Here is a 230,686-nt window from a genome sequence, read left to right as displayed (position 1 = left end):
ATCTGTTGCCTTTGCTGTAGTAGTAGGCGTACAGGTATTCCAGACTGAGCAAATAGAGCAGCCAGGACAACAACTTGCTGTCACTGATCAAGAGCGAGCAGCGGAAACTAATGCAAAATACACAGCACCTGCTTTTAATACTGGGCCACAGTTAGCATCATCGCCACAAGCGGTAACGCCTGTCTCGGTTGTTCAGCAGTCTGCTGTGAATTCTCCTCGGCTATTTCCTCAGCAAACAATTGACCAAGCAACGCAAACTCGCATTCAGTCTTATTTGATGCAGCATGCTGAGCACTCAACGCTTACTAATGGTCAAGGTATTTTACCATTTGCCCGAGTAGATAAATTTGAGACTCAGTAGTATGAAAAAGCGGTATTGGAGTCGAGCTACCTCGTGGCTAGCTTTTTCATTATTGATTGGATCAAGTGGCAATATTTTAGCGGAAACAGGCCTGTCAGCTGCACAATGGTTGACAGGAATGACTAAAGCATTTCGTGAATTAAATTATGAAGGGCAGTTTATTTATCAGCACAGCCAAGGCTTGAACAGTATTGCTATTACTCATTCTGTAACCGATGGTCAAGAAAGAGAGCGGCTGGTGTTTTTGGATGGACCCAAACGAGAAGTTGTGCGAGATGGTAATAAGGTAGTTTGTATCAATGCTGATAATGAAGTGATTCGCTTTGAGCGTGGTGACTCTCCATTAGCATTTGGGAGGATTCTTAGTGAGAATCCAAATAAACTAGCCGAACATTACAGTTTAAAAGTAGCAGGTAAAGGTCGGGTAGCCGGTCGAGAGGCAGTTGTCGTTTTGGTTCAGCCCAAGGATGAGTTTCGCTATGGCTATGAAATATGGTTAGACGAGGCCTCATCTTTACTGTTAAAGCTGGTCTTACTTAACCGAAAAGGGGAAATGCTAGAGCGACTTCAGTTTACTTCCCTTGAAATTGGGCATGAAATCCCTGAAACCAAACTGGTTACCTCTTTAAAGGGGTCTATTAAGTCAGAAAAAGTTATCGTATCCAAAGCTTTCAATAAAGCTAATGGCAAGCCAGGTGACAGTGAAAATTGGTATGTTAATTGGGTTCCTCCTGGGTTTGAGTTATTTCGTCGTAATCAACAGCACAGCCCTGTGACCAAAAAAGCAGTTGAGTCATTGATGTATACTGATGGTCTTGCAGGCTTCTCTATTTTTGTTGAGGCAAAACCTACGAATGCTGTATCAGTCATTAAACGAGAAGGTGCGATTACTGCGTTTACTAAAGTATTGTCATTTGAACAAGGTGAGTTTTTAATTACAGTAGTGGGTGAACTTCCTTTGGTGGCAGCTGAACGTATTGCAATGTCAGTAAAGTTGCAGAAAGGAAGAGCTGTTTCTATAAGCCAATAGCCGTCTAAAGTTTAATAATGGGTTACATAATTAACTATCGTGGCGATTGGACTATCATAATAGGTTTAAATACAGTTGGTTTAGTTATTAATGGTTGAAGAGCACGGAATTGTAACAGCTATTGATAAAAGTGGTGGTGTTTGGGTTGAAACTCAACAGCAATCAGTATGTGGCCAATGTGCTGCAAATAAAGGTTGTGGCCATAAGCTGTTAAATAAACTGCCGTCTAGACAAGTTGTTTCTGCTTCCTCTATTAAGGTGAGAAGCGATTATTCTCTGCAAGTGGGCGATGCAGTTGTTATTGGAATTCCTGAAAATACCTTAGTTAAGGGTTCATTGTTAGTTTATTTATTACCTTTGGTATTTATGTTGTTTACCTGCTGGCTACTGAAGTGGCAAGGCTATCAAGAGCAGGTCACTATCCTATTTGGTTTTGTCAGTTTGTTTCTGAGTTTTTATTTGTTACGAAAAATTATTAATAAAACATCTTTTCAACAATCACTGGAGCCGTCAGTGCTAAAGGTTTTGGTGCCTATTCAAGACACTGAAAGCCCATTAGTGACTTCCTTATAAAGCTAACACTTTAAGACATTAGGTTAATAACAAACTCTTAGCGAAGGGATTAAATTTTTTATGAAAGTGAGATCTTGGCTTAAACAATCAACAGCAATCTTTGCACTGTTTATAACGGTTCAACTAACCGCTTACGCAAAGTCTTTACCTGAGTTTACGGAGTTAGTAGAAGAGGCTTCGCCTGCGGTAGTTAATATTAGTACGCTGCAGCTGCCGAAACAGAACCGAATGAATCGCTACTATTTTCCTGATGATGAAATACCTGATATTTTTCAAGAGTTTTTTGGTCGACCTCATCCTCAGCGACCCGCTCCAGGTGGAAAGCCAAGGCCACAGTCGTTGGGGTCTGGATTTATTATCTCAGAAGATGGTTATATTTTAACGAATAATCACGTGGTCAAAGGCGCTGATCAAATTATTGTTCGGCTGAGTGATCGCAGAGAATTAGAAGCCAAGCTGATCGGAGCAGATAAACGCTCTGATTTGGCCCTGCTTAAAATTAAGGCTAAAAACTTACCAACCGTTGAGCTGGGTACAACCGATAATTTAAAGCCAGGGCAATGGGTGATTGCTATCGGTTCACCTTTTGGGTTTGACTACTCAGTAACCGCAGGGATTATCAGTGCAATTAATCGTAGCTTGCCAAGTGAAAACTATGTGCCTTTTATTCAAACAGACGTTGCTATTAACCCAGGTAATTCAGGTGGGCCTTTATTTGACATGGATGGCAAAGTAATTGGCGTGAATTCGCAGATATTCACTCGTTCTGGTGGATTTATGGGGCTTTCATTTGCCATTCCCATTGATGTTGTAATGAATGTGGTTTCTCAGCTAAAAGATAAAGGCTATGTAAGTCGTGGCTGGCTGGGTGTTTATATTCAGGATGTAAATAAGGATTTGGCCGAGTCATTTGGTTTAGATAAGCCCCATGGCGCTCTTGTTGCTGAAGTTTTACCAGAAGGTCCTGCTGATGAGGCTGGGTTTAAACCAGGGGATATTATTACCCAGTTTGCTGAAAGAGAAATTGATGTGTCAGCTGACTTACCTCATGCGGTAGGGCAAACACCGGTAGGTAAAAAAGTGCCTGTTGAAGTGGTTCGCCAGGGTAATGAGATTACTTTAGATGTGACTATCGGAGAGCTACCCGATGAAAAAGGGAAAGCTCATACTCCAGTACCAGCTAAATCTGGCAACCGGCTAGGCTTGCAGGTGGAAGACCTGACTGATGAGCAAAAGCGCAAGTATGAAGTAAGTAATGGTGTCATTGTTACTGGCGTATTAGTTGGACCTGCTAGCTCAGTGGGCATCCGTCGGGGTGATATCATTACTGATCTCCACAATCAGCCAGTAAATTCAGTACGTGACTTTAAACAAATAATGGCTAAGCTGCCTACTAATCGCTCAGTCTCAATGCGGCTGGTAAGAAATGCTCGGCCAGGCTATATCACTTTTAAATTAACAGAGTAGGTATTAGCTAATTATGTCAGGGCAAAATCTATTGCCCTGACAGACTATATCTCTTGCTGTTACATGACAGCCCTGCCACTAATGGGCTAAACTACCCGCCAAATTAACCGCTGAGCAATCGGCTTTGTCTGTTATAACTACTTAGTAATGCAGCCTTTTCCAGGATGCATCATTAGCATTATGTGTAGAATACATCGTGAGTGATTTAAGTCATATTCGTAATTTTTCTATTATCGCCCATATCGACCATGGGAAATCTACCATAGCTGATCGCTTTATCCAGCTTTGTGGTGGACTTACTGAGCGAGAAATGGCTGAGCAAGTGCTCGACTCAATGGATTTAGAGCGTGAGCGAGGCATTACCATTAAGGCGCAAAGTGTCACATTGCCTTATCAGTCAAAAGATGGCAAAGCCTATCAGTTAAACTTTATTGATACGCCAGGTCATGTTGACTTCTCTTATGAGGTTTCCCGGTCGCTTTCAGCTTGTGAAGGTGCATTGTTAGTGGTGGATGCAGCGCAAGGGGTAGAGGCTCAATCAGTAGCTAACTGTTATACCGCTATTGAGCAAGGGCTTGAGGTAGTACCAGTACTCAATAAGATGGATCTACCGCAAGCTGAGCCAGAGCGAGTAGCCCAGGAAATAGAAGACATTATTGGTATTGATGCTACTGATGCAGTACGTTGTAGTGCAAAAAGTGGTTTGGGTATTGAAGATGTATTGGAGCGATTGGTAGAACTGGTTCCTGCACCTGAAGGTGATATTGATGCACCGCTGCAAGCACTGATCATTGACTCATGGTTTGACAATTACTTAGGCATTGTTTCATTAGTTCGGGTGAAACAGGGACAGCTGAAAAAAGGCGATAAAATGCTGGTCAAGTCTACAGGAGCCAGTCATGTCGTTGATGATATAGGGATTTTTACTCCAAAACGAACAACTACGGGTGTGCTAAAAGCGGGTGAAGTAGGCTATGTTGTCGCTGGTATTAAAGACATTCATGGTGCACCTGTAGGAGATACCCTCGCCTTAATAAAAACCCCAGAAGTGGCCCCCTTACCTGGATTCCAAAAGGTAAAACCACAAGTATATGCTGGTCTGTTTCCTGTTGTATCGGATGATTATGAGTCATTTAGAGATGCACTGGCTAAATTAACACTGAATGATGCCTCATTATTTTATGAGCCAGAAACGTCCGATGCGTTGGGCTTTGGCTTCCGCTGTGGGTTTCTGGGTATGCTGCATATGGAAATTATCCAGGAGCGGCTTGAGCGAGAATATGATCTAGACCTGATTACCACTGCACCCACGGTTATCTATGAGCTGGAAATGAAAGATAGCTCTATTGTGATGGTGGATAACCCTTCTAAATTGCCTGACCCTTCCAGTGTTCAGGAAATGCGTGAGCCAATTGTGATAGCCAATATTTTGGTGCCACAAGACTATTTAGGTAACGTCATTAGTCTGTGTGTTGAAAAGCGCGGGGTGCAAAAAGATATGCAGTTTGTGGGTGGACAAGTGTCGTTATCCTATGAGCTGCCCATGAGTGAGGTCGTGTTAGACTTTTTTGATCGATTAAAGTCAGTGAGCCGAGGATTTGCCTCATTAGACTATACTTTCGATCGTTTTGAAGCATCTGATTTGGTTAAGCTGGATATTTTAATCAATGGTGAGAAAGTAGATGCTTTGGCTTTGATTGTTCATAAAGAGCATTCAATGCGTCGGGGGCGTGATTTATGTGAAAAAATGAAAGAAATTATTCCTCGGCAAATGTTTGATGTTGCTATCCAGGCGGCTATTGGTGGACACATTATTGCTCGGCAAACGGTTAAAGCATTGCGTAAAAATGTGACAGCTAAATGTTATGGTGGTGACGTTAGTCGTAAACGAAAACTGCTTGAAAAGCAAAAAGCAGGTAAAAAGCGGATGAAACAAGTAGGAAAGGTAGAAATCCCCCAAGATGCCTTTCTAGCGGTGTTAAAAGTTGATAAGTAGGATTATATGGATATCAATTTCCCTCTGATATTAGTGTTACTGGTATTTGGCACAGGTCTTATATACCTGGTGGATGTGTTAGTGCTGCTACCAAAAAGAAAATTAGCAGTAGAGCAATACCGCACAACCGTAACGACTGAAGACCATGAGGTTGTGGCTGGTTTGCAGAAAGAGCCTGTGGGTATTGAAACAGCTAAATCAGTATTTCCTGTGTTATTTATTGTGCTGGTATTACGCTCATTTTTATATGAACCGTTTCAAATACCATCAGGCTCAATGAAACCAACACTTGATATTGGCGACTTTATTTTAGTCAATAAATTTGCCTATGGCATCAGGCTACCCGTTATTGGAACTAAAGTGATTGATGTTGGTGATCCGCAACGGGGTGATGTGATGGTATTTATCAAGCCAGGAGACGACATTAACTTTATTAAGCGGGTAATTGGTTTACCTGGTGATACCATCAAATATGACGATAAAAAGCTCTATATCAATGGCAATCTGGTAGAGGAGTCATTTATTACCAAACGAACTGATGTTGGCACAGGTCCGTATAAAGTATTTGAAGAAACAATTGATGACAATAAGCACACTATTCGCAAAATCCTGGGGGCTGCTTCAAGAAAGGATGGGGAAGGTGAGTGGGTAGTGCCAGAAGGACACTATTTTGTCATGGGTGATAATCGTGACAATAGCAATGATAGTCGTTTTTGGAAGTTTGTTCCGGATGAGAACATAGTGGGTAAAGCGGTGGCTATTTGGATGCACTGGCCAAAATGGACGCAATTACCTAGCTTTAAGAATAATGGAGCTATTAACTAGTTTGGTAAGTGGCTAATAATTAATAAGAAACTAAGGGGCTATTGGGTATGAAACTTAAAAAATCGCAGCTGGGCTTAACTGCATTTGGTTGGTTTTTAGCATTATGTGTAGGTGGTTTTGTTGTTGTCACAGTAATGAAGCTAGCGCCCATTTATATTGATAATTATGCAATTCAAAATATATTTGACTCACTGGATGATCGTCCTGATATTGCTAAAGCAAGTCCCAGAAAAGTGCGAGATTATATTTCAAAAGGCTTTACCACTAATATGATTCGTGATGTGCACATTAAAGATGTGGTTGTTAAAAAAGAGGGTGGTTTTCTTACCGCTAGCCTTAAATATGAAAAGCGAGAGCACTTAGTCAAAAATATCGACTTAGTTTTAACATTTGAAAATAGTTGGAAAATCAAAGCCGAGTGAAAAAAGTAAACCAATCACTATTTCGAAAGCTAGGTTATAGCTTTGAGGATGAAAGTCTACTCCTGTTGGCACTTACCCACAGGAGCTATGCAGGTGGGAATAATGAACGTCTAGAGTTTTTAGGTGACTCAATAGTTAACTTTATTATTGCTGAGGCACTTTATCAGCAGTTTCCTCAGGCCAAAGAAGGTCAGCTAAGTAGACTACGTGCAAAGTTAGTACGGGGTGCCACTCTAGCTAAAATAGCTAAAGAATTTGGTTTAGGTGATTATTTGCGGTTAGGGTCTGGAGAGCTTAAAAGCGGTGGTTTTCGCCGTGAGTCTATTTTAGCTGATGCACTAGAGGCACTGATTGGCGCTATTTATCTTGATAGTGGGTTGGATACTTGTCGTGAGCGGGTTTTAGCCTGGTTTGCTCCTCGTTTAGAAAAGCTTTCATTAGAAGATACTCAAAAAGACCCAAAAACGCGCTTGCAAGAATATCTGCAAGCAAAGCAGTTGGCGCTACCAGTATATGAGGTGGTCGATATTAAAGGTGATGCTCATGACCAGACGTTTACGATTGAATGTGTGGTTGCAGGTTTAGCTGGGAAGACCAAGGGTATTGGCTCCAGTCGTCGAGGAGCAGAGCAAGAAGCTGCACGTCATGCATTGCAACAACTAGGAGTAGATGGTAGTGGTCACTAATTCAAACTCAGCCTCAGATCAAGAGTTGCACTGTGGTTTTGTTGCAATTGTAGGGAGACCTAATGTTGGTAAGTCTACTTTACTTAACCAAATACTAGGACAAAAGCTTAGCATTACCTCTAAAAAACCACAGACTACTCGACATCAAATTCTAGGTATTAAAACAGAGGCAACTACTCAGGCGGTTTATGTTGATACCCCAGGACTGCACCTTGCAAATAAAAAAGCGTTAAATCGATATATGAATAAAGCGGCTATCACGGCTTTACAAGGTGTGGATGTGGTAGTGTTTGTGGTTGATCGAACTGCTTGGACGGATGAAGACCAGCTGGTATTGGATAAGGTGTGTAATCTTCGTTGTCCAGTGATTTTAGCTGTGAATAAGGTTGATCAGCTGAAAGATAAGTCAGCGCTTTTACCCCATATTTCTCTACTAAGTGAAAAAATGACTTTTGCTGATATTGTTCCTATTTCCGCAGAAACTGGACTCAATGTTGATCGCTTAGAGTTGCTAGTGGGTGACTATTTGCCTAAAAGCCATCATTTTTATGATGAAGACCAAATAACTGATCGTAGTTCACGATTTTTAGCAGCGGAGATTGTTAGAGAAAAGGTTATGCGACAGTTAGGGGATGAAATTCCCTATCAGATCACTGTAGAAATAGAGCAATTTCAAGTTGAACCCAAGTTAATAACGGTTAGTGCCTTAATACTGGTAGAAAAAGCAGGCCAAAAAGCCATTGTGATAGGCAAAAAAGGTGAGCAGATCAAAGTGATTGGCCGTGATGCTCGAATAGATATGGAAAAACTGTTCGATAATAAAGTGATGTTGAATTTGTGGGTAAAAGTGAAAAGTGGCTGGTCTGATGACGAGCGTGCGCTGAATAGTTTGGGTTATACAACAGATTAAAGCCTGCTCTTTATGACTATTTCTGATGATGGGTATGTACTACATACCCGTCCTTTTCAAGATAATAAATCAATTGCTATCGTCTTCACAAAGCAACAAGGATTGCAGCGAATAGTTTTCCAAACCAGTAAAAACTCCAAAAAGCAGCCAAGTTTTAAGCATTTTTTACAACCATTTCAGTTGCTTTGGTTAACCTGGAAAGGTAGTGGAGAATTAAAAACAGGTAAAACTGTTGAGCTAAGTGACTTACGCTATTCGTTATTGGGCAAGTTACTTTACTGTGGCCTGTATTTGAATGAATTATTAATCAGATTATTGCCTGCTGAAGAGGCTTCCCCACAACTATTTTGCAACTACCAAAAGACACTGGCTGTTTTACAGGAAGATCCCCTGCAAATTGAAATGTATCTCCGGCAATTTGAATTTAACTTGCTAGCTGAACTAGGTTATGCCGTTTCATTTGAATATGATACAGACGGTAATGAAATTACTACTAAAGCAAATTATGTTTTTCTGTCTGATCAGGGGTTTTGTCTTGCTAAAAAACAGGCTTATCTTGAGAGGCCAGAGGCTAACTTATTTTCTGGTAGTGACTTACTGACTTTAGCCAGCTTGCCATGGTTAAATACAGAGGCTCAATCAGTGAGTCATCAGCTTGATATCCAGCAGGTATGGACTAAGCCCCTAAAAGGAATAACCAAGCGAATTGCTAGAATGGCATTAGCACCGCATTTAGGCAGTAAACCGCTTATGAGTAGAGCGCTATTTTTCAAGCAAAGATAATATTTGTTTATTCTGTGCCTTCATGTCTTCGCTGCCAATCTAACAGCTGCTCAATTTGCTCAATTAGCTCTTCCATGGCACCTGCCACTTTACGTCTTTCTTCTTTATTTTTTTCAGAAGCTTTTAATATGGTTTCCATATTATTACAAGCACTACGTAATAGAGGGACACCACAATAACGAGTAGCGCCATGTAGTTTGTGAACAACTTCCAGTAGCCTTGGCCATTGTTTATTACGATATAATGCTCTTATTTGTTCCTGTTCATTTTTTAAATTTTCAAACAGCATCGATAACATATCGTTGGCAAGATCTTCTTTTCCACCAGCTAACTTTATTCCTTCTGTTAAGTCTACTACTTTGGTTTCAGGTTCAGCATGACTTGTATCATTTAGATAATCCGTACCTTTAATAGGCGCTACATGTAAGCCTGTCCATTTTTTTATGATGTGTTGTAATTGATTTTCATTAATAGGCTTGGTCATGTAGTCATCCATGCCAGCTAGTAATAGCTGTTTTTTTTCTTCTGCCAGTGCGTGGGCGGTGAGTGCTATGATTGGAATGCGTCGCTCTGATAGTTCTCTTTCGCGGACTCTACGGGTTGTTTCCAGGCCGTCCATATGAGGCATTTGTACATCCATAAAAATAAGGTCAAAGTGGTATTGCTTGGTTTTAATAATCGCTTTAGTGCCTGAGTCTACCGCTGTTACTTTAGCTCCAAGGTCTTCTAGTAATGCAGTAACCAAGCGTAAATTGGCTGGGTTGTCATCTACTGCTAGTATATGTGGTTGGCGTGTAATAGCCTGGTTAATACGTCGGGCAATATTGCTTTGGCTGCCTTGAGGGAGTTTACTTTTCTCAAGTAATAAATAAGAAAGCGCTCGATATAGCCGGTTGTGACATAGAGGCTTAACAATGCAAAGAGCATTATTATGTTGGTCTAGTATATTATTAATTGCCTCTTCTTTATTGGTATGAGCCAAAATTACCAAATACTGTTTATTTTTATTGGCTGCTTTAATTAATGACCTTATTTTTTCTAAATCTAAATAAGCCGGGTGATGACTAACCACTAATGCATCATAGGTTTTTCCCTGGGCTTTGGCCTCTTGCGTTTTTTCTTCTAAGCAGGATTGATTAGCACAGCTATCAACATTTAAGTCATACTCAGAAAGTAGGTGAACAATTGCTTGTCTGGCAAGATCATGATGCTCCATTACTAGGACATGGGTATTGGAGAATGCAGGGAAATGCTCTTTTAAGGTAGGTTCATTAGCTTTTGGTACCGTTAAGGTAAACCAAAATGTAGAGCCTTTACCTAACTCACTTTCTACGCCTACTTCTCCCGACATCTGTTGTGCAAGTCGCTTGGAGATAACCAGACCAAGCCCAGTACCGCCAATATTTCGAGTAGTAGAGGTATCGGCTTGAGAAAAGGCTTTAAATAACTCCTTTTGCTGCTTGTTAGAAAGGCCTATACCCGTATCGGTAACACTGATTTTAATTGTTACAAGGTTATTTTTTTCATCTTCAAGCATGGCTCTCACAACAATAGAGCCGTCATTAGTAAATTTAATAGCATTACTGACCAGGTTGGTCAGAATTTGTTTTAACCGTAGGGGGTCTCCCATTAGGTGAATAGGCGTGTCAGAATAGATGAGAGGAATCAGTTCCAAAGATTTATCATGGGCACTGGGTGCTAAAATCGTTAGTACCTCTTCAACACTTTCTCTTAAATTGATAGGAATACTTTCCAGCTCTAATTTACCTGCTTCAATTTTTGAAAAGTCGAGCACATCATTAATGATCGATAGTAATCCTTCTGATGATTTTTGGATTGTACTGAGGTACTCAAATTGTCGATCATTGAGTTTGGAGCGCAGTAGCAAGTTAGTGAAACCAATAATACCATTTAGAGGCGTTCTAATTTCATGGCTCATGTTGGCAAGGAATTCTGATTTAATACGGCTTGCTTCTAGTGCTTCTTTACGAGCCATATCCAGTTCAATATTCTGGATTTCAATCGTTTCAAGGGTTTCTTGAAGGTCTTTGGTTGACTGTTCAATATTTTGTTGCATTTCCAACTGGCCACGTTGGAGTGATGCGACCATAGCGTTAATACCCGTTTCTAATGCCCGTAACTCGCCACCAGTGTTGGTGTTAATACGAGTATCCAGATTGCCTTCACGCATATGATTAACCGCACTAATTATTTTCATTAGCGGGCCTGTTATGTTTTGGCCCATTTTTAATGCTAAAAACAGGTTGATTAAAACTCCTGAAAGAATCAGTAAACCGCTAGCAAGGATGGTTTGATATTTTTTAATTTCAGTATTACTGCGAGAAAACTCAGCCATCAGCCACCCTAATAACACTTTTTCTCCTCCACTGCTAAGCGCTGTTTCAGTGTTAACAGGTGATAAAGTAGGTTTTGCATAAATGGGAGTGCTGATCAGTAGAGACTGCTTGTTTAAGGTATGAAAAGGACGGGTTAGAAAGTAGTTTTCCTGGCTGTCCTTAAATTGAATTTTTGGACCAGCATGGGCAAGGGCGACTTTAGTGTGGGAAAATAGACTGACTGATCTGACATCATTTTTTTCTAGTGCAGAGCTGGCAATCTCTTGAATAAGACTCAAATTATCTAATGATAAAGTATGTTCTGTGATTGGAATTAGTTGTTGAATAGTGGTTTGACTGCGTTCTAGCAATAAAGCATCTAAGTCGTTGATACGGGCTAAGGTAAAGAAAGTACCTAAAATCAGTGAAATACTAATAGTAGGAATCAAAGCAAGCGCCAAAACACGACTTTTTATACCTTGCTGCTTTAGCATAATAGATACGGTACCTTTAGTAAGCTGAACATACCCTGTGTTTTGGGTATACATCTAAGTATGACAGATCAGTATAATAAACTAGCTGCTTATGTTGAACAGATGTAACTTTATAGTTTTTCAATATTAACAGTTCTTCTGCTGACAGCTTATTATCGGAGAAGTTATAAATTCTAGATGAGGATAAAGCATGGCGGTAAATTATCCCACCATTGAGTCACTGGTTGGTAATACTCCTTTGGTTCGATTACAAAGATTGACGGGCAATACTACGAATCATGTACTCGTTAAGTTGGAGGGAAACAATCCAGCAGGTTCAGTCAAAGACCGCCCTGCATTAATGATGATTAATGAAGCGGAGCGACTGGGGGCAATTAAACCTAGTGATACACTTATTGAGGCAACTAGTGGTAATACAGGAATTGCCTTGGCGATGGCGGCTGCAATTAAAGGCTATCGAATGGTGTTAATTATGCCTGACAATATGAGTGAAGAACGACGCTCTGCTATGTCGGCCTATGGCGCAGAACTAATTAGTGTTAGCCAGGAACAAGGAATGGAAGGAGCGCGTGATTTAGCAGAGCAAATGGAACGAGAAGGCAAAGGCTTGGTGCTGAACCAGTTTGCTAATAAAGCAAACCCTTTAGCACATTATTTGGGTACAGGACCAGAAATATGGGAACAAACCCAAGGAGAAATCACCCACTTTATCAGTTCAATGGGGACCACTGGCACTATAATGGGAACCTCGCGCTATTTAAAGGAGCAGAATCCAGCAGTACAAATTATTGGTCTACAGCCAGCGGAAGGGGCCAGTATTCCAGGAATTCGGCGGTGGCCAAAAGCTTACTTACCAACTATTTTTGAACCTGAGCGTGTTGATCAGGTAATGGATATCACGCAGCAGGAAGCAGAAGTTGCAATGCGCAGGTTGGCTCAAGAAGAGGGCATCTTCTGTGGTGTATCCTCAGGTGGTGCAGTAGCCGCTGCATTGAAAATAGCTCAACAGGTTGAAAATGCGACGATTGTCGCCATTATTTGTGATCGAGGTGATCGGTATTTATCAACTGGTGTATTTAGTTCAAAATAATACCTGATAGTGTTCTCGTAACCAGGTGTTACGAGAATATTGCACTGACTACTTGCTACTCCTGCCTGTTAAATAGCCATTTAATAAACTTATACTCATTGCTTAGTCATAATTGACAAAAAATAAGTTAATATGGTTGGCTGTAATACTTAACTATTAACTTATCGCTAAGAAGGCTGTTTAGCGAAGCACTAATGTAGCTATCTGTAGTCTTATAAGCAGTAGTCATGTGAGCAGGTGCTTTTAAATGAAAACTATGGGTGTAGCAAAAATTAGCCAAGTGCATTATGACTTTTGTATATATTTCCACTAGTTATAACAAGAGGCCTTGAATGACATACGCTGAGGTTAAGTCAAAAATTTTAATAATACTCAGTTGATTTTCATTTGAATGATTATCAGGCAGTGCTTTCGTAATGGTTAAACAGGCTACTGGTGCATTCTTAATGACAGAATGCAACACTAGAACGGATCAGTGGATCACTCATGGTTAAAGTACGTGAAGAACACCCTATACATGAAGATGGTTCTGTCAATATTGACGCCTGGCTGTCTCGATTTAGTCAGGATGCCAATATTAAAGATATGGAGCAGGTTCGGCTGGCTTGTAGTATTAGTAAACAAGCGGAGTTAGAAGCAAGCTCAGAAAAAAATATTTGGGTTGAGGGTGCCAGCAGCTTTCGTACTGGGCTGGAGATGGCACAAATTCTTTCTGAATTAAATCTTGACCAGGAAAGCCTGATTGCCGCTATTCTCTATCGTGGTGTTAGAGAGCATAAATTACCGATTAAAAAGGTTAAAGAGCAATTTGGAGGACGTGTCGCCAAGCTAATTGAAGGTGTGCTAGGTATGGCGGCAATTAGTTCTTTACAAATGCATAACCGCAATAGAGTACTGGGTCAGGAGCATGGCCAATTAGATAAAGTACGGAAAATGCTGGTATCAGTGATTGATGATGTAAGAGTCGCACTGATTAAACTGGCTGAGCGGACCTGCGCAATCAGGGCTGTCAAACATGCTGATAAAGAAAAGCGACGGCGAGTGGCGCAAGAAGTATTTAATATCTATGCGCCTTTGGCTCATCGGTTGGGCATTGGTTATATCAAGTGGGAGCTGGAAGATCTTTCTTTTCGTTACTTGAAACCTCAAGATTATAAAAAAATTGCCCGGCTATTGGATGAACGGCGGGTCGATCGAGAACAATATATTGCTAATGCAATAAAAGCACTAAAAACATCGCTCACCGCAGCGGGCATAGAATCTGACATCACTGGGCGTGCAAAACATATTTATAGTATTTGGCGCAAAATGCGCCGTAAAGGTATTGAGTTTAGAGAAGTCTATGATGTCAGGGCTGTGAGAGTATTAGTGCCTGAAGTAAGAGACTGCTACGCCACATTAGGTATTATCCATTCCTTATGGAAGCATATCCCCAAAGAATTTGACGACTATATTGCCACACCAAAAGAAAATGGCTACCGGTCATTACATACGGCAGTTATAGGCCCTGATGGCAAAAATCTTGAAGTACAAATCCGCACTTATAACATGCATGAAGAAGCAGAAAAGGGGGTTTGTGCTCACTGGCTTTATAAGGGTACAGATATTAATTCTGCTAGTGATAGCTATGAAGAAAAAATTGCCTGGCTAAGGCAGGTACTGGAGTGGCATGAAGAAATTGGTGACATGGAGGATCTTGCTGATCAACTACGTGCTGATATTGAGCCTGATCGCATTTATGTATTTACCAAAGATGGTCATGTAGTTGATTTGTCTTTAGGAGCCACACCAATAGATTTTGCTTACCGAATTCATACTGAAGTGGGTAATACCTGTCGTGGAGCTAAAGTGGGTGGACGAATAGTGCCACTGAATCATACTTTGAGAACAGGTGATCAGGTTGAGATTTTAACAGGCCCAGGCGCTAGCCCAAGTCGGGACTGGTTAAACCCCAATTTAGGTTATGTTACAACGTCAAGAGCCAGAGCTAAAATTACCCATTGGTTTAAAGAGCAGGATCGGGAACATAATATTTTTGCTGGTCGAGCACAGCTTGAACGAGAGCTTAAGCGGTTGGCATTAAAAATTGAGGACTACGATGAGCTGGCCAGTAAAGTTAATTATCAAACAGCGGATGATATGTATGCAGCAGTGGGTGCTGGTGACTTAAAACAAAACCATGTCATTAATGCAGCACAGCAATTAGTAGAGCCTAAGGATGTCAAAGAGTTTGAGTTAAAAGCTCGCCCCAGTCAGCATAGTAAAGTTGTAGACAGTGATGTTATTGTGAGTGGTGTGGGTAATCTACTTACTCAAATGGCTGGCTGCTGCCACCCACTACCTGGCGATGATATTGTTGGATATATTACTGTTGGACGAGGCGTGACGATTCATCGTCAAGATTGCCCGACGGCATTGCAGCTTCAAGAAAAAGAGCCTGTGCGGTTTATTGAGGTTGGCTGGGTCAGTGAACAGGTAAACATATACCCTGTTAATGTATTGATAAAAGCTTACGACCGATCTGGCCTGCTACGAGATATTACGATTGTTTTGGCGAATGAGAAAGTCAATGTATTAGCTGTGAATACACAGTCAGATAAGGATGACAATTTAGCTGTGATGAAGCTAACTATTGAAGTAAGTAGTTTACAGGCATTAGGCAGGGTGTTAGCCAAAATTAATCAAGTATCCAATGTTATTGAAGTAGTTAGGGATAAACAGCACTGATGAACTTGATATGATAGGTATAGCTTTCACGAAGGTTTTTAGGGAGTTTTTTTGCCCTAAAAACCTCTTATTAGCCGTATAACCTGGTTGATTCTATGAAGTATACAACTGAAGATTTATTATATTTAATGCAGCGGTTACGAGACCCAGAACTAGGTTGCCCATGGGATATTAAACAAAGCTACCGGACAATTGTTCCTCATACGATAGAAGAGGCTTATGAGGTTGCAGATGCGATAGCTAAACAAGATTATGAGCACTTAGAAGAAGAGTTGGGTGACTTACTTTTTCAAGTTATTTTTTATGCTCAGCTGGCAAAAGAAGAGTCGCGGTTTAATTTTGAGAGTATCGTGAATCGCCTTGTAGAAAAGCTTATCCGTCGTCATCCGCATGTATTTCCTGAGGGAACATTAAGTTCTCAGCGCAGCCCAGAAGAGCAAATTAGTGAGCAACAAATAGCAGCTAGCTGGGAAAAAATTAAAACATTAGAAAAACAACAAGCCGCATCGGTAAAGAATAAACAAGAGCAGTATTTTATTGATGAGGTGCCTGTTGGGCTGCCAGCATTAATAAAAGCCTATAAATTACAAAAGCAAGCTTCAAAAGTGGGGTTTGATTGGGATGAGGTTAAACTGGTAATAGCCAAACTTAAAGAAGAACTTACTGAGTTAGAAACTGAGCTTGAAGTAGATAACCAGCACAATATTGAAGCCGAGCTAGGAGACTTGCTATTTTGTTGTGTAAACCTGGCACGGCATCTTAACGTTAATCCAGAGCAAGCCCTGGAGCAAACCAATAATAAGTTTATTAAGCGGTTTAGTTGGATAGAGCAGCAATTAACTAAGCAAGATAAAACATTAATGGACGCGACATTAAGTGAAATGGATTGGTTATGGAACCAAGCGAAAGAAAATAATCAAAACTAATATATGACTTTTAATGTATGTCAAAAAGTGTAACCCTAGTAAGTAATGCGCAGGCGAGTAATAGTAATAGATAGACGAGCAATAGAAGTAAGCGAGTAACAAATAGGAGAGTTTAATGAATGATTCACAGGCTGCACTGTGGAATGATGTTCATTTGCTGGGTGAGTTTCTTGGCCAGACAATAAAAAATGACTTAGGTGATGAGTTTTTAGGTAAAGTTGAGTGGATCAGACGGTTATCCAAATCTGAGCGTGCTGAAGGAGCACCTGATCATCAAGCGTTAGGTGAGGCGCTACAGCAATTGAGTGATGATGAGCTTTTGCCATTAGCTCGCGCATTTAGTCAGTTTCTCAATTTAGCTAATATTGCTGAACAATATCATACCATTTCACCTTTTTATCAAGATGAAACCATTCAAGCTAACCCCATTAATGCATTATTGCAAAAGCTTAAAGCCCAGCCCTTGAATAAACAGGTTATTACTGAGTCTATTGAGCAAATGGCAATTGAGCTGGTGTTAACTGCTCACCCGACAGAAGTCACTCGCCGTACATTAATTAAAAAACATGAAGCTATTTCAAATTGTTTAGCAGAAAAAGACAATGATGGTGATTCAGCTAAGCAAGAAAGTCTACACAACCGGCTAGCTCAATTAATTAGTCAAGCCTGGCATACTAATGAAATTCGACAGCATCGCCCTACTCCTGTAGATGAAGCCAAGTGGGGATTTGCAACGATTGAAAACTCATTGTGGTCAGCGGTACCTGCTTTTTGTCGGGTATTAACTAAGGAATTGGAAACAGTACTTGATATAAAGCTGACAAAACAGGTGATTCCTATTCGATTTGCTTCTTGGATGGGAGGGGATAGAGATGGTAACCCCAATGTAACTGCCAAGGTCACGGCTGAAGTGTTGCTGTTATCTCGCTGGATGGCTGCAGACTTATACTTAAGAGATATTCAGCTGCTAATTGATGAATTATCAATGGTGGTTTGCAGTGAGCCATTACGTGCAGAAGTGGGAGAAGCTAATGAGCCCTATCGTGCTCTATTAAAACAACTAAAACATCGCTTAAAAGCCACACTACTATGGGCTGAGCAATCATTAGATATACCCGTCAGTCCAAGTGAAGATGTGCTGCTTGACGACCAGGCGCTAATTCAGCCATTAGAATTATGTTATCAATCATTAGTTGATTGTGGCATGGAAATCATTGCAAATGGCCCGGTACTTGACACGCTATATCGAGCATATTGTTTTGGTCTGCATTTGGTTAAGTTGGACATTCGTCAAGAAGCAGGTCGTCATACCGAGGCTATTGCTGAGATTGTGAGTTATTTAGAGCTTGGTAATTATGCTGAGTGGGATGAACAACAAAAACAGCAGTTTTTATTGCAGGAACTATCTAGCAAAAGACCATTAATTCCAACCAAATGGCAACCCTCAGCAGCAACCCAAGAATTACTGGATACTTGTCGGGTAATTGCCGCACAGCCGGCAACTGCAATGGGGAGTTATGTAATTTCAATGGCCAGTCAGCCATCTGATGTCTTAGCTGTATTGCTGTTGCTCAAAGCAACTGATGTTGGCTTTAAAATACCTGTGGTGCCATTATTTGAAACGCTTGCTGATCTTGATCAGGCGGCTGAGAGTATTGATCGGTTATTAAGTGTTGAGTGGTATCAGCAGTATATTAATGGCTATCAGCAAGTCATGATTGGTTATTCTGACTCTGCTAAAGATGCAGGCTTTTTAACGGCGGCCTGGGCACAGTATCAGGCACAGGAAAAGCTGGTGCAGGTAGCCAGCAAGTATCAAGTTAAACTGGTACTTTTTCATGGTAGAGGTGGAACTATTGGACGTGGGGGTGGCCCAGCTCATGCCGCTATATTATCTCAGCCTCCTGGTTCACTGGACTATGGTATGCGGGTGACTGAGCAAGGAGAAATGATACGCTTCAAGTTTGGTCTACCTGATGTCGCCGTGAGAAGTATGGTGCTTTATTGGTGTGCTGCAATTGAGGCTAAACTGTTGCCACCGCCAGTTCCAGCTGATAACTGGCGTGATACTATGGCCAAAATAGCAAACAAGTCATTAAGTGTTTATCGAAAAACGGTAAAAGAAACACCTGACTTCGTTGATTATTTTCGTGCTGCTACTCCAGAACAAGAATTGGCAAAGTTACCGCTAGGCAGTCGCCCTGCTAAACGAAAACAAGCAGGTGGAATTGAAAGTTTGCGTGCTATCCCCTGGATTTTTGCCTGGACCCAAAACCGTTTAATGCTTCCTTCTTGGCTTGGAGCCGGAGAAGCGCTGGAGGCAGTGCTTGCTGAGTCTGGTCATGATACTTTAACGGAAATGATGACCCAGTGGCCTTTTTTTCGGGCCAGAGTTAACATGCTGGAAATGGTTCTGGCTAAAGCGGACTTAACCCTGGCAGCTCATTATGATGATCGCTTAGTACCTGTCGCATTAAAGCCACTGGGTGAGCAATTACAACAACAGTTGGCACATACGGCATCTGTTATTAAACAAATTACTGGATCAGAAGTGTTATTAGCTGATGACCCATGGGTGCAGCAGTCAATTGCACTAAGAAATCCATATACAGACCCGTTGAATGTACTACAAGTAGAGCTGCTCTACCGGGCTAGAAATAACCCTGAATCAGTAACAGATCTGATTGAGCAGGCGTTAATGGTTACGATAACAGGTATTGCAGCAGGGATGAGAAACACTGGTTGATAAATATTCACTCAAGACTGCTATTATTAGTTAGGGTGATTCTTGGTCAGGGAGAGGCTGGTATAACTTAAAACAGTTACAATTATTATAATTATAGTGCAGAGTTCATTATTACCATTTTGATTGATATCAGGTAGTGAGCAATACAAAAATAGTAAAATTGATCGCAAGGAGGCGCTCTCGTAAAAAAATTGTAAATTACAGTCGCAATTTATTCATTGTGAGCCATAATTTATTTCTGGAAGCTTTTTAAATGATAAATATAACAATCTAACGCCATGGTTTAGTTTAAGTAGGTCTGGGATAAGCCATGCATATTGCAACGCGAGTAAAACGTTACCTTGCTGCCAAGGGGGTCTCCTTTCAAACCTTGCAAATTAGGCGAGATGTGCCTTTCTTGGCTGCAATTAAACAGATAGGCATTCAGCCCCGACAGTTGGCTTTGCCTACTATGTATCGTATGAACCAGCAACAACTGATGGTAGTGAGAGGAGCTGATCAACTAGTTTCTCAATCTCAATTAGGTAAGTTGCTGGGGCATCCAGTAACACCGCTGACAGTGTCAGTAGTTAATAAAATATTTGCTGATTGTGAGCCTGGGGCGACACCTGCCTTAAGTGAGCCGTACCGCTTACGCTGTGTGATTGATAGTCAGTTGTTGTGTGCTGATAAAGTCTATTTTATTGCAGGGTGCTCTAGCGTTTTAATCGGTGTGGCTGTAGATGAGTTTAAGTTTTTAAACCCACATGCACTACTTGTTTCCTTCCCAGATGCAGCTATTGAAGAGAATGACCAGCAACAGTTTTCTGTGATTGACAAACCACTCACCTCTCATGCTTGTTGTTACTCAGATGTTTCAATGAGTAAGGGAGCTAATGGCTTAATGAATTGGCCTCAACAAAATGAACTAGTGGCTGAGCTGTTGACGGAAAAAAGTGATAATGCAGAGTTTGTTATCTCTCAGCTTAAACATGCACCAGGCATTAAAAAGCACTTAATTCAATATGTGAGCACTTTATCTAGAGATAATGATGCAACCGTTGCTGCAGAAGATTTTCATGACCTTGAGACAGTGATACAAAGCTTAACGCCAAAGGTTGCTGCTAATTTAACAATAGGCATACTCATTTTACAGCAGCTTAGAGCACCTATAAGAGGAGTAGTAGGTAAAGCCGCTTGGTGGCGTGTTGCCTTATACAGTGCTCGGCTTGCACAAAAAATTGCTGCTGAGTGCGACCAGTTGCAAAACAAACAACATACTGCCCATTTGTTAGGTTTAATTCATCAAATGGGTATCTTGGCAATAGGCCACTTTTACCCTCCAGAGTTTGTCTTATTAAATAAAATGGCGAACGCAAACCCTCGTGAACCAATTCGTAAACTGGCCAGTAAGCTAGTGCGCTTGGGGCAAGCAAATACTGTATTAAGAATGGGCTATCCAGCATTAGGAGCTTGTTTATTACTTAAGTGGGGATGGCCATCTCATTTGTGTGAAAGTATTGGTGCTCACCTCCAACCTGTCGAAGTGATTAAAAATGATAAGATGGCACTGCTCTTAAGTTTGGTTAACTGCTTATTGAGCGAGTACCAGATAGGATACCGAACCACAGGTGCCTCAAGTGATCATTATTGCCAAGCGCTCACCATATCTAAGCAGCTAGTACAGCAGCTAGCGAATGAAACACTTTGTGAATATCAGTGTTTAAGTCAGATTAACCATAGCCTCGTTGCTTGACGTTGGGATAAGAGGGATTGAGGCTTTTTTAGTCACAACATAAGTTTCAGGTAAACGCCAATAGGCCCTAGCCTTGTGTCGCCTGTGATACCTGTGTATCTTTGCAGAAAAATGATTTCACTACAAAGTTAGTCTTTGATGAGGCTATCAGTAGTTCTTTTAAACTACAGGAGCAATGACAACATGCGAGTTATTTTGCTGGGAGCACCAGGGGCAGGGAAAGGTACCCAGGCGCAAAATATTGTAAAACATTACAATATCCCACAAATTTCCACTGGAGACATGCTGCGTGCGGCAGTCAAAGCTGAAAGCCCATTAGGTCTTAAAGTTAAAGCAGTTATGGAGTCAGGTGGGTTAGTTTCTGATGATATCATTATAGATTTGGTTAAGGAGCGGATTGCTCAGCCAGACTGTAAAAACGGTTTTCTTTTTGATGGCTTCCCAAGAACTATTCCTCAAGCTGAAGCATTGGAGCAAGCTGGTATTAAAATCGATAATGTAGTAGAAATTGCTGTTGATGATGAAGAGATTGTTAAGCGCCTAACTGGGCGACGCATTCATGAGGCGAGTGGTCGTATATATCATTTGGTTTATAATCCATCAAAAGAGCCAAATAAAGATGATGTAACAGGTGAGCCTCTAATGCAAAGGGACGATGACACAGAAGAAACCGTTCGCCATCGTTTAAAAGTATATCATGAGCAAACAGCGCCTTTGATTGACTTTTATAAATCTAAGGCCGATCAGCCAGGTGCCGCTAAGTATGGCAAAATAAAAGGCACTGGCGAAGTAGATGAAATTCGTGAAGCTTTGTTTGGACTATTAGGCTAAATTCAGGCTTTTATGTAATCGATAAAGCCAGCCATTACCTGTTGGGATGGTTGGCTTTTTTGTTTCTATAAATAACTCATGCACTGATGGAAGGAATTTCAAGAGTAAATGACACAGCTAAGTAGGGACAAAGTTAAGTAGGGATAAAGTTAAGTAGGGGCAAAGTTGTTACCTTATTTTGTATATGGAACATCAGTTTTGCATACAGGGTGAATCTTGTGACATGAGTAAAATCATATACGGCTGTAGAGTGGCTTATTAAAGTATCTCATTCCAACTAATTACTTCCTTCACTAGTGTTTGTACTTCTCTTTTATATATTCAATACTAGTGGTTTTTAGGTGCGGCCACTTATAAGCCAATAAATAATAGGTAATTAGGGGGCTCTTAAATACTTCATGACTTGACTGCATTCTTCCCACCCTTGGTGATCAAAAATGAGATTTTATAAAAACCTGCCTAGCATTTACCTTTAGCTAGTTTGTTATCTTCGCATCCTTGTAAGCTTCAAAAAGAGTGTAAATGCAGTTTTTCTAAATACCTAGGGGCGATCTGCTTCTGTATCTCATCAACTCTATAGTCTTGCATAAAAAAGCGCTTTGCTGGAGGTATTTTATTAGCTCCAAACAAGGAGTCATGATTGGTATATTCATATTAGTAGACGATTGAATTATATTTTTTGGTTGAAATGCATACAGTTGGTTTGCTTTATTAATGCCTGAAAGGGTTAAAACTTGCTAACTACCACGTTGACAAAGTGACTTTATAGGCAGTTTTTATTTGTTTGAAGCAAAAGTTCTACAGAAAATGGTTGAAATCCACACGACACTCGTGTGTCAATGTTAGATAAAAGCGATGGAATTGATTAGAGGTAATAACTCCTCCTCATCACTTTAATTGTAAATTTCTTGTTATAGTGGAGTAATGTTTTCAGAATAGAAAGGCCTAGCTTACACGTTTTGCTTTAATTAGTTACCCCTAAACGGTTATTCTTTCATAAAATTCGTCATGGCCTAATCATTAGTCATTAGTCATTAGTCATTAGTCATTAGTCATTCGTGATTAGCTTCCTGTTGATTCTGAAATCTTACGATAGCATTGGTTTATTTGTATATTAAAGCAGTTTTGTTAATAAGGAGAGGAAGGTCAATCACTAAACTGAGTTCAATGGAAGACCGTGACCCATTAACTAGCGTATAGTATGTGAGTTTTAGAACATAAGACCCACCATTAAAAATGGTTTGTGACTAGCATAAAGAATGGTTTGCTTTCAATTACTATTAGCTCGGTTGTTTTACCCTGCTAGTAACGGCTTTTTGATAAAAAAATCTATCCATTGACATCTGTGTAGTATTTTGGTCCACAAAAAGTGAAACTACACTGATGATTATCTTTCAGTTTTAAGAAAACAGGTAATAGTTCGGTCGCACAAGGAGAAAATGGGAATAGGAATACTCTTTTATCAATTAAGTTAGCTACAAAGTCTCTGCTATTTTGGGATAGTCAGTGTTGTAGTAGCTTGCTTGTATGGCACAAGATATACGTTTTGTGAAAGATTCTTAAGAGTCGCTTTAGCTCATTACTCAATGAAGGAATACAGTTTGAAAATGAAACTTACTCGATAGTTCTTTCTCTTACCGCTATAAACGTGCAGTTGAAGATGCCTGTTTTAACAAGCTAATTCTGTGTTAGGGAGTAGACTAAATGATGTGTAAATGTGTTCCTTACACGATATAAAAGGGCTGATTGCTGTTTTGATAAAGCAAGTCGGCAGGCAAAAGTGTGGCTTGTGTTTGTTGCATCATAAAGTAAAGAGCCAGAATTTTATTGAACGATTTAGCTGATACTATTAATCTAGTGTTCAACTTTTAAACTAGAAAGCCTCTAGATTGCTGGTTTGCAGGGAATAAATGCTTTAGTAAACTACTGTTCAGATATACATCTTTTTACTGGTCTGTTATCAAAAGTATTCAGTAATCAGCGCCTCTAAGAGAATTACTTATTAGATAAATTGTCCTAATGACATTGTGAATACAAAGTTTTTTAACTTTCTTACAGAGAAAGGATCATAGTTAGTATTTAACTTTTTGCCGACTCATTTGAGAAAGTGACTAATAGAGGTATTAGCTTGGGTTGCTAGCAATAGTACGATTGAAGTAATGGCTTTAGCCCGCGTAGATCAAGGCCATCACTGTTTATAAATTGTAATAGCCTGGTAGTTCTTTAATTGATGGAAGTCTCTAAAATAATCATGTCACTGATAAATGAAATTGGCTTTTATCGAGAAAGTGGGTTTAAGCTTGCCAACTTTTAAGGGGGATTTGGTATGAAATCTACTGCTGATAGTTCAAAAAAACAAAATTAAGTAAAAAAAGGGTGAAAAATTTCTTAGATTTAAATATTATTCGCACTTTAACTATTGGGTAAGCACTTTTTGTGCTATGTTTTTATTGATAACTCTAATTTGATTCCTGCTCAGGAGATTTAAAATGGCGAGAGGCAGAAAACCTTCAGCAAAGTCCGCAGAGGCTGCTCAACCAAAACGTCGTGGCCGTCCACCAAAAGCGGCAGCAGCAAAAGCAAAAGCTACTTCTACCGCTAAAGTAAAAGCAGTAGCAAAGCCAAGTTTAGCTAAAGTTGAAAATGAAGTAGCAAAAGCTGAACAGCACGTTGCAACTTTACAAGCTAAATTGGCTGATGAGAAACAAAAAGTTGCTGATGCAAGAGCGCAAGTAAAAGTAAAAGCAACTGCTACAAATAAAGCCAGAGTAGAAAAAGCAGTGCAAAAAGTTGCTGACATTAATGAAAAGATTAAGTCAGCTAAAGAAACACTTAAAGCTGCTAAGTTTCAAGAAAAAGTAGCAACTGTAAAAGCAAAAGAGCAGGAAGCTGAAGAAGCAATGCAGCAGCGAGTTGAAGAATATCGCGCAGCACTTGCTGAAAAGTCAGCGGCTGATCTGGCTAAAGCAGTAAAAGCGTTTGAAGAAAAATGGTTAAAGTCTCGCAATAAAGCTGATAAAGCGAAAGTAGATAAGCAAGCTAAAACCGAAGCGACAAAACTGAAGCAAGCGGTTAAAAAGATCGCAGCAAAAGCTGCTCAACTTGAAAAAACAGCAGCTAAAAAAGCAAAAACTACTACAGGACGTCGTGGTCGCCCAGCTAAATCAAGCACGGCAACTGCAGCAGCACCAAAACGTCGCGGTCGTCCACCAAAAGCAAGCACAGCAACTGCTGCACCTAAAAAACGGGGCCGTCCAGCTAAAGCAACTACCACAACTGCAGCAGCGCCAAAACGTCGCGGTCGTCCACCAAAAGCAGCTTCTGCAACAACTGCTACTGCAGCACCAAAACGTCGTGGTCGCCCACCAAAAGCAGCTTCTGCAACTACTGCTGCACCTAAAAAGCGTGGTCGTCCAGCTAAAGCTGCAAGTACAACTACCGCTGCAGCTAAAAAGCGCGGTCGTCCAGCTAAAGCTGCAAGTGCAACGACAGCTGCACCAAAAAAACGTGGCCGCCCAGCAAAAGCTAAAGCTGCAAAAGCAGCAGCATCTGCTCAACCAAAGCGTCGTGGTCGTCCACCTAAAAAAGCATCTTAGTGCTTAATGCTGAACGAGTCTCTTCGTTTATTGCAGACCATTTATAACTGAGCATATTTTATTTAAGGCCCGTAAGGGCCTTTTTTTGGTTTTACTACATACTTTGTACAAGTAAAAACCCACTAGTTGTTAAGTAAAGTTTTTTTAGGAAAGCAGAATTGTTACGTTTACTATAGAGGCCTGTTTGGAGAAAAAAGATTAATGGCTAAACTGCTAGCACTAGATACTGCAACTGAGGCCTGCTCCGTTGCTTTAGCCTTAAATGGTAATATTACAGAACACTTTGAAATCATTCCAAGAGAGCACAGCCAAAAAATTCTCCCAATGATTGATAAGCTATTAGCTACCGCTGGCTTAACTATCAAGCAACTTGATGGCATTGCATTTGGTTGTGGTCCAGGCGCTTTTACAGGGCTGAGGATTGCGGCAGGCATTACCCAAGGGCTGTCTTATGCTGCTGATTTACCTGTTATTCCTGTTTCAAACTTAGCAGCACTAGCACATTATGGTATGCGACAATATCAAGTTGATTCAGTGCTATGTGCTATAGATGCCCGAATGGATGAAGTGTATTGGGCTCAATACATCTTACAAAATAATCAATTGACCTTGTTAGGAGAGGAGGCTGTTAAAGCGCCAGAACAAGTTGAAATTGTTCAACCTGAACGCAACTGGATTGGTGTAGGGACTGGTTGGAAGTATCATGAAATACTCCATGCCAAGCTGACAGACTATTACATTAATGAGTATCCTCATGCCTATGATATAGCTGCAATTGCAACCCCATTATTTGAACAAGGTAAAACTGTGAGCAGTGAGCAGGCTTTACCAGTTTACTTGCGAGATAATGTCGCTAAGAAAAAAAGCGAACAGAAGTAGAGCATCTGGTTATTTCGGATACTTGTTATAATTTACCTTAACTGGCTATATTCATGGACTTTCTACAAATTATCATCCTTGCATTAATTCAAGGTATTACGGAGTTCTTACCTATTTCAAGCTCTGGGCATCTGGTGCTTCCTGCTCAACTACTTGACTGGCAAGACCAAGGCAATGCGTTTGATGTGGCTGTACATGTTGGTACTTTGTTAGCAGTTTGTATTTACTTTTGGAGTGATATCAAAGCGCTTTGGTTAGGGTGGACAGCTTCCTTAATAAAAAAACAACCAAGCCATGAAGCCACATTAAGTTGGTGCATTATTTGGGCCACACTGCCTGCATTATTGTTTGGTGGTGTACTCTCGTTGCTAGGCTGGGATGAAAAACTTCGTTCTACGCTAGTGATTGCAACAACTACTATTGTTTTTGGGTTGTTGCTTTGGCAGTCGGAGCTGAAAGGAAAAAAGACCCGAGAGCTAACAGAAATGACTATATATCTGGCGTTGTTAATCGGTTTTGCTCAGGCGCTGGCTTTAATTCCAGGAACTTCCCGGTCGGGTATTACCATTACCATTGCGTTATTTTTAGGATTTAACCGTTCTGCTGCAGCGCGCTTTTCTTTCTTATTATCAATACCTGTAATATTAGCTGCAGGCACGTTGAAAATACTACAACTGGTGGCTGCTGCTGAACCTGTAGCCTGGGATGTGCTGATTTATGGTGCAGTAATTGCGGGTGTGAGTGCCTTTTTGTGTATTCATTGGTTCTTAGGCTTTATTAACCGAATAGGCTTATTGCCATTTGTCATTTATCGGTTATTACTGGGTATTGTTTTATTTTGCTTGTACTTTGCTGTTGAGTTTTAACTAATTGTGGTTTAGTCATCAAATGTCTGATATAGAAATAGCGGTTATTTGTCATGAAACAAGCCGTACCCATCAAGCAGAACAAATAGCAAAGCAACTGTCTTGTCCTTATTTGGGAGTAACAACCTCATCTCAGTTAACTACACCTGATTTAGTTATTGAGGTAACCGGCGAAGGTATAGTTTTAGCGGAAACTGGCAAAAAGTCAGCTAACCCCATAAAAGTGGATTTTATTTCGGGAGCTTTAGCGCATAGAAGAAAATATGGGGGAGGGAAAAGTCAGTCAATTGCAAAAGCGGTGGGTTTAAATAAAGCTAAAAAGTTACAAGTTCTTGATGCAACTGCTGGCCTAGGACGAGATGCTTTCGTTTTAGCTTGTTTAGGCTGTCAAGTAACACTGCTGGAGCGATCGAAGGTTGTTCACTTATTGTTGACTGATGGTCTTAATAGAGCAGCAACTGATTTGGATGTCGCTAGTATTATTAATCAGTTACAACTGCTTTGTGTTGATGCCAAAGACTATTTTCAAGAGTTATTACAGCTAACTGATCAATTTGATGTGGTCTATTTAGACCCTATGTTTCCCCATCGAGAAAAAAGCGCCAAAGTCAAAAAGGAAATGTGGATATTTCAAAAGTTGTTAGGTCAAGATTTAGATGCAGACTATTTGCTGGATGCAGCTATTGCAATTGCAAAATACCGTGTGGTCGTCAAAAGACCAAAACTTGCACCTTATTTGGCGGATAAAGCTCCAACTTATCAGCTAATAGGTAAGTCTGGTCGTTTTGATGTTTATGTGAATAAAGCATTTGGTAGCTAGTGGCCCATGTGCAAAATAAGGTAACAGATTCTTCTCCATTTACCCTCTGGCTGTGTTATTTTTTCTTGACGTAGGCCCGCTATGCCTGCAAAAAAAGCGCCTTACCAGAAAATAAATGGCTTTGAAATCTGTTGCCCAGTTTTACGCATGGATCAGGATCACTAGTTAACAGGCTTAAATTCACTTTCAGTTAAATGAAGAATACTATAACGAATATCGGGCGGTAGTATTCTTTTAGCGGCTAGGCCAATATCATAGAGTGCTTTATCAAAGCATAAAGCACTGCTGTTACCAATTGTAATGACATGTTTATCCTTGAGTGTTCGAATAAGATTACGAAACAATGTTTTGTCAAAAAACTCGGGAGCATTAATACCCTGAACCAGAGAAAGACGCTGGGCAATATTCTGGCACTGGGTTTCTAACATGTGAGCATCAAGTGTCTCACTGCCTGCTTTTAATAGCACACTAATGACCAAATAAAACCGTTCTAGCATCTGGCTAATGGCTTTAGCCAGCAGGCTTAACTGTATAAACTCGACAGTGTTTGGGGCTGAACGTACCAATTTGTCGTTTTCCTGGCTTACCAACTTTAGTTGTTTTAAACAACTAATACTGTTCTCAATTTCTGCTTTCACCTGTTGTTCCGGCCAAATTAAAAACAGCTCAGTCTTTAAATAAGGGTAAAGCGTAACACAGGCTTTTATTAAGTCATCACGAATTTGATAAGGACTATTGATGAAGAAACAACTGACTAAGGATGGAAGGGCAAATAAATGTAAGATGTTATTGCGATAATAGGTCATGACCACCGCATTTTTTTCACTTAACGTGACAACATCACCCAGCGCATCTGTATGCGTGTGAATAAGCTTCATTGACTCCACATATTGTGTCATTGACTGTCTTGTTTGGTCTGGCAAAGTAACTTTTTCACTGTAGGGCAATTGTTTTAACAGCGTTAAGTAAAAGTCGAGTGAAAAGTATAGGGTGTTTTTATCAAGTGCTTGTCTGGGTGTAGAAAGTAGAGCCATTGCTATCAGGTTAACTGGATTGACTGAAGCTGCGGCGTTAATACGTTGGATTAATTGGGTAGCTAACGTATTTGTGGCTGGGTTTAACCATTCAGGTTTGGCTGCTTTTGCTAAAGTATAATCATACCAATTAGGTTGTTGCTCTGTTAAAAAATCACTTAGGAGTAGTGGTGATGAAAAGTTTACTGTCACTTTGCCAAGAGTTCGTTTTAAATTGGCCAGTGTACGAAAAACATCCAGAGGAGACTCTTTTTTCTTAGACTTGCCTCGTAATTCACCTAAATAGGTTTTAACTTCTAGAACATTTTCATAGCCAATATATACAGGAATAAAAACGATGGGTCTTCTATTGTCGCGCAAATAGCTACGAATAGTGAGTGCGAGCATCCCGGTTTTAGGTGTTATACAGCGCCCGGTACGGCTACGTCCACCTTCAATGAAGTACTCAGTTGGAAAGCCTTTAACAAACAATGTATGTAAATATTCGTTAAATACAGCAGTATAAAGTTGATTGCCTTTAAACTGCCGACGAATAAAAAAAGCGCCACTCCTTCGAAGTAAACCACCAATCACTGGCATGTTAAGATTAATACCCGCAGCAATATGCGGTGGTGTTAAGCCCTGCTTAAATAAAACATAGGATAATAATAAGTAGTCAATATGACTGCGGTGACAAGGCACGTAGATTATTTCATGGTCTTTTGCTAGTGCCTTAATCGGTTCTAAATGGTTGACTTCAATACCATGGTAGACTTTGTTCCAAAACCATGTGAGAGTAATATCAAGCAAGCGAATAGCTGCATAACTGAAGTCAGAAGCGATTTCTTTACCATAATATTGAGCCTTGGCTTTGGCTTTTTGGTAATCAACCCCTTTTTCTTTTACTTCATTATTTATAGCATCTATGACTAATGGAGCATGGAGGAGGGAGTTTACCAGGCTATGACGATGTGATAAGTCAGGTCCAACCACTGAGGTGCGTAGTTGTCTGAAATGCACGCGTAAAATTCTGGCGACTTTTCGTTGAGTGCGGCTTTCTCCTAATTCGTTATTAACAATGTCGCGCAGTGACATAGGAGGATTAAAGTGCACTATGGTTTGCCTGCCATGAATAATAATAGTTAACAGCTTTTTAAAGCGGCTGGCTACTTGGAAGTTATAGGCAAATAAAAGTTTGAGGGCTGACAGCTCTTTATCGGGCGAGCGTCCCCAGAAAACGGATACAGGCACAAGTAGTACATCAAGAGCGGCATTATTTTGTACCTGATAGATCAGTTGCTTTAATTGCTCAGGTAAGCTTGCATCTTCTCGTTTAAAAAGAACCCCTTTAAGTTGGGTTAAAAAAAAGTGAGCTGGCTGTTCTGCGGTTAGGTTAGGAAGTAACTCTGATGGCTTTGGCAATTGTGCTCTAATACATTCTTGTTCAACCAGTAAAAAATCAGATAAAGATGAGTTGCGAAATACATAGCAAACAGGTGTATTGGGAGGCAGCTTAAGTTGTTCAGCTGAACCATTATGTACTTCAACTTTAACCCAAAACGAAATTAACTTGCGTAGTACCGCTAATAAAAATTGAGAGCTTCTAATTAATTTTTCCATAATATACTTTTAAAAATGGCTGTTCTATTACTATCTAGCAACATAAGTACAAAGCCATATGCTCAAACTGTAATCTGTAGCCTTCATAACAATTTTTAGGGTAAGCCTGTTGTTTGTCTGACTTTGAATGGCAGTGTAAAGAGAGTGGCTGTTTTTCCTGTTAAATACTTACTATGTTAAACATCCTGCCAAGTAACGGGGCCTTCTCCAAATTCACTAATTTGCCACCACTCATCCTCATTATTTTTTCCTTCCTCCCAAAAGTTGCCATTACAACGAACTTCTACGTTTAATGTTTGGTATGCATCTCGGGCGCAGTCAATGTCTGTTTTCCATGGGGAATCTGAGGAGTTAAACCAAATACTGGAAAAGAAGCGACCGGCTGCCTTTTCAACAATTAAAATGGGGACTGCATGGGGGCCTATCATCCCAAAGTAGTGGTGACTCCGCCCATGGCTATTGGTAGCGGTTAAATTGTCAAAGCGCTTTTCAAGCCAGTTTAAAATAGCATCTAAATTGGTAGTTTTAAGGTACACTTCTATATCAGGCTGCCGCATAATTTAGTCTCTAAACAACATCTGTAATATTCTGCCAACACAAAGCCCCAAATATCCAGTTAGTGCAATAATACTGCTGATTGCTAAACCAACCAGCCCTATTATAAAACAGTTGTAACTATAATGTGGGCTAATCCAGTGCTTCTGTACCGCAACAAGTAGTAAGCCACTTACGCCAAACAGGGCAGCACCGACTAAAAAAATACTCAGAAAACGCTTGGGATTTTGACTAACAACTAGTAACTGTTGTTTGAAATGGGGTGTTTTCATGTTGAAATCATCCCTATGATTAGATTTACTATTTAGTTTGGCACATTGGCTATTAAAATGTATCTGTGTTGTAAAACTGTCACCCCAATCACCTATTATTTATAAGCTCATGGGGCTGGTCTGTTGCTACTAGCGTTGTTATTTGGTGAAGAGCTTGCTCAGTATCTTTTCATACATAGCCGACAGTAAGTCCAAATCGGCCACTTTCACGCACTCATTTATTTTATGAATGGTTGCGTTAGACGGGCCAAGCTCAATGACTTCTGTACCTGTTGGGGCAATAAAACGACCATCAGAAGTACCACCAGCAGTTGAAACGGTAGGTTTGTAGCCTGTTACTTCTTCTACTGCACTGACAGTTGCAGGTAATAAATGACCATGATCTGTTAAAAAGGGTAGGCCAAATAGGCTCCATTCAATATGGAAATCAAGTTGGTGTTGTTTGAAAATATACTCCACTCGTTGTTGAAGTGACTCAGCTGTACTTTCAGTAGAAAAGCGGAAATTAAACTGCACTGAGAGCTCACCAGGAACGACATTGGTTGCACCAGTACCAGCACTGATATTAGAAATTTGAAAGCTAGTCGGGGGGAAATACTCATTACCCTGGTCCCACTCATGGGCAGCAAGCTCAGCCAATGCAGGTGCTGCTAAATGGATAGGATTTTTCACCAGGTGAGGGTAGGCCACATGCCCTTGCACACCATTAACAGTCAAAATGGCACCTAACGAACCTCGTCGGCCATTTTTAATAACGTCACCTACAAACTCTGTACTTGATGGCTCCCCTACAATACACCAGTCAATATGCTCTCCCCTGGCTTGTAAATGTTCTACCACTTTAACGGTGCCATTTTTAGCAGGGCCTTCCTCATCGCTGGTGATTAAAAATGCAATGGAACCATGCTCTTCTAAATCAGGGGTTTCAGCTAGAAACCGTTCACAGGCTGTGATCATTGCAGCCAATGAGCCTTTCATGTCCGCAGCTCCCCGTCCATATAAGATCCCATCAGTGATGGTTGGCTCAAATGGAGGGTATTGCCAGCTGGATTCTGGCCCGGTAGGCACCACATCAGTATGGCCAGCAAAGGCTAATACAGGGCCTTTTTCACCTAGCCTTAACCAGACATTATCAACGTCTTCAAAGCGAAGCCGCTCTACGGTGAAACCAAGCGTTGCCAAGCGCATAATCATTATTTCCTGACAGTTGGCATCATTAGGAGTAATGGATGGTTGTTGAATTAGTTCTTTGGCTAGTTCAACGGTTGGGCTGAGTTGGCTCATAAGGTAAGACAGACGCCTTTTAAATAGAGTTATTTGATAATTAATAAGCTAACTGGCAGGTTTTTGCTACTCAGTTTTTTCTTTGTATTCACAAAGGTCTTCAATAATACATGAATTACACATGGGCTTACGGGCTTTACACACATAACGTCCGTGGAGAATTAACCAGTGATGGGCATCCAGTAAAAACTCTTTTGGTACTACTTTTAGTAGCTTCTTTTCCACTTCAAGTACATTTTTACCCGGTGCTAAATTAGTACGGTTACTGACGCGAAATATATGGGTATCAACTGCCATGGCCGGTTGTCGAAAAGCAGTATTGAGAATGACATTCGCTGTTTTACGGCCAACACCAGGTAGTGCCTCAAGCGCTTCTCTAGTGTCAGGTACCTGAGAATCGTGTTGGGTCATTAATATTTTGCAGGTTTTAATAATGTTCTCAGCTTTAGCATTATATAAACCAATGGTTTTAATATATTGCTTAAGTCCTTCAACCCCTAGTGCAAAGATTGTTTCAGGAGTATTTGCAACGGGAAATAAAATTTTCGTTGCCTTATTAACACCTACATCAGTGGCTTGAGCTGATAAAATAACGGCAATTAACAGCTCAAAAGAACTGGAATATTCCAGCTCAGTGGTAGGGTTAGGATTTTGGGCTTGCAGACGGGAAAAAATGTCGTGGCGCTTTTGCTTGTTCATATTCAGGCTAACTATACATCACTTCATATTATTAGAGCTGTAAACATCATCTGAAGTGCAGCTTGGCCTTTAGAATATATTGCGAAAGAGTATTTTTTGCTTCATCTCTCTAAGGTTGTCGCAAAAGTTAGCGGATATGGGGTGACAGAGTGTTCTGTAGCTAAGGCATGGAAGCCTTTTTAGCTCTTGATGGGCCAGGGAGGGTACTTCAAGAGCGGCGGAAGAATACGCTGTTATCTCATATCAGACACTAGTCTTATTTTTTACACCCTTATGACACTCTCATGAATAGTTATCAGAAGATATTTACAGGTTTTAGCTAATCTGGCCCGTTACTCTAACGCGTTTGCTGCCCGTTGCAACTTCTTTTGAGGCTTTCGCTGCCTGGTGAGCATCAATCAGGTTTTTAATCGCAATAAAAAAGCCCATAAAAACAAATGCGCCGGGTGGTAATACAGCAAACAGAAACTTTTTGTAGTCAGCAATTAGGGTAATGGTCCAGTTTTCGGCAATGTTACCAAATAGCAGGTGCATATTGGCAAATAAAGTACCCTGGCCAACAGCTTCACGCACGGCACCTAATAGAATGAGCACTAGAGCAAAGCCTGTACCCATCATCAAACCATCTAAAATAGAGGGAAGTGGCGAGTGCTTGGAAGCAAATGCATCAGCTCGACCAAGTACAGTACAGTTGGTGACAATCAAAGGAATAAACAAGCCAAGAATTTGGTACAACTCATAAGTAAAAGCCTGCATTAAAAGCTCTACACAACTGGTAAAGGCAGCAATGATCATCACAAATGCAGGCAGACGAATCGCTTCAGTTACATGATTTCGAATGAGTGAGACAGCCAGGTTTGAGCAGGTAAGTACGATTAATGTTGCAAAACCAAGTCCAATAGCATTAACCACACTATTAGAAACACCAAGCAAGGGACATAGCCCTAGGAGCTGAACCAAGGCTGGGTTATTTTTCCAGAGCCCCTCAACAGCAATGGTTTTTGGGTCTGCACTAGCCATGGTTTGCTTCCTCTAGTTTTTTCGCACCTTCCTGAAACAACGTGGTTTGGTGTTCATTAAAATAGTCCAGTGAACGTTTCACTGCTGCTACCACAGCCCTAGGGGTAATAGTCGCCCCTGTGAATTGATCAAATTCACCACTATCTTTTTTCACCGCCCAGCCATCTTCCGTAGGATTTAATAAGGATTTGCCTGCAAAGTTATCAATCCAGCTGGATACTTTAATGTCAATAGCATCACCCAACCCTGGGGTTTCTTTATGAGCAATTACTCGGGTGCCAGTGAGCTGGCCAGAACGGTCAATACCCACTAATAAATCAATACGACCGTTATATCCATCAGGTGCTGCTACTGGAATAACCACGGCAGCTGGCTGCTGTCCTTTAAACGCCACATACACTTTGAATGGCTGGTGTTGACTAATTAGAGGCTCTGCTGGTTGGGTGACATAGGTGTGCAGTAAGTCATTATCATAGTAACGCTGGGGCAGAATATCTGCTAAAGCACGTTGTTCGCTGGCTCGAATTTGCGCTGCAATCCGATCCTGAGTGAAAACAAAAGTCAGGGCAATTAGACCTACTGTGAGCGTAGCAAATATACCAAGGCGTAAACTGTTATTACTAATGGCTTTGGCAAGTAGACTCATCGAAAACAATCCCTAGTCTGATTTAGCTAGGCCACGGTTGGGCTTTTTGTGGCCATAGGTTCGAGGCTGAGTGTAATAATCAATGGTGGGTGCAGCCATATTCATGAGTAATACAGCAAAGGCTACACCATCAGGGTAGCCTCCCCAGGCTCTGATAATATAAGTAAGTACACCAATGCTGGCACCAAATACTATTCGACCCTTTTTGCTGGTTGCTGAGCTGACAGGGTCTGTGACAATAAAAAAGGCACCTAACATCGTTGCACCACTTAGCAAGTGAAACAGTGGCCCGCCATGACTATCGGAGCCTTCTCCCCCATAAAACAGCAGTGACATAACAAATAAGGCAGCTAGCATGGCAACGGGTGCATGCCAGGTAAAGACCTTTTTAACCAACAGGAAGATTCCACCCGCTAAAAACGCCAGGTTAACCCAGGTCCAGCCAACCCCTGCATAGCCTTCCAATAAAGGTGTCTGCTGCCATAGCTCGAGCAATGTTAAGCTGGTATTGGTTTTAACAACATCCAGGGGGGTTGCTCCGGTAAAGCTGTCAACAGTGTTACTGCCAATAGCTGGGAACCAAAAGCTCAAACTATCTATTAGTGAGGGGGTAGCTAAATTACCTTCGATGCCTTTGGGCGATAGCCAGGTGGTCATCTCTACTGGGAAAGAAATCAGTAGTAGTACATAGCCCAACATAGCAGGGTTGAAAGGGTTATAGCCAAGTCCACCATAAAGTTGTTTGCCAATAATAATGGCGAAACTACAGCCAATTAAGGTTAGCCACCAAGGGGCAGTTGGAGGTATTGCGAGTGCTAGCAGAAAAGCAGTTACAATTGCACTGTAGTCTTTTAAATAATATTGAATGGGGCGGTTACGAAGCTTGAGCACCAGTGCTTCACTACCCAGTGCAATTGCGTTTGCCCAGGCTAAGTTGATTAATACCCCATAACCAAAGAAGAAGCAGTTAGCCAGGATGCCTGGTACTAAAGCAAGTAATACCCATTGCATTACCTTGGCACTTTGGTTCTGGCTGTGGGTATGAGGTGAAGACATACGAATTAATGACATAGGACTTTAAACCTCTGTTTCAGGAGCTTTGCTAGCCAGGTAGTCTGCTAAGGCTTGTTCTGCTGTGGCTAGCTCTTGCTCTGCTTGGCTGGTTGCCTGAGTCAATTTTGCTAGATCGGCCAGACCTTCTGCCTCTGCTTGCTCTAAAGAGCGCTTTGCTTTTTTCGCGTTAGCTTTTGCCATTGCCACCTGAATTTTTAGCTTTTTCTCACCCTCATCCAGTGGTGCTTTCTTCTTGACAGGTTTGGTTGCTTCGTTTTCAGGAGTAGCTTGCGCGGCGCTTGAGGATTCTTCAGTTTGGCTGGCCAGGTAAGAGCTGAGGGCATCCTCTGCTTGATTAACGGTTTGTTGGTTTGCTGCTACTTCTGCTTTTAATGCCTCTTCTTGCTCAGAGCCAGCTTCTGCTGCTTTAGCGTAGCTTCGTTCGGACTTTTTCAAAGCGGCTTTAGCCATTGCCAGCTCAATAGAGAGCTTCTTGTGCTGCTCATCTTTAACAGGCTGCTTTTTCGCAAGCTTTGCTGGTTCTACAGGAGGGGAAGCATCTTGGTTGGAAAGCTTAGCCAGCTCTGCTTCTGTGTCAGAAGCAATTTTTTGTTGTGCAGCTAATTCCTGCTCGAAGCTGGTTATATCCTCGCCTTGTTCTGCTTGATCGATAGCGCGCTTGGCTTTCTTTAGTGCAGCATTAGCCATGGCCAGTTTGATTTTCAGAGCTTTTTCTTCTGCACTGGGTTTTGGTTTAGCTGGTTTTTCAGTTGCATTGGTAGTTGACTCAGCCTGCTGTAGTGAGCTCTCTAATTGCTTGAGCTGATCATTCAGTAAGGTTAAGTCTTGTTCTAACTTGTTGGTGTCTTGTTCCTGTTCTTTCGCTTGCTCAAGTTGTCGCTGGGTCTTTTTAATTTGCGCATTAACAGTAGCCAACTGTATTTTCAGCTGTTTTTGTGCAGGGCTTAATGGTGCTTTTGAAGAAGCGCTGGCTCCCGCCGCTTTTTTAGCTTTAGCTCGATCAATCGCTGCCTGTGCATCATCATTGGGATGAGCTTTGCTGGCTTTGAGTTTGGCTGCTTTCGCAGCGTTAGCTTTACGTTTTGCCTCTTTTTCCTGCGCGGCTTTTTCTAAGCGAGCCTGGCGAGCCTCAAAGCGCATTTTCGAGTGTTCTGCTTTTTGCTGCATCGCCTCTTGATGGCGAATTTCCCCTTTTGAGGCGCGATAATATTGAACCAGTGGAATAGCACTAGGGCACACAAATGAACAGGCACCACATTCGATACAATCAAATAGGTTGTGGTGCTTGAGCATTTCATGATCTTTTGACTGAGAAAACCAATACAACTGCTGGGGTAGCAGTGAAGCAGGACAGGCTTGGTCACACATACCGCAGCGAATACAGGCTTGGGCCGGTGGTGCAGGAGGAAACTCCTCGGCAGTGGCGGCAATCAGGCAGTTGGTGGTTTTGACTACAGGAACGGCTTGGTTTTCCAGAGTAAAGCCCATCATTGGACCACCCATGACTAAACGATTGAATGGACTATCAACCAAACCAGCTTGAGGAAGTAACTCAGCAATCAGAGTACCTAAACGCACGTCGAGGTTTTTAGGGGTGCTGAGTGCTTGTCCGGTTAAGGTGGTTACTCGAGAGACTAACGGCTTACCAACAATCACTGCATCATGAATGGCAGCAGCGGTTCCCACATTCTGGCAAATAATGCCAATATCCGCAGGCAAGCTGCCACTGGGCACTTCTTTACCAGTCAAAATATATATTAACTGCTTCTCACCACCTGAAGGGTACTTAGTTGGAAAACTAGCAACCTGAACGGCACTGTCTTTGGTTGCAGACTCCATTGCTGCTATCGCTTGGGGCTTGTTGTCCTCAATACCAATAATGCACTCGTTGGGCTGTAACAGGTGACAGAGAATTTGTACCCCACTGACGATTTGCTCGGCTCGCTCCCGCATCAACATATCGTCAGCGGTAATATAAGGCTCGCATTCGGTACCATTGATAATCAAAGTGGAGATTTTATTCTCACCACGGGCTTTTAATTTGGCTCCAGTGGGAAACCCGGCGCCTCCCAATCCTGTTATACCTGCTTGGCGAATGTGTTCAATTAATACAGCCGGGTTGACTGAGGTATAGTTTGTGACTGGGTTGAGGGGCTGCCACTCATCTTTACCATCAGATTCAATCACAATGCATTGGTCTGACATGCCTGAAGGGTGAGGGATCGGATGATCAGTGACAGCTACTACCGTTCCTGAGATTGATGCATGTACTGGTGCACTTACAAAACCATTGGGTTTGGCAACTATTTGGCCGGTTTTAACCTGATCACCCACAGCAACTACTGGTTCGGCAGGTGCCCCAATATGTTGTTGAAGAGGTAATACAACTTTACTGGGAAGCGGTGCCTCAGTAATACTTTGTTGAGTTGACTGATGCTTGTTTTCAGGAGGATGAACACCACCGGGTAATGGCCACACCTTTCTCATGCCAGCTGTCCTCGATTTGCATCAGTTGCAATAATCTGGCTTGGTGGCACAGGAAGATTCCAGCGCCAGGTTTGGGGGGTCACCTCAATAGGAATCATGTCAATACAGTCTACAGGGCAGGGTTCAACACATAGGTCACAGCCAGTGCACTCTTCAGCAATGACTGTATGCATTTGTTTGGCTGCACCTAAAATGGCATCGACAGGACAAGCCTGGATACACTTGGTGCAACCAATACATTCTGCTTCACGGATAAATGCGACAGTACGAGGCTTTTCTTCACCATGTTCAGCATCAAGAGGAGTAGGCTCAACATCAAGTAAGTCAGCTAGTGCATGGATGGTTGCGTCTCCTCCCGGCGGGCATTTATTAATAGCATCGCCATTGGCAATCGCTTCCGCATAGGGCTTACAGCCTGGGTAGCCACACTGACCGCACTGGGTTTGAGGTAATAAGGCATTTACCTGATCAACTAATGGGTCGCCTTCTACTTTAAATTTTTCTGAAGCAAAGCCGAGTATAGCGCCAAAAACAATGGCTAGAATCAGTAAGGCAATAACGGCAAGAAAGATTATATCCATAGTGTGTGTTTGCTTTACAACTTAACTAAGCCAATAAACCCCATAAAAGCCAAAGCCATTAAGCCAGCAGTGATCATTCCGATGGCGGCACCACGAAAAGGTACGGGTACATCAGCGGCGGCAATTCGCTCTCGCATAGCAGCAAATAATACTAATACCAGTGAAAAACCCACTGCGGCGCCAAACCCATAAGTGGCTGAGGCAATAAAAGAGGTATTCAGGCGATTGGTGTTAAGCAGGGCAACCCCTAAAACAGCGCAGTTAGAGGTGATCAAGGGGAGAAACACGCCAAGTACCTTGTAAAGTAGCGGGCTGGTCTTATGTACTACCATCTCAGTAAATTGTACAACAACAGCAATGACCAGAATAAAAGAGATGGTTTTTAAAAAGGTTAAATCAAGGGGCTTTAAAATATATTCAAAGGTTAAATAACTACAAATAGACGCCAAGGTAAGTACAAAGGTAGTTGCCAGGGACATCCCGATAGCGGTTTCCAGCTTATTTGAAACCCCCATAAACGGACATAAGCCTAGAAACTGGGCTAATACGTAGTTATTGACCAGAATGGTACTGATCAAAATAAAAACAAGTTCTGTGGTTACCTCTGGCATGGTAAGTTCACCAACAAATTACAATAGCTCATGTAGACAACATACGATGATTATATTGTCTCAGTGTTGTTAATACTCGTACAAAAAGTAGGGGGTTGGCCTTTATATTGCTGAGCATATTATTGTGCAGCTTCATATGCCGTACAAGTGTGGATTTCGTCAGTTTTAAGTATAAATCGTTATATGCTTAACTGTAGTGGCTATAGTGAGCTGCTATAGTGCCCAGCCAACTGGCTGAGCACTATCCATCAGTGTAGGAAGTGAAGCATTATAGATTGGTTAAAGCACACGCATTCCTGGCTTTGCACCTGACTCGGGTTCAATAATCCATAAGTCCTTTCCACCTGGACCAGCACACAAGACCATACCTTCGGAAACCCCAAAGCGCATTTTGCGTGGTTTTAAATTGGCTACCAAAACAGTCAGTTTGCCTTCTAAGTCTTCAGGTTGGTAGGCTGACTTGATTCCAGAAAAGACATTGCGAGTTTCTCCTCCTATATCTAAAGTCAGCTGCAATAACTTTTCAGCACCTTCCACATGACAGGCCTTAACTACTTTTGCTACCCGTAAGTCTAGCTTGGCAAAGTCATCAAACTCTATTTCATCAGCAATAGGATCTTTCAGTAGAGGACTATCTGCTGGAAGCGGCTGGGTTTCTATTTGTTTGGATGCCTCAACCATTGCTTTCACTTTATCCATGTCAACACGCTGCATTAGTGGTTTGAATTTGTTGACAGAGTGATCAAGCAGTAGTTGCTTACAATCCTTCCACTTCAGTGGATCAACATTTAAATAGGTTTCAGCCTGGGTTGCTAGTGCTGGGGTAACTGGCTTAAGGTATATCATTAATAAGCGGAACAGGTTAATACCCACTGTGCAGATATCTAGCACTTGTTGTGTACTGCCTTCTTGTTTAGCTAGTGCCCAAGGCGCCTGATCATTAATATAGGTATTGGCCAGGTCGGCCAGTGCCATGATTTCTCGCATCGCTTTGGCAAACTCACGGTTTTCATAACAGGCGGCAATTTGCTCACCTTTATCAATAAACTGTTCAGTCAGTTCTGGTGCAATGTTATTACTGGATAATACCCCACCTGATTTCTTAATAAAGTTGGCACAGCGGCTGGCAATATTAATGACTTTATTCACCAAGTCGCTATTTACTTTTTGGGCAAAGTCTTCGAGGTTTAGGTCTAGATCATCAATCCGGTTGGTGAGTTTGGCTGCATAAAAATAGCGCAAGTACTCTGGGTTTAAATGATCTAAGAAGGTACGAGCAGTGATAAAGGTGCCTCGAGACTTAGACATTTTTTCATTGTTAATAGTTAGATAGCCATGCACGCAAACAGCAGTGGGAGTACGATAACCTGCGCCAGACAGCATGGCTGGCCAAAATAAACAATGGAAGTTAATAATGTCTTTGCCAATAAAGTGGTAGATTTCAGCTTTACTGTCTGGCCCCCAGTAGTCATCAAAATTCAGGTCTTCACGGCGGTCGCATAAATTTTTAAAGCTAGCCATATATCCAATGGGGGCATCCAGCCATACATAAAAGTACTTACCAGGTTGATCGGGAATTTCAAAGCCAAAGTAAGGGGAGTCGCGAGATATGTCCCAGTTTTGTAAACCAGTGTCTAGCCATTCAGCCAGCTTGTTGGCAATTTCTTCTGATACGGCACCGCTGCGTGTCCACTTTTTCAAAAACTCTGTGAATTTGCTGAGGTTAAAGAAAAAATGCTCTGACTGCTTGGTGATTGGCTTGGCCCCAGAAATGGCTGACACTGCATTTTTTAGCTCAGAGGGAGAATAAGTAGCACTGCAAACTTCGCAGTTGTCGCCGTACTGGTCTTCAGCGCCACAACGAGGGCATTCCCCCTTAATGTAGCGGTCTGCCAAAAACATTTGCTTTTCTGGATCGTAAGCCTGGCTAATTTGTTGGGAGCTAATGTAGCCCTCTTCTCTGAGTGCTAAATAAATGGTTTCTGATAGTTCGCGGTTTTCTTCGGAGTGTGTCGTATAATAATTATCAAATTCGATGAAAAATTCACCAAAATCTTTAATACGTTCTTCATTTACTTGGGCGACTAATTGCTCTGGTGTAACGCCCAGTTTTTCTGCATGTAGACTAATGGCGGTGCCATGAGCATCATCTGCACAAACATAGGTACACTTATGGCCACACATTTTTTGGAAGCGCACCCAAATATCTGTCTGAATATATTCCACCAAGTGCCCCATATGGAGCGGCCCGTTGGCATAAGGGAGGGCGCTAGTGACAAGTATTCTTCGGGGTTGCTGCTTCATAATTAACCAATGCTGTGATTTTGTTGATGAACCTTATACTTAAAAAACGGATCGAAGTCGGTAGCTTAAGTGGAGATCATTATAAAACGAAACGAGTGTAGAGTCTTATATTAAGTAAAGATATAGCAGTATTGATATGAAAGTTTGACTGTCAAGTAATTGCAGTAAAAAAATGATTGGCCAGCAGGGGGGCTAAACTTTTAAAATAGTGTTATAGGTTTAGGAATTAGTGGTTGTTTTTTGAGCACATTGGTTGACTCAATTAATCCACTACAGTTAGGGCTGCTTTAGGTTAGAGCTACGACAGATTGGGGCTATTACTGACCAGAGGTAGCACTTATACAGAAGGTGTATTTCTATACAGTTGATCCAAGCCCTATAGGCACGCTATACACAATACTCACAACCAGTCACAAAGTATATATCATTAAGCAGTAGGCTATTCCATGAGTGATCAAGATCGAAAGAGCTTTATCAGGATGCGTAACCAGGGCTATTTACCTTGGGAGATTGAGCCTCAGCAGGAGCCTCAATCAGCTGCTGATGAGCACCCTGTTTTTGGTCGCACTGAACAAGTAAATCATAATGACAACGGAGCTAGAGTTCAGCCATTACCTAAAGACTTTATGCCTGAGCCACGGTATATTCAATGGCTTGAAAAGCACCATGGCGTGCCCCCAAAGTTTACCTTAGCGCAACTGCCAGAGTTTAAGCTGTATTGGCTGGAAACTGGCGAGGCGCGCAAAGCTTGGCAGAATAAGTTCAAGAACCATGTAATCTATCAGTGGAAACGGCAGCAAAGTGAAAGACAGCAAAGACCTCACCGCTCAACTATTGAAGAACTCACCGATTGTAGCTGGGCAGATGGAGTCGACTTCGACGACGAACTGTGAGTCTATCAAGCAAAACCAGGCAATCAATATAGTTTTCCGTAAGCTGAAAGCGGCGTTTCCTCAACGGTATAAGTCAGTATTTCCTACGATAGATGAAGAAAATACATCTAAAAAACAGTGGCGAAAAAGCCTTAACCAATACTCACCTGAGCGAATTGTAAAAGCGGCAGAGCAGGCTATTCGCCAAGCCAAATATTTTCCGGACCTGATTGATATCCAAAACCATTGCAAGCTGACTCATAAAGAGTGCGGTTTACCCTCTGCTGAAGTGGCTTATCGAGAGGCCTGCTTTGCTACTGACCAGTCTGCAGAGGGAAATTGGACTCATTCCGCTGTTTATTTAGCTGCAAAAGCAACCGGTTGGCACTTGCTACGAACAGAAGAGCAGCGGATTGTATTCCCTGTTTTTCAGCGTAATTATGGAATTCTTTGTAATCGAGTTATCGATGGTGAAGATTTAACTGCTGACTTGCCCAAAGCGCTAGAAAATCATCAATTATCTGCGGCTGAGCAAGCAGAGCAATATTCAAATCAACAATTAAAGCAACAAATGCAGGCCCAGGGGATTAATCCTGAGTCTGGTAGACGAGCATTTGAGCACCTTAAGCAGCAACTGCAAAAGCAATAGTATTATTGGAGTACAGCGAATGACCACGATCAACCGTACTCAGGTTGAGCAGGTGATTGACCAGTATCAAGATCCTTATTATCAAAAACCGTTATCTCAAGTGAATGCTGTTAAAACAATTCAAGTGTCTCCTCAAGGCGAGGTAAGCGTTGAATTACAATTCGCTTACCCCAATTCAAAGCTGGTCGGTGGTATTCAAACGCTATTATCTGAGGCAATAAAACAGTTGTCGGGTGTTAAGTCGGCCAAAGTGGAAATATCAACATCAATTCCAGTAGCTAAAGGCCAAAATAATTTACCCGCGATGGCAGGCGTTAAAAACATTATTGCTGTTGCTTCGGGTAAAGGTGGAGTAGGTAAGTCAACCACTACGGTAAATTTGGCACTGGCTTTAGCGGCGAATGGTGCCAATGTAGGAATTTTGGATGCTGATATTTATGGCCCCAGCCAAGGGTTGATGTTAGGCGTTAAACCTGGAGAGCGGCCTGAAGTGCAGGAGGTTGATGGCAAGCCTCTGATGAAGCCGGTGATAGCTCACGGCATTCAAGTCATGTCAATGGCATTTTTGGTGGATGAGAATACACCAATGGTATGGCGTGGGCCAATGGTAAGCGGTGCACTACAACAGTTGCTTACCCAAACTTTGTGGCAAGATCTGGACTATTTGTTTGTGGATATGCCACCAGGTACGGGTGATATTCAACTAACCCTGGCGCAGCGAGTCCCTGTGGCAGGAGCAATTATTGTTACTACCCCTCAAGATCTAGCTTTGCTTGATGCAAAAAAAGGTATTGAAATGTTTCGCAAGGTCAATGTGCCAGTCATTGGGGTGGTGGAAAATATGAGTACTCATATTTGTAGTCAGTGTGGCCATATCGAGCATTTATTTGGTGAGGGTGGTGGGCAAAATATTGCTGAGCAGTATCAAACAACATTGCTGGGAGCTTTGCCACTTTCAATGGCAATTCGTGAGCAGGTAGATGGAGGTATGCCAACAGTGGCTGCAGACCCTGAAGGGCAGTTAAGCTACGTCTATCAGGAAATTGCGAGAAGAGCAGCTGCCCTTTTAAGTGAGCAAACGTTGCAAGCAGTAGCTGTGCCCACTATTTCAGTAGTTGATGACTAAAACTGATTGTAAAAGAACCACCAATTGCTGTTAAGAGATTGTTGTTTTTCGAGCGTTTCTTAGTAATATACCCAAAGCGTAGGGTTTTTAGGGGCGGCCGTCGAGCGATGAAGCCCCATGAGCTTATGTTTTTATAAATGATTGGGGTGAAGACAGTTTAATGCTCCTGCATAAACTGCATTTCCACCATCCTTGGTGGTCAGCGACGACAACAACCCCTAAAAAGCATTCGAGAAGGGTGTAGCTGTTTTCAAAGCCTGGGACAATATTTAATGCGGTTATGTGATAGAGATATAGAGGCTTTATTAGCCAGCGGTAAAATTTCCATTGAACCAATGCCTTCGATTGATCGCATTAATGGAGTAAGTGTTGATCTGACGTTGGGCAACAGTTTTCGGGTGTTTAATGATCATGCTGCGCCTTACATTGATTTGAGTGGACCAAAAGAACAGATTGATGCAGTGCTTGACTCTATAATGAGCAAAGAAATCATTTTAAATGATGGAGAAGCATTTTTTCTGCATCCTGGAGAATTGGCATTAGCTGTTACCCAAGAGTCCATCACATTACCAGACGATATTGTTGGTTGGCTAGATGGTCGCTCATCATTAGCTAGGCTTGGGTTAATGGTGCATGTAACAGCGCACCGAATTGATCCTGGTTGGAGTGGTCAGATTGTGCTGGAGTTTTTTAATGGAGGGAAGCTACCTTTGGCATTAAAACCAAACATGACAATTGGTGCGATTAATTTTGAGCAAATGTCTGGTCCGGCTCAACGACCCTATAACAAGCGTGATAATGCTAAATATAAAGGGCAGTCAGGTGCGATTGCCAGTCGTATTAGTGAAGAGAATTAACAGTCTGGTTATCAAGTTTAATTTTTACGGAAGGCACTTACTTGCCTTCAAAGTGAATATCTCAAGCTAGCCTTTAACGGCTAGCTTTTTTCTTTCTCTCCTGTCCATTTTTGCTAATCTTGTCAATAGTTTCAGTCGTAAAATCAAATCCCCTGTTAGGGCTATTGAAGAGCAGTACCATTGGTAATCCCAGCCATGTATAACAAATTTGTAGCGGTATTAGTTGCCATTCTAGTGGGGTGGTGTCTTAGTTGTATGAGTGGTGTGAGTGCGCAAGAAGAAAGGAAAAAGCTACTGTTTGTCAGTGATCCTTGGCCTCCTTATATTACAGGTGATTTGGGCCGACCCGCTAAAGGTGGCGTAGCCGTTGACTTTGCAAGAGAGCTTTTGCAGCGGTTAGGTTTTGAAATGCGCTCTATGCTGTACCCATGGAAGCATAGTATAAACATGATTAAAACCAATGCTGCTGATTTGATTTTTCCTTTAATTCAAAACCCTGAGCGCGATGAGTTCATGACTTTTTCTCAAACAGTATTTGTTTCCCATGATCGAATCTGGTTTTTAAAAAGTAAACTTGAGCCTTTAAAGTGGAGTAGGTTGAGTGACTTGTATGGATATCGCTTAGGTAAAATAAAAGGCTATAGTCACGGTGATGAGTTGGACCAAGCGGTGGAGGAAAATAAGTTTGCAGCGATTGTTTATGGAGAAAATCATCTTATCAATTTAACTCGTTTAATTGATGATGAGGTTGACCTGGTGATTGCTGATGAGCAGGTTATCCAAATGATTATTAGAAGAAATTCCGATTGGCGTAATCTGTTTGGTTTTACTCGTAAAGCAATCAACAAAAGTCAATATAAGATTGGTTTTGCTAAAGACTCTCCGGTAACTAAGCACATGGATAAGCTTAATCAAGAAATTAAGCGAATGAGATCAGATGGTTCTCTAAGACGAATTTTTTCAAACTACTAGTTTGTTTTGTGTTTTTTTTGAGGTCTTACTTTTTTATAAAAGTATGCAACCTATAATCATTTATTTTTTAGGAAAGTATTATATGTATAGCTGAAGTATAATAAATTGCCCTGTGTGATATGGTTGAATTTTTGTGAGGGTTGATATTTACAAGCAAAGTAGAGTAACAAGTCACTACATGATATTAAATAATTTGATTAAAATCGCTATTCTTGATTTACTTAAAAATACGCATTTGCCTGTTTCATTATACCAGATCATTACTCACCTAAGATCGCTGAACTTGGTAGATGAACGTCAAGGGAACTTAGCTTTATTTCGTCTCAATTTTTTAGTGATGAATGCATTGTTTCAGCTGCAACAAGAGCTAATAACTGAGCAGCTATACTTGAGAATTTCTAGCTTGGCTATTCGATTAGAACCGCTTCATAAAACCGATCAAACGGCATTATCTATTATTGATAATGATGAGTCATTACGGCAGTACTATCTTGATTGGAATAATCTAACAAACACTACTGAGCAAGATGTAGAAGCATTATTGAGTCGTTTCTGGAAGCGGTTTTTATCTGCAGATAAGCGTGTAGACGCCTTGCTGGTTTTAGAACTACCAGTTGGTGCGGATTGGTCTACGATTCAGCAGTCATATCGGCGGCTGGCTGCACAACACCACCCTGATAAAGGCGGCTGCCCTCAGCGGTTTATTGAAATACGTGAAGCGTATGAAATATTGCAAAAAAGTGATAAGTCTTGTTCGACTAATCGTTAGCTCGACAACTGTTGTATAGTGTTTGATAATGATTAATAGCAAATTTTACCACTGTTTTGCCAATTATAACTGCCTTATAGCTTAAAAGGAGGGGTGTGTGATTCGTCGTTTTGCGAAATTACTGGTTTGTCTATGGTGTAGTGCAATGGCTTAACCTGGGTTGTCATGTCAGGATATTTTGGCCAGTGCAACCATTCGTAATGCACGTGTACTTGGTTTAGACAAAAAACTGGATTCAGTTGCTGTAGGAAAAATAGCTAATTTAGTAGTACTGAATGACAATCCATTAAAAACGGTTGAAGCCTATAATAATATTGATCAGGTCATTTTGCAGGGTAAGGTGTATGGCCGTGAGGCATTTGTAGTTAACTAATTTATTGATGCAAAGCAAAACCGCCACTTCCTTTAAAAGTGGCGGTTTGACAGGTGTATTTTGTTGTTTGTTGAGTTAGTTGGTAGCAGAGTAAGGGTTGTCTGAGTGCAGATAACCAATTAAATGTATTTTCTTTGGGTGTTTACTTAACCAGGCTTTGATTTTTTTAATTTCTTCATAATCGTCTTCGCCAAACTGTTGTTGATACATATTCTCGAACATGGCTTTAGACATTTCTTTTTTTATTTTGCGCTGCCAAGGGTCGGTAAAGATTTGATTTAGCTTGTCCCCCAGACCTTCTTTCTTGAGTAGCTCCCAGACATCTTTCTCTAACCAGATACCATTTATGGTTGGACTGAGATTAACTTTGTACTCGTATTTACTGGAAATACGAAATCTAGACATGATAATGCTTGTTTTAGGACATAATAAAGCACTGGTTGTGGCCCTGGGCTTGATATTGGTTTTGATATTTTTGAATTTAGCCTCGGGGTTTTTTTCTTTCCAGTTTAGATAATCTTCCAGGTACAGCCAGTTGCCTTTGCAGCTATTACAGGTCATGCAAGGGATTTGCTTATCTAAACGTGTGGGAGTTAGAACTCCTTTTTTGCAACTTGTACATTTCATAGGGGCTAAGAAGATTAAATCCAATTTAATAGTAAACCGTATCCGCGAACTGGATGTTACTTAAACAATATAAAGCTGTAAATTGTATAAAGAGCTTATAGACTGTGAACTGATTAAAATTAAGTTGCGTATGTGGGAAGCTAAATAATTGAAATAGGTAGTGATTTTATCTTTATGAGGCTAATCAGATAATTTTAAAATTTCTAAAATAGTTCACATTAGATTTTAATTGTTTCGTGATGCAGTTTTGTAAGCTACATAAGATGTGAAAGGGCTGGATGAGTTTTGTTGTAGCTGGTGGAGGGAGTGTATTTGAGAAGGCTGAAGAGGTGAATAGGGTAGAGGTTACTCCACCCTATTTGAACCTAATAAACAGGTATTAGTTATGTGAGTGAAGCTCTTCATTCAACTCAATGGCAGATTTGTTGGTTTTGCACTCTAGTGCGCCACTAAGCGAGTTGCGGCGGAATAATAAGTCAGAATGACCTGCAAGGTCTTTTGCTTTAACCGTTTTTACCAGTTGGTTACCATCGTCTAAAATATTGACTTTTGAGCTGGCTGTTACATAAAGGCCAGCTTCTATCGTACAGCGATCTCCCAAAGGAATGCCAACACCAGCATTAGCGCCGACTAAACAGTTTTTGCCAACGGAAATCACGATATCATTACCACCAGACAAGGTGCCCATAGTGCTACAGCCACCGCCTAAATCACTGCCTTCAGCAACCATAACACCGGCTGATATCCGGCCTTCGACCATGCTTTTGCCTTCAGTGCCAGCGTTAAAGTTGACAAAGCCTTCGTGCATAATGGTTGTGCCTTCGCCAATATACGCACCTAGCCTTACTCGCGCTGTGTCAGCTATTCGTACTCCTGCAGGAACTACATAGTCGGTCATTTTAGGGAACTTATCTACGGAGTTGACTTCAAGTAGTTCGCCTTTTAGTCGACTTTCTAATTGGCGCTGAGGCAGTTCAGCTAAGTCAACGGCACCTTGGTTAGTCCAAGCAACATTAGGCAGCAGTGGAAACATGCCTGATAGATTAGTGCCATGGGGTTTTACAAAACGATGGGAAATCAGCTGTAATTTTAAGTAGGCTTCTGGGGTTGTTTGAGGGGCTTCATCAGTTGCAAGTAAAGTCGCTACTACCGGACGCCGGCTACCTTGAAAGGCTTTAATAATCGCTAGCTGATCTTGAGCATTAAGCTTGGCCAAGTTGGATTCCAAGGCTGCTAGGGTATCATCTGTTAGCTCAAAAGTTTGATTACTTTGCTGATAGCTAAGAGCTGAAGTAAAGGCGTTAGCAAGCTCGGCAGATGGCTTATAAAGTGGCGCAGGATAATAAACTTCCAGCCAGTTGTCTTGTTGGTTTTTGCTGCCTACACCAAGTGCAATACTGAAAAATAAGTCGGCCATGATTAATACTACACCTTAATAACTTTTTAAATGGGTTGGTAATTCACTTCTTTATAGCAATATTTCGCTATAGCTTTCTGGAGAGAAACCTACACTGATGTTGCCGTCTTTATCCAGCACAGGGCGCTTGATGACACTTGGATTGGCAAGCATCAAGGTAATCGCTTTTTCATCAGTTAAGTTGATTTTTTGGGTTTCAGGAATTCGACGCCAAGTGGTTCCCCGTTTATTGATCAGTGTATCCTGGTCTAGTTGGGTTAACCACTGAGCAATAATATCACGATGAATGCCTGCGGTTTTAAAGTCGTGAAATTCATAAGCTATTTGTTGTTCATCCAACCATTTTCTAGCTTTTTTTACTGTGTCACAATTTTTAATGCCATAGAGTTTAATCATGACCTGATTTATTTACTCCTTATTGAATAGTTAAACTACGTTTTTGATTTTTGCCGATTGAGTCTTGCTGTGACCGGTTATCCAGATGCTGGCAAAGAGTTTGTTGTATTTGTAAACAAGTTTCTTCGTCTTTAATCGGATTACCCTGTAAGTCAGTGATAAGAAAGACATCCTCAACCCGTTCTCCCAGAGTGGCAATTTTAGCATTGTGTATCACGAGTTTCAGGTCCACAAATAATTTGCCAATAAGGGCGATCAGACCTGGCCGGTCTGGTGTGGTGATTTCAATAATGGTTCGATGGTTTTTACTGTTGTTACTAATCACCACTTCAGCAGGGTAGGCAAAGTGTTTTAGTTGCCTAGACGTTCGGCGGTTAATGAGCTCTGGGTTTTTATTGTGACGAATGAGTGCCTTGACCAGGTGCTGCTTTATTTGTTTGATGCGGTAAGGCTTATGGCCAATTGGGTTGCCATTTTGCTCAAGCACAATAAAGGTATCTAAAGAGTAACCTGTTTTGGAGGTAATGATGCGGGCATCTTGAACATTAAGGTTTAGTTTGTCCAGCCCTGCAGTTATAACGGCAAATAAGCCTTCACGGTCTTTGGTGTAGATAAAAATCTGAGTAGTGGCTTCTGTTTGCTGCTCAGTGGTTTCTTTAATCAGAATTAATGGCTTGCGTTGCTTGTGATTGATAATTCCCTGACAGTGCCAGCTGATCTCTTCTGCTGTGTGTCGTAAAAAATAGTCATCACCCAGATCGTGCCATAGCTTTTCAATAACCTCCGGTTTGACATCATTGTCAATAAGTAGAGCCGCTGCTTGTTGCTGAGTTGATTGAATTTGCTCGTGCTTGCCAAAAGGGTTTTCCAGGCCTCTGGTAAAGGCTTGTTTAGTCGCTGAGTAGAGCTGTCTAAGTAAAGATGCTCGCCAGCTGTTCCATAGGCTTGGATTGGTAGCATTTATGTCAGCAACAGTTAGTGCATATAGGTAGTCTAGCCTGCTTGCATTAGAAACCTGCTGAGCGAATCGGTTGATAACTTCAGGGTCGGATAGATCTTGTCGCTGTGCCGTTGATGACATGAGTAAATGAAATTTGACCAGCCATACCACGAGTGCTGCGTCAGCTTCGCTTAGCTGATGGAGCTTGCAAAACTCTTCTGCTTCAACAGCCCCTAACTCTGAGTGGTCACCACCTCGACCTTTGGCGATGTCATGAAATAAACCGGCAATATACAATAGTTCGGGCTTCGCCAAGGTTTTAATTATTTGGGTGGCAACCGGGAAGCGGGCTTTGCTCTCTTGATAATGAAAGCTACGAAGAAATTTGATCAGTAACAGGGTATGTGCATCAACCGTGTAGATATGAAATAAGTCGTGTTGCATTTGGCCTGTGATTTTCCCAAATGCAGGTAAGTATCGACCTAAAATGCCATAGCGCATCATCCGTCGTAAGTTAACCGTTAGCCCATAAGGTGCTTTCATTAGTTCAATAAACAAAGCGGTATTATGAGGGGTGCTGCGAAAGCTCTCATCAATAAGGTAGCGATGTTCTCTAATTAAGCGAATAGTTGAGGCTTTAACACCCAGTATTTCAGGGTGTTGAGTCATCAATACAAACACTTCAAGCAGTGCAGAGGGAGTAGCTTTAAAAACGCGGGGTGAAACAACTTCAATATAGTTATTGTTGATCTGAAAGCGTTCGTTGAGTCTTGTGATGGAAGTGGGTTTATCTGCAGATAAAATTAAATCATCAAAGTGCTGTAATAGTAAGTCATTAAGTTCACCAAGCGCCATGACAGTGCGAAAGTACTGTTGCATAAACTGCTCAACAGCTAGGCTGGAGTGTGTGTCTTGATAGCCAAACTGTTGGGCAAGTTGCTTTTGGTAATCAAATACCAGGCGGTTTTCATCTCGTTTAGCCAGCAGATGAAGTCCATATCTGATTTTCCACAAGTATTGCCTGCCTGAACGTAAAATACGGTATTCAGAGTCGGTCAGTAATCCTTGGTCAACAAGTTGGGCCAGGTTTTTGATGTCAAAGTGGTGTCGGCTGACCCAGCTAATCATATGAATATCTCTTAAGCCGCCAGGAGAGCTTTTTAAGTTCGGTTCAAGTAGATACTCTGTTTCATTAAACTTCTTGTGTCGCTGGCGCTGCTCTTCGTATTTTGCTTGAAGAAATTTTTTGCTGGGCCAGTATTGTTTGGCTTGGATATTATCTAGCAACTGCAGTACAAGTTGGCTAGGGCCACAAAGTGTTCGAGACTCAAGCAAGTTGGTCATGATGGTTATATCAATAGCTGCTTGCTCACAACATTCAGTAATGGAGCGAACGCTATGGCCAACAGCCAGTCGTATGTCCCAAAGCAGAGTAATAAAGGCTTCAATACCTTGCTGATAGGGGGCAAAACTGTCGTGTGCCAATAAAATCAGTAAATCAATATCAGAGTGAGGGTGCAGCTCTCCACGGCCATATCCCCCAACAGCGACTAAGGCGATATCCTCACAATCACTGCCGATCCAGTGTTCCCAAGCCAAACTAAGTACTTGGTCAACTAGCCAGGCACGAGCATGAACCAGTGTTTCAACAGTAACACCATTCGCAAAATCTTCATCCAGCTTGCTTTGTGCTTGTATCAGGCACTTTTTGTAAGCGGGAATAGGTGAGTTGGATAGGGTTAGTTCGGCACGGAACTGACCCTTATCAAATAACTGCTGACAATAGTCGAGTGTGGATTGATCCAGCTTCATGTGTCTTCTAATGGGGTGGCAGTAAGACCACCCAGCAGTTGGTGTGGTTTAAAAAGGTTCTTCAGAACGTTTGGTAAGAACTTCACAGCCGTCAGCAGTAATAGCTAAAGTATGCTCCCACTGTGCAGAAAGACGCCCATCTTTAGTGGTTACTGTCCAGCCATCTTTTTTGTTTAACTTGGTGTATTTTTTTCCAGCGTTAATCATTGGCTCAACTGTAAAAGTCATCCCTTCCTGAATCTGCAACCCTGTGCCAGGCTTTCCATAATGAAGTACTTGAGGCTCTTCGTGAAAAATTTTACCGATACCGTGGCCGCAGTACTCTTCTACTACTGAAAAGTGGTGGGTGTGAGCATGTTTGCTGATGATATGGCCAATATCACCCAGGTAAACACCAGGTTTTAGTATTTCAATGGCCTTATATAAGCACTCTTGGGTAACATTGCAGAGTTTTTTGGCGTGTTCTGCTACATCACCAACATAAAACATCTTGCTGGTATCTCCATGGTAACCGTCTTTAATAACGGTGACATCGATATTAATGATGTCGCCATTTTTTAATATTTTTTTATCGCTAGGTATACCATGACAAACCACTTGATTGACTGAGGTGCAAATAGATTTAGGAAAACCATTGTAGTTTAAAGGTGCTGGAATCGCCTGTTGATGATTAACAATGTAGTCATGGCAAATTCTATCTAATTCACTTGTAGTAATACCTGGCTCTACATAAGGGCCAATCATTTCCAGCACTTCTGCTGCAAGACGGCCAGCAACGCGCATTTTTTCAATTTCTTCAGGGGTTTTAATATTTACAGCCATAACAGGCATTGATCTCCGTCACTTGTCAACGCTTAGGGTGAGGGTCTGTTGGCGTTTGCCCAAAGGGTTCCGCTTTGCAGAAGTCTGCTGCTGCAAAGCTTACGGTAGCCGTTTTGGCTTACATAAAATGTCACTGGACAATAATTATTTTGTTGTGCATGTAAGAAGGTAAGCTACAACAGGCCCTAGCCCATTAGTGTATCAGAAGCTGACATGAAATAAATTGTTACCTCTATTGTTGAATGTTTGGTTGAAAAGTGGGATGTATAAAATAACTATCGGGAGTAGCTAATATATCAAAAAATGTAATTAGCCTGGTGAAAGGAGTAGAGCTATAGCTAACTTGTGCTGCACCCTATAAATAGGCTGTCCGTAGCATCCTGGTAACGTTACTCTGAGATTTTAGGGGGCGGTACTGGGTTTTAGTTTTCGATAATTTATGGTATAAAGCTGCGCCTGCTAAATGGCAGGATATAACACACACACACCAATACCATTACTCTGGGTGCCTAAACAGGTTGAGTCGTGGGGTGTGTGGAGGCCTAACCCGATGTTGGAGAAATAACATGGCTAAAGTTTCAATGCGTGAAATGTTGAAGGCTGGTGTGCATTTTGGTCACCAGACTCGTTACTGGAACCCTAAAATGTCTAAGTACATTTATGGTGCACGCAATAAGATTCATATCATTAACCTTGAACACACCTTGCCAGCTTTCAATGGTGCCTTAGGTATCATTAAGAAGATGGTTGAAAGCAAAAAGAAAATTTTATTTGTTGGTACCAAACGTGCTGCGAGCAAAGTGATTCGTGAAGAAGCTAAGCGTGCTGGCATGCCTTATGTTGACCACCGCTGGTTAGGTGGTATGTTAACCAACTACAAAACTATCCGTCAGTCAATTCGTCGTCTGCGTGATCTAGAAGCGCAAAAACAAGACGGTACGTTTGAAAAACTGACTAAGAAAGAAGCCCTAATGCGTACCCGTGAGCTGGAAAAACTAGAGCGCAGCTTAGGCGGTATCAAAGAAATGGGTGGCTTACCAGATGCAATTTTTGTTGTTGATGTTGACCACGAGCGTATTGCTGTTACTGAAGCAAACAAGCTAGGTATTCCAGTTATAGGTATTGTTGATACCAACAGCAACCCAGATGGCGTGGACTACGTAATTCCTGGTAATGATGATGCGATCCGCGCAATCCAGCTTTATGTGAAGTCAGTTGCTGAAGCAACAGTAGAAGGCCGTGCCTCTGCTGACCTAGGTCAGGCAGATGAGTTTGTTGAAGTTGCAGAAGAAGCACCTGAGCAGCCTGAAACTAAAGAAGCCGCAGAAGGCTAGTCTACAAATGTATTCATGATCAGGCAGTTCTGCCTTCATCATATACAGTAAAGGGGGCAAGGCCCCCTTTTTCGAATTTTAAGTTAATTATACTTTTGGGTGAATTGCACTCTAACTGAATTAAGAGGATAGATTCATGGCAGCAATTACCGCCGCATTGGTAAAAGAGTTACGTGAGCGCACTGGCTTGGGCATGATGGAGTGTAAAAAAGCACTGGTTCAAGCAGAAGGCGATATTGAAAAAGCAATAGAAGAGCTGCGTAAGTCAGGTCAGGCAAAAGCTGCGAAAAAAGCCGGTCGTACTGCGGCAGAAGGTGTTGTAGCAGTTAAAGTAGCTGATGATGCGAGCTATGGTCTGCTACTTGAAGTGAATAGTGAAACTGACTTCGTTGCCCGCGATGACAATTTCTTGGGTTTCGTGAACACTGTTTTAGATAAAGCATTTGCTGACAAGCAAACAGATGTTGCCAAACTGATGGAAGGTGAGCTAGAAACTGCTCGTTTGGCATTAGTGCAAAAAATTGGTGAAAACATTGGTGTGCGTCGCCTTGAGCTAGTTGAAGCGTCAGTGGTTGGCAGTTATGTACACGGTAACAAGCGTATTGGTGTATTGGTTGCTCTGGACGGTGGTGACGTTGAGTTGGCTAAAGATATTGCTATGCATGTGGCTGCAGTTAACCCTCAAGTGGTTAACAAAGAAGATATGCCTGAAGAAGTGGTAGCGAAAGAGAAAGAAATCTTCATCGCTCAAGCTAAAGACTCAGGCAAGCCAGATGATATTATTGAGAAAATGATCAGTGGCCGCATAAACAAGTTTTTGGCAGAAAACAGCTTGGTAGAGCAGCCTTTTGTTAAAGATCCTGACGTAAAAATTGGCGCTTTAGCGAAAAAAGCCGGTGCAAAAGTATTAGGCTTTAAACGCTACGAAGTGGGTGAAGGGATTGAAAAAGAAGAAGTTGATTTTGCTGCTGAAGTAGCTGCCCAGGCAGGACTTAATAAGTAGTAATCATACCAATGGCCTGCTAAGCAGGCCATTTTTTTGAGAGCAGACTTTATTAAGAGAGCAGGTGAACTGATGCCTATTAGTGACCGACAACCAAAATACAAACGTATCTTGCTAAAACTAAGCGGTGAAGCCCTAATGGGGGATGAGGACTTTGGTATTGATCCAAAAGTGCTCGATCGAATGGCGCTTGAAATTGGCCAGTTAGTAGGTATTGGGGTGCAAGTAGGAATAGTTATCGGTGGTGGGAACCTGTTTCGTGGAGCATCGTTACATGCAGCAGGCATGGATCGTGTGACAGGTGATCACATGGGAATGCTGGCCACGGTAATGAACGCATTGGCAATGCGTGATAGCTTAGAGCGCTCGAATATTAATACCCGAGTTATGTCAGCTATTCCAATGAGTGGCGTGGTTGAGCACTATGATCGCCGAAAAGCCCAGCGGTATCTAAATGGTGGTGATGTTGTTATCTTTTCTGCAGGTACAGGCAATCCTTTCTTCACCACTGACTCTGCAGCCTGCTTACGAGGCATTGAAGTTGAAGCAGATTTAGTATTGAAGGCCACTAAAGTAGATGGCGTATTCACTGATGATCCGGTTAAGAACCCTGATGCAGAAAAGTTTTCAGTACTCAGTTATGACGAAGTACTGATTCGTAAACTGGGAGTTATGGATTTAACGGCGATCTGCTTAGTGCGAGACCATCACATGCCTGTTCGTGTATTTAATATGAATAAAACCGGCGCCCTGTTAAATATTGTTGTGGGTGGCAATGACGGAACATTAATTGCTGGGGGTGAAAATGATTAATGAAATTAAGTCCGATACTAAGACTCGGATGAAAAAAAGTGTGGAGTCTTTGGATGTTGCATTTGCCAAAATTCGTACTGGCAGGGCACACCCTAGTTTGCTGGATAGCGTTGTAGTTTCGTACTATGGTGCGGATACACCATTAAATCAAGTGGCTAATATATCAGTAGAAGATGGTCGTACTTTATCAGTTAGCCCGTGGGAAAAGCAGTTAGTTCCTGATATTGAAAAAGCTATTCTAAAATCTGACCTGGGTTTGAACCCTAATACGGCAGGTGATGTAATACGGATTCCACTACCGCCTTTAACTGAAGAAACGCGTAAAAACTATATTAAGCAAGCTAAGTCAGAGGCGGAAGGGGCTCGTGTCGCTGTGCGTAATATTCGTCGGGACGCAATCAGTGAGCTGAAAACGCTATTGAAAGATAAAGAAATCAGCGAAGATGAAGAGCGCAAAGCTCATGATGAAATCCAAAAAATAACCGACCAATATATAGCTGAAGTTGATAAAGCGCTACAGGTTAAAGAAGCTGAGCTAATGGAAATTTAGCGCTAACACAAGGTGCTGTCAGGTGCTCAATCAACTGATAGCGCCTTTATTCTTATTGGGCTAACAGCAAATAGTGCAAGACCTTTCTTGGTAGGATAAAGCGCTAACACTTTGTTGATTGACCCACGCCTTATGATAAAAATCAGATAAAAAGCCTTGCATCCTATGGATTTAGCGGTATTGTTTCGCATTCAATGAATGAGGCATATAGATTCAGGATTCATGTCAGCGATAGACACGTCACCCAAGCTTAATGAGGCTTCAACCATCAACTCCCCTCGCCATGTTGCTGTCATTATGGATGGCAATAACCGTTGGGCCAAACAACGTAAACTGCCAAGCATTGCAGGGCATCGTGCCGGGCTGAAAGCTGCACGGAATATAGTAGAAGCCTGTCGCGACTACAACATAGAGGTGTTAACCTTATTCGCTTTTAGTAGCGAGAACTGGCGGCGCCCTAAAGATGAAGTGAGTGCATTAATGGAGTTATTTCTTCATGCACTTAAGCGGGAAACCAAGCGGCTGAAAAAAAATAAAATTCGTTTAAAGGTTGTTGGCGACATCAGTGCTTTTAGCAACACAATTCAGCAGCATATTAGAGAAACAGAGCAAGTGACAGCTGAGTTCAGTGAGTTTACTTTAGTGATTGCTGCAAATTATGGTGGCCAGTGGGATATACAAGAGGCTTGTAAGCGGCTGGTTAACCAGGTTCAGCACGGTGAGCTAACGGTAGATGAAATTACCGCTGAACAAATTGATGACAATCTGTCGACTGCTGGTTTACCGCTTCCTGATTTATGTATTCGAACCAGTGGTGTGCATCGAATCAGCAATTTTTTGTTATGGCAGCTAGCTTATGCAGAACTGTATTTCACTGATACGCTCTGGCCTGACTTTGATAAAGCTGCATTTCATCAAGCATTACTAGACTACAGTTCCCGGCAGCGCCGGTTTGGCCAAACCAGTGAACAAGTGGAGGCTGCTCAGTGCTCAAACAAAGAATAATTACAGCCGTTATTTTGATACCACTTGCATTGCTTGGGGTGTTTGCCCTTTCTCCCTTTTTCTTTAGCCTATTTGTTGGTGGTATTGTGCTATTAGCTGGCTGGGAGTGGGCGAATTTAGCAGGACTACCCCAAACGCCTGCTCGTTTGATTTATGTTGCAAGTCTTGCGTTGGCTTTGTTCGTCTCACAGTATCTACCTTTACAAATGATATTAGGCTTAGCTGTTTTAATGTGGCTTGCTGCTTTGATATTGGTGTTAACTTATCCTGGGTCTGCCATGTTTTGGCGGCATAGAAGCCTTAAACTGATAGTAGGCTTAATGGTGTTGGTACCTGCCTGGAACTGTTTGGTGTGGTTAAAACATGCAGAAAATAGCTCATGGCTAATTGTTTATCTGTTTGCTTTGATTTGGGGGGCTGATATTGGTGCTTACTTCTTTGGTAAGCGATTTGGTAAGCATAAATTAGCGGCAAAAGTGAGCCCTGGTAAAAGCTGGGAAGGAGTATATGGAGCAATAGCAGTAACGACATTAGTGGCCATTGGTGTTGGGTTGGTGCAACAGAAAAGCTTTCCTCAATTGATGGTAATGGTGTTATTTGCTTGGCTAATTGTTGCTGTCTCAGTGCTCGGTGACCTGCTGGAAAGCATGTTTAAGCGTGAGCGGGGTGTTAAAGATAGCAGTAATTTACTACCTGGGCATGGTGGAGTGATGGATCGTATTGATAGCTTAACAGCCGCAATCCCGGTTTTTTGTATTTCGCTATTGGTAACAGGTCTTTGAGAACAAGGTGGTAAAATAGTGCAGCAAATCACCATTTTAGGCAGTACTGGTTCCATCGGTTGCAGCACGTTAGCTGTCATTAAAGAACACTCTGATAAATACCAGGTATTTGCGCTTGCAGCTAATCAGCAGGTTGATAAGTTATTTCAACAGTGCATGCAGTTTGTGCCTCAATATGCGGTGCTGGCTGATAAGGGCGCTGCGGATCAATTGGCTGAGCGACTCAGATTAGCAGGCTCTACGACAGAGGTATTAGTTGGTAAGGCTGCTTTGGCAGCAGTGGCAGAGGACTCGCAGGTTGACGTGGTAATGGCTGCTATTATGGGGGCAGTCGGCTTACTACCTACACTGGCTGCAGTTAAAGCAGGAAAGAAAGTCCTGCTGGCCAACAAAGAAAGCTTGGTAATGGCCGGTGAGTTGTTTATGGACGCAGTTAAGATGCATAAGGCTACTTTGCTGCCTATTGATAGTGAGCATAATGCTATATTCCAGTGCCTCCCCCATCCTTATCAGTCGTTACCAGAGGCTGGTGTTAGAAGAGTTATTTTGACGGCTTCGGGTGGGCCTTTTCGAATGTTCAGTCATGCTCAGTTAACTGAAGTGACCCCTGAGCAAGCCTGTGCTCACCCTAACTGGTCAATGGGGCAGAAAATCTCTGTTGATTCCGCTTCCATGATGAATAAAGGCTTAGAGTTAATAGAAGCCTGCCACTTATTTGCTATCAAACCCGAGTGGGTTGATGTGGTAATCCACCCACAAAGCATAATTCACTCAATGGTTGACTATATTGATGGCTCAGTCCTAGCTCAAATGGGCAATCCTGATATGTGTACCCCCATTGCTCATGCTCTTGCCTGGCCAGCGCGAATATCAACGGAAGTTAAGCCGCTCAATTTAGTTGAAATAGCCCAGCTTGACTTTTACCCCCCTGATGAGCAGCGTTTTCCTTGTTTGAAGCTGGCTCGGGAAGCTGCTGCAGAGGGTGGGACAGCGCCTGCTATCTTAAATGCAGCTAATGAAGTCGCTGTAGCTGCGTTTTTGGCTGGAACTATTCGCTTTATCGACATTCCACTTATTAATGAGACAGTGCTTACCCGGTTGGAGGTGCAGCCTTCATTTGAACTCGAAAGTGTTTTGGCTGCTGATAGCAAAGCTCGTGAAATAGCCATGACATTGATAAATCAAATGGGTTTATAACATGGAGTTTTTACAGTCAGTATTAGCCTTTATTGTCACTCTGGGTATTTTAGTTACATTTCATGAGTATGGACATTTTTGGGTAGCAAGACGCTGTGGAGTAAAGGTTCATCGATTTTCTTTTGGTTTTGGAAAACCACTCGTTTCATGGTATGACCGCCATGGAACTGAGTTTGCTATTGCTGCCTTTCCTCTAGGAGGGTATGTCAAAATGCTGGATGAAAAGGAAGGTCCAGTTCCTTCTGATCAGCTCCAGTATGCGTTTAATCGTAAGCCTGTTATTCAACGAATAGCAATTATTTTGGCTGGACCGTTAGCTAACTTTTTACTAGCAGTGGTTGCTTTTTGGATTATGTTGATGCTGGGCTTCCAAAGCCTGGTTCCTGTCACTGGAAAAATTGCTGATAAAAGCCTAGCTCAACTGGCAGGTATTGAAAGTGGTTATGAGGTCATCAGTGTTAATAATGAACCTACTCCAACCTGGTATGACTTCAATATCGAGCTGTTACGTTATATTGGGGATACTACTGAGCTTAACGTTCAGTTAAAACAGCATGAGGTGTCTGGTACTCAGTCGTCTGCCAATATTACTAAGACGATTCCAATTACAGACTGGCTGTCAGGCCAGGAGCAGCCAAACCCAGTGTTAAGCTTGGGAATAACACCTTACGCACAGCCTATACCAGCAGTTGTAGATCAGTTGGTGGCAGGAGGGCGAGCAGAAAAAACTGGTTTGCAGTCAGGCGATAAAATTCTAGCGGTTAATGATCAAAAAATTAATGATTGGCGAGAGCTGGTTGAACAAATAAAAAATAATCCTGAGAAAAATATTGCACTACATGTATTAAGAAAAGGCGAAACACAAATTATTAATTTACGTCCTGCGTTTAAGCAACAAGGGGGTAAAAAAATAGGTTTTGCTGGCATAAGTGCTCAGTCTGTAAATACTTCAACTAGTTTAATTAGAACAGTTAAATACTCACCAGTTAAAGCCTTTTTTGGTGCGCTGGATAAAACGTGGTCAATGATAACCTTGACTGTGACGTCTATCAAGAAAATGGTGCTGGGCGATGTCTCAGTTAAAAACTTGAGTGGTCCAATAACCATTGCTAAAGTGGCTAGCAATTCGGCAAAATTAGGCCTGGAAAGTTTTTTAAACTTTTTAGCGCTTGTTAGCATCAGTTTGGGTGTAATTAACTTGTTGCCTGTTCCTGTGCTTGATGGTGGACATTTGTTGTTTTATTTTGTCGAATGGGTAAAAGGAAGTCCTGTCTCAGAAAAAGCACAAGTAATTGGATTACAGATAGGACTCAGCCTAGTTATCGCTATGATGTTTTTAGCTTTTTATAATGACTTAAGTCGTCTGTAAGTTTGGGGGAATCTTTTTTCCATTTAGTTGGAAAAAGTTTCTATTTTCTTTCAATGTCTTGCCGACCCTGGAAGAACTGATTTCATGAAACGTTATTTGTTGTCTTTGTTAGTTGGGTGTGCAGCAATACCCTATGTCGCCCTTGCAGATACTTTTGTGGTATCTGATATAAGAATAAACGGCCTGCAGAGGGTATCTGCTGGTACCGTATTTAACTCAATCCCAGTGGGTGCTGGTGATGAGGTCGATGATCAAACCGTTGTTGAAACGACACGTGCACTATTTAAAACAGGCTATTTTCAGGATATTCGTTTATCCCGAGATGGTAATATTTTAGTGATTAGTGTTGTTGAGCGACCAGCTATTAGCTCAATTGATATTGATGGAAACAAAGCGATTGAAACTAAGAAACTGCTTGAGGGCTTAAAGCAGGCAGGGCTGTCACAAGGTGAGATTTTTCAAAAAGCCACCCTGGAGGCAGTCAGGCTGGAGCTAGAGCGGCAGTATGTTGGCCAAGGCCGTTACGGAGTAAAAGTTAATACTGACGTAGAGCCTTTACCTCGTAACAGGGTTGCTTTGAAGATCAATATTAAAGAAGGTGCTGTTGCTAAAATTAAGCATATCAATATCGTCGGGAATAAAGTCTTTCCTACTGATGACTTGCTGGAGTTATTTGAACTGCAACCTTCGGGTATGTTCTCGTTTTACAGTAATGATGATAAATATTCCCGTGAAAAACTATCAGGTGACTTAGAGCGGCTGCGTTCATACTATTTTGATAGGGGATATGTAAACTTTAATATTGCTTCAACTCAGGTTTCTATTTCACCTGATAAAGAGAAGGTCTACATTACAGTTAATGTTAATGAAGGGAACAAGTTTACTATCAAAGATGTCAAGCTGGCAGGTGACTTAGTTGTACCTGAAACAGAAATGAAGTCTTTGGTCGGTGTTAAGGAAGGACAAACTTTTTCTCGTAAAGAGCTTACTAAAACAGAAGAGCAAATTTTGCAGAGGCTTGGTAATGAGGGTTATACCTTTGCCAATGTGAATACCATTCCACAGCCCCATGACAATAACACTGTATCAATTACGTTTTTTGTCGATCCTGGCAAGCGTACCTACGTGCGTAGAGTTAATTTTGTAGGTAATACTAAAACAGAAGATGAAGTACTGCGCCGAGAAATGCGGCAAATGGAGGGTGCTTGGGCATCAACTGACAAAATTGAGCAATCTCGTACTCGTTTGGAGCGGCTGGGTTACTTTAAACAAGTGAATGTTGAAACACCTGCTGTACCAGGAACCACGGATCAAATTGATGTTAACTATGCAGTTGAAGAACAACCATCTGGTAGCGTTCAGGCTACATTAGGTTTTTCTCAAGGTAGTGGCTTAATTTTAGGTGGTAATATCAGTCAGAGTAACTTTCTGGGAACTGGAAACAAGGTCAACCTTGGCTTAAATACCAGTAAGGTGCGTACACTATACCGCTTTGGTTTTATTGACCCCTACTATACCGTTGATGGTGTAAGCCGTGGCTTTAATGTTTTCTATCGTACGACTGATTTCGAAGAAGCAGATATTTCCAACTACTCAACAGATGTATGGGGTGGTGATGTAACCTTTGGTTATCCAATTTCAGAAACTGAGCGATTAAGTTTTGGTTTTGGTTTGGATAATACTGATGTCAGCACCGGCTCTAATACTGCGCAACAAATTGTTGATTTTATAGATAAGGAAGGCGACAGCTTTTTAAACTACAAGTTTAACCTTGGCTGGAATGAGTCCACCTTAAACCGTGGCATTCTTGCAACAGATGGCTATTCGCAGTCTATTGGCTTGGAGCTGGCGCTACCTGGTAGTGACTTGAAGTTTTATAAGCTTAACTACACGGGGCAGATTTTTACACCTATTACTGAAAAGCTGACATTACACCTGAAAACCAACTTGGGTTATGGCGATAGCTTTGGTGGTACCTCAGAGCTGCCATTCTATGAAAATTATTATGCGGGTGGTTTTGGTTCTGTGCGCGGTTTCAAGAACAATACTCTTGGCCCGAGAGCTGTGCGCAAGGATAATAATGACGATGATCCAATAGGTGGCAATATTTTGGTTGAAGGAACAGCAGAGGTTATCTTCCCTATGCCATTTATAAAAGATCAACGTTCTGTGCGTAGTGCTGTATTTCTGGATGCCGGTAATGTCTTCGATAGTGACTGCGGTGATGACGAAAAGAATTGCAGCAATGCAGACTTTGGTGAGTTACGTTATTCATTAGGCTTCGGTGTCACCTGGATAACAGGCTTGGGGCCTTTAACCTTTAGTTTGGCTAAAGGCTTGAATGCTGACTCAAGTGATGAAACTGAAGTCTTCCAATTTGCGCTGGGACAGTCATTCTAATCTGAAAACAACGTAACTTAGAAGATCGATGGTTTATTGGCCTCTTTGGCAATATTTTGCAGTTACTTTTGGTAAGTATATTCGATAGTAAGTCGCAAAAAATACTATCAAAGAAGCCAGTAGGCCATTAGTGAGCTTGAGTATCCAGAGAGCAGGGGTATTTAGCTACAAAGTATTCAGGTTAGGTTATTTTGTTTACAACGTAGGAGAAAAAGTTTTGGTCAAAAAGCTAATCGGAATGGTGTTTGCCGGGTTTGTGTTTGCTTCATTGGCGCCTGTCACTATGGCTGAAGTTAAAGTAGCTGTAGTGGACTATCAAAAAGCACTTAATCAGTCAGATGCTGCTAAAAAATACTTGAAACAACTAGAAAACAAATTTAGTAGCAAGGTTAACAACTTGAAAAGGTTGGAGGCTGATGCCAAGAGAATTAATGCTAAACTTAAGAAAGATGCTGCTGCCATGAGTAATACTGAGCGTGGCAAATTACAGCTTGAGCTAAAGCGGAAAGCTGAAGACTACCAAATTCAAACTAAAGAATTTCAGGCTGAAAAAAATAAAGCAGATCGCGAGCAGTTTAAAAAGCTAAAGCCAAAGCTGGACAAAGCAATTACAGAAGTGGCAAAAGCAAATGGCTATGATCTTGTTTTAAATCGTGCAACAGCATTCTATATTAATCCAAAACATGATATAACTCTCAAAGTAATCCAGAAACTTAATACCTACCGTTAATACCTCTCTTTATATGGCATCAGAGCGTACTTTTTCCTTGCAAGTTATTGCAGATCACCTTGAGGCAGAGCTTCAAGGTGATCCTAGCTATTTAATCTCAGGAATTGCTACTTTACAGCAAGCAACGTCAAGAGATTTATCTTTTCTAGCAAACCCCACTTACAAGAAATATCTGCCAGATAGCCAAGCAGGTGCAATATTACTTGCACCTGATGAAGCGGATGATTTTGAAGGTAATGCTTTAGTCCTGAATAACCCTTATTTAGGCTATGCTAAAATTTCTCATTGGTTTAGTGTGCAAGCACAGCCAGCAGGTTACATTCATCCCAGCGCGGTTATTGCTAACACTGCAAAAATTGCAAGTTCAGCATCTATTGGTGCTAATGCAGTTGTGGAAGCAGATGTCATCATTGGTGAAAATGTTGCTGTTGGAGCAGGTGTAGTGATTGGCCAAGCCTCTGAAATTGGTGCTGATAGTTATCTTGCCGCCAATGTGACAGTTTGTCATGGTGTTTTAGTAGGTGAGCGAGTGACCATTCATAGTGGTGCTGTTATTGGTGCTGATGGGTTTGGCTTTGCTCACTATAACAATGAGTGGCATAAAATCGCCCAGTTAGGTGGTGTAATTATTGGCAACGACGCAGAAATAGGGGCAAATACGACTATCGATCGAGGCGCATTGGATAATACAGTGATAGGCTGTGGCGTTAAGTTAGATAATCTGATCCAAATTGCCCACAATGTTGTCATTGGAGATAATACTGCAGTTGCAGGCTGTGTTGGTATTTCTGGCAGTACAAAAGTCGGAAAAAACTGTACAATAGCCGGCGGCTCGGGTTTAGCTGGCCACTTGACTATTGCAGATAATGTCCATATCACCGCAATGGCGCTAGTCACCAAATCAATTCGTGAGCCAGGCTCATACTCTTCTGGGGCGGGTAGCTCAATGCCTACCGCAGAATGGAAAAAGCTTGTGGTTCGCTATCGTCAGCTGGATAAGTTGGCCAAGCGAATTAAAACACTAGAGCAACAGCTAAGCGCTGGCGCTTAACCCAATTACCATCCAGCTGAAAATCAAGTTAGGTTAACGTTGAAAATGATGCGCGTTGAAGAAATTAAAGAGTTTTTGCCTCAAAGGTATCCGTTTTTGTTGGTTGACCGGGTGGTTGATCTAGATCTGGATGCTAAAACCATTAAGTGCTACAAAAATGTTTCAGTAAATGAAGATTTCTTCAATGGTCACTTCCCGCAGCATCCGATAATGCCTGGTGTACTTATTGTTGAGGCGATGGCTCAGGCGGCAGGTATTTTAGGGTTTAAAATGAGTGGTAAACAGCGAGAAGATAACCATGTGTATTATTTCGCTGGCGCTGATAAAGTAAGATTCAAGCAGCCTGTTGTACCTGGTGATCAACTGGTATTAAACGCTACCTATAAAACAGAAAAGCGTGGTATATGGAAGTTTTATTGTGAAGCTGTAGTTGATGGAAAAATGGTGAGTTCCGCTGAAATAACTTGTGCAAAAAAGGAACTCTAGTTTTGATTGATTCACGAGCTGTCATTGACCCCAAAGCAAAAGTAGCAGAGGGTGTTGAGGTTGGACCCTGGAGTTACATCGGGCCGGAAGTTGAAATTGGACCTGGTTCAATTATTCATTCCCATGTTGTCATTAAAGGACCCACCCGGATTGGCAAGAATAACCGAATCTTTCAATTTGCCTCAGTTGGTGAAGATTGTCAGGACAAAAAATATCAAGGTGAGCCGACTCGCCTGGAAATTGGTGATAATAATATTATTCGAGAAGGCTGTACTATTCATAGAGGTACTGTTCAGGATAATAGTGTCACCATCATTGGTAACAACAATTTATTCATGGCTTATGTTCATGTGGGCCATGACAGTGTTATCGAAGATGATTGTATTTTCGCAAATAATGCAGCAATTGCTGGCCATGTTAAAGTAGGGCGTGGGGCAATTTTAGGTGGCTATACCACTGTACATCAGTTTTGTCTGGTAGGTGCTTATAGTATGTCTGCTGCTCATACTGCGGTATTTAAAGATATGCCTGCCTTTGTAATGGTGAGTGGAAACCCGGCTGAAGCCCATGGAATGAATTTTGAGGGTATGCGACGCAGGCAGTATTCACCAGAGCTGATTAAAATACTTCGGCAAGCCTATAAAGTGGTGTATCGACAAGGGCTCACTTTAGATGAAGCCTTGGCGAAGCTGTTAGTGCTGGAAAAGGGCTATGCTGAGGTATCTGTATTCATAAAGTCACTCCAGGCCTCAACTCGGGGAATCACCCGGTAAACTATGACAGACCTGAACTATCCATTTTATCAAGGCCCCTTGCGAGTCGGGATTGTGGCTGGTGAAGCCTCTGGTGATATTTTGGGGGCGAGTTTAATTAAGTCATTAAAAAAGCGCTTCCCAACGGCCGTATTTGAGGGTATCGGTGGTCCGTTAATGGAAGCGGAAGGTTTCCGTAGTCATGTGCCTATGGAGCGCCTTTCTGTTATGGGACTGGTTGAAGTACTTGGCCGGTTGCGGGAACTGCTAGGTGTGCGTAAACAGCTGTTCAATTATTTTACTCAAACGCCGCCGCACATCTTTATCGGTATAGATGCACCTGACTTTAATCTAGAACTTGAGTATAAGCTAAAGCAGGCTGGTATCACTACTGTCCACTATGTCAGTCCTTCAGTGTGGGCTTGGCGTCAAGGGCGAGTCAAGAAAATTGCTCAGTCAGTGGATCACATGCTGACTTTACTGCCATTTGAGGCTGCTTTTTATCAGCAATACCAAGTACCTGTTACCTTCGTTGGACACCCGTTAGCGGATGAAATTCCTCTTCAAAGTGATCAGGCTGCAGCTAGACAGCAATTACAATTACCAGCCAATGATCCTGTAATTGCACTATTGCCTGGTAGTCGTGGTTCAGAAATAAAACAGTTGGGTCAGTTGTTTTTAGCTACTTTTCAGCGGTGTTTAGAGCAGTATCCGAGTGCTAGTGCCGTGCTACCTTGTGCTAATGATGCCAGAAAAAAACAGCTCGAAGCACTGCTTAATTTATCAGAAAATGCAGCCGTTAAAAATCGAGTAAAGCTGATTGATGGGCAAGCGGATCAGGCAATGGTTGCTGCAGATACTGTGTTAGTAGCCTCTGGTACCGCGACTTTGCAAGGCATGTTATTGAAAAGGCCTATGGTAATGGCTTATCGACTAGCCCCCATCACTTATCAGGTTTTACGCTGGTTAGTAAAAGCACCTTATGTCGCGCTGCCTAATTTACTAGCAGAACGACAGGTGATGCCAGAGTTTATTCAAACAGCAGCCACTGTCGAGAATTTAGCACAAGCTACTTTAGCAAATCTGGCTGGTAGTAATGATTGGGTGCAAACGGAAGCATTGTTTTTAAAGCTTCATCAAGAGTTACGTTGCCAAGCTAGTGAAAAGGCAGCCCATGTGGTTAGTCAGATGATAGCGGATCAATTTATAAAATGAGTCACTTTGAAGTAAGCTGGGAAGTTAATCAGAATCAATTAATTGCTGGTGTTGATGAGGTAGGCAGAGGTCCGTTATGTGGTGCTGTAGTCACTGCAGCTGTGATTTTAGATCCTAGTCAACCCATTGAAGGTTTAAATGATTCCAAAAAACTGACTGATAAAAAGCGTGATCAACTCTTTGACGTTATTCAGCAGCGAGCCTTAGCATGGCATATTGGTCGGGCAGAGGTTGAAGAAATTGATCAGCTCAATATTTTACATGCCACTATGCTGGCAATGCAGCGAGCAGTGTTAGGCTTGTCGGTTAAGCCAGAACTTGTACTTATTGATGGTAATCGTTGTCCAGAGCTTCCTTATCCTAGTCAGGCTGTTGTTAAAGGTGATTCTCAAGTGCAGGCTATTGCTGCAGCATCCATTTTGGCCAAAGTGACTCGGGACAGGGAAATGCTTGTGTTGGATCAGCAGTATCCTGGCTATGGTTTAGCTAAGCATAAAGGCTATCCTACTAAAGCACATTTGGCGGCTCTTGAAAAACAGGGGGTAGCACCTATTTATCGGCGCTCATTTAAGCCTGTCCAAAGACTACTGGAAAGCTAAATCCCTGCTACCAGTTAAAGTTATTTTTGTGGCTGCTGAAATGGTTGGGTCAAGGTGGTGCATCCAAGGCTAAATGAGCTTGATTTTGCCAAAGTTGTAAGTACTCCTCTAATAGCTCTTTTTCTAAACGAGTATTTTTTTGGCTTTGAATAAAGTCACTCAAGTGTTTTGTCAGGTTGTTTTCAAGGCAGGGAGACTTTAAAGCAAAGGTATAATATAAAGGCTCGGAGTTAATATAATTAGTGAAATGACGTATTTCTTGGTTAATTCCCATAGCTTTTGCATAGGCAAGACCGGGGTAAAGTTCATAGACTACATAGTCTGCCCGCTTAGCAAGTAAGAGTTTAAAAGCAATTTCTAAGGATCGGACACCATAAAGGGCTAAGTGATCCTGAGCATACTGGTCAAATTTTTGGCCAAAACTGTTGTTTATTAAAGTTGCACCACGCTTATTTTTAAGGTCACTCCAGCGTTTAAATTTAAAGCCTTTGCCATTGGCTACAAATACAACATTAGCAACCTGTGTATATGCAGGCTTAACATATTCCATATAAGTAGTGCGTTCAACAGTTAGAAAGGCACCTGCCAGCATATCCAGCTCATTGGCTTTGATTTTTGCTTGGGCTCGGGACCAAGGGCCAACATAAATGGCATCAATGGCTATATCTAAACCTTCTACTGCTCGCTTTAGCAGGGCAATACTAACCCCTGTCAACTGCTTAGGGTTGGTTCTATCTCGCCACAATAATGGTGGGTATTCTGGGTTGCCTGATACTTTAATTCGGGAGCAGTGAGCAACAGACTGACTGGAAATACTTATTAAAGTCAGCACAACAATCAGGCAAACTAGTCGGTGTTGTAATATTTGTTGTGGACTAGGGCAAAGCATTAGTGTGACTCTACATGGCTTTCGATTTTGTTGTATTGCACGTGACTGATAATGAAAACACACTTTTTTGTTAGGTGCGAGTCTTTTGCAAATAAACCAATGAGTGGGCTGTTTTGATAGAGTCTGCAAGCTCTTTGAGAGTAGAAGAAATATTCGGGCTAGTAAATAAATTGGGGTTTTATAAAATAGCTGAACTGTTATGTTGTGAAAATACAAAACTCAGTTGACTATCAGGTCATTAGTTAAACTTACTTAGCCAAATTCATTATAGCCGCAAAAGATTTTATGTTTAGTCACTTAGGCTTTAGAGGACTCCATGTCTAATAACGCGCCAAATTTTGTTCATCTGCGATTACATACAGAGTATTCACTGATTGATGGCATTGTAAAAATTAAGCCTTTGATTGCTGAAACAGCAGCTAAAGGAATGCCGGCTGTTGCTGTGACAGATCAAATGAATTTGTATGCTTTAGTTAAGTTTTATAAAGCTGCGTTGGCTTCAGGGATTAAGCCTATCTGTGGTGTAGATATTTGGCTGGAAAATGAAGAAGCCGATGCTTCTCCATTACCAATGTTGCTATTAATACAAAATAAAGAAGGGTATCGTAATTTAACGGAACTGATTTCACAGGCTTATCAAACCAACCAGCATCATGACAAAGCCATAATCAAAAAGGATTGGCTTAAGGGTAAGTCGGCAGGATTAATTGCCATTTCTGGGGGCAAGCTCAGTGAGATTGGTTGTGCGCTACTGGCTGGCCATCAGCAGCAAGCTGAGTCAATAGTTAAAGAGTGGCAGGCAATTTTTCCTGATCGTTTTTATTTAGAGCTACAACGGACTGGGCGCGAAAATGATGAAGAATATTTACATGCTGCGGTAGCGCTGGCTGAAATTTGCCACTGTCCTGTTGTTGCAACCAATGATGTCCGTTTTTTACATCAAGAAGACTTTGATGCTCATGAGGCAAGGGTGTGTATTGGTGAGAGCAGAGTATTAGACGACCCCCGTCGTCCGCGACGGTACAGTGAACAACAGTATTTGCGCTCTCCTGAGGAAATGGCTGAGATTTTTGCTGATATTCCAGAAGCGCTGACCAATACAGTAGAAATTGCCAAACGTTGTACCATTGAGGTGCAGCTAGGTAAGTATTTCTTGCCAGAATATCCGGTGCCAGAAGGTAAAACCATGGATCAGTTTTTCCGTGAGTTTTCCCGTCAAGGGCTTGAAGAGCGTTTGGCTTTAACTTTAGATCCATCCACGCCAGACTATGAAAACCTGCACCAGCAGTATATTGATCGACTTAATTTCGAACTGGATATTATCCTACAGATGGGATTTCCCGGTTATTTCTTAATCGTGATGGACTTTATTCAGTGGGCGAAAAATAACGGCGTACCGGTAGGCCCTGGGCGAGGTTCGGGTGCAGGCTCGTTGGTGGCCTATGCTCAGAAAATTACTGATCTCGATCCATTAGAATATGACTTGCTATTTGAGCGGTTTTTGAATCCAGAGCGGGTGTCGATGCCTGACTTTGACGTTGACTTCTGTATGGATGGCCGGGACCGGGTCATTGATTATGTCGCGCAAAACTATGGTCGGGATGCAGTTTCCCAAATTATCACTTTTGGAACCATGGCTGCGAAAGCAGTAGTGCGAGATGTGGCAAGGGTGCAAGGTAAGTCCTATGGGTTAGCGGATAAACTGTCTAAAATGATTCCCTTCGAAGTAGGGATGACGTTATCTAAAGCCTATGAGCAAGAAGAAACCATTCGAGAGTTTTTAGCTGGCGATGAAGCCGCTCAAGAAATTTGGGAGATGGCCCTTAAGCTGGAAGGGACAACCCGTAATGTAGGGAAGCATGCTGGTGGTGTAGTGATTGCACCAACTAAACTCACAGACTTTGCTCCCCTTTATTGTGATGAAGAAGGTCATGGCTTAGTTACTCAGTTTGATAAAGATGATGTTGAGCAGGCTGGGTTGGTTAAGTTCGACTTTTTGGGGTTAAGAACCCTCACCATTATTGATTGGGCATTAGAAACAATTAATAAGCGTCGGGCGATTAGAAGTGAAGCACCCATTGATATTAGCCAGATAAATTTAGGCGATGAGTTAGTATTTAAATTGCTGCAGCGAGCGGAAACAACGGCAGTGTTTCAGCTTGAGTCCCGTGGGATGAAAGAACTGATTAAGCGTCTATTGCCTAGCTGTTTTGAAGATATTATCGCATTGGTAGCATTGTTTCGGCCAGGACCACTTCAGTCAGGGATGGTGGATGACTTTATTAATCGTAAGCATGGCCGTGCTACCGTCGAATATCCCCACCCTGATTTGGAACCAGTATTATCCAACACGTATGGTGTAATCCTATATCAGGAACAGGTTATGCAGATTGCCCAGGTGCTGGCTAATTACTCTTTAGGCCAGGCTGATATGCTTCGTCGAGCTATGGGTAAGAAAAAACCTGAAGAAATGGCCAAACAGCGGGAAATATTTAATAAGGGTGCATCGGACAATCACATTCCTGCAGAACAAGCGACTTATATTTTTGATTTGATGGAAAAGTTCGCAGGCTATGGATTTAACAAGTCTCACTCAGCTGCTTATGCGCTAGTTTCTTATCAAACAGCCTGGCTGAAAGCCTATTTCCCAGCAGAATTTATGGCTGCGGTGTTGTCTTCAGATATTCATAATACTGATAAAGTGGTGATTCTGATTGAAGAATGCCGCTCGATGAAGCTGAATATTACACCACCCAATGTGAATATCAGTGAATATAAATTTATCGTGAGCGATCAGGATGACATCGTTTATGGTTTAGGGGCAATTAAAGGCGTTGGAGAAGGCCCGATTGAAGCCATAGTTGAAGCACGAAAAGCTGGTGGTGCTTTTAAGGATCTATTTGATTTTTGTAAACGCATAGATGGTAAAAAAATTAATAAACGGGTGATGGAAGCTCTTGTACGTTCAGGGGCTTTGGACCGACTGGGCCCAGCTCGATATCAGGAAAAGGCATTGCTAGGTAAAAATCGAGCTGTCTTGTTCGCTGCTATGGAAGATGCGTTAAAAGCAGCTGATCAAGAAGCAAAAAGCCAGGACAGTGGTCATGGTGACTTGTTTGGTGAGCTAATAGCTGAAACTGAGCAAGACTGTTATGAGTATTACTATAACACCTATGAGTGGCCTGATAACCAGCGCTTGTTAGGAGAAAAAGAAACCCTTGGGCTGTATTTAACTGGTCACCCCATAGATCAGTATGAGTCTGAAATTAGACACATTATCAGAAATCGCATTGTTGATTTAAGACCAGCCCGAGAAAGCCAGTACATTGCAGGATTGATCGTTGCTTTGCGAGTCATGCGTAACAAGCGTGGCCAGAAAATGGCCTTTATCACTTTGGATGATCGTACTGCAAGAATTGAGGTCTCTGTATTCTCAGATCAATTTGAACAGTATCAGCAGCAACTGGAAAAAGATGCGTTAGTTATTGTAGAAGGTGAAGTGAGTCATGATGACTACACTAATAACCTGAAAGTACGTGCTAAATCGTTAGCTAATTTAACGGAAGCACGCAGCAAATATGCACGACAGCTTCAGTTAGTAATTTCAGAGCAAGCCTTTAAGCCAGGTTTTGTAGAGAATTTGGCTACCCTGTTGGCAGAATATAAAGGGCAGCTACCCATTACCATTGAATACCAAAAACCTGATGCGAAGGCTAAATTGATATTGTCTGATCAATGGTGGATAGCCCCAACTGATGAGCTAATTCAAGCGCTGAAAAAACAGTATGGAAAAAATTCAGTTGAGTTGCAGTATGGATAATTTGTTAAATGATAAAACAGGTCTATTGTGTCACTGCACTCGACTAAGTAGTCACAATCACGTATCTTATGCTCCTTTTTAGTTGGGCATAATCCGTTAGCAGCCACCGTAATAGTAAGGCAAGAATTACGACTATGAACCCCCAATACCTAGACTTTGAGCAGCCGATTGCAGAGCTGGAAGCCAAAATAGAAAGCCTAAGTTCAACTGAGCAGAACAGCAGTTATGATATTGATATTGCTGAAGAAATAGAAAAGCTTAAGACTAAAAGTAAGTCGCTGACTCAGCAGGTTTTCAGCAAGTTAACCGCTTGGCAACGAGCGCAAATCGCTCGTCACCCTCAGCGGCCATATACTCTCGATTATGTTGAGTATATTTTTAATGATTTTGATGAGTTACATGGTGATCGTAAGTTTGCAGATGACCAGTCAATTGTAGGCGGTATTGGTAGACTGGAAAATCAGCCTGTGATGATTATTGGTCATCAAAAAGGCCGCGATGTAAAGGATAAAGTACGCCGCAACTTTGGTATGCCAAAGCCAGAAGGTTATCGAAAAGCATGCCGGTTAATGGAGCTAGCGGAGCGGTTTAAAATACCTGTATTGACGTTTATTGATACACCAGGTGCCTATCCTGGTATTGATGCAGAAGAGCGGGGTCAAAGTGAGGCCATTGCTTATAACCTGGCGGTAATGTCCCGCTTGAAAACACCGATTATTTCTACGGTGATAGGAGAAGGGGGCTCAGGTGGTGCATTGGCAGTAGGTGTGTGTGATCACTTAATGATGCTGCAATACTCTACTTATTCGGTTATATCACCAGAAGGTTGTGCCTCTATTTTATGGAAAAGCGCTGAAAAAGCAGCCGATGCAGCTGAGGCAATGGGGATCACCGCTGACCGTTTATTAGAGCTTGGTTTTGTCGACAGGCTAATTCCAGAACCATTAGGTGGTGCTCATCGGGATCCTGTGCAGATTGCGGCTAGTATTAAAGAGTCGCTGATTAAAGAGTTAGATGTGTTAAAGCGTCACTCAATTGAAGAGCTACTGGATTTACGGTACAAACGTCTGATGTCGTATGGCTCGTTTGGCCAGTAACAGCCTAATATTCTCTAACAAAAAGCCGACTCTTTAGTCGGCTTTTTAGTGTTGCCATTTTATTAAACTAATAACGTATAAAACGTCATGGACCTGCCACAGTTATACTGTCAAAAACTGGAGCGCTTGTTAGCTGACTATTCGCCCACTCGGCTGGTAGTGGCTTTTAGTGGAGGCTTAGATTCAACTGTTTTATTGAGTTTAACCTGCCGTTTTGCTGCTCAATATCAATTACCTTTAGTTGCTCTTCATGTTAATCATGGCTTAAGCCCTAATGCCAAACAGTGGGAAAAGCATTGCCAAAGGCTGGCTACTCAATTGGGTTGTGATTTTGTCGTAAGGCAGGTTGAGGTTAGGTCTACTGGTAACGGCATTGAGGAGGCTGCAAGGGCAGAGAGATATCAGGCTTTCGAAGTATTTTTAGAGGCAACTGATGTATTACTGTTAGGGCATCATTTGCAAGATCAGTTGGAAACGCTGTTATTTCGTTTCTGTCGTGGTTCAGGCGTTTCTGGTTTAGCTGGGATGCCTAGCAGTCGTATGATTGGTAAAGCCCGGCTATTCCGGCCTTTGTTGAAGTATACCAAAACTGATTTACTCCATTACGCCCAGCAGCATCAATTAATCTGGGTGGAAGATGAGTCTAATGAGACACTGGATTTTAGTCGTAACTTTTTGCGGCATGAGATTTTGCCCAAGCTGGAATGTCACTGGCCGAATTTATATCGCCAACTAATAGGCACCCAAGGGCATTGTCAGGATGCAGCCAGTATTCTGGAGGATATGGCCCAGCTAGACTATCAGACTACACAGGTTAGCCCGCCTGCACACTGGCGTCAGGGATTATCGATTCTGCCACTCAGCTGCCAACACCTACTAAAGCTACCTTCCCCCAGGCGACATAATTTAATCCGCTACTGGCTAAAATTTGTAGATATTAATATCACTCGGCCACTGCTGTTGGAGATTGAAAACTCGCTGCTAATGGCCGCAGAGGATGCAATGCCAACAATTGTCGTTGGTAGTGGTAAGGGAGCATTGAAGCGTTTTCAAGATTGCTTATTTTTCTTGCCTGATAGCTTGACTAGGTGGTTACCCATCAGCCAGCAGGTGGCGTGGGATTGGCAGCAGCATGAAACTATTGAGCTAGTGGGAAATGGTCAGTTGCGTTGCAATCAGGTTGGCAATGAAGTTAGTACAGCCAGTCTAAAGGGGAGACCCCTGACGATGGCTTATCGTGAGCAACTGTCTCTAGATAAGTTTGCTGTCGCGGGGCGTCAGGGGCGTAAAACATTAAAGCGTTGGTTTCAGGAATATCAAGTGCCACCCTGGTTGCGCGAGCGTTGGCCATTACTATTTGTAGATAACGAGCTGGTGGTGATTCCAGGCCTACTGGTTAATCAAGCCTTTACTTGTGATGGGGGAGAGCAGGGGTTGTCTTTTCAGTGGGAGCTTTAGCATACACTGTTACTCCATATCCTCTAGGTTTTGTGGCGCCGTCAAAAAGTCACAGCTAAAACAACGATAAATTGAGGTTGTAAGTAGATTCTGGTATTCTGACGTCCCATCTTGTGATGACCAGTCAACCTTCCACATCTAATGGTCATAAACCGCTAACATTAACTAACTTCTGCAGGTTTTTCATGACGCGCTACATATTCGTCACTGGTGGTGTTGTTTCTTCATTGGGAAAAGGCATCGCGTCAGCATCTCTGGCGGCCATACTGGAAGCTCGTGGTTTAAATGTCACGATGCTCAAATTAGACCCCTATATTAATGTCGATCCGGGAACAATGAGCCCATACCAGCATGGTGAGGTGTTTGTTACCGAAGATGGTGCTGAAACCGATTTAGACCTGGGGCATTACGAGCGGTTTATTCGTACTACGATGACTCGTAATAACAACTTCACCACTGGTCGTATCTATCAGGATGTACTCCGCAAAGAACGGCGTGGTGATTACTTGGGTGGCACGGTTCAAGTGATTCCCCATATTACTGACGAAATAAAACGGCGGGTCATTAAAGGTGCTGGTGATGCGGATATTGCCTTAGTGGAAATTGGTGGTACGGTGGGTGATATTGAGTCCCAACCATTCCTCGAAGCAATTCGTCAGCTAAAAGTGGAGCTAGGCCAGGATAGAGCTTTATTAATGCACTTAACACTGGTGCCATATATTGCAACTGCCGGAGAAACCAAAACTAAACCAACTCAGCACTCTGTCAAAGAGCTACGCTCCATTGGCTTACAGCCAGATATTTTAGTATGTCGTTCTGATCACCACATAGATTCTGGCTCAAGACGCAAAATCGCATTGTTTACCAACGTTGAAGAGCGAGCGGTAATTGCTTTGGAAGATGCAGATTCTATTTATAAAATTCCTCGTATGCTGCATAAACAAGGGTTGGATGACATTATTGTTGATCGTTTTCGAATTGACTGTCAGCCTGCCGATTTAAGTGAGTGGGATGCTGTGGTTGAGGCAGAAACTAGCTCAGAGCGTGAAGTGACGATTGCGATGATTGGCAAGTATATGGACTTGCTTGATGCTTACAAGTCACTCATTGAAGCAATGAAACACGCAGGGCTGAAAACCCACACCAAGGTGAGGCTGGTTTATATTGACTCTGAGCAGCTAGAAACTGAAGGCTTAGATGCTTTGGCTGAGGTGGATGGCATTTTAGTACCTGGTGGCTTTGGCCAACGAGGGGTTGAGGGCAAAATTAAAGCGGTACAGTATGCCCGGGAAAATAAAATCCCTTATTTAGGTATATGTTTAGGTATGCAAGTAGCGGTTATTGAGTTTGCGCGTCATGTGGCGGGCTTAACGGGTGCGCATAGCTCGGAGTTTGATAAAACCACTCAGCATCCAGTGGTAGGTTTGATTACCGAATGGACAACAGCTGAAGGAGAAGTAGAAACCCGCAGTGATGATTCTGACTTGGGTGGTACCATGCGTTTAGGTGCTCAAGCTTGTCAGTTGAAACCTAATTCGAAAGCTCATCAGGCTTACGGTAAGGATGTTATTCTTGAGCGTCACCGTCACCGCTACGAAGTGAATGATAATTTCGTGGAGCAGCTTGAAGCGGCTGGTTTGGTAATTTCCGGGCGCTCAGTAGACAACGCTTTGGTTGAAATGATTGAAGTGCCTGATCACCCCTGGTTTGTTGCTTGTCAGTTTCATCCTGAATTTACCTCAACGCCTAGAGACGGACATGGCTTGTTTACTGACTTTGTAAAAGCGACTTTAACGAATAAAGCTTCAAAATAAAGCTAAGCACATAGGTTCTAAAACAGTTGAGATAATATATGAGCCAGAAGATTATTAAGATTGGCAATATTCAGGTGGCTAATCACCTGCCTTTTGTTTTATTTGGTGGCGTTAATGTGCTGGAATCTCGTGACCTAGCGATGACAGCTGCCGAACATTTTGTCAAAGTAACAGAAAAGCTAGGCATTCCTTATGTCTTTAAAGGCTCATTTGATAAAGCCAATCGCTCGTCTATGCACTCCTATCGGGGGCCGGGTTTAGAGGGCGGGCTTAAAATATTACAGGAAGTAAAAGATACCTTTAAGGTGCCTGTTATTACTGATGTCCATGAGCCATATCAAGCGGCACCTACGGCAGAAGTAGCAGATGTTATTCAACTACCTGCTTTCTTATCCAGGCAAACTGACTTAGTGGTTGCCATGGCGAAAACCGACGCTGTTATAAATATCAAAAAAGCGCAGTTTTTAGCACCTCATGAAATGAAGCATATTCTCACTAAATGTAAGGAAGCAGGTAATGATCAGCTGATGCTATGTGAGCGAGGCACCATGTTTGGTTACAACAACCTAGTGGTAGATACCTTAGGCTTTGGTTTGATGAAAGCGATGAACTACCCCGTTATTTTTGATGTAACTCATGCCTTACAGCGGCCTGGCGGGCGAGCTGACTCGGCAGATGGGCGTCGCAGTCAGGTTAATGAGTTGGCTAAAGCAGGGATGGCAACAGGGTTGGCAGGGTTATTTTTAGAAACCCATCCAGATCCCAATCAGGCAAAATGTGATGGGCCTTGCGCACTAAAACTTGATAAATTACAGCCTTTCTTAGAACAACAAAAAGCACTTGATGAGCTGGTAAAAAGCTTTCCTGAAATTGATATTGAATAATTTGCTTAGAAAAGTTTTGGAGTTAACTCGCAATGATTGAAATTGTTGATATTAAAGCCCGTGAAGTGTTGGACTCAAGGGGAAATCCGACAGTTGAAGCTGATGTTACGGTAACAGGTGGTTTTATTGGCTCAGCTTGTGCCCCTTCAGGTGCATCGACAGGTTCTAGAGAAGCATTAGAACTGCGTGACGGAGACAAAAGTCGTTATTTAGGCAAAGGTGTTTTAAAAGCAGTTGCTGCCGTTAATGAGCAAATTAAACCGGCATTGCTAGGTATGGATGTCACCGCTCAACGGGCATTAGACAATAAAATGCTGGCGTTAGATGGTACTGAAAATAAAGCCAAACTAGGTGCCAATGCAATTTTGGCAGTTTCTTTAGCGGCGGCTAAAGCAGCGGCTGCAGCAAAACAAATCCCTTTGTATCAGCATATTGCAGAAATTAACGGCACCGCTGGACAGTACAGTATGCCTGTTCCCATGATGAATATTCTTAATGGGGGTGAGCATGCTGACAATAATGTTGATATTCAGGAATTTATGGTACAGCCTGTTAGTGCCCCGTCGTTCCGCGAGGCATTACGGATCGGAGCTGAAATTTTTCATACTTTAAAATCAGTGTTAAAAGCCAAAGGCTTAAACACAGCAGTTGGTGATGAAGGTGGCTTTGCACCTAATCTGCCGTCTAATGAAGCTGCGCTTGAAGTGATTGCTGAAGCTGTTGAAAAAGCAGGTTATAAATTAGGTGAAGATGTTACTCTAGCATTGGATTGTGCTTCCTCAGAATTCTATCGCGATGGTCAGTATCAGTTATCGGGTGAAGGAAAAACATTTACCAGTGAAGGTTTTGCAGATTATTTAGCAGAGCTTACTGACAAATATCCGATTATCTCTATTGAAGATGGCATGGATGAAAGCGACTGGGATGGTTGGGCTGTGTTAACCAAGAAAATTGGTAGTAAAACCCAGCTGGTGGGTGATGATTTATTTGTTACCAATACTAAAATTCTCAAGCGCGGTATCGATGAAAAAGTAGCAAATTCAATTTTGATTAAATTCAATCAAATTGGCTCTTTGTCAGAGACTCTAGATGCCATTAATATGGCTAAGCAAGCTGGGTTTACTGCGGTTATTTCCCATCGTAGTGGTGAAACTGAAGATGCCACTATTGCTGATTTAGCAGTAGCTACAGCAGCAGGGCAAATTAAAACAGGTTCACTATGCCGTTCTGATCGTGTTGCAAAATACAATCAGCTATTACGTATTGAAGAACAGTTGGGTGATCAGGCACCTTATAAAGGTAGAGCGGAATTTAAAGCCTAGTTTACCTTCGCGAGTGGCTTTTATGGTTTGTTGTCATCGTTCTTCACCCCAGTCACTTATTTTGCAATAAGTGACTGGGGCTTCATCACTTGACGGCCCAGCTAGTACTGTTTTTCAGTTAGTGCTGCTATCGCTAGCTTCACAGTAGTAAGCTAGCCCCCTAAAAACCACTCGCTTTGGTAAACATTATATCCTTAGCTATAAATACCAAATTTAGGGGGCAATGCCCCCTAAATTGTTTTTACGAAAAGCGTTTACTGTCTTTTGCGTATGCACCACTGGGTGATGATGAGTTAAAATGAAAATAATAATCAGCGAAAAGTAGGCTTAACACCTTATGAAATGGCTAACTGGATTATTAATTTTGTTATTGGTTCTGCTGCAGTATCGATTGTGGTTTAGTAATACAGGTGTTGTACGACTATGGCAAACGCAACAGCAAATTACTTCACAGCAGCGTGAAAATCAGGGACTTTATCAGCGTAATCGGGTATTAGAAGCAGAGGTTGTAGAGTTGCAAAGCGGTTTAGATACTATTGAAGAGTTAGCACGAAGCCAACTAGGTATGATTAAACAAGGCGAACAGTTTTTTTTAATTGCGGATTAATGGGAGCCAGAAAACAGTAGTTTTATGACAGCCAATCAAAACCTTTGCTGGGCCATTGTTCCTGCTGCTGGTATTGGTAGCAGGATGCAGCAGAAAAAACCAAAGCAATACCTTGATTTGAATGGTCAGCCTATACTCAGCCATACCCTAACTCAATTGCTGCAATTTCCTTTTCAGAAAATTATCGTGGCCGTCGCCTCTGATGATTCGTGGTTTGATCAGCTGCCGGTTATCCAGGACTCTCGAATTATAAAAGTGGAGGGCGGAGCCGAGCGCTATCAGTCCGTAGCAAATGGCTTGAACTGGTTAGCTGCTTGTGCAGCAGAGCGTGATTGGGTGATGGTGCATGATGCCGCCAGGCCCTGTATTCGATTAGCGGAAATTAACAAACTTTATCAACAACTGATTGAACATCCTGTTGGTGGTTTGCTGGGGGTACCCGTTAAAGATACTTTAAAGGCTGTCAGTGAACAGGGGGAAGTGGAGCAAACGGTTCCGCGAGAAAACCTCTGGCAAGCGCAAACGCCACAAATGTTTCGGTTTGGATTATTGAGGAGAGCACTAGCCGAGGCTCTGATGAAAAATCAGTTGGTAACTGATGAGGCTTCTGCTGTCGAGCAGCTGGGCTACTCACCATTAATGGTAGAGGGGCGTGAGGATAATTTAAAGGTGACACGACCAGTAGACCTACCATTAGCTGCTTTTTGTCTAGAACATCAGACAGTTGAAGGGTAAAAGTTCAAGGCGATTGAAAGTAGGTTAATGTAGAGCAGTGAATAGAGAGAGCAGCATGAGAATAGGTCATGGCTTTGATGTACATAAATTTGGACCTGGTGAGGCTATCACCATTGGTGGAGTAAAAATCCCTTATAGCCAAGGGTTGGTTGCACATTCAGATGGTGATGTATTAATTCATGCGCTGTGTGATGCATTGTTAGGTGCCACTGCTTTAGGGGATATTGGGCAGCATTTTCCTGATACCGATCCACAATTTGAAAATGCTGATAGTCGACAGCTATTAAGTCATGTTTATCAGCTGGTGAATCAGCAAGGCTGGCAATTAGTTAATGCCGATATGACGATCATTGCTCAAGCACCAAAAATGTCGCCTTTTATTTCGCTAATGAAAGACTGTTTACAGGAGTTGTTGTCTGTCAGTGACAAGCAGCTCAATATCAAGGCAACCACTACAGAAAGATTAGGTTATACCGGTCGTAAGGAAGGGATTGCCGCTCATGCTGTGGTGTTATTGGAGGCATGTCAGTGAGCTGGTTAGATTTTACCGAATTAGCCAAAGCCCATGGCGAGGCTTTGGCTAAAGCTATTTTTAAAGCTTATTGTGAAGACTTTGTCGTTGAAGAAGTATTAGGTATTACCCCAACGGAAGAGGGAGAGCATGAGCTGCTTTGGGTGGAAAAAACCGGGCAAAATACGGCTTGGGTAGCCAAACAGTTAGCAGCTTATGCGGGTATATCTCAGCGGCAAGTGAGCTATTGTGGCCTGAAAGATCGTCAAGCAGTAACCCGCCAATGGTTCAGCTTACATTTGCCTGGTAAGCAGGGCCCGGACTGGCAACAGTTGAATATTGATGGCGTTAATATAAAGCAAGTTGTTCGTCATCAGCGGAAGTTAGCCAGGGGCTGTCATGCTGGTAACCGTTTTGTAATTCGTTTAAGAGAGTGCCAGGTAGATGAAAATCACCTGACTGAACGAATGAGTCGTATCCAAGCGCAAGGGGTGCCTAATTATTTTGGTGCTCAGCGCTTTGGCCATGGCAATAATAATTTAACCAGAGCGAATCAATGGTTTGCTGGTGAATGGCGACCGAAAAAAAATCAACAAGATATTTATTGGTCTGCAGCCAGGGCCTATGTATTTAATAAGGTATTAAACTTTCGTGTCGAAAATAATTTATGGAATGAATTAATTACGGGTGATGTATTGCAGTTTAACGACAGTAACACGCTTATTTTACCCGATAAAATCGATGATACGGCAAAGCAAAAATGGCAGCAGGCTGAATTAATTGCTACTGCGCCTTTATGGGGAAAAGGCCGCTTGTTAAGTCAATTGCAAGTGGCAGAAATTGAAACAAAACTGGCAAAGGAAGAAGGGCTGTTAACCGAAGGGCTTGTATCAGGAGGGGTGGCCATGGCCAGGCGGCCGCTAGTGGTTTACCCTCAACAACTTGCTTGGCAACAGCAACAAGATAGTATAGAAGTTTCGTTTTATTTACCGAAAGGCGCTTATGCTACAGCTGTCGTTCGAGAGTTGGTTGATTGGTAAACGGGTAATATTTGAAAAAAATGAAATTATTGCTTTCGAATGATGATGGAGTGTTTGCTCCTGGACTAGCTGCATCGTACGATGCTCTCAGTAGCTGTTTTGACTGTCAGGTTGTAGCACCTGATCGAGATCGTAGTGGTGCCAGCAGTTCTTTGACACTAGATCAGTTATTACGTCCAGAAACACATGCTAATGGTTTTATTAGTATTAATGGTACACCCACTGACTGTGTGCATCTGGCTGTTAATGGGATGCTTGATCCAGTACCAGAAATGGTTATTTCTGGCATTAACTTGGGGGCTAATTTAGGCGATGACGTGCTTTACTCAGGTACGGTGGCAGCTGCATTTGAAGGACGATTTCTAAATCATCCGGCAATTGCTGTTTCTCTTTGTTCTCGTTCTCCTACTCACCTATCGACGGCTGCCTATGTTATTCGGCAACTGATAACAGGTATTGATGAGTTGCAATTGCCTAAACGCACTGTTCTTAATGTCAATATTCCTGACTTACCATTGACTGCCCTTAACGGTATTCTGTTAACTCGACTGGGGCATCGAACCAGGCCAGCTAAACCAGCAAAATTAACTGATCCAAGAGGTAAAGAAGGCTACTTTATTGCCACCGTTGGTAAGGGGGAAGATGCTGGTGAGGGGACTGATTTTTTTGCCATTGAGCAAGGTTATGTATCTGTTACACCACTACAAGTGGATAAAACCCATTATCAGGCATTTTCCCATGTTGAACCTTGGTTGGAGGCTCTGTTATGAATGAGTTGATGCTTAATGGAATAGGCATGACGTCAAAGCGGACCCGTGAACGCTTGGTTAGTCGCTTACAAAAAGAGGGCATAACCTCTAGCCTGGTGCTGGATACTATTCAGCAAACCCCTCGCCATATATTTGTAGATGAAGCTCTTTCCCACCGAGCTTATGAGGATACTGCACTTCCGATTGGTTTTAGTCAGACCTTGTCGCAGCCTTATATTGTAGCGCGGATGACTGAATTATTGGTAGCTGATGGAGCATTGAAGCGAGTATTAGAAGTGGGTACAGGGTCAGGCTATCAAACTGCTGTCCTAGCTCAATTAGCCGATGAGGTTTTTAGCGTAGAGCGGATTCGATCTTTACAGAAAAAAGCGGCTAAACGACTGAATTTATTAGGACTTCACAATATTTGCTTAAAAGTGTCTGATGGTCATATGGGGTGGGAGCAACAAGCGCCATTTGATGGCATTATGGTGACAGCTGCGCCGGCTCAATTACCCCAATTATTAATTGATCAGTTAGCTGTGGGGGGGCGAATGATTGTTCCAGTAGGCAATTATGAGGAACAAATGTTGTATCTTGTTACTAAAACAGCAACTGGTGAACAAATACGAGAAATTGAAAAGGTACGCTTTGTGCCTTTATTGGCTGGCTTAGACTAGCTGAATGAGTTGGATTAGCTGGAGTAGTGAGTTGAATAGAAATATTTAATCAAACTGAAGAAATAATTAATAGGTGGTCTTTCCACCTTAAATTTGTCAAAACAAGGTTTATTGCATGAGTCAGAAACTGGAGTTTGCCACACTATTTGCAAAAGGGGCTGCAATGGGAGCAGCTGATGTTGTGCCGGGTGTTTCGGGTGGTACCATTGCATTTATTGTCGGTATTTATGACCGTTTACTTCAGTCTGTCAGTCATATTAATCACCGAGCCATTCGTCTCTTGTTTACCAAAGGCTTTAAGGCAGCTTGGGAATATATAGACGGCAATTTTCTCTTTACTCTGCTATTAGGTATTGTTTTCAGTATCTTAACCTTCGCTAGAGTTATTAGCTATTTATTAGCAACCTACCCTATTTTGTTATGGTCATTTTTCTTTGGTTTGATCGTTATTTCCTCCTTTTATGTAGGCAAGGAAGTCAATCGTTGGGGAATCGGTTGCATTATTAGTGGTGTAGTAGGTGGCGTTTTGGCTATTGCTGTCTCGACGGCTACACCTGCAGAAATTACTGCCAGTTATCCTATGTTTTTTTTGGGTGGTATGGTTGCTATATGTGCCATGATATTACCGGGTATTTCGGGTAGCTTTATTTTATTGTTATTTGGTTTATATGGCCATGTCATGCTCGCTATTAAAGAGTTTAATTTTGTGGTGTTAGCTGTTCTGGCAGCAGGTTGTTTGGCTGGCTTAATGATGTTTTCAAATATTTTGCATTGGTTATTAAAGCATAAAAGAGAAGTAACGCTGGCTTTTTTAACGGGTTTAATGGTGGGTTCTCTCAGTAAAGTGTGGCCGTGGAAACAAACGATTTCATTTCGATTAAATAGTCATGGAGAACAAGTACCACTTGTTCAGCACAATGTTCTTCCCTGGCAATTTCAGGCATCTACCGGGCAATCAGATCAATTACTAGTGGCAATTACTATAATGCTAATGGCGATTGTGCTGGTTATTGCCATTGATAAAGGGCAAAAACTCTTAAAAACACGTTCTTAAAACGATTGCTGCTGCCTCTAGAAATAATGAGAGTGGTAAAAATAACGCAATTTAAAGCTGTTTAATTAACCGTTTGATTAAAAATAAAACCTGATAGTTTTTAGATTTTTTTTTAGTACATTAGTATGGTTTTATTCTAGAAAGACATAACAAAGCGGCTTAATTGATTGGAAAAAGTTTGAAAAATTTGTGATTTTGTTTGTGCCTAAAAGTCAAAATATTGCACATTTTATTTGCCTACTCTGTCTGGCTTTCTGTTTCGTTTTTGTTCCTGGCTGTGTCACAACAAAGACATATGCGCCTGTTGCAGATCGTACTCAGCGCCCTAAAGTGACCCAGGGAGTGCATATTGTCAAACCTGGGGAAACCCTTTACTCCATTGCCTGGCGTTATGGTTGGGATTATAGGGAGTTAGCAGGCACAAACAATATTCGCTCCCCCTACTTAATCCATCCGAAACAAAGAATTAGGTTGTCAAACGCTAGTCCGACCAAAAAGCGATCAAAAGAAAGATCTCAACGAATAACAAAAAAGCAACCCAAAACCTCAAGTAGTGTAACAAAAGTCAAAAAGCCGACAGAAAAAAGTGTAAAAAAGCAGACATCAAAATCAGGCAAAATAACGTGGATCTGGCCAGTAAAAGGCAGAGTAATTGAAAATTTTACTACAAAAGGTAAGGTTAATAAGGGTATTGATATTGGTGGAAAATTAGGTCAGCCTGTTAATGCAGCCGCGGATGGAAAAGTAGTGTATGCAGGTAGTGGTCTATTGGGTTATGGGAAGTTGGTAATTATCAAGCATAACTATCAATTTCTCAGTGCTTACGCCCACAATAGAAAACTGCTTGTCAAGGAAGGTGATAAGGTTCAGGCTGGGCAAAAGATTGCCGAAATAGGAGCAACAGGTACCACAATGGCGAAATTGCATTTCGAAATTAGGCAAAATGGCACACCTGTTAATCCCTTGAAGTTTCTGCCCAGATAATAATAAAACCTGGCGTTAAATCATGAACAGTGGGTCTTTAGTAGCTGTCATGGCTAAAAAAACAATAATTAATCCAACTACAACGCAGGATCACTGACTATGGCACTGAAAAGGGAACAAGTTGACTTTGAAAATTATCTTCATGAGGACGTTGAAGGTTCTCACTTCAATAATAATAATGACGAACGTGGAGATGACGAGAATATAGAAAACGACTCAGGATTTTCTGAGAAGAGTTCACGAACCCGCTCTTCAAATAGTTCTTCAAATAAAAATAAAGAAGATGAAGAGAGTTTTTATAAAAGCCTTGATGCTACTCAGCTTTATCTCAATGAAATTGGTTATTCACCACTCCTTACTCCAGAAGAGGAAGTGCACTTTGCGCGCTTGGCTTTAAAGGGGGATGATGGGGGTAGAAGGCGAATGATTGAGAGCAACCTACGACTGGTGGTGAAAATCTCTCGCCGCTATGTCAACAGAGGGTTGTCACTACTCGATTTAATTGAGGAAGGTAATTTAGGTCTAATCAGGGCTGTTGAGAAATTTGACCCTGAGCGAGGGTTTCGTTTTTCAACCTACGCCACTTGGTGGATTAGGCAAACAATTGAACGAGCCATTATGAATCAAACTCGAACCATTCGACTACCGATTCATGTGGTGAAAGAATTAAATGTTTATTTGCGCGCTGCTCGAGAGCTAACCCAAAAGTTGGATCATGAGCCTTCACCGGAAGAGATTGCTGATTTGCTGGATAAGCCAGTAGATGATGTAAAACGGATGCTAGGACTCAATGAACGAGTCACATCAGTCGATACCCCGCTGGGGCCAGACTCAGATAAATCAATTTTAGATACTATCTCTGATGAGCATGACTCTGATCCAGCTGAGCTTTTACAAGAGTCAGATCTCAACACTAGTATTGATAAGTGGTTATCTGAGCTTTCTGAAAAGCAGCGTGAAGTTGTTGCTCGACGTTTTGGCTTAAGGGGTTATGAAACTAGCACTTTGGAAGAGGTGGGCCGAGAAATTGGCTTGACTCGAGAGCGGGTAAGGCAAATACAGGTAGAAGCGCTAAAACGGTTACGGGTAATTCTGGAAAAACAAGGTCTTTCCAGTGAATCGCTATTTAGTTAACTGTTAAAAGCTGATTCTGAGAGGCCGCAGTAACAGCAAGTGGCCAAGCTGCTGGCCCTCAGATATACGCTAAACATAGTTTATAGCTCAGTCTGAAACAGTAGAAGATGAGCTGCCTACTTTTCTAAATGTTGCAGTTTTCCTTCAACACCATTCCATTCATCGGCGTCAGCGGGTGCATCTTTTTTCTCGGTAATATTATCCCAAACCTCCGCAAGCTGTGCGTTTAGCTCAATAAATTCTTGCTGGTCTTCAGGTACTTCATCTTCGGAAAAAATTGCATTGGCTGGACATTCCGGCTCACACAAGGCGCAGTCAATGCACTCGTCAGGATGAATGACCAAAAAGTTGGGACCTTCATAAAAGCAGTCAACAGGGCATACTTCTACACAGTCTGTGTATTTGCACTTTATGCAGTTTTCACCAACAACGAATGTCATGGTGGGTTACTCCATTTTTAAATCAGGCTCATCAATTTATTGTGGAAGCTGTAAACAAGCATAGTTGTTCTTGTTTAGCTGTCCTGCAGATAACTCTATTTTGGCTATCTGTCATAAATAAAAATACTTAGGTTTCAACGGTGGGGTAGTCTATCAGTTATTAAAACAGCTTAATAGATAATTCCAGCTTATAAGCGTTGGAAGTCTAGAAAAATTTTCCCTATGGTTAGATCAATTAGTGATTAAAGAAAATAAACACAGTGCCTTGTTATAAGCACTGCGTTTGCCCTTTATATTTGATGCTTGAGTTGATATAGCAATTCGAGCGCTTGCCGCGGAGTGAGATCGTCAATATTGGCTTGTTGCAATTGTTCTACAACTGGATGGGTTGCCATTGAGAATAAATCCGATTGCAAGGGGGCGGCTGGTTTAGGTGTCTTAGCAGGTTTTTGCTGCGGTGGTGGAGTGTTCTCTACAGCTGCTTCAGATGTGGTTTGACTACTAGTCGATTCTAGTTGAGCTAGCTTTTGCTTGGCTTGAGTAATCACTGGATGGGGGACACCTGCTAGCTGGGCGACCTGTAAGCCATAACTCTGGCTGGCTGGTCCATCATGCACTGCATGGAGAAACACAATACGATCTTCATGCTCTGTGGCATTTAAATGAACATTAGCCACATTGGTTACATGTTCAGGTAAAGCGGTTAACTCAAAGTAATGGGTGGCAAATAGAGTAAAGGCGTTGACTTGAGTGGCCAAGTATTCGGCACAGGCCCAGGCTAAAGATAGGCCATCAAAGGTGCTGGTGCCCCGGCCGACTTCATCCATTAATACCAAGCTGTGCTCAGTGGCGTTATGCAGAATATTGGCCGTTTCAGTCATTTCCACCATAAAAGTAGAGCGGCCGCCTGCTAAATCATCTGATGAGCCAATCCGGGTGAATATCCGGTCGACAATACCAATGGTAGCTTTTGTTGCAGGTACAAAACTACCAATATGGGCTAGTAAGGTAATCAACGCTGCTTGCCGCATATAGGTGGATTTACCTCCCATATTGGGGCCAGTAATAATTAACATGCGGCGCTGGCTGTCTAACTGTAAATTGTTGGCAACAAAAGGCTCAGCTAATACCTGTTCGACGACTGGGTGGCGACCTTCAATAATGTTAATGCCTGGTTTTGCTGACAGAGTAGGCTTAGATAAATTTAAGCTGTCAGCTCGCTCAGCCAGATTTTGTAAAACATCTAACTTTGCGATGGCGGCGGCTGTATCCTGCAAAGGGGCTAAATGCTCTAGCAGCATCTCTAGCAAGCCTTCATAGAGGGCTTTTTCTCTTGCGAGTGCCCGGCTTTTACTGCTTAATGCCTTATCTTCAAATTCTTTTAATTCAGGGGTGATAAAGCGCTCAGCATTTTTTAGGGTTTGCCGCCGAATGTAGTGTGTTGGAGCTTGCTCAGCCTGTTGGCGACTGATTTCGATAAAATAACCATGAACCCGGTTATACCCCACTTTTAGTGTTGAAAGCCCAGTGGTTTCCCGTTCTTGAGCTTCGAGCTTCAATAGGAATTCGCTGGCATTTTCGCTGATATTGCGTAAGTCATCTAGCTCTGCATCATAACCTTCAGCAATAACACCGCCATCACGAATCACCACAGGTGGATTATCGACAATGGCTCTTTGTAGTAGCTCGGTCAGTGCTGGGTACTCACTAATAATCTGGCCAAGCTGTTGAATGAGAGGTGATTGGATATTGGCCAACTGGGTTTGCAGCTCAGGTAATTGCAGTAAGGCATCTCTTAGTTTAGCGAAATCACGAGGCTTAGCAGATCGAAGTGCTACCCGAGCTAATACCCGTTCAATGTCACCAATTTGCTTGAGTGATTGATGGAGAGGCTCATAGCTGTAGTCCGCTAACAAGGCGCTCAATGCTTGTTGGCGCTGTTTCAGCTCCACTTGATTTCTGAGTGGGCGGTTAATCCAGCGACATAGTAACCGGCTACCCATTGCAGTGGCAGTTTTATCAAATACTGCTGCTAGCGTATTTTCTTTACCACCTGATAAATTGGTGACTAACTCTAGGTTTCTACGGCTGGCGGCGTCTAAAACAACGCTGTCTTCATGGCGCTCAATACTGAGTCCGCGGATATGGGGTAAGGCGGTTCGCTGAGTTTCTTTGGCGTATTGTAGTAAGCAGCCTGCAGCATCAATGGCGATGGTTAATTGGTTGCAGCCAAAGCCTGCCAGGTCATTGGTTTGAAACTGCTGGGTTAGCATTTTCATGGCTGTTTCAAAATCAAAGTCCCAGACGGGCCGACGACGAACACCAGAACGGTGTTTGAGTTTTTCCAGCAAAGGGCTTTCTTCGCTTACTAATATTTCAGCGGGATTTAGTCGCTCTAATTCTGCGAAGAATGCTTCCTCCCCTGATACTTCTGCTACCTGAAATCGGCCGCTGCTAATGTCAAGTGTGGCAATGCCATAATGGTCATTGTTCTGGTGAAATGCTGCAAGTAGGTTGTCTTTGCGTTCTTCCAGCAGGTTTTCGTCACTGACGGTACCAGGGGTGATAATTCTGACCACTTTTCGCTCTACGGGTCCTTTACTGGTAGCTGGATCGCCAATTTGTTCGCAGATGGCGACTGACTCACCCAGCTTGACCAGTTTGGCCAAATAATTATCAGCAGAGTGAAAAGGGATGCCGGCCATTGGGATCGGCTCACCACCAGAATTGCCACGCGCAGTGAGAGTAATATCCAATAATTGAGAGGCTTTTTTGGCATCATCATAAAAAAGCTCGTAAAAATCACCCATTCGATAAAACACTAACTCATTACGATGTTGCTGTTTGATTCGCAAGTATTGCTGCATCATCGGTGTATGTTTTGAGGTTTGGGTTGTTACTTTTGCCATTGGATACTAATTGCTCAGTTGGTGACAAGAAATCGGGCGGTAATTCTACGCAATTAATGGCGTTAGATTAAGACTCAGGCGTAACTTAATTATTGATAAGATAGGTTTGTGAAAACAATTGTTGTATATATACGCTTCACTGGTTGAATAGTCGACAACTAACCTTTTAATTCAAAAGTGAAATGTGATGAGTGATGCAATAAAAGCACTTGCTGAGCAAGTCGGTGCATTTTTAATTAATCAACAACTGAAGTTGATTACTGCAGAGTCTTGTACTGGTGGCTGGGTCGCGCAGGCCGTTACTGCCATTGCTGGTAGCTCAAGCTGGTTTGAAGGAGCCTTTGTTACTTATTCTAATGAAGCAAAGCGATCAATGCTGGAGGTTTCACAGCAATCGTTAATCCAGTTTGGTGCAGTCAGTAAAGCTGTAGTAATGGAAATGGTCGATGGAGCGCTTGCTCATAGTGAAGCAGATATTGCTGTTGCGATCAGCGGAATTGCAGGCCCTGACGGTGGGAGTGCCGAAAAACCAGTGGGCACTGTATGGGTTGCCTGGCAACTCCATGAGCAGCCCGCAATAAGTCGTTGTTATCACTTTTCGGGTGATCGAGAGCAAGTTAGAGAGCAAGCAGTAGTTGAAGCTTTAAAAGGCATATTGGAACACTTTAATAATTAAAGGTGTTACTAAAAAATATTGATTAACTTTTTTGCAAATTTTGCTGGCTGAGTATAGAGTTGTATGAAATAATACTGTTTAAATATACAGTGTCTAGATTGAACCCCCAGGTTGTTACATTAAATCTGCTGTTAAATTAAATCTATAGCTTATGAGGTGAGTTAATGGATGATAACAAAAAGAAAGCGCTTAATGCAGCGCTAAGTCAAATTGAACGACAGTTTGGTAAAGGTGCCATCATGCGCATGGGTGACCATGAGCGTGAAGCAATTCCTGCCATATCCACTGGTTCATTGTCATTGGATATTGCTTTGGGCATTGGTGGCCTACCCAAAGGTCGTATAGTAGAAATTTTTGGCCCTGAGTCTTCAGGTAAAACGACGCTAACCCTGCAAGTGATTGCTGAAGCACAACGCAAAGGTGCTACCTGTGCGTTTGTTGACGCCGAGCATGCATTAGACCCTAATTACGCAGAAAAGCTAGGGGTAAATGTTGATGATCTGTATGTTTCTCAACCTGATACGGGTGAGCAGGCATTGGAAATCACTGACATGCTGGTGCGCTCAGGTGCGGTGGATGTGATCATTGTTGACTCGGTAGCAGCTTTAACACCTAAAGCAGAAATTGAAGGCGATATGGGGGATGCCCATGTTGGCTTGCAAGCCCGGTTAATGTCTCAAGCGTTACGTAAAATCACTGGTAATATCAAGCAAGCGAATTGTCTGGTTGTTTTTATTAACCAAATCCGGATGAAAATTGGCGTTATGTTTGGTAGCCCTGAAACTACAACGGGTGGTAATGCATTGAAATTCTATGCATCGGTCCGGTTGGATATTCGTCGTATTGGCTCAGTTAAACAGGGCGATGAAGTGGTTGGTAACGAGACTCGAGTAAAAGTCGTCAAAAATAAAGTGTCGCCACCATTCAAACAGGCTGAATTTCAAATTCTTTATGGTAAAGGTATTTACCATATGGGTGAAGTGATTGACTTAGGGGTTAAGCAAGGCGTTGTTGATAAAGCCGGTGCTTGGTACTCCTACAACGGCGATAAAATTGGGCAAGGTAAGGCAAATTCTGCTCAGTTTTTAGAAGACAATCCAGAGATAGCGACGGAAATTGAACAGAAAATTCGCCAGCACTTTGGCATTGAAGCCCTGTCACAAGAAGCTGTTGCTGAAGAAGTGTAGTTGCTAGGGCAGTAGGTATTGCTATTAGCAGTATTTGGTTAGTGTTTTAATAGTTTATAGATGAACAACTCCTCACCTCAAAAAATACGACAAGCAGCTTTACGGCTGCTTGCTCGTCGTGAGCACTCTGCTCAAGAATTAAAACAAAAATTGAAATCACGTACCTTTGCTGGTGAACAAGTAGAGCTTGTGCTGGAAGAGCTAAGGGAAGCAGGCTATTTGTCTGATCAGCGCGCTGCGGAAATGATTTTTCGACGCTGTATTGAAAAAAGACTAGGACTTAAGCGGATTCAACTAGAAATGCAGCAAAAAGGAATTGATCAATCACTTGTTGAGCAGGTATTAAAAGTCAATCAGGATGTTGACTGGCTTCAGTTAGCAAGGGCAGCACTAGCAAAAAAGTTTAACCCAGAACCAAGTGATCTGGTATTAATAGCGAAAAAACAGCGCTATTTAATTCAACGTGGGTTTGATTTCGAAATAATCCAACAAGCTCTTACAACTCATTCTGAATCTTAACCTTTATACCCTTCTTCTCGAATGCTTTGGCTATGTTACGCCTTAAACAGCAATTTTTTTTGCGAGACTCACAAAAAAACAGGGGATATGATATAGTGCCCGCTTTTTGTTGGTCTGCTATTAAATTGGCTATTATGCAGTGTATTACTACCACCCTTTGAAACGCCTACCAAACTAAGTGGGAATCGCTATAGGTGGCTTTGCCCACTTAAGTCCACTTAAATTGGGAGATAACACTAGTCTCAATTATTATGCAGCAGTTAACTTTTTCAATTGAAAACTGGTGTGCTTGGGCACCAGGCCTGAATAGTCAAACAGCGTGGCAGCAATGGGCTGAGAGTGCAGCCAGTATGCCTGCAACTGAAGAACAGCCAACACTAGACTGGCTACCAGCTAGGCAACGGCGCAGGCTGAGTTTGCAGGCTAAAATGGCCTTAACGGTTGCGCAAGAGTGTCTGGAAAAAATTGAAATTGATTCGGTCCGCACAATATTTGCCAGCCGCCATGGTGAGGCCCAGCGGATGCAACATATGCTGCAACAACTGGCTATAGATGAGCCGTTATCACCTACAGAGTTTGGCTTATCAGTGCATAACAGCACCGCAGGCTGGTATGGTGTGTTATTCAAGGATAATGCTGCCACAACGGCTATTGCAGCGGGTAAAGATACTTTTCCAAATAGTTTAATTGAGGCTGTATCACAACTATCTATTGCTGAGGTAGATAGAGTTTTGTTGATCTTTACCCATATGCCATTACCTGATTTTTATCAGGCTTTTCAGGATGAGCCTAATCCCTGTTTTAGTGTGGGAATGATGTTATCCCAGCAAAGTGGTACACCTATTCAGATGAGTTATCAAAAGACAGAGATTGAGAGCAAGCCTTCAATATCATCGCCAGCTTTAGCATTTATTCGATTTTTATTATTAGGCCAGCAACACACCCAAGTATCTACCGACCGAATGGTGTGGAAGTACGAGCAGTTGTAATGAAAAAGCTCTATTTAATTTGGCGGGTGCTAGCCACTGGCTTTAGCTTTTTATTGTTTGGCCTGGGTGGATTTCTACTTGCCTTGCTGGCTTTTCCTCTGATTAATTTGGTGTGGCGTGATCAGTGGCAACGACGTTATCGGGCTCAACGGTTGATCAGCTGTAGCTTTCGGTTTTATCTCAAAGTTTTAGATTACTTAGGTGTTATGAGTTATGAAATTAAAGGGCTGGAAAATCTAAGAGCTGATAAGGGACGTGTTATTATTGCAAATCACCCCTCTTTATTGGATGTGGTGTTACTGATAGCAGCTTTGCCCCAAGCCGACTGTGTGGTGAAGCAGGCGCTTTGGCATAATCCATTATTAAAAGGGGTTGTGAAAGCAGCCGGTTATATCAGTAATCAAGACCCAGAAACATTAATTAACCAGTGTAGAGCCTCATTAAACCAAGGGGGCTGTTTAATTTTGTTTCCTGAGGGAACTCGAACCACACCAGGCAAGGCTATTCGGTTTCAGCGAGGGGCAGCTAATATTGCATTAAGGGCAGAAGCAGATATTCGCTTAGTTGACATTAGCTGTCAGCCAACCACTTTAACCAAACAAGAAAAGTGGTATCAGGTTGCTGATCGGAAAGTGAAGTTTTTAGTTGAGGTTAAACACTTAGTGGAAATTAAGCCGTTTTTAGCCGAGGTAAATGAGCTGCCTCGGGCCACTAGGCAATTAACCCGGTATTTAGAAAGTCAGTACACATAAGGGTAGTAGTTATGTCTAGCTTAAAGGAAGAGTTAAAAACGTTAATAGTTGATGTGTTGGATTTAGAAGATGTAGAGCCTGCAGATATTGTTGATGACGAACCATTATTTGTTGAGGGATTAGGGCTGGATTCAATAGATGCATTGGAGCTTGGTTTAGCGTTGAAAAAGCGCTACAACATTAAAATCGAAGCCAATGCTGAAGATAATAAGCAGCATTTTGCATCCATTAATAGCCTTGCTGCCTTTATTGAAGCAAATAAGTAAGAGAGGAAGTAAACCATGCAATCTCGTCAGGATATTTTAGCTGCACTTACTGAAATATTGGTTGATAAGTTTGAAATTGATGAAGCGGACATTGCTCCTGAAGCAAACTTATATGAAGAGCTTGATCTCGATAGTATCGATGCGGTTGACTTAGTCATTATGCTGCAAGAACTGACCAATAAAAAAATTAAGCCTGAAGAGTTTAAAGCCGTAAGAACAGTCAATGATGTGGTCAATGCTGTTGAGCAGTTAGTTAAATAGCGGCAACTCATTTAAAAGTATGTATTGCGTAGCAGCCATTCTATGAATTTATCACTCAGTATTATTATCGCTGCACCATTCAAACCAAAGATCAGCAAGGATTGCTGATGCGCTGGTTGAATGGGCTTATTGCTATATTAGGGGTACTTTATCCGGTTATTGTGCTAATGGGGTTAAAGTATTTAGAACCTCGGTGGATAGGGTTACTACTCTTTATCCTGATTATGGCACGGCTGACATTGAGCCGTGTTGTGCGTAATAATCTTCAGTTGCTTAAGCCTGCATTGTGGGGCGGAGTTGCTATTTTTTTCTTGGCACTGAGCACAATGGTGTTGAACCATGAAATGCCATTAAAGCTATACCCTGTAGTTATGAATATTATTATGTTGGTTATTTTTGGTGTTACGCTGAAATCTCCACCCTCAATGATTGAGCGATTAGCTAGATTGCAGGAACCAGACTTACCTGATGAAGCAATAGCCTACACTCGAAAGGTAACCATGGTATGGGTATGCTTTTTTGCGGTGAATGGTTTAATTGCCGCATTTACGGCAATTTATTGTTCTTTTGCTGTCTGGACTTGGTATAACGGCTTTATTGCCTATTTATTAATGGGGTTGTTATTTGCCGGTGAGTGGTGTGTTAGGCAACAAGTAAAGAAAAGGAATCAACAGTGTTGAATGATAGTGCAGCAGGTTTGATTCCTAATGAAAATTGGCAGCCAGCCTGTTTTAAGCAGCTCGAAAAGCTAATTAATAGCGGTAATTTAACTCAGCGACCCGTTGGTTATTTGAATGCTGGGCAAACAGTGACAACTGCCACCATATTAAAGTCGGTTGAAGGTTTTGCAGAAAAGTTGAGTAATAGGGTAAATACTCAAGGCTGGGCCATTTATTGTGATGACTCGGTACATTTTATTATTGCCTTATTAGCGGCACTGAAAACTCGCTTAGCGATAGTGATTATTCCCAATAAACAAACAGCTACTTTTAACGACTTAATTTCTCAAAATTATACATTATTAACCGATGTTTCATTAGCCACCGGCAATGATCATCATATCCCTGTAGTCTTAGAAGCATTGTCAGACCCTAAAGAAATACTTGATCTGAGTAAGCAACAGTTGTTTTCGGTGAGCTGTCAACAGCCGTTGTTTTTTTATACCTCAGGTACGACTGGCAAGCCTAAGCTGATAGCCAAGCAATTTGGTCAGCTGATTGATGAAGTCGCTGTGCTTAATGGTTTATGGCGAGAAAACACGTCGCAAGCGGTTTTTATATCGACAGTTAGCCATCAGCACATATATGGCTTTTTATTTAAAATCTTATGGCCTCTCACCATTGGTAGCCCTATTTTCAGCCCACTGGTTAGTTATCCAGAAGAGCTGCTAGCCATTTCCCGCCAGTTTGAAAGAGTTGTCTGGATAGCCAGCCCTGCATTGTTAAAACGATTGCCAGATGCAATTGACAGCCCGGTTGAATCGTTAGCGATGGTGGTGTCTTCAGGTGGAAAACTGGACTACCAGGTTGCTAGGCAAATAGTTGATGGACTACAGCAGTTGCCTGTTGAAATACTGGGTAGTACAGAGACAGGGGGGGTAGCCTGGCGCCAACAATCTCAGGAAAACTCCGCTTGGACTCCTTTGCCTCGCTGTGCTGTTAGCAAGGATTGTGAAACAGGTTGTTTACAAGTTAGTTCACCTTTTATTAGTTCAGATCATTCCCACTTTGTGATGGGTGATATGATTGAGCTACAAAAAGACGGGCAGTTTTATTTAAAAGAGCGAGCTGACCGAATTGTAAAAATTGAAGAAAAGCGATTATCGCTGGCCCAACTAGAGGCAGTGTTGCAACAATGTAAGGAAGTCAGCCAAGTGGCTGCTGTTGGCTTGCAGACAGGGGCGAGAGCCAAAGTAGGGGTAGCGATTGTATTAACGACAGCAGGGCAGGAAAAGCTGCATAAGCTGGGTAAAAGGTCACTGAATTTGCACTTTACTCAATTATTAAGCAACCACTTTGAGCGGACACTACTACCCAAAAAATGGCGGTATGTGAATCAATTACCTGAAAATAGCCAAGGTAAAATGTCTGTAAGCGCCTTAACTGCGCTATTTGAGAAACAATGAGCTTTTTAGGTGAAAGCTAGGTGTAAAGCAAAAGCGGTATATGCTCACAGCAATTCGCGAAGGGTATGTGAACGATGGAATTACCAGACTACTCAATTGAACAGCAAGCAGACCAACAGGCTACGGTTGTATTGACAATTACCGAATCGTTGCCCCACTTTGCAGGCCATTTTCCTAATCAACCAGTGTTGCCTGGGGTGGTGCAGGTTGATTGGGCCATTCATTTTGCCCTGCAATTGGGTTTAGGTCAGGCATCAGTTAAGCAACTGGAAGTCATCAAGTTTCAGCAATTGGTCATGCCGCCTACCACTTTGTATTTGAGTTTGGAACGCTTAGCTAGTGGTAAAACAAAATTCAGTTTTACCAATAAAGAACACGTATTTTCTTCCGGTCGGATTGTATGGGGGAATCCTTGAGCGAGTTTACCCCTTGTGTAGTGATCCCTATTTATAATCACAGTAAAACCATTGCTGGGGTTATTGATGGCATAAATACACTTAACCTGCCTTGTATTGTAGTGGATGATGGGAGTAATGAATCTACCAAGCAAGCATTAACCCAGCTCAAGCAGGATAATCCAGGCTTAACACTTGTGACGCTGGCGAGAAACCAGGGAAAAGGCGCTGCTGTTAAACAAGGACTGGCAACAGCCTGGTTACAAGGGTATTCCCATGCATTGCAAGTCGATGCTGATGGTCAGCATGACTTGCAAGATATTCCTCAGCTTTTGGCAACAGCCAGGCAGCACCCTGAAGCACTGGTGACAGGACAGCCCTTGTATGACGACTCTATTCCTAAATCACGACAGTATGGGCGTTTATTTACGCATTTTTGGGTGTGGCTAGAAACGTTATCATTGACTGATTCAATGATTGGTTTTCGCGTTTACCCACTGTCCAGTACAGTTACCGTATTGGATCAGGTGGTGGGTGAGAGGATGGATTTTGATATCGAAGTGCTGGTTAAAATGATCTGGCATGGGATTCCTGTGGAAGTTTATCCAACCCGAGTAATTTACCCTGAAAATGGTATATCCCATTTTAATTTATGGCATGATAATTGGTTGATCAGCAAAATGCATACCCGACTGGTGTGTGGTATGTTGTTAAGGCTGCCAAATTTAATTAAGCGCAAATTATTTGACCAGCAAACTACCCATTGGGCGTCAATCAGAGAGCGGGGCAGCATTTGGGGGTTAACGTTTTTATTATGGATGTTTCGGTTAGGCGGCGACAAATTAGTTCGCCTGTTGCTTTATCCAATCATCGGTTACTTTTATTTAACCAATAAGGCGGCGCAACAGGCATCAAAAACCTATTTGTCGCGTGTAGCGGAACAGCAAACACGACATAATAAAGCAGTACAGCACTTATCAGAACAAATGACTCCAGATGCATTAGTCAGCAGTCAAGACAGCTTTAAACACTTTATGCAGTTTGGTAAAGCGGCGCTGGACAAATGCGCGGTCTGGGCAAATAAAATCACGGTAAAAGATGTTGATATTATTAATGGTGAGCTCTTCAATAATTTATTAGCGAATAAACAAGGTGCGTTATTTATTACGGCGCATTTTGGTAATAGCGAAATCTGTCGAGCACTTGCTTATGCTAAATATGGGCAAAAAGTAAATGTGCTAGTGCATACCAAACATGCAGTCGCTTTTAATAAAATCATTAGAGAAATTAATCCAGAAGCGCAATTGAGTTTAATAGAAGTCACAGAAATTGGTCCGGATACAGCCATTATGCTCAGTGAGAAAATTGAGCAAGGTGAGTTTATTGTGATTGTTGGGGATCGTACTTCAGTAAATGACCCTGCTAATTGCTGTTACCTGGACTTTTTAGGATATCAGGCACCTTTCCCCAAAGGGCCATTTATTTTGGCCGGCTTACTGAAATGCTCTGTATATCTTTTGCTGTGTTATCAAGCTCAGCGTCGCTACTGTGTACATTTTGAAAAAATAACTGAAAAAATACCCTTTGGTAAAAAAGTCAGAGAGCAGGAAATAATAAAAACTGCGCAAATCTATGTTAGTCATTTAGAAACGTTTTGTTTAAAACAACCACTTCAGTGGTTTAATTTTTTTGATTTTTGGCAGCAAGACAAAGTTGTAACGTCGCAAACGAATGCTGTGAAAAAAACTATAAAGTAATTAGGGTGTAATATCCATGGTTCAATCTGCTGTAAACGCTGAAAAAGTCATTGCCATTTCAGATCAAAGCTGGGTCTCCATTGAAGATATCAATAGTATTGCTGTCGGCGATCAGCAGGTTGAACTGTCTTCTGATCAATCTTTTATTGATAAAATCAAACAGGGGTGTGAGTTTCTCGATAAACTGCTCCATGAAGAAGGCGTGATCTATGGAGTTACTACAGGGTATGGTGACTCTTGTACTGTATCCGTACCACTAGAATTAGTCGAACAACTCCCGGTTCATTTAACCCGATTTCATGGTTGTGGTTTAGGTGAATACTTAACTGTTGATCAAGCGATTGCCGTATTGGCAGTACGTTTAACCTCATTAACCAAAGGAGTTTCTGGGGTCAGTTTGAATTTGCTGCAGTTATTAACCACATTGATTAACCAAAAAATAGCACCTGTTATTCCCCAGGAAGGTTCCGTTGGAGCCAGTGGCGACTTAACCCCACTTTCTTATGTTGCTGCGGTATTAATGGGGGAAAGGGATGTTATTTATCAAGGACAACAGTTGTCGGCTAAACAGGTTTTTGCGGAAAAAAATATTCAGCCAATAAAATTACGTCCAAAAGAAGGGCTGGCCATAATGAATGGTACTGCTGTGATGACGGCACTGGCTTGTGACGCTTACCAGCGGTCAGCTTACTTAGCGAAGTTAACATCCCGTTTGACAGCATTAGCCAGTATTGCTTTGCAGGGGAATGCCTACCATTTTGATGAAAAACTGTTTGCAGTCAAACCCCACCCTGGGCAGATGGAAGTGGCTAAGTGGATACGCACTGACTTGCAACATGTTGAATCACCTAAACAGTCTGATCGGCTGCAGGATCGTTATTCAATTCGATGTGCACCTCATGTGATTGGGGTATTACAAGATGCGTTGCCTACGTTTAGAACCTTTATTGAAAATGAAATTAACAGTGCTAACGATAATCCAATCATTGATGCGGAAGGTGAACATGTACTTCATGGTGGGCATTTTTATGGTGGCCATATCGCCTTCGCGATGGACTCTATGAAAAACACGGTGGCCAATTTAGCGGATTTAGTTGATCGGCAGTTGGCACTGATTATGGACACTAAATTTAATAACGGTTTACCAGCAAATTTAACTGGCGCCATCCAAGAGCGGTTGATGGTGAACCATGGTTTTAAAGCCGTGCAAATTGGTGTTTCGGCCTGGACAGCTGAAGCGTTAAAGCTCACCATGCCAGCCAGTGTGTTTTCCCGTTCTACAGAGTGCCATAACCAAGATAAAGTCAGTATGGGAACCATTGCTGCGCGTGATTGTTTGCGCGTATTAGAGCTAACAGAACAAGTTGTTGCGGCAGCTGTTTTAGCTATTCACCAAGCATTAGCATTACGAGCGCGTAAGGGTGAACTGCATTTATCGTCATTAAGCGAACCACTTCAGGCGATGTATAAGGATGTATTCAGCTATTTTGAACTGGTGGAAGAAGATCGGCCTTTAGAGCAGGTATTGCGGCAGACAGTAGAATATATTAAGCAACAAAGGTGGGAATTATATAGTTGATATGGTCCCTAAATGAAAAGGCTTGATCAATGGTGGATGCAATAACAATGGAATTTAGTCAGACAGTTGAAATAACCGTGCCGTTTCATGATGTGGATATGATGCAAATTGCCTGGCATGGTCATTACGCTAAATATTTTGAAATTGCCCGCTGTCAATTATTGGACTCTTTTGGTTATAACTATCGGCAAATGGAAGAGTCAGGTTATATGTGGCCAATTGTTGATTTTCGAATTAAATACATTCGTCCGGCAAAGTTTGAGGCCACCATCCAGGTAACAGCCACATTGGTGGAATACGAAAACCGATTAAAAATTACTTATCAGATTAAAGATAAGCAAACAGGTGAAACCCTAACTAAAGGCCATACAGTACAAATGGCTGTTAAATTGAGTAATCACGAAACCTGTTTTCGTTCTCCAGCAGTATTGTTTGAAAAATTAGGAGTAGAGGTTGAGGATGATTAAATTATTGCTAAAGGCTTTGTCGCTAACAACCCTATTACTGATTGGGGTTGTTAATGGTGCAACAAAAACGCCTGATTTTTCCATGGCTGAGAAATTACAGCAGCCAGCACCAGCTATTAAGCTTTTAAATAAAAAACTGGTTTTGAAAAATAATATTAAAGGAGAATTTAACCAGGAAAAGCATATTAAAGTATTAAGCCGGCCACTGAAGTCATCCGGTAAGTTCAATTTAAGTGAGCACCAGGGATTGATTTGGGATACTCAGCAGCCCACTAAAAACCGGATTAAAGTGAATTCAACTGGGCTATACGAATGGAAGAGTAGTGGCAGTGACTTCAATCAAGGGCAATGGCAAGTCAAACCCGAGAGCCAGTCGGCAGGCTTTTCTCGCTATGCAAAAAGCTTCCAAGCATTACTGAATGCGGATATTAAGCAATTACAGCAAGAGTTTGACTTATATTGGCAGCATACCGCAAATAATTGGCAGTTGGGTTTAAAACCAAAGCAGACCAGTCAGTTAACTAAGTTAATCAGCTGGATTAAAGTGACCGGCAGTGACAGAGTGAATATGATTCAAATTCGAGAGCAGTCTGGTGACTTCAGCCAAATCAACCTCTCAAGTATTGCGCCTTTAAACAGCAGTACATCTGCTGATGTCAACGCGAAATAACCGGATGACTGCTATTAACAAACCAAAAGGCTTGTTTACTGCTAGACTGCTGTTTATAAGTTGGTTGTTATTAATTGTGAGCAGCCTTATTCTGTTGGTTACTCAGCTTCAGCAGGGTATTCCACTCAAAATGGATATTCTGGAGCTGTTACCGCAAGTTGAACAAGCAGAGACCTCTAAACGACAAAAGCCATCGCAGGTTTTTATTGACCGATCGGTAAAATCAGTGGCTAATAACGTTGTCCTATTGGTAGGTCATGCAGATCAGCAAACGGCGTTGAGTCAGGCGAGACAGTTGCATCAAACACTAACAGAGCATGCGGCTGTGACAGATAGTTTTTTCCAGCTTAATCAAGGTAACTTCCAGTCGATCGCCAAGCTTTACTTTCCCTATCGATTTGGTTTATTGGCTGATAAGACGGTAAGTAAGCTAGAAAACCACGATATAGATGGCCTAGTGGCTAATGCTCAACAACAGCTGTATAGCCTGCTGTCAGCAGCAAACTCGAAGCTTATCCAAAACGACCCACTGTTTTTATTTTATGATTTTTTGACTCAGCTACCTTCAGTTAATGGCAAACTGAAATTGGAAGAGGGTTATTTGCTTGCCAAAGCAGATGGCCAAACTTATGTATTAATGACACTGGTGCTGACCGACGAATATAAGCAACAGCTACATTTTGTTAATGATATCAAACAGGTTGAGCAACAGTTACAAACCAAATCCCCTGATTTAACTTTATTGAAAGCGGGTGTTGTCTTTCATAAAGCTTATGGAGAACAGTCGGCCAAAGCAGATATTTCTCTGATCAGTATTGGTTCCGTGGCGGGTATTATCTTGTTAGTGCTGGTTTTATTTAGAAGTATAAAACCGCTATTACTCACTTTATTTACAATTGCCACAGGTGTTTTAGTTGCCTTTACAGCTACCTTATTAATTTTTGGTGAGCTGCATATCATTGCTTTGGTTTTCGGGGCGAGTTTAATTGGTATTTCGATTGACTATGCGTTTCATTACTTAGCTAAACAATATACAGCAAGTGATGATTGGCATCCGGCGAAATGTATTCGAGCTATTTTGCCAGGCTTAGGACTAGGTTTGTTTACCAGTGCGGTGGGTTATATCCCAATGGTGACAGCACCATTTCCTGGGCTGCAACAAATGGGTGTGTTCAGTATTGTTGGATTAACCGTTGCTTTTATAACCGTGGTTGTGGCTTATCCTGTTTTATCTGCAAAAGGCTTTTATCGACCAGGCTTGGGGGTGTTGGGTAAATGGCTTAGTAGCTATTTAATTAAGTGGCAGCAGCAAAATACAGGTTTAAAAACAACAATTACTTTGGGGTTATTATTGATCGCTTTAGCCGGTATAATCCAGTTAACCGCTGATGATGATGTAAAAAAATTACAGGCATTGTCTGCGCAACTGCTTCAAGAACAGCAAAAAATCCAATCCATTACCGGGTTTGCCGATGTTGGCCCCTATGTCATTATTTTTGCTGATAATGCAGAGCAGCTATTATTGAGAGAACAACTGTTCGTCAAGCAGCTGCGTCAAACTGGGCAGCCGGTGGTGGGGGAGTTTATTGCGTTATCTGACTATATTTCGGCCATTACAACGCAGCAGCAACATCATCAGTTATTAGCCCGCTTGGTTGAAATTGGGGAAAATGCTGCTGACAGTATCTGGCAAAAACTAACGGATTTAGGCTATCAAACGTCAGTAGTTGAACAGTATCAACAAGACTTATTAGCAGCCAAAGGACAAGCATTGAGCTTTAATGATTGGTTTGCTGCGTTTCCTAATCAATGGGTTAAGGCCCTTTGGCTCGGTGAAAGTCAGGACCAACTATCAGGCAATAAACAAGTAGCATCGGTTATTCGCTTTAATCATATCATGGACTATCAAGCATTAACTAACCTGGTTGCTGAGCAGCAGGCGGGGGTGGTGCTAATTGATCAAGCTAAAACCGTATCAACCACGTTTGCCAGTTATCGTATGCAGCTAGTCAAGCTCGTGGCTATTGCCTATTTATTGATTGCAGTATTTTTATGGTTCCGTTACGGCTGGAAAGATGCGTTATTTATTTTAATGCCACCTTTAATTGCAGCTTTATTGGCAATAACCAGTATTGCTCAAGTGGTGGGCTATTATAATTTATTTAATTGCCTGGCCATTATTTTGGTGTTGAGTATCGGAATTGATTATACCTTGTTTATAAAAGAATCGGATAGTCACTCATTAAGCGCTACCTTTACGGCTGTTGCTTTATCGGCATGTACCACTTTACTGTCATTTGGTTTGCTGGCATTAAGTGATATTCCTGTTGTATTTAGCTTTGGTTTGACCATTAGTGTCGGTATTGGTTGTGCTTTTATTTTGGCGCCTTTGGCAGCCAAACAAATTTCTAAATAGTTAGCGGTACAAACTATATGAAAAATCAGCAACATGCTTTTGATGTTATTGTTATTGGGGCGGGGCCTTCAGGGGCAGTTGTAAGTTCAATATTAAACCAGCAAGGGTTATCTGTGTTGGTGCTTGAGAAGGCACACTTTCCTCGGTTTAGCATTGGTGAAAGCCTGTTACCCCAAGCCATGACGTATCTGGAAGCGGCCAATTTATTGCAACCTGTGGTTGAAGCTGGGTTTCAATATAAAAATGGTGCTGTATTTCGCCGTGCCAGCCGGTGTACTCAATTTGACTTTAGGGAAAAGTTTTCTTCTGGGTGGGGTACCACCTACCAAGTTAAACGAGCAGCCTTTGATAAGGTGTTAGCTGATGCAGCTGAGCAACAAGGTGTACAGATTAAGTATGGTTATACGGTAACTGCGGTTAACTTTTTAGCAGAAGCAGTAGAAGTGTGTTGTGTTGACGAGCAAGGCAATGCTTACCGCTTTTATAGCCAGTTTTTAGCAGATGCCAGCGGTTTTGGTCGGGTATTACCGCGTTTGCTTGATTTAGAAACCCCTTCTTGTTTTCCCGTTAGGCAATCACTGTTTACTCATATTAAGGATAATATTGTCGATGAGAATTTTGATCGTAATAAAATTCTGATCACCATTCATCCTAAGTATCAGGATGTGTGGTATTGGTTAATCCCTTTTTCAGACGGCACTTCTTCTATTGGTGTGGTGGTTCCACCAGCGTTAATGGATGAGGATGAGGATAATACCCATCAATTGCAACAATTTATCAGTGAGGCGACAGAGTTAGCCGAGCTGACAGCCAATGCAGAGTTTATAAATCCAGCTCAAAAAATAGTTGGTTATTCTGCAAATGTTTCCAAGCTGTGGGGCGATCGGTTTGTTTTATTGGGTAATGCCGCAGAGTTTTTAGACCCAGTATTTTCTTCTGGGGTAACCATTGCATTAAAGTCAGCTCACTTAGCAGCAGGATTGATTGCTAAACAAGTGGCAGGTGAAACAGTTGATTGGCAAACGAGGTACCACCAACCTTTAATGAAGGGAATTGATACCTTTCGCTGCTTTGTTGAATCCTGGTACGATGGTTCGTTGCAGAATATTTTATTCTTTAGGCAAAAAGAGCAAGGGGTAGAGCGCATGATTTGTTCGATTTTGGCAGGTTATGCCTGGGATGAAGCTAACCCTTATGTGGCAGATTGTAGTCGACGGCTTAATGTATTAAAGGAGCTGTGTAGTTGATCCTGGCGATTTTAAAAAAACAAGGGTGGTTAAAAGCATTACTGGCTATTATCGGGTGTGGTTGTTTGTTGTCTGGTTGTGGTTTTCGTACCATTAATCAGACAGTGAAGGGTGAGTTTGCTCAGTCATCTGTAATACCGTTACCAACAGTACAAGCACTAGGGAAAGGTTTTTCTGCTACTCAAGAGCTGGTTGGTAATTTTCAAGGCAAGGAGAACCCGCTGTTGTTTCAATTGGAATCTGATGGTTCAAAGCTAGTCATGGTTGGGTTAACCAGTATAGGCCATCGGCTGATAACCTTGGAATACCAACAAGAAAAGTTAAGTGCAGAATTAAGCCCATTATTACCAGAACAGCTAAAAGCCGACTATTTATTAAGCGACTTTTTATTAGCATTTGCCAATGTTAAGGCTATCAAGTCAGCTTTTAATGGTTCTGCTTATCAAGTAGCTGAAACTGCTCAAGACGATATCCACACAAGAATTATTTATAATAAATCCAAACCTATTATTGAAATTAAGTATGACCATGCAGACCCGTGGCGCGCTACAGTACAACTTAAGCACCTGGTTTATGGTTATAGCCTACAGATTAAGACTATTGAAAAGCAGTTATTATGAAAGGAAGTCATTTAAATAGGTCGTTATGAAAATACCCGTTCAACTTTCAGCACTAGGTATGGTTTGTCCGTTAGGCAGTGACCCGCAAACCATTTTGCAAGGGTTGGTTACAGGCTCACAACAAGGAATGCAGTCTCGGAATGATTTTATTCCAGAAAAGCCTGTTATTGTCGGCGTGGTTCAGGAGGTTTTACCTGAGTTGGGCAAAAAGTGGCAGCGCTATCAGTGCCGGAATAACCAGCTGTTATTGGCTGCTTACCAACAAATTGCCGACCAAGTAGAAGCTTGCATTAAACAATACGGCAAAGAGCGAGTGGGGTTGGTACTAGGCACTAGCACCTCTGGAATTGAAGAGGGAGAGCAGGCTGCACGTTATAAATTAGCGCATCAACAGTTTCCAGAAAACTACCATTACCTGCAACAGGAAATTGGTGGCAGTACGGAATTTTTAGCTAATTATTTAGGCTTGGAGGGAGTAGCTTACACTATTTCCACTGCTTGCTCATCCAGTGCCAAAGCATTAGCGTCGGCTCGCCAATTATTGCAAGCAGGTATCTGTGATGTCGTCATTGCGGGTGGAGTCGATACCCTATGTCGATTAACCTTAAATGGGTTTGACTCACTAGAATCTGTGTCTGATAGCATTTGTAATCCATTTAGTGCTAATCGTAATGGCATTAATATTGGTGAAGGGGCAGCCTTGTTTGTAGTTACCCGTGAACTGGGTGGAATACAACTATTGGGTATTGGTGAGTCCTCTGATGCTTATCATATGTCTGCCCCGCACCCAGCAGGTCAGGGTGCTGAGCAGGCAATGCAACAGGCACTAGTGGATGCAGAGTTATCTTCTGAAGCCATTGCTTATATTAATTTACATGGTACAGCCACTAAGCAAAATGATGCTATGGAAGCGCAAGCCGTTAATCGAGTGTGTGGCAGTCAAACCCCTTGTAGCTCGACAAAACCACTCACTGGTCATGGCTTAGGTGCGGCAGGTGCTTTAGAAATAGGTTTTTGTTGGTTGTTACTAACTGATCACAATCAACAACACCAACTACCACCACAAGTGTGGGATAATTGTTATGATAATGACTTGCCTGCTTTAGCGTTAGTTCAGCCAGGGCAACAGTTTACTCAAACAGTCTCTACAGTTGCTAAGGGCCGTTGCAATTTAATGAGTAATTCCTTTGCCTTTGGCGGTAATAATATCAGCGTAGTGATTGGTAAGGTGGTAGGTAGGGTAGGGGGGTAGAATGGTAGAGGACAGTGTGATAGATCATCGGGTAGATGGTGTGAGAAATAATGTGGTAGAAAAATAGTATGAGTAATGCACAATCCAATTGGCTGCCAGAGGAATTATTACCCCATGATCATCCCATGATTTTATTGGATCGGGTGGAAGATTATGGCGCTGACTTTGTTGAAGCAAGCTTTACTGTTAATGAACAATCATATTTTTTAAGCCCTCAACAGCAGCGAGTACCGATTTGGTTTGGTTTAGAGTATATGGCTCAAACGATCGGTTTATTTGCGGGTATTCAGCATAAACTAGCTAATGAGCCAGTAAAAATAGGATTTCTATTAGGTACACGACGTTATACGTGTTTGGTTGATGCATTATTAATGGGTAATACTTATCAGGTGAGAGCAAGCAAAAAATATGAAGATGAAGGATTAAGCGTTTTTGATTGCACTATTAATCACCAGGCATTAATTGCTGAAGCCAGTATTAATGTATTTCAGCCAGATGACCCCGCAGAATTTTTTAAACAATTATGAGTAATAGCAAAAAACGAATTTTAATCACTGGCTCCAGCCGTGGTATTGGTAAAGCAATTGCGTTGCGTTTGGCTGAGTCAGGCTATCAGGTTGTGGTGCATTATCGCCAGGGGCAGCAACAGGCAGAGTCTGTCGTCAGCCAATTAACAGCAGCTGGTCTGAGTGCAACATTGCTTCAGTTTGATATTAGCGACCGGGCTCAGTGTGAAGCAGTGTTAACTGAAGATATTAGCAAGCATGGGGTTTATTATGGAGTGGTGTGTAATGCCGGTTTAACGGCAGATAATGCCTTTCCTGCCATGACAGACAGTGATTGGGATCGAGTTATCCATACCAATCTTGATGGCTTTTATAATGTACTGAAACCCTTAACCATGCCGATGGTACAGACCAGAAAACCAGGGCGCATTGTCACCATGGCTTCAGTTTCAGGATTAATTGGTAATCGAGGACAGGTGAATTACAGTGCAGCAAAAGCGGGTATTATAGGAGCCACTAAAGCATTGGCTATTGAATTAGCAAAGCGAAAAATTACGGTTAATTGTGTAGCGCCTGGTTTAATTGATACTGATATGACAGATGATTTGCCCGTTACTGAAATTGTTAAGCAAATTCCAGCTCGTCGGGTGGGTAAGCCTGAAGAGGTCGCGTCATTAGTGAATTATCTAATGTCAGAAGATGCAGCCTATATTACCCGACAAGTGATTTCTGTTAATGGGGGGTTATGCTAATGCGTCGTGTGGTAGTGACGGGCATGTCCTGTATTACCGGAATTGGCCAGAGCTGGGAACAGGTGCAGGCTAACTTAAAAGCCAAGCAAAGCAGCATTACCCGAATGGAAGAGTGGGAGCGATTTGAAGGATTGCATACCCGACTAGCGGGGCCAGTACCTGACTTTTCTACCCCTTCCCATTATTCGCGCAAAAAAATTCGCAGTATGGGGCGAGTGAGTTTAATGGCTACTCGTGCCACTGAATTGGCGTTAGAAAGTGCAGGTTTATTCGATGACCCTAGAATTCGCTTAGGCTCTATGGGCGTTGCTTACGGTTCCTCGGTGGGGAGCACTGAACCATTAGGAGCATTTGGTTCAATGATTACAGAGGGTAGTTGTAAAGGGGTAACGGCTACCAGCTATATCCAAATGATGAGTCATACAGCTGCAGTTAATATTGGTTTATTTTTTGGATTAACTGGACGGCTTATTCCTACCAGTAGTGCCTGCACCTCAGGTAGTCAGGCTATTGGCTTTGCCTATGAAGCCATTAAATATGGTATGCAGGATATGATGGTAGCGGGTGGTGCAGAAGAGCTTTGTCCGACGGAAGCCATGGTATTTGATACGCTATTTGCTACCAGCACTAAAAACGATACCCCGGAATTAACGCCACGTCCGTTTGACAAAGCCCGTGATGGCTTAGTCATTGGAGAAGGGGCTGGCACGCTAATTCTTGAAGAGTTAGAACATGCAATTGCCAGAGGGGCGCCCATTTACGCTGAAATTGTTGGGTTTGGCTCCAATACGGATGGCGCCCATGTTACCCAGCCGAATGCTGAAACCATGGCTATTGCAATGGAGCTGGCGCTAAAAGATGCTGAGTTAGCACCCGAAGCCATTGGTTATGTCAGTGCTCATGGTACTGCCACTGATCGAGGCGATATTGCAGAAACCCGAGCGACTGAACAAGTATACGGCAATATCATGCCAATCAGCTCTCAAAAAAGCTATTTGGGACATACTCTCGGGGCTTGTGGAGCAATTGAAGCCTGGTTATCCATTGAAATGATGAATAACAACTGGTTTGCCCCCACAATTAATCTAACCGAAGTCGACGACCAGTGTGGTGAGCTTGATTATATTATGGGTGAAGGCCGGGAACTAAACTGTGAGTATGTTACCAGCAATAATTTTGCCTTTGGTGGAGTAAATACCTCGTTAATTTTTAAGCGCTGGGATTAAACCATTTTAGCATTAGTTGGTTTGTTATTTTTACTAAGTGCAGGTTGTTGGAAGCGCCTGCATAATGCCAAATGCTTGTTCAAGACCCCGTCTGCTTGCGCAGAGGCCATAAACAATTATTAGAGATGGCTTGGAGCACTCCATATCCGCAAAGTTTTTGCGACAGCCTTGGGTTACTTACTTTTTGTTATCAATACAAGCATAGCTACGCATACAACAGAAATGGTTAACACCGCGATAGGTAATGTCAGTTGGCTGCTTTTTGCAAAGTGGCTGCTTAGTGAAACACCGATGCCTGTCAGTAGTAAGTTATTTGTATTCATCAACCCTGCGCCATTGGCTTTATCTTCAACGCAAGTCATTGCAAGGGTTGTCGCATTAGGCAGAATTAGCGCTACGCCTATAAATAAGAAAAATGCCGGTACAAATAAGCTGAAGGTATTTATAATAGTTGCTTTAAACAGAATAAATAAAATGATACTGCTGCAGAGTAGAATCATAACACCAAACATCAGAATTTTTCTGCCACAGTATTTAAGGCTAGCTTTGCCAGATAAATAAGAACCTATGAGTAGCCCTACTGATGTAATAATGCTGAGCAGCCCAAAATGTTGAGGGCTCATTTTAATAACGGTAATAGATAAAAAAGGAGAAAGGCTATTAAAAATATAAGCAGTTGCAGTGCCCGCGGTTGCTAATAAAGTAAAAACCAAGTAGTTAGGGCTTTTAAAAGCGTTTACTATTCCTTTTAAATTGCTTGATAATTGAATGGGTTTATACTGACTTTCAGGCAATGTTTCATTCAATTGACTGTAAGTAGCAATTAAAATAAACACAATATAAACACTCGCAATTTGCATAGTGCTCTGCCAACCGTAATGTTGTGTTAAAAAGCCGCCAATTGTGATGGCGACACAAGGCATAAGTGCAAAAATAAGAAATAGGGTAGATAATTTTTTTCTGGCATTTTGCTCGTCATAGCAGTCAGATAACACCGTCAATGCTACAACGGGTCCACATGCACCACCAAAAGCGATGATTGTTCGGGCAATTACTAGCCATATAAAGCTGCTTTCTACAATGGCTATCAATTGAATTAAGCTGCCTACCAACGCAACTACTAAGCCTGCTAGTGCGGCCATTTTACGTCCATACCGATTAGCCAATATACCATAAGGTAATTGCCCTATGGCATACCCCAGCAAAAAGGCTGTTACCAACCAGGTGGATTGAGTTGGCTTAATTAGAAAGGTTTCACTTATCTCTGGTAATGCTGGAGTAATAACAACGGCTACCAAAGAGGCAAAGCTCATGAGTAACATAAGTAAATAGATGGGAGGGGAATATAGTTTGTCGCTCTGTACTGCGGTGCTCATGGCTTCAACTAGCTTTTGTAAGGGTAAAAGCCAAAGTATATTGATTGACTAAATTTAATAAATATGTTTAGTTTTAATAGATTATTAAATATTATTTAATATACCCAATGCGAAGTGTATAAAGGGTATAGTTGAGAAGGTAAATCGGTGGTTACTGCAATCCCATACATGATGACTTTTATCGAAGTGGTTGAAAAACAAAGCTTTAGTCGTGCAGCTGGCAAGCTTGATCTATCCGCAGCTGCCGTCAGTATCCAGATGAAGAAGCTTGAGCAAGAGCTTGGCTTCTCTTTACTACAACGCTCAACTCGTACACTAAAACTCACTGAGCAAGGCGCTCGATTCTATGATCACTGTAAAGAGCTGCAAGCCTTACTGGCAGTAACGGAGTCGTTTGCTGATCGTGTTCATCAAGAGCCTGAAGGTAAGCTACGGGTTGTGTCGTCTATTTATACTGGGCATCGTTACTTAATTGAGCACTTATCAGAGTTTTATAAGCGCTACCCTAAGATACAGCTTGATGTAGAAATATCTGATCGCATTCCAGACTTCAGTCGCCAAGAGGTGGATATATTAGTCGGGTTTAGCAATCGTTATAAAGAACTACCTGGTGACTTATATTGTCGGCGTTTGCTATCAGTTTCAGCTTTGTTTTCGGCATCACCCACTTACCTGAAAAAATTTGGAACACCTAAATCTATAGGTGATTTAAAAAATCATGAATTTATCTACCATAAAACCCGCTCACCACAACAGACATTAAAGTTTTTTGCTGATATCGAAACGATTATTCCCCCTGCAAAAATTACCTTTAACTCTGTTGATGCAGTTATTTCTGCAGGTTTACAAGGGTTGGGAATTATTGATTGTCCCGAGTTGATATGTAGGCCCTATTTAAAGTCTGGGCGACTGATTCCTTTGTTTGTAGATATCTTTTCCAAAAAAATGGAAGGATACTTATTTTATGATAAGAAGAATGTCATGTTGCCAAAGTTTAGGGCGTTTATTGACTTTATGATAGAGAAAACTAAACATTTACGTGAAAATTAGTGGTTGATGATTTGTTTCTTTTAATCATCTCAGTTTGTTGTCTCAAGTTATTTCATCTACTTTTGAAATATAGCCACCTTTAATTAATAGGTAGTAACTGATTGTTGTTAATACTAACTTGCAATTGAGCGGTTGACATAACAGAGACTATGAAAAAAATACTTATTTTACTGATGGTACTTAATCTAAGTGCCTGTCGAACAACTGCCATTCATAATATTGAACAACAGTTACTTCCTTCTCGGTTAGATGGTCAGGCTTATGAGTTGAGAGAGGTAAAGGTTGCTGTGATGAAAGCATGTCAATTAAAAGGCTGGGTGCCACGAGTACAGGATGATGGCAGTGTTTTAGCCAGTATACTGGTTAGAGGTACTCATGAAGCTACAGTTAAAATTAGCTATGATCGGCAGTATCTCAATATAATCTATGTTGATAGCCAAAATTTACTTCAATCAGATGGAAAAATTCATCGAAACTATAATCGTTGGGTAAATAATTTATATACAACGATTACGCAACAGCTGAAGATGGAAAGCTGAATCTAGACATCACTCGTAAAGGGTATACTCTTTACAAAGTCTATAGCGCTTACAAGTGTAAAACGTATTAAAAAGTAAGGTGCCTTCTCATCGTTAAGAAGGCTCTTTATACTGCTTTATCTAGCAAGTTTTACCACGGTTCCTTTTAACGTAACGCCTGCGATTAGCGCGCCTGCGCCACACTCAAACTCAGTCGTGCTGGAAATTTCATTTTTCTTATAGTAAGACTTGATATTAACAACTGCATTGCCGCCTTCTTGTATGGCACGTTGCTGCAGAGAAATTAATGCTGACAAAATAACCCACTGACAGGCTTCTTTATCTGATTTATTAAACGCATTGGTTTTTTTGTTGGACATATACTCCCCAAGTCTTTTTAGGACTCTAGGTGTAGGTTGATTACCAAAATATAATGGTACGTTAGGTAATAATTTTTCTTTGGCTGCAGGCTTACTCAATGCTTCTTGAATTGAATACATTGTCCGTGTATCACGGGCTTCAACAGAGCTGATAGCAAGAGTAGAAAAAGCAAGCAGTGTACAAAGTGCTTTTAGTTTCATAGGGTTATATCCTATATTAAAAAATGCGAATCTAGAGGTAAGCCAAATATGCTACTGTCACAAAAATCGAGATGAACTTCAAGGTACAAATTTTAGGTACAAAAACTACCTCTCAGTTGTATCACTTCAATTGAGTTGATGCTTCTCATCTAATTGGATAAAACATGGTTAATTGATAGATAAAGGGCGATGAGAGTAGGAAAAGAGAGCAGGAAAAGATTGAATGGAGATATCATTTATTTGTGAATCACTGTTTCTATAAAAAAGCATATCTCAAATAAAATGATTTTTCATTTTATTGTATTTTAACGCAATGCTCGACTTTTCAGCCTATTAATTTAGATAACTGTAGTGGAGCATTGCCTTGGTTCCTATTAAATAATACACATAAGCTGTGCGATAACAGCTTGCGGGTCATTCGATTAGTCAAACTCCACAGGGTTCTGCCTTTGGTCCGTTGAATATTAAACCTCTCTACTAGCTGACCAATGGTTGTCTCAACTCGTCGTCGTAACCGATTAAGCTGGCTCCTCCAGGATTTGGGTAAAGGATCAATCATGTTATCTCTAACCGGGGTTTCTAGCTGAAGCGATTTTAACTCTAACAATTCAGCTTTAAATTCAGCCCCCAAATAACCTTTATCCCCTAACAACATGCCTGACGGCATACCTTCTGTTAACTCCCATACAGCTTCCCTTTCGCCATCACTTGCTGGGGTTAATGTAAATCCTGCTATGGCTCCATGAAAGTCAATAATGAGGTGCCCTTCAAAGCCATAATAGGTTTCCCTCTTGGATGCACAATAGCCATACTCAGCCTCTCCTTTAAAGCAGCTACAATTTCTTGCACGTTTAAAGTGGCTAACAGGCAAAGGAAAGCCATCAACAACATGTATAGGGTCATTAATAGTACCCAGCTCAGTTGTTACTTGCTTTTGTAACTGTTGTTTTATCGCCCATAAATTAGCAGCTTGTTTAGCAAACTGGCTTCTTGAGCCTATGCCTGGAAAATAAGCTTTCCAATGCTCTTTGAAGTATTTCCAGATAGCGGTATCAGCATCAAGGCCTTGAAATTCACCAATTAACTCCATGGTAATGACTTCGGCATCCGACAGTGAAGGCTTAATTCCTCGCTGACGTAATCGCCGTCGTTTTAATAAATCAGTTAAAACATCACCGACCCAACAATAAGTAGTTATGATAAACTCTTCCAGTGACATTCCCTTTCCTTTATATCCCTGTTTTCGCAAAACTTAGGATGGGGTTAGGGTTTGTCATTTCAAGTTATTAAAAGTCGAGCATCGCGTTATTTTACTGCCAGCGTGGCAACTTCTGAAAGCATCCTGGTTTTAGCTGGTTTTGCTACTACCGCAACTGATGTGAATTATTTTGAGTGCTTCTTTTTAGGCATAATGGGCCTATGTCAAGGAAAAGTAATATTGTAGCTAGAGAATAAATTGGGTCTCGTCACTCGACGATGGCTAGGTATATACTGATTATAAGGGTAATTTATTGTGATGCTATAATTGTTACAATAATTTGAACATAATTATAAGTTAGGGATAACGATGGGGCTTTCAATTGAAGCAGACACTTTTTCAAATCAAGATTTTGTGCTTTTTGAGCAAAAGGTTCGTGATGACTTAGATGTACTTAAAAAGCTATTGTCTGACCCAGATTTTGGGGTAGGTCAAGCATCATTGGGTGCTGAAGTAGAGTTTTATATTGTTGATCATCAACGTAAGCTCTTGCCTATTAACATGGAAATTAATGCTTTACTTCAAGACCCTCAATTAACGGTAGAGCTTAATCGCTTTAATTTAGAGTATAACCTAACTCCTCAGCCTTATAGCGGCTCTCCTTTTATGGCGATTGAACAGGAGTTGAACACTGCAATAAAAAAAATAGACGAAGCCGCAACACCACATAGGGGGCAAGTTATACCAATAGGTATTCTGCCAACATTAACTAAAAAAGATTTTCATGATCAAACAATGACCGATATTCCAAGATATCGGGCACTTTCCCATGCCTTGTGTAAAATGCGCGGTGGTCCTTTTAAGATTGCAATTGATGGTAAGGAGCCTATTGAATTAGAGACTGATGATGTTACGCTAGAAGGGGCAAGTACTTCTTTTCAAGTGCATTGGCGAGTACCTACCAGTCAATATGCAGATTACTTAAATGCTGTCCAGTTGGTAACACCCGTTGTTTTAGCCTTATCTTCGAATTCACCCAGTTTATTTGGCCATCATTTGTGGGCCGAAACGCGCATTGCATTGTTTAAGCAATCTATCGATAGTCGTTCATCCCATGAACAAAGTTGGCGTCATCCGCCGCGAGTATTTTTTGGTAATGGCTGGGTAAGGGAAAGCGCTTGGGAATTATTTGCGGCTTCAGCAGCATTGTTTCCACCGATTATTCCTGTTATTGGTGAAGAGAATCCTCATGCGAGTTTAGCAGCAGGAAAAACACCTAAATTAGAAGAATTACGACTTCATCAAGGCACGACTTGGCAATGGAACCGAGCAATATATGATGATGCTGATGGTGGGCATTTGCGTATCGAAATGCGTTCTTTGCCGGCTGGACCAACGTTAATAGATATGAGTGCAAATGCACTGTTTGCCATAGGATGTGCTATGGCTGTATTGCCTGATATTAAACACTTAACTTCTGTTTTACCATTTAATTATGCTGAGCATAATTTTTATCGAGCTGCTAAGTATGGTATGGATGCGCGTTTGGTTTGGCCTGCAAAAACACAGGTTCATCTGCATGAAGAGTCTGTATTGCATATAGCTAAGCACTTGTTGCCAAAAGCATGTCATGCACTGGAGACAACAGCACTATGTCATACTGAAATAAAGCGGTTGATGAATGTGATGCAAGGGCGTATTGAACAGCGTATTTGTGGTGCAAAATGGCAACGCCTAGTGACTAATCATTTATTAAAGTCCCTCAATAGAGAAGAAGCATTTGCGGAAATGTTAGCTAGCTATATTCAAGGCTACCGGAGTGGCAAGCCAGTTTGTGAATGGAGTATTTCACCATGAATAAAAGCACATCATCACTAATAAACGTATGGACTCAGCCTGACCCTGAAGAAATTGGTCATTCCATTGATGAGTTTCTTTCACGTTTAAAGCAGCCAACTATTATTCAATTATCAGGATTGGATGACAGCCGTACTAGAGTTATATCCACACTATTGCATGGTAATGAGCCATCAGGATTATATGCCGTTTTTAATTGGCTTAAGTCGGGAAAACAACCCGCAGTAAATACAGTGTTTTTTGTTGGTGCTGTCACTGCTGCACTGGAGCATCCAAGATTTTTTTATCGTCACTTACCTGATGAGAGGGATTTGAACCGTTGTTTTAAGGAGCCTTTTGATGATTATCCAGGGCATGTGGCGAAATCATTTCTAGACTTTTTAAAGGAAGAGCAGCCAGAGTGTTTAATTGATATTCATAATACATCAGGCTCTGGGCCTGCTTTTGCAGTGAGTATTTGCAATGACTTGGCTCATCAGACGCTGGTTTCTCACTTTGTCGATCGGCTAATCGTCACTAATCTACGTTTGGGTTCACTAATGGAGTTATCTGAACAAGATGTACCGACGATTACGGTTGAGTGTGGGGGAACACAAGATGAACAGGCACATCTATTGGCTATAGAGTCTGTTGATCGCTTTTTGTCGCTTGATGATGTATTTCAATATTCTGCTACAGATCGAGAGTTAGAAATTCTCTACAATCCTGTGCGTATAGAGCTGAAGCCAGATGCAACGATTGCGTATAACATGGCGCCTGTTGACGGTGTGGATATTACGTTACCTCTGAATATTGAGCATTTAAATTTTGGCGTCGTCGATACAGATATTCAATTAGGTTGGTTAGGGGAAAGGGGGATAGACTGCTTTCAAGTGGTTTCTCACGAGGGCAAAGATATTTCTCAGGAATTGCTACGAGTAGAAGGTAATCAACTGTTTCCTAAGCAGCCGGTGAAAGCCTTTATGATAACGACTAACCCAATCATTGCTAAAAGTGATTGTTTATTTTATGCCGTGACCTGCCAAGGGTAAATGTGGTGATAAAAGTAATTAGCTAAGCATATATTTTTAGCTGTTTACAGTGTTGTATACCTATCATGAATCATTTTCAGGTATAAAATAAAGTGGTATATACTCAAAGCGAAGGGTTATTTAGGCGCGGCCATCGAGAGATTAAGCCCCAGGAGTTTAGATAAGCAGTTTATATGAGGCCGTTTTGAATAAAGCAGCTAACACAGTTGATCGAAATCGAGTAGATATTTGGCTTTGTCAGTCAGTACAAACCGCTCATATAGTTCCTAGTGAGTGGCTAAGTAACGAAGAGTTAACACGATTAAATCGCTATCGCTCGACTGTAAAGCAACAACAGTTTTTAGCCGCTAGGGTATTTTTAAAAAAAACGCTTAGTTATTATGTATCTCTAAAGCCAAGTCAATGGCAGTTTGCTATTGGCCAGTATGGTAAACCGGTTATTGACTGGTGTGCGAGTGGTTTGCTTGAAGACCCTCAACTGTCTTTTAATCTTTCCCACAGTAGTGACTGTTTAGCTTTGCTGGTTACCCAACAGAACCCAGTAGGTATTGATGTTGAGTCACTTAGCCGACCCAGGCCATGGCCTAAACTGGCCAAACGTGTTTGTACTGATCAAGAACAAAGGGATTTAGCACGGCTACCAGAAGCCCAGCAATTCAGTCACTTCATTAAGTTATGGGCGCATAAAGAAGCGGTCCTAAAAGCAATGGGATTAGGGATAAATAGTCAGTGGCCGATGAATAGTCTGGGGTTTGGTTTAATTAATACAGAGGAACTCTGTTTTATGCCTCCTGCCAATTTTCCGCACAGTCATATTAATCTTTATAGTATTTTGCTTCATGGTGCTTGGTGTGCGAGTGCCATACTGGATTGCACTGATTCAGTAACATGGAATATCAAGCGCGACTAAGCCACTTGTTGATGCCAGCTCCGTTTATCTATTGAACGAATATTGTCGGCTTCTTCTATTGAAGCTAAATAGCTCATTAGTAGTTTAAGCTCTTTGTCTGCTGGCTCTCCATAGTAAGGAGCAACAGGAATCAGGTTGCTATACTGTCTTTCCAGCTTTTCTGGCGAGTCATCAATGACTAGTACATCTTCTAGATCGTAGCCATGCCGTTTAACCTTTTTCAGATCTTTTATGTAGTAATTGCAATCAAGTTCAGAATGGTAATGGCTAATACAGCGGTCTCTGGCCCAGACAAACTCTAACTGATCTGCTGAACCAAGCAGATGAGCCACTATAGTATCGGCATAAAGCTGGTTGCCTGTGGTCCACACTGCAAGCTTAAAGTGTTGCTGGCAAAACGCTAGAAACTCATCAAGATAAGGTCGAGTGTATATAAAGTAAGGACATGCGACAAAGGCATGTGGTAATTCCAGAGGAACCAGCTCAGCATGAATTAATGTTTCATCAAGATCAAGAATAAGCAGCTTGTCAGACATAACCTCACACCTCAACAGCTTACAGAGTTGCCCTTGTTAGTAAGTATAAGCAATAACAGTCAATAAATGACTTAGTTATTAGAAGAAAAAGTGCATATGAAGAGAGGGCTTATATTGAATAATGATGTTGTAGAGGGCCTATTTCATGCTGCTCATGAATAATAATAATAAACCCTCTCTTGGTGGATAATTGAAAAACTTCTGCTTGCTGACTACTACACTATATATTCAATAATCATTCATTGTGGAAGTAAGGGGGAGACAGGATGTTAACCTTTAAGAGCATGCATCTACCTTCTTTATATTATGTGTTAAATTGGCGCCGCAAGTTAGCATTTAATGAAAAGCGAAACTTGTTGTACATTCATGACTTAGCTGAATTTAATGAAGAGTGGTTAATTTATACAAAAGTCGCCCAAAAAATACGCTGGCCAGAAAAGCAGCAAATGGGGCTGCAGGTATTGCTATGTCTGTTAGCGAGAGCCACACCTTCTAAAGGGCATGACAGTTTTTTTAACTGCCTGGGTAGACCACTTATCCCAGGAATGGAGTTTGATGAGTCACGATTCCAACAAATCATTTCTGCTAAAAGCTGGAATGAGTTCTTTACTGCAATGCGGTCGGCAGTAAAACATCTTAATATTATCAAAGCAAGCTACACTACAGCAGATCTTTGTCATTTAGTGTTTCATCGAGCAGTGGAGTGGCAAGATAAAAAAAGTTTTTTATGGGATGCCAAAGATGCTTTTTCTCTAATTGCATCAGATCAGTTTTATAATGGACGTTATCAGGTAGCGTGAATTTTAATTGATTTGTGTTTTATTTGACATGTTTCGATATGTCTCTATTAGTTGGTTAATAAATAGGGTTGCCTGTTTTGAGTCCATATAACTATCAAGCAAATGCATGTGTTTTTCTTTGTTAAATGCTTGAAATGCTGGTGTTTGCCAGGCTTGGTTGATAATGGTTTCTAGCCATTTTAATTGTTTTTTAGGAGTTGCTTTTAAGGCAAAAAAACCTCTAAATCGATAAAGGGGGGTGAGTGACAAGCCAACATCAGGTAAGGAGGGTACCTCTTTAAACACTAAAGGTCGCTTATCTAATAAAGTCAGTATTGGCTTAATTGACTTGATATTAAGAAGCATATCAACATCGCCTGGCTGCTCTATTAAAGCATTCACTTCACCATTTAATAACGCTTGATAGCGGTGATTTGGTCTATCATAACTTTTTTGATGGAGAGTAACTCCAAGGTTTAACTCAATCCCCTGGATACTTAAATACTCCATTGAACCACGGTTACCAACGTTTGCAATGGTTGTTGGTTTGGTTTTAGCGTATTGAAGAAATTCCTGCCAGTTACTGTAATGAGGATTCTGGGGGTGAATGTAAATCTGACTAAAGGTTAATTGTGTAATGGCAATTGGTATCAGTTCTTTAGTTGGATGTAATTTAATAATACCATTAATGTAGTTTGCTATCAGATTGTCAGTTGCTTGTAATATTACCCAGTCTTTAGGTTTAAGGCGTGCAAAAATGTCTACAGCTTCTGCACCACCTCGGTCGGGCCTATTAGTAATAATCACCTTAATTTTTGTTGCTTTTTGGATTGCATTTCCCATAGCTCGTGATAGTTGATCTGAGCCTCCGCCACGCCCATAGGGAACGATAATTCTTAACATATTAGGGGGTGAGAACGCTTGGCTTAAACACGTATTACTATACACACAGAGAAATGTGCAATAAAGCAGTGTGAGTAAAGTTTTGTTCATTAAAAAAACCTAAGATGGCGCTTCCTTATTATTTTGTTTTATTTTAGACCACTTAAGAATCCAAGGCTTGGTTAGTTGAACAAGCTGTTGTTGTATTGTATCCAATGAAAATAGGTGACCAGTGGTGGGCATGCAGTGTAGTTGAATTAATTTATCGTGGTAGCGAAATTGTAAGGCGAAGGCATGTAAATAGCTGCGGTCAATATTTTTGTCTGGGTTTGGGTAATATAAATGGTCACCAATAATAGGTGAGCCTAGGCTTTTTAGTGCCACACGAATCTGGTGTGTTTTTCCTGTATAAGGTTTGATCAAAAATAAGCGTAAACCGCCGCCACAACCGTAGCTAAAAAACTGGCTAATTGCCGGGTTATTATTTGTTCTCACCAATTTCCATGTGCCGCGTCGTGAACGAATCATATCCCCTGTTATCAACCCTTGTTTTTTTCTGGGTCGTTTATCTGTTAAAGCAATATAGAATTTATCAACCTTTCGTTGCTGAAAAGCAGAAGAGAGCTGGCGATTTGCATCAGTATTTTTAGCTAAAATCAGCAATCCTGAGGTAATCTTATCAAGCCGGTGGACTAAATATAATTGAGGTTCATTTAATTGTTGCTGTAACCTCTGAATAAAGCTTATTGCTTGATCATCTTTATGTACACTTACCCCTATAGGTTTATTGATAACAACAAAATCAGGGTGGTCGAAAATTACATCTATCATAATCAGTAATACAAACCATTAACTATCAAGCTGACCATTATATACTCTTCACTAAGGCCAGAGACAGCAAACAATGATTAGAGGTGTCCTTAATGAGTTCTAGGCTAATCCGATCATTAAGATTGATGTATCATCGGGCAAAGGTTTTGTCGCTTGCGCTTGAAAGGCTTGATAAACATTATCAATCGCTTGGGCAACAGGTTTGGTGCAATTGGCAAGCAACGTTTCTCTTACCTTTCCTTCTAATTGTTTACGCCCTTTGGGTGTTTTTGCAGACTCAAATAAACCATCTGTATAAAGAACTAATTGCTGGCCAGGGTGAAATACGACCCGGGTTGTGTGGTAGGTCACCTCTGGCATTAAACCTGGCAGTGGCCCGGAGCACTCAATTTCTTCTATGTGACCACCACTGATAAATAAAGGTGCAGGGTGAGCGGCAGAAGCAATTAATAATGTTTTTTCATCAATAACTCTAAGTGCTAAGCAGGTGACTATCGTGGCTTGCATAACATCATTGCTTTCTGCAGCTTTAGATAGAGCAGTTAAAATTTCACCTGGGTCAGAGTAGTGCTGGGTGCAGGCATGGAATAAACCATGAAAAAAACCAGCAAAGGCGTGGGCAAAAAATTTAGCTTGTTCGCCATGGCCCATCACATCGCCAAGTATAATAGTGTGTTGATCAGCACTTTTGTAAATAAAGTCTCCTCCACCTGCAGTTGCTGCTTCCATTTTTAATGCTAACTCAAACTGACCTAGTTTGGGTGGTACTTGTATACGTAAAGTGTTGGTTACATCATGATCAAGCTTGTCGCCTAAGGTGGCTTTGATGTGTTTAGATCGGCTTAAGGATCGCTCAATTGCTGCGATTAACTTCTCTTGTTTGGTTGGTTTTATTAAAAAATCATCAATACCTGCATGAGATGCAGAAAACTCTGTTTCGGCATGCCCAGTAAGAAAAATAAATGGCATATGGCTGGTAGATTGGTTGGCTGCAAATCGTTGTCGTACTTCCAGGCCATTTAAGCCAGGCATTTCCATGTCTGAAATAACAATACTGACGGGGTGGCGGGTAATATCTGTTACGGCTTTACTGGGGTTTTGGTAAACAGAAACTTGATAGTTGTCTTTTAAATAGTGCTTTAAAATAGCCAGCGTTGTAGCATCATCATCAATAATGGCTACAGAAGGCTTATTAATAGGAGAATATGGCTTGGTAATTTCAAAGCAGTTAAGTGACTGCTCATCTGGCGCGGCTGTATACTGAAAACTTGGAAACCGAGACGACACTATGCCTAAGCCTACCCCTCCTTCATGTAATTCTTCTGAATTTAGCGACTGCTGACTAGTTTTTAGTTTATTGGCAAAGTCATTAAATGGTCCCCCATCATCGAAAACTTGTAATACCCAGCGGTTGCTATCTTGAAAGAAAACCACCTGAATAGATTTCGCTGGTGGCGAGCTGTATTTGACCACATTCGTCGCTATTTCACTAAACGCGAGAGTGAAATTTTGCTGAGCATCGTCTGGTAAATGTGCAGAGGACAGGATAGTTGTTAGTTTAAGTCTTAGTTGGCGGATGTTATTAAAGTTGGCTGGCTGTTGCTCATCCATAAACTTAAGCGTCATATCCTTGTCACCTGTGTCAGGCCAGTCGGGCCAGGTTATCAATTAGTGCACATGCTAATAGTGTAGCGAGAATTAAGAGAAGCAGGGGAGTAATAATAAGACGTGAATTCCCTCAGTAATAGGAATACTAAAGGGTGCCTGTTACGCCATAGCGCTATCTGACGGAGGCTTTTTGAAATACCGTATGGATGAGTTTTTGAATCATGAATATTATTACATAACAAAATAGGATGAGAGTGACGTAAATCTTCTTATCGTTGTATAATCCTCCGTTTGTCATATTTGCTTAGCAATGTGTGGGTGTGTTTGCCTAGCGGCACAATGTTTTTATTCATGGTTGGTTGTTATTCATGGTTGTCATTCATGAGGCAGCTACCACACACCATACATTGCCATAAATGAGTTTAGATATATTTAATTAAGCCCTGATGGGACGCCACTATGAAAAGCGCAGAGATACGATCAGCATTTTTAAATTATTTTAAGCGCCAGGGACATGAAATTGTAGCGAGTAGTTCCCTAGTGCCGCCTGCTGATGATAAAACCCTGCTATTTGCCAATGCAGGGATGAACCAATTTAAAGATGTGTTTTTAGGAAGAGAAGCACGTTCTTATACTCGGGCAACCACTGCGCAACGTTGTGTTCGAGCTGGTGGAAAGCACAACGACTTAGAAAATGTGGGATACACCGCCAGGCACCATACTTTCTTTGAAATGTTGGGCAACTTCAGTTTTGGTGATTACTTCAAGCGAGAAGCAATTCGTTTTGCTTGGGAGTTTTTAACTGTAGAACTAAAACTGCCTAAGGAAAAGCTTTGGGTCACGGTTTATAAAGACGATAAAGAAGCGGAAGATATTTGGTTTAATGAAATTGGCATAGATCAAACCCGATTTTCTCGTCTGGGAGAAAAAGACAATTTCTGGTCGATGGGTGACACAGGCCCTTGTGGTCCCTGTTCAGAAATCTTTTATGACCATGGTCCTGATATCGCGGGCGATCCTCCTGGTGGGCCAAACGATGATGGCGATCGCTATATCGAGATTTGGAACCTGGTGTTTATGCAGTTTAACCGCACGGTGGATGGCAAAATGGAGCCACTACCTAAGCCATCTGTTGATACAGGCATGGGACTAGAGCGGATTGCTGCTGTTATGCAACATGTGCATAGTAATTATGAAATCGATATTTTTCAGCACTTACTAAAAGCAGCTTCTGATTTATTAGGTGGAGTCGATCTTTCTGCTAAGTCGTTACGAGTAATTGCTGACCATATTCGTTCTTGTGCCTTTATTATCGGTGATGGGGTGCTGCCTTCTAATGAAGGGCGTGGGTATGTTTTACGACGCATAATCCGGCGGGCCATTCGCCATGGCAATAAGCTTGGTGCTAAAGGGCCATTCTTCCATAAATTGCTAACTGCGCTTATTGACGTTATGGGAGATGCTTACCCTGAGCTGGTAGAGTCGAAACAGCATATCGAGCGAATATTATTAAAAGAAGAAGAGCAGTTTAGTAAAACCCTCGATAATGGAATGAGAATTCTTGAGGATGTTATTGCGGAGCTTAAAGGCAAGGTCATTCCTGGGCAGACGATTTTTACCTTATACGACACTTATGGTTTCCCTGTTGATTTAACTAACGATATAGCCAGAGAGCGCGAGCTGACTCTGGATATTGCTGGTTACGAAGCTTTAATGCAGCAAACGGCTGATGCGAATAGAAAGCGCAAGGCAACTGTCGATTACAATGCAGCCTTAAATCTGGATGGGCAAACTGAGTTTACCGGTTATCAACAGCTGGCCCATCAAGCCACGATTAGTCATATTTTAGTGGGTGGTGAGGCTGTGCAACATGCCACTGAAGGGCAACAGGCCGTATTAGTATTAGATCAAACCCCTTTTTATGCAGAGTCTGGTGGCCAGGTAGGTGATAAAGGCTTACTACAGTGGGACGGTGGTAAGTTTGAGGTGATGGATACTCAAAAAGAAACTGATCACCACTTACATATAGGTACTATAAAACAAGGGAAATTAGCTGTAGGCCAACAAGTAGAGCTGGTTGTTGATCAAGAAAAACGCCAGGCTACCGCGTTAAACCACTCAGCTACGCACTTATTACATTCAGCGTTACGTGAAGTATTAGGTGATCATGTATTGCAGAAAGGGTCGATGGTTGATAGCGAACGACTTCGTTTCGATTTTTCTCATTATGAAGCAGTTACCCCAGAAGAAATTGCACAAATTGAAGCCATTGTGAATGAGCAAATACGTGCGAATACTCCTGTGGCGGTAGAAATCACTGATATGGATACAGCCAAACAAAAAGGTGCTATGGCCCTGTTTGGTGAGAAATATGGTGAGCAAGTGCGACTGCTAAGTATGGGAACCAATGGATTTTCTGTGGAATTGTGTGGTGGTACCCACGTAGATCGTACTGGTGATATTGGTACGTTTGTGGTTGTTGCTGAAACGGGGATTGCTGCTGGTATACGACGGATTGAGGCAATAACAGGTAAAGCCGCTTTTGCCTGGCTTAAGCAAAGTGAACAACATTTGCAGACTATTGCCAGTTGGATGAAAGCCGGTCGTGATAATGTGGTAACTAAAGTGCAGGACTTGTTAGATCGCCAGCGCCAGCTGGAAAAACAACTCAGCCAATTACAGCAGAAATTAGCTAGCTCGGCAGGCAATGACTTAATGGCCCAAGTTAAGGAAATATCGGGTGTAAAAATGCTAGCGGCAGAGTTAACTGGTGTCGACCAGAAAGCGTTACCTGACACGATTGACCAGTTAAAAAATAAACTAGGTTCTGGTGTTGTAGTGCTAAGCATTAAAGTCGCTGATGATAAGTTGGCGATCGCTTCTGGTGTTACTAAAGACTTATGTGGTCAAATTAAAGCCGGCGATTTATTGAAATTTGTAGCAGAACAAGTGGGTGGTAAAGGTGGTGGTAGACCAGACTTTGCCCGTGGTGGTGGTAGCCAGCCAGAAAAAGTAGCAGAAGCATTAGCTTCGGTTGAGGGTTGGCTAGCTAATAAGCTTTAGAGCAAAAACTTGAAAACGGGTAGTGCGTACTGATTAACCATCTTATAATAAGTCGCTTTACCCTAATGTTGCCAAAGAAGACGGAAATGATTCAGAACCGAAAGCTTATGCTACGTTAGCGAATATATTAGCTGGGTTATTGATTAGTTCGTCACACTTATAAACGCAGAATGCAAAAACTAACGTAATATGGCATTAATCGTACAAAAATTTGGTGGTACTTCTGTAGGCACCGTTGAACGTATCCAAGAAATAGCCGACAAAGTTAAGACTTTTCGTGAGAAGGGTGATGATATTGTCGTTGTTGTGTCGGCAATGAGTGGTGAAACCAATCGGCTGATTGAGCTTGGCAGTCAAATGCAACAGAAGCCAACCCCGCGAGAAATGGATGTTTTGCTTTCTACTGGAGAGCAGGTAACCATTGCTTTATTAACGATGGCGTTAAACGAGCGGGGGTGCCCTGCCAGATCTTATACAGGCAGCCAGGTTAAAATCAAAACCAATAGCGCGTTTAATAAAGCTCGAATCGAAGATATTGAAAGAGAAAAAATTGCCAATGACTTAACTGCGGGTCGGGTTGTTGTGGTGGCTGGTTTTCAGGGTGCTGATGAAGAAGGTAACATCACTACATTAGGCCGTGGTGGCTCAGATACAACGGCTGTTGCATTGGCTGCTGCACTAAAAGCGGACGAATGTCAGATTTACACCGATGTTGATGGTGTATACACCACAGATCCACGTGTTGTAGATAATGCTCGACGCCTGGAAAAAATCACCTTTGAAGAAATGTTAGAAATGGCCAGCTTGGGTTCAAAGGTGTTGCAAATTCGTTCAGTAGAGTTTGCGGGCAAATACAGTGTCCCACTACGAGTTTTGCATAGTTTCAAAGAAGGGCCAGGTACACTAATTACATTAGAAGATGAGGACTCTATGGAGCAGCCGCTGATTTCTGGTATAGCGTTTAATCGTGACGAAGCTAAGTTAACTGTTAAAGGGGTTCCGGATATTCCAGGGGTTGCTTCTCGTATATTAGGCCCAATCAGTCGTGCCAATATAGAAGTCGACATGATTATTCAAAATGTCGCGGAAGATAAGACTACAGATTTTACCTTTACCGTACATCGCAATGATTACCAACAAGCGATGGAGCAGCTGGAAGAAACGGCTAAAGAGCTAGGTGCTAGTGAGTGTGAAGGTGATAATAAAATAGCCAAAGTATCGATTGTTGGGGTAGGGATGCGCTCCCATGCGGGTGTAGCGACCACCATGTTTGATGCATTAGCAAAAGAAGGGATTAATATTCAAATTATTTCCACTTCTGAAATAAAAGTATCTGTCGTGATTGCAGAGAAATATCTAGAACTTGCTGTGCGTGCATTACATTCAGCATTTGAACTTGATCAAGTGCCTGGTGGTGAAGGTTAAATAAACTCGCGTTTAGTGAAAATACGCATAGATTACACTCACCTAGCGACTACACTATATTTATAGGTGGGTGTATAAAATTTAATCATTGTTGCAAGCAGTGATAACATCTAACTAAATTGGTTTGATTCAGTAGTAGAAGAAGTAGCAGCAACATCAGTATTTACAAGCCATTGAGATTATATAGCTTTGCAAGTAGCTGTGGTTGTTGTTTAATCTCAATAAGCGAAGGAGATAGTAATGCTTATTTTAACTCGCCGTGTTGGTGAAACTCTCATGGTTGGCGATGACGTGACCGTAACTGTCTTGGGTGTTAAAGGCAACCAAGTAAGAATTGGTGTGAATGCGCCAAAAGAAGTTGCTGTGCATCGTGAAGAAATTTATCAACGTATTCAAAAAGAAAAAGAGGAAAAAGTAGGCAGCTAAATTTTTTATAAAAAGTACTTTGCTTTTCGCGCGAATCTGTTATTATTTCGCGCGTCGCTAAGGAGAGATGGCCGAGCGGCTGAAGGCGCTCCCCTGCTAAGGGAGTATACGGTTTGTAGCCGTATCGAGGGTTCGAATCCCTCTCTCTCCGCCAAAGTTTTTTTGCCTGTTGTAGATGCTTTCATTTAGGCAAGGCTGAGCTGCAATTTTGTTTGCGGTTTTGTTATAGGAAATGAAGTATCAAAGATGTGCGTCCGTAGCTCAGCTGGATAGAGTACCTGGCTACGAACCAGGCGGTCGGAGGTTCGAATCCTCCCGGACGCGCCATTTTAGAAAAGCCCGATTTAATCGGGCTTTTTTATTTTGGGTAAGCTGATTTTACTGCTTATAGTTCATTTGAATATAATCTAAAAATTAGTTTGACTCTCATGGCAAAAAACTCTATATTACGCGCCCACAAGCAACGCGTCCGTAGCTCAGCTGGATAGAGTACCTGGCTACGAACCAGGCGGTCGGAGGTTCGAATCCTCCCGGACGCGCCATATTGAAGCAAGAAGTAAAATAAAAACCCACAAGGTTATCCACATAATCTTGTGGGTTTTTGTGTGTAATAATAATTGCTTAATTATTACGCCCTCTAATCGCCATGATTACTCCTCTATTAAACAATCTCCCTTATTTATAAAGACTTTCCCAAAACAGTAGCGTGTAGATTTACATCTTGGTTAAAAAAACAGCCACCCTTTCAAAGTGCTTTTAGCTCGACTTTAGTGTGATTTGATCAGAACAAATTAACAGGTTTATCCACAGTTTTTGTGGGTAACTAGGTAGCAAGGCCTGTTGATAGTTTTGCCCAAAGATTTATCAATACACTATACTGGAGGTATATTTGCTCAATGCTAGTAACTAGCTTTGTTAATAACTAATAGCTGTTTAAGGCAAGTTATTAATTAAGGGAATGGCAGCTAACTGCAATAAAGAATCTTTGATATTGCAGTATTTACACAGGGTTGTGTATGAGTTTCGATCGGTTTTACGATCATCAGGTTAAAACAAAACAGGCTAGTGTAAGCTGTAATGAGCCCTGGGTAGGCATTTTAACTGCCCAAGGCCAGTGGCTATTAAAAAATAAAGCGCTTGAAAGAGAGTTAACAGCATTAGCAAATGGGCAATATCAGCCTGACTGGATTGAACTAGTCCGTGACTTAAGCAATTCAGGTCAGCTAGCCCAGCATGGAACCAGTTTTTGTATCCCCTCCTACTCATCTAGCCAGTCAGGTCAGCGCCGGTTGTGGTGTCAACTACTGCCTTTTCAAAAAAAAGACAGTCGAGGTGCATTAGTAACAATTACAGAGCAACCTTTACTTGTTAATAATGCAGCGGATTTAGCTGCTTGGTTTGCGATCTTAGATGCTATTCAAGATAGTACGTTATTATTTGATCAGTCAGGTGTGTTACTGCATGCAAATACAGTAGCAATGCAGTTGGTGGGAATAACAAGCGACGTTGATAAAAATAACTTATATATAAGTCAGTTGTTTCCTGAGTTACAGCTGAATGATAAAGAGCACTTACCTCAATGGCTTGCTGGAAGTGATAGTGGCTTTGGAGAGGGAAATCAGTGGCGAGAAGTAACTTTATTAAATGCCCAGAATAAAACGCAACTAGTCATGATGACAATGATGTCATTATCCATTCAAGGGCAGCAGTGGGTAATGGTATTGTTAAGGGATAATGCTAAGCAGTTTCTTTCGCAGCAGAAATTACTGAATTATCTATACCATGATCCTCTGACAGGCTTAGCTAATCGAGCATTATTTCAAGACAGGCTGGCACAAGGCGTGATACGTGCTCGTCGAAGAAAGCGAAAGGTTGCATTACTGGTTATTAACTTATCTCGCTTTAAAGTAATAAACGACACTTTAGGTCATGCTGCAGGTGATGACCTATTGAAAAAAGTTGCCTTGCGCTTAGGTCAAGCGGTTAGAGAAGAAGACACCATAGCAAGATTAGGCAGTGATGAGTTTGCAATCATATTAGAGGATACATTTGATCAAAATGATGCAGCTGTTGTCGGGCAGCATGTTGTAGAAGTATTAAGTGTCCCTTTTCAATTACAAGAAAAGGAAATTTTTGTTTCTGCCAGTATTGGTATTAGCTTACTAACCTCCCCTTCAGATAATCATGAAACGCTGCTAAAGCAAGCCGATATAGCATTAAATAAAGCAAAGCAGTTAGGGCCTAACCACTACGAGTTTTTCTCTAAAGAGATGAAAGCGGTTTCAGAGTATCGTATCCAGTTGGAAAGTCGCTTGCATTATGCTTTGGCTAATCAAGAAATGGTTCTTTACTATCAACCACAAATTGATATTCATTTTGGTTGTATTGCTGGGTTTGAAGCTTTACTGCGCTGGCGACATCCAACAGAGGGGATTATTTTACCGGGCTTATTTATTCCTCTGCTTGAAGAAACTGGCTTGATATTACCCGTTAGTGAATGGTTGTTAGAAACAGCATGTATACAGCATCGAGCTTGGATATCAGACGGCAAAGTTCCACCTTATACCTCTATTGCAGTTAATTTGCCTACACGTTTGCTATTGAGTGGTAGTTTATTATCAGTGCTGGATAAGGCACTACATAATAGCCAATTACCTCCTCAGCTACTGGAATTAGAGATCACAGAAAGTATGCTCATGCATGATATTAACTTTGCAATTAAGGAATTAAATCAAGTAAAAGCGCGGGGAGTTAGTATCAGCATTGATGACTTTGGTACAGGCTATTCATCATTAAGTTATTTAAAGCAGTTGCCTATTGATACTTTAAAAATTGATCGAATGTTTGTTGAAGATATTCCAGATGATCAGGATGCAGCAAGTATTGCGCGAGCAATCATTAACTTGGCACATAACTTAAAGCTACAAGTGATTGCAGAAGGGGTAGAAAATGAGAAAGCCCTTGGTTTTTTGCAGGCGGAAGGGTGTGATATTTGTCAAGGATATTTATTTGCACCGGCATTACCAGCAGAGCAGCTATTGGAAAAATATGAGCAATTAACTGAAACCGCTTATATGGAATCGACGTTAGCGCCTCACTCGGTCACTCATTAAGGTATAAACCTTTAGAAGGCACGCACTTAATTCTTATTCACAGAGAAATTGAAAAATTTTACATAAAAAGAAAGAGTTGGGTATGTGTTGATCAAAAAGTGATCAATTTGCAGTCGTAGCCACAAGCTTGCAGCCTTTCGCCATTTAATCAAAACTTGATCACAGACTTATCCACAAATACTGTGGGTAATGCCACATTTTTTTTATGATGCTAATAGCGCTGTGCTTTTGCATAGATGTTTGTTATAGCTTTTTTCTACACAACCTGTCTGCTAATTTAACATCCCAATCAATCAACTAACTATTTGATTTTACTATTATTTTTATAGGTGTTTGATTTTATTAGGAGGTTCCTGGTAGGTAATGACTGACATAAAGCCAACACGGTATATATTTGTTGTATTGTCTTAGTTTTATTGTGTGGTAATTTTGACGAGTATCTGCACAGAAGTTGTCCACAGTTAATAGTGTGGTCTAAAAAATAGCAAATGGTGTCAGAAAACTTAAAAACATTACTTGTGGATAGCTGAAGAGAATATCCTCAGCTTGGGAGGCTGTCGCAAAACTACTGCGCTTGCAAATACAGCGTTAAAAACCGGCTCAAAGTACTCACAAATTTGTCTGGAACAAATTTGAACAGCCTCTGGCTGGCCTGCTAAGGTGGAGCACAGGATGTGCGGAGTATTTATTAATTATAAACTCCGCCTTTTCGCCGATTTTTGTCTTGTCTTTGCTTCGCTCATAACCTTTTGCAACACCCTCTTGGGTTAAGGGAGACGCTAAAAACAGTTCTTTTTGCTGTGTTCTTAAAATAAACCTAATGCTTCAGTGTCATAACTAATTAATATATTTTTTACTTGTTGGTAATTGGTTAATGCTGATTTATGGGTTTCTCTGCCAATGCCGGATTTTTTATAACCACCAAAAGCCGCATGTGCTGGGTATTGGTGATAACAGTTGGTCCAGATTCGTCCGGCTTCAATTTGTCGGGCAACACGATAGGCTCGATTAATATCCATTGTCCATACCCCAGCGCCTAGGCCGTATTGGGTTTGGTTGGCGATACTAATGGCTTCAGCTTCGTTGCTGAATCGAGTGACGCCAATGGTAGGGCCAAAAATTTCTTCTTGAAAAACCCGCATTTGGTTGTTGCCTTTCATGATGGTAGGCTCGATATAAAAACCATTGGCTAAGTGTTCAGCTACGGTTGCTTTATGACCTCCGAGTAAAATTTCTGCACCTTCTTGGCGTCCAATATCCATATAACTGAGGATTTTGTCCATTTGTTCGGCAGAGGCTTGGGCACCTATTTGAGTATCAGTATCTAGGGGGTTACCTTGTTTAATAGTTTTTGCTCGATTTAACACTAACTCGATAAATTCATCATAAATACGGTCATGAATTAATGCACGAGAAGGACAGGTACATACCTCTCCCTGATTAAAAAAGCCTAATAACAAGCCTTCAACTGCTTTATTAATATACGCTTCTGGTTGTTGAAGTATATCCTCGAAATAAATATTGGGTGACTTGCCGCCAAGCTCAACGGTGCAAGGAATTATTTTCTCGGCGGCTTGCTTGAGGATTTCGCTACCAATGGGGGTAGAACCTGTGAACGCTAATTTGGCTATTTGGTTACTACTAGCTAAAGCGGCACCTGCTTCCTGGCCTAAACCATTCACAATATTGATAACACCTGAAGGGAATAGGTCGCCAATTAACTCCATTAATACCAAAATTGATACAGGAGTTTGTTCAGCAGGTTTGAGCACAATGCAGTTACCTGTGGCCAGTGCGGGAGCTAACTTCCAAGCAGCCATCAGAAGTGGAAAGTTCCAGGGGATAATTTGACCAACCACGCCAATGGGTTCATAAAAGTGGTAGCTGGCAGTGGTTGCATTAATATCCGCAGTACTGCCTTCTTGAGCCCGAATACAGCCAGCAAAATAGCGGAAATGGTCAACAACAAGAGGTAAATCGGCATGTAGGGTTTCTCTGATCGCTTTACCATTATCCCAGGTTTCAATGAGTGCCAGCTTGTCTGTATGCTGCTCAATGCGATCAGCCGCTTTTAATAGTAAATTTGCTCTCTCTGTAACAGGAGTATTCCTCCAAGCTGATTTAGCCTGATGGGCTGCATTTAACGCAAGGTCAATGTCTTCAATTGTTGAACGAGGAACCTCACAATAAACGTCACCTGTTACTGGGCTGATATTTTGTAAATATTGCTCTTTAACAGGAGCCTTCCATTCACCGTTTATATAGTTGGCATAACGCGCTTTAATACTGATCAAAGCATTTTCACTTCCTGGTTTTTGGTAAATCATTAGTTATCCTTATTTGTTTCTATTATTGTTGTAGTGGTTTACGTTTTATTTTGCTGTCTTACTATAGGTATCGCGCTTCCTTAAGCTAGGCCACTGTAGCATATGGCTATAGTGGAATAAATTTTCTTTATATTTGTATGGTTTTTAAACAGCTGTCCAAGTCTGTATCCATCTTTTAGAGATGCCCTCAATTTTGTGGACTAGTGAAGTGCTTCCACCCACCATGTTGCGTATAGTTTTGTTTTTTGAGCGTTAGAGAGTCGCATTATATTACTCGCGGATTTTTTTTGGCTCTGATTTTGGCTCTGAATGGTTAACATACATACTCAAAGCGAAGGGTATAGCAGGGTTGATTGTTTTACATGGAATATTTAGAAAGAACAGAAATCTTGTTTGGTTTGGTTGGGCTGATAGGGGGTATTCTGGTAGTACTTTGTTGGCGCCTAGCTAGAACCAAACAGTTGCTTAGTGAGGCAACTGCAAAAAATGACCAGACTTCCAATACTGCTTTATCGAAAGTACAAATCAAAGCGTTGTTTACCAAACTTTATGAAGCAAGGCAGCAAAAAAATGTTGAAGGCTTAAAAGGCTATGTCAGCGAAGGCTTTTTACAGCAAATGAGCCAGCTATTTGCTCGCTGGGAACAAAAAAAATACTGTTATCAGCTGGATAAACAAAAACTATTAGATGCTAAGTTAGTCAGCGGTTTTAACTACCAATACCCAGACCGAGATTTAATCTGGGTTATTGTAAACAGTCGAATGGTGAGTTATCTCTACCATGAGCCGACTGGACGGTTGGCAGAAGGGGATAAATTATTAAAGCCCAATAATGAAATCTGGTTATTTTCTCAGGAACAAGACCAGTGGATTCTGGATACCATTATTAAAGACTCGCCGTTTTTTGATTTAGATCCACAAAAAGCAGCTTCTTGATTATTTCGGATACGAGCTGGGCTGATAGTAAAACTGCTCAGCAACTCAATCTCATATAGTCTACTCATTCCCCCATCTTTTTGAATGTGGTTTTAGAGGTGCCCTTTAATTGGTGATAGCTGTAACTCGATTCCGAAGTTTTTAATGCTTGACTAGCACGATGAGAGAGATTCAGAAGACTGGACTACAGGTATTGCTCCATTTCTTCGCCTAGCAAAGAACGATCAACACGACACCTGCAGACCAGTGATGGTGTAGTATATCGCGCTTGTATTTCAATAGCGACTTGATGACGACTTGTGTTGATTACCCCTATTCCCCATGTGATAAAGTTTGTTCAAACTCTAAACGACACCTTGACTGTTTCTTTTCAATCTCCTGGATTAAGTCGTATCCAGTGTCGCTGGTTAACTATTATGCTGATGGGAATTGGTGTCACTGGTGTATTTTGCTGGGCTGTTTTTGAGCGGTGTAGCTTAGGAGCATTCAAGCAGGACCAATTACGTTGGATGTTTTACCATAGTAAAATTGCCTGGTCATTGTTGTTGCAAGCCAGTGTCCGACAAGTACTCAATCACTATCATATTACGAGAGGAGTACTCATTTTTGACGATAGTGATAAAGTCCGCTCCAAGAGAACACGACGTATTAAAGGTGTGCATAAAATAAAACATAAAAAATCCGGCGGCTATGTTCAAGGGCAAGAGCTAGTGTTTATGCTACTGGTGACACCTGTAGCTACCTTACCGATTGCTTTTCGCTTTTATACACCTGATCCAGCGTTAAGTGCTTGGCGTCAGAAAAATAAAGCCCTAAAGAGGCTGGGTATTCCTGGAAAAGAAAGACCCAAAAAACCTAAGCCCAACCCAGATTATCCGACCAAACAAGCTTTAGCACTTGAGATGGTTGAAGCATTTTCATTGTCATTTTCTGATATAAAGATTAATGCGGTCATTGCTGATGCACTGTATAGCACAGCAGAATTCATGGATAAGGCTTCCATTGCGACGGGTGGTGCTCAAGTGGTGAGTCAATTACGCTCCAATCAACTAATCCTTTCCCAAGGAAAAAAAGTACGACTTACACATTACTTTGCACGCCAAACAGGCGTCGATACCAAGTTAATTATCCGAGGCCAAAAAACACAGTCAATCACCATGCTGGCGGCTCGGGTTTATGTGAAAGCCCATGGTAAAAAGCGGTTTGTGGTTGCTTTGAAATATGAGGGAGAAAAAAATTATCGATATCTAGTGGCATCCGACATGTCCTGGCGGCATGGTGATATTGCTAGGGTTTATACATTGAGATGGTTAGTTGAGGTTTTCATTGAGGACTGGAAGCAACATGCTGGCTGGAACCGATTGGCCAAACAACAAGGCGAAGAAGGATCAACGCGAGGCGTGATCATGAGCCTGCTGTACGACCATATGTTACTGCTACATCCAGAGCAATCCGTCCGCCTTGAAAATAAGCAGCCCGGGCTTCCTGTTGGCTGTTTGACTGAGCGAATCAAAACAGAAGCCCTAATAAAAACTGTAGAAGCAGTTGTCACGGCTGATGAACCAAAACAGCAACTGAAAGCCTTTACCGCTGCAATAATCAGTGTGCTTCCTGAGCGCCGCTCGAAAAAGCATTTAGCGGGTTTAGATTTGGGCAAACAAGAGCCCACTGACTCATTAAAATACAGAGCGGCTGCATAAATAAATTAGCAGTTATGTCAACCTAAAAAAACTTCGGAATCGAGTGTAAATTTATCGTTACAGCTTAATATCCTTTCAATCTGTGCTGTTGTGTTTACCTGATTGTCTTATCTTGTATATGTTGGATAAAACCCACTTAATTAGCCTGCTCAGGTGGCTGATCTCTAATTACTATAAGATATAAGGGGACATTATGGCTAAGGGCACCAAGTATGTTGCTAAAGAACCGGATGCGAGTGGCTTTATTCGTTATAACGATGATGAAAATGCGGTTTGGCATCAGTTGATTACCAGACAGATGGACTGTATTCCAGGTAGGGCTTGTGATGAGTACCTAGCAGGGTTAGATGCACTTCAGTTGCCTCAAGACCGAATTCCTCAGTTGGATGAAGTAAATAAGGCATTAAAAGCTGCCTCGGGTTGGGAAGTGGCGCGAGTACCTGCACTGATTTCCTTTGATAAATTCTTTTCAATGCTAGCCAATAAACAGTTTCCAGTGGCTACCTTTATACGTTGCAAGGAGGAGTTAGACTATTTACAAGAACCCGACATTTTTCATGAGATTTTTGGGCATTGTCCCATGTTAACCAACTCTGCTTTTGCTGCTTTTACTCATCATTATGGCAAATTAGGCTACAAAGCATCGAAACAAGACCGAGTATTTTTAGCCAGACTATATTGGCTAACCATTGAATTTGGTTTGTTACAATCAGCTGAAGGGTTACGTATTTACGGTGGTGGTATTTTATCCTCTATTGGTGAAACCCAATATGCCTTAGACAGTGATAAACCAGAGCGAGAGCCCTTTGATTTGGTCACTATGTTAAGAACCCCTTATCGCATAGATATAATGCAGCCGATTTACTTTATTATTAATTCAATTGATGATTTATTTGAATTATCAAAAATGGATTTAATGGTTTATGTGGAAAAAGCGAAAAAGTTAGGGTTGTTGCCGCCTAAGTATCCACCAAAAACGATGACTGCATAATATACTCCGCGAATGGTCTTTAGGCTTTGTTATCCACATTCTTGACCACGATGGAAGGTAGTTTTTAACAATAAGTAAATCTTGAATTTTAGCTATATTGCTAAGGTTTTCTTGAATTTAACTACGATAAAATTTTTAATAAAAATAAGGAAAAAAAATGAGTGATTTAAAAAGTATGACATGTGAAGCCTGTCGTGCGGATGCCCCTAAAGTATCTGATGAAGAGCTGAAAGAGTTAATCAGCCAGATACCTGAGTGGGGAGTCGAAGTCCGGGATGGTATCATGCAGCTCGAACGACAGTTTAAGTTTAAAAATTTTAAGCAAGCAATAGCGTTTACTAATCGAGTAGGTGAATTGGCAGAAGAAGTTTTTCATCACCCAGCTATTTTAACGGAATGGGGTAAAGTGACTGTTACTTGGTGGACCCATGCCATTAAGGGGTTACATAAAAATGACTTTATTATGGCCGCCAAAACAGATGAATTGTTAGAAAGATAGTTGTACTACACTAAAAGTGCCCTAAAGGTCATTTATGACATTTAGGGCTTTTGCTGCTTCAGAACGTCCTCTCATGCTTTTTGTTAATAGCCATTGACGGGCAATTTGTAATAACATCGTATCCGGTTACGGCTTGTACAACGGTAGGTGTACACCTTCGGGGTTAGTTGTCTATCACTCAAGCCTTAGAAAAAATAAGATTCATTGATGGATACGGATACCGCATATGCGGCTTGAAATTACTTGCCAGGACCGTTTAGGTATAGCAGAAGAAGTACTTCGCATTATTTCTAACCAGCAGATCAACTTAAGAGGGGTCGAAATTGATCTGGCGGGTGTTATCTACTTAAGTCTACCTACTTTACCGTTTGAAGCATTACAGTCATTGCTGCCTGCAATTCGCCATATAGTTGGGGTCAAGGATGTTCGAACCGTGGCTTGTATGCCAGTAGAAAGAGAACATCATGAGTTTCTGGCATTATTGGCAACCCAACCAACGCCTGTCTTATCCACGGATATTAAAGGCAATATATCAATAGCCAATGAGGCTTTATTAAAATTACTGGGTGTTAGTTCTGATGAATTTATTGGTAGTGCTTTCAGTCACTGGTTTAAAGGTATTAATTTAGCGCGCTGGTTACAGGAAGACGATCGCGCGCCTCATAGCCAGATGTTACGTTGGCATAGTCAGGAGGCTTGCGCTGATATCCTACCGATAGAAATTCTTGAAGAAGAGGGGAATAATGTAGTTGGCGCATTAGTTTGTTTTAAGCTGAGTCAGCGGGAGACCAAGCCTAGTGATTTGAATCAGGCTAAAACGATTGATTTTAGTGATATCTTCACAGTAAGTCCTTCAATGAAACACGTTATCCGACAGGCTCGCCATTTAGCTAAACTAGAAGCCCCGCTTTTAATTACAGGAGAAACGGGTACAGGCAAAGAATTGGTAGCGAAGGCTTGTCATTTTGCCAGTAGTCGGGCTGATAAGCCTTTTTTGGTACTGAATTGCGCTGCATTACCCGACAGTGTTGCTGAAACAGAGTTATTTGGTTATGTGCAAGGGGCATACAGTAATGACCCTGAGTCAGGCAAGAAAGGTCTATTTGAACAGGCCAATGGTGGCACAGTGTTATTAGATGAAATAGGGGAGATGTCAGCGACGTTACAAGTAAAATTGCTGCGGCTACTGCAAGACGGCACATTTCGTCGAATAGGCGGTGAACAAGTCGTTAAAGTGAATGTAAGAATTATGTGTACTACTCAGAAAAATTTACCTGCATTGTGCCAGCAGGGCGTTTTTCGTGAAGATTTGTTCTATAGACTAAATGTGTTGTCTTTAGCGTTGCCCCCACTTCGGGTGAGAAAGGGCGATATCGTGCCAATGGCTGAGCACTTTTTAAAACGCTTTTCTCTCTCTTTAGGGGAGCAGTTAGTGCTAAGTAAAGCCTGTGGTAATTTAATTCAACAATACCCTTGGCCAGGTAATGTGAGACAACTAGAAAATGCTGTTTATCGAGCTGCATCAATGGCAGAGGGTAGAGAGCTTAGCCCAGAAGATTTACACCTGCCATCCTATGCTTCTGGCTATGGCTACTTTGATCACGCTTTTGAAGGCTCTTTGGAAGAAGCAACCAAACGCTTTGAAAGTGAGTTGTTGACCAGGCTTTATCCCGCCTATCCTAGCTCGCGGCTGTTAGCTAAGAAGTTAGGAGTTTCACACACGGCTATTGCTAAAAAACTGAAAGAGTATGGAATTGGGAAGCATCGAGCGTCAACTTAGGTTTACATTGTTGGCAACTTATATGGACAGCAGAGCAGCTGTTATGCTGTCCGATATCATCATTTCTAAGTTCAGTTTTTAGCTGTAACAGAAAGCTTACAAAATAGTGGAAATATACCCATCTATTGATATATATCACTACTGTTTATTTTCCCCGTTATCTGGAGTACTCCTTTAACTATGGAGTCAAAAACTAAGTGAGATGACGGAGAATATAATAATGATGAGTCATGCAACGATTAACCCACTTGGCACTGATGGTTTTGAGTTTGTCGAGTATACGGCACCTGACCACCAGGGCATTCAGTCTTTAAAAGAACTCTTTCAACAGCTGGGTTTTACTGAAATTGCGAAACATCGATCAAAGGATGTGTGGCTATTTAGGCAAGGTGATATTAACTTTATTGTTAATTCAGAGCCTCATTCTCAGGCAGAGGAGTTTGCTCGCCAACATGGTCCGAGTGTATGTGGCATGGCTTTTCGAGTGCAAAATGCCAACCGTGCATTAGAACAGGCGGTTAGCTGTGGTGCCAAAGTGTTCCAAGGCAACCTGGGGCCTATGGAGTTAAATATTCCTGCAATTTATGGTATTGGTGAGAGCACGCTTTATTTTGTCGATCGTTACGGTGATCAGAGCATTTATGATATCGATTTTAAGTTTTACCCAGATTGGCAAGAACAACTAAGAGATAACGATGCTGGCTTATTGGAGTTAGATCACCTTACCCATAATGTGCGACAAGGTAATATGGCTGCTTGGGCTGGGTTTTATGAGCGGCTGGGTAATTTCAAAGAGATTCGCTATTTTGATATTGAAGGTAAGTTGACTGGACTTGTCAGCAAAGCAATGACGGCTCCTTGTGGGAAAATTAGAATACCAATTAATGAGTCGTCTGATGATAAATCACAAATAGAAGAGTTTATTCGTGAATACCATGGTGAAGGGATTCAGCATATTGCCCTGTCAACTGATGATATCTATGCTACCGTGGTAAATCTGAAAAAGCGCGGCTTACGCTTTATGTTTACCCCAGACACTTATTATGAAAAAGTGGATGAGCGGGTGCCAGGCCATGGTGAGAATCTTGATAAACTAAGAGATTTACGTATTTTAGTTGACGGTGCGCCAGAAAAAGACGGCATTTTATTACAAATTTTTACTGATACAGTGATTGGCCCTGTCTTTTTTGAAATTATCCAACGTAAGGGTAATGAAGGTTTTGGTGAAGGTAATTTCCAAGCATTATTTGAGTCAATTGAAGAAGACCAAATACGGCGGGGAGTATTAGCCGATGCGTAAATGGATACGGTTCCCTCACAAGGAAGGCACTATATCTCGCCAGGCCCATGCGGATTTTCCTGAAGAAGCGATTTACGAACGTGAATTAGGGCGGAGTGGTTTTTTTGGCCCTAGTAGCCATATGCATCACAAGCATCCACCCACTGGTTGGTCTCAGTGGGAAGGGCCGCTTCGGCCCAGGTTATTTAATTTAAATGATCTTGAGCAAATCTCTGGCTCTCCATGGCAGGCGACAACGGTATTATATAATGCTCATTGTAAATACCGATTTTGGCAATGTAATAATGCTATGGAAACGTTGGTCCGCAATGCAGATGGTGATGATTTATTATTTATCCATGAGGGGGATGGCGAACTCTATTGTGATTATGGGCATTTAACTCTGACTGCTGGCGATTATGTGGTGATACCCAGAGGCACTATGTGGCGTCTGGAGCCTGCTGCTACTATGCAGGTATTAATGATAGAGGCTACTAATGACTCTTATCAATTACCGGAAAAAGGGCTAGTGGGGGATCAAGCTATTTTTGACCCAGCGATGCTTGATGTACCTGCTATTGATGATGCGTTTAAAGCTCAGCAAACAGAGACTCCTTGGTCAGTGCAAATTAAACGTAATGATCAAATCTCGGTAGTCACGTTTCCCTACAATCCATTAGATGCAATTGGCTGGCATGGTGAATTATCAGTAGCGCGTATTAATTGGCGGGATATTCGGCCATTAATGAGTCACCGCTATCATTTACCGCCTTCTGCTCATACGACGTTTGTAGCCAGTCGGTTTGTGGTTTGCACCTTTGTGCCAAGGCCGATTGAGAGTGACCCTGGTGCGTTGAAAGTACCTTTTTATCATAATAACGATGATTTCGATGAAGTGCTTTTTTATCATGCGGGAGACTTCTTTAGCCGTGACAATATTGATAAAGGGATGGTGACTTTCCATCCTGCTGGTTTTACCCATGGACCACACCCTAAAGCTTTTCAGGCTGGACGAGAATATAAGAAAAAATTTACTGATGAAGTCGCAGTGATGCTCGATACTCGTGATGCCTTAGAGGTAGGGGAGGGTATTACAGCTGTAGAAGATGCTAATTATGTCAATAGTTGGCAGGTGAAATAAAGGTATTACCAACACTCTCGTGATGAGGATGTCGCAAAAAGGTGTTGAAAATAAGTCTAGTGTCCGATATGGAATAACAGGGTATTCTTCCGCCGCTCTTGAAGTGCCATCCTTGGGCCCATCAAGAGCTAAAGCGACTTCCTTGTCGCAGCTTAGAACACCCTGTCACTCCATATCCGCTAGCTTTTGCGACAGTCTGAATGGAACTGTTAAATATAAATTTATTTTAAAACTATAAAATTAACGATATTCAATATGAAATTAGCCTCAATAAAAAATAATTCACGTGATGGTCAGCTGGTGGTTGTTAATAAACAATTAACAGAAGCTGTGGCTGTGCCAGAAATTGCCAATACTCTACAACAGGCGTTGGATAACTGGCAGCAGTCAGAGCCGGCTTTGCAAGAAATTTATCAGGCATTAAATAAAGGAGGGGTAAAAAATGCCCGGCCTTTTGATCAGCGACATGCTTTATCACCTTTACCTCGTGCTTATCAGTGGGCGGATGGGAGTGCTTATGTTAATCATGTTGAATTAGTAAGAAAAGCCCGTGGTGCAGAAATGCCAGAGTCATTCTGGACTGAGCCGTTAATATATCAAGGAGGCTCAGATGTCTTTTTACCACCCTATGCACCCATTGAAATGGCAGATACCAGTTGGGGGGTTGATTTTGAAGCAGAAATTGCTGTGGTGACAGATGATGTGCAAATGGGAGTTACACCAGAACAAGCAGCAGAAAATATTAAATTATTTATGCTGGTGAATGATGTGTCATTACGTAATCTAATTCCTGGCGAATTAGCAAAAGGATTTGGTTTTTTTCAAAGTAAGCCTTCTAGTGCTTTTTCTCCTGTAGCGATAACGCCTGATGAGCTGGGGGATGCTTGGGATGGAAAAAAAGTACATTTGCCTCTGCATAGTAAGCTCAATAATGAGTTTTTTGGTGCACCAGAAGCAGGGGTTGATATGACCTTTGACTTTCCAACCCTAGTTGCTCATGCAGCAAAAACTCGGCCGCTAGGTGCTGGCGCTATTATTGGTTCAGGGACAGTATCTAATTATGATCGAAGTAAAGGTTCAAGCTGCCTCGCTGAAAAAAGAATGCTGGAAGTAATTGAACAAGGTAAGGCTGTGACTCCTTTTATGCAGTATGGTGATACAGTACGAATAGAAATGTTTGATAAGTCAGGCCAATCTATTTTTGGTGCTATAGAACAGGTGATTTCACCCTATAAGGGGGCATGAAATGATTAACCTATACAGCTACTGGCGTTCTTCTGCGGCTTATCGGGTAAGGATTGCTTTAAATTGGAAAGGACTACCTTATAAGACTATTCCTGTGCACTTAGTTAACGAGGGTGGGCAACAGCATCACTCAAACTACAAAGCACTGAACCCTCAGGAGCTGGTACCCACTATTCAATTGGATGGTATGACTCTCGGGCAGTCAATGGCTATTTTAGAGTATTTAGAAGAGCATTACCCCGAGCGACCATTATTACCTGCTGATAATGCAGAAAGAGCGGCTATGCGAGCATTTGCGCTTGCCATTGCTTGCGACATCCATCCGTTAAATAATTTACGGGTATTGCAGTATTTAACTCAGCAGCTAGGTGTTTCTGATCAACAAAAACAGCAATGGTATAGCCACTGGGTGATAACAGGGTTTGCTGCACTAGAAGCACAATTAACGAATACGGCAGGTACATTCTGTTTTGGTGATGAGTTTTCGTTAGCCGATGTTGTATTAATACCCCAAGTATATAATGCTAATCGGTTTAATATTACTTTAAATGATTTTTCAAATATTAGTCGTATTTATGAGTACTGTCAGTCGATTCCTGCAGTGAAGAATGCTGCACCAGAAATGCAACCTGATGCAGAATGAATATGTTTAATTAAATAGGAATAAAAAAAGCGCCTTTCGGCGCTTTTTTTATTAGTCGTTAAGCACGTTAAAGGTTGGCTCAACTAAAGCAACTTCAGTAAAGTTATGGTTTTGATAGTTGCTTGCCATGTCATAAACACTCATTTCAACAACCCCCCAAATACCGGGTATTGAACCTGCCGGTAAGTGAATTTTTTTGGTATACACTTTAGGGGTATTAGGGTTACCTTCAAAGAACAGTCGCCCATCATTGTTTGGTTGGTGAATGAAGTTGTGGGTAACACCTTGTGGATCACGGAGTTTCATTCTCGCATAATTAAACCCAGAGTTATTATCGTTTACTTGATAACGAATTGTAACGATAGTTTCTCCGTTAGGATTGCTTGGGTTAACAGGCGTTGCGTTAACACTGATTTGATTTAAGTTTAGTATGGGTGGTTGTGTATCAGGGGTAGTAGAGTTAAGTGTAACTTTTGGAGAAGCTTCTTCCTTAAAGAAGTCAAATTTACCTTCATTAAGGGCTTTATCTTTCATCCTGATTTGATGAATGCTATATGAGCCAGCAGCCATATAGTTTGGCATAATATAGGCTAGCTTGCAGGTGTTGGTGGCTGCATTGAAGTCACCATATTTATAGATAGAGTATAGTTTTGCTGACTCATGCACCAATGTGCCATAGCAAGGATAGCTATCAGCCATACCAACTTTTTCAATGACTTGCCACTCAGCCGTGACTTTGTTTACCGGTTCTGCAAAAGAACTATTATCTTGACTAACATTAAGCCTTAAACTATTCGGTACATAAGCAGGTGGTGTGGTATCTGGGTTATCATTACCGATGTATAGCTTCCAACCAAAGTCATCTACACCACTAAATCGCTGATTGCCATTGTTATCGTTTAAGGCAATTTGATCTGGTCGCCAGTAACCACTAGGCGCATTTTTATCAATAGTGAAGCTGCCTTTTAATAGGGTCCCCACTTTTACTTCAGCTCCCGATTGGTTGACTGGCTTTAACCAGAAATCTTTATAAGTGCCAATCGGGCTAAATACTCGTACAGATGTTGCGGTGGCGCCTTCTAATTGACTATCTTTTGCATGTAATTTAATAGTGATATTAACTTTTTTATCACCATTATTTTCAGTGGTTACGCCAATTTCTACATTTTTGATCTTTCCTGGGTAAATATAATCAGGATACAGATTAAGTACTTCAAAAGTCATATCTTGATCAATAATAGAAATATACTGACTACCTTTCATAATTCGCTTTTGAATAAAGTCGAATTTTTTTGGAGACCTTGAGCGTAATTTATCAGGATTGATGATATAATAAGAAATGGACTCTGCCATATCTTCATTGGGGTTTTTGGCATGGGCATAGGCAGAAACAAATTCTGTTTGCTTGGATGTACTCCAGCCATCACTGTCATTTGGGTTTAAATACCAACCACCGACTTCAGCCCATTCACTTTGAGTTTGCTCAGTCAGCATTTTTCCATAAATAAAGTGTGCTTTTTCGTGAACTATCAAGCGATGAATATAGTCGTCAGACTGCTGACGAAAAGCACTTTCCATAAACTCAATATAACCATTATTGCCAGAATTTTTACCCGTTCTCCAAGCAACAGCTGGTGCGGTAGGATGGATTGGGTGTTCCATACCATTCTTCCGTCTGACCAGGTGACTTAGGCCTTTGATACTATGCATGCCGGTAGGCATATCTTCAAAAATATTAATTAATTTAACTTTTTCCCTTGGTAAAAATGCTTGGAAGTAGTTAGCAGACTCGTTGGTGATGCCGGCCGTTAGCTGACTAATATCGGCTTTTAAACTCACACCAAAGCGTTCATTCATTATTTTTTCTACGGCAGCGCTGTCATTACCAAAGTCGGTAACAGCATTTACCAGTGCATGGTGTAGCCTCTTAGAAAAAAAACGACCTTTCACTCCGTCAATTTCCACTAAGCGAGGAGCTGCATTAATAAATGTTTTGTCATTAATCCGTATTTTGCGAACGTTATCCTGAGTGATGATTTCGATGTCATCAGTCAGTTCTTCGCTGGTAATTTCCCAAACAGATTGGCTTAAGTTTTGTTCACCATAAGAATTTCTTTTCTGCTGAGGAATCATTCTCATAGTGCTGAGTAAGCGGTTAGCATGTTCTAAAGACCAGGTTTGATCAGACGTATCTACTAATACAATATTGTAGTCATGCAGTAGTGCGTCAGACGCTGAGTTATCAACGACCTCGATTGTTTGATTCAGAAACGTAATAGTGCGCTTTTTATTAACATGAGTTTGGTATTCTGACTTGTCGTATTCTTCAGTATCTTCCCATTTAAAATGGTATGAATATTCATCAGTCGAAGTTTTTGTGAAGTTGAAATTAATTTCTTCTGCAGTGACTTTTCTTTGATGGTTTGCTAACACATAACCAGATGCATGAGCTTCGATGGTTGCTGCACCAGAGTACCCCTTAAAACAGAACTGACCATTGCCTGTTACTGATTGGGTTTGCAGGGCAGCTGCTGAAGTTAAGGTGACTTTCGCTGTTGTTTCTGGGTCAATGCCAGTCACAAAACCAGACACTTTACATTTTTGGGTAGAGCTTGTTGTATGCGTTGGCTGGTTTGCTAGGCCTTCAAGGTCAAAGTTTAGCTGCACAACTGATTTATTTGAGGATTTACCGGTTGCATCAGTCACTTGGTAATAGAACTCATCATAGTCGACAGCTGAGGTGGGGGTATAGGTAAATTTACCAGTGTTTGGATCCATTTTTATTTCACCAAACTTGGGTTGTGTTACCACTTTGTAAGTGAGAGCATCTTTATCTAAGTCTTGTGCCCAAACCCAACTATTATGAGAGCCAGAATTGCTGATAGTCTCGCTGTGGCCTTGGGTAATAGGTGCTTGATTAGCTGCCCAAACCGCCGTCGTTAAATGACTTAAGCCAAGAGCCAAAGTAATTGGCAGTACATGTTTAGCCATAATCGAGTTGCCTTTTCCTTATATGTTGTAATAGGCATAAAAACAGCTTGTGTAGTGCTGCTTGCCTAGATAATGCTGGAAATAGCTCCAGACGTTATTTATTTGGTGTTGCTCAACTTAGATGTGTAACCACAAATACAGTTGGTGACGCCTTAATAGTTGATGCGATTAAGATACACCCCTAATGCAGGGTAAAATAACGGTATAAAAATCACCCAAAGTAGACAGGTGGTTTATTGTTTAATCGCGAGGCAATAATAACAGGTCGGCAACTTTAAGGTCCGACAAGCTTTATTGTTTTGTGAAATGGTATGCAGTTTTAATATGTCTATACTGCCGTTCTAAATGTGTGATTTTTAAGGGGTTTGTTCTAAAAGGGAAGAGAATTATATGATGGAGGGTGGCACTTGGGAACCACGTTTTAAATTACAGTCTACTCGATTCCGAAGTTTTTAATGCTTGACTAGCACGATGAGAGAGATTCAGAAGACTGGACTACAGGTATTGCTCCATTTCTTCGCCTAGCAAAGAACGATCAACACGACACCTGCAGACCAGTGATGGTGTAGTATATCGCGCTTGTATTTCAATAGCGACTTGATGACGACTTGTGTTGATTACCCCTATTCCCCATGTGATAAAGTTTGTTCAAACTCTAAACGACACCTTGACTGTTTCTTTTCAATCTCCTGGATTAAGTCGTATCCAGTGTCGCTGGTTAACTATTATGCTGATGGGAATTGGTGTCACTGGTGTATTTTGCTGGGCTGTTTTTGAGCGGTGTAGCTTAGGAGCATTCAAGCAGGACCAATTACGTTGGATGTTTTACCATAGTAAAATTGCCTGGTCATTGTTGTTGCAAGCCAGTGTCCGACAAGTACTCAATCACTATCATATTACGAGAGGAGTACTCATTTTTGACGATAGTGATAAAGTCCGCTCCAAGAGAACACGACGTATTAAAGGTGTGCATAAAATAAAACATAAAAAATCCGGCGGCTATGTTCAAGGGCAAGAGCTAGTGTTTATGCTACTGGTGACACCTGTAGCTACCTTACCGATTGCTTTTCGCTTTTATACACCTGATCCAGCGTTAAGTGCTTGGCGTCAGAAAAATAAAGCCCTAAAGAGGCTGGGTATTCCTGGAAAAGAAAGACCCAAAAAACCTAAGCCCAACCCAGATTATCCGACCAAACAAGCTTTAGCACTTGAGATGGTTGAAGCATTTTCATTGTCATTTTCTGATATAAAGATTAATGCGGTCATTGCTGATGCACTGTATAGCACAGCAGAATTCATGGATAAGGCTTCCATTGCGACGGGTGGTGCTCAAGTGGTGAGTCAATTACGCTCCAATCAACTAATCCTTTCCCAAGGAAAAAAAGTACGACTTACACATTACTTTGCACGCCAAACAGGCGTCGATACCAAGTTAATTATCCGAGGCCAAAAAACACAGTCAATCACCATGCTGGCGGCTCGGGTTTATGTGAAAGCCCATGGTAAAAAGCGGTTTGTGGTTGCTTTGAAATATGAGGGAGAAAAAAATTATCGATATCTAGTGGCATCCGACATGTCCTGGCGGCATGGTGATATTGCTAGGGTTTATACATTGAGATGGTTAGTTGAGGTTTTCATTGAGGACTGGAAGCAACATGCTGGCTGGAACCGATTGGCCAAACAACAAGGCGAAGAAGGATCAACGCGAGGCGTGATCATGAGCCTGCTGTACGACCATATGTTACTGCTACATCCAGAGCAATCCGTCCGCCTTGAAAATAAGCAGCCCGGGCTTCCTGTTGGCTGTTTGACTGAGCGAATCAAAACAGAAGCCCTAATAAAAACTGTAGAAGCAGTTGTCACGGCTGATGAACCAAAACAGCAACTGAAAGCCTTTACCGCTGCAATAATCAGTGTGCTTCCTGAGCGCCGCTCGAAAAAGCATTTAGCGGGTTTAGATTTGGGCAAACAAGAGCCCACTGACTCATTAAAATACAGAGCGGCTGCATAAATAAATTAGCAGTTATGTCAACCTAAAAAAACTTCGGAATCGAGAGTCTAATGAAAAATAAAAGCCCAGTCCCTTGAGCTTTTTATTTACCCTAATTAGTTTTTAGGTTGCCACGCAGCTGCTAGCATGGGGGTTAAAGCAACTTGAGCGTCAGGTGTTAAATTACCATCAGCAGTTTCATATTCATTGAAAGCAGCCATTGCTTGCACTAAATTATCTAGTTGAGATAAATCAAGCCTTGCATTTTCTGTTTCAATTTTATCAAGCTGATAATTTTCACCAGAATACCAGTTTTGTATAGTGACTTGATCATCAGAACCAACAACATCAACTACCAAGTTATTACCTTGCTTTTTAAACCAAAGATCATCTTTAGTTAGTGTCTGACCGAAAAAGAGCAACCTCTTTATTACCAAGGCCTAGCGCAAGATACATGTTATCGAAGTTTGCCTTCTTGATTACAATAAATGCTTAAATTACCTAGTCTTTCAGTTAAAATAAGCAAAACTTCACAGGGAAAATAGCATGAGGCTAGTTAAAAACCCACAACTTCAGTTTGGTGAAACCGATATTTCAGAGATTAGGTTTGATCCAAAATCCAGAGATGATGTGCCTCAGTTGTTAAAGGGATTGCAACACATTTATGTCACACCAGAAATTAGACATAAAGTATTCACTATTTTAGAAAGCGCCATAGCGAATAGGGTTAGTCTAAATCGTGGTCGCCCTGGTATGGAGTTGTGGAAAATACTGGTGATGGGTGTTTTGCGCCTTAACTTAAATTGTGATTATGATCGTTTGCACGAGCTGGTGAATCAGCACCGAACCATTCGCGCGATGTTAGGGCATGGCGTCAACTGGGAAGACCTTACTGAATACCATTTGCAGACGCTAAAAGATAATGTATCGCTTTTGACTCCAGAGATTCTGGATAAGATTAATACGGTAGTTGTGGAAGCTGGACATACTTTGTTAAAAAAAAACGAAGAAGAAAGCCTTCAAGCTCGTTGTGACTCATTTGTGGTTGAAACGTCTGTGCATTACCCTACCGATATCAATTTATTATGGGATGCCATGAGAACAGTGATTGAGCAGATGGCTAATGTATGCAGGGATTATCGCTTAAGTGATTGGCGACAACATAGGCATAATCTTATAGAGCTTAAACAACTCTTTAAAAGTGCACGGAAAAGTAATCAGTCAAAAGCTAAAAGTGCTGAAGCACAAAAACAAAAAGCACATACACACTACCTGAACAAAACACAATGGTTTATTGATAAAGTCCAATTCACCTTAGAGAAGCTCAAATTACTTGCTGCCCCGGTTTGGACATTACGACATATTGCCAACAATCTTTCTCATGCCCAACGGCAAGTGTCGCAGATTCACAGGCGAGTACTGAAGGGCGAACAGATCCCAAATGATGAAAAGATATATTCAATATTTCAACCCCATACCGAGTGGGTAAGCAAAGGAAAAGCAGGTGTACCAGTGGAATTAGGCGTTAAAGTATGTGTAATGGAGTGTCAGCATGGTTTTATCCTTCACCATAGAGTGATGGAAAATGAGCAAGATGTTGATGTTGCCGTCGTGATGGTTAGAGCAACCCAAGCCAAATTTCCTATGCTTCACCAGTGTAGTTTTGATAAAGGGTTTCATTCACCCGATAATCAGTTGCTGTTGGCCAGCGAGTTAGAAAAAGTGGTGCTGCCGAAAAAAGGGCGTTTATCAATAAAAGAAAAAAAACGCGAAAGTGATGAAAAGTTTAAAAAAGCAAGAAAACAGCATTCAGCTGTTGAGTCAGCGATTAATGCACTCGAAGTGCATGGTCTTGATCGATGCCCAGATCACGGCATTAATGGTTTTAGGCGTTATGTTTCATTAGCGGTATTAGCGCGGAATGTTCAAAAATTGGGAGCCTTACTTTATCAGCAAGAAAAAGAGGAACGATTTCACCAAGCAAAAAGGTCACGAAAAAAAGCAGCTTAGCTGCAGCACCTTCGATCCATTATATAAAACAACACATTCAATCTAGGCTGGAGAGGTCCGGCTGACTGCTAAACAGTAAATTTAGGAGTAACTGTACAGAAAGCATTCATATTTTCACCTTCAAGCAAAAAGATGACATAAATGGTCATTGTTAATTTATAAAAACAGAGAAAATTTCAGCCAAAAGAGAAAATAACTGCTTTTTCTGTCAGGCACTAGTTAGCTGGTTGACTTCTAATGTGTCAGTGCTGGCGCTGGTGTCATAGTTACTGATACTGGTGTTACCATCACCAGCGGCAAACAGATAGGTGTCATTGCCAGCATCACCCTGCAAGACATCTGTACCAGCACCGCCTCTCAAGGTGTCATTACCCGCTCCGCCATATAAACGGTCATCACCGTCACCACCGTGCAGGGTGTCGTTACCATTTTGGCCATAGACATAATCATTACCGGCATCACCTGACACTACGTCATCGCCATCCTGACCTTGAACATTATCATTACCAGCCCCACCGGACAGGGTATCGTTACCGGCTGTGTCATTACCATCAAGGCCGTTTAAGGTGTCCTCATTGGCGTAGCCATAAAGGTAGTCATTGTTCGCAGTAGCCTGTTGGGCGAGGGTTTTGATTGTATCGATATCCCAGCGAGTCCCATCGGCAAACTCGATGGCATTCAGGGCGTAGCCACCGTTGCCATCCTTATTGAAGTAGTTGGAGACAGTAATGACCTCACCGGTGCTTTGTAAGGTTAACTTGAGGTGATCACTGCTGCGGGTTGTGACCACATCACTGGGCACGATGCCTTCCATGAAGCGCAAGATATCCTGACGGTCAGCACCAATGTCATAGTTACTGATACTGGTGTTACCATCACCAGCGGCAAACAGATAGGTGTCATTGCCAGCATCACCCTGCAAGACATCTGTACCAGCACCGCCTCTCAAGGTGTCATTACCCGCTCCGCCATATAAACGGTCATCACCGTCACCACCGTGCAGGGTGTCGTTACCATTTTGGCCATAGACATAATCATTACCGGCATCACCTGACACTACGTCATCGCCATCCTGACCTTGAACATTATCATTACCAGCCCCACCGGACAGGGTATCGTTACCGGCTGCACCGTAAATGGTGTCATTACCATCAAGGCCGTTTAAGGTGTCCTCATTGGCGTAGCCATAAAGGTAGTCATTGTTCGCAGTAGCCTGTTGGGCGAGGGTTTTGATTGTATCGATATCCCAGCGAGTCCCATCGGCAAACTCGATGGCATTCAGGGCGTAGCCACCGTTGCCATCCTTATTGAAGTAGTTGGAGACAGTAATGACCTCACCGGTGCTTTGTAAGGTTAACTTGAGGTGATCACTGCTGCGGGTTGTGACCACATCACTGGGCACGATGCCTTCCAAGAAGCGCAAGATATCCTGACGGTCAGTACCAATGTCATAGTTACTGATACTGGTGTTACCATCACCGGCGGCAAACAGATAGGTGTCATTGCCAGCATCGCCCTGCAAGACATCTGTACCAGCACCACCTCTCAAGGTGTCATTACCCGCTCCGCCATATAAACGGTCATCACCGTCACCACCATCTAAAACATCGTCACCAGTGGAGCCATAGAGGTAATCATTGCCTAAGCCACCTACTAATAGATCATTTCCTCCGTAGCCATTAATGGACTCATTTCCATTACTGCCAAATAAAATATTGGTGTTGGCAGTACCCTTTATCTGTCCATCACTTTCTTGGCCAAAATAGAGCACATGATCTTTGCTTGTGGGTGTAAATTTAGAAATATCATCAACAGCTACAGCAAAACCTTTGCTTGCTAAGGTCGCTTTGTGCTCTGCTGTTAAGCTGGAAACTTGTTGTTGTAGCTGAGTTTTATTAATTTCCCAGCCTTTTGAGTATAAATCACCACCTCGTACTTTGATTAAATCAATAAAATCGATAAAACCATTGACTGGGTCAGAAGAAATTTTTTCACTGATTTTGTTATCCATTCCAGAGAAGTCGATAGCTAGTCCTTTATTAATATCGATAGATAGCTTTGCTTCATCTGTGTAAGTTTTTAGCCTGGTTTGGGCTACTAATGAGTTATACACTGACTCAAGTAACGATTGATATGATTCATTAATGAATTCAATCTGTTGCTGACTTAACTGTAAATCTTTATCTGTTATATATCTAACAGCAGGAGGTCTAGACATATCTATACCACGCCTTCCCCTAGAGATTCTGCGACGAGTAGCGCCTGTTTCTACAGTAACTGAAGCATCAAAGGTTCTAGTTTCATCTTCTTGGTTTTCTTCAATGAGTGGCTCAGGATTAAAATTAAAAAACTCTTGATGATTAAAAGCCTCTAATATTTTAATTTTTGCTAATGCTTCCACACTAGGTCTATCAGCAAACCTACCAACAACTAAGTCTCCTCCATCATAGGGAGCATTAGTTGGTTCCCCACCTTCAAACCCAACGTTACCACCGCCGCCACCGCCAGTAGATTCAACAGAAACCCCTGAGCCAATTTCTTCGGCTGATTTGGTTATGCGAAACTCTAGTCGAGTGTCACCAGCATTAATCCACTTTCCTTTGCCATTACCATTATGTATTTTGTATTTGTTTTCAAATACAGTGTCATTGAGGCGATCAACAAAGTGCTTGAAGCCACTGGCATCAGCCCAGGATTGAAGTAGCTCATCAAGTAAAGCTAATTGTTCATCACGTGTCTGAGCTTTTTGATATTGCTTGAGAATACCTGCTAATTGACCACTTTGTGCAGCTGCTTCTTTTAAGTCGCGAACTGCACCAGAGCCTTGCATACCAGGTAAATCTTGTAATTCTTCGGGAATAGCAATTTTGTCAGGAAATTCACGGAAGAAACGGTTTTCGCTGAAATTCAGGTTGGCAGCGGCACCGGTTTCACCTTCAGAACCATCTGTTTTAATAAATGAGCCTTTTGCGGTACTGAAATTATTATTACCTACATGACGGTTTTCCAGCGTTTTGCCCGTATTAATTCCAGCAATACCGACATCTGCTAAGGAGAATAATTCATTTTCTGTTGATTGGCCGTCTGAGTTTAAATCACGCCATACTTTTAATTGGTCAAATGCAGCGTCATTAGCATCAACAATACCATCCTGGTTATCATCTAAATCGGCTAAAGCAGAAAAACCATCAGTGGCTTTTTCGCCATTTTTCAACAGAGTATTTTCACCAAATAACTCGCGACCATTATCAATTGTGCCATTACCATTAAGGTCACGAACTAAAATGCCATCATCAGGGGCAGCCCAGCCAGTGGCATGTTTGATGCCATCACCATCGTGGTCAAATAACGCCTGGCCACTAGCGCCAATGGTTTCAATACCATCACCATCTAAGTCTAGGATTAATGGGTCACGACTAGGGACCCAGTTTAAGGCGCTTTCGAAGAAGTCGTTAACTGCAACTTCAATATCATATAGTGTTGGTATATTTTGACCTATCCAATGTCCCAGGTTATTCAATTCTTCAAAAATCATCAGCCAGCCATCAGCTGACATTGCAGGCACCTGATAAAGAGCATATACAGTAGCGGCCCAAAGGGGGCTATTAGTTGCTTCATAATTCCAGTCAGCAAGTGTTTCGGCTAATACCCCATCACCTAATATATCGTGTAATAACTCGTTTAATTCAGCTTCAGTACCAGTCCAGTCGCTCTTGATGTTTTCAACAAAATTTCCAAGAGCATCGAATATTGACTCATTTCCTAACTCTTCAGGGCCACATCCCCAACACCAAACTGACTCTCCCATCCTTTTGTCAAAGAAAGTTCCTGTCCATGCACTTTCTGGTATACCTAAATCTCTAAATACGTCATGGTGATATTTTCTAATTAATTCTCCAGTTACTTCTCCTTCCTTTCTAAGTTGGAAGTCAGCTTTAATAAGCCCTTCACGGACTTTCTGTTGAATTTCTGAATTGAAAGGTTTACCTGTTACTTCTTCATATTTATTTTCTAAAAATTTATTCGCAAATCTTCCGCCAAAATCAGCCCATACTTTGCCTGTATTACCATTAGTAGCAGCGCCAAGAGCAAGGTTAGCATACTCTACACCATTTGCTTGTAAGGTTGAGTAATAAGTATGATAATCTCCCGTATTTGCAGAATGGTTAAGTTTTTTTAATACAGTGGGGCTAATGGTTAAGTTTTTTTAATACAGTGGGGCTAAGAGTCATAGATAGTTGTACCTTTAAAGTTGCATAATTTTACTATGTTGAAAAGCTAGATATTAAACTTCGTAAGCTAAGTTCAATAGTATCCCAGTTAGGGAGTTGTTTTCTCGAAAAAGTAACTTGAACTATTATGTCTGAGTTTAAGTGAAATCTTGTGTTGCATGAAGGAAAAGGAACATATATCTCTTTGCTGCATTTAAAGTATCTTTTTTCATTGTTTGGGAAAGGCTTTAAGATGAACTCATTCCCATCTATAGTTGAGTCATATATTTCAAGATCGCCAATTTTTTTTCTACTGTCTTTTATAGTCCAGCTGGCTAACTCATGTTTGATAATTTGAGAAACGCTTTTTGATTGGTTTGATTTTATGAAAATAAAACTGATAAGTTTTCCTTCAGACCACCCTGGTTGCTCGAAAGCGGTTTTATTTCTTTCTGTTTTAGGTTCCATTCTTGGGTATAAAACATGAAAGCTTGGGCTGTATACTCTATCATGACTGATTTTGTTGTAAGACCAGATATAGTTTCTTGGGACCATGAATTTATGGTTGTTTATATCCAATAAGTATTTATTGTTCTTGGTTGAAGGTTTATACCAATTCTCTTTTGTCCAAAAAAATGTGGTATTAATAGCTATAAAAAAAATAAATAGAAAAAAGGAAGTAATGAGTGTAAGGTACAAAAGATGTTTTGTTCTGTTGAAATTCATAGTAACTAATTTACTCATACTTGCTTGGGCTTAGCGATTAAGATTAATAATAGCAAGTCAACATCAGATATAAGTGAACTAAGCAGTTGAGTCCGTCCTAGCAATTTTGTGTTGCTGTTTACTCGATTCCGAAGTTTTTTTAGGTTGACATAACTGCTAATTTATTTATGCAGCCGCTCTGTATTTTAATGAGTCAGTGGGCTCTTGTTTGCCCAAATCTAAACCCGCTAAATGCTTTTTCGAGCGGCGCTCAGGAAGCACACTGATTATTGCAGCGGTAAAGGCTTTCAGTTGCTGTTTTGGTTCATCAGCCGTGACAACTGCTTCTACAGTTTTTATTAGGGCTTCTGTTTTGATTCGCTCAGTCAAACAGCCAACAGGAAGCCCGGGCTGCTTATTTTCAAGGCGGACGGATTGCTCTGGATGTAGCAGTAACATATGGTCGTACAGCAGGCTCATGATCACGCCTCGCGTTGATCCTTCTTCGCCTTGTTGTTTGGCCAATCGGTTCCAGCCAGCATGTTGCTTCCAGTCCTCAATGAAAACCTCAACTAACCATCTCAATGTATAAACCCTAGCAATATCACCATGCCGCCAGGACATGTCGGATGCCACTAGATATCGATAATTTTTTTCTCCCTCATATTTCAAAGCAACCACAAACCGCTTTTTACCATGGGCTTTCACATAAACCCGAGCCGCCAGCATGGTGATTGACTGTGTTTTTTGGCCTCGGATAATTAACTTGGTATCGACGCCTGTTTGGCGTGCAAAGTAATGTGTAAGTCGTACTTTTTTTCCTTGGGAAAGGATTAGTTGATTGGAGCGTAATTGACTCACCACTTGAGCACCACCCGTCGCAATGGAAGCCTTATCCATGAATTCTGCTGTGCTATACAGTGCATCAGCAATGACCGCATTAATCTTTATATCAGAAAATGACAATGAAAATGCTTCAACCATCTCAAGTGCTAAAGCTTGTTTGGTCGGATAATCTGGGTTGGGCTTAGGTTTTTTGGGTCTTTCTTTTCCAGGAATACCCAGCCTCTTTAGGGCTTTATTTTTCTGACGCCAAGCACTTAACGCTGGATCAGGTGTATAAAAGCGAAAAGCAATCGGTAAGGTAGCTACAGGTGTCACCAGTAGCATAAACACTAGCTCTTGCCCTTGAACATAGCCGCCGGATTTTTTATGTTTTATTTTATGCACACCTTTAATACGTCGTGTTCTCTTGGAGCGGACTTTATCACTATCGTCAAAAATGAGTACTCCTCTCGTAATATGATAGTGATTGAGTACTTGTCGGACACTGGCTTGCAACAACAATGACCAGGCAATTTTACTATGGTAAAACATCCAACGTAATTGGTCCTGCTTGAATGCTCCTAAGCTACACCGCTCAAAAACAGCCCAGCAAAATACACCAGTGACACCAATTCCCATCAGCATAATAGTTAACCAGCGACACTGGATACGACTTAATCCAGGAGATTGAAAAGAAACAGTCAAGGTGTCGTTTAGAGTTTGAACAAACTTTATCACATGGGGAATAGGGGTAATCAACACAAGTCGTCATCAAGTCGCTATTGAAATACAAGCGCGATATACTACACCATCACTGGTCTGCAGGTGTCGTGTTGATCGTTCTTTGCTAGGCGAAGAAATGGAGCAATACCTGTAGTCCAGTCTTCTGAATCTCTCTCATCGTGCTAGTCAAGCATTAAAAACTTCGGAATCGAGTGTTTACTAAAAAGCTGCACATTGTAATGGCTCTTTAGCTACTTAACTACCTTTTTTTTAACTAGATATTTAAATAGGTATAAATACCTAGTAATGAGATAGGCTTAATAATAAGCTATTAAGTGGATCAAGGGCTTCATTTGTATAAACAAACCTGAGCCAACTAAGTGAACAACTAATTTATGATTAATCCCACTCCGCCGCTGACTGCTGATCCTTATCCCGTTCATCCACCCAATGTTCACCTTCAGAGGTGATTTCTTTTTTCCAAAAAGGGGCGGTGGTTTTGAGTTTGTCGATTAAAAATTCGCAGGCGGCGAAAGCGGCTTTGCGGTGGGCACTGGCGACGCCGACATAAACGATGGGTTCGCCCAATGATAGCTTACCGATTCGGTGGCAAATAATCGCATCAATAATTGACCAGCGTTGTTTGGCTTCTTCTATTAATTCACTCAAGACTTTTTCTGTCATGCCCGGGAAATGTTCCAGGTAAATTGCGGTGACATCCGGTCGTTCGCTGAAGTCTCTTACTAACCCACAAAAAGTAGCAATTGCGCCGACTTTGGGTGAGTGTGCTCGAAGGGTTTGGTCGAAGGCGGCGATATCAAAAGGGGCTTGCTGAATGCTGATCATGAATCAGCCTCCTGTCACTGGTGGAAATAAAGCCACTTCATCGCCGTCTTTTACAGAGCTATTAAAAGGCACCATGGTTTGGTTGATGGCGGCTTTAAGGTTGGGGTTGGATAGGGTTTGCTGCCAGTTGTCACCACGTTGCTTTAGTTGCTCAATAATCACAGATAGTGACTCAACGTTGTCGTTTAAGTCGATGCTGTCAACAGCTAATTGCTCTCTCAAGCGGCCAAAAAACAGTACTTTAATCATTGTGAATCCTCCGCTTGCCAGTGCCCACTGCGGCCACCTTGTTTTTCGAGAAGCTTAGTTTCTTGAATAACCATCCCTTTATCCACGGCTTTACACATATCATACAAGGTTAAGGTCGCGGCTGAAGCGGCGGCGAGCGCTTCCATTTCTACCCCGGTTTGGCCAGTGACTTTGCACTCGGTGATTACGCGAACATGATTGTGCTCAGGTTCGGGTAGCAGCTGCACTTTGACACTGGTCAGCATGAGAGGATGACAAAGGGGAATGATATCTGAACAACGCTTGGCAGCTTGAATGCCAGCTATACGCGCAACAGCCAGAACATCTCCTTTCTTGTGACTACCTGACATGATCATTGCCAAGGTATCTGGTTGCATGGTGATGATGGATTGAGCCCTTGCTAGTCGATGGGTGGCAGGCTTTTCTGTGATATCAACCATCTGAGCATTACCCTGCTGGTCAATATGGGTTAGTGTTTGGTTCGGTTTTTCCATAAGGATAACTTCTTAAATACATTTGCTATTGAGCTTGTTTTAATACAGCACCGTCCAGGCTGCAAGGGGAACCAAGATAAATAATAAGGGCTAAATTGGTAGTTGCTGATGCAATGACCTGGCTCAACCACAGTTAACACCTGATTCCCTTATTGGGCTACAGGCAAAGTTATAAGAAATGTCGTCTTGTTTTGGGTGTTTAAGCTTGTGTGATTGTAACTCCAAAAGTATTGTTAACTCTTTGATTTAAAATAAAAAAGTGTATAAAAATGTGTAGTCAGAGCAAAATCGATTGGTTGAACTGTGACCTTCTCCCTGGTTCTAGCTGTGTTTTGGTTTGTATTTTAACTATGACTGTGTTCATATATGCCGGCTTTTTGGGTGAATTTTGACCAAGATTTGGGCTGTCAATAATTAAGTGTCTTGTTATAAATGTGATGAATACAAAAAGTGGTTTATATCTAGAGCATAGTTGAGAGAGCGTGTTGCAAAGAAATAACTTTTTTGCAATACGCTTTAGCGGGTTCTAAAGCAAAATAGTTTTTAAATATTATCAAGTTGTTAAGAGTAGTCGAATGAAGTATCAGCCTACCGCTGAAGATCGTCAATCCACGCTAACAGCCCTGCAAGGGATGCTGACTATCGCTGTACTATTACAAGCAGTTGAAGATCCAAAACAGCATGAAGCACTAGTGAAAGAGCTCTCTAGTTTGCCAATCAAACAAGCAACTAAGCAATTTGCACGACAGTTGCAGCTAAGAGCTAAATTAACTGCGGCTAAAACAGAGAAAATTACTGGGTTAGAATTACCGCTGCTGTTTTTATCGACAGAAGGTGAATATTGTTTATTACTTAAGCTAAATGATAAACAAGCATTGATTCAACGGCCCTCTGTAGGTCGTCCAGAAGTAATAGAAATTACTGCACTAGAAGAAATGTGGCAAGGCCAGGTTATTACAGTATCAAGCAAAATTGTTGCTGATGGGGCGAAGCGAAAATTTGATATTAGTTGGTTTATTCCTGAATTTATCCGTCATCGTAAGCTGCTGACTGAAGTCATTATAGCTGCTTTCTTTTTACAAGTGGTGGCTTTGGTGTCGCCTTTGTTTTTCCAGGTAGTGATGGATAAAGTATTGGTACATCAGGCGCTATCTACACTGGATGTGTTAGTTATTGTTTTAGTTGTTGTGGCTATTTTTGAAATTGTACTAAAAGGCTTGCGTGAATATTTATTTGCTCATACCACCACGCGAATTGATGTGCAACTAGGCAGCCAGTTATTTAAGCATTTATTGAATTTACCGCTGATTTACTTTAAATCTCGTAGTGTTGGGGTGACAGTAATGCGGATTCGAGAGTTAGACACTATCCGCGAATTTATCACTGGGGCTGGCCTGACATTATTAGTGGATTTAACCTTTACCATCGTATTTTTTGCGGTGATGTATTATTACTCCTTCTTTTTAGCAACGTTAGTCTTATTGTCAGTGCCACTTTATATTGGTTTATCAGTACTAATTACCAACCCGTTGCAAAGCCGAATCGAAAATTTGTTTCAATGTGGGGCAATTAATAACGCTTTTTTAACGGAAACGGTTAGCGGGGTAGAAACAGTTAAAAGCCTATCGTTAGAGCCTCAACTGCAGCGCCGTTGGGAAAATCAAACCCATGACTATGTCAAAGCCAACTACCAGGTACAATGGTTGCAGGTGCTGACAAGCCAAGGTGTGCAGATGATTCAAAAAGTCACCATGGTGCTGGTCTTATGGTTTGGGGCAAGAATGGTCATTGATCTAGAACTATCCATTGGTCAGTTAATTGCCTTTAATATGATGGCTAATCATGTCAGCCAACCGGTGATTCGTTTAGCAGAATTATGGCAACAGTTTGTTCAGGCCAGGGTATCTGTAGATCGTCTAGGGGACGTGTTAAATACAGTACCAGAGCAAAATAAAGAAAGTGCTCGTTTATTAGAGAAACCCAAAGGGCGCATTGATATTGATAATGTTACTTTCCGTTATCGACCCGACTTGCCGCCGGTTATTAATGAAATGTCACTGACGATTCAGTCTGGGGAGTTAATCGGAGTGGTGGGGCCTTCTGGTTCCGGTAAAAGTACTTTAACTAAACTAATTCAGCGGTTGTATATTCCTGAACGTGGTCGGGTGCTATTAGATGGGCAAGATATTAGACAGTTAGATCCTAACTCGATGCGTAGTCATATTGGTGTTGTATTGCAGGAGAATTATTTATTTAACCGAACGGTACGCGACAATATTGCACTCAGCCAGCCAGCCGCTACGATGGATCAGGTAATGAGAGCAGCAAAATTGGCTGGTGCCCATGAGTTTATTATTGAACTACCTGACGGCTATGACACGGTATTAGCTGAAAATGGTTCTTCTTTATCAGGTGGACAGCGCCAACGAGTTGCCATTGCCCGAGCACTATTAAATAACCCTGCGATATTAATTTTTGATGAGGCCACTAGTGCGCTTGATGATATTTCGCAGGCGGTCATTCAAGAAAATATGGCTGATATTTGTCAAGGGCGTACGGTCATCGTTATTGCTCATCGTTTGTCAACCGTTAAAGCCTGTGATCGAATTATTGCAGTTGATAAAGGGCAAATAGTAGAAGCAGGCAACCATGACCAGCTTATGGCTGCTAATGGTTGTTATGCCAAATTATGGTCAATGCAGCGAGTGTGATTGGGTAGTAAATATGAGTATTGGAAAACATGTAAAAACAGCCGCTGCGGCTTACCAGCAATTAAAAAATGAGCCTGTACCCGTTAAACGGCAGCGACATGAATATGAATTTTTACCTGCTTATTTAGAAGTAACCGATAAGCCGCCCGCACCATTATCTCGCAAAATTGCCTGGGGAATTTGCGGTTTATTGTTTTTAGCTGTGTTATGGGCAAGTTTGGGGCACATTGATATTATTGCCAGTGCCACCGGTAAAGTGATGGTAAGCAGCCGGACAAAAGTAATTCAACCCCTTGAAACAGCCGTTATTTCAGCCATTCATGTGCGCGATGGGCAAAGCGTTAAAAAGGGAGATGTATTAATTGAGCTAAACCCTACCGGTGCTGTAGCAGATACCCAGCGTTTAAAAGAGCAATTGTTATTTGCTCAGTTGGATGCTGCCCGGTTGCGAGCACTATTAAGTGATAACCCTGAGCAACACTTTACTCCACCAAAAGGTGCAATGCTGAACCAAACTGAAGAAGCTAAACAACTAATGATGAGTCAATATGGTGAAAAACAGGCCATTAAAAAAACCTACGCCAGTGAAGTTAAGCAAAACCAGGCTCAGCAAACATCTACACACACAGAGTTGGTTAGTCGTAAAAAAGTATTAAGAAGTATTAAAAAACGATTAGCGGCACAGGACTCGCTGGTTAAACGCGATGCTTTTCCAAAAATTCAATATCTAGAGCTAGAAGAAGAAAAGCTGCAATTGGAAACAGATTTAGCGGTTTTAGATAGTCGATTATTAGAGCTACAAGCAGCGGCAGTCAATATTATTGATCGACGTAATCAGGCGGTCTTTGAGCGTGAGCGCCAATGGCGTCAACAGCTTTCTGAGGCGGAAAAAACTATTTCTCAATCCCAGCAAGAGCTGATTAAAGCAAAAGAGCGAGCCAGATTACAAACCTTGATTGCACCGGTTACGGGGGTAGTTCAGGAGTTGGCTGTACACACCATTGGTGGGGTGGTAAGCCCCGCGCAAACGCTGATGGTAGTGGTGCCGAAAGATGTATTATTAGAAGCTGAAGCGCTCGTGCTAAATAAGGATGTGGGTTTTGTTATTCCTGGTCAGGAAGTGGAAATTAAAATTGATAGTTTTCCCTATACTAAATACGGCACTATTCGGGGTGTTATCAGCAATGTTTCTAAAGATGCAGTGGAAAATGAGCAATTAGGATTAGTTTTCCCTGCCAGGGTAGAAATGGAAACTGATCAAATTATGGTTGATGGGCATGCTATTAACTTAGCGCCAGGGATGACGATTACCGCTGAAATCAAAACGGGTGAGCGTCGAGTTATCGAATATTTGCTTAGCCCCTTGCAAGAATACCAGTCAGAAGCATTAAAGGAGCGGTAATATGCAGCAGGAACAGCAACAAGAGCAGCAGGATACCGCACTGAACCAACTAAAAACCCAGTCTGCTGTTAGTTGTTTAGTTCGGGTGGGCCAGTTATTTGATATTGCTATCGATGCACAACAGTTACAGCATCGTCATGGCAACTATGAATCCGCTTATGATGAGCTGGATATTGCCCGTTGTGCAGGGCGTTATGGGTTTAAGTCTAAATGGCAGACAATTGAAACCAAAACGCTAGAAAAAATACCGGTACCAGCTATTTTATATTGGCAAGGTCATTATTGGGTATTAGAAAAAAATGATGCTGAAAGTAGCAGTTGGCAGCTTTTTAATGGCAAAACACAGCAAACCGTTAATATCAGTGTTAAAGCATTACTGATAATAGAAAAACTGCAAGTGATGTTACTGAATAAGTCTGATGTGGTAAAAGTGAATGCCTTACCCTTTGGCTTTCAGTGGTTCTGGCAGTTTATCAAAAAATATCGCAAGCAATTTCGTGACGTTATGATCGTTTCTATATGCTTGCAGTTATTTGCTTTAGTCACTCCGTTTCTATTTCAAACCGTCATTGATAAGGTGTTGGTGAGTCGTGGCTTATCCAGTTTGCATATATTAGCCATCGGCTTACTGAGTTTGGCTTTATTTGAGCCGATTTTTACCTTTATTCGTTCTATTGTCTTTTCCCACTTGGCCAGCCGAGTAAACTCTGAGCTGACCAGTTATGTCTACCAGCATTTAATTGGGCTTCCGTTAGCTTTTTTCCGTACTCGGCAAACCGGTGAGATCATTGCGCGAATTCGGGAAATGGATCAAGTGCGCAGCTTTATGACAGGTACAGCATTAACCTTAGTGTTGGACTTGCTATTTGTTGGTGTATTTATGGCAGTGATGTTTAGTTATGCGCCATTGTTAGCCTGGTTAGTCATTGGCTCTTTTGTGATTTATGCTGGGTTTTGGTTATGTATTACTCCAAGCTTACGCCAGCGAGTACAGCGGCAGTACGAAAAAAATGCTGATAACACTGCTTTCTTAACTGAAACGGTGACTGGTATTGAAACCATCAAAACCTCTGCAACAGAGTCTCAATTTAATAAGCAGTGGGATGAAAAATTAGCGAATTATGTTAAGTCGGCGTTTAGTACTTCATTACTGGGTAATATTGCTGGACAGGGAATTGGCTTAATTCAAAAGTTATTTTCAGCGCTGCTCTTATGGTTTGGCGTTAAGTTAGTACTGGAAGGTAAGCTAACAGTAGGTGAGCTAGTGGCCTTTAATATGCTGGCTGGTCATGTGACGATGCCGGTTTTGAGACTTGCGCAAGTTTGGCAAGAGTTTCAACAGGCTTCCATATCGTTACGACGGGTTGGTGATATTATGCATCACCCTGCTGAAAATAATATTCAAGCAGGCAAAACATCTCAGCCAACGATTGAAGGTGAAATTGAATTACGCAAAGTGACTTTTCGTTATCATGACGATGCCCCTGAAGCCCTAAGGCGTCTTGATTTAAAAGTAAAAGCCGGGCAAATGATAGGCTTAACTGGTCGTTCTGGTTCGGGTAAAAGTACCATCACCAAGTTGGTTCAACGTTTATATGTGCCACAAAGCGGTCAGGTACTAGTGGATGGAATGGATTTAGCTCTCATAGACCCGGCGCTATTAAGACAAAATACGGGTGTGGTACTGCAAGAAAGCTTTTTATTTAATGGCACTATTCGAGAAAACATTGTAATCAGTAACCCCTCAGCCACGGAAGAGGATATGATTAATGCAGCTAAATTAGCGGGTGCCCATGAATTTATTGGTGAGTTACAAGGAGGGTATGATACACCCGTTGGTGAACGTGGTGGAAACCTGTCTGGTGGTCAGCGGCAACGAGTGGCGATTGCTCGGGCGTTAATCAATGATCCAAAAATACTGATTATGGACGAGGCAACGAGTGCCTTGGATTATGAATCTGAGCAGACTATTTTGGCGAATATGCCTGCAATAGCTAAAGAGCGGACGGTTATAGTCATTGCTCACCGTTTAAATGCTTTACAGCATTGCGACAATATTTTGGTGTTAGATAAAGGTGAAATTGCAGAGCAAGGCACCCATCGCGAATTGGTAAAATCTGATGGTCATTATGCAGAATTATGGAAGCTGCAAACAGCCGGTAATCAGCCGAAGCCAAATACTGCAAATAATCAATCAACAGCAACTCAAGCTTCAGCATTCGGTTTAAATGCTTCATTTAAGTTCTAATCTGCTTGAACTAGGCCGTTCTAAATAGAGCGGCTTTCAATCCTTTATATAATATGCTTTAGCCTTTCTTGCCGCTTTCTCAACTATACTCGACAGTATTACTTTTTATGATTAATGAGAGGGGCATATGATTTGGTTTGTGTTAGCACTTTTAGCTGTGTTGATAGCAATGCTGGTTACCTTATTGAAAGGTGCAGGGAAGTCTCAAGTTGCTATTGAGGTGAGCCACATTATGACTAGAATTGAACGTGCTCGTGAACTAAGTAACGAGGAAAAAGCCAAGCAGGAGGCTGAAAAATTAAAGCAATTGCTGGATCGAGAAGGATTGAGAGGAGGGATATTTGACCGAGCACGTGAGTTAATTAATGAGGTGTTAAGTTAAGTAGCAAAAGTCTCATTATATAGGAATGCATATTCAAAACCGTAAGCTTGTCATAAGCCTTCTAGGCAAAGTTTTAATAATTTCTGATTAGTTGTTTTATAAATTAATATACTCGATTACAGGTATTAAATTTAGTTTCGTATCTGTGGTTTGTTTCGCGACGGGTTAGTGTCTGCTTCGTTAGGGTATGGTCATTCTATGACCTGACCCATGAGCGAAACAACAATGAGACAAAAAAATAAAAAGTCACCTATCACTATGCTGCTTTCGGCTGCTTTGATTTCTCAAGCTGCTGCAACTGCTATAAGTGTGTCGGCGACTGAAACACTCTTCTCTCCTATTAATCAGAGCTATCAAGAAAACTCTATTTCGAAGTTAGAAGCAGAATATATACAGGCTCAACGAGAAGTTGATCTGCAGCTTGATACTGTTAACGGAAAAATAGTTTTTCCAGAACAAACAACGCTTAATTTATTTTCAGGAGAATCATTTAACTTACAAGTGAAACGACGGGAGCAGTCGACTACTAATAACGTAGAAATCATTTATGGATATGTGTTTGATAGTGGTTTCGATCATATTAAAAATTATAGTAATGTGATTTTTACAATTAATCATGATACCAATAAGCTAACAGGCTTGATTGAAACTGAATATGACAGTTATTTAATACGGCCAAATGAAAATGGTCGATACACAATCATCAAGCAGCAAATGCCAGAAATGCTAGATCAGCATGTACTACCTGCTCAAGACTGGCAAGTGGCTGAGTTCAAAGGTAGGAGTAAAACGGCTAAAGGAGAAACCGACAAAAAAGGTAATTTTATTATCGATGTATATCTTGGTTTTTCCAAGCAGGCAGCAACCAAAGTGGGTGATCCTAAAGCAGAGGCAGAAAAGTATGTGGCTTCTGTGAATAGCGGTCTGAAAAACTCAGGCGTTAATAATATTAAGTTAAGGCTAGTAGGGATTGGTATAACCGATCAAAATCCAGGTATTATCAGTAAAGTGTTAGGGCAGGTAGAAAAGTGGTTTGCTGCTGATATAGAAAAGTATGCGCCTGACTTAGTGGGTGTTGTACAAATGCCAACTAAGGCACCAAATAGTGCAGCAGGGTGGGCTGGAGTAACAGGGTATACCCAAGTAGTTGGTGCTCCATGGCCTAATGCCTGGCGTCATGAGGTAGGCCATAACGTAGGGGGCTGGCACTGTTATGAGGCAGATAAAGCGAAACGGTGGCCGTACGCGTTTGGTTATAATAACGGTAAAACCCGTACTCATATGTGTGGAAACTCTTCCAACTTTTTTTCAAACCCTAATATTAAAGATGCTAATGGATTACCACTTGGTGATAAAAACACGGCAAACTTAACTCGCTTATGGAAAGAACGTGCGGCAGAAATATCGAGCAAACGCAAGCATACTGTTCCTTTTCCAGATGATATTAATAATCCAAAACCTGATCCTAAGCCGGATCCAAAACCAGATCCTAAGCCAGATCCTAAGCCAGATCCTAAGCCAGATCCTAAGCCAGATCCAAAACCCGATCCTAAGCCGGATCCAAAACCCGATCCTAAGCCAGATCCAAAACCCGATCCAAAACCTGATCCAAAACCTGATCCAAAACCTGATCCAAAACCTGATCCAAAACCTGATCCTAAGCCAGATCCTAAGCCAGATCCTAAGCCAGATCCTAAGCCGGATCCTATGTGTAAAAAGCCTGATTTGGTGAAGGATAATTTAATTAGAGAACCAGACTTTAATGGGCTTAAACCTTGGAAGCGATTTTATACCAAGTCAATTAAGCATGCTGTTGAGCAAATGAAAAAAGACTGTGGGTTGGATAATTGGCTTAAAGTGACTGACCGTAAACAATATTATGATGGAGCATTACAAAAACTAGCGAAACCATTAGAGGAAAATAAAGAGTACCTGTTTAGTGCTAAGGTAAAACTCCCTAAGGGTGCTAAAAAAGATTTAGCAATGGTGACTTTATTATTGAAAAATGATTTAGGTGCTTACTATTACCAGTATTTAGCCATTAACCAGGTAGATGAAAATGTGAAGGAGCTGAAAAAACAATTTAAAGTTAATGCGTTAGGTAAAATAACAGCTGCTTATATTGTCTTATTTGGTCCAAAAGCCGATAAAGCATTGTTGATTGATGAGGTGAAAATTTCTCCAGTCAATGATAAGCCTAATCCAGACCCGGATCCGAAACCTGATGATAACCAGGTGTTTGAGCACAACTTTGAAAATGATTTAAATGGGTGGCAGTCTGCATTCAAAATGGGCAAGCTTGAGCGTACGAATAAAATGAGTCAGCAAGGCCAATGGAGTGTTCAAGTAACCGATCGTAACCATTGGTATGCAGGCCTATCATTGAAAACGAACGATACTTTAAAAGCAAATACCGATTATAAGCTTTCACTATCAGCAAGCTTGGGAGAGGAAGCGAAATTTGGTCAAATGCTGGATGTACAGTTATTTTATGTAGATGACGATGGTTACCATTGGCAGCGTATAAATAACATGAAGCTTCCTAAAGGAGACAAATGGTACGAGCTAGCAGCCGATTTTAATTTAAAACCAAAAGGAAAACTAAAAACGGCGGAATTGTATATTTTTGGTCCTGAACCAAAAGTTGACTTTTATGTTGATAGTATTAAGTTAGAGAAAAAATAATTATAAACCTCCTCATGAAGAGTATGTAGCCAAATCGAATGGTTTTTAGGGAACTAGCTTATTACTGTAAAGCTAGCGATAGCAGCACTAACTGAAATAAACAGTGCTAGCTTGGCCGTCGAGTGATGAGTCCCATGAGTTTATGTATTTATCAATGATTGGGCGAAGACTGTTTATTGCTCCTGCATAAACTGCATTCACACCATCTTTGGTGCTTAACGACGACAGCAAACCCTAAAAAACATTCGAGAAGGCTATAGCTGGCTATGGATGGCTATATCGCCCAAATATTTCTCTGGGTATTAGATGCTCTTAAGATTATTCCTCCCCCCTCATTCTTTTCTTGTGTCTTCAATATTCTTTGTTATCAGTATTAGTTACAATATCTGAATTAATTAAAGTATACGAAGAATAATGGGTAAGTGAATGGATACAAGGGTGCAAAAACTCTATAAGCCGCAACACTTTAACTGGAGCCAGCAACAAGGGATAGTGGATGATGCCTGGCAATTTTACGATGAGAATGGCTTTCTCATAATTCATGAATTTATCACTAAACAAATTTGCCAGCAATTAATGGATCAAGCAGGAGCTATAGTATACAACCACTGCCAACAGGAATATCAACAACACAAAAATAGTGATGAAGAACAACCAGTAGTATTTTCAACCAGGCAGCGTCAGCATGATAAATCACGCTATTTTATCGAGTCTGCCAATGATATTCGCTGTTTTTATGAAGAGTTAGCGATTGCTGATGATGGTAGTTTAACTGGAGAGAAGCCGTATACAATTAATAAAATAGGTCATGCTTTACATCGATTTGATCCGGTATTTAAGCAATTTGTAGAAAGCCGCCAATTAAATCAGTTAATAGATCAACTGCCTTTGTCAGCACCTAGCATTATTCAGTCAATGATTATTTTTAAACAACCCTATATTGGAGGCGAAGTTAACTGTCATCAAGATGCAACATTTCTTTATACAGAGCCAACTAGTGTGGTAGGACTTTGGTTAGCCTTGGAAGATGCCACCATTGAAAATGGCTGTTTATACGCAATTCCTGGTGGCCATAAACAAGGGCTTACTCAGCGTTATTGTAATCAAAATGGCGAGATGCATATGGTTGACATACAAAAGCTTGAGTGGGATATCAGTACGGCCATTCCTTTAGAAGTAAAACAAGGGAGTTTGATAGTATTAAATGGCTTATTGCCGCATTTTAGTGAGCAAAATTATTCCAGTCGATCTCGTCAAGCATTGACACTGCATATAATTGATAAAGCGTGTCACTATTTAGAAGATAACTGGTTGCAGGTAAATAATTAATTACAGTAGTAATCCCACATTAGTCTTCTTATTAGAACTCAAATAGTTTTCATGTTAGGCTATGTTACCTCATAGCCTAACCAAAATTATTGAGAAATCAGTTTGAATACGACAAAACATGGCAATGAGTTAGCAGTTGAACTTTCTCAGGTAAGTGTAAAATATCAGCAGCTTGAGGTGTTTAATCAACTTGATTTTACGCTTCCTCAACAACAAATTACAGCCGTGGTAGGTGAAAGTGGTTGTGGTAAGTCTACTCTACTAAAACTTATTAATGGGCTAGTTCCTCCTATTTCTGGTTCTATTCGACTTCATGGTCATCCTCAAACTCATCCTTTTAATACAACAGCTCGACGAGGCATTGGCTATGCTGTTCAGCAAATAGGCTTATTTCCTCATTTGAGTGCTTACGAGAATATTGCTTTATTAGCAAAGCTAGATGACTGGCAACAGCAAGCTATTGAACAGCGAGTGTCTTATCTTGCAGAGTGTATGGGGCTACCCTCTACATTATTACAGCGCTATCCCCATCAATTGTCGGGTGGACAGGCACAGCGGGTGGGCCTGTGTCGGTCACTTATGGTAAAGCCTAGGATTTTGTTGTTGGATGAAGCGTTTTCAGCTGTTGACCCAATTACTCGTAAAGAAGTGCATGAACGGTTTTTGCAATTGCATCAAGAAGAACCTAGAGCGGTATTGTTAGTCACCCATGACATGCGAGAAGCCGTGAAAATAGCTGATAACATTGCGGTGATGCACGAAGGGGAGATTGTGCAGCACGGAGCAGTGGATACTGTTATGGATCAGCCTGCAAATGACTATATAGCACGTCTTATTAAGGATCATATTTAATATGCGGTTACTGTTTTTAGTTAGTTTATTTTGGGTAAGTCAGTGGGCACTTGGAACTACTAATAATGCTAATACGACAATAACGGTAGGAAGTAAGGCATTTAATGAGGGCTATTTACTAGGGGAGCTGGTCGCTCAAAAGTTGGAGATAGATGGTTTTAACGTAGAGCGTAAACTGGGGCTGGGAAAAACAATTATTACATATGGGGCATTACGTTATGGGGATATTGATGTTTATGTTGAGTATACTGGTACCTTAGCTCAAGCAATCTTTAAGTTGAAAAATACACCCTCCATTGAGCAGCTTAATGAGCTAGCCAAGCAACATGAATTAAAGGTGCTGCGAAGTTTAGGGTTTAATAATACCTATGCGTTAGTGATGGATAAAGCTAAGGCGAGTAAACTAGAAATTAAAACGTTAGCTGATTTAGCTAAACATCCTCAATTGAAATTTGGCCTGACCCACGAGTTTATTAAACGAGAAGATGGCTGGGAAAAGCTAGCTATCCATTATCAGTTAAATCATCAGCCGGTTGGAATTGAACATGGCTTGGCTTATGAAGCAATTCAGGCTGAGAAAATTGATATTACCGATGCATATTCCACTGATGGTGATATTGATAAATTCAACCTGCTGCTGCTGGAAGATAATGATGACTATTTTCCTCGTTATGATGCTGTGCCATTGGTAAGAGCCAATGCAGATCCTGCCATGGTGAAAAGCTTAGAGGCGTTAGCTGGTATTCTTGATGAAGCAACTATGCAGCGTTTAAACGGTGAGGTAGTTAATCAGGGCAAAACCTTTGCTGAAGTTGCTCACCAGTTTTTAGTTAGCCAAGGGTTGAAGAAAAAAACTGAAATACAACTAGTAGGGCCCTGGCAGCAGTTACCAGAAAATATATTGCAACACTTGAAACTAACATTAATTGCGCTAATAGCTGCATGTGTTTTAGGTATTCCCCTAAGCATTTATTGCTATCGTAATAGAACAATCAGCCGAGTGGTTATTTATACGACAGGGCTATTACAAACAATTCCTTCTATTGCGTTATTGGCACTATTTATTCCATTATTTGGTATTGGTTGGTTACCGGCAGTTGTAGCGTTATTTTTATATTCGTTAATGCCTATTGTTCGAAGTACTACAACGGCTTTACTGACCATTGATCCAGTGCTAAAACAGGTAGCAGTAGGAATGGGGCTAACCCATAAAGAACAACTGCGAAAAATCTATTTACCCTTGGCTTTACCTGCAATGTTTACTGGTATTAAGACCGCGGCAGTAATAAATATTGGTACTGCAACTTTAGCGGCTTTTATTGGTGCTGGAGGATTAGGAGAGCCGATAGTGACCGGATTAGCGCTTAATGACTTTCAATTGGTGTTATATGGTGCGGTACCCGCTGCATTGCTTGCGGTGATAACTGAGTTGTTTTTTGAGTTAGTAGAAATCCGCTGGATACCAGCTCACTTAAGGGATCAGTGGAAGTGACAGTAATGGAGTCAAGGTAAGTTCTTTCTCCTCTGGAGGTTGTCGCGAAAGGTAGCGGATATGGGGTGACAGGGTGTTCTGTATCTAAGGCATGGATGCCTTATTAGCTCTTGATGGGCTAGGGATGGCACTTCAAGAGCGGTGGAAGAATATCCTGTTATTCCATATCGGACACTAGACTTATTTTCAACACCCCTTTTGCGACAGCCTCAAAGGGGGGAAGCAGCTTTCTCGACAAAGTCTTCAAAGGAGAAAGGAGTCAATATTAACCTTGACGGATACCTTCAATAGATAAAATCAGCTCAACCTCTTGAGCAGCTGGCCCAAGGTCTTTTTTGATATTAAAGTCTTTAAGTTTAAAGGAAGTGGAACCCTGGAACCCTTGGCGATAACCACCCCATGGGTCTTTTCCTCCACCTATAGCAGTTACATCAATACTGACCTCTTTAGTCACCCCATGTAGGGTTAAGTCGCCCACTAACACCGCTTTACCATCAGCTTTTGGCATGACTTTTTTACTGATAAAGGTAGCTTTTGGATATTTTTTTACATCTAAAAAGTCATCGCTACGTAAGTGCTTGTCTCGCTCAGCATGGTTAGAGTCAACACTAGCAGTATCAATAGTTACATTTACTTTGGTAGCTTCAGGCTTTTTCTCATCGTAGCTGAAAGATCCTTCAAAGGTATTGAAGCGGCCATATAACCAGCTATAGCCGAGGTGTTTGACTCTAAATTGAATAAACGCATGAGCGCCTTTGGTATCAATCTGGTAATCTGCTGCCCATAACTGACTTGAGGCTAGTAGGATAAATCCCATAAATATGCCAGCTACTTTGTTTAATTGCATTTATTGCTCCTATTTGTTGTGTGTTTATGGTTTATTTGTTGTAAGGAATGTGTTGTATAACAATTATTTTTTTACGGTCCCTAACATTCGTCGTAATGTATCATCTTTGTCAAGCAAGTGGTGTTTAATTGCTGCTAGCCCATGCAGGGCTGCTAAGCCTATTAATGTAAAGGCCAAGTAATAATGTATAGTACCTGCGTAGCTTTCCAGCTGGTCAATGTCTGTAATCAGTGCAGGGACTTCAAACCAGCCAAAGACACTTACTGGTCGGCCATCAGCTGTTGAAATTAGGTAACCACTGAAAATAACCAGCAAGATTAGTAAATAAAGCATTATATGGGTTAAGTGGGCAAGTGTTCGTTCCCAATTTTTATGGTTTTCTAGAGGCTTTGGGGAGAAAGTAAAGAGTCTCCATGCCGTACGGAAGAGCAGTACAACTAGAAGTAGCAGACCAATGCTTTTGTGTAAATCTGGGCCCTGTTTATACCAGGGGTCATAATAGTCAAGCTCCACCATATACAAGCCTAACGCAAACAGGACAATAATCGTCAAGGCTGTTAACCAGTGAAGCAGAATACTCACTAAACCATATTGTTGCTGGGTGTTTTTTAGATGCATTGATGTAAAAGCCTACCGCACTGAAACCATTGTTGTACTTCGGCTATAACAATAGCCAAAGTGTTCAGAATCTTCGATAGTTGATCAAATATTTGAGTTAGCTTATTACAGATAACAGTAACATAGGCTATAAAATTCTGAATAAGTTCATCAAAAAAACTGATGAATTTTTTGTGTTAATGCTTGTCATTGAATAATGGTTTGGCTGAGTAAACACTCATTGCTGTAGGGGGAACCACTCTGCAGTAGCAGTCCAGAGTGGTATAGAAAAGAAGTGCTGGGACAAAAGTTGTATATTTTATTTACAATAAATTCAAAAGCCAAATGTGTAGACTTTGTTAGGGTTTTACTGTGCTAAAGTGCAGTTGTGTTCTTGTTATTGAAACAACGTTGCAGGTGCATCACTAGCCAGTTTATTTAGTAAATGACTTGTAGCATCCCATTCTGGTATCGCCAATTAGTGAGTTGATAGTGATTGGCCCATTTTTTTATCAGTGCCTTGAAACGACCGTTTTTTTTCAAGGTACCTAATGCTAGCTGCCAGCGTTTGACTAATTGAGGGGAGGTCTTTTGAGATGTACCAATAAACAGTTGAAACTTATAGAGTTCATACACGGGCTTGATGGCGTCGATTGAATAACCTGCTTCTCGAATAATAAATGGTATATCTAGGTCTGTTTGAACTAATAAGGCTGCTCTATTTATGAACAGCTTTTGCACCGCTTGACTCCATCTAGGGCTGCTACTGAGATTGGTAAAGCCTTGGCTTTTTAAGAACTGCTCTTTTGAGTCATCAATTACAGTTGCTATATTGCTAACCGCTTTTGCATCATCCAGTGAGTTAATGGTGATTTGAGCTTGTTGGGTGCTATATAAAACTGCTTTTTTTTCTGCCAGTGGACCAATCCACTGAAATAGCTGCTCTCGTTGCTTGGTTCGGCCCATACTAAATAGAAATACATTTTCGCCATGAAGTGTATATTGGTAGGCCCTTGCCCAAGGCAGTAATACGATGGGTGCCGTGGTATTGTCAGTAAGAATAAGTATTTCTCTAACAATATCTGTGGCAAAGCCTGATACCTGAGCACCGGCCGCAGATTCTTTGCTTGACCCAATGGAAAAGTTGAGCGGGGGCTCTTCAGTTGTGTATATCTTGATAATAGGTGCAGCCAAGCAAGTTAGGTTGAAAGTATGCCAGTGTATTATCATTAATATCAACAGGAACTTAATCATCGAACTTAGCAGGCTCACTTTTGCTGATAGTAGAAGAGCGAGTAAATACTTCGACAAAGGGTTATTCCGTCAGTAGTTTGTTAATAAAAATAGCGGGTTTATATAAATATCTATGTAAGTGTAGACTCACTTTAAGGAGTTTGAATGCATATCAGTGATCAGTTTGATGGTGGAAATATAACGGTTGTTTCCTTAGAAGATGCTGACAATATCCAGCTGGAAATCAAAAAAGATAATCAGTCTGATTTTTATCAGTGGTTTTATTTTAGGTTTGTTGGAGAGGTGGGCAAAAAGTACCAGTTTCATATTACCAATGCAGTAGGTGCTGCCTATGCAGAAGGGTGGGACGGTTATCAAGTGCTTGCCAGTTATGACCGAGAAAACTGGTTTCGGATGCCTACTCGATATGAAAATGGTGTGTTATCAGTCAATTTTGGGCTGGAAGAAGCAAGCCTGTTTTTTGCCTATTTTGAACCCTATTCCTATGAAAGACACCTGGACTTACTGCAAGCAGCCATGGTAGATGAACGGGTATCGATGCACCTGCTAGGGCAGACGCTGGATGGCAGGGATATTAATATGTTGCAAGTAGGAGAAGCGACAGCCTCTTATAAGGTTTGGCTAATTGCTCGGCAACACCCTGGAGAAACCATGGCTGAGTGGCTTATTGAAGGAACCCTGGAAGCCCTATTAAACCCTAATCTGGGGGTGGCCAGGCAGTTGCTCAAGCAAACCGTATTTTATATTGTGCCGAATATGAATCCTGATGGTAGTGTAAGAGGGCATTTACGAACCAATGCAGCAGGTATTAATTTAAACAGGGAGTGGCAGAGCCCATCTCTAGAAAAAAGTCCCGAAGTATTTTTAGTTCGAAAAAAAATGCATGAGATAGGGGGAGATATCTTTTTAGATATCCATGGTGATGAAGTATTGCCCTATAACTTTGTTGTAACAGCAGAAGGCATTCCTAATTATAGTGACTATATCGCTAACTTAGAGCAGCGGTTTAAAGATGTGTTTTTACAGCTAACCCCTGAATTTCAAGTAGAGCATGGTTACCCTGTTGACCAGCCAGGTCAAGCGAACCTATCAATGGCTGCTAGTTACTTAGCCAATCACTTTCAAACGTTATCAATGACGTTGGAAATGCCGTTTAAGGATAACCAGCTATTGGCAGACCCCCTAACAGGGTGGTCAGCAGAGCGTTCCAAACAGCTAGGTAAAGATATTTTAATTCCAATCTGGCAGACATTGGATCTAATAGAAAAATAGTGGCTTTACTTGCTTGATAGCCAGCAGTTGCTGGCTTTTGAAACTGTATATTGAAAGTTTACACAGCTTACTTTTGTGTGCACTGACCACGTAGGTCTTCAGGCATTTCAGAGTCAGCAATCATCTGACGTTCTTCAATAGTTAATGCTTCGTGGTTACAGTAGCGTTCCCACAGGCGGCGTAGCTTATCCGCCTCAGTATCAACAGGTGTTGGCTCAACAGGCTCAACTTGGGTGCTAACAGGCTCAGTGGATTCGCTATGAGTATCAGTGGTTGTTTGGTTGCTGCCACAAGCCGTTAATAATGCAATTGAAAGAATCGGTAGTAAGTGTTTCATTAATGCTCCTTTAACTATCAGAGGTTGAGGCAAAAAGATCACGCATTGTAAATCCAGAGTATGGGTGAGGCTTGGCAACAACCGTCTTCGATTTGCTACTTTTGGGCACCTATTGTTTTCGGCGTCTACTGTTGTGCTTATATTGTTTTATATTGGCTGGCGCATCATAGCTTGGAATTATTCTATCACTCAAGGCTATCTGGTTGCGGAATATACGCATAGGTGATCTTAGTCATTATTTTCGAGAGGTAGGTAACAATTAAGATTGTTTATTGCTCATTAAGTTATGGTTCACTCTTTGGATAAGGTTGGAAGCAATGTTTCAACAGGTTGCGGTATACTCAATAAATTAATCTGATGCAGTGATAGCGTAGGAATATGTCAATTTATTTTATTTTGGTTGAGCCAAAACGTCCTGAAAATGTTGGAGCGGCCGCAAGAGCATTAAAAACCATGGGGTTTGATGGATTACGGATAGTTAATAGCCAGGCACACTTGGCTCCAGAGGCCCAGTGGACTGCTCATGGTGCAAAAGAAGTGCTGGCAACGGTGCAACATTTTAGCCAGTTGCATGAAGCTATTGCGGACCTAGATTTTACTGTGGCCACTACAGTGAAAAAACGCAGCACTAAACGTCATTATTATACGCCTGAAGAAGTTAACCAGCTGATTGAGGTAAAAGGAGCAACTGTTAAGTCAGTAGGGATTGTGTTTGGGCGGGAAGAAAGTGGTTTAACTTCAGAAGAAGTACAACACTGTGATATTGCCAGTAGTATTCCGCTAGCTAATCCTCAGCCATCACTAAACCTTGGTCAAAGCGTCATGCTTTATGCCTATATTTTGTCTAAAGTGGCAGTTGAGCATAATCTTGAATTATCTGCGCCTGAAGGTCAAATGAAAGCACTAAAAGCGAAGTTAGCTCTGGTATTTGAACATTTGGCAATTTCTCCTACTGCGATGGAGTATCGTTGGGCAATGGAAAGGTTAGGTGCACTGGCGGAAAAAGATATCCACTTTTTACATACTTTTTCTAGTGATATATTAAAGCAGTTTGATGGCGATGAGAGTATACAACGATTGTTGGTCGCAAAGCCTAAAACCCAGTCATGAAGAGGATAAGGGGAAGGTGAGCCCCATTAGTAGTAGTTGCTGGTTTGAAATGCGTTAAAATCCATGTTTCATCATAATTTCTTCCATTAATTTATTTTCTTGGATTTTTTTAAGGCCACGATTAAATAAAGCTAATTTTTTTTGATAGTCAGGCGCTTTTTTAGAAAAAGCAATATATAGGGGTTTTACTTCTAAAGGCGGTTCTAAAAACTCCAGCTCTAGTGCATACCATGGGTAACGCTTGGCTATGATATATTGAGCAACGTATTTATCAATAAAAATAAGTTGTACGCGGTTTTTATATAAGCGCTTTATATTAGTATCGTCATTGATCACTTCTTCTTTGGTTAGATAGTCTGCTTCGTCAAATTCTTTGGTATTGATGTAGCCACGTACCACGCCAAATCGGTAACTACGTAATTCTTTGAGGGCTTCGGCAAGGTTTTTGCGAGGATCTACATTGAATTTTATATTTTTGTCTTTACGTTTATAAAATCCAACAGGCCCTCCTGGGAATGGGTCTGAAAATACAAAGTCTGTGAGCCGGTTTTCATCATAATATTCTGGAAATAAACCATCAACATGACCAAGGGTAGCAACGTGTAACGCCCGTGCCCATGGAAAAAATAATACCTCTAAGTCATACCTCACTTCTGAAAAAGCGGCTTTGACAATTTCATTAACATAGCCTTTGTTTTCCAACTCTTGACCGATATAAGGCTCCCAATTAAGAGTGGATAAGGTGATTTTTTCTCGGGCTGAGGAATAATTAAAAAAAAGGGTTGTTAATAAAAATAATCCTAACCAGCCAATTTTACGCATTACAAGCACCGAACTACATAGACAGCTTTCTATGAAAAATAGCTGAAAAAGAACAGGTTGCCAGGCTTATTCAACGTTAGCTGGAAACTTCTGGAGGGTTTGACATAACCAGCTTATCAAGAACAATTCCATAAAAGCTGCTATTTTCATCATTTTGTCGGAAGTGCCAGCCTAAATGCTGCTGGCAACAAGTACACAGACTAATAGCCCAACTGCATCCAGCAAACCAGGTGGCTTCTGAATGATATTGGCCGTATTGATTACAACCAGGTGCAGCACAAAAACAACCAAACTCAAAGGCAAAGCCTGCTGGATTCATTTTCAGGTGGATATGTTGGCCGCTGATTTCAATGCGTTCATGTTCATAAGTGATGGTGTTTAGGCAGTGTTTACATAGTAGAGCAGAAGCTGGTTGCTCAAGCAGTTCAACCAACTCATCAACCTGGGACTTAACTTCAGGCTCAGCGACAACAGGTAAGGCACTTGTAATCAAAACGTTAGGGCTGAGTAATAAGTAGCTGCTATACATACACGTCATCCAAGAGCGAACAGACTAAAGTTGCGCTTGCTTACAAAAGTGTATCTTTCGGCAAACGACAATAGGCCCTTGAGCTAAAATGCAGTTCCTTGCATTAGCCTCGTCAGTTCATACTGCATGGTACTTCATCAGCCTTATGACTACAATTGGCAGTGGTGGTTACTATATATTGCTTACTTTTCATAGTAGAGTGTCAGTTATGTTACTTTTGCTAAATAGCAACAATTGTTAAAACTCAAAAACTGAGTAAACCTCACTACCCCACAAGTAATACTTAAATATAATCCCTATATTTTGGGTATAAGAACACATTAATGATGGTTTTTTACACTATCATCAAGTAAAAGGTTATTTTCTGCTAAGTATCTACTTAATTTTAGTAGACTCGTGATTGCTTGCCAGTAACAAACAATTAAGAGGATGTTGGCCTGATGAGAAAAGAAACCCTATGGGCTGTATTAATAGTGACTACAGTAGTGACAGTGGGTGTTGCTGGTGTTGGGTGGAACTCCTGGAAGGATCACTTACATTCTACTGCTCTACAATCACCAGAAAATAATTCAAGCATTAGGGAAGATAGTTTGAGCAGCCAAATGGCTGAACCCGTTAAGCACTCACAGTCAGTCAGCTCAAAACAGGATGAAAGAGACAGCTCCCAAACGAGAGAAAAAGCTGATCATACAACGAATAGCGTACAAGAGTCTGCACAGGCTTTGCAGCCAAGCACTAACCAGCCAACGCTGCAGCGTACTGAAAAACAAGATAGCCTATCAGCAGCCACTAAAAATCAGCGAACTAGAATTATAGTCAAAGACCCTGTTGTGCTGGATAGCATTGATGTGATGGCTGAGTTAAAAGGGAAAGAGTTGTCTGCAGAGGATGCTATTAAAGTAGTGGATGAAGAAAGTTAAACAGTGTTTCTTAAGTTCCATTAAAATCTGCTGTGAAAATGACAAACCTTTTTAGGTTTTATTGCTTCCACTAATAATACAAGGTCGTTTATATGGATATGTTGGTAACACCTCACTGGTTATTGCAGCAACTTTCTCTCAGTAATAACGTATGTATTTTTGATTGTCGTTTCTCCCTGGCTGATCCTGATGCAGGCCAGCAAGCTTATAATCAGCAACATATTCCTGGTGCTATTTACGCGGATTTAGAACGCGATTTGTCAGGCCCAGTCGTATCTGGTGAAACGGGACGACATCCGTTACCTGATGCAAGCAGACTTAATGACCGACTGAAGGCTTGGGGCATTAACCAAGACTCAACAGTAGTCGTATATGATCAACAAGATAGCAGCCAGGCTGTAAGGCTCTGGTGGTTATTGACTTGGTTGGGCAAAACCCAAGTGGCTATTTTAGATGGTGGCTTTCAGGCGTGGCTGGATGCCGGGTTGCCAACAACTGTAGAACTCCCTAGTAAAGCGCCTGGTAATTTTGTAGGGCAACCAGATTCCAGTATGTGGGTGTCAACAGATGAAGTGTTACAGCAGTTGTCTCAGCCAAAATGGTGTTTGGTTGATGCTAGGGCAGCGATACGCTATTCAGGGGAGCAGGAACCAATTGATCCGATAGCAGGCCATATACCTGGTGCACTTAACTTACCTTTTCAAGAAAACCTGACAGCAGCAGGGTGTTTTTTACCGAAGCATCAATTAGCTGAGCGATTCAAAATCTTGTCAGTTAAAGAGATCACAGATTTGGTGTGCTATTGTGGCTCTGGCGTGACGGCTTGCCATAATATCTTTGCAATGGAACTGGCAGGCATCGGGCGGCCTCGACTATACCCAGGTTCATGGAGTGAATGGGTGGCTAGCTCAAGTAGGCCTATTGCTGTGGTCCAAAGTAAGTGATAACTATTACAGCAAGTCAGCATAGGGGTGGTTAGAGCCTTAAAAATTGGCTGCAATATACTGGTTAAGGTTGTCTCATAATTTTACAGAAGGCTAATAGCGGATTATTGTAATAATGGTCAATCGCTTATTGGCTCTATAGGTATTAATAAAATTATTGTATGGACCAAACCTTGCTTAATAAAGGATAGTTTTTAACGGATAACAAGTTGGCGGGACAATGAGTAATAGTGAGCATAGCAAGCAATCAGTTGAGAATGGGCAGCAAACAGCCTTGACCAGTGACCTTGAGCAGTTGTCAAGCAAGCAGGTGCAGCGCCGGAGGTTTCTCAAAGCTTCTGCAGTTGGGGCGCCATTAATATTAACCCTAAGAAGCGGTGCAGCTTTAGCAGCAGCCAGTGCAACCTGTGATATGAAACTGGCTGAAGCCAACATACCCGCTCCCAATGCTGTTGTATCTGAGGCGGATGGTATGAGTGAAGACCCTAGCTGGGTAAGGGCGATAGGTACCAAGCATACTTTCACTCCAACATCCAATGGTGAGACTCAAGAGGTTATTGAGGTCGATGGTACACTTTATGTGTTAGACATGAATCAACTAACACCAGCGCCCAATCAGGATCAGCTTATGGAGTGGGAGCAAGCAGACGGGGATGTTACCACTGAAAGCGTAAGTGTCCTCGTTCACTTTGATAATACGCATCAAATGAGTGTTGAAAGCGTTACAGGCTCACCTTTAACTAACTCTTGTTGGGTTTCTATCCAGCCAAGCCCCTGAACAAAAGTGTTGTAACTCTTGGGTTGCAACACTAATCTGGTCTACCCTATAAGCCATGGGAACGTTTACCCAACAACAAGATAAAGCTATCAACTGGCGTTTGGCAGACCTTGGTCAGCTGTTATGGGCGGATTGGGGAGAAGACACGGTTGTGTTTAATGGCCTATCTGCTGATACACACTTACTAAATACTATGTCGTTAGATGTTTTATTGTTATTAGCTAAAAAGCCAATGTCAGCTGAACAATTAATAATGAGCCTTGCCAACCAATGGCAGCAGCCTTCAGAGCAGATTGCTAAACCAATCAGCAGTTTGATCCATAACTTGGACTGTTTAGGGTTAATTGAACCGGAATTTACATGAAAATTGCTGATTTAACAGTAATGGAGCTACAGGAGCGGCTTCGCAGTGGTTTAGTATATCAAATAGGTCCATTTAAATTTCAATTAACTGTAAAAAACTGTAAAACACTTGTTTCCCAATTGCATTGGTTATTTGCTCACTACCCAACGTTTTCCCAACCACACTTGATAGATTTTGCGATCCAGGTAAAACGCCCACAGCTATGGCGTCGTTGGTGGCGACCACAGGTGGAATTTAAAGCGGATGGCAATCCGGGTATGGCACCATTTCCACTAGATCATGCATTGCCCATGCTGGAATGGGGCAGCAACTGGTGTATTGCTACTCATGCCCATCGATATCTAATGTTGCATGCTGCAGTGGTAGAGCGCAATGGTCATGCTATTTTATTCCCTGCCTGGCCTGGTTCTGGCAAAAGCACATTATGTGCGGCATTATCATTGAGTGGCTGGCGTATGCTATCAGATGAGTTTGGTTTGCTAGAGCCAGAATCTGGTTTATTACAGCCATTACCAAAATTAATTCCACTTAAAAATACTTCAATTGAGGTGATGAAACGGTTTAGTCCAGAAGCGGTTATTGGTCCTTTATTTGAAAAAACTCGCAAAGGAATGGTTGCTCATTTTAGGCCACCTGCAGCAAGTATTGAGCAGGCTCAGGAAAAAGCACGGCCTCGCTGGATAATCTTTCCTCGATACAAAGCAGGAGCTAATAATGTATTAGTTCCTGTAGAAAAATCTCAAGCCTTGTTAAGGCTGGCAAATAATGCATTTAATTATAAGTTATTAGCGACTACAGGGTTTCAGGCTGCACGTCAGTTAGTAGATCAATGCCATTGCTATGAATTGAATTTTGATAGTTTGCGGGCAATTATTCCATTGTTACTTAGTCTTTATGAGCAGGAATTCATTTCTCCACCAGTCAATAACAAAAACCGAGTGGTTAATGAAACAGCAGATTGAAAATCACTATTTATTGATGGTATTGAAGCAGCCTTCAGTTGTTGTGCAGTTTTCAGTAGAGCAGTGGAACGTTTTGCTGTTTCAAGCAAAGCAAGCCGGTATGCTAGCTACTTTAGCCAACTGTTTTCAACAACAGCAGGTTTGGCAACAGTTACCTGAAGCCGTTCAAGGGCAGTGTCAAGATGCCATGCAGTTTGCCCAATATTTACAACGTAATGCTTGTTGGGAAATCAACCGGCTTAGGCGAGTACTTTATCCTGCTGGCTATCAAATGACTTTGTTAAAAGGTGCTGCTTATCTATATCACAAAATTCCCGTTAGTGAGGGACGGTTGTTAGCAGATGTTGATTTGTTGTTTAACGAAGCTGACTTGCCTGCAATTGAAACTTTATTGATCGCTAATGGCTGGGAGTGTGCTAAGCAAAATGAATATGATAAAGCATACTATCGTCAGTGGATGCATGAGCTACCCCCTTATCGTCATCGTGAGCGGCTGTATGATGTTGATATTCATCACCGAATTTTACCTCGCACTAGTCGTTTAAACCCAGATCCATCTTTATTACTAACGGCATCGATTTCGTTGGCAGAGCCAGGATTAAACACCTTGTGCTTTCCTGATATGGTGCTGCATGCTGTTGTTCATTTGGGCTACGATGCGGATTATCATAACCGAATTAGAGATTTATACGATATCGATCAATTACTGCGTTATGGAGAGCAGCATGTCCCTGATTTTTGGCTGCAGCTACAGGAGAGAGCGTTAAAACTCGGTGTAACGCTGCCACTGATTGATATTTTGTGGTTGCTGGAACAATTTTTTGCTACCCCAGTCAATGAGCTGTTGTTGAGGGGGCTTCCCAAAAACACCACCCGTACTTTTCAACGGATTAAATACTGGGCATTGCCAGAGGCTATGTTGCCTTTGGCTAGAGGGCAAAAACGGATACAGAAGCAGATTGCGAGTCAGTTACTCTATTTACGCTCCCATTGGTTGAAAATGCCTCTTTTATTGCTGTTGAATCATCTTTCCCGAAAAGCCTGGATGCGAGTGACAGGAAAAGCTTAGCCAGCTCTGGCAGAAAGGATACACTGCTATACTCTACTATTAAGCTAATATGACTGTTATCTAGCAGTCATATTAGCTTAATGACGCATTGTACTTTGCTGTATATAAATAGCAGTTTATAAATCTGCCTCTTACTAGTGGAAGTCTGTATGAAGGGGAATGCTGTATTAATTGTTGAAGATAGCCCCATGGTTTTAAAGGTGCTTAAGCATTTGTTTGAGACGAAGCAAGAGTTGTCCCCTGTATTTGCAGCAACATTAAGTGAAGCCGAGTTATATTTAAGTAAGCCTGATACCCCTTATTTAGTAGCGGTGGTGGACTTGAATTTACCAGATGCGCCTAATGGCGAAGTGGTTAACAAAGTGCTTGCTGTCAATGTTCCCTGTATTGTGCTATCGGGCTCTTATAATGATAAGAAGCGAGAAGCTCTGTTAGATAAAGGAGTTGTTGATTATGTACTTAAAGAAAGTCGCTACTCATATGAATATGTTGTTAAGTTAATTTCGCGCTTGCAAAAAAACCAGTTTATTAAAGTGCTTGTAGTGGATGACTCAAAATCCACTCGTGCTTTTATTAGAAAAACCTTAAAGCAGCATCTCTATCAAGTATTAGAAGCAGAAGATGGCATTGAAGCTTTAGCCATGTTGCAGCAGCAACCCGATATTCGATTGATGGTTGTCGATTATAATATGCCTAATATGAATGGCTATGAGCTAGTAAAAAATATTCGGCATAAGCAGAATAATAAAAATTTAATTATCATTGGTTTGTCTGCTGAGGGTAGTGGAGCCTTATCAGCTAAATTTATCAAAAATGGAGCAAATGATTTTTTACGTAAACCTTTTTATCATGAAGAGTTGCACTGTAGGCTAATGCATAACCTGGAGGAGATGGAGTTGTTCGAGGCGGTGAAGGATGCTGCTAATAGAGACTATTTAACTGGCCTATTTAACCGGCGCTATTTCTTTCAGGTAGCTGAGAAGTTATATGAAAATGCGGTAGAGCATAATAAACCTCTGAGCTTAGCTATGCTAGATATTGACCACTTTAAGCAGATAAATGATAGTTATGGTCATGAGGTTGGAGACTATGTATTAACAAAACTAGCGGATGTGTTAAAAGAGAAGTTTGCTCGATTTACTGTAGCTAGATTGGGTGGCGAGGAGTTTTGTGTTTTGTTAAGTGGGTTGGATATAGATAAAAGTCAGCAATTACTAGACAATTTTCGGTGTTTGGTTGCTGAGCAGAAACTAGCTATTGGTGGTATCGATTTAGGCATCACTATTAGTATAGGAGTAACGGATAATACATATAGCTCGCTCAGTGACATGCTGGCAATAGCTGACAAATGCTTATATAGGGCAAAACAGGCTGGCCGAAACTTACTTATTCTTGACTAAATACAATAAGCCAATCTTATAAAAAATAGTTAAAAAGAATTATGCTTCACGACTGATTTCTAAGTTTAGCTATCATTACTCCAATTTATAGGCTCATGAAGCTTCGTCATTTGACTACTGCATCTGAAAAGTATGCCTAGGGGATATAATGTTGATTGAAATATGATCCCCTTAATTGGTAAAACCTTCATCATGCCTCTATAGCAGCAAATTTTCGCTTGGCAGGAGAAAGCTCTCGAATGTCATACTGTTTAGCTAGTTGCATAATCAAGTGTTGTTGGCTTCTGTTACTAGCGACAGCCAAGTCAATTTTAAAATAGTTGTGTTTGGGGTGTAACTTGGCATTGAAATGTTTTATTTCAAATCCACGAACCCGGCTGGTGTTTAAAATTCGCTCTAAACAACCGGGGGTGTTGCGGGCGACCAGTTGTAACTCATAGTAATTCATTTTTTGTACACTCCAGCATCTTATCGTTAGGTACACCAGGGGGAACCAGTGGCCATACATTATCTTTGGGGTTGATACATACATGTAAAAGAAAAGGTGTGGTTGCTTTGAGCAAGGTTTGCAGAGCAGGCTCAACGTCTTCTGCTTGGTTGATACATTGTGCTGTTAAACCGAATGCTTGGGCGACTTTAACAAAATCAGGATTATCTGATAAATCAACTTCACTGTACCTTTCTGTAAAAAATAGAGTCTGCCATTGCCTTACCATGCCAAGCCGTTGATTATCGATAATGATAATTTTAATGGGTAACTGATAACGAATAATGGTTGCCAGTTCCTGGATATTCATCATAAATGAGCCATCTCCAGAAATATTAATCACCTGGGCATCAGGGTTGGCAAATTGAGCGCCAATTGCAGCAGGAAGGCCATAACCCATAGTGCCTAAGCCACTGCTGCTAAGATGGTGGCGGGGGTGAGTAAACTGATAATGTTGAGCTACCCACATTTGATGCTGGCCAACATCACAGCTAATTATGGTTTCTTCAGTTGCCAGTTGTGATAAGCGATTAATCAACTGGGGGGCATAAATTGATGGTGGTTTTTTGGGGTAAGTAAAGGCGTGTTGACTCTTTAATGTGACACAATGCTGTTGCCAATTGCCTATTTCAGCAGGGCTGGTTAATTGGTTTAAACTGTAATTGAGTTCACCATGGATAATAACATCTGGTATTTTAAGTTTGCCAAACTCAGCAGCATCAATATCCAAGTGAATTATTTTCGCGTTTGCTGCAAAGCTATCCAGCTTACCTGTTACTCGGTCATCAAAACGGGCACCAATACAAATCAGTAAATCACATTGTTGTACGGCCAAATTGGCAGCTTTGGTGCCATGCATACCGAGCATACCAAGATAATAAGGGTCTTCAGGTAAATGGTTACCAATGCCTTTTAAAGTGCTAACTGAGGGTATACCAGACCGTTGGGCATACTTACGTAAGGCGGTTACTGCACCACCCAACATAATGCCTCCTCCACTATAAAGTAATGGGCACTTTGCTTGTTCAATTAGTAGATTGGCTTCTTCAATTGTACCAGCACCTGCTGTAGGTAAACTGTAGTCTGCTGCGGGAAAGCCTACTACAGAAGGTATTTCAGCAAGCTGAATATCTTTTGGTACATCAATTAATACCGGCCCAGGGCGCCCTGACATGGCAATTTGCATTGCTTCTAACAACATCCAAGGTAATTCACTTGCTGCTCGTACCTGAAAACTGTGCTTAACCACCGGTAAAGCCATGCCAAGGATATCTACCTCTTGAAAGGCATCTGTACCAATAAATGGACTAGCAACCTGTCCAGTGATAGCCAGCATGGGTATAGAGTCTAAGTGAGCATTGGCAATACCCGTAAGCAGGTTGGTGGCCCCTGGCCCGGAGGTAGCTAAACAAACGCCCAATTTACCGGTGCTTCTGGCATAACCATCAGCAGCTAAGGCTGCGCCTTGTTCATGGCGACAGAGGACATGATTGAGTTTGCTATCAACGAGTGCATCATAAACAGGCATAATTGCGCCGCCGGGATAGCCAAATAGCGTGCTGATACCTGCTGTTTCAAGAGTTTTAATAATGTGCTGGGCGCCGTTCATAGAGTCAATTCACATCACTGTTGTTGCAAAAAAAAACCCCCGGCTCTTTCAAGTCGGGGGTTTTGGTATTCGTTAGCTCTGTTATTGGTTAGCCACGTAAACCCCCTTGTTGGCGCATAATAATCACCACAAGTGTTTTCACGATAATCTTTTTAATGGCTAACAAAGCATTCATTACAAATTAACTTATCACTATATAACTTACTTAAACTACACCTAACACGTATTGAATAGTCTAATAGCGTCTTAGTTGTTACTTGTTTAGAAAACAAGTCTGTCAAACATGATGCGAGTGATGTATTAAGAAACAAGTTATCATGCATATCCTATCACCCACTTCTTTAATCAGAGCATAGTTTGCTGGAAAAAACAAGAGTTATAAGTGGCTTGACTGAAAGTTGATTAGCATCAATAAGGCGAGAGGTTATTTCCGTTATTCATAGTTTTATGGTTTGTTAATCGCTTAAGTGCTGGTAAGAAGTAAACTGAGTAAGTAAGGTGCTGTAAGCGATGTTGTTTGTTTGAGAAGGTTAACATAGCTGAAAAATTAGCTGGCGTGGTAAACGACGGCTTACTAGACTTAATGATGAGTAATAGGGAGGAAAACAATGTTGAGGCATAAACACAGCCTAGTCGATGAGTTCCCTCAATGCCGGGAACAAATTAATAAACTAAAACATGAAAATCCCACCTTTGCCAAAATGGCAGCTGAATATCACACGCTTGATCACCAGCTATGTGGCTTGATGATGAGAGACATCCCGACGAGTGATGAAAATTATCTTTCATTAAAAAAACGACGAATGAAATTAAAGGACCAAATTTACGCTATGCTTTCCCATTAGTGGGTTAATTATAAAGGTGATGTCTCTTGTGCATCACCTTTTTTATTTGCTTTGATGGTCTTGCCTAAAAAATATCTGTATTGATTGTAGTGTTGATGTTAAAAAACTAACTGCTTGCAAATAAGATCTAATTATTTAATTAAATCTTGTATTAAATAAACTTGATAGTAATAAAGTTAACAAAATGTAAATTATATCAAGGGTATCTTTAAAAAAATGTTATGGCTAAAATTCCCTTAAGCAAGATATTACAAGGTATAATAGTTGATAGAAAGCATGCCATAATCAAAGGTATTAAAGAAGGGTAGTAAGATGAAATGGGCTCTTGTTGGTGATAAGGATACAGAGGGCAATGTAATAGTTGAAGGTAGCTCTAATCATATAGAGAGTGGTAAGCCAGTTGCTCGAGTTGGCGATAAGCTAAGTGATGGAAGTGTGATAACTACAGGACATCCTTTTATTAAAATTGATGGTCGGCCAGTGGCTATTACTGGTAGTGATGTTAGTAATGGGAATAAACTGGTTGAAGGATCTTCAATAACCCAGTTATAAAAGAGACATTATTACTAGCCTAATATTATTAGCTTTTCGATATTGAGAGTGGGTATGATGGCCCTTTGTTAGTAATATCTATATAGGACTTGGGCTGTAAAAGCAATATGAACAGCCAGATACCGGACCACTCAATGATATACAATGTATAACAATTAAGTATGACAAAACTGATAGATGTACCAATATCTCAGGAGCAGCGGGCCTATCCGCGCAAAGAGGTAAACTGGCAAGCAGCAATTAAAGGAACAGATCATAGCGAAGCGATACCTGCAGAGGCTATTAATATTTCTGTGCAAGGAGTAATGTTAGTTTCAACGATTTCCTTTCAAATAAAGCAAAAGCTATCCATAATGATCAAAGCACATCATCTTAATAACCAATTGATTATTTATGCAATAGCTGAGGTAAGGCATGTGATAAAAAGAAAAAATGGTTATCATATTGGATTGCAGTTTAAAAAAATACAGCCATTAGCTAAAAAGTTTATTTATAGGTTTGTGGAGAATTCAATTTAACTAACTGAAGATAAAATGCCTCTGCAAATTTATAAATAATTTTATTTGGTAAATACAGTTAAATCTTTCATTACTGCCTATCAAAGAGCCACATTTCTCAATGTTCTAGCCTATAATTGTAGGTAGTTCAATAATAAGTGTGCTCTATGAAATAACTCCTTATACTAATAAGCATACTGATACCATTTACAGTTCAGTCTCAAGAGACGATAACTTGGTGTGCCTACTATAACTGAGCTCCTTGGATTTACCCTGTGGGTGATCACTATGAAGGAATTCTGATAGAAGAATTAGCGCTTTTTGAAAAAGAACACAATATAAAAGCCATTCCTATCGTCCATAAAAACTGGAAGAGATGTCAAGCGGAAGTGGAAAATGGTAGAGTAGACATAATATTAGGAGCTAATAAAACAGTTGAACGAGAGAAAGTATTTTATTATTTGAGTATACCTGCATTTCTCAATAGGTCTGACGTAAGTGCTTATACGGTTTAAGGGCATCTCTAATAATTATTTATGGCCCCTGTGCAAGATGACGGGGTCTTGAATAAGGCGGTTTACGATGTGTAAAACGGGTTCTTTCTAGGCAAATCAGCACATTCAAGAGCCCTCATGCAGCGCCTTTCCAGATCCTACTGGCTCGGTTCTACAGGCACCAGCATACTTTCAAAGCATGTGAATTGACCAGAAGGCTAGAGGCTGTAAACAGTTATTAGAGGTGCCCTTTAGGTAAAGAAAAATAATAATTACTATTACAAAAAAAGTGGAAAATCATATGCCAGGGGGGTAACCAGAATGGGGATTCTGTGTGAATAAACTACATGCTTATAAAATAAGAGCTACCAGAATCATATCATATGATCCTGGTACAATTATGCTTAAGAAGAAATATTTATAAACCTAATTGTTGGCGTAATTTTGCATTTTCTGTCTTCAGTTCTTTAACCGCTTCAATCAATACACTCACAAGTCCAGCATAATTGACTTTTTTGAATGTGCTTTCTACTCTATTTGGGTCCGTGACAGTGAGACTATGTACTAACTCAGGAAATACTTCTTCTACATTCTGAGCAATAACACCAATATCTTTCTTTTTGGCACTTGTGTTTTTCCACTCAAAGCTGACACCATTGAGTTTCGAAATTTTTTCTAGTGCATTATCAATTCTTGTAGCTTTGGTTTTCAGTTCTGCATCACTAAAGCGCATAAAATTTGGCTTGGCTCTACATTCAGAATATTCATTGCCTGTGAGGTGTTTGCATGATTCATGTGAATAGGCATGAGAAAGAGTAGAAATAGAGCTTAAAATAACAGTAGCAATTAAATTTTTCAAAGTGGTTCGTCCGTACTTGATTTGTGTCATTGTTTTGTTTAAATAAAGTATCAATCTATACATCACTAAAAGTATACTTAAATAGTGAAACAGTTTGTAATATTTCTTTAAATTATTGTAACTTTTGAAGTGTCTGGGACTGAGGTGTGGTTTTACTTATATAATCTTGATAGTACTTATTGCGTTTGTAGCCAGCATAAGTGAGTAATCCCAAAGAGGGTACAACTATACTGATAAAGAAAGCAGTTAATACAATAAAAAAGTTAATATAAAATTCCATCACTCTTCACCTGAATGGCTTCACTGATGTTCTTGTCACCATGTTTTTACATCAAAATTAGGATGTTTTTGACTAGAGTCCAAATATTATAGTGACTATATATGTCTGCTGTAGGATAAAGTTGTTGTCATTCAGTTAATACTTTACACTGAAAGTGTCATTTTGATCAGCTAATTTGATCTTGATCTACCAAGCAAACACTTATATTTCTGTCATTATGCCTTTAGGTATAAACACTAGACCAGAACCTTGGGAGTCTATTTTTGGAAGGACTCTATAGTGGTATCAAATGGCGTCATGTTTAATTCGCTTTAAAGTGACTAATGTCTGATCAATCATGCTTGGAATGCAATAAGTGAATACCATTTGTTCATATATGGCGTAGCCCTAAGCTGCTCCAAGAAAAGTTTTAAAGCATCTGCTAAAGTTAGTATGACCAACGTATTAACTAAAAGTGTATTAATTATAAAGTTTGCTATGAAGAAATGCATAATAAGCTTATGTGTTGTTTATATAAGTATCATGACAGAATTTTCTTTAGCTCAACAAACTTTGAGTTTAGTCACCCTTGATAAATTTGCTCCATTTACCTGGCAAGAAGGTAATAGTGCGAAAGGAATTGACATTGATATAGTTAAAGAGCTATGTCGACGAACTAATCTTAAGGGCACCTCTAAAAATTGACTTTATGGTATACTACAGATAGTGGTATTCATAAATAGCGAGCTTAAAAGTCAATGTTACAGTCTGGCTTCTTTGATTTAGATAATCGATATCATAAGCTAAACGAGCGAGATCCGCTGATTAGTCTGAATAATCTGATAGATTGGGAGCAATTCAGATATAGCTTGAACATCATTCGAGAAAAAGAGCGAAAAAGCAATGCAGGTCGCAAGCCTTACGATGTTGTTTTGATGTTTAAAACCCTTGTTCTACAACACTTATATAATTTATCTGATGATGAAGTGGAATACCAGATTAGAGACAGATATAGTTTTTGTCGTTTTCTTGGACTCTCACCTGAAGAGTTAATCCCTGATGCAAAAACCATCTGGTTGTTTAAGGAACAACTGGTTAAATGTGATTTGATGAAAAGACTTTTCAATGACTTTAATGAACAGCTAGCTGATCAAGGTTACAAAGCACAGAAAGGCCAAATCGTCGATGCCAGTTTTGTTGATGTACCCAAACAAAGGAATTCACGTGCTGAAAATGTAGAGATTAAGGAAGGAAAAATACCCCAGCGCTTCGAAGAAAATCCTAATATAAAAAGCCAGAAGGATATGGATGCTCGCTGGACAAAGAAAAATGAAGAAACCCACTTTGGTTATAAGAACCATGTAACGGTAGATAACGCCCAAAAACTGATACGTGATTATGAAGTGACATCTGCTGAAGTTCACGATTCCCAGGTTTTTATTGAAATATTAGCTGAAAATACATCATCGGATGTATGGGCAGATAGTGCTTACCAAAGCGAAAACACTGAAATTAGTTTGGCGGCGATGGGTATGCGTAGCCACGTTCATAAAAAAGGGAAAAAGAATAAGCCGCTATCGGAACACAGTAAAAAAGCAAATACTAGACGCTCCAGGGTACGAGCCAGAGTTGAACATGTTTTTGGATCAATGACCAACGAGCAAGGTGGCTGTAGTGGTCAAGTAAAAACCAACAGTTTTTTAAGAGGCTTTCTTCAATTGATGGACTCTCTCAAATTCCATCGGTGTTTGATAGTTTAAAGCTGAATGCCTTCGCTCGCTATTATAATATGTAATATAGTCCCAGATAGCTTGGCGTGCATCATCCTTCGTTTGAAAGTTAAATCGGTGTAACCACTCTGATTTAAGTGTTCTAAATACTCTTTCTGTTGGGGAATTATCCCAACAATTTCCCTTTCTACTCATACTTTGGATCATGCCATAGCTCTTAAGTTGATTACGATACTCCTCACTTGCATATTGACTACCTCTATCTGAATGATGGATGATTCCGTGTGCAGGCAGCCTACAGTGCCACGCCATAGCTAATGCATCCAAACACAACTGTGAACGCATATTATCTTGTACAGACCAGCCTATAATTTGCCGAGAATATAGGTCAACTACGATTGCTAAATATAGCCACCCTTGGTTAGTCCAAACATAGGTAATATCTGTCGTCCAAACCTTGTTAACTGTACTCACATTAAACTTTCTATTAAGGATATTAGCAGCAATAGGTTGGTTGTGTTTACTGTCAGTGGTGAGTAAGCGCCAATTCTTTAGCGTTATTGAGCTAAGCTAGTCAATAATTTACGGTTAACTCAGCAGGCTTTTATCAACATTCCAAGGAAGTAATGCCTCAAGCTTTTCGACACTATCTGCATAGGGTAGTGCTTTTAGGACGATTCTAAGATAATCATAAGGCTCTAAATCATTGGCTTTAGCGGTTTCAATGAGGCTGTAATAAGTGGCGCTGGCATAGGCACCTTGTGGTGTATCTGCAAACATCCAATTTTTTCGACCAACAGCAAAGGGGCGGATAGCATTTTCTGCTTTGATATTGCTGATGGGGAGTATTCCTGATTCACAATAGACGACCAGTTTATCCCATTGATTATCAAGGTAAGTAAAGGCCTGACCAATTTTGCCGTCCTTGGGTACTTTGTCTTTATGTTTATCTAACCATTTCCGGATATTGTCTAATTGTGGTTTAGCGTGCTTTTGTCTGATTTGATATTTTTGTTGAATATCCAGCCCTTTTATATCTTTTTCTATGCGATATAGCTTGGCAATCATATTGAGAGCAATGGTCGCTTTGCTGACGTTGCCCGTTTGACTTGTATGTTGAGGCTCAGCTTTTTTGGCCTCTACAAATTTACGGCGAGCATGATCCCAACTTGCGACAGGCTAAGCCTGAGAATGAAGGAGGTATTAAATGAGCTGAAATCATTCATTGAAATCCAGAGGGTTCAACTCCCTCCCGGTAAAGGTTAACCACCAGCCGGAAGTGAGTCTTGCATGGGTAACGGCAACGTTATTCGTGAAGCGTAGACAGCGGGTACTGAAGCCGTGGGATTGAGTCTCGATATCATGTACCAGTCGGAGACCTCATTGTGTTGGGTGTGGGGTCAGCACTGCCAATACCACTACAGGTGAGGTATTGCAGTCCGACCGGGATCTATGACCAGGGCAAAGGTATAGGATGGATTTCTCAGGAACCTGTGAGGTCCAGTGTTGACCTGGGTAGTAACCACCATAGGCTCTATGGTTGAACAGGGCCAGGCCATCAAGCAACTGCTTCCAACTTGATGGAGCAAACAGGAAGCAATCTCAGGAGCCCGTGAGCGAATCCATAAGTGACCGGGTAGTAAATACTGGAAGTCTTAGTGCTCCATAGTACTGCTGACTTAGGGGAACTCTGCTCGGGAGGACCCTAACGAGGAAAGGGAGCACCATTGTTATTGAATCGTTATTGGGAAACATAATGGGTGCACAGAAACCTATATTTGTGTCAACGAAACAACAACGAATAGCCATGCTGGCCCGTAATAACCCAGCGATGGCCTTTACTTCTCTAAATCACTATATTGATTATGCATGGCTTCTTAGAGCCTACCAACTTACCCGTAAAGACGGGGCGGTTGGTGTGGATGGTCAAACAGCAGCAATGTATGAGAGCCAACTGGAGTCTAACCTCCAAGACTTATTGGACCGAATTAAATCGGGGCAATATAAAGCTCCCGCCATACGTCGCAGTTATATCCCTAAGGGTAATGGCCAACAACGGCCATTAGGTATTCCTACCTTTGAGGATAAGATTGTTCAGCGAGCGGTTGTGATGTTGCTGGAGCCTATTTATGAACAAGACTTTTATGATTGTTCATTTGGTTTCCGTAAACACCGATCAGCTCATCAAGCTCTGCAAAGTCTACGTAATCATATTATGGATGAGAAAGGCCGTTGGGTGCTGGATGTTGATATTCAACGATATTTTGACATGATTGATCATCAACACCTGCGAAATTTTCTGGCCAGACGAGTAGTTGATGGTGTTGTCCGTAAACTGATTGATAAGTGGCTAAAAGCTGGCGTTCTAGATGCTGGGGTATTGAAATACTCCGGCAGAGGTACGCCGCAGGGTGGGGTAGCATCCCCCCTATTAGCTAATGTGTATTTACACTATGTGTTGGATGAATGGTTTACCCAAGAAGTAAAACCACGTATGCGAGGCAATTGTAGTTTAACGCGATTTGCCGATGACTTTGTCATGGTATTTGAGCGTTATGATGATTGTTATCGTGTACAACAAGTGCTGGGTAAACGCTTTGAGCGATATGGACTTAACCTACACCCAGAGAAAACCCGGCGTGTCGATTTTCGCTTTCGATTTAGGAAAGAAAATCAGCAACGAGGAAAGGCCGTTAATTTTGACTTTCTTGGGTTTACACATTACTGGGGTAAATCCAGACGAGGCCATTTTGTTGTAAGACAGAAGACGGCTAAAGACCGGCTTGCCAGGACACTGAAAGCATTTAATGAGTTTTGTCGGCGATATCGTCACAAGCCATTGGATGTACAGCATACAATGCTCAATCGTAAATTACGGGGACATTATGCCTATTTTGGTGTCACGGGTAATGGTAAATCGCTAAGAAACATCCACCATAAAGTACAACACTTGTGGCGTAAGTGGTTGGGGCGGCGGTCCAGGAAAAGCTATATTCCCTGGCAACGATTTACGGCCCTCCTCAACCGTTTCCCATTAGAACAGCCACATATTTATCATCAGTATATTCAAGGCCATCAACTAGCGAGGCAATAACGATGAGGAACCGGATGCGTTAATTGCGCTCGTCCGGGTCTGTGAGGGGTGAGGGCGGTAACGTCCTCATCTACTCGGAACCCAAGTCGCGTAATACTATTCTCTTGACATACCGCATCGTAAGCCGCATAACCATCTGTCTGTAAGTAGCCTTGATAGCCTTCAAACAGTCGCAGGGGCACCTCCTTTTCGCGAGAGGCATCATAAGTAAATAATACGGCTGGTTGTTCTGGTGGACCACCGAGTGTCACCCACATATATTTATTGGATGTAGGTGAACGACCAGGCTCTTTTAATACCTGGATGCGGGTCTCATCGGCTTGAATAAGTTCATATACCAGTTGGTGGTCTCGCAGTAGATTGATTAATGGCTGCAATGGCCGAGCGAGCTTAATTAACCAGTTCGCCATCGTCGTTCGGGTAACGCTTCCTCCGTAGCGGTTAAAGATACCTTCTAAACGATGTAAAGGAAGCGCATCCATGTATTTGGCAACAATGATATAAGCAAGCATACCAGTACTTGCTACCGATTTGGGTAAGGGATGCTGAGGTTGTAGGGCTGACTTGATTGTGCGTTGCGCGTTATCATCTTCAAATACGGCTTTTTCTTGCAAGTATTCCAGGACACGCACTTTGGCTGGGATAATATCCAGCTCCTCTTTCACTTTGACAAAAAAAGTATCAAGTGCCCCCGCTTTATCTTCTTCACTGAGTGTGAGGTAGATTTGCTCTCTTGGAATAGCAGGTGACAACCCTTTCCGGCCACCCTTTTTCTTGGGCGGTTGTGGCTTACTCTCTTCTCCATCAGCCGTGTTAGCCTGTTGCTCAAGCTGCTCTGCTTCATTAAACAACTCTCCTTGAGCAGTATTTTTTTCACTGCTGGGTCCAAATCGGCGGTGACGTTCTAAACGTAAATACTCCTCTAATATGGCAATGCGCTTTTGCTGCTCTTCAATAATATGGCATTTTTGATCAATAAGCCGTTTATTATCAGCGATAATGGCTTCTTTTTCTTGGAGCAAACTACTGAGTTCTTCTACATAAGAAGAGGAGAATTGCTGACTAGTAGAGGCGATATTTTTGGGTAATTTCATCGTAGATAAATTATACCCAATTAACGCCTGAAACTCACGCCTTAAAGATTAAAAACACGACTCATAATGCAGTTTTTTATGGGGTACCATTTTATTGATATCGTACCCATCCAGTAGCCAATTTATTTGCTCACCTGATAGGGTAATCAGTGACTCTGTCCGCTTAGGCCATTTAAATTTTTCCTCAACTAAACTTTTATAATACAGAACAAACCCATTGTTTTCCCAAAACAAACATTTAATTTTATTACGCTTTTTATTGGTAAAAGCATAGAGGTGTCCTTCATAAGGGTTATGCCCTAACTCTAGCTCAACAATCGCGGCTAACCCTTGGTAGGACTTACGAAAATCGATAGGAGGACGATAAAGGTAAACGGCTGTTAATGACGCTGAAGGACGCATAATCAATGTCATCACAGTACCTTCAATAGCGCTTGGACAATTTCTATATTCGACAGCTGTATACCCGTCAAACAAACTCCATTGGGAAACTGAAGTGTTAGGTTGGGGGGAGTGTTATTGTCTTTTATTTGGCTCTCTTCGCTCATTGTCACAGGGACAAAGTTAGAGGGAGCTAGTGTAGCGGCTTGTGGAACGTCGGCGTGTTCAAACTTACGATACCAATAACTTAATTGGTTAGTTTTTAAATTGTGTTGCTCACAATACGCTTTTTGAGTGAGGTTGGATTGCTTCCATGCTTGAATATGTTTATACCACTTATTTTGAAGGGCTGTATGTGTTGCCATAATTGACTCCTCTGAACAATGAGCCCATTATGAACCACTAGAATATTTATCAAAGTACGCGGGTTATTTGGCGCTTACAGTGGTGATTTTATATTTTGTCTTTATCTTTACTTTCAAATTAAGTTTTTTCATTAATGTACGAACTTTATAACGACCGATTTCAAAGCCTAACTCTTGGAGTTCTTTGGCCAAACGCCGTGAACCATAATTACCCTTATGCTTATTAAATAAGGCTATTAAGGTCTCTTCTAGCTTAGTCGTTTCTGTCGCTGGCTTTTTCTTGGTTTTCTCCACGTATTCGTAGTAATAAGAACGATCCACTTGCAACACGTCACACATTACAATAACAGGCCATTCATCGCTGTGCTGCTTAATAAATTCGAGCCTTAAACTGACTCTGTCGCGAAGAAGGCCGCTGCTTTCCTAAGAAACACATGTTGTCTTTGGCTGTATTACCAAACCAAATTCTTCGGCTTTTCTTTTTAAGTTCTTTATGACTCGTTCACGGTAGTTTTTTTCATACGAGTCAGCTCCTGGATCCTGATACTGCATGCCATATCTCATGGCATTATAAAATAAAATGGCAATTTTGCGTGCTGTTGCAGTGACCGCTTTCGCTTTACCAATCCGTGCTGAAAGTCTTCGATAGAAAGCGCCTAATGCGGTATTCGAGCGTCCGACTGTTGTTGCAGCTAACCTTAAGTGAGCGACAACCCGGTTATTACTTTTCCGTGAGTGGGCAGATAATATTTTTCCACCACTGATTTTCGAGCCCGGACAGAGTGTTAACCAAGAAGTAAAATGTTTAGCGGTAGGCCATTTGCTCATATTTATCCCACACTCAGATATTAGGCGTAGCGCAAGGTAAGGACCAAGGCCATGAATTTGTGTAAGATCAGTCCCAACAAGATGATACAGGCTCTCACGAACATTAAAATTAAGCTGATTGGGTTGTTTAGTCCGATGCTTGGGTTTAGGTATGGGGGCATCAGGTTTTTTCTTATTGACTGATAAACGACGCAATACCCCTTCAATTTCAACATCACACTCATGTACCTGCTGTTGATAAGCATCGTACATAATAAGCGCTTGCCTCAGGGCAAAAATATGTTCTGATTGATAGTTACCTTCGAGAGCTGCCTGAATAGTCTCTTTACTGGATTTACAACGGGTATCTCTGAATTCTGCCAATGTCGCCGCATTTCTTTCTCCAGCTACGATTGCACGAATTATCCTCATGCCTGTTACACCAGTAATATCAGCAACCACAAGATTCAATTGCAAATTCATAAATGTCAGCGCTTTTTGCATATGCTGAATATGTGCCGCCGCATAATCCAGCAGTCGTTCTCGAACTCGCAAATAAGTACGCAGTTCAACAATTAATTTTTCAGGGCGAAAGCTAGCTTTTAAAAGCCCACAAGCATGTAACCTCTGGATCCACTGAGCATCATTAACGTCGGTTTTGCGCCCAGGAACAGAGCGGGTATCGCGTGCATTTGATAAAATGACATCAATACCATGCTGCTCTAATATTTCGTAAACTGGTACCCAGTAAACGCCTGTAGACTCCATGGCAGCAGTTGTAATGCCATGCTCTAGTAACCAGTTGGCCATGTTCTGGATGTCATGGGTGAACGCTTTAAAAGTACGTACGGACTCACGGCTTCTGTCAGGAGGAAGTGCAACAACATGAAAACTGGCACCAATATCAATGCCCGCTGCATTAGAATTCAAAACCGGCAATGATTGAGCATGTTTTGATTTTTTACTCATAAACACCTCACTTAATTTATAAGTGCCGGATGGGGGCTCGGATTAAATCACTTTCCTACACGGGGTCTTAATTGCCACCAACATTGGGTCCGCAGATCCCCCTGGATCAGGTTTTTTGACGGGATAAAAATCTCCAAAAGGCAGACGACCACTTTCCGGACAATTGTAGTATACCCGCCTCGTGTTTCTATTCAGATGGGAAAAAGCAGACTATGTGGGCAGTTTTTTAGTATTTCGCGCTCCATTTGTAGGCGTTTATTTTCTTTTTCAAGCGCTTTAATTTTAGTTTTATATTCTGATAAAGTAGACTCATGCTCTGGGGATTTAGAAGTGTTCATTTTATACTCTTTAACCCAGCGAGAGATATTTTTATCAGATGTGCCTAATCGGTGAGCAACTTCAGAGGGCTTCATTTGTTGCTCTACAACTAACTGGACTGCACCTTGTTTAAATTCTTGAGTGTAAGTCTTCTTCTTTTTGGTCATAACTGCTTCCAACAACGTATCTGAGTATTATCTCTTAGTTAAGTGTTGGTCTCCATTAGACCACTACATTTTATAGTGGTTTAGTTCTCACGATGCTTTTATCAAGACATAAAAAAGCCCACAAAATGTGGGCTAAAGAGTCAAACAAGAAGGAAATTAACGATTACGCTTACGTAGTGCTAACAAGCCTAAGCCGATCAGGGCTACAGTACCAGGCACTGGTACGGGTGTAGGTGTTTTAGTTGCAGTCACTTTTAAAACCATGTCATCGAAGTCATAATCAAAGTGCCCGCCATCATCATTTAGACCAATATAGAAGCTATTTTCACCAGCAGCAGCTAGGAAAAAAGAGGGCTTCAGCAAGTCAGCTTGGTGAATATTGTTATCGTTGTTATTGCCATTAGCAACAGTGGTATGAGGGGTTTGGAAGCTAAAGTTTAACCAGTTTCCTTGTAGGACTGAGTCAAAAATCTCTTGCCCTGCTTGAGATTGTTTGTTGTTGAAGCTTTGGCCGTTGATGGTCAAGAATATGTTTTCAAAGGATGCTTCAGAGCCTAAAAACTCATAAGTAAGATTGACATTGGCATCAGCTTTCAAGTTACCACCATAAGTAACTTGTAAGCCTGGCTTGGTAATACCGCCACTTGGGTTGTGATTACCTGGTAAAGTGCCAGCCTGGCCGCCTTCGATAGAAAGTAAACCAGCAGTAGCAGAAGTAGTACCAGCAAGAGATAAAGCCAGTACACCAAGCGCTTTTTTCATGGATTTCATGGAAGAGACCTACTACATTTATTAAAGAAATTTTATGCTCTCGCCTTTATACATAAATCATGCCAATTTCACAAAAACCTTCAATAGCGGTACTAAATGCAGTCGATGTAAATTGCAGTGTAAATAAATCAAAAAATAGCAGACTTGAATAATAATTGTATTATGTGATGAAGCTATCAAAAATAAATACGGCTATATGTGCCTATAAGCTTTGTGTGAGCAATTTATCAAAAATGTATTTATGAAGACATGTAAAAATATATAACACCTTTTTTGTGGCTATGCGCCAGCTCATCTAGCTCATTTACTATCTTGTATTATTCGATTTATGAGTGAGCGTTTTTCTAGATGAATATGGGTACTGACTTCCTTCATTAGTTCATTAAATAGGCGGCCTCTCTGTTTCACTGCTTTGGGCTGTGTTCGTTGCCAGGTATCAAGTGAAGCTTGCAATCGGATTAAGGGCACCTCTAATAGCTATGTATGGACACTACGCAACCTGACGGGCGCTTGAGCAATAGAACCTTCTCACAAGACTTTCAAGTAGAAAAGCAGCGTTATTATGATAGCTTGAATACCTATCAAGGTATCCATTGTACAGAAATAATTGATGGGGAATATAAAGAAACTGACTGTTACACTTGGTAACGCTTACTAATTTGGCAACAGTTTTTCGGACATTTTTTTACGCAGCTCCGACAAGTTTTTGCTCGTACTTGAACGGCGCTAAGTAACCATTAGTTGAATGTTTTCTCTGACGATTATAAAACACTTCAATATACTCAAATATATCCTGCTGGGCATCTTCCCGAGACAGGTAATTTTCATGGTGAACTAACTCTGTTTTCAGCGTATGAAAAAAACTTTCTGAAGGGCTATTGTCCCAACAGTTGCCCTTACGACTCATGCTACAAATGAACTTATTTTCTTTCAATAAGCGTTGATAATCATCTGACACATATTGGCTACCACGATCAGTATGAACCAGTAGCCCTTCACCCGGTTTACGGCTTTTTATCGCCATTTGTAAGGCATCAGTCACCAATGAAGCTGTCATCCTGTGACTCATTGACCAGCCAACCACGGCTCTTGAACAAAGATCAATAAACACAGCCAGATACAACCAGCCTTCATGTGTCGGTATATAGGTGATATCACCAACATAGGCTTGATCTGGTTGACTCCAGGAAAACTGACGATTGAGCAGATTCTCAGCTACAGGCTTATTATGTTTAGAGTCAGTTGTTGCTTTAAATTTACGCTTCGTTTTGCAGGATAAACCCTCTTCTTTCATCAGCCGGCCAATACGTCTACGACTGATTTGTTCATCTTGATCAGCAAGATCATCCTTAATACGACGAGTTCCATAGTTTCTATGGCTTGCTTCATGTGATTTCTTGATTTTTGCCTTCAATACCTCATCCTTTTGAGCCCGCTTTGAAACAGGACGAGAGCGCCAGTCATAGTAACCACTAGGGGATACTGACATACACCGACACAGAGCTTTAATGCTAAATTGCCCCCGGTGCTGATGAATAAATTCAAATCTTAGTGATGCTCTTTGGCAAAGAAGGCGGCCGCCTTTTTTAATATAGCTCGCTCTTCTTTCAGTCGTGCATTCTCTTTACGCAGCCTTTTTAACTCATCATATAAATGTTCTTCGTTTTTAGCGGTTTTGTTACCCTGCTTAGAGTGATGATATTTATCAATCCAGGTATATAGGGTATTAACGTTGACTTCTAATTCTCTGGCTGTTTGAGCAACTGGCTGATCTGATTCAACTGCTAGCTTGACAGCTGACTCTTTAAACTCAGCTGTATAGTTTTTAGACTTCTTTTCAGACATTTGGACACACCTCTAGTTGGGCCTAATATTACCCATGTTTGTGTGTCCGGAAAACTATAGCCACATTATACTATTTATACGAACCCAGCTAGTGAATCTATTTATATAGTGCTTGACCGAAAAATCATAACTGATTGATAAATAAGATAATTCATCATAAATCCGTCATCGAAGATTGCTATATTAAGTCCTCATAAAAATGAATCGGCCTAGGTTTTTAGTTAAAACCAGCCAAACTTCGCGGAGAATACGATATGAGGCAAGTCCAAAACCCACAACTTCAATTCGGCCAAACAGATATTACCGAGATCAAGTTTGACCCGAAGTCTAGAGATGATGTGCCTCAATTGTTAAAGGGATTACAGTACATTTATATTACACCCGAAGTTAGAGAGCAGGTATTCACTATTTTAGAGGAGTCTATAGTGGGTAAAACGAATCCAAGACTTGGAAGGCCAGGCATGGAACTTTGGAAAATACTGGTGATGGGGGTTTTGCGCATCAACTTAAATTGTGACTATGATCGTTTGCATGAATTAGTGAATCAGCATCGAACTATTCGAGCGATGTTAGGGCATGGTGTCAATTGGGAAGATCTGACAGAATATCACTTGCAGACCATAAAAGATAACGTCTCTCTTTTGACCCCAGAAATTCTGGACAAAATTAACACAGTTGTCGTCGAGACAGGGCATAAACTGTTAAAAAAAAACGAAGAAGCAAGCCTTGAAGGGCGTTGTGACTCATTTGTGGTAGAAACAGCTGTTCATTATCCCACTGATATCAGTTTATTATGGGATGCAATGAGAAAAGTGATTAATCAACTAGCTGATATGGGCGAAAACTACCATTTAAGTGATTGGCGACAACATAGGCACAATCTGAAGTCACTTAAAAAATGCTTTAATCAGGCAAGGCAAAGCAACCAATCAAAAGCAAAAAATGCCGATGACAAGAAACGTGAGACACATATCAACTATCTGAATAAAGCGCAATGGTTTATTGATAAAGCTGAACTCACATTGGATAAGCTTAAAGCCATAGCAGCCCCGATTTGGTTATTACGAAATATTGCCAACAATCTTTCTCATGCTAAACGGCAGGTGTCGCAAATTCACAGGCGAGTAGTCGAAGATGAAAAAGTCCCAGCTGATGAAAAAGTTTACTCAATATTTCAACCTCACACTGAGTGGGTGAGCAAAGGGAAAGCAGGGGTACCAGTGGAATTAGGTATTAAAGTGTGTGTTATGGAATGTCAGCATGGCTTTATTCTTCACCATCGTGTGATGGAAAAAGAGCAAGATGTTGATGTTGCCATCGTCATGATCAGAGCAACCAAAGCTAAATTCCCTGAGCTCAACCAGTGCAGTTTTGATAAAGGGTTTCATTCACCTGAGAATCAGTTGAAGTTGGCCGAAGAATTAAATCGGGTAGTGCTGCCTAAAAAAGGACGTTTATCAAAAAAGGAAACAGAACGTGAAAACGATGAGGCTTTCAAAAAAGCAAGAAAGCAGCACTCAGCGGTTGAGTCTGCTATTAATGCGCTTGAAGTACATGGCCTTGACCGATGTCCAGATAGCGGTATTAATGGCTTCAGGCGTTACGTTTCATTTGCTGTATTAGCACGAAATATCCAAAAGTTAGGTGCCTTATTGTATAAACAAGAAAAAGAGGAGCAATACCGTCAAGCCAAAAGAATACGTAAAAAAGCAGCTTAATAGTCCTTAACTGAGATTTAAAATAATTTTCCAGTGAGCCTTTGCCTAACTGGCTAGGTTTGGCTGTCTGTGAAAAGACGATTCTAAAGAAGCTTGATCAAAAAACAACCTTATTTTATATACCCAAGTCAAAAACAGTCATAAATGAGTAATATTAACTTATAAGACCAAAATAGTTGCCCCTTCAACTGGCAAACTAGACTACTTTTCTGTCAGGCACTATATAGTTTGTAATGCACGATCCTTGTGCATGATAATTATCTAGAACTCAGTTTAATCATCTTAGAGAAATACTTAACTCCATACCTATCTTCTTGGGTATCTATGTTGTATTTTATCTGTTCTGAAAACTTTATTTCAGACTGAGGTATTGGGAGTGGTCCATAGTAATAGGGAGATGAATTACTTTCTTTTTTACTTCCTACGTTTAAAGAAATTGAGAAACTCATTTTTTTGAAATTGATACCAATGATGTCTTTATAACCATCATTATTGATATCAACAATTGAAATTTTATCAATCTGATTAAGCCTTAAATCATTAGTGATTTTTTTAAACCTATTGTAAGTGCCACTGTAGTTTCCAGTTGATAAATAAATAGCCTTTCCTTTTATAGCAAGGATGTCATTTATACCGTCTTCGTTAATATCTGAAACTTGAAACTTCTCCATTCTTCTAAGTTCTGGATCAACTAACTTGACTTCTGATCTACTAAACTCAGGCCCCCAATAGGTATATTTGACACTTATATTATTATTTTTGAAAAAGATAAAGTCTGAATGGCCATTATCATCAATGTCTCTAACAATAATTTCCTTTGCTTCTTTGGCATCCTTTGTATATGCACGAGCTTTTTTATAGTAGCTCATTTTACCTGACTGCCATTGGCTAAAAGCAAGATGTACATACCCATTTTGGAATGCAACAAGGTCTAATGTTGGCTCATTGCCAAGACTTCTATCACCTAATACAGTTATATTTGCAGTTTGCTTGTTGTTGTACTCTGACCAATCTTTATCGGTTTTTATACGGCTTACATTAGAACTGCTGGATAATTTACTAAAGTTTGTGTATGTGCGAATCCCTTTGCTATTGAATGAAATTAAGTCTAGTTCTTGATTGCCGTCAAAGTTAGCAAGTAAAATACCTTTTGTAGCTTTTATATTTTTAACATTGGGTGTATGTCCGTACTTATTATGCCATACTAGACTTCCTTTACGAAATCCTGTTGCACCATTATGGTAGACTGTCAGTAATTCCACTTGACTGTCATTGTCAATATCATCAAAAAAATATGATTTATTTCCAAGTTCTATTACTCCTAATGACTTCAATAATTTATTTTGATCTATATTAGAATTGATGGTAGAAGCGAATGCTGCTGAAGTGCTCGTAGCACAAATTCCTGATAAAACTGCCAGCTGTATGGACTTAGTTAGATTTTTTTTCATTTTTATCTCCTAAAAATATAGTGAATCTAATAGTAATAAAAAGGGCCCCTAATTAGAGGCCAAACCACGGGGGTAGTAGTTATAGACTTCCAGAAAAGTAAGTTGGCAATAAATAAGTTAGAGCTTATTACAGAAATATTATAATATGCCCTCAGCAAGAAGAATATAAGACACATAAAGTTTGCGGCTTTATGTGCATGGGGGGAACAAAATGGATTTTTTACTTAAACTCACTAACGCACAAAAAAAATTGTTCGATAGCGAGCTGAAAAAGTCAGAGAAAAAAGGCAAGTTTAATGAAATAAAGCGAATACTAGCCTTATTTTCACTGGCAGATGGCCATTGTAAAGAGATAGTTGCTCAAGTGTTGAAAGTAAGCAAAGAAGCTGTACGACAATGGCTGAATGTTTACCTGAGTAGTGGAATAAAAGGTTTGCTGGACAAACATCGATCAGGAAGACCATCAAAACTAACAAAGAGCCAGAGAAAAGAGCTTTGTAAGTTGATTAAAGACGGTCCGGGTAAATCTGGCTTCCCAGGAGCCTGCTGGCGATCGCCTATGATCCAGCACTTAATCAAAGAGCGATTCAACGTATTTTATAGCGCCAAATACCTTAGTGAGTTATTAAAAAGCCTTGGTTTTTCGTTCCAAAAAGCCAAGTTCGTGGCCAGCAAGCAGAATAAAGAAAAGCGTCAGGAATGGCTTGAGAGGCAGTGGCCAGAAATACTCAAGCGAGCAGGTAAAGTGAATGCTTATGTTTTGTTTGGTGACGAATGTTCGTTTCCGCAGTGGGGAACTTTAAGCTATACCTGGGCACCTATCGGGCAACAGCCTGTGATTGAAACCACAGGTAAAAGGAAAGGGTATAAAGTATTTGGACTCATTGACTATTTTACAGGCCGATTCTTTTCAAAGGGTGTAGAAGGTCGCCTGAATGGAGAGTGCTATATTGAATTTTTAAAGGAAGTTTTAAAAAATACCAGAAAACCAATTATTCTTATACAAGATGGGGCTCCCTACCACAAAGGGGCAGTTGTGAAGGATTTTATCAAGAAACATGAAAAAAGGATTAGTGTATACAATTTACCCAGCTACTCTCCCGATTATAATCCAATTGAGATGTTGTGGAAGAAGATAAAAGAAAAAGGGACCCATTTGCAATACTTCCCAACATTTGAAGATTTGGTTGGTAAGGTCAATGAGATGCTAGTGAAATTTGAAAATGCACCCAAAGAGATTTTAAATTTATTTGGATTATACGACGAGTTATTGGACGCATAATCAGAATTTTCGTTGCAATTTAATTTTCTGGAAAGCTATAGTTATGGAGTGAGTTTGAAGTAGTTATATGAATTAGTCTCGACCTAATCTGACATTTACTTCTTGCATAAGAGAGAGTTACCCGCTTTTCTTAAAGGCATCATCATCTTTAAATCAAAGCACAAAGGTAACTCTCAATGATCCATACTAGCAACCCCATCATTAAACACAAAGTTGGTTTATTAAATCTTGCAGAAGAGCTTGGTAACGTTTCTAGAGCCTGTAAAATTATGGGTGTATCGCGTGATACGTTTTATCGTTATCAAGAGCTTGCTGAGGAAGGAGGGGTAGAAGCGCTTGCTAACCAAAGCAGAAGAACACCGAACCTCAAGAACCGTGTTGATGATTCCACTGAGAATGCAGTTGTTGCACATGCTGTTGAGTACCCTGCTCATGGGCAAGCAAGAACAAGTAATGAGCTTAGAAAACAAGGTGTATTCGTTTCAGGAAGTGGTGTTCGATCTATTTGGCTAAGGCATAATCTAGAAAATTTTAAAAAGCGATTAAAAGCCTTGGAAGAGAAGGTGGCGCGTGAAGGTATCATTCTTTCGGAGTCGCAAGTCATTGCTCTTGAAAGAAAAAAACAGGATGACGAAGCCTGTGGTGAAATAGAAACCATGCATCCTGGTTACCTTGGCTCTCAAGATACGTATTATGTCGGCAATTTAAAAGGCGTAGGACGTATTTATCAGCAAACGTTTATTGATACTTACAGTAAAGTGGCTTTTGCTAAGCTCTATACCACTAAGACAGCGATCACTGCTGCTGATATGTTAAATGACAGAGTATTACCCTTCTTTGAGGAGCAGCAATTACCGATGTTACGAATATTAACCGATAGGGGGACAGAGTACTGTGGGCGTGTTGAAGACCATGATTATCAGCTCTATCTGGCAGTAAGCGATATTGATCACACTAAGACAAAAGCGAGGTCACCACAAACCAATGGTATTTGTGAGCGATTCCATAAAACGATTTTAACTGAGTTTTATCAAGTTGTTTTTAGGAAAAAGCTCTACACGACTCTTGATGAACTGCAAAAAGATTTAGACGATTGGACAAATTACTATAATATTAAACGAACCCATCAAGGTAAAAAATGCTGTGGACGAACTCCAATGCAAACATTACTGGATGGTAAGTCGGTTTGGGCGGAAAAGAATTTGGCTCAAATCTAAACTGACAGATGCCTGTAGAAAAGTGGGTAACTGTACGATCAGGTCTGAGCCACTACAAGTTATACCCGTCGCGAATCATTTTTAGGTTTTGTTATCATCGTTCCTAATCACCAAGGATGGTGTGAATGCAGTTAATGCATGGAGCATTTAACTATCACCCCAATCACCTATTAATATAGGCTCATGAGGCTTCGTCACTTGATGGCCTCACCAAAAAAATCCTACGCATTGGGTATATAGACATTAAAAGTTGTATTGAGCAGATAATGTATAAGTATCAATATCTGTTTCACCAAAAGCTAGATCTTTATGACCAACGTCTTTGATTCGTTCCCATTGTAGGCCAACGGTAATATTATTAGTAATATTGTAGTTGGCGCCTAAGCCTAGGGTTAAGCTGGTACCTTTCTTGTTTTCTTTGCTTTTATGAAATATGGTTTTAGTTCTAGACCTTTCACCCAATGCAACATTTTGAATTGTACTTCCAGTATATGTCTCATCTAGCTTCCATCGCATAATACCTGCACTTGCTTTAATATCAACTTTATTTCCTATAGGGTAAAGTCCAATAGCTTTAATTTCAATTCCTTTAATCTTGTTAGTAATTTTTCCAACTGTATTTTTATTAATAGTTCTGGCTCCTCTTCTTTCAGTATTTGACCTCTTAATGTCTGCATCTGATGAGTTAAAATCAGTATAGCCTGCTTCTAAAGCTAAATATTTATTTACTCGGTATCCTAGAAATAGTTTGCCTATTGTTTCACCATTGCTATCATTAGTATTTACTTGTCCAGAATTGTTTTTAAACATATTTAACGTATCTGACTCATAAGCACTATCATAACTAGACTTACCAGCCCCTATCCCCAAATATAACCCACTTTTTTCATCAGCAAATGGATTAATGTTGTCTTGAGCAAAAGCTTGTGCTGTTACCGTACTGGCAATAATAGTAGCTAAAACAGTTTTTTTCATAGTTACCTCATGTTATTACAGCTATTGACTACTCGTTGTATATGTAAAGGTTTAATTGGGATTCCTCTTTTTTATTTTTACAACCGATCTATTTTCTAATCTATACACATTAATTAGCTATGAAATAGATGATTGTTAGCAAAGGAATCCAGACTAAACCTTGTAAGAAAAGGGCTTTGTTATCTTTCGTTGGCTATACTTAAGTGAAACTCAGCTTTTAAACATCTGTTTATCATTGATATTACGTTAATAGGTGTGGGTATTTACTCTTATTTGATTGACTGTGTCAACTATGTGTATGATAAGATAAGGAGAACTACTTATTAATAATGGATTTTTATATTTGTTTAGCGACCGGAAGATGAAAGTAGTTGACATTGTTAATTATGTTGGGTATATTAGGTAACCTACCTGTTTGGAGGTTGTTGTGCAGATTCAATATTTTTAGGGTATTTTACGCCTCTTGTTATACCAGTTTATTTTTATCTTTGTAGTGGCTGAAATAACAAGAGGATTTTTTGATAGATAGGTTTTAAGTATTAAATTTTTATATTATAGACTTCTTATAAGTATGGAGATTATTAACATTGTAGATAGATGTTTAAGAGTTCTATTAATATTTAATTTTAAAAAATGCTTCTTAATTATAAGAAATATCTCCTTTTTCACCTGATAAGAGTTTGTTGATAATTTTTTTAAGTGCTTCATGCTCTCGACTAGAAAGCTTGTCTAAAAAATACTCATTAGTTTTCTGTGAGCAATATGCTGCGACGCCTAAAGCATGTTCACCTTTTTTAGTTAAGTGAATTTGAGACGAACGCCCATCGTTCTGAGAGGGTTTTCGTGATGTTAGTTTTAACTTACTCATCTTGGTCAGGGACCGGGCTGTTGCTGTACGGTCTATACCGGTTTTTTCTGCTATTTGCGATGGGATAGTAATATTATGATTCCCAATGGCTGATAAGATTACCCACATTTGTATAGTAATTTCTGAGCCTGACTCTTCTAATAGGACCTCGAAGTGCCTTTGCCACACTTTAGAGAGGCGATGAATATAATATCCCATACTGTCATCTGCTGTGTAGGGTTGCTTGGTAGTGGGCATATAGTTACCTATGTCAATTAAGCCTTTATTCTATTATATGTGATCATAAAGTCGGGATGCTAATAACAATCAATGTGTTTGCTTATAATACCTAGAATCTTGCTTATATCAGATGGAATACTGTATGACGCGTTGTAATGTAAAGGTTCTGTATAGGTCTGATGGTCAGAGTTTGCCAGGTGGTGCTGAAGTTAGTATAGTGGTTGGCAAGCTACATTTGTATATAAACCAATCTATATCCTAAATTACGCTTCTAGCTTGAGTGACAGTCACTCTTTGACTATCTAGTTGGTTATAGAGCGATTTGGTTGTTATTTAACCGACTAATCTGAAAGTACTTTGCATTGGATATAGAAAGACTTATATGGTTAATAGATATGATTACAAAAGCAAACATTGCTCTATTAAAAGCGTTTGCCGTTTTAATTTCGGTATTAATGTTTTCTGTTTCGATAAATACGTATGCCGATAGTATGCGTTGTAAAAATAGGCTGGTTTCAACGGGTGATTCAAAAGCAACAGTATTATTAAAATGTGGCGAGCCTTGGTTGAAAGAAGATCATAGCTATACAGTTACTGAAAAAAGAAATAGTGATATATATAGGTACAATCAACAGGATAACGGTTTCAATGGTCATGGAGCGAGTAGGGAAGTGACGAGGCTTATCAAAGTAGAGAAGTGGACCTATAATGTTGGACGTAACAAGTTTCTAAGAATCATTACTTTCAAAGAAGGGATGATAGAGTCTATAGAAACAGGCGATCGAGCCAACTAATTGAGTTTGTAATTTAATTCGGAAAAGCTATACCTACCGACAAGGTATAGCTTTTTCTTTCTCGCTGTAACTTCCTTATAGCAACCCTGCATCCTCTAAGCTTATATCAACCCCCTTAATATTTGCCTCAGCCACTAATACTGCTAAATATTGTTGAATCGCCCTTAGCCTCACTTTTGTTTGTAGGTAGCTTTTAATTTGAGTTTCAACTTGTTCATAAGGTAGCTGCTGCCCTTCTGCTTTTGCTGTTACCCAAACTACATGATATCCGTAACGTGTTTCAATTGGTCGAGGCGACAGCCCAGGTGCTAACTTAAATACTTGGCGTTCAAACTCTGGGGTGGTTTGCCCTTTACTGATTTGTCCTAAATCACCGCCAGACTCTTTGGATGGACAGGCTGAGTAGGATAAAGCAAGCTCAGTGAAAAGGGTGGGTTCATTAGTCAGTTCTTTAATTATATTTTCTGCTTGTTGGTTGGCTGCCATTCGTGCAGGGGTATCTTCTGGTGCCGCTGCTAATAAAATATGTTTAACTGCCATGACAGGAGGGCTGGTAAAGCGCTCTGGGTTAGTAGCATAGATTTGTTTGCACTCTTGTTCTGAAGCTGTAGGGATATCTACTTCTCGTTCCAGTAATGTGCGTATAGCGGCTTCTTCTTCAGACTCTTCAACGCTTTGCTCTATGGACAGTTGCTGTTTCTTTATTTGTTGATTAAGTAATAGCTTTATGACTAAAGCTTGTGTTGCTAAATACACGGCTTCTTCAGGATTATCAGCTGGATGATATTGTACTTCCTGAGCTATTTCCTGTTCTGATATTTCTTCGCCATTGACGGAAACAGGATTAATTGTAATAGAGTCTGTTTGGTGTGAAGTATGAGAGCAGGCTGGTTGATTCATAATAATACTAACCTTTTAAAAACTGAATTATTAATCCTGATTTTTTGGTGCTATGTTTTTTCCTTTGAGGCTGTCACAAAGGGGTGTTGAAAATAAGCCTAGTGTTCGATATGGAATAACAGGATATTCTTCCGCCGCTCTTGAAGTACCATCCCTGGCCCATCAAGAGCTAAAAAGGCATCCATGTCTTAGCTACAGAACACCCTGTTACCCCATATTCGCTAGCTTTTTGCGACAACCTCCAAGAGAAGGGCACAGAAAATAACTTCTAATTAATGAATATACCCAAAGTGAAGGGATTTTTAGGCGAGGCCATCGAGAGAAGAAGCCCCAGTCGCTTATTGAAATAAGCGACTGGGGTGATAAACGATGATAACAAAGCATAAAAACCTTTCACGAAGGGTATGACTATTTTTGCCTGACTACCTGATAACACCTACCGATATACCACACAGGTGCACTGATAATATGCACAAGCCGTGTGAACGGGAATAATATAAATAATGTCATTCCCAAGAACACATGCAGCTTATAAATAATACTTACTGGAGATATTGAGGCGGCCGCAGCTTCTGGTTGAAGGGTAATAATATATTGTGCCCAATTAGCCAGTAATACCATTACTGAGCCATCCATATGCTGAGAGGAAACCAAAATAGAAATTAAGCCTAAAACTAATTGTACCCATAATACAATTAACACCAATAAATCTGATTTGCTGGTATTGGCTTTAATTCTAGAATCAGTCAAGCGGCGATGGATTAACATAGTTAACCCAACAAAACATAAAATCCCAAAGAATCCACCAGATACCATAGCTAATAACTGTTTACCTGGTGTTGAAATGACATGGTGGTATATTGATTCTGGGGTTAACAACCCAACCACATGGCCAAGCAAAATAAAAATAACGCCTACATGAAACAGGTTACTAGCAAGGCGCATATTTTTCTTTCGCAGCATCTGGCTTGAGCCGGCTTTCCAGGTATATTGGGATAAATCAAAGCGTGCCCAACTGCCTATTAGGCAAATGGCTAACGCAACATAGGGATAGATACCAAATAACAATAAATTGATAGTCATGATCTTGCTCCCCTATTACTGTTAGAGGTTTTGCTAAAAGAGTTACTATTAGTGGTATTGCTAGAAGATAGACTGTTTACAAAATGGATGGGCGTTGGCATTTCCTCCTTAGCTTTTTTCGGAAGATGACTATTATTGTTAGTATTAATGCTGCAACCATTGCCCTCTAAACCGAAGGTCACTTGTTCTTCTTCCCACACCTTATCAATGGCTTCGGGAGTATAGTCAGGTTCTTCATCTGCCACTTGTTTTTGCAAGTCACTTAAATCAACACTGACATCTGCAAGTTCAAGTAATACCTCAAAGCAGCGGGAATAAATACTTTCTCGCTGTGCTAGACGCACTTTTAAAACAGCTAAAATTGGCGCAATATTGATTAACTGTTGTTGTATGGTCGCTTGATCTTGATGGGTTAAAAACTCAAGAAATAGAGGTAAGTAATCAGGTAATTCCCGCACACTGATATGGAAGCCTTGCTCTTTATAAAGCTCCATTAAATCGACCATTGCCTGACCACGATCACGGGACTCACCATGGACATGCTCAAATAATAGCAGCGAAACCGCACGGCCCCGGTCAAATAAACCCACATATTCTTCTTGTCGGTCCATTAAATCCGTGGTGGTTAGGTGATTAAGGACATCAATCAAAACAGCTTTGCTTTTGGAATTTAATTCCTGATCATGCTCAATGGCTTCTGCAAGCTCACCACGCCCTTGCTGTAATTCAGTTGAAGGGTAGTCTAATAATAATGAAATAACCTTTAATATTTTCATTCGTTACCCCTCAATTTTTACAGTTTGAATAATATTACGCTGGTCATTTTGTTTGCCACCAAACAGGTTAACACCAGAGTTGCTTTGGCAGCCATCACCAAAAGAGAAGCCACAACCAGAACGATAACCATAAGTATCTTCTACTGCAGACTCCCGATGGCCTGTTGGGATAACGTAACGGTCTTCATAGTTAGCAATTGCCAGATAGCGGTACATGTCTTCTACCTGAGCAATGGTTAAGCCGACTTCATCCAGCACGGCTTGATCAACTTGTTGGTCAACAATTTGACTACGCTTGAATGCTCGCATTGCCAGTAAACGTTTTAATGCAAGTAAAACAGGCTTATCATCACCGGCAGTCAGCATATTGGATAAATAACGAACGGGAATTCTCAGGCTAGCAACATCTGGAATGATTCCATTCATGCCAACATGGCCGGCTTCTGCAGCATGTTGAATTGGACTTAATGGTGGAACATACCAAACCATGGGTAGAGTGCGATACTCTGGGTGTAAAGGTAAGGCCAGTTTCCAATCAACCGCTAATTTATAAACAGGAGATTGCTGTGCAGCTTCTAATACAGAGTCTTCAATACCATCAAGCTTTGCTTGTTTAATAACGTCTGGATCAAATGGATCTAAGAAAATATCCAGCTGTTTTTGGTAAAGGTCTTGTTCTAAAGGTGTACTGGCCGCTTCTTTAATTTTATCGGCATCATAAAGTAAAACACCTAAATAACGAATCCGACCTACACAGGTTTCAGAGCAGACAGTTGGCATGCCTGATTCAATACGTGGGTAGCAGAAAATACATTTTTCTGATTTACCGCTTTTCCAATTGAAATAGATTTTTTTATAAGGGCAGCCAGAAATACACATCCGCCAACCACGACACTTGTCCTGGTCTATTAAAACAATGCCATCTTCTTCCCGTTTATAAATGGCACCAGAAGGACAGGAGGCAACACAGGCTGGGTTCAGACAATGCTCGCAGAGCCTGGGCAAATACATCATGAAAGTATTTTCGTACTGCCCGTATATATCCTTTTGAATGTTATCGAAGTTTTTATCTTTTGAGCGCTTTCTAAATTCAGTGCCTAAAATCTCTTCCCAGTTAGGTCCCCACTCGATTTTTTCCATGCGCTCGCCACTAATTAAAGACCTGGGGCGAGCAGTCGGTTGATGGTTACCTAATGGCGCTGTATGCAGATGTTGATAGTCAAAATCAAAAGGTTCGTAATAATCATCAATTTCGGGTAAATCAGGGTTGGCAAAAATATTCGCGAGAATACGAAATTTACCACCGATTTTAGGTTCAATGGTGCCGTCAGCTTTACGATTCCAACCACCTTTCCATTTTTCCTGATTTTCCCATTCTTTAGGGTAGCCAACGCCTGGCTTGGTTTCGACGTTATTAAACCAGGCGTATTCCATGCCTTCCCGAGAGGTCCAAACATTTTTACAAGTAATTGAACAGGTATGGCAGCCAATACATTTATCCAGATTTAATACCATACCAACTTGTGCGCGTATTTTCATTTTAGGCTCTCCTCACACATCTTCAGGCTATGGTTGTTCAGCTATATCGTTATTGGAAAGAGGTTGTGGTAACTCATGACCTGATGGGCCATCCAACCAATCGACTTTTGCCATTTTTCTAACCACCACAAATTCATCACGGTTACAACCAACAGTGCCGTAATAGTTAAAACCATAAGCTTGTTGTGCATAGCCACCAATCATATGGGTTGGTTTGAGTACCACCCGAGTCACTGAGTTATGGTGTCCACCACGCGTGCCAGTTACTTCAGAGCCAGGTACATTCACAATTCGTTCTTGGGCGTGATACATCATCACCATGCCTTGTTTTACCCGTTGAGAAACCACTGCTCGACAGGCAATAGCACCATTGGCATTAAATATCTCTACCCAATCGTTATCTTCGATGCCAGCTTCAGTTGCATCTAATTCACTCAACCAAATAATCGGACCGCCACGATTTAGAGTGAGCATAATTAAATTGTCAGAGTAGGTGCTGTGGATCCCCCATTTTTGGTGAGGGGTAATCCAGTTTAGAACAATTTCTTTATTGCCATTGGTGTGTTTGCCTTTTACAAAGTCGACCGTTTTGGTACAGATTGGCGGCCGATAAGAAACCATTTGTTCACCAAAGGCTTGCATCCATAAATGGTCTTGGTAAAACTGTTGCCGGCCAGTAATGGTTCGCCAAGGGATTAATTCATGAACATTGGTATAACCTGCGTTATAACTCACATGCTCAGACTCTAAGCCAGACCAGGTAGGAGAAGAAATAATTTTTCTGGGTTGAGCTTGTACATCCCTAAAGCGAATTTTTTCTTCATGCTTGGGCTCAGCTAAGTGTTTATGATTACGTCCGGTGAATTGACCAAGGGCATCCCAGGCTTTTACTGCCACATTACCATTGGTTTCTGGGGCTAAGCTTAAAATCACTTCTGCAGCATCAACTGCCGTATTAATTTGTGGTTGTCCTTTGCTGACACCTTCTTCATTAACACTGTAATTTAGCTGTCGAAGTAGCTCGACTTCTTCATCGGTATTCCAGCTAATCCCTTTACCGCCATTACCAGTTTTTTCTAACAAAGGACCAAGTGAAGTGAATTTTTTATAGGTATTGGGATAATCTCGTTCAACCACCATCATATTAGGGGCTGTTTTTCCTGGAATCAGATCACACTCGCCTTTTTTCCAGTCTTTCACCTCAAAAGGTTGGGAAAGTTCTCCGGGAGTGTCGTGGAGCATCGGTACGGTAACAATATCTTTTTCTACCCCCAGTTCGCCTTCTGCGACTTGAGAGAAAACTTTTGCGATTCCTTTATATATGTCCCAATCGGAGCGTGCCTCCCAGGCAGGGTCAACCGCCTTTGATAAAGGGTGAATAAAGGGATGCATATCGGAGGTATTTAAATCATCCTTTTCATACCAAGTTGCGGTGGGTAAGACGATATCGGAATATAAGGCAGTTGAAGACATCCGGAAATCAAGCGTTGTTACCAAATCCAATTTGCCTTCAACACCTTGTTTTTCAAAGTCGATTTCTTTAGGGATAATGCCATCACGAGTCGCATTGTCTTCATTTAATACGCCATTTTTGGTGCCTAATAAATACTTCAGCATATATTCATGGCCTTTACCGGAAGAGCCCAGTAAATTAGAACGCCATACAAATAGACAGCGAGGAAAGTTATTTGGATTATCAGGTTGTTCCGCAGCAAAACGAATGTTGCCAGATTTTAGCTGTTCCACTAAGTAGTCTTTTGGATCTTTGCCCGCTTGTTCGGCTTCTTTAGTTATTTCCAGCGGGTTTTTATTTAATTGTGGAGCGCTCGGTAACCAGCCCATCCGTTCTGACTTAATGTTGTAATCCAACATATGTTCTGGCCATTGGCTGTGATCAACTAATGGAGAAAGTACTTCGTGGATACTGACTTTTTCGTGACGCCACTGTGAACTGTGATTATAGAAAAAAGAAGTGGAGTTCATATGGCGAGGAGGGCGGCTCCAATCTAAGCCAAAGGCGAGTGGCTGCCAGCCTGTTTGTGGACGTAATTTTTCCTGACCCACATAATGTGCCCAGCCTCCGCCAGTTTGACCAACACAACCACACATAATCAGCATGTTAATCAAACTACGATAATTCATATCCATGTGATACCAGTGGTTCATGGCGGCGCCAACAATGACCATTGACCGGCCTTTGGTTTTATCGGCGTTATCTGCAAATTCCCTTGCCACCTGAATAACTTTTTCCCGTGAAACACCAGTGATTTTTTCTTGCCAGGCTGGGGTAAAAGGAATGTCATCATCGTAACTGGCAGCAACATTTTCACCACCCAATCCACGGTCAATACCATAATTGGCAATGGTTAAATCAAAGACAGTAGCCACTTTGGCTTTTTTGCCATTAGCGAGTTTAATTTCTTTATAGGGTAGTTTGCGTGCTAGTACTTCATCATGCTCGCAGTAGTTCCAATATTCATTGCTTTCGTCAGCAGCAAAATGGGGGAAGGCAACATCAACTGTTTTCTTTGGACCATCGATAAGAGAAAGCTGCAGTTTAACCTCTTTTCCTGATTTGCCCTCTTTATTTTCTATATTCCATTTGCCTTGTTCACCCCAGCGATAGCCAATGCTACCCTGTGGCGAAACGAGCTCATTAGTATTTTCGTCGTAAGCAATGGTTTTCCATTCAGGATTATTATCCTGGCCTAAGTTGCCCGTTAAATCTGATGCTCTTACAAAGCGAGTGGGCTTTAGGGTTTTACCTTCGTGCTCTTCTAATAAGACCAACATGGGCATGTCAGAATAACGACGAACATAATCAGTAAAATATTCGCTGGGTTTTTCTAGATGAAATTCTTTTAAAATAACATGACCAAAAGCCATCCCTAATGCTGCGTCAGTCCCTTGTTTGGGGTTTAACCAGATATCGGTTAATTTAGCTACCTCAGAATAGTCTGGGGTAATACTAACGGTTTTGGCACCTTTATAACGGACTTCAGTAAAGAAGTGAGCATCAGGGGTACGGGTTTGTGGTACGTTGGAACCCCAGGCAATAATATAATTAGAGTTATACCAATCAGCCGATTCAGGTACGTCAGTTTGTTCTCCCCAAGTCATTGGTGATGATGGAGGCAAATCACAATACCAGTCGTAGAAGCTCATGCAAACCCCACCAATTAGTGATAGGTAACGTGAGCCCGCTGCATAAGAGACCATTGACATAGCAGGAATAGGGGAGAAGCCAATAATACGATCAGGGCCATATTTTTTGGCTGTATGAACATTGGCCGCAGCAATAATTTCGTTGACTTCATCCCAGGATGAACGAACAAACCCACCCATACCCCGTTTAGTTTTATATTGTTTGGTTTTTTCTGGGTCTGAAACAATGGACTCCCATGCTGCTACAGGTGATTGATTTTTTCTTGCTTCTCGCCATAGTTTTAATAGTGGTTTGCGTACTTTTGGGTATTTAAGGCGGTTAGCACTATAAATATACCAACTAAAGCTTGCTCCTCTGGGGCAACCACGTGGTTCGTGATTAGGTAAATCGGGGCGAGTTCTTGGGTAATCAGTTTGTTGGGTTTCCCAAGTGACCAATCCATCTTTTACATAAATTTTCCAGCTACAAGAGCCAGTACAATTTACGCCGTGAGTGGAACGAACGATTTTATCATGTTGCCAACGACGGCGATAACTGTTTTCCCAGGCACGGCTTTCATTGGTTGTTTCACCATGTCCTTCAGAAAATTCACCGATTTTTTTCTTAAAGAACTGTAGTCTATCAAGTAAGAGACTCATTTTATTATCTCCATAGTAGCCAAACTTATTTCTACTATTCAGGCATTCACAATTATGGTTAACGTCTTGATCTGCTTTTTAGCCACTCTTATTTCAAAAGAGCACAGAAAGCTAATTTAGTGTTTGATATGGTATAACAGGCTATTCTTCCTCCGCTCTTGAAGGGCCATCCTTGGCCTATCAAGAGCTAAAGCGATATCCATATCGCAGTTACAGAATACCCTATCACCTCATATCCATTAACGTTTGCGCTATCTTCAGGTGAAGGGATAAGAATACTATTTAATTTATTTACTGCTGTTTTCATAAGGTTAACCATAAATATCATCTATGTACTGTCTTATGGGTTTTTATGCTCAGCACCTGGTCGCAGATAAAACCACCAGTTAACCAAAATGCATAAGCCATAAAAAGCTGCAAAACCATATAATGCATATTCAGGGGTGGTTGCTTTAATTTGCTCACCAAATACTTTGGGAATATAAAATGCGCCATAAGCCGCCACTGCAGAAGTCCAACCTAAAACGGGGCCAGCTTGTTCCTTATTAAATACCATTGCAATGGTTCGGAAGGTGGAGCCATTACCAATACCTGTCGCAGCAAATAACACTAAGAATAGTAGAAAGAATGGAACAAAGTATTCTTCTGGTGTGGCAGAGGCATAAGCGGCTTTCATATAATAGGCAACCCCTATTGCACTGAGCACCATCACAACCGATACAACTTGGGTAACGAAAGCGCCGCCGACCTTGTCAGCAATCCAACCACCTACAGGACGAATTAAGGCACCAATAAAAGGCCCCATCCAGGCATACATTAATGCAGAAGGGCCATTTGGGTTAACTGTATCGTGGGTTAAAATACCATCGGCACCTGCAACATGGGAGTAACCAAAAATCACTTTAATCGCTAATGGAAAGGCTGCAGAAAATCCAATAAAAGAACCAAAGGTCATGGTGTAGATAACACTCATTACCCAAGTATGTTGATGACCAAAAATTTGATATTGGCGGGTTAAGCTTTGCTTGATGTCCCCTGGAAATAATTTTAGTAGAAATACAGTTGAAGCAATAACAATAACCAGCACAATTTCTTTTGGCACATTAAAGCCGGAGCCATTAGCACTTTCTGGCAATATTAACCATAAACCAACAGTGGCAGTAATGAAGCCTACTAACAGCATGCAAGTGATAATCGAAAAAGCTTTAAATGGTGAGCCAATATCAGGTGATACTTCAGGGGTGCGAATGTTATTCATTCCAAACCAACCAGCAAAGGCTAGTGGAATTAAGAATAATAGCCAAACAAACCCAGCATTTTGAATCCAGGTTTCAGACCCGGAAGGGATTTTGCCGATTAGTGTGCCAGAGGTATTTTGCAGGGTCATTGAATCACCACCTAAAGCACCAAAGACGCCAAACGTCATCATTAATGGTACTAGGATTTGCATGGTAGTCACACCAAAATTACCTAAACCTGCATTTAGGCCCAAGGCTAACCCTTGCACTTTTTTAGGGAAAAAGTAGCTGATATTAGACATGGAGGAAGCAAAGTTACCACCACCAAATCCTGATAATAAAGCTAGCAGTTGAAATACCCAAAGTGGCGTGTCTTGGGATTGTAATGCTATCCCTGTACCTAAAGCGGGTAACATTAATAGAGCTGTAGTGAAAAAGATGGTATTACGTCCACCTGCTAAACGGATAAAAAAGCTGGAAGGAATACGTAATGTAGCGCCGGTTAAACCAGCAATGGCCATTAAAGTAAATAGTTCTGATTTTGCAAAGGGAAACCCTAAATTTAGCATTTGTACCGTAATGATGCCCCAGTATAACCATACGGCAAAACCGCACAATAAACTGGGAATGGAAATCCATAAGTTTCTATTGGCAATTTTTTTGCCAGTAGATTCCCAAAACTCTGTATTTTCAACATCCCAGTTAGTAATGTCTGCGCTTTTAGAAGCAGCAACTGGGGGAGGGTTGGATGTATGAGTAGTCTCTGACATGTCGTGCTCCTATTAATAAACACTCTCGTCTAGTTCTAAACCTTCTGCTTTGCGTAGCTTGCGAATAGCAATATTCATTAAAATCATGCAGATGGCGACAATGGCAAACAACACCATAAAGCAGGAGCTGCGTACCCCGATCCAATCATTTGCTATGCCGAAAATAATAGGCAGGGTGAAACCACCTAGGCCGCCAAGAACGCCTACCATGCCGCCGACTGACCCCATATTGGCTGGATAATAATCGTGGATAATGCGATAGACAGATGCTTTACCAATACCTTGGGCGATACCAATAAGGAACACTAAAATTGTAAATACCCAGATATTAAGGCCCACTTTAAAGTGTACATCTCCCTCAATACCGTGAATAATCATGGTAGTTTGAGGGTAAGATACAAAGAATAAGCAAATTAATGATACCCAGAAAACTGCCCAGTTAATTGAGCGGGCACCAAACTTATCAGATAACCAACCACCTAAAGCTCTGATAACACCAGAGGGTAAGGTAAATAACATGGTGATAAAGGAAGCTGTTTTTAAATCTAATTCGTATTCACCGACATAATATTTGGGTAGCCATAGTGCTAAGGCTACAAACCCCCCAAAAACAAAATAGTAGTAAAGACCAAACCGCCAAACTCTAATTTCTTTTAATGGGGCTAGCTGAGCGGCTAAAGAAATATGTTTACCTGATTTTTTCCGTTCTTCATGAGCCGGGTCATTAAAAGTGAAAAACCAAAAAATGATGGCCATGATGACCATTGCAATAGAGTAAATTTGAGGTACTGCCCGCCAGCCTAAAGCAACTACAATCATCGGAGCAACCAAGTTGGTAATAGCTGCACCGGCATTACCAGCGCCAAATATTCCCATTGCAGTGCCTTGACGCTCTTTTTCAAACCAGGCTGAGGTATAAGCGATACCAATTGCAAAAGAGCCACCTGCTAAGCCAACAAATAAACCAATGACAAGGTATTGCCAATATTCAGAGGCAAAAGCTAAACCATAAGTTGGTATGGCAACCAATAACATGTGAATAAAAAAGACAATCCGGCCACCAAAGCGGTCAGTCATTATTCCTAGAGGTAAACGGGTAATTGAGCCAGTAAGTATAGGAGTAGCGACTAAAATACCAAACTCAGTATCTGATAAATTCAACTCCTGTTTGATTTTTATTCCGATGATAGAGAACATGGTCCATACAGCAAAGTTTGCTGCAAAGGCCACGGTGTTCATGGAAAGGACTGACCATTGCTTTTGGGTATGGCTAAGCATTTTAACCTCCTTTACGACGACATACCCTGAAGTTAGGTGAGGTTAATGAAAGCTGAGTTGACCAGGGTCAATAGTTGTTCTGGTAGAAAGTTGTCTAACTAGGGAGTATACCTCTTTAGAGGTATGGTGATAAATTGGTATAACCTACTGATAAATAAGAATTTTTTTGTTTTCCTGGAAAAATAATGAAGAAAAACAGCAATGTGTGTTCTTAAGAGGTACTATTGCCAAAAGAGGGGTGATTTAATTCTTATTGTTAGTAAATATAAATCATTCTCACTATGTTTTAAAAGCTGAAAATTTAGGTTATTTGGAAAGAGTATACTTGAGCTTAATTCTGATTAAGAATAAAGCTATATTAGAATATAGTTATGGTTGAAAAAAAACATTATAGCTTATTGACGCGAGTAGGAGTGGCTTTCGCTGCTGTGGTTACGCTTGGGCTGGTGAGTATGATTAGCTCAGTCATTATTGCTGATTCAGCAGAAGGTGACAGTTATGCTATTAATTTAGCTGGCTCATTGCGAATGCAAAGTTATCGGATAGTAGCGTTGTTGCAAAGAAAAGAGCAGCCATCAACTGTAAAACAGGCTATTAATGATTTTGAGCAGCGATTATCAAACCCCATATTGCAGCATGTTGTGTCCAGTCAGTTGGACCAGCAAGTCAATGTTAGCTATCGAGAGGTTGTCAATCGTTGGCAGAGTTTAAAGCCACAGTTATTGGATAATTTTACCAAAGACATTGACTTCGTTCATTTACAGCAAGTGGATAAGTTCGTTAATGAGATTAATGAACTGGTGAAACATATTGAGGTGGCCTCAGAGACTAAAATTTATACTTTGCGTGCGATTCAAGTTGTTACTTTATTTTTGACTTTACTCGTCATTTTTATCGCGATGTATAATTTACATGCACGGTTGATGGTGCCTTTGAAAGAGTTGGTACAAACGGCAAGTGTTATACGGGATGGAGGATTTAACCAGCGCTCATCTTATCAAAGTGCTGATGAGTTAGGTTTGCTTAGTAATACATTTAATCAGATGTTGGATCATCTTACTCAGCTTAATAGCGAGTTAGAAAAGCGAGTAGAGCAGAAGACAGCGACATTACAAAGAACAAATAGAGTCTTAGAAACACTTTACGAAACCAGTCGTTGGCTAAATGATTTTCCACAAGAATTCCAAACCAGTATTATCAGATGTTTAAAGCGTTTACAGCAATTAACGGAGTTAAAACGAATTTCTGTTTGTTTGAAGCTGGATGATAGCGAGCCATTCAACCAAATTTTATCTTCAGATCAAATTAAACGACCACCATTTTGTCAGTTTCCAGATTGTGAAGGCTGTAAAGAAAGGCGAGAGATTCAGGGCGACTTAAAACAGTCTCAGTTAATGTCTTTGGATATTAAAAATCAAGTAGGTAAATATGGAGAGCTTTTAATAGAAAACGAAATAAATACACCAATTACAGACTGGCAACTACAGCTATTACAGGCATTTGCTGATATGGTTGCGACAGCCTGTAATCATAACCAGTTTATTGAACAAAAAGCACGACTGGCGATGATGAGTGAACGTGCTGTTATTGCCAGGGAATTACATGATTCATTAGCGCAATCTCTATCCTATCAAAAATTACAAGTTGCTCGGTTAAGAAAGTTATTACAGTCTGAAGCCAATACAGATGTATTAGAAAAAACAATAAATGAAGTTCAGCAAGGACTAAATGCTGCATATCGACATTTACGAGAATTACTCAGTACTTTTCGCTTGAAAATAGATGCCCCCGGGCTTGAGCAAGCATTAAAAGGAACAGTAGAAGAGTTTCAACAACAAACTCATATACGATTACATTTAGACTATAGATTGCAGCAGTTTCGTTTAACTGCACATGAGGAGATCCATTGCTTACAAATTGCGAGAGAGGCTTTATTAAATGCTATTCGGCACTCTAATGCTGCAGAGATAACACTTTCTATACATGAAACTGAAAATGAACAGGTTGAGTTATCCATCTTAGATGATGGTATAGGAATAGACTTGAATGTTGATAAACCTAACCACTATGGATTAATTATAATTCAAGAGCGGGTCAATAGCTTGAAGGGGACATTAACCATAAGGCGTTGCGAAAGTGATGGAACAGAAGTTAAAGTAGAGTTTACACCGCAACAGCTGGTTAATAATCAAACACAAATACGTGGGTTAGTGTAAAAGATGAGCACTTCAGTAGTAAACGATATTATTATCATTGATGATCACCCGATGTTGCGTAAAGGGTTGATTCAACTGCTGGAACTAGAAGGCGATTTTAATCCTGTAGCAGAGTGTGGTGATGGTAGCCAGGCAGTTGCTTTAGCGCTTCAATACGAGCCTGATTTAATTTTGTTAGATCTGAACATGCCAGGTATGAGTGGTATTGAAACCTTAAAAGCGTTACGAGAAGCTGAAGTAGATGCTCGTATCCTGATGTTCACTGTTTCAGATGATCAGCAGGATGTAATGGAGGCTTTTAAATGGGGAGCAGATGGCTATTTGCTGAAAGATATGGAGCCAGAAAAAGTGGTTGAGCAATTACGTCAGGCGTTAACAGGGCAAATGGCAATTAGCCCTGAGCTTGCTGTTATTCTTGCTTCAGCAATAAGACATAAAACAACTGCTCGTAAAGCGAGTATTGATGAATTAACCAGTAGGGAAAAGCAAGTGTTAAAGCTTATTGCTGAAGGACAAAGTAATAAGCTAATCGCTCGTAAGCTAAAAATATCGGAAGGGACAGTAAAAGTACATGTTAAACGGGTATTAAATAAGTTGAATATGAAGTCACGGGTTGAGGCTGCTGTATGGGTAGTCGAAAATCGAATCAGTTGACTATTTTAAGTATCGCTTTTGAATCTCTGCTAGCTTACCACTGTGCTTAGTTTTTATAAAAGATTGCTGGAGCCTTTTGACAATATCAGAATCAGTGTCTTTTTGTATGACGATATAGTACTTTTTAGAGCCATCTAATAGAAATAGCTTTTCGAAGTCGCTGTATTGACTATCAGCTTTTTTGGCTAAATAGGCTAGTGAGTATTCCAGAAATACAATTAGGTCGGTTCGGCCAAGCAATAGCATGCGTACATTTTGCTCATAGTTTACTGTTTCTGTGATTTTTAGGTTTGCATTTTTTAGCTGCTCGGTGGCTGCTGTGCCTATAACAGTACCAATGGAGTATCCTTTAGTTTTTATTTCTTCAAGTGATGAAGCCTTAATATCTTTCCTTCTTTTAAGTTTATAAATGTAAATATTGCGATCGCTGATAGGGCCAATCCAATGAAACAGTTTTTCTCGATTGGGCTTACGAACGACCGTATATAATAATGTGCCAGGTTTTTGTGATGCTAATAAAAATGCTCGTTTCCAGGGGGCAAATGCCCATGATTTTGCTTTGATACCAGAATCTTCTAATAGGTAGCGGGTTATATCAGTCGATAATCCAGTAATGTTACCATTTTCTTTATAAGCATAGGGAGGGTAGTTCTCTACGACGATGTCAATACTATCAGCGAAAAGTAGTGGTTTGAATAAAGCTAAAAAAATGAAGGAAGCCAGATATTTCATTACCTTACTCTTGTACTTAGCACATTAACTGCTTAGGTATTTGGCATTTGCTCTCCTAAGTATTGGTTGAGTTTCTCCTATAAACAAGAATTTATGATATAGCATTTGGTTTGGGTATCAATAAGCGTATCGATCAGTGATACGCTATCTATGAGAAAGGTTTATACCAGGCTCTGCAAACCAGTATCCGTTGCATTGATTGTCAATAGCAATCAATGGCACTGTTTCTCCTTGGATGGCTGTATGATATTGATTAATGACTTGTTTCATATCGTGAGACTGAGGGCTTAAACGAACAATATCAATACCCATTTTTTGCATTGCTGGTATTTGGCTCATTAGGTTATATAAACTACCAGACTGGGTTTGAATTCCGTTTAAGGTAAATAATGGTTGATTCTCTTGACTGTTAACGAGGATGCCATCGGGGTAATTAAGACACACAAATTGACAGTTGTCTTTTGGTAAATGACGAAAACGCGCAGTAAAACATCGAGCAGAGTAAGCCAGAGGTAAGTAACCGTAACTAAATACTTCTGTTTCAAGCGTATCTTTAATACCTTGTTCAATACATTCTGTTAATATAGATTGGAGAGACTGAGCAGATAGTTCTACAGGCATTACCCAGCGTTTAAGCCCTTGTCGATGTAAAAGGGAGAGAGTTCTACCATTATAGATATTGATGGCGGGGCCTGTCACAAATGGAATCCTTTGAGCAGATAAAAGCTGCACTGCTGCCATATCATTGGCTTCGATGATAATCGAGTCGTTACGGCAAAGACGCCGTAAACTGTTTAACTCTGATTCTGCTGAAATAAGCGCCAGAGTTGAAAGTACCACTTCTTTACCTGAACTGGCTAATTGCTGCGCTAGTTCAAGCCAGTCATCTGTATTTAATTCTCGACGTTTGCTACAAACAGTTTCTCCCAGGTATACAATGTCAACCGGTGTATCTATAATATTTTGGTAAAAATCATAAACCTGTTGTTTAGGCCAAAAGTATAAAATAGGGCCAAGAGATAACTTCATTACTTTATACCATTCATGACTTATTTTAGGGTATAGGGCAAATTACAAAAATATTCACAGCGAAAATAACTAAGTCTAAAATCCATCTGTGAAGAGTATCACTGCCAGGGTCTTGAGTATGCGCCTAACGTTGTTTGCGTACCTTCTGAAACCTTAGCAAGCTCGTTTTGCCAGTGAGGTTTCACTATAAAGTTGTTAGGATCTGCCTTGTAACAATTTAATGCTTGTCGCCAAGTACTGACGACTTGAGCGACATAAGCAGGGCTGCGTTGACGGCCTTCAATTTTAACTGCTTTAATGCCTATCGCTGATAATTGGGGAATAAGTGCTATGGTATTAAGACTAGTGGGTTCTTCAATAGCATTATAGACTGTGCCTGCTACCTCAAAGCGGCCTTTACAAAGAGTGGGATAACCCGCTTTTTCATTTGGTTGGAATTTGTCAATTAATATATCATTTAATCGTGACTCTAGTCCTTCGTTGGATTCTTGCCAGCGAACAAAACTGGCAGGAGAGCAGACACCACAGGTGTTGGGTGATTGGTCTGTTAGGTACGAGGATAAGTGGCAACGACCTTCTGCCATAATACAGAGCGAACCAAAGGCAAATACTTCTAAGTCTACAGGCGACTTTGTGGCAACCTGCTGAACTTGTTTTAAAGATAATACGCGTGGTAACACAGCCCGTTTAATTGCAAAATGCTGCTGATAGAACTTCAATGCTTCATAGTTAGTTGCAGAACCTTGCACTGACAAATGTAAGTTGAGAGTAGGGTAGGTATTATGTGCATAATCAAGAACACTGAGATCAGCACAAATGAGGGCATTGACACCTAAATCTACAGCAAGATCAACAGCCTTTTGCCAACGTGCCCATCCTGCTGGTTGAGGGTAGGTATTGATAGCTACAAATACTTTTACCCCTTTATTGATTGCGTACTCTAATGCTTGAGTGGCCTTTTTATCATTGAAGTTGAGGCCAGCAAAATGACGTGCGTTAGTGTCATCTTTAAAGCCTATATAAACAGCATCTGCACCATTATCCACTGCAGCTTTAAGGGCTGGTAAACTTCCCGCGGGGCAGACCAACTCCATATATCAAGTCCTCATTGCTATACCCTGTGTACTGCTTACGAATCAAAGTATCTAGCTTCTAAAAGTGATCGCTATAAGTAAGTGGGTATGATTGATAGTTAATAAGTTCAAATATTGTAAGAGTAACAAAGCGAGTGACTGACAAGCTTGACTTGTATCAAGGGGGGCGACTATTGATGAGTAAACACTAATGGGGTAGATATAATGTCACATTTAACAAGCTAGCGTTTAATTGTAAATACCTTATCGAATTGTACTAATTGTAGTGTTTTATATATAAAGTTATTGCAATGTACTAAATGTATATTTTTTGTACTTAAGTCTTGTTTCATACACATCATCACGGCTATTGCAGAGCTGTCCATATAGTCCGTTTTCTGAAAGTCAATAATATAAGTATGAACTTTATCTTTAGCATTTAAGTAAGCTTCTTTAAATGCTTGCACAACTTCTCGTGTGAAGTTTTTTCCGATAAAAATAGTAAGCTGATTGTCAGTTGCTTCTGTTTTAATATCTGTTCCAAAATTATCCATAACTTGTCTTTATTCTATCGGTTTTAATAAGTTGTTGTTAATTATAGTTCACTCATGATGGTGTGTTTAAAAACTCAATGAAACATATATGAAGAAAAATAACAGTATGTTGGCTGTATAAGCTGTATAAGCTGTATAAGTAGGGGGACGATTATTATTAGAGTTGACTTATATCAAGACGATAACTTGTTATATAGTAGATACTACTCAGTTTCGATTAACCCTTAAAATGAGTATAGCTGCTATGATTGTTAGCTTGCCTGATAAACAAAAGCTGTTGCCTGCTGTACCAAAATTAATAGCAAAGCCTCTAGTTTATATGCCTTTTGCTTTACAGAAGAAGTTGCTTAGCCGCTTATTGCAACAAATTTTTAGTGAAGCATTAGCAGATGGTGATTGTGAATTTTTACAAGGTTCCTGGTTAAAAGTAGCTATTACTGATTTAAATATTAGCTGGTTATTTGGTTGTAATGAAAAAAATGAAATACTCATTAATAAAAATGGTTTGGCTGATGTGACGATAGAAGGAAACTTAAATAGTTTTATATTGTTAGCTGCACGAAAGGAAGACCCTGATACCTTATTTTTTCAACGCCAGTTAACGATAGGGGGGGACACAGAGCTAGGACTACAGGTTAAAAACTTATTGGATAATATAGAGCTTGATGTGTTACCACCTATAATTAATTTATCTATTCGATGTGGAGCTGAATACATTTCATTATTTAGTAAGAGCGAATCTGAGTATCAATAATATATCGTTTGATTTCAGGTAATAGCAGCTCTAAGTCATAGTAGTTGGATTGTTGATTTAGAGCTGTATTTAAAATATTACCCGATTTAAAGGGTTGTAGTACCCATTGCTTGACTTCATGTGAGGCTAAAACCTTTGCCATTATGAGCAAGTCATCAGGCTTTATGAGTTGGTAGTTGATAGTTGTTCTGATTTCGTAGGATACCTTGGACTCTATTAGCTGGGTTAGACTTGTCATACATTTTTGATAATAGACTTTACTCCCTGTAATAGTAGTAGCTAAGTGAGGAGGTGATTTAAAGTCAAAGCCTATCCAGTCGACTAATGATATTATAGAGGTAAATCGTTTAGGTATGCTGCCACTGGTATGAATACCGACTTTAAAGCCTTGTTGTTTACACCACTGAATAGCTTCTACTAAATTATTCTGAATTAAGGGCTCTCCACCACTAAAAACAACCGCTTCGACTAGACCCGTTCTACGTTTTAGAAATTGTTGAATACTCTGCCAAGCATATTGCCCAGAGGTAATCTTGATCAGCTCAGGGTTATGACAATACTGGCAGCGTAAAT

Annotated in this window: 201 protein-coding genes, 3 tRNA genes and 3 pseudogenes (2 of these 207 only partly in view); 134 read left to right on the top strand and 73 right to left on the bottom strand. The window is 41.1% G+C overall.

The genetic code is table 11. The features are described from left to right. The 10 genes from OQE68_RS04655 to recO form a co-directional block, all read left to right on the top strand. Positions 1–361, top strand: the 3' portion of a protein-coding gene (locus OQE68_RS04655; RefSeq protein ID WP_180567303.1) for a sigma-E factor negative regulatory protein. 311 nt of this gene lie to the left of the window's left edge; 361 of the gene's 672 nt are visible here — the last part of the coding sequence; the start codon falls outside the window, past its left edge; it ends in the stop codon at positions 359–361. Position 362: 1 nt separating this feature from the next. After that, positions 363–1,391, top strand: a complete 1,029-nt coding sequence (locus tag OQE68_RS04650; RefSeq protein WP_180567304.1) for a MucB/RseB C-terminal domain-containing protein — start codon at positions 363–365, stop codon at positions 1,389–1,391. A 90-nt stretch (positions 1,392–1,481) separates the two neighbouring features. Continuing rightward, entirely contained in the window at positions 1,482–1,964 is a 483-nt protein-coding gene (locus OQE68_RS04645) for a SoxR reducing system RseC family protein (RefSeq protein WP_180567305.1), read from the top strand. A gap of 60 nt (positions 1,965–2,024) precedes the next feature. Then, positions 2,025–3,431, top strand: coding sequence for a DegQ family serine endoprotease (locus tag OQE68_RS04640; protein WP_180567306.1), 1,407 nt, complete (start codon positions 2,025–2,027; stop codon positions 3,429–3,431). A gap of 196 nt (positions 3,432–3,627) precedes the next feature. Then, a complete protein-coding gene (lepA, locus tag OQE68_RS04635) occupies positions 3,628–5,427 on the top strand; it encodes a translation elongation factor 4 (RefSeq protein ID WP_180567307.1) in 1,800 nt (599 codons plus the stop codon). Between the two features lie 6 nt (positions 5,428–5,433). Beyond that, positions 5,434–6,252, top strand: a complete 819-nt coding sequence (gene lepB, locus OQE68_RS04630; protein ID WP_180567308.1) for a signal peptidase I — start codon at positions 5,434–5,436, stop codon at positions 6,250–6,252. A 47-nt stretch (positions 6,253–6,299) separates the two neighbouring features. Further along, a complete protein-coding gene (locus OQE68_RS04625) occupies positions 6,300–6,674 on the top strand; it encodes a DUF4845 domain-containing protein (protein WP_180567309.1) in 375 nt (124 codons plus the stop codon). After that, positions 6,671–7,360, top strand: a complete 690-nt coding sequence (rnc, locus tag OQE68_RS04620) for a ribonuclease III (protein ID WP_180567310.1) — start codon at positions 6,671–6,673, stop codon at positions 7,358–7,360. The genes OQE68_RS04625 and rnc overlap by 4 nt, the downstream gene beginning before the upstream one ends. Beyond that, on the top strand, positions 7,350–8,270 hold the full coding sequence (era, locus tag OQE68_RS04615; RefSeq protein ID WP_266195525.1) for a GTPase Era: 921 nt from the start codon (positions 7,350–7,352) through the stop codon (positions 8,268–8,270). The genes rnc and era overlap by 11 nt, the downstream gene beginning before the upstream one ends. A 12-nt stretch (positions 8,271–8,282) precedes the next feature. Continuing rightward, a complete protein-coding gene (gene recO / locus OQE68_RS04610) occupies positions 8,283–9,053 on the top strand; it encodes a DNA repair protein RecO (RefSeq protein WP_180567312.1) in 771 nt (256 codons plus the stop codon). 7 nt (positions 9,054–9,060) lie between these two features. On the opposite strand, the gene OQE68_RS04605 is transcribed toward recO, so the two are convergent. After that, positions 9,061–11,883 carry a response regulator gene (locus OQE68_RS04605; protein ID WP_180567313.1) on the bottom strand — a complete coding sequence of 941 codons (2,823 nt, stop codon included), beginning with the start codon at positions 11,881–11,883 and terminating at the stop codon, positions 9,061–9,063. Positions 11,884–12,073: 190 nt separating this feature from the next. On the opposite strand from OQE68_RS04605, the gene cysM reads away from it, so the two are divergent. The 10 genes from cysM to OQE68_RS04555 all read left to right on the top strand — a co-directional run bounded on the left by cysM (position 12,074) and on the right by OQE68_RS04555 (position 28,099). Further along, a complete protein-coding gene (gene cysM, locus OQE68_RS04600) occupies positions 12,074–12,973 on the top strand; it encodes a cysteine synthase CysM (RefSeq protein WP_180567314.1) in 900 nt (299 codons plus the stop codon). A gap of 486 nt (positions 12,974–13,459) precedes the next feature. Next, positions 13,460–15,700 carry a GTP diphosphokinase gene (relA, locus tag OQE68_RS04595; protein ID WP_180567315.1) on the top strand — a complete coding sequence of 747 codons (2,241 nt, stop codon included), beginning with the start codon at positions 13,460–13,462 and terminating at the stop codon, positions 15,698–15,700. Positions 15,701–15,795: 95 nt separating this feature from the next. After that, positions 15,796–16,626, top strand: coding sequence for a nucleoside triphosphate pyrophosphohydrolase (mazG, locus tag OQE68_RS04590; RefSeq protein ID WP_180567316.1), 831 nt, complete (start codon positions 15,796–15,798; stop codon positions 16,624–16,626). A 115-nt stretch (positions 16,627–16,741) separates the two neighbouring features. Next, positions 16,742–19,372 carry a phosphoenolpyruvate carboxylase gene (ppc, locus tag OQE68_RS04585; protein ID WP_180567317.1) on the top strand — a complete coding sequence of 877 codons (2,631 nt, stop codon included), beginning with the start codon at positions 16,742–16,744 and terminating at the stop codon, positions 19,370–19,372. A 310-nt stretch (positions 19,373–19,682) separates the two neighbouring features. Next, a complete protein-coding gene (locus OQE68_RS04580; protein ID WP_180567318.1) occupies positions 19,683–21,107 on the top strand; it encodes an HDOD domain-containing protein in 1,425 nt (474 codons plus the stop codon). 183 nt (positions 21,108–21,290) lie between these two features. After that, positions 21,291–21,938, top strand: a complete 648-nt coding sequence (gene adk, locus OQE68_RS04575) for an adenylate kinase (RefSeq protein ID WP_180567319.1) — start codon at positions 21,291–21,293, stop codon at positions 21,936–21,938. Positions 21,939–24,427: 2,489 nt separating this feature from the next. Further along, positions 24,428–25,534, top strand: coding sequence for a hypothetical protein (locus OQE68_RS04570; RefSeq protein WP_180567320.1), 1,107 nt, complete (start codon positions 24,428–24,430; stop codon positions 25,532–25,534). A 201-nt stretch (positions 25,535–25,735) separates the two neighbouring features. Continuing rightward, positions 25,736–26,413 carry a tRNA (adenosine(37)-N6)-threonylcarbamoyltransferase complex dimerization subunit type 1 TsaB gene (tsaB, locus tag OQE68_RS04565; protein WP_180567321.1) on the top strand — a complete coding sequence of 226 codons (678 nt, stop codon included), beginning with the start codon at positions 25,736–25,738 and terminating at the stop codon, positions 26,411–26,413. Positions 26,414–26,466: 53 nt separating this feature from the next. After that, entirely contained in the window at positions 26,467–27,279 is an 813-nt protein-coding gene (locus OQE68_RS04560; RefSeq protein WP_180567322.1) for an undecaprenyl-diphosphate phosphatase, read from the top strand. A gap of 22 nt (positions 27,280–27,301) precedes the next feature. Beyond that, positions 27,302–28,099: a class I SAM-dependent methyltransferase gene (locus OQE68_RS04555; RefSeq protein ID WP_180567323.1), complete on the top strand. Its 798-nt coding sequence runs from the start codon at positions 27,302–27,304 to the stop codon at positions 28,097–28,099. Between the two features lie 161 nt (positions 28,100–28,260). On the opposite strand, the gene plsB is transcribed toward OQE68_RS04555, so the two are convergent. From plsB to metG, 12 genes are all read right to left on the bottom strand, one after another. Beyond that, a complete protein-coding gene (plsB, locus tag OQE68_RS04550) occupies positions 28,261–30,732 on the bottom strand; it encodes a glycerol-3-phosphate 1-O-acyltransferase PlsB (protein ID WP_180567324.1) in 2,472 nt (823 codons plus the stop codon). Between the two features lie 176 nt (positions 30,733–30,908). Next, positions 30,909–31,289, bottom strand: a complete 381-nt coding sequence (locus tag OQE68_RS04545) for a hypothetical protein (RefSeq protein WP_180567325.1) — start codon at positions 31,287–31,289, stop codon at positions 30,909–30,911. 3 nt (positions 31,290–31,292) lie between these two features. Continuing rightward, entirely contained in the window at positions 31,293–31,559 is a 267-nt protein-coding gene (locus OQE68_RS04540) for a hypothetical protein (RefSeq protein WP_180567326.1), read from the bottom strand. Between the two features lie 138 nt (positions 31,560–31,697). Then, positions 31,698–32,843 (bottom strand): succinyl-diaminopimelate desuccinylase, encoded by a 1,146-nt coding sequence (gene dapE / locus OQE68_RS04535; protein WP_180567327.1) that lies wholly within the window; start codon positions 32,841–32,843, stop codon positions 31,698–31,700. Positions 32,844–32,909: 66 nt separating this feature from the next. Then, positions 32,910–33,542 (bottom strand): endonuclease III, encoded by a 633-nt coding sequence (gene nth / locus OQE68_RS04530; protein WP_180567328.1) that lies wholly within the window; start codon positions 33,540–33,542, stop codon positions 32,910–32,912. A 315-nt stretch (positions 33,543–33,857) separates the two neighbouring features. Continuing rightward, on the bottom strand, positions 33,858–34,562 hold the full coding sequence (locus OQE68_RS04525) for an electron transport complex subunit E (protein ID WP_180567329.1): 705 nt from the start codon (positions 34,560–34,562) through the stop codon (positions 33,858–33,860). Next, positions 34,555–35,208, bottom strand: a complete 654-nt coding sequence (gene rsxG, locus OQE68_RS04520; protein WP_180567330.1) for an electron transport complex subunit RsxG — start codon at positions 35,206–35,208, stop codon at positions 34,555–34,557. The genes OQE68_RS04525 and rsxG overlap by 8 nt, the downstream gene beginning before the upstream one ends. Before the next feature lie 12 nt (positions 35,209–35,220). Further along, positions 35,221–36,279, bottom strand: coding sequence for an electron transport complex subunit RsxD (gene rsxD / locus OQE68_RS04515; RefSeq protein WP_180567331.1), 1,059 nt, complete (start codon positions 36,277–36,279; stop codon positions 35,221–35,223). A 6-nt stretch (positions 36,280–36,285) separates the two neighbouring features. Continuing rightward, complete coding sequence (gene rsxC, locus OQE68_RS04510) at positions 36,286–38,769, bottom strand: electron transport complex subunit RsxC (RefSeq protein ID WP_180567332.1); 2,484 nt, start codon at positions 38,767–38,769, stop codon at positions 36,286–36,288. Continuing rightward, the gene (rsxB, locus tag OQE68_RS04505) at positions 38,766–39,350 is read right to left on the bottom strand and encodes an electron transport complex subunit RsxB (RefSeq protein ID WP_180567333.1); all 585 of its coding nucleotides are present in this window, start codon (positions 39,348–39,350) and stop codon (positions 38,766–38,768) included. The genes rsxC and rsxB overlap by 4 nt, the downstream gene beginning before the upstream one ends. Positions 39,351–39,364: 14 nt before the next feature. Further along, the gene (gene rsxA / locus OQE68_RS04500) at positions 39,365–39,961 is read right to left on the bottom strand and encodes an electron transport complex subunit RsxA (protein ID WP_180567334.1); all 597 of its coding nucleotides are present in this window, start codon (positions 39,959–39,961) and stop codon (positions 39,365–39,367) included. A gap of 279 nt (positions 39,962–40,240) precedes the next feature. After that, complete coding sequence (gene metG, locus OQE68_RS04495; protein WP_180567335.1) at positions 40,241–42,265, bottom strand: methionine--tRNA ligase; 2,025 nt, start codon at positions 42,263–42,265, stop codon at positions 40,241–40,243. Between the two features lie 446 nt (positions 42,266–42,711). Here metG and OQE68_RS04490 point away from each other — a divergent pair, with 446 nt between their 5' ends. The 7 genes from OQE68_RS04490 (at position 42,712) to OQE68_RS04460 (ending at position 47,883) form a co-directional block, all read left to right on the top strand. Next, positions 42,712–43,158: a DnaT-like ssDNA-binding domain-containing protein gene (locus tag OQE68_RS04490; RefSeq protein ID WP_180567336.1), complete on the top strand. Its 447-nt coding sequence runs from the start codon at positions 42,712–42,714 to the stop codon at positions 43,156–43,158. After that, positions 43,130–43,786: a replication protein P gene (locus tag OQE68_RS04485; protein ID WP_180567337.1), complete on the top strand. Its 657-nt coding sequence runs from the start codon at positions 43,130–43,132 to the stop codon at positions 43,784–43,786. Before OQE68_RS04490 ends, OQE68_RS04485 begins: the two co-directional genes overlap by 29 nt. A gap of 19 nt (positions 43,787–43,805) precedes the next feature. Further along, positions 43,806–44,912, top strand: a complete 1,107-nt coding sequence (gene apbC, locus OQE68_RS04480; protein WP_180567338.1) for an iron-sulfur cluster carrier protein ApbC — start codon at positions 43,806–43,808, stop codon at positions 44,910–44,912. 272 nt (positions 44,913–45,184) lie between these two features. Beyond that, positions 45,185–45,769: a dCTP deaminase gene (dcd, locus tag OQE68_RS04475; RefSeq protein WP_180567339.1), complete on the top strand. Its 585-nt coding sequence runs from the start codon at positions 45,185–45,187 to the stop codon at positions 45,767–45,769. Positions 45,770–45,964: 195 nt separating this feature from the next. After that, positions 45,965–46,741, top strand: coding sequence for a substrate-binding periplasmic protein (locus OQE68_RS04470; protein WP_180567340.1), 777 nt, complete (start codon positions 45,965–45,967; stop codon positions 46,739–46,741). A 178-nt stretch (positions 46,742–46,919) separates the two neighbouring features. Next, complete coding sequence (locus OQE68_RS04465) at positions 46,920–47,510, top strand: DNA-J related domain-containing protein (RefSeq protein WP_180567341.1); 591 nt, start codon at positions 46,920–46,922, stop codon at positions 47,508–47,510. A gap of 160 nt (positions 47,511–47,670) precedes the next feature. Continuing rightward, a complete protein-coding gene (locus OQE68_RS04460) occupies positions 47,671–47,883 on the top strand; it encodes an amidohydrolase family protein (protein ID WP_255490784.1) in 213 nt (70 codons plus the stop codon). 75 nt (positions 47,884–47,958) lie between these two features. On the opposite strand, the gene OQE68_RS04455 is transcribed toward OQE68_RS04460, so the two are convergent. The 5 genes from OQE68_RS04455 to map form a co-directional block, all read right to left on the bottom strand. Beyond that, positions 47,959–48,510: a TFIIB-type zinc ribbon-containing protein gene (locus OQE68_RS04455; protein ID WP_180567343.1), complete on the bottom strand. Its 552-nt coding sequence runs from the start codon at positions 48,508–48,510 to the stop codon at positions 47,959–47,961. A 379-nt stretch (positions 48,511–48,889) separates the two neighbouring features. Then, positions 48,890–49,927, bottom strand: a complete 1,038-nt coding sequence (dapD, locus tag OQE68_RS04450) for a 2,3,4,5-tetrahydropyridine-2,6-dicarboxylate N-succinyltransferase (RefSeq protein ID WP_180567344.1) — start codon at positions 49,925–49,927, stop codon at positions 48,890–48,892. Between the two features lie 51 nt (positions 49,928–49,978). Next, the gene (locus tag OQE68_RS04445) at positions 49,979–50,323 is read right to left on the bottom strand and encodes an ArsC family reductase (RefSeq protein ID WP_180567345.1); all 345 of its coding nucleotides are present in this window, start codon (positions 50,321–50,323) and stop codon (positions 49,979–49,981) included. A 19-nt stretch (positions 50,324–50,342) separates the two neighbouring features. After that, the gene (locus OQE68_RS04440) at positions 50,343–53,075 is read right to left on the bottom strand and encodes a [protein-PII] uridylyltransferase (protein WP_180567346.1); all 2,733 of its coding nucleotides are present in this window, start codon (positions 53,073–53,075) and stop codon (positions 50,343–50,345) included. 48 nt (positions 53,076–53,123) lie between these two features. Further along, positions 53,124–53,897, bottom strand: a complete 774-nt coding sequence (gene map, locus OQE68_RS04435; protein WP_180567347.1) for a type I methionyl aminopeptidase — start codon at positions 53,895–53,897, stop codon at positions 53,124–53,126. 566 nt (positions 53,898–54,463) lie between these two features. Between map and rpsB the strand changes: the two genes are divergently transcribed. From rpsB to rnhB, 15 genes are all read left to right on the top strand, one after another. Further along, entirely contained in the window at positions 54,464–55,231 is a 768-nt protein-coding gene (gene rpsB / locus OQE68_RS04430; protein ID WP_180567348.1) for a 30S ribosomal protein S2, read from the top strand. A gap of 136 nt (positions 55,232–55,367) precedes the next feature. Further along, positions 55,368–56,234, top strand: coding sequence for a translation elongation factor Ts (tsf, locus tag OQE68_RS04425; RefSeq protein WP_180567349.1), 867 nt, complete (start codon positions 55,368–55,370; stop codon positions 56,232–56,234). Between the two features lie 72 nt (positions 56,235–56,306). Continuing rightward, the gene (pyrH, locus tag OQE68_RS04420) at positions 56,307–57,047 is read left to right on the top strand and encodes a UMP kinase (protein ID WP_180567350.1); all 741 of its coding nucleotides are present in this window, start codon (positions 56,307–56,309) and stop codon (positions 57,045–57,047) included. Then, positions 57,040–57,597: a ribosome recycling factor gene (gene frr, locus OQE68_RS04415; protein ID WP_180567351.1), complete on the top strand. Its 558-nt coding sequence runs from the start codon at positions 57,040–57,042 to the stop codon at positions 57,595–57,597. Before pyrH ends, frr begins: the two co-directional genes overlap by 8 nt. Before the next feature lie 222 nt (positions 57,598–57,819). Next, positions 57,820–58,602 (top strand): polyprenyl diphosphate synthase, encoded by a 783-nt coding sequence (gene uppS, locus OQE68_RS04410; protein ID WP_180567352.1) that lies wholly within the window; start codon positions 57,820–57,822, stop codon positions 58,600–58,602. Continuing rightward, entirely contained in the window at positions 58,584–59,384 is an 801-nt protein-coding gene (locus OQE68_RS04405; protein WP_180567353.1) for a phosphatidate cytidylyltransferase, read from the top strand. Before uppS ends, OQE68_RS04405 begins: the two co-directional genes overlap by 19 nt. Positions 59,385–59,402: 18 nt before the next feature. Then, positions 59,403–60,581, top strand: coding sequence for a 1-deoxy-D-xylulose-5-phosphate reductoisomerase (gene ispC / locus OQE68_RS04400; RefSeq protein WP_180567354.1), 1,179 nt, complete (start codon positions 59,403–59,405; stop codon positions 60,579–60,581). Between the two features lies 1 nt (position 60,582). Beyond that, a complete protein-coding gene (gene rseP / locus OQE68_RS04395; RefSeq protein ID WP_180567355.1) occupies positions 60,583–61,950 on the top strand; it encodes an RIP metalloprotease RseP in 1,368 nt (455 codons plus the stop codon). An 84-nt stretch (positions 61,951–62,034) separates the two neighbouring features. Then, entirely contained in the window at positions 62,035–64,350 is a 2,316-nt protein-coding gene (gene bamA, locus OQE68_RS04390; RefSeq protein WP_180567356.1) for an outer membrane protein assembly factor BamA, read from the top strand. A gap of 217 nt (positions 64,351–64,567) precedes the next feature. Beyond that, complete coding sequence (locus tag OQE68_RS04385) at positions 64,568–65,080, top strand: OmpH/Skp family outer membrane protein (RefSeq protein WP_219339942.1); 513 nt, start codon at positions 64,568–64,570, stop codon at positions 65,078–65,080. Positions 65,081–65,093: 13 nt separating this feature from the next. Continuing rightward, on the top strand, positions 65,094–66,131 hold the full coding sequence (gene lpxD / locus OQE68_RS04380; protein ID WP_180567357.1) for a UDP-3-O-(3-hydroxymyristoyl)glucosamine N-acyltransferase: 1,038 nt from the start codon (positions 65,094–65,096) through the stop codon (positions 66,129–66,131). Between the two features lie 45 nt (positions 66,132–66,176). After that, entirely contained in the window at positions 66,177–66,617 is a 441-nt protein-coding gene (gene fabZ, locus OQE68_RS04375; protein WP_180567358.1) for a 3-hydroxyacyl-ACP dehydratase FabZ, read from the top strand. A 2-nt stretch (positions 66,618–66,619) separates the two neighbouring features. After that, positions 66,620–67,390: an acyl-ACP--UDP-N-acetylglucosamine O-acyltransferase gene (gene lpxA, locus OQE68_RS04370; protein ID WP_180567359.1), complete on the top strand. Its 771-nt coding sequence runs from the start codon at positions 66,620–66,622 to the stop codon at positions 67,388–67,390. 3 nt (positions 67,391–67,393) lie between these two features. Further along, positions 67,394–68,584 (top strand): lipid-A-disaccharide synthase, encoded by a 1,191-nt coding sequence (lpxB, locus tag OQE68_RS04365; RefSeq protein WP_180567360.1) that lies wholly within the window; start codon positions 67,394–67,396, stop codon positions 68,582–68,584. Further along, positions 68,581–69,183, top strand: a complete 603-nt coding sequence (gene rnhB, locus OQE68_RS04360; protein WP_180567361.1) for a ribonuclease HII — start codon at positions 68,581–68,583, stop codon at positions 69,181–69,183. The genes lpxB and rnhB overlap by 4 nt, the downstream gene beginning before the upstream one ends. Before the next feature lie 49 nt (positions 69,184–69,232). Here rnhB and OQE68_RS04355 read toward each other — a convergent pair whose 3' ends face one another. Beyond that, positions 69,233–70,072, bottom strand: a complete 840-nt coding sequence (locus tag OQE68_RS04355; RefSeq protein WP_180567362.1) for a substrate-binding periplasmic protein — start codon at positions 70,070–70,072, stop codon at positions 69,233–69,235. Positions 70,073–70,388: 316 nt separating this feature from the next. Here OQE68_RS04355 and dnaE point away from each other — a divergent pair, with 316 nt between their 5' ends. The 15 genes from dnaE (at position 70,389) to rpoS (ending at position 87,961) form a co-directional block, all read left to right on the top strand. Then, positions 70,389–73,892, top strand: a complete 3,504-nt coding sequence (gene dnaE, locus OQE68_RS04350; RefSeq protein WP_180567363.1) for a DNA polymerase III subunit alpha — start codon at positions 70,389–70,391, stop codon at positions 73,890–73,892. A 134-nt stretch (positions 73,893–74,026) separates the two neighbouring features. Beyond that, entirely contained in the window at positions 74,027–74,989 is a 963-nt protein-coding gene (locus OQE68_RS04345; protein ID WP_180567364.1) for an acetyl-CoA carboxylase carboxyltransferase subunit alpha, read from the top strand. An 87-nt stretch (positions 74,990–75,076) separates the two neighbouring features. Then, a complete protein-coding gene (gene tilS / locus OQE68_RS04340; protein WP_180567365.1) occupies positions 75,077–76,447 on the top strand; it encodes a tRNA lysidine(34) synthetase TilS in 1,371 nt (456 codons plus the stop codon). Between the two features lie 185 nt (positions 76,448–76,632). Then, positions 76,633–78,261, top strand: a complete 1,629-nt coding sequence (gene pyrG, locus OQE68_RS04335; RefSeq protein ID WP_180567366.1) for a CTP synthase — start codon at positions 76,633–76,635, stop codon at positions 78,259–78,261. 38 nt (positions 78,262–78,299) lie between these two features. Continuing rightward, on the top strand, positions 78,300–79,145 hold the full coding sequence (gene kdsA / locus OQE68_RS04330) for a 3-deoxy-8-phosphooctulonate synthase (protein WP_180567367.1): 846 nt from the start codon (positions 78,300–78,302) through the stop codon (positions 79,143–79,145). Between the two features lie 32 nt (positions 79,146–79,177). Then, complete coding sequence (eno, locus tag OQE68_RS04325) at positions 79,178–80,467, top strand: phosphopyruvate hydratase (RefSeq protein WP_180567368.1); 1,290 nt, start codon at positions 79,178–79,180, stop codon at positions 80,465–80,467. Positions 80,468–80,804: 337 nt separating this feature from the next. Continuing rightward, on the top strand, positions 80,805–81,074 hold the full coding sequence (gene ftsB, locus OQE68_RS04320; RefSeq protein ID WP_180567369.1) for a cell division protein FtsB: 270 nt from the start codon (positions 80,805–80,807) through the stop codon (positions 81,072–81,074). Positions 81,075–81,098: 24 nt separating this feature from the next. Then, positions 81,099–81,809 (top strand): 2-C-methyl-D-erythritol 4-phosphate cytidylyltransferase, encoded by a 711-nt coding sequence (gene ispD, locus OQE68_RS04315; protein WP_180567370.1) that lies wholly within the window; start codon positions 81,099–81,101, stop codon positions 81,807–81,809. Positions 81,810–81,864: 55 nt separating this feature from the next. Continuing rightward, the gene (ispF, locus tag OQE68_RS04310) at positions 81,865–82,341 is read left to right on the top strand and encodes a 2-C-methyl-D-erythritol 2,4-cyclodiphosphate synthase (RefSeq protein ID WP_180567371.1); all 477 of its coding nucleotides are present in this window, start codon (positions 81,865–81,867) and stop codon (positions 82,339–82,341) included. Next, a complete protein-coding gene (gene truD, locus OQE68_RS04305; protein ID WP_180567372.1) occupies positions 82,338–83,360 on the top strand; it encodes a tRNA pseudouridine(13) synthase TruD in 1,023 nt (340 codons plus the stop codon). The genes ispF and truD overlap by 4 nt, the downstream gene beginning before the upstream one ends. A gap of 20 nt (positions 83,361–83,380) precedes the next feature. Next, entirely contained in the window at positions 83,381–84,130 is a 750-nt protein-coding gene (gene surE / locus OQE68_RS04300; RefSeq protein ID WP_180567373.1) for a 5'/3'-nucleotidase SurE, read from the top strand. Further along, on the top strand, positions 84,127–84,789 hold the full coding sequence (locus OQE68_RS04295; RefSeq protein ID WP_180567374.1) for a protein-L-isoaspartate(D-aspartate) O-methyltransferase: 663 nt from the start codon (positions 84,127–84,129) through the stop codon (positions 84,787–84,789). The genes surE and OQE68_RS04295 overlap by 4 nt, the downstream gene beginning before the upstream one ends. A 115-nt stretch (positions 84,790–84,904) precedes the next feature. After that, on the top strand, positions 84,905–85,843 hold the full coding sequence (locus OQE68_RS04290; protein ID WP_180567375.1) for a polyprenyl-phosphate transporter: 939 nt from the start codon (positions 84,905–84,907) through the stop codon (positions 85,841–85,843). A 201-nt stretch (positions 85,844–86,044) separates the two neighbouring features. Then, positions 86,045–86,827, top strand: coding sequence for a peptidoglycan DD-metalloendopeptidase family protein (locus OQE68_RS04285; RefSeq protein WP_180567376.1), 783 nt, complete (start codon positions 86,045–86,047; stop codon positions 86,825–86,827). 99 nt (positions 86,828–86,926) lie between these two features. Continuing rightward, positions 86,927–87,961: an RNA polymerase sigma factor RpoS gene (gene rpoS / locus OQE68_RS04280; protein WP_180567377.1), complete on the top strand. Its 1,035-nt coding sequence runs from the start codon at positions 86,927–86,929 to the stop codon at positions 87,959–87,961. Between the two features lie 116 nt (positions 87,962–88,077). Here the strand turns inward: rpoS and fdxA are convergent, their stop codons facing one another. Next, positions 88,078–88,401, bottom strand: a complete 324-nt coding sequence (fdxA, locus tag OQE68_RS04275; protein ID WP_180567378.1) for a ferredoxin FdxA — start codon at positions 88,399–88,401, stop codon at positions 88,078–88,080. Positions 88,402–88,691: 290 nt separating this feature from the next. Continuing rightward, entirely contained in the window at positions 88,692–91,310 is a 2,619-nt protein-coding gene (gene mutS / locus OQE68_RS04270) for a DNA mismatch repair protein MutS (protein ID WP_180567379.1), read from the bottom strand. Between the two features lie 187 nt (positions 91,311–91,497). On the opposite strand from mutS, the gene pncC reads away from it, so the two are divergent. The 21 genes from pncC (at position 91,498) to OQE68_RS04165 (ending at position 110,972) form a co-directional block, all read left to right on the top strand. After that, the gene (gene pncC, locus OQE68_RS04265) at positions 91,498–91,986 is read left to right on the top strand and encodes a nicotinamide-nucleotide amidase (RefSeq protein ID WP_180567380.1); all 489 of its coding nucleotides are present in this window, start codon (positions 91,498–91,500) and stop codon (positions 91,984–91,986) included. A gap of 164 nt (positions 91,987–92,150) precedes the next feature. Then, positions 92,151–93,173 (top strand): recombinase RecA, encoded by a 1,023-nt coding sequence (recA, locus tag OQE68_RS04260; protein WP_180567381.1) that lies wholly within the window; start codon positions 92,151–92,153, stop codon positions 93,171–93,173. A gap of 60 nt (positions 93,174–93,233) precedes the next feature. Continuing rightward, positions 93,234–93,692 carry a regulatory protein RecX gene (locus OQE68_RS04255; RefSeq protein ID WP_180567382.1) on the top strand — a complete coding sequence of 153 codons (459 nt, stop codon included), beginning with the start codon at positions 93,234–93,236 and terminating at the stop codon, positions 93,690–93,692. A 251-nt stretch (positions 93,693–93,943) separates the two neighbouring features. Further along, complete coding sequence (locus OQE68_RS04250) at positions 93,944–94,681, top strand: beta-ketoacyl synthase chain length factor (RefSeq protein ID WP_180567383.1); 738 nt, start codon at positions 93,944–93,946, stop codon at positions 94,679–94,681. Next, positions 94,681–95,433 carry a lysophospholipid acyltransferase family protein gene (locus tag OQE68_RS04245; protein WP_180567384.1) on the top strand — a complete coding sequence of 251 codons (753 nt, stop codon included), beginning with the start codon at positions 94,681–94,683 and terminating at the stop codon, positions 95,431–95,433. The genes OQE68_RS04250 and OQE68_RS04245 overlap by 1 nt, the downstream gene beginning before the upstream one ends. A gap of 11 nt (positions 95,434–95,444) precedes the next feature. After that, positions 95,445–95,699, top strand: coding sequence for a phosphopantetheine-binding protein (locus tag OQE68_RS04240; protein WP_180567385.1), 255 nt, complete (start codon positions 95,445–95,447; stop codon positions 95,697–95,699). 15 nt (positions 95,700–95,714) lie between these two features. Beyond that, the gene (locus OQE68_RS04235) at positions 95,715–95,960 is read left to right on the top strand and encodes an acyl carrier protein (protein ID WP_180567386.1); all 246 of its coding nucleotides are present in this window, start codon (positions 95,715–95,717) and stop codon (positions 95,958–95,960) included. A gap of 107 nt (positions 95,961–96,067) precedes the next feature. Beyond that, a complete protein-coding gene (locus OQE68_RS04230) occupies positions 96,068–96,640 on the top strand; it encodes a COG4648 family protein (protein WP_180567387.1) in 573 nt (190 codons plus the stop codon). Next, positions 96,634–98,085 (top strand): AMP-binding protein, encoded by a 1,452-nt coding sequence (locus OQE68_RS04225; protein ID WP_180567388.1) that lies wholly within the window; start codon positions 96,634–96,636, stop codon positions 98,083–98,085. The genes OQE68_RS04230 and OQE68_RS04225 overlap by 7 nt, the downstream gene beginning before the upstream one ends. Before the next feature lie 74 nt (positions 98,086–98,159). Further along, positions 98,160–98,501, top strand: coding sequence for an ApeI family dehydratase (locus OQE68_RS04220; RefSeq protein ID WP_180567389.1), 342 nt, complete (start codon positions 98,160–98,162; stop codon positions 98,499–98,501). Further along, positions 98,498–100,237 carry a glycosyltransferase family 2 protein gene (locus OQE68_RS04215; RefSeq protein WP_255490786.1) on the top strand — a complete coding sequence of 580 codons (1,740 nt, stop codon included), beginning with the start codon at positions 98,498–98,500 and terminating at the stop codon, positions 100,235–100,237. Before OQE68_RS04220 ends, OQE68_RS04215 begins: the two co-directional genes overlap by 4 nt. A 16-nt stretch (positions 100,238–100,253) precedes the next feature. Beyond that, complete coding sequence (locus OQE68_RS04210; RefSeq protein ID WP_180567391.1) at positions 100,254–101,816, top strand: HAL/PAL/TAL family ammonia-lyase; 1,563 nt, start codon at positions 100,254–100,256, stop codon at positions 101,814–101,816. A 47-nt stretch (positions 101,817–101,863) separates the two neighbouring features. Beyond that, positions 101,864–102,283: an acyl-CoA thioesterase gene (locus OQE68_RS04205; protein ID WP_180567392.1), complete on the top strand. Its 420-nt coding sequence runs from the start codon at positions 101,864–101,866 to the stop codon at positions 102,281–102,283. Then, a complete protein-coding gene (locus OQE68_RS04200; protein ID WP_180567393.1) occupies positions 102,276–102,953 on the top strand; it encodes a LolA family protein in 678 nt (225 codons plus the stop codon). The genes OQE68_RS04205 and OQE68_RS04200 overlap by 8 nt, the downstream gene beginning before the upstream one ends. Continuing rightward, positions 102,937–105,369, top strand: a complete 2,433-nt coding sequence (locus tag OQE68_RS04195) for an MMPL family transporter (protein ID WP_180567394.1) — start codon at positions 102,937–102,939, stop codon at positions 105,367–105,369. Before OQE68_RS04200 ends, OQE68_RS04195 begins: the two co-directional genes overlap by 17 nt. Positions 105,370–105,386: 17 nt before the next feature. After that, complete coding sequence (locus OQE68_RS04190) at positions 105,387–106,616, top strand: NAD(P)/FAD-dependent oxidoreductase (protein WP_180567395.1); 1,230 nt, start codon at positions 105,387–105,389, stop codon at positions 106,614–106,616. Then, complete coding sequence (locus tag OQE68_RS04185; RefSeq protein ID WP_180567396.1) at positions 106,613–107,236, top strand: DUF3261 domain-containing protein; 624 nt, start codon at positions 106,613–106,615, stop codon at positions 107,234–107,236. The genes OQE68_RS04190 and OQE68_RS04185 overlap by 4 nt, the downstream gene beginning before the upstream one ends. Before the next feature lie 25 nt (positions 107,237–107,261). Continuing rightward, positions 107,262–108,488 carry a beta-ketoacyl-[acyl-carrier-protein] synthase family protein gene (locus OQE68_RS04180; protein ID WP_180567397.1) on the top strand — a complete coding sequence of 409 codons (1,227 nt, stop codon included), beginning with the start codon at positions 107,262–107,264 and terminating at the stop codon, positions 108,486–108,488. A 68-nt stretch (positions 108,489–108,556) separates the two neighbouring features. Further along, positions 108,557–109,015: a hotdog family protein gene (locus tag OQE68_RS04175; RefSeq protein ID WP_180567398.1), complete on the top strand. Its 459-nt coding sequence runs from the start codon at positions 108,557–108,559 to the stop codon at positions 109,013–109,015. Then, complete coding sequence (gene fabG, locus OQE68_RS04170) at positions 109,012–109,746, top strand: 3-oxoacyl-ACP reductase FabG (RefSeq protein ID WP_180567399.1); 735 nt, start codon at positions 109,012–109,014, stop codon at positions 109,744–109,746. The genes OQE68_RS04175 and fabG overlap by 4 nt, the downstream gene beginning before the upstream one ends. Then, positions 109,746–110,972 (top strand): beta-ketoacyl-ACP synthase, encoded by a 1,227-nt coding sequence (locus OQE68_RS04165; RefSeq protein ID WP_180567400.1) that lies wholly within the window; start codon positions 109,746–109,748, stop codon positions 110,970–110,972. The genes fabG and OQE68_RS04165 overlap by 1 nt, the downstream gene beginning before the upstream one ends. Before the next feature lie 173 nt (positions 110,973–111,145). Here OQE68_RS04165 and OQE68_RS04160 read toward each other — a convergent pair whose 3' ends face one another. Further along, positions 111,146–112,348 (bottom strand): MFS transporter, encoded by a 1,203-nt coding sequence (locus OQE68_RS04160; protein ID WP_180567401.1) that lies wholly within the window; start codon positions 112,346–112,348, stop codon positions 111,146–111,148. A gap of 147 nt (positions 112,349–112,495) precedes the next feature. On the opposite strand from OQE68_RS04160, the gene OQE68_RS04155 reads away from it, so the two are divergent. Both OQE68_RS04155 and OQE68_RS04150 read left to right on the top strand, forming a co-directional pair. Next, positions 112,496–113,398: a LysR family transcriptional regulator gene (locus tag OQE68_RS04155; RefSeq protein ID WP_180567402.1), complete on the top strand. Its 903-nt coding sequence runs from the start codon at positions 112,496–112,498 to the stop codon at positions 113,396–113,398. 149 nt (positions 113,399–113,547) lie between these two features. Beyond that, complete coding sequence (locus OQE68_RS04150; RefSeq protein ID WP_180567403.1) at positions 113,548–113,937, top strand: hypothetical protein; 390 nt, start codon at positions 113,548–113,550, stop codon at positions 113,935–113,937. Between the two features lie 116 nt (positions 113,938–114,053). Here OQE68_RS04150 and OQE68_RS04145 read toward each other — a convergent pair whose 3' ends face one another. Both OQE68_RS04145 and OQE68_RS04140 read right to left on the bottom strand, forming a co-directional pair. Next, positions 114,054–114,497, bottom strand: a complete 444-nt coding sequence (locus OQE68_RS04145) for an excinuclease ATPase subunit (protein WP_180567404.1) — start codon at positions 114,495–114,497, stop codon at positions 114,054–114,056. A 325-nt stretch (positions 114,498–114,822) separates the two neighbouring features. Further along, the gene (locus tag OQE68_RS04140; protein ID WP_266195524.1) at positions 114,823–115,716 is read right to left on the bottom strand and encodes an IS982 family transposase; all 894 of its coding nucleotides are present in this window, start codon (positions 115,714–115,716) and stop codon (positions 114,823–114,825) included. 348 nt (positions 115,717–116,064) lie between these two features. Here OQE68_RS04140 and OQE68_RS04135 point away from each other — a divergent pair, with 348 nt between their 5' ends. The 3 genes from OQE68_RS04135 (at position 116,065) to OQE68_RS04125 (ending at position 119,493) form a co-directional block, all read left to right on the top strand. After that, positions 116,065–117,552 (top strand): glutamate-cysteine ligase family protein, encoded by a 1,488-nt coding sequence (locus OQE68_RS04135; protein ID WP_180571204.1) that lies wholly within the window; start codon positions 116,065–116,067, stop codon positions 117,550–117,552. Next, positions 117,549–118,583 carry a M14 family metallopeptidase gene (locus OQE68_RS04130; RefSeq protein WP_219340209.1) on the top strand — a complete coding sequence of 345 codons (1,035 nt, stop codon included), beginning with the start codon at positions 117,549–117,551 and terminating at the stop codon, positions 118,581–118,583. The genes OQE68_RS04135 and OQE68_RS04130 overlap by 4 nt, the downstream gene beginning before the upstream one ends. 184 nt (positions 118,584–118,767) lie before the next feature. Continuing rightward, positions 118,768–119,493, top strand: coding sequence for a 4'-phosphopantetheinyl transferase family protein (locus tag OQE68_RS04125; protein WP_180571202.1), 726 nt, complete (start codon positions 118,768–118,770; stop codon positions 119,491–119,493). Here OQE68_RS04125 and OQE68_RS04120 read toward each other — a convergent pair. Beyond that, the gene (locus OQE68_RS04120; protein WP_180571201.1) at positions 119,490–120,029 is read right to left on the bottom strand and encodes an HAD family hydrolase; all 540 of its coding nucleotides are present in this window, start codon (positions 120,027–120,029) and stop codon (positions 119,490–119,492) included. The genes OQE68_RS04125 and OQE68_RS04120 overlap by 4 nt on opposite strands. Before the next feature lie 266 nt (positions 120,030–120,295). Here OQE68_RS04120 and OQE68_RS04115 point away from each other — a divergent pair, with 266 nt between their 5' ends. After that, positions 120,296–120,829, top strand: a complete 534-nt coding sequence (locus tag OQE68_RS04115) for a hypothetical protein (RefSeq protein ID WP_180571200.1) — start codon at positions 120,296–120,298, stop codon at positions 120,827–120,829. A 3-nt stretch (positions 120,830–120,832) separates the two neighbouring features. Here OQE68_RS04115 and OQE68_RS04110 read toward each other — a convergent pair whose 3' ends face one another. The 3 genes from OQE68_RS04110 to OQE68_RS04100 all read right to left on the bottom strand — a co-directional run bounded on the left by OQE68_RS04110 (position 120,833) and on the right by OQE68_RS04100 (position 124,147). Continuing rightward, positions 120,833–121,711: a tripartite tricarboxylate transporter substrate-binding protein gene (locus tag OQE68_RS04110; RefSeq protein ID WP_180571199.1), complete on the bottom strand. Its 879-nt coding sequence runs from the start codon at positions 121,709–121,711 to the stop codon at positions 120,833–120,835. Positions 121,712–121,810: 99 nt separating this feature from the next. Beyond that, a complete protein-coding gene (locus OQE68_RS04105; protein ID WP_180571198.1) occupies positions 121,811–122,521 on the bottom strand; it encodes a TIGR01621 family pseudouridine synthase in 711 nt (236 codons plus the stop codon). 99 nt (positions 122,522–122,620) lie between these two features. Beyond that, complete coding sequence (locus tag OQE68_RS04100; RefSeq protein WP_180571197.1) at positions 122,621–124,147, bottom strand: SpoIIE family protein phosphatase; 1,527 nt, start codon at positions 124,145–124,147, stop codon at positions 122,621–122,623. A 441-nt stretch (positions 124,148–124,588) separates the two neighbouring features. On the opposite strand from OQE68_RS04100, the gene alaS reads away from it, so the two are divergent. From alaS to OQE68_RS04065, 7 genes are all read left to right on the top strand, one after another. Next, entirely contained in the window at positions 124,589–127,192 is a 2,604-nt protein-coding gene (gene alaS / locus OQE68_RS04095; protein ID WP_180571196.1) for an alanine--tRNA ligase, read from the top strand. Between the two features lie 189 nt (positions 127,193–127,381). Further along, entirely contained in the window at positions 127,382–128,617 is a 1,236-nt protein-coding gene (locus OQE68_RS04090) for an aspartate kinase (RefSeq protein ID WP_180571195.1), read from the top strand. Positions 128,618–128,857: 240 nt separating this feature from the next. After that, entirely contained in the window at positions 128,858–129,043 is a 186-nt protein-coding gene (gene csrA, locus OQE68_RS04085; protein WP_163834898.1) for a carbon storage regulator CsrA, read from the top strand. Between the two features lie 61 nt (positions 129,044–129,104). Beyond that, positions 129,105–129,197, top strand: a tRNA-Ser gene (locus tag OQE68_RS04080). A gap of 96 nt (positions 129,198–129,293) precedes the next feature. Further along, positions 129,294–129,370, top strand: a tRNA-Arg gene (locus tag OQE68_RS04075). 138 nt (positions 129,371–129,508) lie between these two features. Beyond that, positions 129,509–129,585 (top strand) — tRNA-Arg (locus tag OQE68_RS04070). 474 nt (positions 129,586–130,059) lie between these two features. Beyond that, complete coding sequence (locus tag OQE68_RS04065; RefSeq protein ID WP_180571194.1) at positions 130,060–132,156, top strand: putative bifunctional diguanylate cyclase/phosphodiesterase; 2,097 nt, start codon at positions 130,060–130,062, stop codon at positions 132,154–132,156. Positions 132,157–132,962: 806 nt separating this feature from the next. On the opposite strand, the gene OQE68_RS04060 is transcribed toward OQE68_RS04065, so the two are convergent. After that, the gene (locus tag OQE68_RS04060) at positions 132,963–134,483 is read right to left on the bottom strand and encodes an aldehyde dehydrogenase family protein (protein WP_180571193.1); all 1,521 of its coding nucleotides are present in this window, start codon (positions 134,481–134,483) and stop codon (positions 132,963–132,965) included. 362 nt (positions 134,484–134,845) lie between these two features. Between OQE68_RS04060 and OQE68_RS04055 the strand changes: the two genes are divergently transcribed. From OQE68_RS04055 to maiA, 9 genes are all read left to right on the top strand, one after another. Next, the gene (locus OQE68_RS04055; protein ID WP_180571192.1) at positions 134,846–135,418 is read left to right on the top strand and encodes a Tim44 domain-containing protein; all 573 of its coding nucleotides are present in this window, start codon (positions 134,846–134,848) and stop codon (positions 135,416–135,418) included. A gap of 299 nt (positions 135,419–135,717) precedes the next feature. Next, a complete protein-coding gene (locus OQE68_RS04050; protein ID WP_266195417.1) occupies positions 135,718–137,118 on the top strand; it encodes a transposase in 1,401 nt (466 codons plus the stop codon). 193 nt (positions 137,119–137,311) lie between these two features. Then, positions 137,312–138,109 carry a phenylalanine 4-monooxygenase gene (gene phhA, locus OQE68_RS04045; RefSeq protein ID WP_180571366.1) on the top strand — a complete coding sequence of 266 codons (798 nt, stop codon included), beginning with the start codon at positions 137,312–137,314 and terminating at the stop codon, positions 138,107–138,109. 157 nt (positions 138,110–138,266) lie between these two features. After that, complete coding sequence (locus OQE68_RS04040; RefSeq protein WP_180571367.1) at positions 138,267–138,608, top strand: 4a-hydroxytetrahydrobiopterin dehydratase; 342 nt, start codon at positions 138,267–138,269, stop codon at positions 138,606–138,608. A 226-nt stretch (positions 138,609–138,834) separates the two neighbouring features. Next, entirely contained in the window at positions 138,835–140,388 is a 1,554-nt protein-coding gene (gene tyrR, locus OQE68_RS04035; RefSeq protein ID WP_180571368.1) for a transcriptional regulator TyrR, read from the top strand. Positions 140,389–140,611: 223 nt separating this feature from the next. Next, on the top strand, positions 140,612–141,688 hold the full coding sequence (gene hppD, locus OQE68_RS04030) for a 4-hydroxyphenylpyruvate dioxygenase (protein WP_219340223.1): 1,077 nt from the start codon (positions 140,612–140,614) through the stop codon (positions 141,686–141,688). Beyond that, the gene (locus tag OQE68_RS04025) at positions 141,681–142,808 is read left to right on the top strand and encodes a homogentisate 1,2-dioxygenase (protein WP_180571370.1); all 1,128 of its coding nucleotides are present in this window, start codon (positions 141,681–141,683) and stop codon (positions 142,806–142,808) included. Before hppD ends, OQE68_RS04025 begins: the two co-directional genes overlap by 8 nt. Before the next feature lie 255 nt (positions 142,809–143,063). Then, positions 143,064–144,053, top strand: a complete 990-nt coding sequence (locus tag OQE68_RS04020) for a fumarylacetoacetate hydrolase family protein (RefSeq protein WP_180571371.1) — start codon at positions 143,064–143,066, stop codon at positions 144,051–144,053. Position 144,054: 1 nt separating this feature from the next. Next, positions 144,055–144,696 (top strand): maleylacetoacetate isomerase, encoded by a 642-nt coding sequence (gene maiA, locus OQE68_RS04015; protein ID WP_219340222.1) that lies wholly within the window; start codon positions 144,055–144,057, stop codon positions 144,694–144,696. Positions 144,697–144,747: 51 nt separating this feature from the next. On the opposite strand, the gene OQE68_RS04010 is transcribed toward maiA, so the two are convergent. Further along, positions 144,748–147,687: an Ig-like domain-containing protein gene (locus OQE68_RS04010; protein WP_180571372.1), complete on the bottom strand. Its 2,940-nt coding sequence runs from the start codon at positions 147,685–147,687 to the stop codon at positions 144,748–144,750. Positions 147,688–148,297: 610 nt separating this feature from the next. On the opposite strand from OQE68_RS04010, the gene OQE68_RS04005 reads away from it, so the two are divergent. Beyond that, on the top strand, positions 148,298–149,698 hold the full coding sequence (locus OQE68_RS04005) for a transposase (RefSeq protein ID WP_266195417.1): 1,401 nt from the start codon (positions 148,298–148,300) through the stop codon (positions 149,696–149,698). Between the two features lie 95 nt (positions 149,699–149,793). On the opposite strand, the gene OQE68_RS04000 is transcribed toward OQE68_RS04005, so the two are convergent. Further along, a complete protein-coding gene (locus OQE68_RS04000; protein ID WP_266195523.1) occupies positions 149,794–150,036 on the bottom strand; it encodes a calcium-binding protein in 243 nt (80 codons plus the stop codon). A gap of 187 nt (positions 150,037–150,223) precedes the next feature. On the opposite strand from OQE68_RS04000, the gene OQE68_RS03995 reads away from it, so the two are divergent. Further along, positions 150,224–151,687, top strand: a complete 1,464-nt coding sequence (locus tag OQE68_RS03995; protein WP_266195447.1) for an ISNCY family transposase — start codon at positions 150,224–150,226, stop codon at positions 151,685–151,687. A 208-nt stretch (positions 151,688–151,895) separates the two neighbouring features. Here OQE68_RS03995 and OQE68_RS03990 read toward each other — a convergent pair whose 3' ends face one another. The 6 genes from OQE68_RS03990 to moaC all read right to left on the bottom strand — a co-directional run bounded on the left by OQE68_RS03990 (position 151,896) and on the right by moaC (position 159,740). After that, a complete protein-coding gene (locus OQE68_RS03990; protein WP_266195522.1) occupies positions 151,896–155,495 on the bottom strand; it encodes a calcium-binding protein in 3,600 nt (1,199 codons plus the stop codon). Positions 155,496–155,952: 457 nt separating this feature from the next. Further along, a complete protein-coding gene (locus tag OQE68_RS03985) occupies positions 155,953–156,642 on the bottom strand; it encodes a hypothetical protein (RefSeq protein WP_180571705.1) in 690 nt (229 codons plus the stop codon). A gap of 147 nt (positions 156,643–156,789) precedes the next feature. Next, positions 156,790–158,190, bottom strand: coding sequence for a transposase (locus OQE68_RS03980; protein ID WP_266195417.1), 1,401 nt, complete (start codon positions 158,188–158,190; stop codon positions 156,790–156,792). Positions 158,191–158,550: 360 nt separating this feature from the next. Next, on the bottom strand, positions 158,551–158,997 hold the full coding sequence (locus OQE68_RS03975) for a molybdenum cofactor biosynthesis protein MoaE (protein ID WP_180570939.1): 447 nt from the start codon (positions 158,995–158,997) through the stop codon (positions 158,551–158,553). 3 nt (positions 158,998–159,000) lie between these two features. After that, positions 159,001–159,246, bottom strand: coding sequence for a molybdopterin converting factor subunit 1 (gene moaD, locus OQE68_RS03970; RefSeq protein WP_180570938.1), 246 nt, complete (start codon positions 159,244–159,246; stop codon positions 159,001–159,003). Beyond that, positions 159,243–159,740, bottom strand: coding sequence for a cyclic pyranopterin monophosphate synthase MoaC (moaC, locus tag OQE68_RS03965; RefSeq protein WP_180570937.1), 498 nt, complete (start codon positions 159,738–159,740; stop codon positions 159,243–159,245). Before moaC ends, moaD begins: the two co-directional genes overlap by 4 nt. A gap of 575 nt (positions 159,741–160,315) precedes the next feature. Here moaC and OQE68_RS03960 point away from each other — a divergent pair. The 8 genes from OQE68_RS03960 to OQE68_RS03925 all read left to right on the top strand — a co-directional run bounded on the left by OQE68_RS03960 (position 160,316) and on the right by OQE68_RS03925 (position 172,841). Next, positions 160,316–162,451 (top strand): type I secretion system permease/ATPase, encoded by a 2,136-nt coding sequence (locus tag OQE68_RS03960; protein ID WP_219340191.1) that lies wholly within the window; start codon positions 160,316–160,318, stop codon positions 162,449–162,451. A gap of 13 nt (positions 162,452–162,464) precedes the next feature. Then, positions 162,465–163,853, top strand: a complete 1,389-nt coding sequence (locus tag OQE68_RS03955; RefSeq protein WP_180570936.1) for an HlyD family type I secretion periplasmic adaptor subunit — start codon at positions 162,465–162,467, stop codon at positions 163,851–163,853. A gap of 1 nt (position 163,854) precedes the next feature. Next, positions 163,855–166,101 (top strand): type I secretion system permease/ATPase, encoded by a 2,247-nt coding sequence (locus OQE68_RS03950; protein ID WP_180570935.1) that lies wholly within the window; start codon positions 163,855–163,857, stop codon positions 166,099–166,101. Positions 166,102–166,228: 127 nt separating this feature from the next. Continuing rightward, positions 166,229–166,483, top strand: coding sequence for a hypothetical protein (locus OQE68_RS03945; protein ID WP_180570934.1), 255 nt, complete (start codon positions 166,229–166,231; stop codon positions 166,481–166,483). Between the two features lie 225 nt (positions 166,484–166,708). Next, a complete protein-coding gene (locus OQE68_RS03940; protein WP_180570933.1) occupies positions 166,709–169,168 on the top strand; it encodes a carbohydrate binding domain-containing protein in 2,460 nt (819 codons plus the stop codon). 426 nt (positions 169,169–169,594) lie between these two features. Continuing rightward, positions 169,595–170,497: a phytanoyl-CoA dioxygenase family protein gene (locus OQE68_RS03935; protein ID WP_180570932.1), complete on the top strand. Its 903-nt coding sequence runs from the start codon at positions 169,595–169,597 to the stop codon at positions 170,495–170,497. Positions 170,498–170,599: 102 nt separating this feature from the next. Further along, on the top strand, positions 170,600–171,349 hold the full coding sequence (locus OQE68_RS03930) for an ATP-binding cassette domain-containing protein (RefSeq protein ID WP_180570931.1): 750 nt from the start codon (positions 170,600–170,602) through the stop codon (positions 171,347–171,349). A 1-nt stretch (position 171,350) separates the two neighbouring features. Then, complete coding sequence (locus OQE68_RS03925) at positions 171,351–172,841, top strand: glycine betaine ABC transporter substrate-binding protein (protein WP_180570930.1); 1,491 nt, start codon at positions 171,351–171,353, stop codon at positions 172,839–172,841. A gap of 265 nt (positions 172,842–173,106) precedes the next feature. On the opposite strand, the gene OQE68_RS03920 is transcribed toward OQE68_RS03925, so the two are convergent. The 3 genes from OQE68_RS03920 to OQE68_RS03910 form a co-directional block, all read right to left on the bottom strand. Further along, positions 173,107–173,688: a YceI family protein gene (locus OQE68_RS03920; protein WP_180570929.1), complete on the bottom strand. Its 582-nt coding sequence runs from the start codon at positions 173,686–173,688 to the stop codon at positions 173,107–173,109. A gap of 63 nt (positions 173,689–173,751) precedes the next feature. Continuing rightward, positions 173,752–174,306, bottom strand: coding sequence for a cytochrome b (locus tag OQE68_RS03915; protein WP_180570928.1), 555 nt, complete (start codon positions 174,304–174,306; stop codon positions 173,752–173,754). Between the two features lie 417 nt (positions 174,307–174,723). Continuing rightward, positions 174,724–175,515, bottom strand: a complete 792-nt coding sequence (locus tag OQE68_RS03910; protein WP_180570927.1) for a substrate-binding periplasmic protein — start codon at positions 175,513–175,515, stop codon at positions 174,724–174,726. Positions 175,516–175,683: 168 nt separating this feature from the next. Between OQE68_RS03910 and OQE68_RS03905 the strand changes: the two genes are divergently transcribed. Then, on the top strand, positions 175,684–176,811 hold the full coding sequence (locus tag OQE68_RS03905; RefSeq protein ID WP_180570926.1) for a M14 family metallopeptidase: 1,128 nt from the start codon (positions 175,684–175,686) through the stop codon (positions 176,809–176,811). A gap of 67 nt (positions 176,812–176,878) precedes the next feature. On the opposite strand, the gene OQE68_RS03900 is transcribed toward OQE68_RS03905, so the two are convergent. Further along, positions 176,879–177,148: a hypothetical protein gene (locus OQE68_RS03900; protein ID WP_180570925.1), complete on the bottom strand. Its 270-nt coding sequence runs from the start codon at positions 177,146–177,148 to the stop codon at positions 176,879–176,881. A gap of 378 nt (positions 177,149–177,526) precedes the next feature. Between OQE68_RS03900 and OQE68_RS03895 the strand changes: the two genes are divergently transcribed. Next, positions 177,527–178,258: a tRNA/rRNA methyltransferase gene (locus OQE68_RS03895; protein ID WP_180570924.1), complete on the top strand. Its 732-nt coding sequence runs from the start codon at positions 177,527–177,529 to the stop codon at positions 178,256–178,258. Between the two features lie 54 nt (positions 178,259–178,312). Here OQE68_RS03895 and OQE68_RS03890 read toward each other — a convergent pair whose 3' ends face one another. After that, positions 178,313–179,080 carry a substrate-binding periplasmic protein gene (locus tag OQE68_RS03890; RefSeq protein WP_180570923.1) on the bottom strand — a complete coding sequence of 256 codons (768 nt, stop codon included), beginning with the start codon at positions 179,078–179,080 and terminating at the stop codon, positions 178,313–178,315. 76 nt (positions 179,081–179,156) lie between these two features. After that, positions 179,157–179,609: a cereblon family protein gene (locus OQE68_RS03885; protein WP_180570922.1), complete on the bottom strand. Its 453-nt coding sequence runs from the start codon at positions 179,607–179,609 to the stop codon at positions 179,157–179,159. A 440-nt stretch (positions 179,610–180,049) separates the two neighbouring features. Between OQE68_RS03885 and OQE68_RS03880 the strand changes: the two genes are divergently transcribed. The 7 genes from OQE68_RS03880 to OQE68_RS03850 all read left to right on the top strand — a co-directional run bounded on the left by OQE68_RS03880 (position 180,050) and on the right by OQE68_RS03850 (position 186,046). After that, on the top strand, positions 180,050–180,529 hold the full coding sequence (locus OQE68_RS03880; protein ID WP_180570921.1) for a hypothetical protein: 480 nt from the start codon (positions 180,050–180,052) through the stop codon (positions 180,527–180,529). A 92-nt stretch (positions 180,530–180,621) separates the two neighbouring features. After that, a complete protein-coding gene (locus OQE68_RS03875; protein ID WP_180570920.1) occupies positions 180,622–181,473 on the top strand; it encodes a sulfurtransferase in 852 nt (283 codons plus the stop codon). Between the two features lie 220 nt (positions 181,474–181,693). Next, a complete protein-coding gene (locus tag OQE68_RS03870) occupies positions 181,694–182,251 on the top strand; it encodes a hypothetical protein (RefSeq protein ID WP_180570919.1) in 558 nt (185 codons plus the stop codon). A gap of 55 nt (positions 182,252–182,306) precedes the next feature. Then, complete coding sequence (locus tag OQE68_RS03865; protein WP_180570918.1) at positions 182,307–182,615, top strand: HPr-rel-A system PqqD family peptide chaperone; 309 nt, start codon at positions 182,307–182,309, stop codon at positions 182,613–182,615. After that, entirely contained in the window at positions 182,612–183,577 is a 966-nt protein-coding gene (locus OQE68_RS03860) for an HprK-related kinase A (RefSeq protein ID WP_180570917.1), read from the top strand. Before OQE68_RS03865 ends, OQE68_RS03860 begins: the two co-directional genes overlap by 4 nt. Further along, positions 183,561–184,646, top strand: a complete 1,086-nt coding sequence (locus tag OQE68_RS03855; protein WP_180570916.1) for a nucleotidyltransferase domain-containing protein — start codon at positions 183,561–183,563, stop codon at positions 184,644–184,646. Before OQE68_RS03860 ends, OQE68_RS03855 begins: the two co-directional genes overlap by 17 nt. A gap of 149 nt (positions 184,647–184,795) precedes the next feature. Next, the gene (locus OQE68_RS03850; protein WP_180570915.1) at positions 184,796–186,046 is read left to right on the top strand and encodes a diguanylate cyclase; all 1,251 of its coding nucleotides are present in this window, start codon (positions 184,796–184,798) and stop codon (positions 186,044–186,046) included. Positions 186,047–186,236: 190 nt separating this feature from the next. Here OQE68_RS03850 and OQE68_RS03845 read toward each other — a convergent pair whose 3' ends face one another. Further along, positions 186,237–186,494 carry an ACT domain-containing protein gene (locus tag OQE68_RS03845; RefSeq protein ID WP_180570914.1) on the bottom strand — a complete coding sequence of 86 codons (258 nt, stop codon included), beginning with the start codon at positions 186,492–186,494 and terminating at the stop codon, positions 186,237–186,239. Continuing rightward, complete coding sequence (ilvG, locus tag OQE68_RS03840) at positions 186,481–188,142, bottom strand: acetolactate synthase 2 catalytic subunit (RefSeq protein ID WP_180570913.1); 1,662 nt, start codon at positions 188,140–188,142, stop codon at positions 186,481–186,483. The genes OQE68_RS03845 and ilvG overlap by 14 nt, the downstream gene beginning before the upstream one ends. Before the next feature lie 608 nt (positions 188,143–188,750). Here ilvG and OQE68_RS03835 point away from each other — a divergent pair. From OQE68_RS03835 to OQE68_RS03820, 4 genes are all read left to right on the top strand, one after another. Further along, on the top strand, positions 188,751–188,987 hold the full coding sequence (locus OQE68_RS03835; protein WP_180570912.1) for an HP1242/YdcH family protein: 237 nt from the start codon (positions 188,751–188,753) through the stop codon (positions 188,985–188,987). A 312-nt stretch (positions 188,988–189,299) separates the two neighbouring features. Then, the gene (locus OQE68_RS03830) at positions 189,300–189,539 is read left to right on the top strand and encodes a PAAR domain-containing protein (RefSeq protein ID WP_180570911.1); all 240 of its coding nucleotides are present in this window, start codon (positions 189,300–189,302) and stop codon (positions 189,537–189,539) included. A 161-nt stretch (positions 189,540–189,700) separates the two neighbouring features. Then, positions 189,701–190,057, top strand: coding sequence for a PilZ domain-containing protein (locus OQE68_RS03825; RefSeq protein ID WP_180570910.1), 357 nt, complete (start codon positions 189,701–189,703; stop codon positions 190,055–190,057). Between the two features lie 254 nt (positions 190,058–190,311). Next, positions 190,312–190,551, top strand: coding sequence for a type 2 periplasmic-binding domain-containing protein (locus OQE68_RS03820; protein ID WP_180570909.1), 240 nt, complete (start codon positions 190,312–190,314; stop codon positions 190,549–190,551). Positions 190,552–190,948: 397 nt separating this feature from the next. Here OQE68_RS03820 and OQE68_RS03815 read toward each other — a convergent pair whose 3' ends face one another. Beyond that, on the bottom strand, positions 190,949–191,419 hold the full coding sequence (locus OQE68_RS03815; protein ID WP_266195521.1) for a tail fiber domain-containing protein: 471 nt from the start codon (positions 191,417–191,419) through the stop codon (positions 190,949–190,951). Positions 191,420–192,406: 987 nt separating this feature from the next. Between OQE68_RS03815 and OQE68_RS03810 the strand changes: the two genes are divergently transcribed. Beyond that, positions 192,407–193,408, top strand: a complete 1,002-nt coding sequence (locus OQE68_RS03810; protein WP_266195520.1) for an IS5 family transposase — start codon at positions 192,407–192,409, stop codon at positions 193,406–193,408. Here OQE68_RS03810 and OQE68_RS03805 read toward each other — a convergent pair. From OQE68_RS03805 to OQE68_RS03795, 3 genes and pseudogenes are all read right to left on the bottom strand, one after another. Then, positions 193,349–193,873 carry an IS3 family transposase gene (locus tag OQE68_RS03805; protein WP_266195866.1) on the bottom strand — a complete coding sequence of 175 codons (525 nt, stop codon included), beginning with the start codon at positions 193,871–193,873 and terminating at the stop codon, positions 193,349–193,351. The two genes, OQE68_RS03810 and OQE68_RS03805, sit on opposite strands and share 60 nt — an antisense overlap. Positions 193,874–193,966: 93 nt before the next feature. After that, positions 193,967–194,158: a transposase domain-containing protein gene (locus tag OQE68_RS03800; RefSeq protein ID WP_266195865.1), complete on the bottom strand. Its 192-nt coding sequence runs from the start codon at positions 194,156–194,158 to the stop codon at positions 193,967–193,969. Beyond that, a pseudogene (locus OQE68_RS03795) lies at positions 194,144–194,533 on the bottom strand (IS66 family transposase); the annotation flags it as partial. The pseudogene OQE68_RS03795 and the gene OQE68_RS03800, both read right to left, overlap by 15 nt. Before the next feature lie 601 nt (positions 194,534–195,134). On the opposite strand from OQE68_RS03795, the gene ltrA reads away from it, so the two are divergent. Then, positions 195,135–196,472: a group II intron reverse transcriptase/maturase gene (gene ltrA, locus OQE68_RS03790; protein WP_219340275.1), complete on the top strand. Its 1,338-nt coding sequence runs from the start codon at positions 195,135–195,137 to the stop codon at positions 196,470–196,472. Here the strand turns inward: ltrA and OQE68_RS03785 are convergent. The 4 genes from OQE68_RS03785 to OQE68_RS03770 form a co-directional block, all read right to left on the bottom strand. Then, positions 196,454–197,566, bottom strand: coding sequence for an IS66 family transposase (locus OQE68_RS03785; protein ID WP_266195519.1), 1,113 nt, complete (start codon positions 197,564–197,566; stop codon positions 196,454–196,456). The genes ltrA and OQE68_RS03785 overlap by 19 nt on opposite strands. A 48-nt stretch (positions 197,567–197,614) precedes the next feature. Further along, positions 197,615–197,980, bottom strand: a complete 366-nt coding sequence (gene tnpB, locus OQE68_RS03780) for an IS66 family insertion sequence element accessory protein TnpB (RefSeq protein WP_180571953.1) — start codon at positions 197,978–197,980, stop codon at positions 197,615–197,617. Next, positions 197,980–198,312, bottom strand: a complete 333-nt coding sequence (gene tnpA / locus OQE68_RS03775) for an IS66 family insertion sequence element accessory protein TnpA (RefSeq protein WP_266195399.1) — start codon at positions 198,310–198,312, stop codon at positions 197,980–197,982. The genes tnpB and tnpA overlap by 1 nt, the downstream gene beginning before the upstream one ends. A 63-nt stretch (positions 198,313–198,375) precedes the next feature. After that, entirely contained in the window at positions 198,376–198,633 is a 258-nt protein-coding gene (locus tag OQE68_RS03770) for an IS3 family transposase (protein WP_266195518.1), read from the bottom strand. 105 nt (positions 198,634–198,738) lie between these two features. Between OQE68_RS03770 and OQE68_RS30725 the strand changes: the two are divergent. Next, positions 198,739–198,798 (top strand): annotated as a pseudogene (locus OQE68_RS30725) (hypothetical protein); the annotation flags it as partial. A 78-nt stretch (positions 198,799–198,876) separates the two neighbouring features. On the opposite strand, the pseudogene OQE68_RS03765 reads toward OQE68_RS30725, so the two are convergent. The 3 genes and pseudogenes from OQE68_RS03765 to OQE68_RS03755 all read right to left on the bottom strand — a co-directional run. Further along, a pseudogene (locus tag OQE68_RS03765) lies at positions 198,877–200,088 on the bottom strand (IS110 family RNA-guided transposase); the annotation flags it as partial. Positions 200,089–200,279: 191 nt separating this feature from the next. Beyond that, complete coding sequence (locus OQE68_RS03760) at positions 200,280–200,573, bottom strand: transposase (protein WP_180571925.1); 294 nt, start codon at positions 200,571–200,573, stop codon at positions 200,280–200,282. A gap of 156 nt (positions 200,574–200,729) precedes the next feature. Next, positions 200,730–201,344: a PEP-CTERM sorting domain-containing protein gene (locus OQE68_RS03755; protein ID WP_180571926.1), complete on the bottom strand. Its 615-nt coding sequence runs from the start codon at positions 201,342–201,344 to the stop codon at positions 200,730–200,732. A 483-nt stretch (positions 201,345–201,827) separates the two neighbouring features. Here OQE68_RS03755 and OQE68_RS03750 point away from each other — a divergent pair, with 483 nt between their 5' ends. Continuing rightward, positions 201,828–201,992 carry a hypothetical protein gene (locus tag OQE68_RS03750; RefSeq protein ID WP_180571927.1) on the top strand — a complete coding sequence of 55 codons (165 nt, stop codon included), beginning with the start codon at positions 201,828–201,830 and terminating at the stop codon, positions 201,990–201,992. 37 nt (positions 201,993–202,029) lie between these two features. Here OQE68_RS03750 and OQE68_RS03745 read toward each other — a convergent pair whose 3' ends face one another. Continuing rightward, complete coding sequence (locus tag OQE68_RS03745; protein ID WP_266195864.1) at positions 202,030–202,935, bottom strand: IS3 family transposase; 906 nt, start codon at positions 202,933–202,935, stop codon at positions 202,030–202,032. Continuing rightward, positions 202,893–203,189 carry a transposase gene (locus OQE68_RS03740; protein WP_266195516.1) on the bottom strand — a complete coding sequence of 99 codons (297 nt, stop codon included), beginning with the start codon at positions 203,187–203,189 and terminating at the stop codon, positions 202,893–202,895. Before OQE68_RS03740 ends, OQE68_RS03745 begins: the two co-directional genes overlap by 43 nt. A gap of 254 nt (positions 203,190–203,443) precedes the next feature. Between OQE68_RS03740 and OQE68_RS03735 the strand changes: the two genes are divergently transcribed. Continuing rightward, complete coding sequence (locus tag OQE68_RS03735) at positions 203,444–204,907, top strand: ISNCY family transposase (RefSeq protein WP_266195432.1); 1,464 nt, start codon at positions 203,444–203,446, stop codon at positions 204,905–204,907. Between the two features lie 257 nt (positions 204,908–205,164). On the opposite strand, the gene OQE68_RS03730 is transcribed toward OQE68_RS03735, so the two are convergent. Continuing rightward, entirely contained in the window at positions 205,165–206,358 is a 1,194-nt protein-coding gene (locus tag OQE68_RS03730) for an FG-GAP repeat domain-containing protein (protein ID WP_180571975.1), read from the bottom strand. A 211-nt stretch (positions 206,359–206,569) separates the two neighbouring features. Here OQE68_RS03730 and OQE68_RS03725 point away from each other — a divergent pair, with 211 nt between their 5' ends. Together OQE68_RS03725 and OQE68_RS03720 are read left to right on the top strand one after the other, a co-directional pair. After that, on the top strand, positions 206,570–207,640 hold the full coding sequence (locus tag OQE68_RS03725; protein WP_266195515.1) for an IS630 family transposase: 1,071 nt from the start codon (positions 206,570–206,572) through the stop codon (positions 207,638–207,640). A 176-nt stretch (positions 207,641–207,816) separates the two neighbouring features. Beyond that, positions 207,817–208,857 (top strand): IS481 family transposase, encoded by a 1,041-nt coding sequence (locus OQE68_RS03720; protein ID WP_180572032.1) that lies wholly within the window; start codon positions 207,817–207,819, stop codon positions 208,855–208,857. A 243-nt stretch (positions 208,858–209,100) separates the two neighbouring features. Here the strand turns inward: OQE68_RS03720 and OQE68_RS03715 are convergent, their stop codons facing one another. Together OQE68_RS03715 and OQE68_RS03710 are read right to left on the bottom strand one after the other, a co-directional pair. Continuing rightward, positions 209,101–209,832, bottom strand: a complete 732-nt coding sequence (locus OQE68_RS03715) for an outer membrane beta-barrel protein (protein WP_180568061.1) — start codon at positions 209,830–209,832, stop codon at positions 209,101–209,103. A gap of 640 nt (positions 209,833–210,472) precedes the next feature. Further along, the gene (locus tag OQE68_RS03710; protein WP_180568060.1) at positions 210,473–210,937 is read right to left on the bottom strand and encodes a MarR family winged helix-turn-helix transcriptional regulator; all 465 of its coding nucleotides are present in this window, start codon (positions 210,935–210,937) and stop codon (positions 210,473–210,475) included. Positions 210,938–211,314: 377 nt separating this feature from the next. On the opposite strand from OQE68_RS03710, the gene OQE68_RS03705 reads away from it, so the two are divergent. Further along, the gene (locus OQE68_RS03705; protein ID WP_219339988.1) at positions 211,315–211,713 is read left to right on the top strand and encodes a DUF2845 domain-containing protein; all 399 of its coding nucleotides are present in this window, start codon (positions 211,315–211,317) and stop codon (positions 211,711–211,713) included. A gap of 75 nt (positions 211,714–211,788) precedes the next feature. Here OQE68_RS03705 and OQE68_RS03700 read toward each other — a convergent pair whose 3' ends face one another. From OQE68_RS03700 to OQE68_RS03670, 7 genes are all read right to left on the bottom strand, one after another. Further along, entirely contained in the window at positions 211,789–212,613 is an 825-nt protein-coding gene (locus tag OQE68_RS03700) for a peptidylprolyl isomerase (RefSeq protein WP_180568059.1), read from the bottom strand. Between the two features lie 408 nt (positions 212,614–213,021). Continuing rightward, complete coding sequence (gene narI / locus OQE68_RS03695; protein WP_180568058.1) at positions 213,022–213,696, bottom strand: respiratory nitrate reductase subunit gamma; 675 nt, start codon at positions 213,694–213,696, stop codon at positions 213,022–213,024. Continuing rightward, on the bottom strand, positions 213,693–214,472 hold the full coding sequence (gene narJ, locus OQE68_RS03690; protein ID WP_180568057.1) for a nitrate reductase molybdenum cofactor assembly chaperone: 780 nt from the start codon (positions 214,470–214,472) through the stop codon (positions 213,693–213,695). Before narJ ends, narI begins: the two co-directional genes overlap by 4 nt. A 3-nt stretch (positions 214,473–214,475) precedes the next feature. After that, entirely contained in the window at positions 214,476–216,011 is a 1,536-nt protein-coding gene (gene narH, locus OQE68_RS03685) for a nitrate reductase subunit beta (RefSeq protein WP_180568056.1), read from the bottom strand. Positions 216,012–216,038: 27 nt separating this feature from the next. After that, entirely contained in the window at positions 216,039–219,815 is a 3,777-nt protein-coding gene (locus OQE68_RS03680) for a nitrate reductase subunit alpha (protein WP_180568055.1), read from the bottom strand. A gap of 340 nt (positions 219,816–220,155) precedes the next feature. Further along, complete coding sequence (locus OQE68_RS03675; protein ID WP_180568054.1) at positions 220,156–221,823, bottom strand: MFS transporter; 1,668 nt, start codon at positions 221,821–221,823, stop codon at positions 220,156–220,158. A 12-nt stretch (positions 221,824–221,835) separates the two neighbouring features. Further along, complete coding sequence (locus OQE68_RS03670) at positions 221,836–223,101, bottom strand: nitrate/nitrite transporter (RefSeq protein WP_180568053.1); 1,266 nt, start codon at positions 223,099–223,101, stop codon at positions 221,836–221,838. Positions 223,102–223,472: 371 nt separating this feature from the next. Between OQE68_RS03670 and OQE68_RS03665 the strand changes: the two genes are divergently transcribed. Together OQE68_RS03665 and narL are read left to right on the top strand one after the other, a co-directional pair. Then, a complete protein-coding gene (locus OQE68_RS03665; protein ID WP_180568052.1) occupies positions 223,473–225,317 on the top strand; it encodes a type IV pili methyl-accepting chemotaxis transducer N-terminal domain-containing protein in 1,845 nt (614 codons plus the stop codon). A 3-nt stretch (positions 225,318–225,320) separates the two neighbouring features. After that, positions 225,321–225,971 carry a two-component system response regulator NarL gene (gene narL / locus OQE68_RS03660; RefSeq protein WP_180568051.1) on the top strand — a complete coding sequence of 217 codons (651 nt, stop codon included), beginning with the start codon at positions 225,321–225,323 and terminating at the stop codon, positions 225,969–225,971. Here narL and OQE68_RS03655 read toward each other — a convergent pair whose 3' ends face one another. The 4 genes from OQE68_RS03655 to OQE68_RS03640 form a co-directional block, all read right to left on the bottom strand. Continuing rightward, positions 225,972–226,703, bottom strand: a complete 732-nt coding sequence (locus OQE68_RS03655; RefSeq protein ID WP_180568050.1) for a substrate-binding periplasmic protein — start codon at positions 226,701–226,703, stop codon at positions 225,972–225,974. It lies immediately after the preceding gene. A 144-nt stretch (positions 226,704–226,847) separates the two neighbouring features. Continuing rightward, positions 226,848–227,732 (bottom strand): U32 family peptidase, encoded by an 885-nt coding sequence (locus OQE68_RS03650; RefSeq protein WP_180568049.1) that lies wholly within the window; start codon positions 227,730–227,732, stop codon positions 226,848–226,850. A 98-nt stretch (positions 227,733–227,830) separates the two neighbouring features. Then, a complete protein-coding gene (ubiU, locus tag OQE68_RS03645) occupies positions 227,831–228,826 on the bottom strand; it encodes a ubiquinone anaerobic biosynthesis protein UbiU (RefSeq protein ID WP_180568048.1) in 996 nt (331 codons plus the stop codon). A 221-nt stretch (positions 228,827–229,047) separates the two neighbouring features. Further along, complete coding sequence (locus OQE68_RS03640) at positions 229,048–229,359, bottom strand: STAS domain-containing protein (protein WP_180568047.1); 312 nt, start codon at positions 229,357–229,359, stop codon at positions 229,048–229,050. Between the two features lie 244 nt (positions 229,360–229,603). Here OQE68_RS03640 and ubiT point away from each other — a divergent pair, with 244 nt between their 5' ends. Then, positions 229,604–230,113: a ubiquinone anaerobic biosynthesis accessory factor UbiT gene (ubiT, locus tag OQE68_RS03635; RefSeq protein WP_180568046.1), complete on the top strand. Its 510-nt coding sequence runs from the start codon at positions 229,604–229,606 to the stop codon at positions 230,111–230,113. Here ubiT and OQE68_RS03630 read toward each other — a convergent pair. Further along, positions 230,085–230,686 carry the 3' portion of an anaerobic ribonucleoside-triphosphate reductase activating protein gene (locus OQE68_RS03630; protein ID WP_180568045.1) on the bottom strand. It continues 91 nt past the right edge of the window, so only the last 602 of its 693 coding nucleotides appear in the window; the start codon falls outside the window, past its right edge; its stop codon occupies positions 230,085–230,087. The genes ubiT and OQE68_RS03630 overlap by 29 nt on opposite strands.

It is taken from the genome of Spartinivicinus marinus (assembly GCF_026309355.1).
GTDB classification, from domain to species: Bacteria; Pseudomonadota; Gammaproteobacteria; order Pseudomonadales; family Zooshikellaceae; genus Spartinivicinus; species Spartinivicinus marinus.
This window is presented reverse-complemented; position numbering and strand designations above follow the sequence as displayed.

Coding starts and splice junctions, on each gene's coding strand:
- OQE68_RS04650 (WP_180567304.1), top strand. CDS start 363: ATGAAAAAGCGGTATTGGAGTCGAGCTACCTCGTGGCTAGCTTTTTCA.
- OQE68_RS04645 (WP_180567305.1), top strand. CDS start 1,482: ATGGTTGAAGAGCACGGAATTGTAACAGCTATTGATAAAAGTGGTGGT.
- OQE68_RS04640 (WP_180567306.1), top strand. CDS start 2,025: ATGAAAGTGAGATCTTGGCTTAAACAATCAACAGCAATCTTTGCACTG.
- lepB (WP_180567308.1), top strand. CDS start 5,434: ATGGATATCAATTTCCCTCTGATATTAGTGTTACTGGTATTTGGCACA.
- OQE68_RS04625 (WP_180567309.1), top strand. CDS start 6,300: ATGAAACTTAAAAAATCGCAGCTGGGCTTAACTGCATTTGGTTGGTTT.
- recO (WP_180567312.1), top strand. CDS start 8,283: ATGACTATTTCTGATGATGGGTATGTACTACATACCCGTCCTTTTCAA.
- OQE68_RS04605 (WP_180567313.1), bottom strand. CDS start 11,883: ATGCTAAAGCAGCAAGGTATAAAAAGTCGTGTTTTGGCGCTTGCTTTG.
- cysM (WP_180567314.1), top strand. CDS start 12,074: ATGGCGGTAAATTATCCCACCATTGAGTCACTGGTTGGTAATACTCCT.
- relA (WP_180567315.1), top strand. CDS start 13,460: ATGGTTAAAGTACGTGAAGAACACCCTATACATGAAGATGGTTCTGTC.
- mazG (WP_180567316.1), top strand. CDS start 15,796: ATGAAGTATACAACTGAAGATTTATTATATTTAATGCAGCGGTTACGA.
- ppc (WP_180567317.1), top strand. CDS start 16,742: ATGAATGATTCACAGGCTGCACTGTGGAATGATGTTCATTTGCTGGGT.
- OQE68_RS04580 (WP_180567318.1), top strand. CDS start 19,683: ATGCATATTGCAACGCGAGTAAAACGTTACCTTGCTGCCAAGGGGGTC.
- adk (WP_180567319.1), top strand. CDS start 21,291: ATGCGAGTTATTTTGCTGGGAGCACCAGGGGCAGGGAAAGGTACCCAG.
- OQE68_RS04570 (WP_180567320.1), top strand. CDS start 24,428: ATGGCGAGAGGCAGAAAACCTTCAGCAAAGTCCGCAGAGGCTGCTCAA.
- tsaB (WP_180567321.1), top strand. CDS start 25,736: ATGGCTAAACTGCTAGCACTAGATACTGCAACTGAGGCCTGCTCCGTT.
- OQE68_RS04560 (WP_180567322.1), top strand. CDS start 26,467: ATGGACTTTCTACAAATTATCATCCTTGCATTAATTCAAGGTATTACG.
- OQE68_RS04555 (WP_180567323.1), top strand. CDS start 27,302: ATGTCTGATATAGAAATAGCGGTTATTTGTCATGAAACAAGCCGTACC.
- plsB (WP_180567324.1), bottom strand. CDS start 30,732: ATGGAAAAATTAATTAGAAGCTCTCAATTTTTATTAGCGGTACTACGC.
- OQE68_RS04545 (WP_180567325.1), bottom strand. CDS start 31,289: ATGCGGCAGCCTGATATAGAAGTGTACCTTAAAACTACCAATTTAGAT.
- OQE68_RS04540 (WP_180567326.1), bottom strand. CDS start 31,559: ATGAAAACACCCCATTTCAAACAACAGTTACTAGTTGTTAGTCAAAAT.
- dapE (WP_180567327.1), bottom strand. CDS start 32,843: ATGAGCCAACTCAGCCCAACCGTTGAACTAGCCAAAGAACTAATTCAA.
- nth (WP_180567328.1), bottom strand. CDS start 33,542: ATGAACAAGCAAAAGCGCCACGACATTTTTTCCCGTCTGCAAGCCCAA.
- OQE68_RS04525 (WP_180567329.1), bottom strand. CDS start 34,562: ATGGCTAGTGCAGACCCAAAAACCATTGCTGTTGAGGGGCTCTGGAAA.
- rsxG (WP_180567330.1), bottom strand. CDS start 35,208: ATGAGTCTACTTGCCAAAGCCATTAGTAATAACAGTTTACGCCTTGGT.
- rsxD (WP_180567331.1), bottom strand. CDS start 36,279: ATGTCATTAATTCGTATGTCTTCACCTCATACCCACAGCCAGAACCAA.
- rsxC (WP_180567332.1), bottom strand. CDS start 38,769: ATGAGAAAGGTGTGGCCATTACCCGGTGGTGTTCATCCTCCTGAAAAC.
- rsxB (WP_180567333.1), bottom strand. CDS start 39,350: ATGGATATAATCTTTCTTGCCGTTATTGCCTTACTGATTCTAGCCATT.
- rsxA (WP_180567334.1), bottom strand. CDS start 39,961: ATGCCAGAGGTAACCACAGAACTTGTTTTTATTTTGATCAGTACCATT.
- metG (WP_180567335.1), bottom strand. CDS start 42,265: ATGAAGCAGCAACCCCGAAGAATACTTGTCACTAGCGCCCTCCCTTAT.
- OQE68_RS04490 (WP_180567336.1), top strand. CDS start 42,712: ATGAGTGATCAAGATCGAAAGAGCTTTATCAGGATGCGTAACCAGGGC.
- OQE68_RS04485 (WP_180567337.1), top strand. CDS start 43,130: ATGGAGTCGACTTCGACGACGAACTGTGAGTCTATCAAGCAAAACCAG.
- apbC (WP_180567338.1), top strand. CDS start 43,806: ATGACCACGATCAACCGTACTCAGGTTGAGCAGGTGATTGACCAGTAT.
- dcd (WP_180567339.1), top strand. CDS start 45,185: ATGCGGTTATGTGATAGAGATATAGAGGCTTTATTAGCCAGCGGTAAA.
- OQE68_RS04470 (WP_180567340.1), top strand. CDS start 45,965: ATGTATAACAAATTTGTAGCGGTATTAGTTGCCATTCTAGTGGGGTGG.
- OQE68_RS04465 (WP_180567341.1), top strand. CDS start 46,920: ATGATATTAAATAATTTGATTAAAATCGCTATTCTTGATTTACTTAAA.
- OQE68_RS04455 (WP_180567343.1), bottom strand. CDS start 48,510: ATGAAATGTACAAGTTGCAAAAAAGGAGTTCTAACTCCCACACGTTTA.
- dapD (WP_180567344.1), bottom strand. CDS start 49,927: ATGGCCGACTTATTTTTCAGTATTGCACTTGGTGTAGGCAGCAAAAAC.
- OQE68_RS04445 (WP_180567345.1), bottom strand. CDS start 50,323: ATGATTAAACTCTATGGCATTAAAAATTGTGACACAGTAAAAAAAGCT.
- OQE68_RS04440 (WP_180567346.1), bottom strand. CDS start 53,075: ATGAAGCTGGATCAATCCACACTCGACTATTGTCAGCAGTTATTTGAT.
- map (WP_180567347.1), bottom strand. CDS start 53,897: ATGGCTGTAAATATTAAAACCCCTGAAGAAATTGAAAAAATGCGCGTT.
- rpsB (WP_180567348.1), top strand. CDS start 54,464: ATGGCTAAAGTTTCAATGCGTGAAATGTTGAAGGCTGGTGTGCATTTT.
- tsf (WP_180567349.1), top strand. CDS start 55,368: ATGGCAGCAATTACCGCCGCATTGGTAAAAGAGTTACGTGAGCGCACT.
- pyrH (WP_180567350.1), top strand. CDS start 56,307: ATGCCTATTAGTGACCGACAACCAAAATACAAACGTATCTTGCTAAAA.
- frr (WP_180567351.1), top strand. CDS start 57,040: ATGATTAATGAAATTAAGTCCGATACTAAGACTCGGATGAAAAAAAGT.
- uppS (WP_180567352.1), top strand. CDS start 57,820: ATGTCAGCGATAGACACGTCACCCAAGCTTAATGAGGCTTCAACCATC.
- rseP (WP_180567355.1), top strand. CDS start 60,583: ATGGAGTTTTTACAGTCAGTATTAGCCTTTATTGTCACTCTGGGTATT.
- bamA (WP_180567356.1), top strand. CDS start 62,035: ATGAAACGTTATTTGTTGTCTTTGTTAGTTGGGTGTGCAGCAATACCC.
- lpxD (WP_180567357.1), top strand. CDS start 65,094: ATGGCATCAGAGCGTACTTTTTCCTTGCAAGTTATTGCAGATCACCTT.
- fabZ (WP_180567358.1), top strand. CDS start 66,177: ATGATGCGCGTTGAAGAAATTAAAGAGTTTTTGCCTCAAAGGTATCCG.
- lpxB (WP_180567360.1), top strand. CDS start 67,394: ATGACAGACCTGAACTATCCATTTTATCAAGGCCCCTTGCGAGTCGGG.
- rnhB (WP_180567361.1), top strand. CDS start 68,581: ATGAGTCACTTTGAAGTAAGCTGGGAAGTTAATCAGAATCAATTAATT.
- OQE68_RS04355 (WP_180567362.1), bottom strand. CDS start 70,072: ATGCTTTGCCCTAGTCCACAACAAATATTACAACACCGACTAGTTTGC.
- dnaE (WP_180567363.1), top strand. CDS start 70,389: ATGTCTAATAACGCGCCAAATTTTGTTCATCTGCGATTACATACAGAG.
- OQE68_RS04345 (WP_180567364.1), top strand. CDS start 74,027: ATGAACCCCCAATACCTAGACTTTGAGCAGCCGATTGCAGAGCTGGAA.
- tilS (WP_180567365.1), top strand. CDS start 75,077: ATGGACCTGCCACAGTTATACTGTCAAAAACTGGAGCGCTTGTTAGCT.
- pyrG (WP_180567366.1), top strand. CDS start 76,633: ATGACGCGCTACATATTCGTCACTGGTGGTGTTGTTTCTTCATTGGGA.
- kdsA (WP_180567367.1), top strand. CDS start 78,300: ATGAGCCAGAAGATTATTAAGATTGGCAATATTCAGGTGGCTAATCAC.
- eno (WP_180567368.1), top strand. CDS start 79,178: ATGATTGAAATTGTTGATATTAAAGCCCGTGAAGTGTTGGACTCAAGG.
- ftsB (WP_180567369.1), top strand. CDS start 80,805: ATGAAATGGCTAACTGGATTATTAATTTTGTTATTGGTTCTGCTGCAG.
- ispD (WP_180567370.1), top strand. CDS start 81,099: ATGACAGCCAATCAAAACCTTTGCTGGGCCATTGTTCCTGCTGCTGGT.
- ispF (WP_180567371.1), top strand. CDS start 81,865: ATGAGAATAGGTCATGGCTTTGATGTACATAAATTTGGACCTGGTGAG.
- surE (WP_180567373.1), top strand. CDS start 83,381: ATGAAATTATTGCTTTCGAATGATGATGGAGTGTTTGCTCCTGGACTA.
- OQE68_RS04295 (WP_180567374.1), top strand. CDS start 84,127: ATGAATGAGTTGATGCTTAATGGAATAGGCATGACGTCAAAGCGGACC.
- OQE68_RS04290 (WP_180567375.1), top strand. CDS start 84,905: ATGAGTCAGAAACTGGAGTTTGCCACACTATTTGCAAAAGGGGCTGCA.
- rpoS (WP_180567377.1), top strand. CDS start 86,927: ATGGCACTGAAAAGGGAACAAGTTGACTTTGAAAATTATCTTCATGAG.
- fdxA (WP_180567378.1), bottom strand. CDS start 88,401: ATGACATTCGTTGTTGGTGAAAACTGCATAAAGTGCAAATACACAGAC.
- mutS (WP_180567379.1), bottom strand. CDS start 91,310: ATGGCAAAAGTAACAACCCAAACCTCAAAACATACACCGATGATGCAG.
- pncC (WP_180567380.1), top strand. CDS start 91,498: ATGAGTGATGCAATAAAAGCACTTGCTGAGCAAGTCGGTGCATTTTTA.
- recA (WP_180567381.1), top strand. CDS start 92,151: ATGGATGATAACAAAAAGAAAGCGCTTAATGCAGCGCTAAGTCAAATT.
- OQE68_RS04255 (WP_180567382.1), top strand. CDS start 93,234: ATGAACAACTCCTCACCTCAAAAAATACGACAAGCAGCTTTACGGCTG.
- OQE68_RS04250 (WP_180567383.1), top strand. CDS start 93,944: ATGCAGCAGTTAACTTTTTCAATTGAAAACTGGTGTGCTTGGGCACCA.
- OQE68_RS04245 (WP_180567384.1), top strand. CDS start 94,681: ATGAAAAAGCTCTATTTAATTTGGCGGGTGCTAGCCACTGGCTTTAGC.
- OQE68_RS04240 (WP_180567385.1), top strand. CDS start 95,445: ATGTCTAGCTTAAAGGAAGAGTTAAAAACGTTAATAGTTGATGTGTTG.
- OQE68_RS04235 (WP_180567386.1), top strand. CDS start 95,715: ATGCAATCTCGTCAGGATATTTTAGCTGCACTTACTGAAATATTGGTT.
- OQE68_RS04230 (WP_180567387.1), top strand. CDS start 96,068: ATGCGCTGGTTGAATGGGCTTATTGCTATATTAGGGGTACTTTATCCG.
- OQE68_RS04220 (WP_180567389.1), top strand. CDS start 98,160: ATGGAATTACCAGACTACTCAATTGAACAGCAAGCAGACCAACAGGCT.
- OQE68_RS04210 (WP_180567391.1), top strand. CDS start 100,254: ATGGTTCAATCTGCTGTAAACGCTGAAAAAGTCATTGCCATTTCAGAT.
- OQE68_RS04205 (WP_180567392.1), top strand. CDS start 101,864: ATGGAATTTAGTCAGACAGTTGAAATAACCGTGCCGTTTCATGATGTG.
- OQE68_RS04200 (WP_180567393.1), top strand. CDS start 102,276: ATGATTAAATTATTGCTAAAGGCTTTGTCGCTAACAACCCTATTACTG.
- OQE68_RS04195 (WP_180567394.1), top strand. CDS start 102,937: ATGTCAACGCGAAATAACCGGATGACTGCTATTAACAAACCAAAAGGC.
- OQE68_RS04190 (WP_180567395.1), top strand. CDS start 105,387: ATGAAAAATCAGCAACATGCTTTTGATGTTATTGTTATTGGGGCGGGG.
- OQE68_RS04180 (WP_180567397.1), top strand. CDS start 107,262: ATGAAAATACCCGTTCAACTTTCAGCACTAGGTATGGTTTGTCCGTTA.
- OQE68_RS04175 (WP_180567398.1), top strand. CDS start 108,557: ATGAGTAATGCACAATCCAATTGGCTGCCAGAGGAATTATTACCCCAT.
- fabG (WP_180567399.1), top strand. CDS start 109,012: ATGAGTAATAGCAAAAAACGAATTTTAATCACTGGCTCCAGCCGTGGT.
- OQE68_RS04165 (WP_180567400.1), top strand. CDS start 109,746: ATGCGTCGTGTGGTAGTGACGGGCATGTCCTGTATTACCGGAATTGGC.
- OQE68_RS04160 (WP_180567401.1), bottom strand. CDS start 112,348: ATGAGCACCGCAGTACAGAGCGACAAACTATATTCCCCTCCCATCTAT.
- OQE68_RS04150 (WP_180567403.1), top strand. CDS start 113,548: ATGAAAAAAATACTTATTTTACTGATGGTACTTAATCTAAGTGCCTGT.
- OQE68_RS04145 (WP_180567404.1), bottom strand. CDS start 114,497: ATGAAACTAAAAGCACTTTGTACACTGCTTGCTTTTTCTACTCTTGCT.
- OQE68_RS04140 (WP_266195524.1), bottom strand. CDS start 115,716: ATGTCACTGGAAGAGTTTATCATAACTACTTATTGTTGGGTCGGTGAT.
- OQE68_RS04135 (WP_180571204.1), top strand. CDS start 116,065: ATGGGGCTTTCAATTGAAGCAGACACTTTTTCAAATCAAGATTTTGTG.
- OQE68_RS04130 (WP_219340209.1), top strand. CDS start 117,549: ATGAATAAAAGCACATCATCACTAATAAACGTATGGACTCAGCCTGAC.
- OQE68_RS04120 (WP_180571201.1), bottom strand. CDS start 120,029: ATGTCTGACAAGCTGCTTATTCTTGATCTTGATGAAACATTAATTCAT.
- OQE68_RS04115 (WP_180571200.1), top strand. CDS start 120,296: ATGTTAACCTTTAAGAGCATGCATCTACCTTCTTTATATTATGTGTTA.
- OQE68_RS04110 (WP_180571199.1), bottom strand. CDS start 121,711: ATGTTAAGAATTATCGTTCCCTATGGGCGTGGCGGAGGCTCAGATCAA.
- OQE68_RS04105 (WP_180571198.1), bottom strand. CDS start 122,521: ATGATAGATGTAATTTTCGACCACCCTGATTTTGTTGTTATCAATAAA.
- OQE68_RS04100 (WP_180571197.1), bottom strand. CDS start 124,147: ATGACGCTTAAGTTTATGGATGAGCAACAGCCAGCCAACTTTAATAAC.
- alaS (WP_180571196.1), top strand. CDS start 124,589: ATGAAAAGCGCAGAGATACGATCAGCATTTTTAAATTATTTTAAGCGC.
- OQE68_RS04090 (WP_180571195.1), top strand. CDS start 127,382: ATGGCATTAATCGTACAAAAATTTGGTGGTACTTCTGTAGGCACCGTT.
- csrA (WP_163834898.1), top strand. CDS start 128,858: ATGCTTATTTTAACTCGCCGTGTTGGTGAAACTCTCATGGTTGGCGAT.
- OQE68_RS04065 (WP_180571194.1), top strand. CDS start 130,060: ATGAGTTTCGATCGGTTTTACGATCATCAGGTTAAAACAAAACAGGCT.
- OQE68_RS04060 (WP_180571193.1), bottom strand. CDS start 134,483: ATGATTTACCAAAAACCAGGAAGTGAAAATGCTTTGATCAGTATTAAA.
- OQE68_RS04055 (WP_180571192.1), top strand. CDS start 134,846: ATGGAATATTTAGAAAGAACAGAAATCTTGTTTGGTTTGGTTGGGCTG.
- phhA (WP_180571366.1), top strand. CDS start 137,312: ATGGCTAAGGGCACCAAGTATGTTGCTAAAGAACCGGATGCGAGTGGC.
- OQE68_RS04040 (WP_180571367.1), top strand. CDS start 138,267: ATGAGTGATTTAAAAAGTATGACATGTGAAGCCTGTCGTGCGGATGCC.
- tyrR (WP_180571368.1), top strand. CDS start 138,835: ATGCGGCTTGAAATTACTTGCCAGGACCGTTTAGGTATAGCAGAAGAA.
- hppD (WP_219340223.1), top strand. CDS start 140,612: ATGAGTCATGCAACGATTAACCCACTTGGCACTGATGGTTTTGAGTTT.
- OQE68_RS04025 (WP_180571370.1), top strand. CDS start 141,681: ATGCGTAAATGGATACGGTTCCCTCACAAGGAAGGCACTATATCTCGC.
- OQE68_RS04020 (WP_180571371.1), top strand. CDS start 143,064: ATGAAATTAGCCTCAATAAAAAATAATTCACGTGATGGTCAGCTGGTG.
- maiA (WP_219340222.1), top strand. CDS start 144,055: ATGATTAACCTATACAGCTACTGGCGTTCTTCTGCGGCTTATCGGGTA.
- OQE68_RS04010 (WP_180571372.1), bottom strand. CDS start 147,687: ATGGCTAAACATGTACTGCCAATTACTTTGGCTCTTGGCTTAAGTCAT.
- OQE68_RS03995 (WP_266195447.1), top strand. CDS start 150,224: ATGAGGCTAGTTAAAAACCCACAACTTCAGTTTGGTGAAACCGATATT.
- OQE68_RS03990 (WP_266195522.1), bottom strand. CDS start 155,495: ATGGGAGAGTCAGTTTGGTGTTGGGGATGTGGCCCTGAAGAGTTAGGA.
- OQE68_RS03985 (WP_180571705.1), bottom strand. CDS start 156,642: ATGAGTAAATTAGTTACTATGAATTTCAACAGAACAAAACATCTTTTG.
- OQE68_RS03975 (WP_180570939.1), bottom strand. CDS start 158,997: ATGATCAGCATTCAGCAAGCCCCTTTTGATATCGCCGCCTTCGACCAA.
- moaD (WP_180570938.1), bottom strand. CDS start 159,246: ATGATTAAAGTACTGTTTTTTGGCCGCTTGAGAGAGCAATTAGCTGTT.
- moaC (WP_180570937.1), bottom strand. CDS start 159,740: ATGGAAAAACCGAACCAAACACTAACCCATATTGACCAGCAGGGTAAT.
- OQE68_RS03960 (WP_219340191.1), top strand. CDS start 160,316: ATGAAGTATCAGCCTACCGCTGAAGATCGTCAATCCACGCTAACAGCC.
- OQE68_RS03955 (WP_180570936.1), top strand. CDS start 162,465: ATGAGTATTGGAAAACATGTAAAAACAGCCGCTGCGGCTTACCAGCAA.
- OQE68_RS03950 (WP_180570935.1), top strand. CDS start 163,855: ATGCAGCAGGAACAGCAACAAGAGCAGCAGGATACCGCACTGAACCAA.
- OQE68_RS03945 (WP_180570934.1), top strand. CDS start 166,229: ATGATTTGGTTTGTGTTAGCACTTTTAGCTGTGTTGATAGCAATGCTG.
- OQE68_RS03940 (WP_180570933.1), top strand. CDS start 166,709: ATGAGACAAAAAAATAAAAAGTCACCTATCACTATGCTGCTTTCGGCT.
- OQE68_RS03935 (WP_180570932.1), top strand. CDS start 169,595: ATGGATACAAGGGTGCAAAAACTCTATAAGCCGCAACACTTTAACTGG.
- OQE68_RS03925 (WP_180570930.1), top strand. CDS start 171,351: ATGCGGTTACTGTTTTTAGTTAGTTTATTTTGGGTAAGTCAGTGGGCA.
- OQE68_RS03920 (WP_180570929.1), bottom strand. CDS start 173,688: ATGCAATTAAACAAAGTAGCTGGCATATTTATGGGATTTATCCTACTA.
- OQE68_RS03915 (WP_180570928.1), bottom strand. CDS start 174,306: ATGCATCTAAAAAACACCCAGCAACAATATGGTTTAGTGAGTATTCTG.
- OQE68_RS03910 (WP_180570927.1), bottom strand. CDS start 175,515: ATGATAATACACTGGCATACTTTCAACCTAACTTGCTTGGCTGCACCT.
- OQE68_RS03905 (WP_180570926.1), top strand. CDS start 175,684: ATGCATATCAGTGATCAGTTTGATGGTGGAAATATAACGGTTGTTTCC.
- OQE68_RS03900 (WP_180570925.1), bottom strand. CDS start 177,148: ATGAAACACTTACTACCGATTCTTTCAATTGCATTATTAACGGCTTGT.
- OQE68_RS03895 (WP_180570924.1), top strand. CDS start 177,527: ATGTCAATTTATTTTATTTTGGTTGAGCCAAAACGTCCTGAAAATGTT.
- OQE68_RS03890 (WP_180570923.1), bottom strand. CDS start 179,080: ATGCGTAAAATTGGCTGGTTAGGATTATTTTTATTAACAACCCTTTTT.
- OQE68_RS03885 (WP_180570922.1), bottom strand. CDS start 179,609: ATGTATAGCAGCTACTTATTACTCAGCCCTAACGTTTTGATTACAAGT.
- OQE68_RS03880 (WP_180570921.1), top strand. CDS start 180,050: ATGAGAAAAGAAACCCTATGGGCTGTATTAATAGTGACTACAGTAGTG.
- OQE68_RS03875 (WP_180570920.1), top strand. CDS start 180,622: ATGGATATGTTGGTAACACCTCACTGGTTATTGCAGCAACTTTCTCTC.
- OQE68_RS03870 (WP_180570919.1), top strand. CDS start 181,694: ATGAGTAATAGTGAGCATAGCAAGCAATCAGTTGAGAATGGGCAGCAA.
- OQE68_RS03865 (WP_180570918.1), top strand. CDS start 182,307: ATGGGAACGTTTACCCAACAACAAGATAAAGCTATCAACTGGCGTTTG.
- OQE68_RS03860 (WP_180570917.1), top strand. CDS start 182,612: ATGAAAATTGCTGATTTAACAGTAATGGAGCTACAGGAGCGGCTTCGC.
- OQE68_RS03855 (WP_180570916.1), top strand. CDS start 183,561: ATGAAACAGCAGATTGAAAATCACTATTTATTGATGGTATTGAAGCAG.
- OQE68_RS03850 (WP_180570915.1), top strand. CDS start 184,796: ATGAAGGGGAATGCTGTATTAATTGTTGAAGATAGCCCCATGGTTTTA.
- OQE68_RS03845 (WP_180570914.1), bottom strand. CDS start 186,494: ATGAATTACTATGAGTTACAACTGGTCGCCCGCAACACCCCCGGTTGT.
- ilvG (WP_180570913.1), bottom strand. CDS start 188,142: ATGAACGGCGCCCAGCACATTATTAAAACTCTTGAAACAGCAGGTATC.
- OQE68_RS03835 (WP_180570912.1), top strand. CDS start 188,751: ATGTTGAGGCATAAACACAGCCTAGTCGATGAGTTCCCTCAATGCCGG.
- OQE68_RS03830 (WP_180570911.1), top strand. CDS start 189,300: ATGAAATGGGCTCTTGTTGGTGATAAGGATACAGAGGGCAATGTAATA.
- OQE68_RS03825 (WP_180570910.1), top strand. CDS start 189,701: ATGACAAAACTGATAGATGTACCAATATCTCAGGAGCAGCGGGCCTAT.
- OQE68_RS03815 (WP_266195521.1), bottom strand. CDS start 191,419: ATGACACAAATCAAGTACGGACGAACCACTTTGAAAAATTTAATTGCT.
- OQE68_RS03810 (WP_266195520.1), top strand. CDS start 192,407: ATGTTACAGTCTGGCTTCTTTGATTTAGATAATCGATATCATAAGCTA.
- OQE68_RS03800 (WP_266195865.1), bottom strand. CDS start 194,158: ATGTTTGCAGATACACCACAAGGTGCCTATGCCAGCGCCACTTATTAC.
- ltrA (WP_219340275.1), top strand. CDS start 195,135: ATGGGTGCACAGAAACCTATATTTGTGTCAACGAAACAACAACGAATA.
- OQE68_RS03785 (WP_266195519.1), bottom strand. CDS start 197,566: ATGAAATTACCCAAAAATATCGCCTCTACTAGTCAGCAATTCTCCTCT.
- tnpB (WP_180571953.1), bottom strand. CDS start 197,980: ATGACATTGATTATGCGTCCTTCAGCGTCATTAACAGCCGTTTACCTT.
- tnpA (WP_266195399.1), bottom strand. CDS start 198,312: ATGGCAACACATACAGCCCTTCAAAATAAGTGGTATAAACATATTCAA.
- OQE68_RS03760 (WP_180571925.1), bottom strand. CDS start 200,573: ATGACCAAAAAGAAGAAGACTTACACTCAAGAATTTAAACAAGGTGCA.
- OQE68_RS03755 (WP_180571926.1), bottom strand. CDS start 201,344: ATGAAATCCATGAAAAAAGCGCTTGGTGTACTGGCTTTATCTCTTGCT.
- OQE68_RS03750 (WP_180571927.1), top strand. CDS start 201,828: ATGGACACTACGCAACCTGACGGGCGCTTGAGCAATAGAACCTTCTCA.
- OQE68_RS03740 (WP_266195516.1), bottom strand. CDS start 203,189: ATGTCTGAAAAGAAGTCTAAAAACTATACAGCTGAGTTTAAAGAGTCA.
- OQE68_RS03735 (WP_266195432.1), top strand. CDS start 203,444: ATGAGGCAAGTCCAAAACCCACAACTTCAATTCGGCCAAACAGATATT.
- OQE68_RS03730 (WP_180571975.1), bottom strand. CDS start 206,358: ATGAAAAAAAATCTAACTAAGTCCATACAGCTGGCAGTTTTATCAGGA.
- OQE68_RS03725 (WP_266195515.1), top strand. CDS start 206,570: ATGGATTTTTTACTTAAACTCACTAACGCACAAAAAAAATTGTTCGAT.
- OQE68_RS03720 (WP_180572032.1), top strand. CDS start 207,817: ATGATCCATACTAGCAACCCCATCATTAAACACAAAGTTGGTTTATTA.
- OQE68_RS03715 (WP_180568061.1), bottom strand. CDS start 209,832: ATGAAAAAAACTGTTTTAGCTACTATTATTGCCAGTACGGTAACAGCA.
- OQE68_RS03710 (WP_180568060.1), bottom strand. CDS start 210,937: ATGCCCACTACCAAGCAACCCTACACAGCAGATGACAGTATGGGATAT.
- OQE68_RS03705 (WP_219339988.1), top strand. CDS start 211,315: ATGATTACAAAAGCAAACATTGCTCTATTAAAAGCGTTTGCCGTTTTA.
- OQE68_RS03700 (WP_180568059.1), bottom strand. CDS start 212,613: ATGAATCAACCAGCCTGCTCTCATACTTCACACCAAACAGACTCTATT.
- narI (WP_180568058.1), bottom strand. CDS start 213,696: ATGACTATCAATTTATTGTTATTTGGTATCTATCCCTATGTTGCGTTA.
- narJ (WP_180568057.1), bottom strand. CDS start 214,472: ATGAAAATATTAAAGGTTATTTCATTATTATTAGACTACCCTTCAACT.
- narH (WP_180568056.1), bottom strand. CDS start 216,011: ATGAAAATACGCGCACAAGTTGGTATGGTATTAAATCTGGATAAATGT.
- OQE68_RS03680 (WP_180568055.1), bottom strand. CDS start 219,815: ATGAGTCTCTTACTTGATAGACTACAGTTCTTTAAGAAAAAAATCGGT.
- OQE68_RS03675 (WP_180568054.1), bottom strand. CDS start 221,823: ATGTCAGAGACTACTCATACATCCAACCCTCCCCCAGTTGCTGCTTCT.
- OQE68_RS03670 (WP_180568053.1), bottom strand. CDS start 223,101: ATGCTTAGCCATACCCAAAAGCAATGGTCAGTCCTTTCCATGAACACC.
- OQE68_RS03665 (WP_180568052.1), top strand. CDS start 223,473: ATGGTTGAAAAAAAACATTATAGCTTATTGACGCGAGTAGGAGTGGCT.
- narL (WP_180568051.1), top strand. CDS start 225,321: ATGAGCACTTCAGTAGTAAACGATATTATTATCATTGATGATCACCCG.
- OQE68_RS03655 (WP_180568050.1), bottom strand. CDS start 226,703: ATGAAATATCTGGCTTCCTTCATTTTTTTAGCTTTATTCAAACCACTA.
- OQE68_RS03650 (WP_180568049.1), bottom strand. CDS start 227,732: ATGAAGTTATCTCTTGGCCCTATTTTATACTTTTGGCCTAAACAACAG.
- ubiU (WP_180568048.1), bottom strand. CDS start 228,826: ATGGAGTTGGTCTGCCCCGCGGGAAGTTTACCAGCCCTTAAAGCTGCA.
- OQE68_RS03640 (WP_180568047.1), bottom strand. CDS start 229,359: ATGGATAATTTTGGAACAGATATTAAAACAGAAGCAACTGACAATCAG.
- ubiT (WP_180568046.1), top strand. CDS start 229,604: ATGATTGTTAGCTTGCCTGATAAACAAAAGCTGTTGCCTGCTGTACCA.